This is a genomic window from Variovorax sp. dw_308, assembly GCF_019207085.1.
Taxonomy (GTDB): Bacteria; Pseudomonadota; Gammaproteobacteria; order Burkholderiales; family Burkholderiaceae_C; genus Variovorax.
This window is the reverse complement of record NZ_JAATOM010000002.1, coordinates 1-229,114: the sequence shown is the minus strand read 5'-3', so window position 1 is coordinate 229,114 and position 229,114 is coordinate 1. Positions and strand designations below refer to the sequence as shown.

Genomic DNA, 229,114 nt, shown 5'->3' with positions numbered 1-229,114 from the left:
CAGGAGGAGGTGAAGGACGAGTCGGTCGATATCGACGAACTGTTCCTGAGCCGCATCGACAAGGTCGGCTCGCATCCGCGCATCGTGATCCTGGACGCCTGCCGGGACAACCCGTTCCCGAAGAAGACGCGCAACATCTCATCGGCCGGCGGGCTCGCGGAAATGGGCGCGCGCGGAACGCTGATCGCGTTCGCGTCCGCACCCGGCGCACCGGCGGAGGACGGCCCGGACGGCAGCAACAGCATCTACACCCGCAGCCTGGCGCAGGAGATCATGGTGCCGGGCATCGAGGTCGAGCAGATGTTCAAGAACGTGCGGGTGAAGGTGCTGCGCGACACCGCGGGGCGGCAATTGCCGTGGGTCAACACCTCGCTGACATCGGACTTCAGCTTCAATCCTTCGACGGGTCGGGCGGCGGCTGCGCAGGGGACGGCGCGGCCGGCTGGCGGCCAGCGGCAGGAAGCGTCGCCTGCGCCGGTTGCGGCGCCGGCGGCTGCGCCCCGGGAGGGGGCGCCGAAAGACAAGGACATCGACAGCTTCCTGGCGCGTGCGCAGCGCGAAGCGGCCCCTGCGTCGCCAAGTCAAGCCGCATCGCAAGGCGCATCGCCAACTGCATTGCAAGCCCCATCGACAGGCGCGCCGCCGCCGGCGCCGACCGAAGCAGCAGCACCTGCCGCGCCGCCGCCGGCCGTGCGCCCGGCAGCGCCTCCTGGAGCGGCCGCACCCCCGGCAGCGCTTCCCGCGACAGCGCCGCTGCCACCAGCGACCACCGTGGCTGCCGCCCAGCCCAGCGCGCAGCCTGCCCGGGCCAGTGCCCCAGCGCCGCTCGCGCAAGCACGCAAGTTCCTCGATCAGGACGAGGTTCAGAAGTTGCTCGCCGACAGGAAGCTCACGCTGCAGGAGACCGGCGCAAGGACCTTCTTCAACCTGGATCTGCGCAGCGGGGGCCGCGTGTACTTCTACAGCATGGGTACGAACCAGAGCAGCATCAGCGTCGTGGGCCGTTGGGAACTCAAGGGCGACGGCAGTCTGTGCGCAAAGTTCAATGCGACGCTGACAGGCGCGCCCACCGATGCCACGAAAGCGGAAGACGGATGCTGGCTGTTCTTTCGCGAAGGCGAGAAGCTCATGCGGGTCAGTACCGCCTCGCCGGACGCACGAGCCCAGGCTGAGGTCGTCGGCATCAAGTAGCCGGTCGACGAGGGGGCCGCGGCCACACGGCACGATGTGGCTCTCTGTGCGTCGTGGGGAAGGCTCGGCGCCTCGGCGGTTCAGTAAGGTGGCGCCTTTCGCTCGCGTTGCGCCCGCGCCGCTTCGGTCCACCATGCCAGGTCGTCGGCGAAGCGGCCGAAGGATCGCTCCAGCGCCTCTCCACCGCTGCCGACAGGATTGCCGCCCGCATCCAGGGTCTGGGAGATCGGGCCGACCGCGAGGGTGCTCGAGATGACCACCATGCCCATCTCGGAGAGGATCGAATGCCAGATCGTGCCCGAGCGCACCCCGGAGAATCGGCCGGCGGAATAGCTCGCGACGGCGGCCGGGCGCCAGAACCATTCCTCAAGGAAATGATCCGTCAGGTTCTTCAGGCCGGGTTGGGGTCCCCAGTTGTATTCGCCGGTCACGAACACGAAGGCATCGGCGCCGCGGATGCGCTCGGCCAGCGTCTCCATCCTGGCCGGCGCGGTGCCCTTGGGATACTCCTTGTACATGCGGTCGAGCATGGGCAGGTCGATGGCCTTGGCGTCCATGAGCGCCGCATCGGTACCGCGCGCCCGCAGCTTCGCGACGAGGTAATCCGCCAGGCGCACACCCATCCGGTCGGACCGGTACGAGCCGTAGAACACCAGAACCTTGTCAGTCATGTCCGTACCTTGCCTTTCAAGTCAGGAAAGATGGCAATGCGGCCGAGGCTACAGTAACGCCGTCCATTCCACCAACGAAAGCATCGACCGACATGGCTGCCGAACTTGCCGCCGCGTGGCTCGCCTTCAGTGCACCCGTGGCTGCCGCCAGGGCCGCGCGCCGCCCGATGGTGGCGCTGGAGTCCACCATCATTGCGCACGGCATGCCTTACCCGGAGAACGTCCGCACGGCGCGCGAAGTCGAGGCGGTGATCCGCGAACTCGGCGCGGAGCCCGCGACCATCGCGGCGATCGGCAGCAGGATTCGCATTGGCCTTTCGGACGACGAGCTGGAACTGCTCGGCCGTTCCGGCAAGGCCGCCAAGGTGAGTCGACGCGACCTGCCCGCGGTGCTCTCCAGCGGCGGCCTGGGCGCCACCACCGTGGCCGGCACGATGATCTGCGCGGCGCTGGCCGGCATCGAGGTCTTCGTCACTGGCGGCCTGGGCGGCGTGCATCGCGGCGCGCCGGAGAGCTTCGACATCTCGGCTGACCTGCAGGAACTCGCGCGCACCTCGGTGGCCGTGGTGTGCGCGGGCGCCAAGTCCATCCTCGACATCGGGCTCACGCTCGAATACCTGGAAACGCACGGCGTGCCGGTGCTCAGTTGCGAGCAGGACAACTTTGCCGCGTTCTACACGCGCGACAGCGGCTTTCGTGCGGACTACCGGTTGGACGATGCGGCGGCGCAGGCGCGCTTCATCCGCACCAAGTGGGACCTGGGCCTGGCGGGTGGCGTGGTGCTGAGCACACCGGTGCCGGAAGTGGCGGCCATGCCGCGCGAGGAGATCGATGCCATGACCGCGCAGGCGCTCGCCGAGTGCCAGGCGCAGGGCATCACAGGTAAGGCGGTCACGCCGTTTCTGCTTGCGCGCATCAAGGCGCTGACTGGCGGCCGCAGCCTGGCCACCAACATTGCACTGGTGAAGCACAACGCCGAAGTCGGCGCGCGGCTGGCAGTGGCGCTCGGCGGCGATTGCGGCGCGAGTTAGCGCTGCGCCCTTGCTTCAGAAGCCGTACAACTGCGCCGGGTTGTCGACGAGGATCCTGCGGCGCGTCGCCTCGCTGCCAGCCCAAGCGGCCAGCAGGTCGTACAGCGGTACGACCGGCGGCACGGGGTCGCGGCCCGGATGCGGCCAGTTGCTGGCCCAGAGGCAACGCTCCGGGAATTGCACGGCGAGGCTGCGCGCGAGCAGGCTGACATCGTCATAGCCCGGCGCGCCAGTCTTCGAGGTCTCGTAAGGCGCCGAGAGCTTGATCCAGGCGTTGCCGGTGTCGAGCACGCGCAGCAGCGACTGGAACGCAGGATGCTCCGGCGCGACCGGTTCGAGGAACTTGCCGATATGGTCGATCACCAGCTTGCAGGGAAGGCGTTTCAACGCTGCCTCGTGGCCGGGCATCGTGCGGCCGTCGAGTTGAAGGTTGACCATCCAGCCGACATCCTTCAGGCGTGCCGCCATCGGCTCCAGCGAGTCCCAGGCCATCACTGACGGAGGAAGCATCATGAAGCGGACGCCGCGCACACCGGCCGCGTGCAGTCGCGCAATCTCGGCATCGGGGGCGTCCGGCGCGACAACGGCGATGCCGCGCGCCGAATCGCCCAGTTGCGCCAGCGCCGCGAGGGTACAGCGGTTGTCGAAGCCATAGCCGGTCGGCTGCACGACGATGGCGCGTTGCAGCCCGACTTGCGCCTGCACCTCGCTGCGGTAGGCCGACACCGGCGAGTGCCGCGGCAGCCAGGCCGCGTTGGGCACGACCGGATAGCCATCCTCGTAGATGTGGACGTGGCAGTCGCAGGCGCCGGGAAAAGTGGTGTACATGCCGGCCTCAGGAAAGCGTGGATGCGGCAGCACAAGCCTGCCGCCAGCGGAAAGCCTCGTTCGCATTGACCGCACCCTGCGGCACCCGGCCCTGCATCAACGCGGCGACCTGCGCGACGGTCTCCATCGCCTGGTGCTCGATGGCCGGTGGGGTCAGGCCGCCGATGTGCGGCGTGGCGATGACGCGCGGGTGCGCCGCGACCGATGGCGTGGGCATCTGGTCGGGCGCCCGACCCACGTCCATCGCGCAACCGGCGATGGTCCCGGCATCCAGGGCTGCGAGCAGGGCGTCTTCATCGACCAACTCCCCACGCGATGCATTGATGAAGAACGCGTGCGGCTGCATCGAGGAGAAGGCGCGCGCGTTCATCATGTTCTCCGTCGCTGCGGTCGCGGCTGCGAGGCACACGACGTGGTCGGACACGCGCAGCAACTCCTCCAAGCCGAGTTGCGGAAAGTCCGCGCTATCGGTCTTCGCAAACGGGTCGTGCACGACCACGCGCATGCCGAGCGCCAGCGCCACCTTGCACAGGTGCCGGCCGATTTGCCCGTAGCCGATCACACCGAGGGTCGAGCCGCGCAGCTCACGCCCCATCGCGGGCGGCACGGGCTGGCCCGCGTGGTACAGCGCCGCGGACGCGCTGATCCCACGGCTCAGGTCCAGCATCGCCGCAACGATCCACTCCGTCACCGAAGGGATGAACCCGGCGCTGGCCTGCGTCACCAGCACGCCATGCCGGCTCGCGGCCGCGACGTCGATGTTGCGGATGTCGATGGCGCAGCGCACGAAGGCCTTGAGGCGGGGCAGGGCGGCGAACAGCGCTTCGTCGCCCACGGTCTGCCGATACGACACGATCACGTCGCAGTCCTGCGCGAGCGCGGCAAGCCCGGCCGACGAGAGCGCTGCATCGCCCGGGTTGAAGCGCACATCCGCGATCGCCTGCAACGCGGCCGTGGCGCGGTCGCCGTAGTACTGGGCCAGCTGGCCCGGGGAGTGACTCACGAAGACTGTGGTCATCGACTACCTTGCGCGCGCTGCGCGGGGCGGCGGTGCCACCGAGTCGCGCATCACCAGCGTGGGCTGGAACATGAATTCGCCGGCGGGAATGTCGGCGTCGGCCAGCCGACCCATGACGCGCTCCACCATCACCTGCGCCATCTCCGGGACGGGCACGCGCACGCTGGTCATCGCCGGGTACATCAGGTTGGACAGGAAGACATTGTCGATGCCGACCACCGACACATCCTGCGGCACCGACAGCCCGGCATCCCTGAAGCCCGCCATCAACCCGAAGGCAAGGATGTCGTTGACGCCGACCACGCCGGTGGGCCGGTTCTTCGACTTCGCGAGCAGGCCGGCCTGCATCCGGCCGAGCTCGCTCATCATCGAGTCGCCGTACTCGTCGACCGGCAATCCCTCGACCACCTGCGCCGTCGCCTCCACGCCGCCGGCCCGGGCCGCATGCAGGAAGCCATTGATCTTCTCGTTGCGGCTCATCGTGCGACCCGATGGCGTGACATAGGCGATGTGCCTGTGGCCCTGCTCGATCAGGTGCGCCGTGGCAAGGCGCGCCGACTCGAAGCTGTCGACCGAGACGTGGTCGATCACCGAGGCCACGCCCGGCGTGGCGCGGCGGTCATAGCTCACCATGATCAGGCCGCGTTCGCCGGCACGCTCGAAATGCTGCTCGTCGATCAGCGATGAAATGATGATCACGCCGCGCACGCCATGCGCCATGAGGTCGTCAAAGAACCGGGCTTCCTTGTCCTGGTCGCGGTAGGTGTTGCCGATCATGATGCGGAAGCCATGGCGTTCCTGCGCCAGCGTCTCGATCTCGCGCGCGATGAAGCCGTACATCGGATTCGCCATCGATGGCACCAGCACGCCAAGCAGTGGCGTGTGCCCGGTCTTCAGTTGCCGCGCCGAGGTGTTGGGCCGGTATTTCAGCTCGCGGATGGCCGCCTCGACGCGCGCGAGCGTCTCGGACTTCATGCGGTCGTTGCGGCCGTTCAATACGTTCGACACCGTGCTGGTCGAGACGCCCGCGCGGTTGGCCACATCGTGGATGCTGCTCACTCAATGCTCTCCATGTCTTCGATTGAATATCACAGGCCCATCCGTGTCGGCAGCCACAGCGAGAACGCCGGCACCAGCGCCAGCACCACCAGCGTCACGAACAGCACGACCAGGTATTTCATCATCGGCCGGGCCACGTCTTTCACATTGGTGCCGGTGATGGCGCAGGTCGCGAACAGGCCCAGGCCCACCGGCGGGGCGAACAGCCCGAGGCCCATCGCGATGACCATCACCGTGCCGAAGTGCAGCGGGTTCACGCCGAGCTGTGCCGCGATGGGCGTCAGCAGCGGGCCGAAGATGATCAACGCCGGCGCACCTTCGAGCACGGCGCCGAACACGATCATGATCAACATCGACAGCAGCACGAACATGGTGCTGCCGTACGAATGCGCGAAGCCGATCATGAAGGACGAGAGGTACTGCGGGATCTGCTGGATCGTCAAGGCGAATGACAGGCTCGACGCCGCCGCGACGATGAACAGGATGCCGCCCGCCATCGAGGCCGAGCGCACGAAGAGCTGCATGACCGAGCGCACCGTGAGCTCGCGAAACGCCAGCCAGCCGATCACCAGCGCATACATCACCGCGAAGGCCGACACTTCGGTCGAGGTCGCCACGCCGGACGTGACGCCCTTGCCGATCATCGCCACCATGATCAGTGCGACCAGCGCGCCGCCGAGCAGGCGGAACATCGGCGTGCGCACGTCGAAGGCTTCGTCGGGGTTGATCTTGTGGCCGACATACACGGTCACCGCTGCCAGCGAGAACGCGAGCACCGCGGCCGGCACCAGCCCCGCCATGAACAGCCCGGCAATCGAGATGTTGGCAACGAAGCCCATGATGATCATGTTGATGCATGGCGGAATGGTCTCGGCCATGACGGCGGTGCAGGCGAGCAGGCCGGCGGTCTCGTTGGGGTCCTGCCGCGTCTTGCGCACGGCCGGCATGATGATGCCGCCCACCGCCGCGATGTCGGCCAGCTTGGAGCCCGACACGCCCGAGAAGAAGGCCGTCGCCGTGATCGTGATCAGCCCCAGGCCGCCCCGCAGCCGGCCGAACATCCGAAGCAGCAACTCGATGAGCCGCGACGACATGCCGTTGGCTTCCATCAGCAACCCGGCCAGCACGAAGAACGGAATGGCCAGCAGCACGTAGTGGTCGGTGCCCGCCATCACCTGCTGCGAATACACCAGCATCGGCAGCGACGGGTCGGCCATGAAATACACCAGCGACGACAGCGCCAGCACGAACGCAATCGGCACGCCGAGCAGCAAGCCACCGAGAAAGCCGGCCGTGAGCAGCGCCCAGGGCGGAATCGCATGCGTCGGCATCAGCCAGTTCCACGCGCACACCAGGGCCACCATCGCCAGCCCCGCGGCCAGCGTGCCCCACACCACGCGCGGCGGCCCGTTCACCGCATTGGCCAGGCCGAACAGCGTCATGAACAGGCTGCCGATGGTGACGGGGTAGACATACATCCATTGCGGAAAGCCGATCGGCGTGCTCATGCTGTACGAATCGACCAGCAGCTCGCAGGACGATGCGAACAGGCCCGCCGACACGCCCACGATGATCCAGCCGCTGAACTGCAGCAGCGCCGGTTGCCAGCGCGCCGGCAGCATGCCGCGGAACAGGTCGATGCCGACATGCCGGCTGCGCGCCAGCACGGTCGCCGCGCCGAAGAACACCTGGATGACCATCAACGCGCGGGCCACCTCCTCGGCCCAGTCGAAGGGCGAATGCAGGAAGTAGCGGAAGATGACCGAGACGAATACCACCAGCACGTCGACGGCCAGCACCGCTCCCGCGACGTACTCGGTGACGTGCATGACCCAGGCGAGCCATCGTCCGGAAGCATGGCTGACGTCGAAGCCGAGCGCGGGGGTGGCAGGCGCCACGTTCGCTTCGGGGATGGCTGGCAGCACGCTCGACATGTCAGTTGCTCACCCGGCATCGATTCATCCGCGCGCCGAAGAAATGGCGGCGAACAGCGGCGCGGTCTCGGGGTACTGCTTGGCAAACCCCGACCACAGCTTCTCGTCCATCTCCTTGCGCACCTGATCGCGCTCGTTCTTCGCCATCGGCGAGAAGGTGATGCCCAGCTTCTTGAGTTCCTCGATGGCCTGCATGCCCTTGGTCGCCCCGATGGTGCGCTGCTGCGTTGTCGCGTCGGCGGCGGCCTTCAGGAAGGCGGGCTGGAGGTTGGCCGGGATCTTGTCCATCGCGCGCTTGCCGGCCACGCACACCATCGGGCTGAACAGGTGCTCGGTGGTCCAGCAGTACTTCACCACTTCGTTGAGCTTGTTGGCGACCACGGTGGCGGCGTCGTGCTCGAAGCCGTCGACCACGCCGGTCTGGGCTGCCATGTAGAGCTCGCCGAAAGAGATCGGCGTCGGTATCGCGCCCATGATCTTGAAGGTCTCGATGAAGGCTGGCGTGGGCAGCACGCGCAGCTTCACGTTCTTGATGTCTGCCAGCGACTTGACCGGTTGCTTCGTGTAGACGCTGCGCGCGCCGAAGTGCTGGGCCCAGGTGAGGACCTGGCAGCCGGTGCCTTTCTGCAGCATGTCGTTGAGCTTGGCGCCGACGCCGCCATCGAGCGATTTCGCCACGTGGTCGTAGCTGTCGAAGAGGTAACCCAGGTCGAGCATGCCGAACTGCGGCGTCACGGTGGCCCAGATCGACGAGCCCGTGGTCATCATGTCGATGGAGCCCACCTTCACCTGCTGCACCACGTCGGCTTCCTTGCCGAGTTGGTTGTTGGGGAAGTAGTCGATTCTGATCTGGTCGCCCACCGCCTTCTTCAGGTTGGCCTGCATCAACTCCGTCCATACGGCGTGGGCCGAGTTCTGGTCGGCCGCGAGGGAAGAGGACAGCCGCAACGCGATCGGCGCCTGTGCGCCGGCCGTCCGAGCCAGGCCGATGGTCGCCGCCGCGAGGGAAACAGCCGTGGAAGTCTGGACGAACCTGCGCCTTGAAATCATGGTCATCTTGTGTCTCCTGTCTGGGGTAAACGGCTCCATCGCATGCGGTGGAACGATTTACTGTATCGATACACAAAATGATGGTCAACGCGGCGGCGTAGGTGTATTCCTTGGTGTCGGAGCGAACCGGAAAAGCAAAAGGCGCTGCCCTCCGGAGAGGTGCCGCGCCTTGATGAATCCCGCGGGCGCGCGATTTCAGGCGGGCTGTGGGTGCCTCGCTCTCAGTGCACGGCGACCTTCGGTCCGGGCACGAAGCCGGCCTTGCGCTTTCCAACGGCCATCACCAGAAGGGCGCCGGAGGCAAAGTAGCACACCATGACGGCGTAGATGCCGGCAGTGGGACTGCCTGTGGCTTTGGTGATGGCAGCGTTGATGGATGGAAAGACTGATGGGCCGATTGCACCGAGGCTGCTGACGAAGGCAATGCCACCAGCAGCCGACGCCTTGGGCAGGTACTCGGTGGCGGCGGTCCAGAAGAGCGGCGTCGCGGCCGTCATGCCAATCGTTGCAAAGCACAGTGCCACCAGGGATCCCGTGAGGTTGCCGATAGTGAGCGTGGTGATGCCCATGCCGATGGCGGTCAGCGCAACGCATATGAAATAGTGAAAGCGCCGCTCGCCCGTCCGGTCAGAATTGCGGCCGATCAGGATCATCCCGATGACGCCGAAGACGTTGGGAATGGCGGCCAGCAGGCCGACGTGCAGCACGTCCTTGACGCCCCAGCTCTGGATCAGGGTAGGGGTATAGAAAATGATGGTGTAGGCGCAACCCAGCAAGATGAAGTACGCCGCTGCAAACACGTAGACCCTCGGGTCGCGCAGCACTTCTCCGAACGAATGACCACTGTGAGCGTTGCTGCCGCTGACGTCAGTTTCAAGGTTGTAGCGCACGAGGTTCTTTTCGGACTCGGACAACCACTTGGCCTGGTCCGGCTTGTCGTCCAGGCAGAAAAACACCAGGGCACCGAGCATGAGAGCCGGTATGCCTTGGGTCAGGAACAGCCATTGCCACCCATGCCAGCCGTTCACGCCGTCGAGATACTTGAGTGTGCCGCCGGAGATGGGGCCTGCCAGCACGCTGATGATGGCAGTCGCCGACATGAAGATCGCGATCACCTGCCCGCGCCGCACCGACGGATACCAGTAGGTGAAGTAGAGGATGACGCCAGGGAAAAAACCCGCCTCGCATGCGCCGAGCACGAAGCGGACGACGTAGAACTGCATGGGGGTTTCGACGAACATCATCCCGGCGGCGCAGGCTCCCCACAGGAGCATGATGCGAAGCATGGTTTTCCGGGCGCCGATCTTTGCCAGCAGGAGATTGCTCGGTACTTCGAAAATCAGGTAGCCGACGAAGAACATGCCGGCGCCAAGCGCGTAGACCTCGTTGTCCCAAGGCAGTGTCTTCTTCATGCCCAACTGCGCATAACCGACGTTGACCCGGTCGAGGAACGCGATCATGTAGGAAAGCAGCAGGATGGGCAGAAGCCGCCAGCCTATCTTCTTGTAAAGCGCTTCAACCCGGCCCTTGTCGGCGGCGTGCGCGGCGAGAGTGCCTGGAACGGCACTTGCGTTTGAACTCATGATTTGCCTCCCACGCGTCAATGCGCGTATTTTTGTGGAGGCGATGCTATAGGTGCGTTATTTTCGCGATCTGTCGCATGCGGGACATCTAGGGTTTGCGTTGATGTCCTGCGTCGAATCGACGCCTTGGCTGACATCAAAAGCAACTAAATCGAAAGTAAACAGTTGAAATTTGCAATTAATTGATGTCCATTTGACTCTGATGGCCGCATGTCCAACGATTCGCTGAAGCTCTACCGCGCGAAGCGCAACTTCGCCGTCACGCCCGAACCCGCGGAAGGTGGGACGACGCGTGGCGGATCGCTCGCGTTCGTGATCCAGAAGCACTGGGCCAGCCGGCTGCACTACGACTTTCGGCTCGAACTCGATGGCACGATGAAGAGTTGGGCCGTGCCCAAGGGGCCGAGCTACGACCCGCACGACAAGCGCATGGCGGTGCAGGTGGAGGACCATCCGGTCGCCTACAACCAGTTCGAGGGCGTCATCCCCGAGGGCCAGTACGGCGCCGGCAAGGTGGTGATCTGGGATGAAGGCACCTGGACGCCACTGGAAGATGCGCACGAGGGCTACCGTGACGGCATGCTCAAGTTCGAACTGCACGGGCACAAGATGCACGGGCGCTGGGCGTTGATCCGCATCAAGGGCCGTGGCGAGAAGCAGGTCCCCTGGTTGCTGATCAAGGAAAAGGACGCCTTCGTCAGGCCTGCGGCGGAGTTCAGCCTGGTCGATGAAATGCCCGACAGCGTGGTGCCGTTGCGGTCGCGTGCGGCGTCGACTGCGCGGGCCCCCGCGCGCAAGTCGCGAGGGAAGCCATCGGCCGACATTCCTGGCGACATTCCCGGCGAGAAGGCGGCGTTGCCCCTGAAATTGCAGCCGCAATTGGCGGCGTTGGTCGACAACGTTCCAGCCAACGCGGCAGAGTGGTCGTACGAACTGAAGTTCGACGGTTATCGCCTGCTGGCACGGGTCGAGGGCAAGGCCGTCCAGCTGTTCACCCGCAACGGCCATGACTGGACGCACAAGCTGGCGCACCTCGTTGGCGCGATCCAGGCATTGAAGCTCGACTCAGGCTGGCTCGACGGCGAAATCGTCGTTCTCGACGACAAGGGCGTGCCGGATTTCCAGGCGTTGCAGAACGCGTTCGACAGCAGCCGCACTGCGGGCATCGTCTACTACCTTTTCGACGCGCCGTTCCTCAATGGCCGCGACCTGCGCAAGGAGCCGCTGGAAACCCGGCGCACGATCCTGCACGAACTGCTGGCCCGTCCGCCCGCGGCCCTTCGCTTCAGCGAAAGCTTCGATGCCCGGCCGCAGGACCTGTTGGCATCCGCATGCCGCATGGGCCTCGAGGGCTTGATCGGCAAGCGGCGCGACGCGCCTTACGTCATGCGCCGCGCGGACACCTGGATCAAGCTCAAATGCGCGCGGCGGCAGGAATTCGTCATCGCCGGCTACACCGATCCCCAGGGCACGCGCAGCGGCTTCGGCTCGCTGCTGCTGGCTGTGCATGATGAGCATGGCAAGTTGAACTACGCCGGCAACGTCGGCACGGGTTTCGACGAGAAGACGCTGCTCGGCCTGAAGAAGCGCCTCGATGCGCTGGCCGCGCGCAAGTCGCCGCTCAGCGGCCCGACCGAACTGGATCGCACGGCGCACTGGGTCGAGCCCAGCCTGCTGGCGGAGGTGAGTTTTGGCGAATGGACCCGGACCGGCCGCATTCGCCATGCCGTGTTCCACGGGCTGCGTGCCGACAAACCGGCGAAGGCGATCGTTCGCGAACGACCCAAGGAGGCGCCATCCATGGCTGCACGACCACTCGGCCCTTCCATGCCCAAGGTCACCCATCCGGAGCGTGTCATCGACGCGTCGACCGGCCTGACCAAGCTGGACCTGGTGCGCTTCTACGGACTGGTGGCGCCGCTCCTGCTGGTGCACCTGAAGGCTCGCCCGGTGTCCCTGGTGCGGGCGCCGGCGGGTGTGCAGGGAGAGCTGTTCTTCCAGAAGCACCTTGAAGGCCGCATGCCGGGCGTGAAGCCGCTGGACCAGGCGCTCGATCCGGCGCATCCCGCCTATCTGGAAGTGCCCAACGCGCAAGCCGTGTTGTCTGCGGCGCAGATGAACGTGGTGGAGTTCCACACCTGGAATGCGGTCAAGTCGGCGATCGACAAGCCCGATCGCATGACCTTCGACCTCGACCCCGGCGAGGGCGTCACATGGAAGTCGATGCAGAAGGCCGCGCACCTGGTGCGCGTGCTGTTGAAAGAGCTGGGGCTGGTGTCATTCGTGAAGACCAGCGGCGGCAAGGGCCTGCATGTGGTGGTGCCGCTGAAGAAGCAACACGACTGGGAGACGGTCAAGTCTTTCTCGCAGGCGATCGTGCAGCACCTTGCGCGAACCATCCCGCAGTTGTTTGTCGCCAGGAGCGGGCCGAAGAACCGGGTCGGGAAGATCTTTCCGGACTATCTGCGCAACGGCTTTGGCGCCACCACGGCGGCGGCTTGGTCGGCCCGGGCCAGGCCGGGGCTGGGGGTGTCGATTCCGTTGACTTGGGACGAAGTCGATGAGGTCCGCGGCGGCGCCCAATGGAGCATCGCCAACGTTCACGAACGGCTCGACCGGGGCAACGATCCGTGGAAGGGCTATGCGCCGCAGGGGTTGGGAAAGGCGATGAAACTGCTCGACTTCACGGGCTGAGCCGCGACTGCCAGGCCCGCGCTGGCAGCTTGGCTAGGCGCTCACTGCGTTGAACGCGACCTGCGCGGGGCCGGGTTCCAGATCGCCAAAACTGGTTTCGTTGGCCGCCGACAGCGCGAGCACCGTGTCGGCCAGTGGGTAATACCAGCCCGCGTCATCGATCGCCTCTTCGATGCCGGTCGCGTCGATCGAAGGCAGGGCTTGCAAGCCGGGTGCTTCGACTTCATCCACGCCCTCGCTGGAGAGTGTCTGCGGCGGCCCCTCGCTGGACCAGAGCAGGGTGCAGAACGACAGGACCGTGATCCCGAACAGCGCCTGCCATCCCACGAGTGCCACCACCGCACCCGTCAGGAGCAAACTGGAGAGAAGGAGAAATGGCTTTGTCATGCATCCAATGCTGCCTTTTTTTTGGGGAGCAGGCCAGTGACTGAATAGGATTATTTCACGGTGTTTTCGAATTCAATTGCCAGCTGGTACACCAAACTACTAGCTTTCGTGGTGGTTGGTGATTTTTTTAAGGTTAAAAAAATATCACCCATTTGGGGGGTGTTATTTTTGTAGGAGAGTGCCTACATAATTCCACTGGCCGCAGGAATTTTGTTGATTCAATAGTGTAGGATTTGCCCTACACGCAATTTTGGCGTCGTCCTACGCAAGGGCGGAATTGATTGGTGTAGCCCGCCTGCAGATTCGTGCCGTGAGTCAAGCGCATGATGGTCCCCAAGGGGGAACTGGCGGTCTGCCGGTCCGCGCGCCATCCCCCTGTTCCGGTGAGTTCCCGCAAAATTCCGGCGCGTGGGAGTTTCGGATCGGCCGACTCAGATACTATTTATTATCTGAATGAATTGCGTTCCGGTGGTCGCGTACTTTTCGGTATCGAGCTTCTTCGCGATTCAGGATTTCGTGTTCCAAGTCCTAACTCAAGCAGCATTTAAATATTTCATTGAATGAAATGGCAAAAAGCCGCCTGACGAAAGGCGTCCTCGCCGCAGGGGCTTCATGACCGCGACAAGCCACGCGGCCATGCGCTTGAATTCAATTAATTGCATCTGAATGAAGAGTGTGTCCTGTTGCGCAGCAACAGCGGCCGACTTGTCAAATCGCCAGAAAGTGGCAAGCTGCCAATCGTTGCTTCGTTCCTGGAGAAGTCGATGGCTGCACGCTCCCTTGCATCCCTGTCGCTTGGCTTTGGCCTGGTGTCGATTCCGGTGCGCCTTTACTCGGCGACCGAAAGCGCCGGCACGGTGCGCTTCAACCTGCTGACCAAGGACGGTGCGCGCGTGAAGCAGCAGTACGTTTCCGAGAAGGATCCGTCAGTCGTCGTACCGAGGTCCGAGATGGTCAAGGGCTACGAGTTCGAGAAAGACCGCTACGTGCTGTTCGAACCCGCCGAGCTGAAGTCGCTGGAGGAGGGCGGCAGTCACCTGATCGACATCGTCTCCTTCATTCCCGAGAAGGCGGTCGATCCCATCTACTTCGACAAGGCCTATTTCCTCGCGCCCGACAAGCGCGGCGGCAAGCCCTACAACCTGCTGAAGGCGGCCATGCTCGAAAGCGGCCGTTGCGCGCTGGCGCGCTGGGTGTGGAAATCGAAGCAATACGTGGTGCAGGTGCGTGCGCAGGACGAGGGGCTGGTGCTGCAGCAACTGCTGTACGCAGACGAGGTCCGTTCGCTGAAGGATCTGGATATCGAGCAGGTGACGCCCTCGGCGCCCGAGCTCAAGCTCGCGCTCCAGTTGATCGACCAGATCTCCGCCGACACCTACGAGCCGACGATGTTCGAGGACGAGGAGAAAAAGCGCATCCTCGCCGCGATCGACGCCAAGATCGAAGGCAAGCAGGTGGTGGCTGTCGACCATCCGGAAGACACGCACGGCGGCGCCGAGGTGATCGATCTCACCGAGATGCTGCGCGCCAGCCTCTCGCGTGGCGGCAGGCAGCCCGCGAAGCGCCCGGCAAAGCCGTCGGCCGCCGAGGTGGAAGAAGTGGTCACGCCGATGGCGCAGCCCAAGGGCGCCAAGCGCGCACCCAAGCCGGCAAAGGCGGCGGAAGAAGCCGTGGCGCCGGTGCGTGCACGCGCGCGGAAGTAAGTGAGCGCCGCCGCGCCGCCCGCACCCACGGCCGATTCGCTGCGCGGCATCCGACAGGCGTCGGGCCTGAGCCGGCATGCGGTGGCGAAGCTGATCGAACTCGGCTTCGTGGACCCGTCGCGCGACCCGGGCGGCGGCTGGCGCTTCACCTTCCAGGACCTGGTGCTGCTGCGCTCGGCACATGAGCTGCGCGCCGCGGGGATTCCGACGCGGCAGATCCTGCGTTCCCTGCGCCGCCTGAAGGGCTCGCTGCCGTCGGAGGCGCCGGTCAGCGGACTGAGAATCACGGCCGTGGGCGACCGCATCGCGGTGCGGGCGGGCGGCTCGCAATGGGAACCAGACACGGGCCAGTTGGTGATGGACTTCAGCGTGGCGCCGGGCACCGGCGCTTCCGGTTCGATCAGCCACCTGTCGAAACCAGTGGCGGGCAAGGGCGGCGCTGCGCCGCCGATCGATGTGGACACGATCTTCACGCAGGCGGAGGACCTCGAGGAGACCGACGCCGCCGCGGCCGAGGCCGCGTACCGGCAGGTGCTGGCACTGCAACCGGACCACGCGCATGCCTACCTCAACCTCGGCTTCATGATGTGCGAGGCCGCGCGCTGCGAGGAAGCCGTGCGGCTGCTGGACGAGGCCGTCTTGCACTGCCCCGACGATCCATTGGTGCACTACAACCGCGCCGTGGCCCTCGAAGGCCTGGACCGTGTCGCGGAAGCACTCGAAAGCTATGAGCAATGCCTTCGCCTGCAGCCGGATATTGCGGACGCGCACCAGAACGCGGCGCTGCTTTACGCGCGCGAGGGCCGCAAGCAGCTGGCGATCCGGCATTTCAGCGCATATCGGCGCTTGATAGCCAAGTCCTGATAGCCAAGTCCTGAACACGAGGGTGCACGAAATCCCGCGTGCACTGACGCCCGCGTCCGACTTCCGGGCTCGTCCGCGATAGGCACTCTCGGGTCCTTATCGACATCAGGGCATTGCAATGGACAGCGTTCTTCAGTTCAACTCCCCGGGTCTCGAGACGCCTGGTTTCGAGCCGCCTTCGCGCTGGCTCATGCTGGCCGAGGCCCGCGCCGTCTATGAGGCTGGCGCGGCGCTGGCGCTGTGGCCGTTGCTGCAGATGACGCCGCGCGGCGACGGTCATGCGGTGCTGGTGTTGCCCGGCCTGGGCGCTGGCGATCGTTCCACCGAATTGATGCGGCGCTTCTTGCGCAGCCGCGGATACGACGCGCAGGGCTGGGGCCTGGGGCAGAACCTGGGCCCGCGCGCCGGAGTGGAGGCGCGCATGCTGCGCAAGCTCAAGTCGCTGCATGCGGCGCGCGGCAAGGTGAGCCTGGTCGGCTGGAGCCTGGGCGGCGTGTATGCCCGCATGATGGCTTCGCTGCAGCCGGACATGGTGCGCGGCGTCGTGACCCTGGGCACGCCCTTCACCGGGAGCCCGCGCGCGACCCGGGCGTGGCACATCTACGAGAAGGTCAGCGGACAGCCCGCGGAAGACTCGGCGCGCCGCCAGCTCGTGACGCCGACGCCGCCGGTGCCGACCACTTCGATCTTCAGCCGCACCGATGGCGTGGTCTCGTGGCGCTGCAGCGTCGAGCAGCCGGGCGCGGCTGCGGAAAACATCGAAGTGCTGGCGAGTCACCTCGGCCTGGGTGCGCATCCGGCCGTGTTCTATGCGCTGGCCGATCGGCTGGCCCAGCCGCAGGACGCGTGGAGGCCCTTCGACCGTTCGCGAATCGGCGCCTGGGTGTTCCCGGACCCGGCGCGGGCGCAATGAAGCGAGAGGCTTCTGGCCACATCCCATGCCACAACCGCTGTCCGACCGAGAGGCTGTCGCTGCCGTCCTCGTGATGATGGTCCGCGCGCGGTTGGTCGCCACCCATGCCGGCAAGACGCTTCGCACCGGGCTCCAGTCGAGCGTGCCAGTGAGCGAGCGGCCCGCCGTCCGGCGCGGCCTCGATGCGTTGCTGGACCACGGCATCCTGGCGATGAACGGGGAATTCATCGGCTTTTCGCCGAAGGGGCGGATGTACCTGGCCCACGTACAGCTGGCGCTTGGCCAGGCGCCATCGGCCTATGAGCACGATGACGAGAGCCCGGCCGTGCTGGCGGCCTTGATCGAGGCCATCGAGGCGGATGAGCGCTTCGAGCCCTACGCCAGCATGGAAGAGGTGCAGTCGCTGCCGGCGCGCCTGGAAAGCCATGGGCCCAAGCCCAAGCCCAAGCGCAAGCGAAAGACACGCGGAAGTTGGCTGCTGCCGCTGGCGCTGGCCGCCGGAGCCGCTGCCTTCTACGCGCTGAGGATGTAGCGCTCGAGCTGCCACCACGAGGGCAGCAGGCGACGGACCTCCGGCCGCTCGAAGCGGTCGTCCAGCAGGTAGACGACGCCCGAATCGCTCTCCGTGCGAATCACGCGTCCCGCCGCCTGCACCACCTTGCGCAGGCCCGGATAGAGGTAGGTGTAGTTGTAGCCCTGGCCGCTGAAAAGCGTTTCCATCCGCTCGCGCATGACCTCGTTCATGGGGTTGTGCTGCGGCAGGCCCAGGCTCGCGATGAACGCGCCGATCAGCCGGTCGCCCGGCAGGTCCACACCCTCGCCGAACGCGCCTCCCAGCACCGCGAAGCCCACGCCCTGGCCACCCGCCTGGAAGCGTGCGACAAAGGCCTCGCGATCGGCCTCCGCCATGCGCCGCGACTGCGACCAGGTCGGGATGCCGGGCCAGCGTTGCGCGAAAGTCGCGTGCGCTGCCTCCAGGTAGTCGAAGCTGCTGAAGAAAGCGAGATAGTTGCCCGGCCGCCGCATGAACTGCGCGCCGACCAGGTCGATCAGTGCGTCGAGCGAGCCGGCGCGGTGATGGAAGCGGGTCGAGATGCGCGGCGTGACCTGCACGCTCAGCTGATGCGGCTGGAACGGTGACGCCACGTCCAGCTCCAGCGTGTCGTCGGGCAGGCCAAGCATGTCGCGGTAGAAGGGGAAGGGCGCGATGGTGCCGGAGAAGCAGACGGTCGACATCGACGCCGCGAAGCGCGGCTTGAGGAACGGCGCGGGCACCAGGTTGCGGATGGTCAGCGCGTCGCCGCCGGCATCGTCGCCCGAGGTGACTTCGAACACCGAATGCGAGCCGAACGCATCCGACAAACGCAGGAAGTACACCATGTCGAAGAAGAAGCGCTGCAGCGGCCCGTGCGCGTCCCTGGGCGTGGCGGCAAAGTGTTCGGCGATGGCCGAGACCGCCTCCTGCAGCGGTTGCAGCAGGCGCTCCGGAATGGCATCGAGGGCCGCGTAGCCGGCGGCTTGTCCTGCCTGCAACGCACGCCACTCCCGGCGCAGGGCCACGAGCCGCGGCTTGATGCCTGTGGGCGCCGCGCGTTGCGCCTCCTCGAAGGGCTGCGCAGCCAGCGGCGCCGTGTACATCCCGCGGGCGCGCTCCAGCAGGTTGTGCGCTTCATCGACCAGCACCGCGACGCGCCATTCCTCCTCCTTGGCCAGCGCGAAGAGGAAGGCGCTGCTGTCGAAGTAGTAGTTGTAGTCCGCGACGATGACATCGCTCCAGCGCGCCATTTCCTGCGCGAGGAAGTAGGGGCAGACGGCATGGGCCTGCGCAATGCTGCGCAGTTGCGCGCGGCCGAGTTCGCGCGTGCCGATGGCTTCGCGGCGGGCATCGGGCAGGCGGTCGTAGAAGCCGCGCGCCAGCGGACAGGCCTCGCCGTCGCAGGACTTGCCGGGGTGCTCGCAAGCCTTCTCGCGCGCCGTGAGCTCCAGCACGCGCAGTGATTCGCTGTCGCGGCCCGCAAGGCCCAGCGCTTCGAGCGCGACCGCGCGACCCGGGGTCTTCGCGGTGAGGAAGAAGATCTTGTGCGTCTTCTGCGTGGCCCAGCCCCGGAGCAAGGGCCAGGTGGTCGCCACCGTCTTGCCGATGCCGGTGGGCGCCTGCGCGATGAGGCAGCGCCCCGCGGCAGCGGCGCGGTACACGCCTCGGGCCAGTTCGCGCTGGCCGGGCCTGAAGGCCGCATGCGGGAAGGACAGCGATCCGAGTTCGCGTTGCAGCGCGCGTTGGCGGTCGCCTTGCCGTTCGGCCCAGGCCATGAAGGTCACGCAGAGGTGCTCGAAATGGGCGCGCAAGGCATCGCGTGGCCAACGCTCCTCGAGCACGGTCTCCTCGCCGCTGGCCAGGTCGAGATACACGAGCGCCACGGCGATCTCGTCCAGCGACTCGCGCTCGCACAGCATCCAGCCGTAGCACCTGGCCTGCGCCCAGTGCAGCGCCCGGTGGTTCGCGCGGATCGCGTCGAAGCTGCCCCGGAAAGTCTTGATCTCCTCGACGCGTCGGCGCCTGGCGTCGTAGCCGTCCGCGCGCCCGCGCACCAGCAGCCCCGCACCGATGGCGGACAGCGTCACCTCGCGCTCATAGTCCGCGCCACGCCGAGATTGCACCAGGCTGTGGCCAGCCATGCCTTCCTGCGCGCTGGGCACCGGCACGAAGCGGAAGTCCAGGTCGCCCACCTTGGCGCCGAATGCGCACAAGGCCTTGACCGAGACCGCGGCACGCGCAGCAGCCAGTGGCGGCGGCGCCTCGGCACAGTCAGCCGATGGCGGCTGCGCCTGGGCGGAAGCGGTGGTGTCGGAGGACATGGGGGTTGGATTGTGGGGCAGGCGATCCTGGCAGGCAGCTTCCGGGCAACCCGTGAAATATCTCCACAAGTCCCTTCGCTCAGGTTGGTTGTATACACGGCTGAAAACAGACTTTAGGGTAAACCCTTAAACTACAGCCCATACCACAGATCAACCCAGTAACTGAAAGGACCACACCATGTCGCTCCTCCATCGTGCCATCTCCGCCCTGCAACGCAGCTTCCAGTCCCAACAGGAAATCGAAGACGCCTACCTGGCCGGTTCCGTCGACATCTATGACCTCGAGCGTCGCATGCGCGCACTCGACGAGCGCGACACCCAGGAGCCCTTCCACCTGCGCCACTCGATCTAAAGAGTTCGCAGCATCCTTTCGGCAGCGGAGCGCCGGCAGGCAGGTCCTGCACATGCTCCGTATCAGGTCGCGGCCAGACGCCGGACCCACGCAGCGACGCTGTCGAGCGCCTGCGCCAGCACCTCGTCGTCATTGCGGCCGGTGCGCTTGAGCACGTGGAAGGCGTGATCCGCGTGCTCGATCTCGACGATGGTCGCCCGTTCTCCCAGATCGGCAACGACCGAGCGAATCTTTCCCAGCTCCGCCAGCTTGTCGATCGTGCCCTGGATGAACAGCATCGGCACCCGCACGTCGGACAGATGCTTTGCGCGGGTGATGGAAGGTTCTCCCGCCGGATGCAGCGGAAATCCCAGGAACACCAGGCCCGCCACGGAGGGCAGCAAGCCCAGCGCCTGCGCCTGCGAGGTCATGCGGCCGCCGAAGGACTTGCCGCCGGCCACCAGCGGCAGCGATCCGAAGCGCCGTGATGCCTCGGCAACGGCCGCCCGGACCGTCGCATGCGCCTTGGCGGGCGTGTCCGGCCGCTTGCCGCCGGCCTCCATGTAGGGGAACTGATAGCGCAAGGTCGCGATGCCTCGCTGGGCCAGGCCCTCGGCGGCGGCGGCCATGAAGTGATGTGTCATGCCTGCGCCGGCGCCGTGGGCGAGCATGTAGCAGGCCACCGGGTCTGGTGGCGCCAGCGCGAGGCCGGAGACGGTGGAACCGTCGTCGAGCGGGATGGTGACCGGTTCTGCTGTGGAAGTCGATGTCATGGCGGTGCCGCGGCAGGGGGGGGCGATGGGGCCCATCACTCTACTGCGGCAGCGCGGCAAGGGCAGGCTCAGGCGCGTACTTCCGTGCGGGTGCAGACGAGCTGCTGCGCGATCTTCATCCAGGTAGCGTGGAGCGCATCGATCTGCTGGGTCTTCTGCATCATCGCCCTGACGTCGAGCAGGCCGCCGCTCATCACGGACGCCATCATGTCCTGATGCTCGTCGGTGGCGCGCTTCCATGCGTCGTAGGTCTCGGTCAACGTGTCGTGCGTGGTCATGGCGTTTCGGCTCTCTTGTTCAAAGGCGGCTGCGAATCGCGCAGGATCAGGCCGATGGAGGCCGCGGCGTGTGAGCCGATACGGACTCCCATGTAGGCCGGGAGCCCGTCGCTGCGCTTGGGAGCCGATCAGGAATCGAGCACCTGGCGCACCTTCAGCGCCAGTTCGTCGACGCTGAACGGCTTGGTCAGCATTCGCGTACCGGGCCCGAGCACGCCGTTGCGCGGGATCGCGCGGCGGGTATAGCCGGTGGTGAAGAGAACCTTCAGGCCCGGCACCCGTTGGCGCGCGCGTTCGGCCAGTTCGCGGCCCGACATCTCGGGCATGACCACGTCGGTGAACAGCATCGAGATGGCGCGTCCCTCGTCGAGCATGCGCAGCGCGTCGTGCGCGCTGGCCGCCTCGATGACGGTGTAGCCCAGTTCGCAGAGTGCCTCGACCGACACGGTGCGCAGCCGCTGCTCGTCCTCCACCACCATGACGATTTCGGCCTGCGTGCCACGCCGAACCTGCGTGCGCAGTGCGGCAGGCGCCCCGGCAGGCATCGCCTCGCCGACGTGACGGGGCAGGTAGATCTTCACGACCGTGCCCCGGCCCGGCTCGGACTCGACCTTCACATGGCCGCCCGATTGCCGCACGAATCCGTAGACCTGGCTGAGCCCGAGACCGGTGCCCTTGCCCACGCCCTTGGTCGTGAAGAAGGGCTCGAAGGCACGGGCCATGACATCGGGCGTCATGCCCAGGCCGGAGTCGGTGGCGGCAATGCGAACGTACGCGCCGGCGCTGATCGCGTACTCCCTCGCATCCACGTCGTCGATCGTGACGTTCGACGTCTCCAGCGTGAGCTTGCCGCCATCGGGCATGGCGTCGCGGGCATTCACGCACAGGTTGAGGACCGCGTTCTCCAATTGCGTGCGGTCGGCCATGACATGCCCGACCTCCGCGCCGAGCACCGTCTCGACGCGGATCGGTTCGCCGAGCGTGCGCGTGAGCATGTCGCTCATGCCGGCGACCAGGCCGTTGACGTCGACCGCCTCGGGCGCGAGCGATTGCTGCCGCGAGAAGGCCAGCAAGCGGTTGGTGAGCGCGGCGGCGCGGCGCGTGCCGTCGATGGCCGCGTCGACGAAGCGTTCGACGTCGGTGTCGTTCTTGGCCAGCTTGCGTTGCAGCAGGTTCAGGCTGCCCATGATCACGGCAAGCATGTTGTTGAAGTCGTGCGCGATGCCGCCGGTGAGTTGGCCGACGGCCTCCATCTTCTGGACCTGGCGCAGCTGCTCCTCGGCCTTGGCGCGCTCGTCGACCTCGTCGAGCACGCGCTGCTCCAGCGTGGCGTTGAGCGATTGCAGCGCGGCTTCGGCGCGGCGGCGTTCGGCCACCTCGCGTTCGGCGGCCTGGAACAGCCGGGCGTTGTCGATGGCGATGGCGGCCTGCGCACCGATGCCCACCAGCAGGCGCTCGTGGCGGGCGGTGAAAACGCCGGGCTCCGGATGGCCGAAGAAGAGTCCGCCCAGGACTTCGCCCGAGCGCGAGACGACGGGCGCGGCCAGGTAGCTGCGCACCGGCAGGTGGCCCTGGGGCATGCCGAAATGCGGCTGGTTCCTGCCGTAGCGCGGGTCGAGCAGGATGTCGTCGGAACGCACGATGCCTTCGCCTTTGAAGGTCGGCGCGAACACCGCCGTGTTGCGTGGCATCGGGAACTTCGAGAAGGCCTCGCGCGGCACGCCCGATAGCGCGTACAGCATGTAGCTCTCGCCCTTCTCGTCCAGCAGGTTGTAGAAGAAGGCGCCGAAGCCCGCGCCCGTGAGCGCGGTAGCCGCATCGGTGACGACCTGCACCGCGCGGTCGAGGTTCAGTTCCGCGGCCACCGCCGTGCCCACCTTGTTGAGCAGTTCGAGGCTGCGCGCTTCTTCCTGCATCAGCCTGGAGCCTTGCAGCCTCGTGACCGACAGTTCGATGTTGGCCGCGACGCGGGCCAGCAGTTCGCGCGCGCTGAAGGGCTTGACCAGGTAGTCGTCGGCGCCGCGGCGCAGGCCCTCGACCTTGGCCTCCTCGCCTGCGCGTGCCGACAGGACGACCACCGGCACGGTGTGCAGCCCGGCGTCGGCGCGCAGCTTGCGCAGCAGCTCGAAGCCGTCGACGCGCGGCATCATGACATCGGTCAGGATCAGGTCGGGCCGCTGGCGGCGGGCGGCCCCGAAGGCGTCCTCGCCATTGGCCGTGCAGGTGAGTTCGTAGTGCGGCGAGAGCAGGCGGCGCAGGTAGTCGCGCATGTCGGCGTTGTCATCGGCGAGCAGGACGTGCGGGCGCTTGCCGGTGGCATCCTGGTGTTGCGCGGGTGGCGCGGCGACGTCGCTCATCGCGTCGATGTCCTCCGGAAGCCAGCGCAAGGCCTCGCTGACGAAGACTTCGGCGCGCGTGGCTGTCGAAGCCTGGGTGCGCGCGCCTTCGACGCGGTCCTGCGGCAGGTGCGTGGAGCCGAAGGGGATGCGGACTTCGAAGGTGGTCCCGCGGCCGGGCTCGCTGTCGACCGACACCGAGCCCTTGTGCAGCTCGACCAGTTCCTTGACCAGGGCCAGTCCGATGCCGGTGCCTTCGTGCGTGCGGCCGCGCGCGCCCTCGACGCGATGGAAGCGGTCGAACACGCGCGGCACTTCGGCTTGGGGAATGCCGGTGCCGGTGTCGCTCACGCGCAGCACGGCATGCCCGTCGTCTTCGGCGATGTCGACCGTGATGCCACCCTCCAGCGTGAACTTGAAGGCATTGGAGACGAGGTTGAGAACGATCTTCTCCCACATCTCCGGATCGACATGGACCGGCTGTGACAAGGTGGGCGCGCGAATGCCCAGGACCAGGTCGGCCTTCTCGCAGGCCGATCGGAAACTGCTGGCCAGGTCACGCGTGAGTGCGGCAAGGTCGACCGGCTGGTAGGCCGCCTGGATGCGGCCGGCCTCCACGCGCGAGAAATCCAGCAGCGTGTTGACCAGCTTCTGCAGGCGCCGGCCGTTGCGCGCGGCCATCGCGACGCGCTCGCGCTGTCGGTCGGTCAGGGGTTCGTCGTGGTCGAGCATCGCGTCTTCGAGCGGCCCGAGCATCAGGGTCAGCGGCGTGCGGAACTCGTGGCTGATGTTGGCGAAGAACTGCGTCTTCAGTTCGTCGAGCCGCGCCAGTTCCGCGCGCTGCCGCGCGATCTCGCGCTCCTGCGCCTTCTTCTCGGTGATGTCGCGCCCCTCGGCCGTGATGAACACGACCTTGCCGCTGTCGTCCATGACGGGGGAGAGCGAGGCGTCGATGATGATGGTCTCGGCGCCGCTCGCGCGGCCGTAGATCTCGGCATCCCAGCGGACGAACTCGCCCCGTGCGGCGCGCTCGATGGACGCGCGCAGCGTGGCGCCTTCGTCGCGCACCTGCCACCAGAAAGTGGTCCAGAAAGGCCTGCCCTCGACGTCCGAGAGCTTGATGCCGACGCCGTCGAGCGCGACCTGGTTGATTTCGAGCACCGTGCCCTGCGCATCCAGCAAGCCGACGAACTGGACCATGGAGTCCAGCGTGATGCGGGCGATCTTCTGCCGGTACAGCTCGCGCGTGTCGCCGGCCTGGAGCTGCGTGCCGCGGACGTTGACGAGATTGGCCGCCATCGAGGGATTGATCGTCATCTGGAACAGGTGGAGGACGCAGGTGCCAGCACCTTGCGCCCGGCTTCTCCCTGTGGATCCGAGCACTCTTCGACCTGAGAGATTACACGGGAACGAAGGTTCCGGATGTCGGCGCCTTGGCGCTTTACGCACGCATCGGCTCACCGACTCCTTAAATGTCCCATTGACAGAACAATCGAAGCAATGAACCATCCGCGCATGCCACGCATGCCGCTGCCCAAGTACCACCAGATCTACCTGGTGCTGCGCGAGCAACTCGACGAGGGGCGCTTTGCCGAGGGGCTGCCGGGCGAACTGGCGCTGGTGGCGCAGTTCGGCGTGGCGCGCGTGACGGTGCGGCGGGCGCTGGAGCAACTGGCGGCCGAAGGACTGATCGCGCGCAACCCGGGCCGTCGCACGCGGGCGTTGCCGCCGACGGCTGCAGCGGGCGTCGGCGGACACGACGGCGAAGCAACGGGCCGGGCCAACTTGCGCGGCCTGCTCGAGAACCTGGTGACCATGGGGCTGCGCACCTCGGTCAAGGTCATCGACGTGGCAACGATCACGGCATCGAGCCAGGTCGCCGATGCGTTGAAGCTCAACCCCGGCGACCCGGTGCAGAAGGCGGTGCGCGTGCGCTCGACGCGCGAAGGGCCGCTGTCGCACATCACCACCTATGTGCCGGGCGACATCGCGCGGCGCTTCGGCCGGCGCGAGCTGGCGAAGAAGCCGATCCTGATGCTGCTGGAGGAGTCCGGCGTGAAGGTCGGCCGCGCGCACCAGACCATCACGGCGCGGCTGGCAGACAACGTGCTTGCACAACACCTCGAAGTCGCGGTCGGCTCCGCGCTGCTGGCCGTTCGGCGCCTGGTCTACGACGATGCCGAGCGGCCGGTGCAATGGCTGCACGGCTTCTATCGACCCGACCGCTACACCTACGAGATGCAACTGTCCCGCGTCGGCGGCATCGATGCCAAGGTGTGGGTCAGCCAGGATGTGTCAGCCCAGTTCAACTGAAGGAAAGAGAAGGTAAGTCATGCAGAACCGTCGTCGCTTCGTATCGCAATCCGCCGCGCTGGCGGGCGCCGTTGCGTTTCCCCTGGTGGCCGGCGCGCAGCCGAAGACCGTCAAGGTCGGGGTGCTGCATCCGATGACGGGGGCGCTGGCCTATTCGGGGCAGCAATGCCGGCTCGGTGCGCAGATGGCGATCGAGGACATCAACAAGTCGGGCGGCATCAAGTCGCTGGGCGGAGCGCAGATCGAGCCGTTGCTGGGCGATGCGCAATCGACGCCGCAGGCCGGCACGGCCGAGGTCGAGAAGATGAACGAGGCGGGCGTGAGCGCCATCGTCGGAGCCTTCGCTTCGGCCATCTGCCTGGCCACGACCCAGGCCGCTGCCAAGTACAACCTGCCGCATGTGGTGGACGTGGGTGTGGCCGACCAGATCGTCGAGCGCGGGTTGAAGAACACCTTCCGCTTCGGCCCTGGCTACAAGAAGTGCGCGCAGGTGGCCATGGCCAACCTGCTGGTGCTGAACAAGGCGGCCGGTAACCCGGCGAAGACGGTGATGATCATCCACGAGGAGTCGCTGTTCGGCACCGGAACGGCGAACCTGCTGTCTGCCGAGTTGCCGGGCTACGGCTTCGAGGTGAAGGAGGTGGTGAAGCACGCGAATCCGACGCGCGACTTCAACAACATCGTGCTGCGCATGAAGGCGATCAATCCCGACATCGTCATCCCGGCCAACTACTACAACGAGTACGCGTTGCTGGTGCGCACCATGCAGCAGCAGAAGGTCACGCCCAAGGCCATCTTCTCGGTGCTGGGCGGGGCGGCGTCGAGCTACAAGTTCGTGAAGGAGTTTCCGGACGCGGCCAACGGCATCATCGACTGCAACCACTGGTTCAACCCGAAGGACAAGCGCTCGGCCGAGCTGCGCAAGCGCGTGGAGGCCAAGGGCCAGTTCTTCAGCTACGAGGTCTTCATGACCTACACCGCGATGGGCCTGCTGGCCGATGCGATCGAGCGCGCGAAGTCGTCGGACCGTGCGGCCATCATCGATGCGCTGGCGTCGAGCACCTGGTCCAACAATGTCATGCCCTATGGCCCGACGAAGTTCGTCAACGGCCAGAACGAGGGCGCGCAGCCGCTGATGACGCAGGTGCTGAAGAACGACATCAAGGTGATCATTCCGCGGGACTACCGCGAAGTGGAACCCTTGTTCCCGCTGCGGGCCTGATCGCGTCGCTGGGTCCGGGATGTTCGACTTCAGCATTCTTTTTCCGTCGGTGCTGAACGGCATCACGACCGGCGCGGTGTATGCGCTGATCGCGCTGGGGCTCACGCTGATCTACGGCGTGCTGCACATCATCAACTTCGCGCACGGGGCCAGCCTGATGCTGGCCTTGTATGCGGTGTATTTCCTGAAAGAGAAAGCCGGCATCGATCCGTACCTCGCGCTGCCGCTGGTGGTGCCGGGGATGTTCGCGCTGGGCTATGCGCTGCAGCGCGGCGTGATCAACCGCGCGGGGCACGGCAAGGACGAGAACATCCTGCTGGCCACGCTGGGCATCTCGATCGTGATGGAGAACCTGGCGCTGCTGTTCTTCAAGTCGGACACGCGGAACATCGACACGGCGTATTCGCTGAGCACGGTGGCCATCGGACCGGCGATGATCGCGGTACCCAAGCTGGTGGCGTTTGCGGGCGCGCTGGTGGTGTCGGGCGTGCTGTTCTGGATCATGGGGCGAACGGACCTGGGGCGGGCGATCCGCGCCGTCGCCAAGGAGAAGGAGGGGGCCAAGCTCATGGGCATCGACGTGGACCATGTCTATGCGATGAGCTTCGGCATCGGGCTGGCTTGCCTTGGCGCGGCGGCGTGCTTCCTGCTGCCGGCTTACTACGTGAATCCACAGGTGGGCAGCGGCTTCGTGCTTGTGGCTTTCACGATCGTGGTGCTGGGCGGGATGGGGAGCTTCGTGGGGGCGCTGGTCGGCGGGTTCCTTGTTGGCATCGTGGAGTCGCTGGGCGGGTTGTACCTGGGCGAGTCGCTGGGACAGATCGGGATTTTTGCGATCTTCATCGGGGTGGTGTTGTTCAGGCCCGAAGGCATGTTCGGGGTGAAGGCATGAGCGGCACGAACTGCCGGGCGCGGGGGCATCGGTGAGCGCGCGGACACAGCTTGCGGGGATCGCATTGTTCGCGGTGCTGGTGGCTTGCGTGCCGCTGATGACGACATCCGGCGTGGTGCTGAACTTCGTGACGATGGCGCTCTATGCGACCCTGATCGCGCAGGCCTGGAACATCCTCGGCGGGTTTGGCGGGCAGTTCTCATTCGGGCATGCGCTGTTCTTCGGGACGGGTGCCTACATCCAGGCGATTGCACAGATGCAGGGCGGCCTCAATGCGTGGATTGCACTGGCAGTGGCGGTAGCGGGCGCTGGCGTGCTGGGGCTGTGCGTCGGTGCGCTGACCTTTCGCTATGGGCTCAAGGGCTCGTACTTCGCGCTTGTCACGCTGGCGTTCGCGGAGGTATTCCGCATCCTGGCGACGTCGGTCTCGTTCACCGGCGGGGGCGTGGGGCTGATGGTTCCGTTGCGCGAGTCCCCTGCCAACTTCCAGTTCGCGTCGCGCAGCGGCTACCTGTGGGTGGTGTTGGCCTTCGTCACGGCCGCGCTGCTTGTTACATGCTGGCTGCGCAACGGGCGCTTCGGCGCGTACCTGCAGGCGGTGCGTGACAACGAGGACGCGGCGCGGGCGGTGGGCGTGAACCCGTTTCGCATCAAGGTCGCGGCCATCGGCATCTCGGGTGCATTCATGGGCGCGGCGGGGGCCTTCTATGTGCAGGTGTTCCAGTATGTGGACCCGGGCATTGCCTACGGCTCGGCCACGTCCGTCGAGGCGCTGGTCGGGGCCATCGTGGGCGGCATGGGCACGCTGTGGGGTCCTGTGCTGGGCGCGGTGGTGCTGCATGTGCTGGCGGACTTCACGCGCAACTTGTTCGGGGAATTGCCGGGCATCAACATGGTCATCTACGGCACGGTGCTGGTGCTGATCGTGATGTTCCTTCCGCGCGGGATTGCGGGCATCGGCTTGTCTGCGCGGCAGTTGTGGGCGGGCAAGGGGAGGGCGCATGACTGAGGCGCTGCTGTCGATTGCCGGCGTGTCGCGTTCCTTCGGGGGATTGAAGGCGGTGCAGGAGGTGAGCCTGTCAGTGCGCGAGGGCAGCCTCTGCGCGCTGATCGGGCCGAACGGGGCAGGCAAGACGACGCTGTTCGCGTTGATGTCGGGCTTCCTCGCGCCGGATTCGGGCACGGTGCGCTTTGCAGGTGTGGATGTCACCGGCCGCGAGCCGCATCGCAATGCCGCGATGGGCATGACACGGACCTTCCAGATCGTGAAGCCCTTCGCGGCGCAGACGGTGCGAGAGAACATTGCCGTGGGGGTGCACCTGCATGTGCGTGGCCGTGCGGCGGCGCTGCAGCGGGCCGAGGAAGTGGCGACGCAGGTGGGGTTGGGCGTGCAACTTGACAAGGCTGCGTCCGACCTGACCGTGGCCGGACGCAAGCGCCTCGAACTTGCCCGGGCGCTGGCGACACGGCCACGCCTGTTGCTGCTCGACGAGGTGCTGGCCGGCCTCAATCCGCAGGAGATCGCCGAGATGATGCCGGTGGTGCGCGGCATTGCCGACGGCGGCGTGACGGTGCTGATGATCGAGCATGTGATGCAGGCAGTCATGAATCTCGCGGAGCATGTGTGGGTGCTGGCGCAGGGCCGGTTGATTGCCGAAGGCAGCCCGGCGGAAGTGACGTCGAATGACAAGGTGGTCGAGGCTTATCTCGGGCACGGCACGGCGGCGCGGCTGCGCAAGGCGGCCCGGCCATGACAGCGTTGCTCGACATCAGGAACCTGCGCGGTGGATACGGCCGCGTCGAGGTGCTGCGTGGCGTCGACCTTCATGTGAACGCAGGCGAGATGGTCGCGCTGCTCGGCAGCAACGGCGCGGGCAAGTCGACGCTGAACAAGACCATCTGCGGCCTTTGCCCGGCATGGTCGGGCACGGTGCACTTCAATGGTGGCGACCTGAGCGGCGCACACTACCGCGACGTGGTGAAGGCCGGCCTGATCCAGGTGCCGGAAGGCCGCAAGGTGTTTCCCAACCTCGACGTGCTGGAGAACCTGGAACTCGGTTCCTTCACCCGCGCCCGCGAGCGGCGTGCGGCCAACCTGGAGAAGGTGTTCGGCATCTTCCCGCGACTGAAGGAGCGCATGCGCCAGAACGCGGGCACGATGAGCGGTGGCGAGCAGCAGATGCTGGCGATAGGCCGGGGTCTCATGGCCGAGCCGGTGCTGCTGATCCTCGACGAGCCGTCGCTGGGACTGTCGCCGCTGCTGGTGGAAGAAATGTTCACACTGATCCGTCGATTGCGCGACGAGGGCCTCGCGGTGCTGCTGGTGGAGCAGAACGTGGGCCAGTCGCTGGAGATCGCCGATCGCGCTTACGTGCTGGAGAACGGCAGCGTACGCTTCTCCGGCTTGCCGCAAGAGCTGCTCGGCAGCGATGAACTGCGCCGGGCCTACCTGGGGCTTTGAGAGCGAGAAATGAAACGTCGGGACATCCTCATTTCGTCTGGCGCCGCAGTGTTGGCGCGCGGCGCATTCGCGCAAGTCGGCAACACGCCGGTGCGCATCCTCGTGGGCGCACCGGCCGGCGGCTCGACCGACACGCTGGCGCGCTCCCTGGCGGCCAGCATGGGCCCGGCGCTCGGCGGTCGCACCGTGATCGTCGAGAACAGGCCCGGCGCCGGCGGAAACATCGCGGCCGATGCGGTGGCCAAGGCCCCGCCCGATGGCAACACGCTGCTGATGAGCTTCACCAGCCACGCGATCAACGCGACGCTGTATCCGACGCTGCCTTTCGACCCGGTCAAGGACTTCACGGCACTGACCTGTGTCGCGACCTCGCCATCGGTCCTGGTCGCGAACCCGGCGGTCCCGGTGAAGGACGTGCGCGAGCTGATCACGCTGGCCAAGTCCAAACCGGGCCAGTTGAACTTCGCGATCGGCGGCATCGGCTCGTCGCTGCACATGGCGGGCGAGGCGTTCAAGATGCAGGCGGGGGTCTACATCGTGAACATCCCCTACCGAGGCACCGCGCCGGCCGTGCAGGACGTGCTCGGCGGCCAGGTGCAACTGATGTTCGCCGCGGTCGGCAACGTGCAACAGCACATCAAGGCCGGCAAGCTCAAGGCGCTCGGCGTGACATCGGCGAAGCGGCTGCCGGCCTTCCCGGATGTGCCCGCGATCGCAGAGACCTTGCCGGGCTACGAGTCGAGTGCCTGGTTCGGCCTGTTCGGGCCCGCGAACATGCCGCCCGAGGTGTCGAAGCGATTGAGCGACGCGGCGCGGCAGGCCATCAAGGACCCGGAGATGCGCAAGCGCCTCGACAGCGAGGGTGCGATTCCGGTCGGCGATGCGCCGGAGCCGTTCTCGGCTTTCGTGCAGGGCGAGATCAAGCGCTGGGCGAAGGTCGTCAAGTTTTCGGGGGCGAAGCCGGAATGAACGCCGCATTGCCTCAAACGCTGGCGCAGAAGCTTGTCGCCAAGGCCTGCGGGCGCGACACGGTCGGCGTCGGCGAGATCGTCACCTGCAAGGTCGACCTGGCGATGTTCCACGACTCCTCCGGCCCGCGACGCCTCAAGCCGATGCTCGAAGACCTCGGGGCCCGGATCTGGGATCGCTCGCGCGTGGTGCTCGTGATGGACCACTACGTGCCGGAGCGCGACGACGATTCGCGGCGCATCGTGCGCATCGCGCGCGAATGGGCGCGCGAGCAGGACTTGCCGCATGTCTACGACAGCCAGGGCATCTGCCACGTCGTGGTGCCGCAGCACGGCCACATCCGGCCCGGCATGTTCTGCGTCGGCGGGGATTCGCATTCACCGACGGGTGGCGCGTTCGGCGCGTACATGTTCGGCGTCGGCAGCACCGAGATGCTCGGCGTGATGGTCACCGGCGAGATCTGGCTGCGCGTGCCCGAGACGATCCGCATGGGGTGGGACGGCGCGCTGTCCGCGGGCGTGACGGCGAAGGACATGATGCTGCACATGATCGGCCGCTTCGGCATGAACGGCGGGCGCTACCAGGCGATCGAGTTCTGCGGGCCGGCCGTGATGGCGCTGTCGATGCAGGAGCGCATGACGCTGTCGAACATGAGCGCGGAGCTGGGCTCGCAGGTCGGCCTGATCGCACCGGATGCCACGACGGCCGCGTTCCTGGTGCAGGCAGGCGTCCCGCGCGTGGACACGGCGCGATGGTTCACCGACGAGGACGCCCGGTTCACCGAACACCGGTTCGATGCGTCGACGCTGGAGCCCTACGTCGCCGCGCCGCACAGCCCCGCCAACGCGCATGGCGTGAGCAAGTACACGGGCACGGCCATCGACGTGGCCTACATCGGCGCCTGCACCGGCGCCAAGCTGGAGGACCTTCGCGCCGCGGCGGAAGTGTTGCGCGGGCACAAGGTGGCCCAAGGCGTGCGCTTCATCGTCGCGCCCGCGAGCCTGCAGGACCAGGAGCAGGCGCGGCAGGAGGGTGTGCTGCAAGCCCTGCTGGATGCTGGCGCCGAACTCTTCCCGACCACTTGCGGGGCCTGCGCCGGCTACGGCGATGCCATGGGCGACGACGTCACGGTGATCTCCAGCACGGCGCGCAACTTCAAGGGTCGCATGGGTTCGCCGAGTGCGCAGGTCTATCTGGGTTCGCCGTACACGGTGGCGGCTTCGGCATTGCGTGGTTGCGTGAGCGATCCACGGGAGGTGTTGGCATGAGCAAGCGCATCGGGCCCGGCTCGACCCATCGCGTCTGGCGCCTGGGCGCCGACATCGACACCGACGTGCTCGCACCCGGGCATGCGATGAAGCATGGCATCGACAAGATCGCGGCCTATTGCCTCGAATCCGTGCGACCCGAGTTCGCGAGCGCGGTGCGCGGTGGCGACGTGATCGTGGCGGGGCCGAACTTCGGCATCGGCTCATCGCGCGAGCAGGCTGCGGCGGTGCTGGTCAAGCTGGGCGTCTCGGCGGTGATTGCCCCGTCCTACAGCGGTCTCTACTTTCGCAATGCGATCAACCTCGGGCTGCTATTGCTGACCTGCGCGCAGGTGGACGTGATTCAGGAGGGCGACCGCATCCGCATCGACACCGGTGAACCCGCGGTGATCGCGCCCAACGGCATGCGCCTGGCCTGCGAGCCGGTGCCCGCCTTTCTCATGGACATGGTGCGCGCAGGCGGCCTCATGAACCAACTGCGCCAGCGCGCCGGCAAGGAACCCCTCGATGTCTGACCAGCCTCCCGTGATGGACCCCGTCACGCTCGCCGTCCTGCGCGGCCGCCTCGAACAGGTGGCCGACGAAATGGATGCGACGCTCTACCGCAGTGCCTTCAATCCCATCATTGCCGAGGCGCACGATGCCTGCCACGGCCTCTACGACGCGGCCACGGGCGACACGCTGATCCAGGGCAAGTCCGGCCTGCCGGTGTTCGTCGGCGCGATGGCCTTCGCGGTGCGTGCCACCGTGGCCGCGGCGAATCCGCGCGGCGGCATGAAGGAAGGCGAGACCTGGATCACCAACGACGCCTATGACGGCGGCACGCATGCCAACGACTTCAAGCTGGTGCGGCCCTTCTACCGCGGCGGCAAGCTCTGGTGCTACATGGCCTCGGCCGCGCACTGGCACGACGTGGGCGGCGCGGTGCCGGGCAACTACAACCCGGCCGCCACCGAATGCTGGCAGGAGGCGGTGCAGATCCCGCCGGTGCGCATCGTGCGCGATGAGCGCATCGATGAAGACGTGCTCGCCATCCTGCGCGCCAACACGCGCCTGCCGGCCAGCCTCTGGGGCGACCTCAACGGCCAGCTGGCCGCGCTGGAACTCGGTGCGCGGCGCCTGAACGGCCTGCTCGACGAATACGGCGACGACCTCGTGCTGCAAGCCATGACGGAGTTGCGCAGCCGCGCACTGAAGCTGATGCGCTCGCACATCGCCTCGCTGCCGGACGGCCGCTACAGCTTCGAGGACGTGCTCGACAACGACGGCATCACCAACGTGCCGCTGACCATCGCGCTCGACATGACGGTGGCCGGCGACCGCCTGCTGCTCGACTTCTCGCGCACCTCGCCGCAGTGCGCCGGGCCGGTCAACATCTCTCGCGCCACGGCGATCGCGGCCTGCTACGTCGCACTCAAGCACCTGTTCCCCGACGTGCCGGCCAATGCCGGCGTGCTGGATGCCGTCGACTTCGTGCTACCGGACCGCCTTGTCATCAGCGCCGAGCGCCCGCGCCCGGTCGGCGGCTACACCGAGACCATCCTGCGCATGATCGACGTGATCTTCAGCGCGGCCGCGCAGGCCGACCCGACGCGCGCCGTGGCGCAGGCTTACGGCACCATCAATGCGCTGTCGATCGCGGGGCATCGTTCCGACAAGGGACGCGAAGGGCAGCAGTGGGTGATGTTCAGCTTCTTCGGCGGCGGGCATGGCGCGCATTCGGGTGGCGACGGCTTGTCGCACGGCAATGCGCCGATCTCGACGGCGACGATCCCGCCGTTGGAAATCCTCGAGGCCGCGTACCCGGTGCGCTTCACCGAATGGTCGCTGCGCGGCGGCTCCGGCGGCGACGGCCAGTACCGAGGCGGACTCGGCGCCGTCTACGAGATCGAACTGCTCGAGAAGGATGCCGAGGTCTTCGTCTTCGGTGAACGCGGCAGTTCGCCGCCCAAAGGCATCGCGGGCGGCGGTCCGGGCGCGATGAACGTGTTCCGCTACGAGAACGATGGCGCATGGAACGTGCCGCCGATGCTCTCGAAGATGCGCGGCATCCGCCTCGCGCGTGGCGAGCGGGTGCGGCTGGAGACGCCCGGCGGCGGCGGCTGGGGCCCCGCATCCCTGCGCGACGAGGCGCAGCGGCAGCGGGACCGCGCGATGGGCTATGCCGCCAATGACGGCACCGATGACGAAAGCGCCTGAATGAACGCAACAGTTGAAAGCAGGGACCGCTCATTGATCGTGGGCGTCGATGTCGGCGGAACCTTCACCGACCTCTTCGTGCTCGATGAAGCCGAGGGCACGGCACGCATCGTCAAGGTGCCGTCGACGCGCGGCGAGGAAGCGCGCGGCTTCATGAACGGCGTGGCGCGCGTGGCCGATTCGGCCGCGGCCATCTCGACCATCGTGCATGGCACCACGGTCGGCACCAACGCCCTGCTGGAACGCAAGGTGGCCCGCACCGGCATCATCACGACGCGCGGATTCAGGGACGTGCTGGAGATGCGCCGGCGCGACCGGCCGCAGACCTGGGGCCTGCGCGGCAGCTTCGTGCCGATCGTGCCGCGCGAACTGCGCCGCGAGGTCGATGAGCGCGTGCTGGCCGACGGCACGCTGCACACGGCGGTCGACCTCGAACAGGTGCGCGCCGAGACCCGCGCCTTGCTCGACGCCGGTTGCGAGGCGGTCTGCGTGTTCTTCATCAACACCTATGCCAACCCGGAAAACGAACGCCTCGCCGTCGCGGCCGTGCGCGCGCTGTGGCCCAACCCGCACGTGACCTCGGCCTGCGAAGTGCTGCCCGAGATCCGCGAGTTCGAGCGCTGCTCGACGGCCACGCTCAACGCCGCGTTGCAGCCCGTGGTCGGCAAGTACCTTGAACGTCTCGAATCCGACCTGCGCGCGCACGGCTTCGCCGGCGAGCTGCTGGTGGTGCAGAGCAACGGCGGGGTCATGTCGCGCCAGACCGCGAGCGACCTGCCGGTGCGCACCGCGCTGTCAGGCCCGGCCGCGGGCGTGATCGCCTGCGCCGCCATTGCGCGCGCAGCCGGCTTTCCGAACGTGATCACCGGGGACATGGGAGGCACCTCCTTCGACGTGTCGCTGGTGGCCAGTGGCGAGGCCGCGCTCGCGGCGCAGACGGCCATCGAGTTCGGCATGGTGATCCGCTCGCCGATGATCCAGATCGAGACCATCGGCGCGGGTGGCGGCTCGATCGCGTCGGTGGATGCGAGCGCCATGCTGCAGGTCGGGCCCGAATCGGCCGGCAGCGTGCCGGGGCCGGCGTGCTATGGCCGCGGCAACATGCGCCCGACCGTGACCGATGCCAACGTGCTGCTGGGCCGCATCGCGGCGGACAGGCCGCTCGGTGGCGGCCTGCTCGCGGCGCTGGATGCGCAGAAGTCGCGGCAGGCCATCGAGGACCATGTGGCCGGGCCGCTGGGACTGGACGTGTACGCGGCGGCCGAGGCGATCCTCACCGTGGCCAACGCGCGCATGGCCGGTGCGATCCGGTTGGTGTCGATCGAGAAGGGCCACGATCCGCGCCGCTTCGCCTACATGCCCTTCGGCGGCGGCGGCGCGCTGCATGTCTGCGCCATGATGCGCGAGGTCGGCGTGACCACGGGCATCGTGCCGCGCTACCCCGGCGTGACGTCGGCGCTGGGCTGCGTGATCGCCGACATGCGGCACGACGCGGTGCAGACGCTCAACAAGCCGCTGGACGAACTCGATGTCGGCGAAGTCGGGCGGCGGATCGCCGAGCTGTCGGCATCGTGCCAGCAGCGACTGGAATCGTCGGGCGTGCGTTTCGACGAGGTGCGCGAGATGGTGGCCTTCGACATGCTCTATGCCGGGCAGACGCACACGCTGCCGGTGCCCATGGCGCAAGACAGCACGGCAACGCTCACGCGCGATGGCATCCAGCACGCATTCGAGCAGGCCTATGCATCGGCCTTTGGCCGCGTGCTCGACGGCATCGCCATCCGCGTGATGAACCTGCGCTATGCGCGTATCGGCGTGCGGCCCAAGTTCGACCTGGCCGTGCTCGCGCCCCATGGCGTCGGCTGCACCGAGCCGCTGGGCACGCAACGCGTGTTCCATCATGGCGAATGGCATGAAGCGCTGCGCTTTGCGCGGCTCGACTTGCCGGTGGGCGCGCGGGTCGATGGCCCGGCGATCCTGGAACAGGCCGACACCACCGTGTGGCTGGAGCCCGGCTTCCAGGCCGAGGTCGATGCCTTCGGCAATCTGCTGGTGAGCCTGAAATGAGCGCGCACCCCATGCCCGTCGTCGCGCGGAACACGGCGCTGGTCATCATCGACCTGCAGAACGACTTCCTGCATCCCGAAGGCGCCTATGCGCGCGGTGGCGACTCGAATCCGCCGGCCTTGTTGCTGCCCGCGCGCGTTGCCGAGGTGGCGCGTGCGCTCAAGGCCGCGGGCGGCATGGTGGCTGCGAGCCAGTTCACGCTGTGGCCCGATCCGACCGGTGAGCCGATGGTGTCGCCGCATCTGAGAGCATTGCGCCCTTATTTGAAGAAGGGCGACTTCGCGCCCGGCAGTTGGGGCCAGGAGAACGTGGACGAACTGGAGGAACTGGTCGACCTGGTGGTCTGCAAGGTGGCCTATTCGGCCTTCTTCCACACGCAACTCGACTGGGTGTTGCGCCGGGGCGGCATCGACACGGTGGCCGTATGCGGCATCGTCACCAACGGCGGCGTGGCCAGCACCGTGCGCGATGCGCACATGCGCGACTACCGGACGCTGGTGCTGGACGACGGCTGCGCGGCCTTCGGCGTGGAACGGCACGAGGTCTCGCTCGCCGACATGCGCAACGTGGCGGAGGTGACCGACTGCGCCGGCTTCGTCCAGCTGCTGGAATGACGACGCCGCATCGCAGCATTCGCCGGGCGTCCCGCATTGATGCGCAGGTGCATGCCAGCGTGGCCATCGTGGGTGGCGGCGCCTGCGGGCTCACGGCGGCGTTGATGCTGCATGACGCGGGCATCGACTGCGTGGTGCTGGAGCGTGACGCGGCGCCGGGCGGCTCGACCGCGCTGTCCTCCGGCTTCATACCTGCGCCGGGCACGCGTGCGCAGCGAGCGCGGGGTGTCGAGGACAGCGCCGGGCTGTTCGCTCGGGACATCCAGGCCAAGGCGCATGGCCGCGCCATGCCTGCGCTGGTGGATGCGTACGCGCGTTCCATCGGCCCTGCGCTCGATGCGTTGCAGGAGCGGCATGGCCTCGAATGGATGCTGCTCGACGGCTTTCTCTATCCGGGACACAGCGTGCATCGCATGCATTCGATGGGGCAGAAAACGGGCACCGCACTGATGGCGGCCCTGCAGTCTGCCGTCGATGCGGCCGGCATTCCGGTGCTGACGCAAGCCGTGGTGGAAAGCCTCTGGTTCGACGCCGACGACCGCGCCATCGGCGTCGGCTACCTGCGCCCCGACGGTCAGGAAGAGCGGCTGGGTTGCGATGCGCTCGTGCTGGCCTGCAACGGCTTCGGAGGCAATCCGGAGATGGTGCGCAGCCTGCTCCCCGAAATGGCCGACGCGACATTCGGCGGACACGTGGGCAACGACGGCAGCGCCATCCTCTGGGGTGAAGCGCTGGGCGCGCGCCTGCGCGACCTTGGCGGCTACCAGGGGCACGGCTCGTGGGTCACGCCGCAGGGCGCGCTGATGACATGGGCCGTGATGATGGAAGGCGGCATCCAGGTCAACAGGGAAGGGCGGCGCTTTCATGACGAGACGCAGGGTTACTCGGAAGCGGCCGTGCATGTGCTCTCGCAGCCGGGCGGCATCGCGTGGAACGTGTTCGATCCGCCCTTGCTGGCGCTGGCGCGCGGCTTCCCGGATTTCTGCGAAGCAGAAGCTGCGGGTGCGTTGCGACGCTTCGATTCGGTGGCCGGATTGGCGGCATGCATGGGTTGCGATGCGTCCGTGTTGCAAGGCACGCTGGATGCCATGCGAGGCGCCGCGCCGCAGGCGGATGGACGCGTCTTCAAGCGCGGGCTCGATGCGCCTTTCTACGCGGTGAAGGTCACGGGCGCTCTGTTCCACACGCAGGGCGGGCTCGACATCGATAGCGACACCCGCGTGCTCCGGCAGGATGGCTCGCCACTGCCCAACCTGTTCGCGGCCGGCGGCGCGGCAGGGGGCGTATCGGGCGACGTGGTCTGGGGCTACCTCTCGGGCAACGGCCTGCTGAGCGCCGTCGCCGGCGGCTACATCGCGGCGCGCTCGGCGGCCGCGCTGATCATCAAAGCAAGGAAGCAAATGCCATGGCCAACATCACCCTGAAGGCGCGCCTCGCGTCGAGCGATATCGTGCTGGCGCCCGGCGTGTACGACGCCCTGAGCGCGCTGGTCGCGCAGCAGGCCGGCTTCGAGGCGCTGTACCTGTCTGGCGCGTCGATCGCGTACACGCTGCTGGGCCGCTCCGACGTGGGCCTCACCACTTTCACCGAGGTCGCCGATGCGCTGGCCCGCATCACCGAGCGCGTGAGCCTGCCCGTGATCATCGATGCCGATACGGGCTTCGGCAATGCGCTCAACACGCAGCGCACGGTGCGCGGCTTCGAACGCGCGGGCGCGGCGATGATCCAGATCGAGGACCAGACTTTCCCCAAGCGCTGCGGCCACCTCGATGGCAAGACCGTGGTGAGCCAGCAGGAGATGGTCGGCAAGCTGAAGGCGGCGCTCGATGCCCGCAGCTCGGCCGACACGCTGATCCTTGCGCGCACCGACGCGGTGGCCGTCGAAGGCCTGGCGGCCGCGCTGGACCGGGCCGAGGCATACCTGGAGACCGGCGTCGACGCACTCTTCATCGAGGCATTGCGATCGCCTGGGCAGATGGATACGGCCTGCCGCCGCTTCGCCCATCGCATCCCCATGCTCGCCAACATGGTCGAAGGCGGCAAGACCCCGATCCAGGATGCCGATGCGCTGCAGGCGCACGGCTTTCGCATCGCGATCTTTCCGGGCGGCACCGCGCGTGCCGTGGTCCATACCTTGCAGGGCTACTACGCGAGCCTGAAGCAGCACCGCACCACCGAGCCGTGGCGCGAGCGCATGCTCGACTTCGACGGGCTCAACGAGGTGATCGAGACGCCGGCGTTGATGGCGCTCGGCAAGCGGTACGAGTAGCGCTCGGGGACAATGCGCCGATGGCCCAAGGCAAACGAATCTCTGTCGACATCCACGACGACGCGCTGCGCGCCATCAAGGACATGGGCGCTGCGGCAAGGCAGGGCCGCATTGCTGCCGGCGAGGGCCAGGCCGCGGCGGCCGCGCGGCTTGGCGTGCACGTCCAGACGATCGCGCGCATCGAATCGGGCGAGCCGGGCGTCGCGATAGGCCATGTGCTCGGCATGCTGGCACTCTACGAGATTCCGGTGTCGCTGCATCGGCCTGGCATCGATCCCCTTCGATAAAAAAGTGTGAAGGCAAGCCAAGCCGAATTCACGCCACGCAACGGCATTGGACTCGACACTGGCCGCACATCACGATTCGAGACATGCCATGAAATCACTCCTCGCCCGCTGCGCCCTCGCGCTTGCTGCGCTCCTCCCACTCGGCACCGTTGCCGTCGCAGCCGACGCGTACCCCAGCAAGCCCATCAGGATCCTGGTCGGCTACAGCGCGGGCGGCGCGGTCGATGCCATTGCGCGCTCGGTCGGGCAGCGCATGGCCGTGACCCTGGGCCAGCCGGTGGTGGTGGAGAACAGGCCGGGCGCCGGCACCAATATCGCGGTGAAGGCGCTCACCACCAGCGCGCCGGATGGCTACACCTTGCTGCTGGCGGCCAATGCGCTGGCGGTGAACCCTTCGCTGTTCCAGCCCGCGCCGTATGACCTCGACCGCGAGTTCACGCCGATCGCGCTGGTCGGCCGCGTGCCGGTGGTGTTCGCGGTGGGCGAGGGCTCGCCGATCAAGACGCTCGCGCAACTGGTCGCGACGGCCAAGGCCAGGCCGGACAGCATCCGCGTCGCCACGCCGGGCAATGGCTCCACGCCGCACCTGGCGATGGAACTGTTCCAGCACACCGCCGGCCTGCAGTTGACCCATGTGCCTTACAAGGGTGGCGCGCAGGCGCTCACAGATGTGCTCGGCGGCCATGTCGACGTGGTGGCCGTCAATGCGCTGGAGGTGCTGCCGCTGGCCAAGTCCGGCAAGCTGCGCGTGCTCGCCGTGATGAGCGCTGACCGGTCGGCCGTGCTGCCGGGCGTGCCGACGGTGGCCGAGTCTGGCTATCCGGGTTTCGAAGCCAGCGTCTGGTACGGCTTTGTCGCGCCGGCCGGCTTGCCTGCACCCGTCCTGGCCAAGTTGCACGACGCGGTGCAGAAGGCGATCCAGTCGGCGGAGGTGAAGGAGCAACTGGCCGCGGCCGGCGGCGTGCCGCTGCCCGGGCCGACGGCGCAGTTCGAGAAGCTGCTCAAGAGCGACGCTGCGCGCTACGGCAAGCTGATCCGCGACGCCAGCATCAAGCCCGATTGAAAAGGCTCAAGCGCCGGGCGCCGGGGATCAAGGCGGCGCACGCCACCCAGGAGACGGTATGAGGAATGCGATCAGGTTCATCTGCTCGATGGCCACGAAGGGGTTGCTGGAGGAACTCGCGGCGGCTCATGCGCAACGCAGCGGCGTGGCTGTCTCGGTCGAGGCGGTCGGAGGCGTCGAAGCGGCGCGGCGGGTGGCGGCGGGCGAGGTGTTCGACGTGGTGGCGCTGGCTTCGGATGCCATCGACAAGCTCGTCGACGCAGGCCGGCTCGATGGGGCCGGCAAGGTCGACCTGGTTCGCTCCGGCGTGGGCGTGGCGGTGCGCGCGGGCGCGGCGCGGCCGGATATTTCCACCGGGGACGCACTGCGGAGGGCGGTGCGCGAGGCTTCCATCGTCGCCTATTCGACGGGGCCCAGCGGCGTGGCGCTGATGGCGATGTTCCAGCGCTGGGGCATCGAGGCCGAGTTGCAGGGACGGCTGGTGCAGGCGCCTCCCGGCGTGCCGGTCGGCTTGCTGATTGCACGGGGTGAGGCGGCGCTGGGCTTCCAGCAGATGAGCGAACTCATCGGCCTCGCGGGCATCGACCTCATCGGCCCCTTGCCAGCCGAGAGCCAGATCACGACGATCTTCTCCGCCGCCCCAGGCATTGGAGGCGCGCAATCGGAGGCGGTGCGCGCCTTGCTCGACTTCATGGACTCGGAAGACTGTGCCGATGCCAAGCGAAGGCACGGCATGCAGCCGGCCTGATCGAACCACGGAGACACTCCACATGGGACGGCTGATCGGCAAGGCGAGCGGCGACTGTTGACCGGAAATCCCGCCGGACTCAGCCTATGCGGAATGAGAAGGCGTGGCGTGGAGTTCCACCCCCAAGGCTCGCAGAAGTCTGAGAACTGTGTCATAGCGCGGTTTGGCGCCAGGTGCCAGCGCCTTGTAGAGGCTCTCGCGCCCAAGACCGGCGTCCTTGGCCAGTCGGGACATTCCGCGCGCCTTCGCAACATCGGCAATGGCCTGGAGAAAGACGGCGGGATTCTCGTCCTCCAAGGCGGCATTGATGTATTCCGCGATGACTTCGTCCGTATCCAGGTAATCGGCGGCATCAAATGCAGCAACGTTTTTCATATCAGATCCCCATGCTCGCCAAGAGCGCCTTGGCCCGCTTGATGTCCCGCGACTGGGTCGATTTGCTGCCACCGCACAACAGCAGGTACACGACGTCGCCCTTGCGAGCGAAGTAAACCCTGTAGCCTGCCCCGACGTGTATTCGCATCTCCGAGATGCCAGTGCCCACGGGTTCACAGTCACCAAAACTTCCTAGCTCGGCCGACCGAATTCGGGCAATGACTCGGGCACGGCCCGCTGGGTCACGCAATGCGCTCAGCCAAGCGTCGAATTCTGAAGTCCGCAGGAAAGTGACTACGGGATGAATCGTATCCATATGGATACAAAAGTCAAGCGCAAGCAGAAATTCTCCAATCCAGGACCCCGCGATAAGTAATTCCCCTCAGGTTCCCGTCAGAGTTCGGTCAGGCTCCACGCAGGAACATCGAGTTATCCCAGCTGGTGAATGGCCGATCGTTCCGGCCTGACTGGCGAGGGTGTCAATTACCGGAGACAACTCGTTGTGCATATGAACAGAAACATAGTCAGGGGAATCTTCCTCATGGCGATTGCGCTGGCCTTCGGCCTGCAATCATTGCGTTATCCGATCGGCGACTTCAGCCGCGCGGGGCCGGGCTTGTTCCCCGCCATGATCAGCTCGCTGTTGTTCGTCATCGGCCTGGTCTCGCTGATCCGGGCCTTCTTCGTCGACTCGGTCAAGCTGAACCTCAACTTCAGGAACATCGCGATCATCATGGCGAGCCTCTGCGGCCTCGCGTTGATCTCCACCTACGTGAACATGATCGCCGGGATCATCTTCCTGGTGTTCTGCTCCACCATGGCCGGCACCTCCTACTCCTGGATGCGCAACGTCAAGATCACCGCCGGCCTGCTCCTGATGGCGCTGGCGCTCCAAAAAGGGCTTGGCCTCAACCTGCCGCTGTACTGACATGGAAGCCCTCCACAACCTCGCGTTCGGCTTCGAGCACGCACTGACCTACTCGAACCTCCTCTACTGTGCCATCGGCTGTGTCGTCGGCACGCTCGTCGGCCTGCTGCCCGGCCTCGGCCCGCTGGCCACGATCAGTCTGCTGCTGCCGCTGACCTATTCGATCCCGACCACCGGCGCGCTCATCATGCTGGCCGGCATCTACTACGGCGCGCAATACGGCGACAGCGTGAGCGCCATCACGATGAAGATCCCGCATGCCAGCAGCATCGTGGCCTGCATCGACGGCTACCAGATGACGCTGAAGGGCAAGACCGGCCTCGCGCTGTTCACGGCGGGCGTCTCCAGCTTCATCGGCGGCACCGTCGCCATCCTGGTGCTGACCTTCCTGGCGCCGACGCTGGGCGAAGTGGCCTTCCTGTTCGGCCCGGCCGACTACTGCGCAATGATGCTCGTGGGCTTCGTGTGCGTGAGCTTCGTGACCACCGGCAGCCTGCTCAACGGGCTGGCCATGGCGATGGTCGGCGTGTTGCTCGGACAGATCGGCACCGACGTGAACAGCGGCACAGCGCGCTTCACGATGGATCTTCCGTTCCTGTTCGACGGCGTGGGCGTGGTGAGCATCGCGCTCGGCTGCTTCGGCATCGCCGAGGTCACCAAGAACCTCGACTCGCGCGAGGAGCGCTCGCCCTTCAACGGCAAGATCAACCTGATCCCCACCTGGGCGGAGTTCAAGCGGATCATCCCGAGCGCATTGCGCGGCAGCGTGGTCGGTTCCTTCCTCGGCATCCTGCCCGGCGGCGGCCCGACCATCGCGCAGTTCGCGGCCTACGCGATCGACAAGAAGGTCAGCAAGTACCGGGACGAGATCGGCACCGGCTGCATCGAAGGCGTGGCGGGTCAGGCCGCGGCCGACGAAGCCGCCGCGCGCACCAGCTTCATCCCGCTGATGAGCATCGGCATCCCCGAGAACGCGGTGATGGCGCTGATGCTGGCCGCCTTCATCATCAAGGGCATCCAGCCGGGCCCGAACATGATCGCGGCGCACCCCGAGCTGTTCTGGGGCCTGGTGGCCAGCATGTGGGTGGGCAATGTGTTCCTGCTGGTGCTGAACGTGCCGCTGGTGCGCTACTGGCTGTCGGTGTTCAAGATCCCGTACGCCGTGCTGTTCCCGTCGATCCTGTTCTTCTGCTGCATCGGCACCTACAGCGTGAACAACAGCATGGAAGACATCTACATCACGGCTGCGTTCGGTCTCATGGGCTACATGTTCATGCGACTGGAGCTGGACCCTTCGCCGCTCATGCTGGGCTTCATCCTCGGGCCGATGCTGGAGGAGAACTTCCGCCGCGCCATGCTCCTGAGCCGGGGCAGCTTCGGCACCTTCGTCCAGCGTCCGATCTCCGGCACGCTGATGGCGTTGATTGCCATCTTCGTGATCTGGCAACTGGTGGCATTCGTGCGGCAGGTGCGCAAGAAGAAGATGCTGCCGGGAGACCAGGCGCCTGTCGATCCGATCGAGCAGCCTGCGGGCTGATCGCCGACCGGCGCTCGAAGGCACCGGGGACGCCGCGCGGCAAGCGTCCTAGCGATTCTCCCCGTGCGCCGGGCCTCCCGCGCGACGGGGCGGAATCGAGCAAGCCAGCACCCCAGCCGCCACCAGCGCGATCAGCCCGGTGGCGGCAATGCCCAGTGCCAGCGACATGCTGGCCGCCAGCAAGGACAGCAGGGCGGGGCCGGAGGATGATCCGATGTCCGACATCAGACGCCACACGCCGAGGAAGTGCGCCCGCCCGTGGCGAGGCGAGTGGTCCGCGCCCAGCGTCATGATCAACCCCGAGCCGATGCCGTTGCCAAAGCCGATCGCCAGCGCGGCCACCAGCAGCGTGGCGAAGCCGGTGGTCAGCGGCATCAGCAGCATCGCGATACCCATGACCAGCATCGACGGCACCGCGACCCAGCGCCGGCCCTTGTGGTCCATCACCTTGCCCGCCGGATAGAAGACCAGCATGTCGATGCCGCCGGCCAGGCCATAGACCAGCGAGGCCACCGCGGGCGCCAGCGCCAGGTGCTCGGCCCACAGGGGAATGACGGCCTGGCGAGAGGCCCGCACGGCACTCACCAGCACCACGCCCACGCCCACGGTCAGGAAGGCGCGGTGGTGGTCGCGCAGCGTCGAGACGAGGGTGGGAGCTGCCGGTGCGTCCTGCCCGGCCGGGTGCGGTGGCGCCTCCAGGTCCGGAATGCGCGCGCCGATGGCCGCTGCGCCCAGCACGCCCGCAATGCCGATGGCGTAGGCCGCCGACAGTCCGAAGGCATGCACCGCCGCGGCCGCCAGGAAGGGACCGATGAACATGCCGATGCGCATCACGCCGCCGAGCGTGGACAGGGCCCGCGCCCGGTACATGACCGGCACCGCCTCCGTCATGTAGCTCTGCCGCGCGAGGTTGTAGACGGCCTGCGACATGCCCACCATCAGGCAGCCCGCGGCGAACAGGCCCAGGTGCGAGGTGAAGATGCACAAGGCCATGCCCAGGCCGCTCCAGATGCCTGCCACGACGATGGCCCAGCGCTCGCCCCAGCGCATGGTGATCAGCGATGCGGGGATGTTGTTGAGCAGCGAGCCGATGCTGATCAGCGCGACCACCAGCGCGGCCATCGAGACCGAGGCACCGAGGTCACGTGCCGTGAGCGGGACGATGGGGAGGATGGCGCCTTCGCCGATGCCGAAGAGCAGGGAGGGGCCGAAGGCCGGGATGGCGATCTTGCGGAGGGAGAACTCGGGCTGGGCGGAGGAGGCGGGCAGGGAAGGGGGAGCCATGCCGGATTGTCATGGCGCGCCGGCGTGGGCGCAGGAGCCCGCGGGATTGTCCGACGCGCCTGCTCAGCGTGGGCTCAAAGCTGCTCCGACGGATCGAAGTCCAACTCCACCTTGGCCCCGTTCGGGTCGAGGCAGAACAGCTGCCAGGTGCCGGCACCCGCTTGTTGCCGCAGGTCGTACTTGATGCCGCTCGCGTCAAAGCGCGCCTTCACCTCGCGCAGGCCTTGCGCGGTGAAGGCCATGTGGTCGATCACGCCGGTGCGTTGCGCCGGCACCGGGCGGCCGAAGTACATGTGCAGCACCGCCTGCGGGCCAGTGCCGTAGAGCCAGGCGCCGGGAAAGCCGAGGTCGGGCCGGTGGCCGACCTTGAGGCCGAGCAGGCCGGTGTAGAAGTCCAGCGTCTTCTGCTCGTCTTCCGCGGTGATGGTGAAGTGGTTCATGCCGACGATCATGGGCGCTCTCCATTGAGTGTGTGGTTCATCATGGCACCAGCACGAGCGCACCCGTGGTGGCGCGCGATTCGAGCCGCGCGTGCGCCTGCGCAGCGGCGTCGAGCGAGAAGCGTTCGATGGGCGGCGGCCGGATCGCGCCCTCGGCCAGCGCATTCCACACGCGCTGCGCGCGCTCGGCCAGTTGCGCCTGCGTCGACACATAGTCGAACACCACGGGCCGCGAGAAGCTCAGCGACTTTGCCACCAGCGCATCAGGGGCAAGCGGCGTCAGCGGGCCGCTGGCCTGCCCCAGGCTGATCCAGTGGCCGCGGCGGGCGAGGGCGGCCAGGTTCTCGTCGCGGGCGGCATCGCCCAGCCCGTCGATCACCACGTCGGCGCCGCCGCAGAGGCGCTGCACCGTGTCGGCAAAGCGGTAGTCGCGTGTGACGATGACGTGCTCGCAGCCGTGATCGCGCGCGACGCGGGCCTTGGCATCGCTCGACACGGTCCCGATCACGACCGCGCCCAGCCTGCGCGCCCAATGGCACACCAGCAGCCCCACGCCACCCGCTGCCGCATGAACCAGCAGGCGCGTGCCGCGCTGCACGCGCCCCAGGTCATGCAGCAGGTAGTCGGCCGTGATGCCCTTGAGCAGCAGCGCGGCGGCCATCTCGTCTTCCACTGCCGCCGGCAGCCGCACCACCCATTCGGCCGGCACGCTGCGCACGCCACAGTAGGCGCCCGGCACGGAGCCGAGGTAGGCCACCCGGTCGCCGGCCAGGAAGCCGGAGACGTTCGGCCCGACATCGATCACGCCACCGGCCGCCTCCATGCCCAGCACGCCCGGCGAACTTGCAGACACCGGCAGCATCTGCGGCACCCAGCCGCGCCGGAGGTACACGTCGATGAAGTTGATGCCGATGGCGCGCTGCCGGATGCGGACTTCGCCCGCGCGGGGCGGCGCGGCATCGGTGTTTTCCGCTTGCAGTTCTTCCGGCCCGCCGTAGCGCTTCAACACCACGCGGCGCGTCGACGCGGGCAGCGCGGTTGGCATGGCGCCACCACGGCCCGTGCCCAGGTCGCTGCCCTGCAGCAGATGCTGTCGCAGGTTGTCGAAGCCGGTCTCGTACACGCCCTTGGCCACCGTCTCGCGCAACTCGCGTTCCATGCCCGGCGGCGTCGCGAAGGTCGACTCCCAATGCCAGAAGGTGCGGTTGCCGTCGGTTACGGGCTTGAGCGTCACCGTGGCCACGTAGCGCTGCAGCGGCAACGTGGCTTCGACGATGCAGTAGGTGCTCTTGTGCTGCGTGTCGTCCAGTGTCAACAGTTGCTCGCGGATGCGGTTGCCGTCCTTCAGCGTGAAACTGCGCACGCACCCGACCTGGTCGCTGCGTTCGTTGCCTTCGATGCGGCTCTCCGCGATGGCGCTGTGCCACTGGTCGTGGCTGTTGAAGTCGCGCAGCACCGCCCACACGCGTTCGATAGGCGCGTCGATGATGGTGGAGCGGACGACTTTCTGCAGCATGTGCCCGGGCTACTTCTTGAACTTGAGCTTCGATCCGTCGAAGGTGCTGACCATGGCGGCCATCAGCCCGTTCTTCGTGATGTAGGCGTCGGAACCCGTGTAGGGCTCTTCGAGGAAGGCGGCTTCGGCTTTCCAGTTCATGGCGATCGTGTCGCCCACCTGGATGGCGCTGACCTTGCTGAAGCGGATGCCCTTCAATCCGTCCGGCGGCGCCTTGACGAAACCGGCGAACAACTCGCCGACGGCCGCGCGGCCCTTGACGACCTGGCCGTTGGGCAGGTGGATCTGCGCATCGTTCGGGTATTGCGCCATCAGGCGGTTCCAGTCGGACTTGTTGAGCGCGTCGATGTGCTCGGCGATCACTTTCTCGACGGTGGGCTGCTTCTTCAACGGCGGCAGCTTCATCGGTTCGGACCATGCGCCGGAGGCGCAGAGGCCCATCGCGCAGACCACTGCCAATTCCTTGAGTCGCTTCATCGTGGATGACCTTCCAGGCGCGGTCTCTGGTGGGAAAGCTTCAACGCGCGGACCGCTTCAATGCGTCGAAGCCTGCTTGAAAGACACCGTTGCCGATCGAGTCGGTCAGCTCGCGCTCGCGGCCGGCATCGCAATCGAATTCGGCACTCCATTCGGCGAAGCTGCGTGCGCCATCGGTCACCGGCGTGAGCTTGAGCGTGGCGACGTAGTTGGTCACGCCCATCGGGCTTTCGAGGATCTCGTAGGTGCAGCTGTATTCGTAGTCCGACAGGGCCAGCAGCCGTTCGCGGATCATGCCGCCGTCCTTCAGGTGGAAGTGGCGGATGCAGCCGATGCGGTCGGCCGGCTGGCCGTTCTCGATGCGGCTGTCGGCGATGAGCGGATGCCACTTCGGCAGGCCGTTGAAGTCGCGGATGCGCGACCACACGTTGTCGGCGCTGGCATCGATGACGCTCGACACATAGACATTCACCATGCGCTATTCCTTGGGCGCCGCCGAGGGCAGGGCGGCCTGCGAGCCGCTGGCATTGCCGACCAGCCGCTGGATGTCGCCGCCCTCGATGCCGATCTCGCGCAGCAACTGGTCGACCAGCGGCGCCTGCGCACGAAAGCGCAGCGCGGAGTTGACCATGCCATCGGCGAAGCCGCCGCCCTCGCCATTGACCGAGCCGCCGCCCTGCGAGCCGCCGAGGCCATCGACGTGCATGATCTTGATGCTCTCGATGCGCTCCATCGGCCGCACCGATTCGCGGATGATGGCCTCGGCCTTCTCCACGAGCTTCATGCGCAGCGCGGACATGCGCGCTTCCGGCGTGAGCATGTTGTGCGACTCGTTCATCATGCGGGCCGCATCGGCTTCGATCTCCGCCCGCACGCGCATTGCCATCGAGCGGATCTTGTCGGCGTCCGCATCGGCCTCGGCCTGGGCGCGGATGGCGGCGCCGCGGGCCGTGCTGGCCTGGCTTTCCGCCTGTGCGGAGGAGGTCAGCCGCAGCGCATCGCGTTCCGCAACCTGCGCTGCGCCGATCAGGTCGATGGCCTTCTTGCGCTCGGCCATCTCGACCTCGCGGGCGGTGAAGACCTTTTCCTCCGCCGACACCGCGAGTGCGCGTGCCGTCTCCGCCTCGGCCACCGCCTCGCTCTGCGCCTTGCTTTCGCGCGCCACCGAGATCGCGCGCTGCTGCTCGGCCAGTTCGAGCGAGGTGCGTCGCTCGATCTCCGCACTCTGGATCGCGCGTTCCTTGCCGATGCGGCCTTCCTCGATCGTCTGCTCGGAGCGGATGCGCGCCGTGTCGATGCTTTGCTTGGCCATGATCTGCGCGTTCTCGGACTCCTGCTCGCGCTGGGCGCGCTCGGTCGACACCTCGGCACGCTGGCGGGCGCGGGCCATCTCCAGTTCGCGCTGCTGCGCGAGCCGCGCGTGCTCGCTCTCGCGGTCGATGTCGAGCGAGAGCTTCTCGGCTTCGAGGTTCTTGTTGCGGATGGCGATCAGCGTGTCCTGCTCGACGTCGTTGCGCTGCTTCTTGCGATGCTCGATCTGCTCGGTCAGGCGCGTCAGGCCCTCGGCGTCGAAGGCGTTGCTGGGGTTGAAGAATTCCATGCCGGTCTGGTCGAGCTGCGTGAGCGAGGCGGCTTCGAGTTCCAGGCCGTTCTTCGTCAGGTCTTCGGCCACGGCATCTCGCACGCGCTTGACATAAGCGCCGCGCTTCTCGTGCAGCTCTTCCATCGTCATCTCGGCGGCGGCGGTGCGCAATGCGTCGACGAACTTGCCTTCGACCAGTTCCTTCAACTGCTCCGGTTCCATGGTGCGCAGGCCGAGCGTCTGCGCTGCGGCGGCGACGGCCTCTTCACTGGTGGCCACGCGCACATAGAACTCGGCGATCACGTCGACACGCATGCGGTCGCGCGTGATGAGCGCCTTGTCTCGGCCGCGGCTCACTTCGAGGCGCAGCGTGTTCATGTTGACCGGGATCACGTCGTGCACGATCGGCAGCACGAACGCGCCGCCGCCGAGCACCACCTTCTGCCCGCCGAGGCCGGTGCGCACGAATGCGCGTTCCTTCGAGCTGCGCAGGTAGAGCCAGTGCAGGAGCCAGACCGCGATGGCCACGACGATCGCGACCACGATCAGCCCGAGGATGAAACTTCCGAATTGAGCGCCTGACATGGGTGTCGTCTCCATTGATCCAGTGATGTGTCTCTCTATCGCGCGATCTCGACGAAGCGTCGCGTGGTCTCGGTCAGCGCCACCTCGGTGGGCAGGCGCTCCATCGAGCTTGCGCCGTAGAAGCCGGCGCAGCTCGGGCAGTTGGCAAGGATGTAGGCCGCATCGTCCGGCGTGGCGATGGGGCCGCCGTGGCACAGCACGATGGCCTGTGGGTTCACTGCGTGCGCGGCCGCTGCCCAGGCGTTGACCAGGGGCACGCAGTCGCTCAGCTTGAGGGCGGTGTCGGCACCGATCACGCCGCCGGTGGTCAGGCCCATGTGGCACACGATGATGTCGGCGCCCACGCCGGCCATGGTGCTCGCCTCGGCCGCGTTGAAGACGTAGGGCGTGGTCAGCAGGTCGAGTGCATGGGCCTTCGCGATCAGCTCGACCTCCAGCGCGTAGCCCATGCCGGTCTCCTCGAGGTTGGCGCGGAAGGTGCCGTCGATGAGGCCGACCGTCGGAAAGTTCTGGATGCCCGAGAAGCCGAGCCCGATGAGCCGCTGCAGGAATTCGTCCGGGATCATGAAGGGATCGGTGCCGTTCACCCCGGCCAGCACCGGCGTGTGCCGGACCACCGGCAGCACCTCGTGCGCCATCTCGCAGACGATCTCGTTGGCATTGCCGTAGGCCATCAGCCCCGCGAGCGAGCCGCGCCCGGCCATGCGGTAGCGGCCCGAGTTGTAGATGACGATGAGGTCGATGCCGCCGGCCTCCTCGCACTTGGCCGACAGCCCGGTGCCGGCGCCGCCGCCGATGATCGGTTTGCCGGCCGCGATCTTGGCGCGGAAGCGTTCGAGCAGCGTGGTGCGTGCGATGCGGGGCATGGTGCGTTGTTCTCCTCGCTGTGGTCTTGTTCTTCAGGCGCGCCGCATGCCTGCGGTGGACCGCGACACATCGTTCCATGCGGCGACCAGCGCTTCGGCAAAGGCTTCGTCGTTGATGTGCTGCGGCAGGCGCTGCAGCTTGCGGTCGGGGTCGGTGCGGAAGCCGGCTTCGATGGCGGCGAACAGCGCGCGATCCGCCTCGGCGTCATGGAAAGGCTGGCCGGGCTTGTCGATGGCCGAGACGCCGCCCTCAGGGATCAGGAAGCGCACCGGACCGCGCATCGCGTTGAGCTTGGTTGCGATGAACTCGCCGATCAGGCGGCACTCGTCGGGCGTGGTGCGCATCAGCGTCACGTTCGGGTTGTGACGGTAGAGCTTGCGGCCCTTGAAGCGCTCGGGCACCGTATCCCACGCACCGAAGTTGACCATGTCGAGCGCGCCGCAGGAGCCGACATAGGGCAGGGCGTGGCGCGCGAACACATCGAGCCGCGTCGGCCCGGCCGAGAGCGTGCCGCCTGCGATCTCGTCGGCAATCTCGGTCGTGGAGACGTCGATGGCGCCGACGATGAGTCCCGAATCGGCGAGCTTCTCCATCGACTGTCCGCCGACGCCGGTGGCGTGGAACACCAGGCAGTCGTAGCTGTCCTCGAGCCGCTTCGTCACGGCCTGCACGCAGGGCGTGGTCACGCCGAACATGGTCAGGCCGATGGCCGACTTGCTCACGTTCGACGTGACGGGCGGGTGCGCGATCATCCCGGCCAGCGCGTTGGCCGCATTCGCCAGCACCAGCTCGCTGATGCGGTGGATACCCTGCACGTCGGTCACCGAATACATCATGCAGATGTCGCTCGGCCCGACGTAGGGGCGGGTGTCGCCGCTGGCCATCGTCGACACCATCATCTTGGGCACGCCGATGGGCAGCGCGCGCATGCCCTGCGTGGCCATCGTGGTGCCGCCGGAGCCGCCTGCGGAAATGATGCCGCCCAAGTCGCGGCGCGTGAGCAGGAAGTGCTCGAAGGCGAGCGCCATCGCGGTCATCGCGATGCCGCGGTCGTTGCCGAACACGGCCGATTCGCCCTGCGGATGGTGGCGCGCCACCTCGCGCGGGTGGACGCTGGCGGGCGAGGGCTTGCCGGATGTCGAGAGGTCGACGGTGACGACGCGCATGCCGAGCTTCTCCAGGCACTGGCGCAGGAAGGCGAGTTCGCGGCCCTTGGTGTCGAAGGTGCCGGCGACGTAGGCGGAGCGGGCGCTGCTGGCGGCGGCGGGGAATTCGAAGACGCGGGGCGAGGAGGCCGGAGGCGGAGCCGATGCGGAGGTCGAAGCGGTCGAGGGCGCCATCGACGCAGGTGCAGGCGACATCGAGGAATGCGCTTGCCTCGGGATGTCAGCGACAGGCGCGGCGGTGCCGCCCGCATTCCAGCGCGTGAAGCCGCGCACCGTACCTGGCGCAACGTCATCGAGTGAGGGCGCGCCATCGCCATGTGCGCGGCGCACGGTGAAGACCTGCGTCGTCGGTGCGTCCTCCATGCCGCGAGGCGCGACCACCGGATCGTCCTCATCCTCGGGGCCACCAGACCGGACGCCCAGCAGCCGTTCCTGCAGCTCGCGATCAGCCGCGAGTTGCGAGGTCGGCATGACCTGCGCGATGCGCCCGTTCACCATCAATCCGATACGGTCGGCCACCGAGATCGCGACGCCCAGGTTTTGCTCGATCAGCAGCACGGCGATCTTGCCTTCGGCGGCCAGGTCGCGCAGCGCCTGGGCCACCTGTTCGACGATGACCGGCGCCAGGCCTTCGGTGGGCTCGTCCATCACCAGCAGCCTGGGGTTCAGCAGCAGTGCGCGTCCGATCGCCAGCATCTGCTGCTCGCCGCCGGAAAGCTGAGCGCCGCCATTGCCGCGCCGTTCCGCCAGGCGCGGGAACATGGCGTAGACACGGTCCACGTCGCGTCGCTTGCTGGCGACCAGCCGCAGCGTTTCGTCGACCGACAGCGAAGGCCACACGCGCCGACCTTGCGGCACATAGGCGATGCCGCGCCGGGTAATCTCGTTGGGCGCCATGCCCATGATCTCTTCGCCCGAGAGACGCACGCTGCCGCGCGCCGGCACCAACCCAGTGATGGCGTTGCACAGCGTCGTCTTGCCCATGCCGTTGCGCCCGACGATGCCGAGCACGCCGCGTTCCAGCACCAGGCTCACGCCCTGCAGCGCATGGGCGCGGCCATAGAACACGTCGAGCCCGTCGACAGCCAGCACGGGGCCGCTGCCGATGGCGTCGCGCTTGTCCTTGTCACTGCTGCTGCCGAACCAGGCCATCAGTGCTTGCTCCCCATGTAGATCGCCTGCACCTGTGCGTCGTTCTCGATCTCGGCGGGCGTGCCGGTGCGCAGCTCGCGGCCGTTGTGCATGACCGTCACGCGGTCCACCACGCGCAGCGCGATGTCGAGGTCGTGCTCGATCAGCACGAAGCTCATGTGCGCCGGCAACGAGCCGAGCAATGCGACCAGTTCGCGGCGCTCGTGCGGCGACAGGCCCGCGGCCGGCTCGTCGAACAGGATCAGCCGCGGCGCGCCGGCCAGCGCCATGCCGATCTCCAGTTGCCGCTGCTGGCCGTGCGCCAGGTTGGCCACGCGCTCGTCGGCGATGTGGGTGAGGCGGGCGCGCTCCAGCAGGTCGTGGGTAGCACGCGTCGAGGCATTGTTGGCGCGTGCGCGCAGGAAGCTGAAGCGGCCGCTGGCCACGCCGCGCACCGCGAGGAAGAGGTTGTCCCGCACCGTGAGGTCGCGGAACAGCAGCGAAGACTGGTACGTGCGCCGCATCCCCTTGCGGATGCGGTCGTGCGGCGGCAGGTCGGTGATGTCTTCGCCGAAGAAATGGATGCGACCGGAAGTCGGCGGGAAGTCGCCGGTGATCGCATTGAACAGCGTGGTCTTGCCCGCGCCGTTGGAGCCGAGGATGGCGTACTTCTGGCCCGCCGTGACGGTGAGCGAGATGTTGTCGACTGCCTTCAGTGCGCCGAAGGCGCGCGTCACCCCGTCCAGCCGCAGTGCGTCGCCCGAGAGCAACTGCGCGCCACTGCCCGACACGGCGTGCGGGGCGGTGCCGGCGCGGTGCGTCATGCGGGGGCGGAGCGGGGTGATCGATGCCATCAGGTTCTGCAGTCGGGCACGTCGCGGGTGCCCAGGCCCATCTTCTTGAAGTCCGCTTCCGGCAGGCCCAACGTCTGCGTGATGTTGGGCACTTGCTTCACGACCTTGTTGTAGAAGGACCCATCCGGCGCCTTGGTCACTTCGGTGATGTAGGTGGTGCCGACCCCGTTGCGGTTGGCGTCGATCTTCACGTCGCCGGCCGGGCCCTTGAAGTTGGTCTTCTGCAAGGCTTCGCGATACGCCTTCTGATTGTTCGACAGGTCACCCTTCACCACGTCCAGCGCATCCAGCGTCGCTTTGGTGTTGATGTAGTAGAGGTAGGCGAACAGCGACGGGCTCGGGAAGCCGTCCTTGAAGTTGGCCTTGTAGTCGGCCACGAACTTCTTCCACTCCGGCGTGTCGATCGAGTCGGCCATCGGCCCGGCCGACGCGGTGCCGAGCAGCGATTCGCGACGCTTGCCCTTGAAGTTCAGTACCGTCTGGTCGACCGTGATGGAGCCGCCGACCATCGGCTTGTCGCCGCCGGCCTGCTCGTACTGCGTGAGGAAGTTGACCGCATCCGAGCCGCCCAGCACCACGACGAGCGCGTCGACATCCTTCGGTATCTTGGCGATCACCGAGGCATAGTCCTTGGTGCCCAGCGGCACCCAGGCCTTGTCGACCACCTTGCCGCCCTTGGCGCAATAGCTGGCCATGAAGCCCTGCACCTGCGAGTAGGGGAAGCCGTAGTCCTCGGCGATCAGGTAGGTCTTCTTGTAGCCCTTGGCCAGCACGTGCTCGCCAAGGCCGACCATCCACTGCGCGCCCTCCGTGTTGAAGCGATAGAAGTTGGGCGCAGGGTCGCCCAGCGTCGCTGCCTGCGCGCCCGAGGAGCCGTTGATGAAGGTCACGTTCGGCTGCGTCTTCGCGTAGTTCTTGACCGCGATGCCTTCGTCACCTGACAGCGGTCCGATCATGATCGGCACCTTGTCTTGTTCGACTGCCTTGCGCGTGGAGTTCACGGCCTTGTCGGGTGTGGCGTCCGACGAGACCTTGATGAACTCGATCTTCTTGCCGCCGGCCATGCCGTTCTTTTCCTTCAGCGCGAGGTCGGCGCCGCGCATGCCGTCCTGCCCGGGCGCCGCGAACGGCCCCTCCAGGGAAGCAAGCAGGCCGATCTTCAAGACCTCCTGCGCCTGGGCCAGGCCGCCCATGCTGATCAACGCCGCGGCCGCCACGATGCTGCGCGCGAACAAACGATTACCTCTGCTCATGTCTCGCTCCTTCTTGTCATCGATGAATGCGGCCACTGCCGCGGTTGGGGAAAAACGAGTTGCCCATGCGGTTGCGCAGCGCCTGCCAGAGGCCCAGCAATCCATCGGGAGAGAACAGCACGATCGCGAGGAAGACCCCGCCGATCACGAGATTGAAGCGTTCGCGGTCGACCAGGTCGATGGCGAAGTTCTGCAGCAGCACGAAGACGATGGCGCCGATGAAGGCGCCGATCGGATGCTTCATGCCGCCGAGCACGGCGATGATGAGGATGTTGATCATCGCGCCGGTGCCCACGGTGCCGGGCGAGATGCGGTTGTTGTACCAGACCATCAGGATGCCGCCGATGGCCGCGAGGAAGCCGGCGACCGCATAGGCGGCGACGCGATGCGCCGTCACGTTGTAGCCCAGCGCCTGCATGCGGCGCGGGTTGTCGCGGATGCCTTGCAAGGCGATGCCAAAGGGCGCGCGGATCAGGTGCTTGACGAAGAAGTAGCCGCCCAGCGAGCAGGCCAGCACCACGAAGTAGAAAGGCATCGGGTCGCGGAAGTCCACGCCGAACAGCACCGGCGGCGAGATCTTGCTGAAGCCCTGGAAGCCGTTGAAGACGGTGTAGTTCTGCTGCGCCAGGTAGAAGAAGGCCACGCCCACGGCCAGCGTGATCATGATGGTGTAGATGCCCTCGGTGCGCACCGAGAGCCAACCGATGCCGGCCGCGACGAGCGTGGCCAGCGAGACCGCGACGACGAGCGCCAGCCACCAGGGCCAACCCAGGCTGATCGCCAGATTGCTGCTGGTGCCGAAGATCGCCAGCATGTAGGCCGCGAAGCCGGCGACCGTCATCTGCGCCAGCGACACCATGCCGCCGTAGCCGCCGAGGAAGGTGAGCGACAGCGCGATGAGGCCGAGCGCGAGCGACTGTGCGCCGATCTGGAAGGTAAAGAAGTTCGAGGCGAAGAAGGGGTAGGCGAGGACGAAGGCCAGGACGATGACGTGGCGCCAGCGGATGGCGCGGATCGAGGCGCGGGTGCGGGACCAGGATTCCGCCGATGCTTGAATCGATGGGATTGCGGGAGGCGTACCCATTGGATGAACGACGGCGGGGGGCCGCGCGGCACGCGACAGGTCCGCCGCCGTCGCGGACGAGTTCATCGCACGGCGCCATTTGGCGGCGCTCATGTGCGGGCTCCCCGGAATGCGGGAACGGGATCGGGCTTGGCCGTACGCGAAGGACGCGAAGGTTCCGCGAAGGACGCGAAAGAAAACCAAAAGAATTCCTTTTGAATTTCCTTCTGTATTTTTCGCGTCCTTCGCGTCCTTCGCGTCCTTCGCGTACCTTCGCGCCCTTCGCGTACGGTCAAGCCCGCATTCATGCAGCGGTCGATCACCCGCAGGCCCCCATCGTGCACACAGCGGGTCATGTGTTCTTCCCCATCAACCCGCGCGGCTTGAAGGCCAGCGCCAGGACCATGATCACGAAGGTGAAGACCACGCTGTAGGTCGGCGCATAGGCCAGGCCGAACTGTTCCGCCAGGCCGATCAGCAGCGCGCCGATCGCAGCGCCCACCACGCTGCCCATGCCGCCGACGATCACCACCACCAGCGAGGCCAGCAGGTAGCGGGTGTCTTCTCCCGGCGAGATCGACAGCGCAGTGCCACCGACCACGCCCGCAAGCCCCGCCATGCCGGCACCGATCGCGAAGGTCAGCGCGAACACCCGTTGCACGTTCACGCCGGACGCAGCGAGCATCCCGCGGTCGTCCACCCCCGCGCGGATCATCATGCCGATGCGGGTGCGCGTGAGCATCAGCCACAGGCCGACGCCGATCACCACCGAGGCGACGAACACGAAGATGCGGTAAGTCGGAAACTTGTTGACCAGCGGCAGCGTGGTCGAGCCATAGATCCACGAGGGCGGATCGAAGGTGTAGATCTCCGCGCCCCAGATCCACAGTGCGATGTCGGCCATCACGATCGACAGGCCGATCGTCACCAGTGTCTGCCGCAAATCCTGGCCCTGCATGTGGCGGAAGATCAGCAACTGCATCAGCAGGCCCAGGATGGCGGCCGCCAGGAAGCCGGCCATGACCGCCAGCACCCAAGACCCGGTGTGCTCGCCAACGTACCAGCCGACGTAGGCGCCGATCAGGTAGAGCGAGCCATGCGCCAGGTTGACGTTGCGCATCAGCCCGAACACCAGCGTGAAGCCGCTCGCGACCAGGAAGTACAGCGACGCAAGCGTGAGGCCGTTGAGGAAGGTCTTGAGGAACAAGGTGTAGTTGTCCCACAGCGCCCAGACCACGAACACGGTGATCGGCACGCCGAACAGCAACCAGAGGCCCCAGCTCTTCTTGCTCAACGGGCACTCCCGCGGCTTGCCGCTTCATGGGCTTCGCGTGGCGCTTTCGGGATCGCGTGATCGCCTACGGTAGGCCGGGCGGCGATCATGCGGCGCGCTCCCACTGCCGCTGCGACGCGATCTCCGGCGATTTCGCGAACTCGCCGTCCTTCATCACCGCCAGGATGCGCTTCGGATCGCGCAGGATCGACAGATTGGCGAGCGGGTCGCCGTCGACCAGCAGCATGTCGGCCAGATAGCCATCCTTGATGACGCCAAGTTCATCCGGCTTCATCATGATCTGCCCGCCGTAAAGCGTGGTGCAGCGGATCGCCTCCATCGGCGTGAAGCCGAGGTACTTGACGAAGAATTCCAGGTCGCGCGCATTCTGGCAATGGGGCGTGAAAGCAAAGCCGTAGTCGCCGCCCGGCAGCACGCGGATGCCCCTCTTGTGCATCTTCGAGAGGGAAACGCAGGCAGCGTCCCATTCGGTCTGGTAGCCCATGTCGCAGGCCATCGCGTGCGTGACGCCCCAGGGCTCGGCCTCGTACAGCATCGCGTAGAGGATGGCGATGCCGGGTGCGACGAAGACATGGTCCTTCGCGGCTTCGAGCATGTCGAGCGCCTCGTCGTCGACGAAGCTCGCGTGGTAGATCAGGTCGATGCCATGGCGCAGCGCCTGCTTCACGCTCTCGGACGAGCGCGCATGCGCCACGCCGCGCTTGCCGCGGATCTTGACTTCGCGCATGGCGGCGGCGACTTCCTCGTCGAGCATCCAGGCGGTTTCCGAGGGCGACTGCGGCGTGAAGTTGTCGCCCGAGAGATTCAGCTTGATCGAATCGACGCCGTACTTGAGGAACAGGCGCACGGCCTTGCGCATCTCGTCCGCGCCGCTGACGTTGACGCCGAAGCTGAACTCGGGGAAGGGCAGGTGGGGCAAGGTCTCGTCGCCCAGCGCGCCGAGCACGGTGATCTCCTGGCTGGCCGCGAGATAGCGCGGTCCCGGGATCTGGCCGGCATTGATCGCATTGCGGATCACCACGTCGAGCCGCGCCTTGGCGCAGGCCGCGCCGACGCAGGACGTAAACCCGGCCTCCAGATAGCGTTTCGCGACCTTGGCGCACCACAGTACGTGCTCTTCCAGCGGCATGGTCTGGATGGCGGCGAGCGTGGCTGCGTCATTCCAGGAGAAGTGCGTGTGGGCCTCGCACATGCCGGGCATGAGCGTGGCGCCGGCGCCGTCGATGATCTGGGCGCCGCCCGGCGAGATCGGCGCCGTGCTGCGGCCGACCTGGCGGATGCGGTTGCCGCGGACGAGGACGCTGCCGCTGTACGGGTTCTGGCCCGTGCCATCGAGGATGCGGACGTTGGTGAAGACGACATCAGCCATGTGCTTCTCCTGTGTTCAAGCCGCCCACCGCTGCATCTGCGACCGCCGCACCGGCGGCGCCCGATGGAACTCGCCATCCTTCATCACCGCCAGGATGCGCGCCTTGTCCTGCAGCACCGTGATGTCGGCCAGCGGATCCCCATCCACCAGCAGGATGTCCGCCAGGTACCCCTCGCGGATGTAGCCCAGCACCTTCCCCATCCGCATCATCGGCCCGCCCCATGCGGTGGCCGACAGCAGCGCCTCCATCGTGCTCATGCCCACGTACTTGACGAAGTACTCCAGGTCCTTTGCATTGGTGCCGTGCGGCGTCCAGGCGAAGCCGTAGTCGCCGCCGGGCAGGATGCGGATGCCGCGCTTGCGCATGGCGCGCATGCTCTCGACCGCCGCGTCCAGTTCGCGGTGGTAGCCCATCTTGCGCGTCACCTCCGGCGTCAGGCCCCACTGGCTCGCGTGATAGGAGGTGTTGATGAGCCAGGCCAGGCCGGGGGCAATGAAGTGCTCGGTCTTGTGCGCCTCGAGCATGTCGAGCGCTTCCGTGTCGGTGAAGCTGGCGTGGTAGATCACCTCGATGCCTTGCTTCACGCATTGCTTGATCGACCAGGTGGAGCGCGCATGCGCCGCGACGCGCTTGCCCCAGTTCTTGGCCTCCTCGACGCAGACGCGCACTTCCTCTTCGGTGAACTGGCTCGATTCACTCGGCATGCCGGTGATCGACTCGCCCGAGAGATTGATCTTCAGCGAATCCACGCCGTACTTGCAGAACATGCGCACGCAGCGCCGCATTTCTTCGGCGCCGCTGACGATCGCGCCAAAGGCGAATTCCGGTTGCGGCAGGTGCGGCTGCGTGGTGTCGCCGAGGCCGCCGGGCACGGTGATCTCCTGGCTGGCCGCGAGATAGCGCGGGCCGATGATGGTGCCGTCGTTGATCGCATTACGGATCACCACGTCCAGCCGCGGCTTGGCGGTGGCCGCGCCCACGCAACTGGTCCAGCCCATGTCGAGGTAGCGCTTGGCCACCTCGGCGCACCAGAGGATGTGCTCCTCCGGCGGCATGCGCTGGATGGCGTCGAGGCTGGGCTGGTCGTTCCACGAGAAATGCGTGTGCGCCTCGACCATGCCCGGCATCAGGAAGGCGCCCGCGCCGTCGATGACCTGTGCGCCGCTCACGGGTGTCGAGCGTGCGCCGTAGGCCGTCTTCACGACGCGCGAGATGCGGTTGCCCTGCACCAGCACGTCGCCCATGAACGGCGCTTCACCGCCGCCATCGAAGATCTTCACGTTGGTGAACATCACATCGGCCATGTTCAGCTCCTTGCGTTTGCAGCGAGGAAGTCGCGCAGCTCTCGCTGGCATTCTTCCGGCCGTTCGATGGGCGTCCAGTGGCCGCAGCGCGGCAGCACCACGACGCGCTTGCTGGCGGCGCGGTGCAGCTTGTCGGCCATGGCGCGCACGGCTTGCGGGGGCGCCACGCCGTCCTCGTCGCCGGTCACGAGCAGCACGGGCGCCTCGATGTTCTCGATCGCCGCGGGTTGCGCCGCTGCCAGCGCCTCGCAACTGCGTGCGTAGTTCTCGCCATCCTGCCGCATCAGGCTCTCGCGCACGTAGGCCACGGCGATCGGCAGGCGCTCGCGCGTGTCGGCGGAAATCGAGGCTTGCAGCAGCGCCAGCGTGATGTCCTGCATGCCGCTGGCACCTTCGCGCGCCTTGGCCGCCCGCGCCTGGATGGCGGTGCGCGCGGCATCGGGCGGCGTGATCAGTGGCCCGAACATCGTGAGGCTCGCGACCCGCTTCGGATGCGCCGCCGCGATGTGCTGCAGCACGATGTTGCCCATGGAGTGCCCCACCCAATGCGCCCGCAGGACGTTCAGCCGGTCGCACACGTCGAGGATGGTGGCGACGTAGCGCTCGATCGTCAGGCCGCCTTCGGCCCGCTGGGATCGCCCGCTGCCCGGCAGGTCCAGCCGGATCACGCGATGCCGCGCCATGGCCGGCATCAGGGGCGTGAAGGTGTTGGAGCTGCCGCCCAGCCCGTGCACGCATACGATGGCCGGGCCTTCGCCTTCTTCTTCCACCGCGATGCGGTCGATCATCTGGAAGCGCATGGTTATTCGAACCTGTTCTCGATGACGCCGACGCCGTCGATCTCGACGCGCACCACGTCGCCGGACTTGAGCCATTGCGGCGGGTTCTGCCCCATGCCGACACCCGAGGGCGTCCCCGTCGCGATCACGTCGCCGGGGTGCAGCGTGATGCCGCGCGAGCAGGTCTCGATGAGCGTGGGGATGTCGAAGATCATGTCGCGCGTCTGCCCGTCCTGCCGCAGCGCGCCGTTGACCCAGCCGCGCACGCGCGTGGCGCGGCCGTCGAGTTCGTCGGCCGTCACGATCCAGGGGCCCATCGGGCAGAAGGTGTCGAAGCTCTTGCCCAGGTCCCATTGCTGGTGGCGCATCTGCACGTCGCGCGCGGTCACGTCGTTGACCACCGTGTAGCCGAAGATGTGGTCCATCGCGTGCGAGGCCGGGATGTCGCGCCCGCCGCGGCCGATGACCACCGCCAGTTCCGATTCGTAGTCGATCTGCGCCGAAACGGAAGGCGAGGGCAGCCGCACCACGTCGTGCGGCCCGATCACGCATTCGCCGAGCTTGCCGAACACGATCGGCCAGGGGTCGCTCTCGGGCATGGTCGCGCGGAACACCGTGCCGGCCAGCTCGGCCGCATGCGCGTGGTAGTTGCGCCCGACGCAGAACAGGCTGCGCAACGGGCGCGGCAGTGGTGAGCGCAGGGTGATGAGTTCGACCGGAATCCGCGTGCCCGATGGCGAGGGAAGCGACTCCCCATTGGCCAGTCCCTGGATCAGCGGCAAAACGCCGCGTGACGCATCGCGCACGCCCAGCGGCGTGGCCTCCCGCCCGTCCGGCGAGATCGTGCCCACGCAGTCGCGACCACCCCAATTCCAGCTGGCCAAACGCATTGACTTTGTCTCCATGGCGCCCCGTGGTCGTGCTGGCGGGTGCCGGCTGCCTCGAAGTCTCGGAAGTCTTTCGGAAGTCTCGTTTGAGACTTGCGTCTCAAACTGGGATGGCTGCATCATACGGTTCGAGATCGAAAAACCACAAGAGACCGAGGGGCCTCCCGCGCTCCGGACAAACCCGATGGCGAGACTGAAACACAAGCTGAGCGAGCCCCCCGTGCCTCCCGAGCGCGGCGTGCGCGCGGCCACGTTCAAGCTGCTGCTCGACACGGCGATGACCATCATCAAGGAGAGCGGCCACATCCCCTCGGTGGCCGAATGCGCGGCACGCTCTAAGGTGTCGCGGGCCACGGCCTACCGCTACTTTCCGAGCCGCAGCGCGCTGGTCACGGCGGTGATCGACAGCTCGCTCGGCCCGGTGCGCAAGCTGGCGTCGGACAACCCGAACGGCCGCGAGCGGGTGCACGAACTCTTCGTGCAGACCTTCCCGCGCTTCAAGGAATTCGAGGCGCAATTGCGCGCCGCCGCGCAGCTTTCGCTGGAGCAGTGGGGGCTGGAGCGCGCCGGCCTGCTGGAGGAGGAGCCTTACCGGCGCGGCCATCGCGTGCGCATCCTGGAGCATGCGATCGAGCCGCTCGCGCCGCTCCTGCGGCCCGCCGTTCGCGACCGGCTGCACCATGCGCTGTCGGTCGTCTACGGCATCGAGCCCTATGTGATCCTCAAGGACATCTGGGGCCTGCGCGACCGCGAGGTCGAGAAGACCGCGCTGTGGATGGCCGATGCGCTGATCGACGCCGCGCTGCGTGATTCCGAGGCCAAGCCACTCAAGACGAAAAGCAGGACGACCTGACATGCCCCTTCAATCGCCCGCCTGGTACGACTCGCAATACAACAACCGCGCCCGCATCCCGGAGCATCCTGCCATCCTCCAGCATTGGGCCGATGCATCGGCGCGCGCATTGCAGCGGCCGGAATGGCTGTTCGACCTGGCCTATGGCGACGACCCCAGCGAGCAACTCGACATCCTGCCCGCGCCGCGCCCGAATGCGCCCCTGTTCGTCTACATCCACGGCGGCTACTGGCGCGCGCTCGACAAGCGCGACCATGCCTTCGTCGCGCCGCCGCTGTCCGATGCCGGCGCCGAGGTCGTGCTGCTGAACTACGCGCTGTGCCCGGCGGTGGGCATCGAGCACATCGTGCTGCAACTGGTGCGCGCGCTGACCTGGGTCTGGCGCAATGCGAGGGACCTCTGCTGCGACCGTAATCGCATCGTCGTGGCGGGCCATTCCGCGGGCGGGCACCTGGCGACGATGCTGCTGGCCTGTGACTGGCAAGCGGTGGCGCCGGACCTGCCGGCGGACCTGGTGAAGTCGGCGCTGTCGATCTCGGGCCTTTACGAGCTGGAGCCGCTGCGTCATGCGCCCTTCCTGGCGCCCGACATCGGCCTGACTGCGGAATCGGCCCTGCGCCTGAGCCCCGCCGCGATGCCTGCGCCTTCGCGCGGTTCGCTGGTGACGGTGGTGGGCGGCGACGAGAGCGAGGAGTTCCATCGGCAGGCTGCCTTGATATCGCATGCCTGGGGCCCAGGCATCGTCACCGCCGCGGAGACCGAGGCCGGCCGCAATCACATGAACGTGCTCAACGAGCTGGCGAATCCGAAGTCCGCAACGTACAGGCGCGCAGTGGTGTTGCTGGGCCTTGGCCATGGCAGTCCATGAGTTCCGGGACCGGCGCGCCGCAGGGCGAGCGCTGGCGCAAGCGCTGGCCGCGTACGCCGACCAGGCGGACGTGCGCGTGCTGGCGCTGCCACGCGGCGGTGTTCCGGTGGCCTTCGAGGTGGCTCGGGCACTGCATGCGCCGCTCGATGTGTTCGTCGTCCGCAAGCTCGGCGTGCCCGGTCAGGAGGAGTACGCGATGGGCGCGATCGCGACCGGGCAAGTGCAGGTCCTCGACGACGACGTGGTGCGCCAGCTCGGCATCGGCGAGGCAGCCATCGCCCGCGTGGCCGAAGCGGAGCGCGCCGAGCTGCAACGGCGCGAGCAGTGCTACCGCAGCGGCCGACCCGCGCTGGACGTGGACGGCTGCAAGGTGCTGCTGGTCGACGACGGCCTGGCGACCGGCTCGACGATGCGCGCCGCCGTGCGGGCACTGCGGCTGCTGCAGCCGGCACGCGTGGTCGTGTGCAGCCCGGTCGCCTCGGTCCAGGCCGAGGCGCTGTTGCGTGGCGAGGCGGACGAAGTGACCTGCCTCCTCACGCCGCCGCACTTCCATGCCGTCGGCGCGTGGTACACGGATTTCTCCCAGACCACCGACGAGGAAGTCATGCAACTGCTGGATCGCGCGCATGGACCGGCTTGAGAACATCGAGACTTTCGTGCGCGTCGCGCAGACGCAGAGCTTTGCCGAGGCCGGCCGTCAGTTGCGCGTGGCCAAGTCGGTCATCACCAGCCGCATCAAGCAACTCGAGGACCATGTCGGCGCGCCGCTGTTTCACCGCAGTACGCGGGTGGTGCGGCTCAGCGATGTGGGTCAGGCCTTCCTGCGCGACTGCATCGAACTCGTCGGTCGTGCCAACAACGTGTTCGACCAGATGCGCGACGCCCGCGCCGGCCCCACGGGCACGCTGCGCATCCATGCGCTGACCGGCTTCGTGCTGGGCCATTTCGCCGCGCTGCTGCGCGAGTTCCAGGCCAACTATCCGGACATCCACCTGGAACTGATCGTCAGCGACGCGGTGGTCGATCCGGTGAAGGCGGGCGTCGATTGCGCCCTGCAGATCTTCCCGGCCGCCTCGACCGAACTGATCTCGCGGCCGCTGTTTCCCGTGCGCCGCGTGTTCTGCGCCACGCCGGATTACCTCAAGGCGCATGGCCGGCCGGAGACCCCGCGCGAGTTGCACAAGCACTCGCTGGGGCTCTACTCCGGTTATCCGACCCGCGACCGCTGGACCTTCCACCACCAGGGCGAACAGGTCACGATCTACATGAGCGCCGCGCTCCTGACCAACAGCGTGCACCTGCTGCGCGAGTACGCGCTGGACCATGCGGGCATCGTCTGCCTGCCGACCATGGTGGCGGGCGACGCCATCCTGCGCGGTGACCTGGAGGTGGTCCTCGCGGACCATGCGCTGTCGTCGTTCTCGCTGAGTGCGGTGTACGCGGGCACCTCGCGCAACGCGTTCAAGCTGAAGCTGTTCATCGAGCGCATCGGGGCCGCTTTCGCGAAGGTGCCGCCGTGGGATGCGGCGATGATCGAGAAGGGCCTGATCCCCGCCGAGCTGATCTCGGGCTGAAGGCCCCGGGATTCCTGGTCCTCTTGAGATCAGCCGACGATCCGCACCGGCATCTGCGTAAAGCCATGCACGAAGGACGAGCGCACCCGCTTCGGCTCGCTCATGAGTTCGATCTGCATGCCGCGCCGCAGCAGCTCCTCCCACAGCACCCGCAACTGCAGATCGGCGATCCGGTTGCCCACGCAGCGGTGGATGCCGAAGCCGAAGGACAGGTGCAGGCGCGGCATCGGCCGGTCGATGATGAATTCATCGGGCTGCTTGATCATCGCGTCGTCGCGGTTGGCCGAGAGGTACCACAGCGCCAGCTTGTCGCCTTGGCGGATCTTCTTGCCGCCGAGTTCGGTGTCCTGCGTGGCGGTGCGGCGCATGTAGGCCAGTGGCGTCTGCCAGCGGATGACCTCGGTGATCATGCTGCCGATCAGCGACGGGTCGGCGCGCAACTTCTTCATCTCGCCGGGGTTGTTCAGCATTGCGAGCAGGCCACCGGTCATCGTGCTGCGCGTGGTGTCGTTGCCGCCGACGATCAGCAGCACCAGGTTGCCCATGTACTCCAGCGGCGACATGTTGCGGGTGGTCGGGCTGTGCGCCAACATCGACACCAGGTCGGGGCGCGGCGGTGCGTTGACGCGCTCGTTCCACAGCTTGGTGAAAAAACCGAGCATCTCGCGCAGCGCGGCCATGCGGACCTCGGGCTCCGGCGCATCGGGATTGGTGAGCTTGTTGCTCGTGGCGATGTCCGACCAGAAGGTCAGTCGGCGCCGCTCTTCCTGCGGAAAGTCGAACAGCGTGGCCAGCATCATGGCAGTCAGTTCGATCGACACCCGGTCGACCCAGTCGAAGGTCTCGCCGCGCGGCAGGCCGTCGAGCACCTTGCAGGTGCGTTCGCGGATCAGGCTTTCCCATCCGTCGAGGTTGGCCTGCGCCGCGATCGGGCTCACCACCTTGCGCTGCTCGTCGTGCTTGGGCGGGTCCATCGCGATGAACATCTGCAACTGCTGCTCACCGGGCGGGAAGTCCATCAGCGTGATGCCGCCCCGGCTCCAGTCGGAGGAGAAGATGTCGGGGTGCATCTCCACATGCATGATGTCCCGGTAGCGCAATACCGACCAGTAGTCGCCGATGCCCGGGACCGGGCTGTGCGAGCGGTGGACCGGATCCTCCCGGCGCAGGCGCCCCAGCAAGTCGCCGATGGTGTCGTCGACAAACCATTGCGGGTCGGCGGGGTTGACGCCTTCGAGCGACAGCGATTCGATCTGCGTGCGTGAGGGCGGGGCGGCTGCTTCGGTCAAAAGGGTCGATTGCATGGCGGGGAAATCCTCGTGGGGGCTTTGAGTCTGGCGCTGGATGGGCTGGCCCGCAAGATGGCTGCTCCGGATGTCGGGCGCCGCACCGTGCATCGGTTTCGTGCCCGAGGGCTGCCGGAATCTGCTCCGTGATGGTGCAGGTCGATCAACAGCCGCTCGCAAGTCACTGCCGGCGCTGGTGCGAACCTTGCTGTCACCTGACCCAGTGCGCATCCTCCTCGCCTCCGACCTCCACTACACCTTGCCCCAGCTCGATTGGGTCGTCCGGTCGGCGCCGTCCTTCGACCTCGTGGTGCTCGCCGGCGATCACCTCGACGTGAGTTCGCCGGTGTCGCTGGATGCGCAGTCGATCGTCCTGCTGCGTTACTTCTCGCTGATGAAGCCGGGCCACTCGCTGGTGCTCGCTTCTGGTAACCACGACCTCACGGGCCCGGATCATCACGGAGAGAAGGCGGCCCTGTGGTTGCCCGGCAGCCGCCGTGCCGGCGTCTATACGGACGGCGACTCGCTGACGATCGACGACACGCTCATCACGATCTGCCCGTGGTGGGACGGCCCGGAGGGCCGGGCCGCGCTGGAGCTCCGACTGGCCGCGGATGCGCAACGACGCCCCGCGCGCTGGATCTGGGTCTATCACTGGCCGCCGGTCGGTTCGCCCACCTGCTGGACGGGCAAGCGCGAGTACGGCGACGCGGATCTTGCGGCCTGGATCGCCAGATTCAGCCCCGACCTGGTGCTGACCGGACATGTCCACGAGCCGCCGTTCAAGCCGGCAGGCGCCTGGGCGGATCGCATGGGCACGACCTGGGTGTTCAACGCCGGAAGGCAGATCGGCCCGGTGCCCGCCCACATCGTGATCGACCTGGCGGAGGGCACCGCCTCGTGGCGCTCGATGATGGGCGAGGAGGCGTTGTCGCTGGGAGCAGAGCGCGCGCCCGCACGGTCCGTGTTCTGAGCCGCCAAGGCGCCCGCGGCGCCGCGCTCAGTAGTCGGGGTTGGGCTCCCGGGCCGAACCGGAGCGCGCCGGTGGGCCTTGGCGGTGAGCCAGGTGATTCAGCACCTCGGACACCATCGCGAGGCCCGGCGCATCGCCGTACTGGTTCTTCAGGTCGGCGAGATAGGTCGTGACGAAGGCCAGGCGTTCGGCCAGGCCGACGGCAATCAGGTGCGTGATGGCGGGGTTGCCCATCAGCAGGGCGCGGCCGTCGGCTGCGTAGCGAAGTACGCTCGGCTCGCTCGCCACGACCGTGGCGCTGAAGGGCGAATTCAGCAGGAGCGAGATCTCGCCGATCGCCGCGCCCGGATGGCTGACGGAACTGATCGCGGTCCCTGCCTTGCTGACCTGCAACGTGCCTGAAATGAGGATCCAGAGGCCGTCGCCCGAGTCGCCTTCGCGCACCAATGTGTCGCCTGGCGCCAGCGTGATTTCAGGCAGGCCGGCGGTGCGTTGCAGGAGTTCATGCATGCGCCCATGGTAGGCGAATCGGCAGTTTCTTTCAGGTGGCAATCTGCGAGGCCGTCACTCGAACGCGACATCCGACGCCTTCAACACGCCATTCACGACCTCCGCGCCCTGGACGTTGACCTTTACGCCGTTGCCGAGGTTCGCCGCGGTGCCGTTGTGAAACGCAACGCCCGGTCCGCTGGCATCCACTGGCTGGCCGCGGACCTTGAAGTCCGCAGGCGACTTGAAGGCGCCCACGGTACCAATCAGGTTGAAGGAGGCGGGCCCGCCCGTGCCAGGCACATGCCGGATCTTGAGCTTCGCGACGCGCAGGATGCCGCCGCGGAACACGCCGCCGACCTCCAGCTTCACGCCGTTGCCGATGGAGCCAGCCGGCCCGCCGGTAACCTGGGTCGAAGACGCGTCGACAGGTATGCCGATGAGACTGAACGACCCCATGCCCGAGTAGCCCGTCACGACGCCGGCGATCTGTGCCGTCGTACCGTCTGACATCGGCACCGGATACCACCACTGCACCGATGTGGCGACGAGGCCACCGGCGCTCGCTGCATTGGCGCGGACGCGCACCAGCATCCCATCGACGAGTGGCCGGCCGTCGAGGCTGCCGCTCAGACTCGCGTTGCGGTAGTCGACAGCCAGGGCTCCGAGCTTGAATGTCGATGACGCAGCGTCGAGGTTCTGCACCGTGCCCGTGAGGATCAGCGTGGTGGCGTCACGCTGTTCGATGCGCGTCGCGCGCATCACGCCAGGTGCGCCCGGCAATCCCCATACCTGCAGGGTCCGCCCCGTCGTGAGCGCTGCAAGCCCGGACGCGTCGGCCCAGACCGTGGCTTCGTCCGTGGTCACGGTGGTGCCCAGCACCACGAAGCTGCCTTGCTTCAGGTCGACCGAGGCCAGCGGGCCGCGCAGGTCCGCGGCGGAGTCGACACGACGGGCGATGCCGCTCGTGAAGCCGGCGTCGACCGGGCCTGTGACTTTCACGCTCATGCCGAGTTGAAGCCCCGAGGCATCCTCGATGTTCGCGACAGTCGAATCGGTCGAATAGCGCAAGCCGTTCACGATGATGCTGCCGGCGCCATCGACGGCGCCCACGCCTGTCGCGTCGGCGGTGCTGATGCCGGTGCCGCCGGAGCCCACGCCCGAACCATCGTCGCCGCTCACCGCGGTTGTCGTCGTGCTGCTGTCCGGGGTCGCGGCAATGCCTCCGAGGCCCTGGTTTCCAACGCCGGTTGCGGTCGCGGTCGCAGTGGTAGGCGCATCCGTGGCTGCAAGGAGGCTGCTGCCACCCGTGCTCGCAGGGGGAGTGGGGCTGGCGTTGCCGGTCGTAGCACCGGCAAATCCGGGTGGCGCGATCCCGCCACTGCCACCACCTCCGCCTCCTCCGCAAGAGAGCACGATGGCGATGGACATGGACAGCAGGCCAAGGCGGAGCAGGTTCATGTTGTCTTTCGTCCAGGTGGATTCGAGGGCGCGGCTTCGGCCGCTGCGTCGCGTTCGACGGCGGCGTCCTCGTAGTACGTGTAGATGCCGACACGAATGCGACCCGAGGCCTTTTCGTCGGCCGCTTCGTAGGCTTGCCGCATTTCCTGCGTCAACGCATGGTGCAGGCCGTCCCAGCGCTCGCGGGCGAACCGGTGAATGCGTTCGCAGTCGTCGAGCGACAGGCCGGAGGCGAACACCGAGCGTTCGAGCAAGGGCGGTGCGGCGCCCAAGGTGTTCGACACGCTCGCGAGCAAGTGATCGCGAGCGTTGTCGCCAAGGAACGCCAGCATTCCCCTGAGATCGCCCGAAGGCACGAAGCCGGCCGCTGCAAGTTCGGTGCGCCCTTCAAGCTCGGTTGCCATCTTCAGCCGCACTAACTCGTCCAGGATGACGCGGTGGTGGACGTTGCCGCGACTCGCTCGCCGCGCCAGGGCTTCGAAGGACGGCTTGCGTCCCTGCGCAAGGATCGGCAGCGAGCGGTTCTTCGGATTGTCGGCAACCATCTGAAGCCACAACGTCAAGGCCTTGGCTTCTGCCGACGACTCGGTCCGCGGCAGGCTGGCCGAGTCCCGCACCTTTGTCGTGACGACCTTGCGATTCAACCCGGTCGTGACGGAGATCTGGCTAATGTTGGGTTCGGTGCCCTTCTCGAGCCATGCGCGGCGCGCTTCGTCGACGAGGATGTCGCGCAGCAGTTCGTCCAGGTGCGTGTGCTTCACGCCGAATGCGAGTGCCAGCCGGACCAGTGGGCGCAGCACGCGTTCGCAGGCACCCAGGACCCAGGCCAGCTGACCTTCGCGGGTCTGGACCAGCGACTCGCGAAGGGCGCGATGCAGGCTCCGTCCACGCTCGACATTCTGCGATCCAGCCGTTCTGGAGGCCATTCAAGGTCCGGCGGTTACAGCGGGACAAGGATTTCAGCCGCTGTCTGACAAAAAAACCCAACCAACTATACGAGAACTGGCGTTGAATGTGAATTTTTCACATTCGACCCTGAGGGCAATGTGATGACTGACAGAACCCCGCGCCGGCCATCGGGCATCGGGCGCACTGCGAAGTGGTCCGCCATCCGTTCGATGCGATCGACAAGTGGCGAAATCCGCACGCGCGAAGCCGAAGCGCGCTTGGCCTGGACCATCGCGGTACGCGAGAGGGAGACGCTCCAGGCGCGCATCGTGTATGCCTTCCGCGATCACGTGGAAGCCGGCGGCCCGGGCCCCGCGGAGGCCGATCTCGCACTGTTCGCACAGGTTGCCGTTGCGGAACAGCGCATGGCACTCGCGCTCGCCAGGGCACGGTCGACGGTCGCAACTCGCAGGCGTTGACCGCACATCGAGGAGTCTCTCCATGACAGCCGCTGAATACTTCTTCGAAGGCACCATCGATTCCGTCTCCTTCGGAAGCTTCCTGGACCTTGCAAGACTTCGAATGGGCGGAGCCTCGGCAGAGACCTGCGATGCCTGCAACACCCTCAACCTGCAGCACGCGTGCGTCTGCAAGTGCTGCGCGCACAGGCTCCCCGCGTTCTATGGCTTGCGGGGACGAAGCCGTGAACGCAACGACTGTTCGAAGGTGCCGCGTCGGAAGCTCCGCGTTTTGGCCGGGCCGCGATGGGCGGCGCTCGCCACGACCTTGTGCTTCCTGATCGATGCGCTCAAAGTGGTGGGGGCCCAGTCCATTCTCGTGATGGGGCCGGCTGCCAAGGGCCCTTCAAAGTGACCAAGTACTGCGAGAGCTGCCACACGCCCAACAGGGACAAGGCGCGCTTCTGCCGTGGGTGTGCAGGCCGGTTTTCGGGCGCTCGCTTCGCTGCGAATGCCTTTGTGCCCACGGTGCCTGCCGAGGCTGCATCGGCTGCATTGCCCCAAGGGCCCGACATGCGCATCTGGGACCCGAGTTCGATCGTCACGCAAGCGGTGGCGACCGCGGCTCGTTCCCGTCGCGATGCGCCACCAACGCCAACGCTCCGGGCCTGGCTGCCCCCGTTCGGGCGCGCCGACGCACCCGTGGCGTTGGTGCTGTCGTGGGTGCTCGTGGCGTCGGGGGCGTTCGTCACTTGGTACTGGGTTCACACCGCCACGGAATCGGCCCCGGTACCGTTGCAGACGTCTGCTGCAGCCGAGGCATCGGCCACGAGCGAACTCCTATCCGCGAATGCGCGTGTCGAGGCGCCGCCGCCGGCGGTCGGCCCGGGCGAAGAACATGGTCCGCCCGTCGAGGTGCAAGGAGAGCCAGGCCCGGATCCCGCGGCGCTGGAGGATGCGAGCGTGCCGCCGACAGGCCCAGTGCCCGCAAACGCGGACGGGCAGCGCGCGCTGCCTCGCCGCGAAGCAGATGCCCGGCCCCGGGTCGCAAGCCGGTTCCCGAGCAGGGCGGAGGTGAGGTTGCAGGTACAAGGCCAGAGCGCCAGCGCAGTGCCTGGCTTTCCAACCCGGCGCCCGGTCGATGCGATCCACCAGGAGGCGCGCAATCTCCAGGAGGGCAATGCGAGGCCTCCGCTGCGCCAGGCGACGCAGGCCCCAGCTTCAGCGGCGAACTTCAATCGCTGCAATCCTCAGAATCCTTTCGGCGATGCGGTCTGCGTGTCCGCGGCTTCGTCCACAAGCCCCATGCCGGGCGCAACGGCGGGGGCGGCGAATGCAGGCACCACGCCGGGATTTGCGACTGTCGGAGCGCTGAACTCGAAGGCGTCCGTGGGCGTCGCTGCGGTCGCCAACACAGGTCACGATGCGGGCGGTGGCGGCTCTGTTGGTGCTGCTTCGGCTGTGGGCTCGCCGGGCGCTTCGGGCGCTGTTGGCGTTGCAAGCGGTGGCACCGCGGCGTCAGCTGCGAGTGGCGGGAGTTCCGGTGCGGGTGCGGGTTCCGGCGCAGGTAGCGGTGCAGCAGGCACAGGTGCGGGCGCGGGTGCGGGTGCGGGTGCGGGTGCGGGTGCGGGTGCGGGTGCAGGTGCAGGTGCAGGTGCAGGTGCAGGTGCAGGTGCAGGTGCGGGTGGCAGTGGCAGTGGCGGCGCAGGCGCAGGCGGTGGAGGATCCGGCGGCGCTGGCCCGGGGGGCGGATCCGGTGCAGGTGGCGGCGGATCTGGAGGCGGGGGTTCCGGCGGAGCCGGCGCTGGTGGAGCGGGCGGCGGTGGGCCTGGCGGCGGACCGGGTGGTGCTGGCGGAGCGGGCGGTGGACCCGGCGGAGGTGGTGGACCGGGCGGCGGTGGCCCCGGCGGTGGCCCCGGCGGTGGTGGCCCCGGAGGTGGACCCGGAGGTGGACCCGGAGGTGGACCCGGAGGTGGTGGCCCCGGCGGAGGAGGCGGCGGAGGCGCCGGCCGCTAGCCCCGCAGTCGGTAGCTCGGGATAACCCTGCCGATTGGACGATTTTCCCGAACAATGCGGTCCGCATTTAGCGCCTACCGCCCGGCGCATGTCCTCCCTACAGTTCGGCCATCCGCAGCGCCGCTGCACCTTCGAACCCCAGGAGACAACTGCATGCCAGCCACCGCCTACCAAACCCGCTTTGGGTCCCTGAAGAACTTCGAGAAGGGCCGCGTCGAGCCGATCGCCGACGACGTGCGCCACTACGCCTTCTCCAACTGCTTCGACATCGCTAGCCGCAGCAAGCCCTACGAGAAGGTCGTGTTCGGACAGAACCAGATCTACGTGCTGGAGACGCTGCGTGCCGAAGGCGCATCGCCCTGGTACACCTGCGCGCATGACGAGTTCGCGCTCGTGATGGACGGCGACATCGAGGTGCACCTGGTGCAGCTCGATGCAACGCAGGTCGTGGCCGACGTCGAGAAGAACGGCGCCGTGCTCGTCCAGGGCGAGCCCAAGGGCAGGAAGATGGGCTGGATGAAGCTGTCGCGCGGCCACCAGGGCCTGCTGCCGAAGAACACCGCCTACCAGTTCCGCACGCAGGGCGACCCCGGCGTGATCGTGCTGCAAAGCTGCAAGGGCGACCTCTCCGTCGAGAAGTGGTCCGAGATCTGCCAGGTGCAATGACCTTCACGACATCCACATCTTCAGGAGCACACACACCATGAACGCACCCGCAGAACTCGCCAAGGTGATCGCGTCGCAGCCCGACGCCTCGCTCGGCTACAAGGATTTCTCGCTCGGCAGCTTCGGCTTCCGCCGCGACGAGTATTTCGCACACATCACCTGGAAGACGCGCGACGGCCGCCCGATGAGCCACACGCTGGACATCGGCAACTACCTGCGCGCCCTGATGCGCGACGTGGCCTGGGGCTTCTTCTACGGCTGGGTCAACTTCGACGACGTGATCGGCACGGTCAACCACTACCAGTCGGTCGACATGTATGCCGGCAGCTACAACGGCACGATGAAGGAAGCGGGCATCGACCTGCTGGAGAACTTCCCGACCGCACAGATCCGCGCCACCTTCGAGGCCATGCTCGACGACTGGACCAACGAGACCTTCGACCCGTTCTCGGCACCGCAGGAAACCGGCACGCCCTATGGCCGCAAGAACGGCAACAACACCGCGAAGATCACACGGGCCCGCGAGCTGGCCACGCGCTGCGTCGGCCTCAAGGACGACCTCAAGCTGCGCAGCGACGCCACCGGCGCCAAGATCAATCGCGCCTTCGCCGACGTACCGCAGGCGCAGCCCGAACTGCACCCAGAGCCCGGCTTCGAGAACGAGGTGCATGCCTTCAACCTGTTCGGCTTCCTGAGCCGCTCGCAGGTGACCTGGAACCCGAGCTTCACCTCGGTCGTCAAGCACAGCTACATGTGCCCGACCACCGAGGAGCACATTCTGCCGATCATCCATGGCAACGACCGCGTCGAGTGGTTCTTTCAGATGACCGACGAAATCCATTGGGATTGCGGCGACAAGAACACCGGCAAGCCGATGGCCCGCGTGATCATGAAGGCCGGCGACATGGCCGCCATGCCTGCCTACTGCCGTCACCAGGGCTTCAGCCCCAAGCGCTCGATGCTGCTGGTGTGGGAGAACGGCTCGCCCACGCTGGTCTACGAAATCCAGAAGGGCGAAAGCCCCGAGATCCCGGTTCAGTTCTAAGTTCCTTCCAGCATTCAGGAGCGAGGCGGCTGACGCCGCTCGCTCCACCTCAGGAGACAGACATGGCAGACCTCATCCGGTCCGGTGCCGGCGCAGCCTCGCGCCGACGTTTCATCCAGCAGGCGGGTGCGACCTCCGCGGTCGCGGCGGCGGCGACCTTCGGGTTGTCGGTGGAAGCTGCCGAGTCGAGCAACCAGAAGTTCGACGAGACCTTCGACATGGTGGTCTGCGGCAGCGGCTGCGGCGGGCTGGCCTCGGCGCTGTTCTCCAAGTGGCAGGGCAACAGCGCCGTGATCCTCGAGAAAGCCGGCAGCATCGGCGGCACCACGGCAAAGGCGGCCTTCTGGTACTGGGTGCCGAACAACGAGGCCATGAAGAAGGCCGGTATCGCCGACCCGAAGCCCGACTTCCTCAAGTACGTCGCCCGCCTGTCGAATCCGCAGGGCTACGACGCGGCGCATCCGCGCTTCGGCCTCACGCAGTGGGAGTACGAGATGTGCGAGGCCATCTATGACAGTGCCTCGCCGGCCGCCGAACTGCTGGCCGCCAAGGGCGCGCTGCCTTACCGCCATTGCCCTGACGTGCCGGACTACTTCTCCGAGTTGCCCGAGGACAAGGCCCCCAAGGGTCGCGTGCTGGTGCCTGCGGGCGCGATCCCCAGCATGTCCGACGGCGGCCTGGTGGCGGTGCGCACCATGTCGACCAAGGCACGCCAGGAAGGCATACCGATCCGCACCGGCATGCGGGTCGTGAAGATCATCCAGAACGCGGCCGGCCGCGCGATCGGCGTCGAAGCGCAGGACGAGCTGGGCGCGACGGTGCGACTGCGTGCACGCAAGGCGGTGATCTTCGCGACCGGCGGCTTCACACACAACGTTGAGCTGCGCAAGAACTTCCTGAACGGCCCCATCTACGGCGGTTGTGCCGCGCCCAGCAACGAAGGCGACTTCGTGAAGATGGCCAGCCCGCTTGGCGCGCAACTGCGCAACATGAACTACGCATGGAGCTGCCCGATCCCGCTCGAGAAGGCGGTGGCGCGCGACGGCTCCATGTCGGGCATGTTCTCGGTGGCCGGGGATTCGATGCTGTTCGTCAACAAGTACGGCAAGCGCACGGTCAACGAGAAGCTGCAATACAACGAGCTGGCGCAGACCTTCTTTGAGTGGGACGGCGCGAAGGCCGAATACCCGAACCTGGTCCGCGTCGCGGTGTGGGACCAACGCTCGCAGCAGAACTCGGCCAGCGCCGAATATGGCCGGCTGATCGTGCCGCCGGGCACGGACGACCGCCACGTCATCAAGGGCAACACGCTGGCCGAACTGGCCCGTGCCATCGACGAGCGCTTCGCCAAGTACGCCGGCGTGATCGGCGGGGCGCGGCCGTCGGCGGACTTCCTGCAGAACCTGCAGGCGTCGATCACGCGCTTCAACGGCTTCGCCAAAAGCGGCAAGGACCTCGACTTCAAGCGCGGCGAGCGCAACGTGGAACTGCTGTTCAACGGCGATGTGAAGGACGAGCCGGGGCGCGCCAACCCGACGATGTGGCCGCTGTCGGACACCGGGCCGTACTACGCCGCGCTGGTGGTCTCCGGCACGCTGGACACCAAGGGCGGGCCGAAGACCGACACGCACGGCCGCGTGCTCGATGGCAGCGACAAGCCGATCGCCGGGCTCTATGGCGTCGGCAACTGCGTCGCTTCGGCGTCGGGCCGCGCGTACTGGGCCGGCGGCGCGACGCTGGGGCCGATCATCGCCTTCTCGTATCGCACCGCCAACGCGGCGAGTGCGGATGCCGGGGGCGCGGCATGACCGACCTGCTTGCATCGAGGTGCATGCTGGGCATCGCACTGGCCGCCGTCGTGTGCAGCGCGCAGGCCCAGTCGCCGGGCGAGCGCCTGGCCCAGAACAGCTGCGCGCAATGCCACAGCTTCGGCAAGGGCGAGCCGAACGGGGTCGGTCCCAACCTGTACGGCTTGCTCGGCAAGCAGGCCGCCAGCAGCCCGGGCTTCACGTATTCGAAGCAATACGTCGAGGCCATGAAGGGCAAGACCTGGGACGCCGCGCTGATGCAGCGCTGGCTGACCGACACGCAGGCCGTCGCGCCCGGCAGCACGATGGTCTATTTCCAGGACGACCCGAAGAAGCGCGCGGCGCTGGTCGAGTACCTGCAATCGCTGAAGTAACACGAGGAGACACACCATGGCACTCACACGACTCACCATGACCGACGAGCAGCGCAAGTCGGTCGCGCTCGAATACCTCAAGGCCTACGACCACGGCGGCGTCACGTCCACGGGCGGTTCGATCCTCGACCTGTTCGCGGACGACGCCCAGGTCTACTTTCCGAAGTGGGGCCTGGCCAACGGCAAGGAAGAGATCGGCCGCATGTTCGGCGACCTCGGCGGGCGCGGCAAGTCGATCACGCATGACTATTCGGGCTTCAACTGGATCATGAGCGGCAGCGACCTGTTCGCCTGCGAAGGCACCAGCCACGGCGAGCACGTCGATGGCCCGTGGCGCGCGGGCGTCCCCGAATGGGCGGCCGGGCGGTGGTGCGATGTGTTCGAGGTGCGCGACTGGCTGATCCAGCGCTGCTTCATCTACCTCGACCCCGACTACGCCGGCAAGGACAAGGCCCGCTACGCATGGCTGGACAACAAATGAACCTCGTCGACATCCAGCAGGCCGCGGGCCTCAGCAAGCCGATCCGGCACCAGCTCTTCATCGACGGCAAGTTCGTCGACGCCGAATCCGGCGAGACGCTGGCAACGCTCAATCCGCATGACAACTCGACGATCGCCGAGGTGGCTCTGGCGGGCAAGGCCGACGTCGACAAGGCGGTGGCCGCCGCACAGCGCGCCTTCCCGAAGTGGAGCCGCCTGGCCGCCGCCGACCGCGGGCGCATCCTGCTGCGGCTGGCCGACCTGATCGAGGCGAACGGCGAGGAACTCGCGCGGCTCGAATCACTCGACACCGGCCATCCGATCCGCGACTCGCGCAACCTCGACGTGCCGCGCACGGCGGCATGCTTCCGCTATTTCGGTGGCATGGCAGACAAGTTCCAGGGCGAGACGATTCCTGTCGAAGCGGGCTTCCTCAACTACACGCTGCGCGAGCCCGTCGGCGTGGTCGGGCAGGTGGTGCCGTGGAACTTTCCGCTGATGTTCACGAGCTGGAAGATGGCGCCCGCGCTCGCGGCCGGCAACACCATCGTGATGAAGCCTGCCGAGATCACGCCGCTGAGTTCGCTGCGCATCGCGGAGCTGATGGCCGAGGCCGGCCTGCCCGATGGCGTGGTCAACATGGTGCCGGGCCTGGGCAGCGTGGCGGGCCAGTACATCGCGGAGCACATGGACATCGCGAAGGTCGCGTTCACCGGCAGCACCGCCACCGGGCGGCGCGTGATCCAGGCCAGCGCCGGCAACCTGAAGAAGGTGCAGCTCGAACTGGGCGGCAAGGGCGCCAACATCGTGTTCGAGGACGCGAACCTGGTGGCCGCGGTGAATGGCAGCGCCTGGGCGATCTTCCACAATCAGGGGCAGGCCTGCATCGCCGGCTCACGCCTGATCCTGCACGAGAAGATCGCGGACGCCTTCCTGGAGAAGTTCATCCCGCTCGCGAAGTCGGTGCGGCTGGGCAATCCGCTCGATGCATCCACGGAGATGGGGCCGCTCACGAGCGCGCTGCACCGCGAGCGCGTGCTGAGCTATGTGGACGTGGCGCGTGCGCAGGGCGGCGAGGTGCTGGCCGGGGGCAAGTCGCCGGGCGGTGACTTGGCGAACGGTTGCTATGTGGAGCCGACCATCGTGCGGGCAGCCTCGTACCTGGACCGTGTTGCGCAGGAAGAGGTGTTCGGCCCGTTCGTGACCGTGCTCACCTTCAAGACCGACGAGGAAGCGCTGCAGATCGCAAACGGCACCGACTACGGGCTGGGCAGCGGCTTGTGGACGGCGAACCTGCAACGCGCCCACAAGTTTGCCCGCGAGTTGCATGCCGGCATGGTCTGGATCAACAGCTACAAGCGCGTCAACCCCGGCTCGCCGTTCGGCGGCGTGGGCCAGAGCGGATATGGCCGCGAGATGGGCTTCGACGCGATGCGCGAGTACACGCAGGTGAAGAGTGTGTGGGTCAATGTCGATGCGCAGATTCCGCCGCACTTCGCGAGGTAAGCGCGAATGATCCGCGACTTCACCTACACCGGCCTGCCGCAACGCGTGGTGTTCGGGACGGGCTCGTTGCAGCACCTCGGCCGTGAGATCGATGGGCTGGGCGTGAAACGGGCGCTCGTGCTCTGCACGCCGGGCCAGCGTGGCATGGCCGAGCAGGTCACCTCGATGCTGGGCGCGCAGGCGGCCGGCATCTTCGACGGTGCAGTGATGCATGTACCGATCGAGACGGCGCGTGAGGCGCGCAGGATGGCGCGCGAGCTGGGCGCGGACTGCGCCGTGGCCATCGGCGGTGGTTCGACCATCGGGCTCGGCAAGGCGATCGCGCTGGACTCGGGCCTGCCGATCCTGGCGATCCCGACGACCTACGCGGGCAGCGAGATGACGTCGATCTACGGGCTGACCGATGCCGGCCTGAAGACCACTGGCAAGGATTCGCGCGTGCTGCCGCGCACCGTGATCTACGACCCCGAGTTGTCGCGCGGCCTGCCGGTCGGGCTCAGCGTGACCAGCGGCATCAACGCGATCGCGCATGCAGCCGAAGGCCTGTATGCGCAGGACGGCAATCCGGTGATGGACCTGATGGCGGAGCAGGGGATCGCGGCACTGGCGCGCGCGATTCCGGCGATCCACCGCGATCCCGGCGACATGACCGCGCGCACCGATGCGCTCTACGGCACCTGGCTCTGCGGCACGGTGCTGGGATCGGTCGGCATCGCCTTGCACCACAAGCTGTGTCACACCTTGGGCGGCAGCTTCAACCTGCCGCATTCCGAAGTGCACACCGTCGTGCTGCCGCATGCCATTGCGTTCAATGCCGGCGTGGCGCCCAGGGCGATGGAGGCGATCGCGCGTGCGCTTGGCACGCCGTCGGCGCCGCTCGGCCTGTACGCGCTGGCCAAGGACAACGGCGCGGCCGTCGCGCTGCGGGACATCGGCATGCGCGAGCAGGACCTCGACCGCGCGGCGGACATCGCGGTGAGCAACCCCTACTGGAATCCGCGCCCCATCGGGCCCGCCGAGCGCGGCCAGATTCGCGAATTGCTGCAACGCGCCTGGGAAGGCGCACCCCCGGTTTAGACCACCACGAGAGGAGACATCGACATGGCATTCAATCGCAGGCAGTTCACCCAGGCCGCGGCCGCATTCGCAGCCGCCGGCGCCACGCCGCTGGTGTTCGCGGCGGACACGATCAAGATCGGCTACGTCTCCCCGCAGACCGGCCCGCTGGCACCCTTCGGCGAGGCCGACAAGTGGGTCATCGACCAGATGAAGACCGCGTTCAAGGACGGCATCTCCGTCGGCGGCAAGAAGTACGACGTGCAGATCGTGCTGAAGGACAGCCAGTCCAACCCCAATCGCGCGGGCGAGGTGGCCAACGACCTGATCCTCAAGGACAAGGTCGCGCTGGTGCTGACGGCCGGCACGCCCGAGACGGCCAACCCCGTGAGCGATGCCTGCGAACTCAACGAGGTGCCCTGCATCTCGAGCGTGCTGCCATGGCAGCCGTGGTTTTTCGGTCGCAAGGGTGATCCGGCCAAGGGCTTCAACTGGACGTATCACATGTTCTGGGGCCTGGAAGACGTCATCGCCAACTACACCGACGGCTGGAAGACGGTGCAGACCAACAAGAGGGTCGGCGGCCTGTTCCCGAACGATGGCGACGGCAATGCCTGGGGCGACAAGGAACTGGGCTTTCCGAAGCCGCTGTCGCAGATGGGCTTCTCGCTGACCGATCCCGGCCGCTTCCAGAACGGCACGCAGGACTTCAGCGCGCAGATCGCGGCGTTCAAGAAGGACGGTGTCGAGATCGTCACGGGCGTGGTCATTCCGCCCGATGCCAAGACCTTCCTGACGCAGGCGAAGCAGCAGGGCTTCAAGCCGAAGGTCATCACGCTGGGCAAGGCCTTGCTCTTCCCCGGCGCGATCGAGGCGCTCGGCGACCTGGGCGATGGCCTGTCGACCGAAGTGTGGTGGAGTCCGTCGCATCCGTTCACGTCGAGCCTGACGAAGCAGAGCGCCAAGGCGCTGGCGGAGGCCTACGAAAGCGGCGCGAAGAAGCAGTGGACGCAGCCGATCGGCTTTGCGCATGCGCTCTTCGAAGTGGCCGCCGACGCCTTGTCGCGTGCGAAGTCGCAGAAGGCGTCGGATGTGCGCGACGCGGTGGCGGCGACGGCTATCAACTCGGTGGTCGGCCCGGTGAAGTGGGGCGGCGCGGGGCCCTTCAAGAACGTCAGCAAGACGCCACTCGTGCTGGGCCAATGGGGCAAGGGCAAGAAGTACAAGTACGAGCTGACCATCGTCAGCGACGAGGCGGCGAAGAACATTCCGGTCGGCGGCGCGCTCCGGCCAATGCCAGGTTGACCGGACATGGCACTCCTCGTATTGCATGCGGTGAGCAAGGCGTACGGCGCCCTCAAGGTGACCGACGACATCTCGCTCGCGGTGAATGAGGGCGAGACGCTCGGCATCCTCGGTCCGAACGGCGCGGGCAAGACCACGCTCTTCAACCTGATCTCGGGTGACGTGCGCGTCGACGTGGGTCGCGTGGAGTACGAAGGCCGCGACGTGACGGCGCTGAAGCCGCACCAGCGCTGCCACGCGGGCATCGGCCGCAGCTACCAGGTGCCGCAGCCCTTCGGGAACATGAGCGTGTTCGAGAACCTGGTCACCGCCGCCTGCTTCGGGGCGCGGCAGACGGAGCACGAGGCGTGGGAGACGGCGCATGAGGTGCTGGCGCAGACCGGGCTCATGCCGCATGCGAACAAGCCCGCCGGTGGGTTGACCTTGCTGAACCGCAAGCGCCTGGAGCTCGCGCGGGCGTTGGCGACGCGGCCCAAGCTGCTGCTGCTGGACGAGATCGCGGGCGGCCTGACCGAGCATGAAGCGAAGCAGCTCGTCGAGGAACTGAAACGCATCAAGGCGAAAGGCGTGACGATGATCTGGATCGAGCACGTGGTGCATGCCTTGCTGTCGCTGGCGGACCGGCTGTTCGTCATCAATTTCGGGCAGAAGCTGGCGGAGGGCGAGCCGCTGGCGGTGATGAACGACGCGGAAGTCCGGCGCGTCTACATGGGGATGGAAGCATGACCGCATTGATCTCGACCCAGGGCCTGCAGGCCTTCTACGGTGATGCCCAAGCTCTCTTCGGCATCGACTTCACGCTGGCGCAAGGGGAGCTTGTCGCCGTCATCGGCGCCAACGGCGCGGGCAAGTCGACGCTGCTCAAGTGCCTGACCGGCCTGGTGCGCGCCCCGCGGGAGGCCATCCATTTCAAGGGCGAGGCCATCGGCGGCCTGCCGCCCGGCGAGATCGTGAAGCGCGGCCTGGCGATGGTGCCGGAAGGCCGCCGCCTCTTTCCCAGCCTGAGCGTCGAGGAGAACCTGCTCATCGGCGGCCTCTCGCAACGCAAGGGCCCGTGGAACCTTCAGCGCCTCTACAAGCTGTTCCCCATCCTGGCCGAGAAGCGCAACAACCCCGGCACCTCGCTCTCCGGCGGCCAGCAGCAGATGGTGGCGCTCGGCCGTTCGCTCATGAGCAACCCGGAGGTGCTGCTGTGCGATGAACTCTCGCTCGGCCTCGCACCCATCGTGATCCGCGAGATCTACGCGGCCATGCCGGACATCACGCGCGAAGGCATGACGGTCGTGATCGTGGAGCAGGACGTGACGATGGCGCAGCGCGTGTCGCGCCGCATCTACTGCCTGCAGGAAGGGCGCGTGTCGCTGGAGGGACGCTCCGACCAACTCACGCGGGACCAGATCTCGCAGGCCTATTTCGGCCTCTGACACGGGAGACATCGCGTGATCGAAACCGTTCTCCAGGGCATCCTGCTCGGCGGCCTCTACACCTTGTTCGCGCTGGGCCAGTCGCTGATGTTCGGCGTCATGCGGCTCACCAACACGGCGCAGGGCGACTTCATCATCCTGGGCGCTTTCGCCGTGATCGCGAGTGTCACGCTGTTCGGTGGTGCGCCGCTGCTGGCCGCGCTCGCGGTGCTGCCGGTCGCGTTCGGCTTCGGCTACGCGCTGCAGCGCTACGTGCTGAACGGGACGCTGGGCAAGGACCCGTTGCCGTCGCTGGTCGTGACCTTCGGGCTGTCGATCGTCATCCAGAACCTGTTGCTCGAGCTGTTCTCGGCCGATCCGCGCTCCATCGAGACCGGCGGGCTCAACACGCAGGGCTTGCAGATCGGCGAGTCGCTGTCGCTGGGTGTGTTGCCGCTGATCGTGCTGGCGATTGCGCTCGTGGCCACGGCTGCACTGCAATGGCTCTTTGCGCGCACGGCGCTGGGGCGGTCCTTTCGCGCCGTGTCCGACGACCGCGAGATCGCCGAACTCATGGGCCTGGACGCGAAGAAGGTCTACGCCTTCGCGACCGCCATCGCCTTCGTGCTGATCGCCATCGCCGGCGCGCTGCAGGGGATGCGCACGACAGTGTCGCCCTCTGACGGCCCGCTGTTGCTGCTGTTCGCCTTCGAGGCCGTGATCATCGGCGGCATGGGCTCGTTCTGGGGCACGCTGGCCGGCGCGATGATCCTCGGCATCACGCAGCAGGTCGGCTTTCGTCTCGACCCGGGCTGGGGCATCTGGTTCGGCCACATCGTTTTCCTGCTCGTGCTGGTGTTCCGGCCGCAAGGGCTCTTTCCGAAGACACGCTCATGAACCCCTCCACCTTCGACGTCGTGCGCGGCAGTTCCGCGAGCCGGAGCGCGCTGGTCGCCGCCATGCTGCTCGTCGCACTGGCCGCCAGTCTTCCCTTCTGGGGCGAATCGAGCTGGATGCGCGAGTTCGTCGAGATCGCCTGCTACCTCATCTTCGCGATGATGTGGAACCTGCTGGCCGGCTACGGCGGCATGGTGAGCATCGGGCAGCAGGCCTTCTTCGGCTTCGGCGGCTACGTGATGCTGATGCTGGGCAACTTCCTCGGGCTCAACCCGTTCCTGGCGATCCCGCTGGGTGCGGCCGCGGCCGCATTGATCGCGGTGCCGGTGTCGTTCGTGGCGTTCCGGCTCTCGGGCGGCTACTTCGCGATCGGCACCTGGGTGATCGCGGAAGTCTTCAGGCTCAGCTTTGCCAACGTGTCGGCGGTGGGCGGCGGCTCCGGCACCACGCTGACCGCGCTGCGCGGCATCGACAAGGCCACGCGAGAAAACACGACCTACTGGATGGCCCTGGCCTGCGTGGTCGCCGCGATCGCGCTGGTCTACCTTTTCCTGCGCAGCAAGCGCGGCCTCGCATTGCTGGCCATTCGCGACAACGAAGTCGCCGCCGAGTCGCAAGGCATCCCGGTCGCCCGCATGAAGCTCGCGGTTTACGTGGTGGCTGCCTTCGGCGCGGGCATGGCCGGCGCGCTGTATTTCGTCGGCAACCTGCGCATCAGCCCCGACGCGGCCTTCAGCGTCAACTGGACAGCGTTCGCGATCTTCATGGTGGTCATCGGCGGCATCGGCCGCATCGAGGGGCCGCTGGTCGGCGCGCTCATCTTCTGGGCGATGAACAAGTTCCTCAGCGACTTCGGCACTTGGTACCTGCTCGGGTTGGGCCTGCTGGCCATCGTCGTCACGATCTTCTTCAAGCAGGGGCTGTGGGGATTTGCGCAGCAGCGCTGGGGATGGTCGCTGTTCCCGACGCAGCGGCGGCTGGTCTTGTCCGCGCCGTCCAACGAAAAACGCTCGGCGCCCGTATCCTCAGCGCCCCACCTGGAGATTCCTGCCCATGCGAAACATCAATGAAGACACCATCACGGGCGCGGTGCTCGACCGGCTCGCTGAGACGCCCAGTCCGCGCCTGAAGGAGATCATGTCGGCGCTCGTGCAGCACCTGCACGACTTCGCGCGCGAGGTGAAGCTGACCGAGGAGGAGTGGATGCAGGGCATCGAATTCCTCACCGCGACGGGGCAGAAGTGCAACGACAAGCGGCAGGAGTTCATCCTGCTGTCGGACACGCTGGGCCTCTCGATGCTCACGGTCGCGCTCAACCATTCGAAGAGCGCGCAGGCGACCGAGGCGACGGTGTTCGGCCCCTTTCATGTGCCGGGCGCGCCGGTGCTGGCGCTGGGCAGCGACATCGCGAACGGGGCGAAGGGCGAGCCACTGTTCGTGAACGCCACGGTGCGCGGGACGGATGGCAAGGCTGTTGCCGATGCGGTCGTCGACGTGTGGGAGGCCGATGCGGAAGGCTTCTACGACCTGCAGCGCCCCGACATGGACCACCCCGAAGGCCGCGCCGTCTTTCACACCGACGGGGAAGGGCGCGTCTACTTCAAGGCCGTGCTGCCTGTGGCCTACCCGATCCCCACCGACGGGCCGGTCGGCGCGATGCTGGAGGCCACGAAGCGCCATCCGTGGCGCCCCGCGCACGTCCACTTCATCATCCAGGCGCCGGGCTACGAGACGTTGATCACGCACGTCTTCAAGGACGGCGATGCCTACCTCGACAGCGACGCGGTGTTCGGCGTGCGCAGCTCCCTGATCGGGGATTTCCAGTCGCATCCGGCCGGCACTGCGCCGGACGGGTCGACGCAGTCCGCGCCGTTCCATACCCTGGCCTTCGACTTCGTGCTGGAGCCCGCCGCCTGATGCTCGAACGAGGCTCAATCGGCGCGTGACGAAAGGCTGGGGACGCGCCGGCGAATACGCCACCTCGAATGCCCGGCCTGCGGGTTCGCTGCGAACCACAATGCGCCAGCCATCAATGCAACGCCGGCCAACTGCACGGGGCCCAGCGCATGGCCGTACCCAAGCCAGTCGATGCCGATGGCCACCGCCGGGTAGATGAACTGAAGCACGGCGATGCGGTCCGTGGCCAGGTGCGCCATGCCGCCATAGAGCAGCGCATAGGCCAGGCCGGTGTGGATGAGGCCCAGGCCGATCAACCATCCCCATGCCGGCCCAAAGGCTGGCCAGCCGTGGATCATCGGCCAGGCCGCGAGAGCGACGGTGCCAATCGCGCATTGCCACCATGCAAGGGTGATCGGACTGAGGTCGCGCAGTCGGCGCGCAATGACGGTGACGCAAGCCGTGAGGAAGGCGCCGATCAGGCACAGGCCCACGCCCACCCAATAGTCCGTCGAGACAATCTGGCCGCCGACATGACCCGACCCGAAAACAGGGTCCAGCAGGCCGGTCGCCATCGTCAATCCTGCCATCGCGACCAGCACCGCCGCCAACCGCCCAGGTGCAACCGCCTCACCCAGCCACCACGCACCCAGCACCAGCACCCACAGCGGCTGGATGTGGAACAGCACCGTGGCCACGCCGATCGACGTCCGCTCGATCGCTGCGAAGAACAGGACCCAGCCCGCCACCATCAGCCCCGCGGCGGCCAGCACAGGCACCCACGCCTTCCGGGGTGGCAGGAGCGTGCCGAGTTGCCCGCGTGCAGCCGACCAGAGCGTCAGCCCGAGCAGGCCGAAGGCGCAGCGGAACCATGTGGTGGTCAGCGGATGCGCGTGTGCTTCCTGCACGAAGACGCCCAGGGTGCCGAGCAGGACGCCGCCCGACACGAAGGCGAGCAATCCGCGATTCGATGCGGCAGGAGAGGTGCGTTGCGTGTGATCCATGCCCTGAGTCTGGCTGCTCGCTGGCTGATCGAAAAGCGGATACTTCGGGTAGATGCCATCCGCTAATCGAATACCAGGAGCCAAGCCATGAACACCAGCGACCTGCAGTTGGACTGGCTCACCTGCTTTGTCGCAGCGGTCGATGCGGGCTCGATCTCGGGTGCGGCGCCGGAGGTCCATCGCTCGCAATCGGCGGTCAGCATCCAGATCAAGAAGCTGGAAGGTGCCGTGGGCCGAAGCCTCTTCGTCCGGGGCCCGCGCCGCCTGCAACTCACGGCGGACGGCCAGGTGCTGCTGGGATACGCGCGACGCATCCTCGACCTGCATGCCGAGGCGCAAGCGGCGCTCCAGGGCGACGTTCTCACGGGCCGCGTGCGCCTGGGTGTCCCCGACGACTACGCGGCGAAATACCTGACACCCGTGCTCAAGCGATTCGCACCCCGTCACGGAGGCGTGCAGATCGAGTTGGATTGCGAGCAATCGACCTCGCTCATTCCACGCATCGCGCGTGGCGACCTCGACCTGGCGCTGATCTCGCGCGACCATCCGCAGCGTGGCACCTTGTTGTTCCACGAGCCGGTGGTCTGGGTCGGTTCGACCCAGTTCGAACTCTGGCGCAGCGATCCGCTGCCTGTTGCGGTGTACGAAGACACCAGCCTGGCCCGGACCGGCGCGCTCACCGCGTTGGCCCAGCAGGGGCGTCGCTACCGCGTGGTCTACAACAGTTCCAGCCTCGCCGGCCAGATCGCCGCGGTCGAAAGCGGATTGGCGGTCGCCGTGCTCACCAAGTGCAGCGCCCCTGGCCACCTGCAGGTGCTTGGAAGCGAGCACGGGCTGGGGCCGCTGCAACCGATGGAAGTGGCCGTCTACCGCAGCCGTGCTTCGCGGACGTCCAAGGCAGTGGACAGCCTGCAGCGCCTGTTGGTGCAGACCTTGAGGCAGTAGGCGCGCGGCGGACAGCTTGGCTGCGTGACGACTTCGCGCTGCGCGCCGTTCACGTTCAAGCTTCTGGCTCACCGGCCTACGTTCCGGCGCGCGACCGGCACGCATGCTCTCTTGCGTTTGAACCAAAGAGGCAACCCGTGGCTCCAGACCGGCAACCTGTATTTGCAACTGCGGCACAACCGGCAGCGACAGTGCATGCAGACGACGATTCCTGGTTGAAGAAGCTCGGCCCCGGCCTCGTCACCGGCGCAGCCGACGACGACCCCAGCGGCATCGCCACCTATTCACAGGCCGGCGCCAAGTTCGGCCTGGGGCTCCTGTGGACCATCGTCTTCACCTACCCGCTGATGGTGTCTATCCAGTTGATCGCGGCGAGGATCGGCCAGGTCACTGGGCACGGCCTTGCCACCAACATCCGCCGACACTATCCGGCCTGGCTGCTCTACAGCCTGGTCCTGCTCCTGGTGATTGCCAACGCGATCAACATTGCGGCGGACATTGCGGCGATGGCCGATGCGGCGCGGCTGCTCGTGGGGGGCATGCGGCATGCGTACGTGGTGTTCTTCGGCGTGCTGTCGATCGTGCTGCAGGTCTTCATCCCGTACTCGCGCTACGTCAAGATTCTCAAGTGGCTCACGCTGGCCTTGCTGGCCTATGTCGCCACCGTCTTCGTCATCAAGATTCCCTGGGGCCAGGTGCTGGTCCACGCCTTCGTTCCCAGCCTGAACCTGAACGCCGACGCCATCACCATGATCGTTGCCATCTTCGGTACGACGATCAGTCCCTACCTGTTCTTCTGGCAGGCATCGCAGGAGGTCGAAGACCAGAAGGCCGACGCCAGCGCACGCAAGCTCAAGGGCGCGCCCATGGCCTATGCGCGCAAGGTGTTGAACCGCATCAAGTCCGATACCTTCATCGGCATGGGCTTCTCCAACCTGGTTGCGTTCTTCATCATCCTGACGACAGCCATCACCCTCAATGCGAATGGCGTGACGCAGATCGAGACCTCGGCGCAGGCGGCCGACGCGCTGCGGCCCATTGCCGGTGAATTCGCCTTCCTGCTGTTCAGCCTGGGCATCATCGGAACCGGGCTGCTGGCGGTACCGGTGCTCGCGGGTTCGGCAGCCTATGCAATGGCCGGCACCTTCCGCTGGAAGAACAGCCTCGAAATGCGGCCGATGGCCGCCAAGCGCTTCTACGGAATCATCGCGATCTCTACGCTGGTCGGGGTCGCCATCAACTTCATGCCGATCGACCCGATCAAGGCGCTGTTCTGGAGCGCGGTGATCAACGGCGTGATCTCGGTGCCGATCATGGTCGTCATGATGTTGCTGGCCTCGCGGCGCGATGTCATGGGCAGGCTGACGCCGCCGATGCGGCTCAAGGCCATCGGATGGGTTGCCACGGGTGCGATGGCGATCGCGGTGGTGGCGATGTTCTGGACCATGGTGGCCGCGCCGGGGTGATCTTCACCCTTCCGGCTCCGAGATTGCGGCGGGGCAGGGCAGCCTGTATGGTGCGGGTCCGATCCCGCCTGAAACCCCGACTTGAACTCAGCCCCTGACGCCGACGTCCACGCCACACCGGACGCGAACGCGTCGCCTGCCGTACCGATCGCCATCAGCTTCGGCGAGGCATTGCGCTTCTGGCTCAAGCTCGGCTTCATCAGCTTCGGCGGCCCGGCCGGGCAGATCGCGATCATGCACACCGAGCTGGTCGAGCGACGCCGCTGGATCAGCGAAAAGCGTTTTCTGCACGCGCTGAACTACTGCATGCTGCTGCCGGGCCCTGAAGCCCAGCAACTGGCCACCTACATAGGCTGGCTGATGCATCGCACCCGGGGCGGCATCGTCGCGGGCGCATTGTTCGTCTTGCCGTCGCTGTTCATCCTGGTCGCGCTTTCGTGGATCTACATGCGTTTCGGCAACGTGCCCGTGGTTGCAGGGATCTTCTACGGCATCAAGCCTGCTGTGACGGCGCTGGTGCTGCATGCGGCGCACCGGATCGGCACCCGCGCGCTGAAGAACGGGTGGATGTGGGGCATTGCGGCGCTGGCCTTCGTGGCCATCTTTGTCTTCGGGGCGCCGTTCCCGGCGATCGTCGGCGCCGCCGCGCTGATCGGCTGGCTCGGCGCGCGCTGGGCGCCCGGGGTATTCGCGCCCGGCGGTGCACATGGTGGCGCGCCATCGACCTATGGCGCGGCTCTGATCGACGACGACACGCCGACGCCGGCGCACGCGCGCTTTTCGCGCAAGCGCCTCGCGCGATTGCTGGTTGTCGGGATCGGCGCCTGGGCGCTGGCGATGGGCGCGCTGGTTTCGACCCATGGCCTGGACGGCGCGCTGACGCAGATGGGCTGGTTTTTCAGCAAGGCCGCGCTGCTGACCTTCGGCGGCGCCTATGCGGTGCTGCCGTATGTGTTCCAGGGCGCGGTCGAGCAGCATCACTGGCTCACCGCGCCGCAGATGATCGACGGCCTCGCGCTCGGCGAGACCACGCCCGGGCCGCTGATCATGGTGGTGGCCTTCGTGGGCTTCGTCGGTGGTTGGGCGGAGCAGGTGCTGGGGCCGTCGTCGCTGTTCCTCGGTGGAGCGCTCGCGGCCACAGTCGTCACCTTCGTCACATTCCTGCCTTCCTTCATCTTCATCCTCGCGGGCGGTCCGCTGGTCGAGGCGACGCATGGCAAGCTGGGATTCACCGCGCCGCTGTCGGCGGTGACCGCGGCGGTGGTTGGCGTGATCCTCAACCTGGCCTTGTTCTTCGCGTACCACGTGCTGTGGCCGGAGGGCTTCGGCGGTCGCTTCGACGGGTTGTCTGCCGTCATTGCCGTGGCGGCGATCGTTGCGTTGTTTCGCTTCAAGCTCGGCGTGATGCCGCTGCTCGGCGCATGTGCGGCGGTGGGTCTGGCTGCGACGTACTTGCGCTGATCGCAAGTCGCCTTCACTGAATCCGCGCGGCAGGCGGCTCGATCCGCTGTGCGCCTGAAAAGGCGACGAAGTACAGGCCCGTGAAATTCGGGAACGACCGGTCAGCGTGGCCGGGCAGGTTCATCGATCGATCGGCCACGGTCCATTCGTCCATCAGCGTGTAGCCCATCGCTTCGATGTCCTGGATGAAGTTGTCGCGGTTGTAGACCTGCACCGGCGCGAAGGCGCCGCCGCCGATGTTCTGCGCGGTGACGAAGTCCTCGCCGTTGTAGAGCGGCACCTTGTTGAGCAGCAGGTGCGTCGGCCGCGTAGTGCCCGACTTCAGCAGCCGATCCGGCCGTCCTTCGTCGAGGTACTGGATCACGCCGGCGGCCAGCCACACGTCGTCGCGGCTGGCGACAAGCGCCGCTTGGAGTTGCGTCGTGAACGCGAGGGGCCTTGCGCCCTTGCGGGCGGCCATGCTCTCGCCGATGGCGGCGATGGACGGCACTTCCACCACGTGCCAGGCCAGGTCGTCGGGCATCGCGATGTGGCGGCGATAGGCGTAGTAGTGCACCCCCACCGAGCCACCGATATCGAGGATGCGCGTCGAGCCGTTGCGCATCGCGCGCTCGAGCCACCACATCACCGGGTAGTCGTAGGCATAGACCTTCTTCATGCGGACCCGTACGTATTCGACGGCGAGCTCGTCCAGGTCGAACTCCGGGCTCGGTGGCAGCCACTCGCGTGCGGCGCCGAAGGATTCGAACACGCCGAAATGACTGCCCATGCCTTCCGGCGAAAGGAAGCGCTCGCGGCTCTGGCGCATGAGCGTGGGCCGGAAGAGCGAGTCTCCCAGTGCATTGCGGACGATCTGGAGGGGGCTGAGGGTGGTGAGTGTCACAGTGGCTACCTTGGCGGCCAGTGTTAGCCATGCCACCTTCGCCAACAAGCGTCATTCGTCCTAAGACTTCCGCACCGGAATGTCTACCTCAAAACTGACTATGCCGTTGAGTTTCTGGTGCGAATCGCGAAGAATCTCCCGGCGCCATTCCATTGTTCATATTGGAGAACTCGCGGCATGCACCTTGCCCAACTGGTTAGCGACTATGGCTACACGGCGGTCTTCATCGGCAGCCTCCTCGAGGGCGAGACAGTGTTGCTGCTGGCCGGCATGGCTGCGCATGAGGGCTACCTCTCGTGGCCGGTGGTGGTGGCCCTTGCCTTCTGCGGCGGCACGCTGGGCGACCAGGTGCTGTTTCATGTCGGCCGGCGACACGGCGGCGCGGTACTGCGCCAATTCCCGGCGATGTCGGCGCGTGCCGAGCCGGTGGCACGCCTGATCCGGCGACATCAGAACTGGCTGATCGTCGGTGTGCGCTTCATGTACGGCCTGCGCCTGGTCGGACCGTTCGCGATCGGCATGAGCGAGGTGTCCGCCAAGCGTTTCGCGCTGCTCAACGCGCTTGGCGCCGCGATCTGGGCGCCCCTGGTCACTGGCGTCGGGTACATGTTCGGGCAGGCGCTGAACTGGCTGATCACCGATCTGGGGCGCTATGAGGCGCTGGCCTTGCTGTTGGTCGCGGCGGTCGTGGCGGCGGTCCTTGTCGTGCGCTGGCTGCGGTCGCGACGCGGTTAGCGGCGGCCTGTCATTGCGACATCCGCTGCCCCCTGCCATACACCAGCAGCATCGCGATGATCACCACGCCGTAGGTCACCTGCCGGCCCATCTCCGGTATCTGCATCACCGACAGGATCGATTGCAGCAGCGTGATGAGCATCACCCCGACGACCGTGCCGAGGTACGACCCGCGCCCACCCAGGATGTTGGTGCCGCCCAGCACCACCGCCGCGATGGCGGGCAGCAGGTAGGCGTCGCCCATCGCCTGGTAGGCCTTGGTCGAATAGCCGGTGAGCAGCACGCCCGCCGCCGCCGAGCAGGCGCCGGCAATCGTGAAGCACAGCAGCGTGACCAGGCGCGTGTTGATGCCCGACAGGTACGCGGCCCGCTCGCGATTGCCCACCGCGTAGATCGCGCGGCCCAGCGTGGTGCGGTGGAGCATGAACATGGTCGCGGCGCCGACCACCAGCCACACCAGCAGCGCGTTGGGAATGCCGAGCAGCGAGCGTCCGGTGGCGATCAGGTGCATGGCCGGCGTGGACCGGTCCTGCGGCGCGAAGCCGCCGGTCTGCACCACGATCAGCCCCTGCGCCACCGCATTGATGCCGAGCGTGAAGATCATCGAGGGCACGCGCAGGTAGGCCACGCCGATGCCGTTGATCGCGCCCAGCACGCAGCCGCAGGCGATGCCGAACGGGATGGCGATGAGTTCGCCCGTCTGTCCCCACCAGCCCGCCGCGGCCGCCGACATCACGCCGCCCACCGTCACGATCCACGGCACCGACAGATCGATGCCGCCGAGCAGGATCACGACCATCGCGCCCGTCGCGACGATGCCGAGGAAGGACGCGATCTGCAACTGCAGCAGCAGGTATTCGGCCGACAGGAAGTTCTTCGAATAGAGGCTGCCGATCAGCAGCAGCCCCACCGTGCAGGCCGCAGCCGCAAGCACCGGCAACTGGCCGGAGCGCTTCAGGCGGATCGCAAGCTCGCTCACTTGAACAGGTCCAGCCGGTTGCTCACCTTGAGCAACTGCAGCGCGCCCAGGCTCACGGCTGTGAGCAGGATCACGCCCTGGAACAGCGGCTGCCACAAAGGCTCCAGGTCGAACACGAAGAGCAGGTCGCCGATCGTGCGCAGCACCAGCGCACCGAACACCGACCCTATCGCCGTGCCCGCGCCGCCCGCCAGCGAGGTGCCGCCGATCACCACCGCCGCGATCGAGTTCAGCGTGTACACGCCGCCGATGGCCGACGAAGCCTCGCCCGAGTAGGTCACGAAGGTCAGCAGCAGCCCGCCGATGGCCGCGAGCAAGCCGGCCAGCGTGTACGTCACGAGCTTGGTGCGCCCGATGTTCACGCCCGACATGTAGGCCGCGCCTTCCGCCGAGCCGATGGCCAGTGCCGCGCGCCCGACCGCCGAGCGCCGGAACGGCACCCAGACCAGCAGCACCACGGCCAGCAGCACCACGAGCATGGCCGGCACGCCGCCGGGCAGGGCGCCCGTCAAGGGGTCCGCCAGGCCGGCATAAACGTCGCCGCCCGGCACGGGCCGCAGGCCCAGCGCGATGCCGAAGTAGATCGTGCCGGTCGCCAGCGTCGTGATGATCGGCTGCAGCCGCCCGTAGACGATGATCGCGCCGTTGATCCAGCCGCACAGCGCACCCACGCCGAGCACCACCACCACGCCCATCGCAGCCTGCAAGGGCGTTCCCACCACCAGGTGCGAGGCCACGCAGTTGGCCAGCACGAACACCATGCCCACCGACAGGTCGATGCCCGAGGTCAGCACCGGCAGCGTCTGCGCCATCGCGACGACCGCCAGCAGCACGCCCTTGTTGGCCGCGGTCGTGAGCACCGGCACGGTCCAGCCGGTCTGGTGCTTGGTGATGTAAAGCGCGAAGATCACGATGAACATCGCCAGCGCGGCATAGGCGCCGAAGTGCTCGCGCAGGTGGAAGCGCCAGTCCGATTGCCGCGTCGTCGATGCCGCCATCAGTGCAAGGCCTCCGTCGTGAGGTTGAGCGCGCTGGACACCAGCGCGTGCTCCGTCAACTCGGCGCCAGCCAGCCAGCGCACGATGCGGCCGTCGAAGAACACAGCCACGCGGTCGCAGCAGCCGATCAGTTCCGCATAGTCGGTGGAGTAGAGCAGTACCGCCGCGCCTTCGTCCGCGAGGCGCCGCAGCAGCACGTACATCTCCTGCTTGGTGCCCACGTCGATGCCGCGCGTCGGGTCGCTCAGCAGGATGATGCGCGGCGTGGTCATCAGCCACTTCGCGATCACCACCTTCTGCTGGTTGCCGCCCGACAGCGTGCCGACCGCATCACCCAGCTCCGGCGCCTTGATCGAGAGCTTGCGCACCATCTCGCTGGTCGCGCGCTCTTCCTCCGATGCGATGACAACGCCCGCGCGGCTCAGGCGCTCCAGCGCCGCGAAGCTCAGGTTGTCGCGCACCGACATCGGCAGCATCAGCCCATCGGTCTTGCGGTCCTCCGGCACCAGCGCGATGCCGACGTCCTTGCGCTTGGCCATGCGCGGGCTTTTCACGTCGACCAGTTCGCCGTCGAGGCGCACCTCGCCATCCACGCCGCGCAGCACGCCGAACAGGGCGAGGAAGAACTCGCGCTGGCCCTGCCCATCCAGGCCGCCGAGGCCGACGATCTCGCCGGGCCGCGCGCTCAGCGCAATGTCATGCAGCCGCCCGTTCCATGACAGGCCGCGCACGTCGAGCGAGGGTGCGGCCGTCTCCACGGCCGGCCGCGGCGGGGGCTTGGGCGGAAATGCATGCTCGATGTCGCGGCCGATCATCATCTCCACCGTCTGCGCATCGGTCTGGGTGCCGGCCGCGAAAGTCGCCACATGCTTCCCGTTGCGGAACACCGAGCAGTCATCGGCCAGGTCCGCGATCTCCTTCATGCGATGCGAGATGTAGACGATCGCCAGGCCTTCGTTGCGCAGCCGCTTGAGCAACGTGTAGACGCGCTCAACGTCGGCGGCGGTCAATGCCGATGTGGCCTCGTCGAGGATCAATATGCGCGGCTCGCGGGCGAGGGCTTTCGCAATCTCCACCATCTGCCGCCGCGACAACGACAAGCTCCCCACCGGCGCCAGCGGATGAATGCCTTCCGCGCCCGCGCGCGCCAGTGCCGCCTCGGCGATGCGCCGCTGCGCCTTGCGGTCGATCAGCCCGAACTTGCGCGGCGGATTGGTGATACAGATGTTGTCCGCAACGCTCAGGTCCGGCATCAGCGACAACTCCTGGAAGATGCACGCGATGCCCGCCGACACGGCCTCCTGCGGATGTGCGAAGCGGCGCTCCGTCCCCTGCAGCACGATGCGCCCCTCGTCGGGCTGCACCACGCCGGCCATCATCTTGATGAGCGTCGACTTGCCCGCGCCGTTCTCGCCCAGCAGTGCATGGATGCGCCCGGGCGCGCAGGCGAACTGCGCGCGTTCAAGTGCGCGCACGCCGCCATAGCGCTTCGAGACGTCGACCAGTTGGAGGATCGGATCCAATCTGTTTTGCCGTCAATTATTCTTCTCGTCCTTCGACATGATGTCGGTGGCCTTCAGGTTCACGCCGCACGGCGGGAAGTCGTTGGTGGTGAAGAAGTTGTCCGTCAGGTCGGGGAAGTAGTTCTCGCCGGCCTTGAAGTTCGGGTGCGTTGCCGTCGGGATCGGCACGGAGATCAACTGCGGCATCACCTTGCCCTGCAGCGCGGCCACGGCCGCCTTCATCGAGATCGCCACCAGCCCCGGCGACTGCCCGAGCGAGGTGCACACCAGCCCGTCCTTGGCCCGTTCGGCACACAGCTTGCGGAAGCCGTTCTCCGCTTCGCCGGCCACCGGGATCATCTTGTGCTTGGCGTCGATCAGCGCGCGCACCGAGCCCGTCGAGCCGCCCTGCGTGAACATGCCGTCGAAGTTCTTGTGCACGGCGACCGCATCGGCCACCGCCTTCTGCGCCGTGCCGTCGTCCCAGTTGCCGACCACCTCGACGACTTCGAACTTGTTGCCCGGTGCCTCGACCACCTTGCGGAAGCCCAGGTGCCGGTCGCGGTCCACCGAGTTGCCGGGCACGCCGCGCACCTCGAGCAGCTTGCCGCTCTTGCTGGGGATGTTCTTCACCAGCCATTCGCCGGATTGCGTGCCCATCGCGGTCTGGTCTTCGTTGACCATCATCACCTCGGTGCTGTCGAGCACGTTGTCGAAGGGCACCACCACCACGCCGGCCGCGTTGGCACGCTTGATGACCGGCGCGAACGCCGTCGGATTCACCGCGATGGTGACGATCGCGTCATAGCCAGAGTTGATGAAGTTGTCGATGGCCGCGATCTGCGCCGCCACGTCGGTGCCGGTCGAGACGATCTTGAACTCCTTGAGGTTCTCCTTCATTTCCGGCGTGGCCGCATAGGCCTTGGCCATCTTGATCATCTGGATGCGCCAGGTGTTGCCCACGAACCCGTTGGCCAGCGCGACGCGATACGGCCCCTTCTTGGCCGGCCACTGGAAGTACTTGGTGCTGGCATCCCAGGGCTTGAAGCAGCCGGGGTTCTCGCCCGGCCCGTTGACCACGGCCGGCCCCGCGGCATTCACTGCGGCAGACGCCACGAGCGCTGCGACGGCAGCGGCAACACGAACGCGATGGCTCATTTCCTTGTCTCCTCGGTGGGATGCGGCGCGACGCAAGGGCTGCGCACGCCGAGGGGCCTGACCACGCTGCCGGGACTCTGCCCCTCGCTCGGGCCCCGTCAGTCAGTTAACAAAGTTGCAGGATCATCATACAAATCGGGTTTGGTGTGGGTTGCGGGTATACCCTGCGTGCCTTCGCTTGCGCGTGGGCCGCGAGAGCCCCACATCGACTCAAGAGGCCTCGCCCGATGCGCGCCGCGGCGCGCAGGTGTACCCTGTTCCAGGGAGCGCAATACCTCACGTGGAGCGCGAAATGCCGAGCCGTTTCTGCCTGTTCGCCAACCCTGTTTTCAGCCCGCACCGGAGTCCGCCATGACGATGCGCCGCCACTGGCTGTGCGTACTGGCGCTGCTGCTGGCCGTTGCCTTGCAGCCAACTGCCGGCGGCGCTGTGCAGGCCGCCGTGCCGCCCGTGTTCCTCGTTCGCATCCAGGGTGGCATCGGCCCGGCGACGGCGGCCGAGGTCAAGCGTTCGCTGCAGCGCGCCGCGCAAGAGCATGCGCAGCTTGTCGTGCTGGAGATGGACACGCCCGGCGGCCTCGACAACGCCATGCGCGACATCGTGCAGGACATCCTCGCCTCGCCGGTTCCCGTGGCCGGCTATGTGGCGCCCTCGGGTGCGCGGGCGGCCAGCGCCGGCACCTATCTGCTCTATGCCTGCCATGTCGCCGCAATGGCGCCGGCCACCAACCTGGGTGCGGCGACGCCGGTGGAGATCGGCATGCCCGGCACGGGCGGGGGCAGGGCGCCGGCAGCCCCGCCGACGGGCGCCGCCTCCGCACCTGCCGAGCACGACGACACCATGGCCGCGAAGCGCGTCAACGACGCGAGCGCCTATCTGCGCAGCCTGGCGCAATTGCGCGGTCGCAACGCCGCCTGGGCCGAGCAGGCGGTGCGCGAGTCTGTGAGCCTGGCGGCCAACGAAGCGCTCGCGCGGAAGGTCATCGATCTGGTCGCCACGGACACCGCCGACCTGCTGCGCCAACTGGACGGCCGAGAGTTGACGCCCGGCAGCCCCGGCGCAGTGGCGGTGAAGCTGGCCACGGCGGGCGCCACCGTCGTCAGGATCGAAGCCGAGTGGCGCGCGCGGCTGCTCGGGGTGATCAGCGATCCGGGCCTGGCGCTGATCCTCATGATGATCGGCATCTACGGTCTGCTGTTCGAGTTCATGAACCCGGGCTTCATCGCGCCCGGCGTGATCGGCGGCGTCGCGTTGCTGCTGGCGTTGTGGGCGCTGCAGATGATGCCCATCAACTACGCGGGTGTCGGCCTGATCCTGCTGGGACTGGCCTTCTTCGCCGCGGAGGCTTTCGTGCCGAGCTACGGCGCGCTCGGGCTTGGCGGCGTGACGGCATTCGCATTCGGCGCGCTGCTGCTGATCGACAGCGACGTGCCCGGCTTCGGCATTCCGCTCTCGCTGATCGCGGTGTTGACGCTGATCTCGGCCGCCTTCGTGATCGGCGTGGCGCGCATGGCCGTCAAGGCGCGTGCGCGACCGGCGCGCGCCGGCCTGCAGCGCATGGTCGGCGCCACGGCCGAGGTGCTCGAATTCGGCGGCGGCGAGGGCTGGGCGCTGGTGGACGGCGAACGCTGGCGCATCACCGCGACGCAGCCCTTGCGACCGGGCCAGCAGGTGCGTGTCTCGCGCGCCGAGGGCCTCACGCTGCAGGTCGGGCCTGTTCCTCCTGGCAGTTCATCGACGGAAGCGAGCCCCGCATGATTTCACTCTTCGTATTGCCGGCCGTGCTGGTCTTGCTGGCCCTGGTCGCGGCCAGTTCGCTGCGCATCCTGCGCGAATACCAGCGCGGGGTGGTGTTCCAGCTGGGGCGCTTCTGGCGCGTCAAGGGACCGGGGCTGGTGCTCCTCATTCCCGGCGTGCAGCAGATGGTGCGCATCGACCTGCGCATCGTCGTGCTCGACGTGCCGTCGCAGGACGTGATCTCGCGCGACAACGTCACGCTCAAGGTCAACGCGGTGCTGTACTTCCGCGTGGTCGACCCGGAAAAGGCGGTGATCCAGGTCGAGAACTTCCTGGCCGCCACCAGTCAACTGGCGCAGACCACGCTGCGCGCCGTGCTCGGCAAGCACACGCTCGACGAGATGCTGTCGGAGCGCGAGCGCCTGAACCTCGACCTGCAGAAGATCCTCGACAGCCAGACCGACGCCTGGGGCATCAAGGTGACCAACGTCGAGATCAAGCACGTCGACCTCAACGACACGATGATCCGTGCCATCGCCCGCCAGGCGGAGGCGGAACGCGAGCGGCGCGCCAAGGTGATCCATGCGGAGGGCGAGTTGCAGGCCTCCGAAAAGCTCGCGCAGGCCGCGGAAATCCTGGCGAAGCAGCCGCAAGCCATCCAGCTTCGGTACCTCGAGACGCTGACCGTGATCGCCGCCGACAAGAACTCGACCATCGTGTTCCCGCTGCCGATGGACATCGTCGCCCCGCTGATCGAGGCCCTGAAGCGGAAGTAGCCGCCTTCAGCCCGAACGTCAGCCGTATCGGGTCAGGAACCAGCCGCGCCGGTTGGTGATGCGCTCCGCCGGTGGGGCCTTGACGTGCTCGATCAATTCCCGCGCTGCCTGGCCGAGCAAGGCCAGGTAGGCAACGTCGGCGTTGTGCGAATACGTGAGCGCCGTGGCGAGCTGTTCGAACTCGGCCTCCGACGGTCCGTCGCCATAGCCGCTCAACTCCGCCGCGAAGGCGCGCGCCAGGCGCTCCTGGGCATAGGCATAGGTCACATACCGCGCCGCGCGTTCCGCGAAGGCGACATCGAGCTGGAGTTTCAGGAGCGGATTCATATCGGGCCTTTCGACGGGGCCACGCTGAACCCCATGGCATCAGCCTCCGATTTTTTAAGCCCCCGGTATGTACGCCGAGGCTCCAAGGCTTCTACGGCGAAGCCCGTTTCGCGCTGTAGGCACCCGCGAAGTGTGACTTTAGTTGTATCTCTCCTACAACGAAAGTGTATCTCCGAGAAACAATAATGTTACTTAGTGGTTACGATTGTGACCCATGCTTACTTTATCACTCCTCCGTGCATCCGCCCCAGCCGGCACCGCCGACGCTGGATGTTCATCCAACACCCCTTCGCGCATGAGCCGCGTCCGTCGCGCCATTGCGCCGTGGGCAGCCAGTGCGCTGGTCCTGTCGCTCGCCGCTTGCGGCGGTGGTGGCGGAGGAAGCGGTGGCTTCCCGTTGAGCTTCGGCACCCCGTCGAGCACGTCGAAGCCGACCGACACGACCGCCCCCCCGACCGACACGACGACGCCCCCGACCGACACGACCACCATCACGACGCACAAGGTCACCGGTTCCGTCACCGGCCTGGCCGGCAGCGGCCTGGTGCTCCAGAACGGTTCCGACGAACTCGCCGTGTCTGAAAACGGCAGCATCACCGTCGCCCTGGCCCTGCCTGAAGGCCTCAGCTACAACGTGACCGTCAAGTCGCAGCCCGCCAACCCGGCGCAACTCTGCACGGTCAATGGCGGCAGCGGCACCATCGGCAAGGACGACGTCGTCGACGTCGCCGTCGTCTGCTCCACCTCCAGCTTCAATGTGAGCGGCTCCGTGACCGGCCTCGAAGGCAGCGGCCTGGTGCTGCAGAACAATGCGGGCGACGACATCCCCGTCGCAGCAAGCGGCCTGGTCGACTTCGGCGAGATCGCCAGCGGCGCAAACTACGCGGTCACCGTCAAGACGCAGCCGTCCAACCCGCTCCAGACCTGTTCGGTCAACAACGGCACCGGCACGGTCAGCGACGTGGCGATCAGCGACGTCGCCGTGATCTGCTCGACCAACAGCTACAGCGTCAGCGGCACCGTGGCGGGCCTGCAAGGCACCGGCCTGGTACTGAAGAACAACGGCGGCGATGCCATCACCGTCAATGCCAACGGCGCGTTCACGTTCCCCGCAAAGGTCGCAAGCAACGCGACCTACACCGTATCTGCGGTGGCGCCGGCGACGGGCACGAGCCAGGCCTGCACGGTCACCAACGCCACCGGCACCATCGTCGACAGCGCTGTCAGCAATGTCGTCGTGAACTGCGCGGCCAACAGCTTCAAGGTCAAGGGCACCGTGTCCGGCCTGGACGGCGTGGGCCTCAAGCTGCTCAACAACGGTGTTGACGAACTGACGATCGCGGCCAACGGCACGTTCAGCTTCGCCACCTCGGTGGCCAGCGGCACGGGTTACGCAGTGACGGTCAAGACGCAGCCGACGCTGGTCACGCAGAACTGCGTCGTCACGAATGGTGCGGCCAACATCGGCAGCGCCGATGTGACGGACGTCAACGTGGCCTGCACGAGCCAGAAGGCGCGCTATGCGTACCTGACGACTGGCGCGAACAAGGTCGTGCCCTACGCCATCGGCGTCACGGGGCAACTCACTGCTGTCGTCAACGGCGCGGCCAACACCGACAACGGTCCGCTCTCGATCGCCGTGGACGCGACCGGCACGCACGGCTATGTCTCCACGTTCAGCGGCATCGACCAGTACAACATCGCCAACACCGGCGCCGTCTCGGCGATGGCACCGACGTTCAAGGTGAACTCCGGCAACGTGGCGACCGTGCTGGCGCTCGATTCCAAGAGCCGCTACGTCTTTGCGCTGAATACGTTCGAAGGCTTCCCATCGAACGGCACGCTGAACGTGTTCCCGGTCGGCAGCAGCACAGGCGCGCTCGGTACGGCTGTCAAGGTGTCTACGGGCCTGGCCCCGCTGGCACTGGCAGCAGAGCCGTCGGGCCGTTTCGTGTACGTGGGCAACTTCGGCTCGCTGTCGGGTGCCACCGGCTCGCGCATCACGACCTACAAGGCCGACACGCTGACCTCGATCGCTTCGGTGGCTGGGGGTGACTTCGTGACGGCGCTGACCGCCGACCCGACCGGAACCTTCGTCTTCGCACTCATCGGCGATATCGACTTCAACTCGGTCACTGGCGTCGGCAGCCTGGGCAACATCGCATCCAGCTCGATCCAGGCCTTCAAGATCCAGGCCAATGGTTCGTTGGCGTCCGTGTCCACGGTGGGCATCGGCGGCAAGATGGCGACCTCGCTGGTGGCGCATCCGGCAGGCAAGTTCGCCTACGTTGCGATGACCAACGGCGCTGTGCGTCGCTACTCGGTCAACACCAGCACCGGCGCCTTGGCCGCGTTGGGCGACACGACGGCGCTGAGCGGCCCGGTGTTGCGCGTCAGCATCGATCCGTCGGGCAAGTTCCTGTTTGCCGCCACGGCAACGGGTGTCACGACCTACTCGGTCGGTGCAAACGGCGCGCTGACCTCCGTGTCCACGTTGGCCACGCCGGCAGTCACCTCGATGGCCCTGGGCCTCTGACGCAAAAACGGCTGCCTTGCGGGGCAGCCGGTGGATTGCACTTGACGGTGCGGGCGAGCCTTCGGGCTTTCCCGCACCGTTTGCGTTGGGGCCGACGCAGGGCAGGGCAGGGATGCCGGGGGGCGCTTCGACAGCCTCGTCCGTACGTCGGACGAAGCCGGAATTCAGATCAATTGGGCAGCGCGGTGTTCTTCGCGCGTTTGCCGTTCAGCGCATAGAGCGCCGGCTGCTCGATGACGACATCGCCGAGCGAGCCCGGCGGGGCGGCGACCATCTGGGTCTGCTGGATCTCGCGTTCGAGCCGCTTGGCCCGTTCGGCATACATCTTGGCCAGGGCGCTGTGATGCTCCGCCGCGGCCTGGTGTTCCAGGCGCGCCATGTGTGCTTCCTCCAGCAGCACGACGGCTCGTCGTATGTGCTGCTTGGGCCCGGAAAACAGGTTGAACATTGCGATCTCCTTGCAAGGTAGACGAACAACTTCGCACGATCACATTCTTCGAGTGCACGGGCCTGCGGGTCAAGCCCCGTTACGTGGGATTCGTGTGACTTGCGTCAATCCGAACGGCGTAGGTGAGGTCGCGCGGAGGGTGGACGGCTCGTTCTCACCACAACGGTGCGCGGCTTGCGAAAAGCCGCCACCGGCGTAGCATTCCGGCCGGTGAACAAGCGCCGGTTCCTCCTGATCACCCTGGGCGGTGGCCTGCTGGCCGCCATGCGTGCGGTGTCGGCCCTGCCAGGCGGGGTGCTGACGCGCGCTCACAGGGTGATCGAATGAGGACGGCGTTGGCCCACGTGACCGCCCCGCATTGGCGGCTGTTCCCCAAGTACGCGACGCTGATCATTGCCGTGGTGGCCGGTGTGCTGGCGGTGAGCGGCGCCATCAGCATCTATTTCTCGTACCGCGAGACGCGCACGCAACTGGTCGCGTTGCAGTTCGAGAAGGCCCAGGGCGCGGCCACCCGCATCGAGCAGTACATGCTCGATATCGAGCACCAGTTGAGCTGGACGGCGCTGCCGCGCGTCGAATCCGGCGGCGACCCGCTGGAGCAGCGCCGCATCGAATACCTCAAGCTGCTGCGCCAGACGCCCGCCATCACCGAAGTGGTCTGGATGGACCCCGCCGGCCTGGAGCAACTGCGCGTGTCGCGCCTGGGCATGGACTCGATCACCACCGGCGCCGACATGTCGCGCGACCCGCGCTTCACCGAGGTCGCGGCCGGCAAGACCTACTACGGCCCGGTGTACTTCCTGAAGGGCACGGAGCCCTACATGACGATCGCGCGCGCCGCCGGCAGCGGTGGCGGCGTGACCGCGGCGGAGGTGAACCTGAAGTTCGTCTGGGACGTGGTCTCGCGCATCAAGATCGGCCGTGCCGGGCTGGCCTACGTGGTCGATGCGGGCGGCACGCTGATTGCGCATCCGGACATCAGCCTGGTGCTGAAGAAGAGCGATCTCAGCCCCTTGCCGCAAGTGGCCGCGCGCGATGCGCCGGAGGGCCAGGCGCAGCCCGTGGCGCGCGACCTGTCGGGTGCCGAGGTGTTCGCGGCGCATGCGCGCATTCCTGCATTGGGCTGGACCGTGTTCGTCGAGTCGCCGCGCGCCGAGGCCTATGCGCCGCTGTACGCGACCATCCTGCGCACCGGGCTGTTGCTGCTGGCCGGCCTGCTGGTGGCGACAGCCTTGAGCTTCTTTCTCGCCCGCGCGCTCGTGCGCCCGATCCAGGCGCTGCAGGAAGGCGCCGCACGGCTCGGCGCCGGCGAGCTGGAGCACCGCATCGACGTCCACACCGGCGACGAACTCGAGACCCTTGCCGCGCAGTTCAACCAGATGGGCGCCGACCTGCGCGCCTCCTACGCCGGCCTGGAGCGCAAGGTCGACGAGCGCACCAGCGAACTCACCGTGTCGCTCGCCTACCAGACCGCGACCAGCGAGATCCTGCGCGTGATCAGCGAATCACCCACTGATGCGCAGCCGGTCTTCGATGCGGTGCTGCGCAGTTGCGAGCGGCTGTTCGGTGCGGTGCACATGGGCATCTCGATGGCCGGCGAGGACGGGCTGGTGCACCTCGCGGCGCAGCACGGCTCGGCCAACCGCGAGGCCTTCGCAAGCACCTTCCCGGTGCCGCTCACGGCCGAGTCCGGCTCGGGCCAGGCGATCCTGCAGCGCCGCGTCGTGCAATACCCCGATGTAGCCGGGCCGGATGTACCGCTGTTCGTGCGGCGCAGCAGCGAGGCAGTGGGCACGCGCGCCGTGGTGCTCGCGCCCTTGCTCTGGGAGGGACGCGCCATCGGCGTGATCTTCATCGGCCGGCCGGAGCCGGGGCCGTTCTCCGAGAAGGACGTGGCGCTGCTGAAGACCTTCGCCGACCAGTCCGTCATCGCGATCCAGAATGCGCGCCTGTTCAACGACACCCGCGAGGCGCTGGAGCAGCAGCGCGCATCGGCGGAGGTGCTCAGCGTCATAGGCCGTTCGGTGGCCGATGCGCAGCCCGTGTTCGACAGCATCCTGCTGAGCTGCGAGCGGCTGTTCGACAACTCGCATGTCGTGATCGACCAACTCGGCAGCGACAATGCCTGGCACCTGGCCGCCTATGCCGGCCCGCATCCCGAAGAGCTGGCGGCGATGTATCCGGCGCCAGCCGAAGCGGCGACGCGCAGGCAGTCCGAGTTGATGGTGCGCAAGGTTACGCACTTCCCGGACGTGGCCACCGCGACCAACATGTCCGAGACGCTGCGGCGCGGCTGCGAACTGGTCGGCTGCAAGTCGCTCGCGATCGTGCCGATGCTGTCGGAGGAAGGGCGCCTGGGCACCATCCTGGTCGGGCGCCACACGCGCGAGCCGTTCAGCGCCAAGGAGACGGCGATGCTGCTGACCTTTGCCGACCAGGCGGTGATCGCCATCCGCAATGCGCGGCTGATCCAGGAGATCCGCAGCACCAGCCGCGAGCTGGCGCAGGCCAACCAGCACAAGTCGGAGTTCCTGGCCAACATGTCGCACGAGTTGCGCACGCCGCTCAACGCGATCATCGGCTTCTCCGAGGTGCTGTCGGAAAAGATGTTCGGCGATGTCAACGACAAGCAACTGGAATACCTCAACGACATCAACACCTCTGGACACCACCTGCTGTCCCTCATCAACGACATCCTGGACCTGTCGAAGATCGAGGCCGGGCGCATGGAACTCGACCTGTCGTCCTTCGACTTGGGCATGCTGCTCGACAACAGCACGACGCTGGTGCGCGAGCGCGCCCTGCGGCAGGGCCTGACGCTGACGCTGGACGTCGACGAAGGCCTCGGCGAATGGGTGGCCGACCAGCGCAAGCTCAAGCAGGTGCTGGTCAACCTGCTGTCGAACGCGGTCAAGTTCACGCCGGCCGGTGGCAGCGTGACGTTGCGCGCGCGCAAGCTCGACCATGCGGTGGAAATCGCCGTGGTCGATACCGGGGTGGGCATCGCGGCGGATCAGCAGGCGCTGGTGTTCGAGGAGTTCCGCCAGGCCACCGGCGAATACTTGCGCAAGGCCGAAGGCACCGGCCTTGGCCTCGCGCTGGCCAAGCGCTTCGTCGAGCTGCACGGCGGCACGATGCGCCTCGAAAGCGCGCCGGGCCAGGGATCGACCTTTGCGTTCGACCTGCCTGAGCGCGAACTGGAGGCTGCCTGATGCCCGCAGTGCACAACATGGAGGTCTTGAAATGCCCACCATATTGATCGTCGAGGACAACGACAAGAACATGAAGCTGGTGCGCGACATCCTTCAGTTCGAGGGCCATGCCACGCTGGAGGCGACCACCGCCGCCGAGGGCGTGGCGCTGGCGACCGGAAGCCTGCCCGACCTGATCCTCATGGACATCCAGCTGCCGGACTTCGACGGCGCCGAGGCCCTGCGGCGCATCCGCACCAACGCCGCGCTCGACGCCATCCCGATCCTCGCGGTATCCGCATCCGTCATGCCGGATGAACAGCAGAAAGTCATCAACTCGGGCTTCGATGCCTTCATCACCAAGCCGATCGACCTGAAGCAGTTCCGCGCGACCGTAAAGCGCTTCCTGGCCCAGGGGAGGCAAGGGTCATGAGCGTCTCCAAGGTGCTCGTCGTCGATGACGTTCCGGTCAACGTCAAGCTGCTCGCCGACATCCTGGCGGTCAAGGGCTACGCGGTGGTCACCGCGTCGTCGGGTCCGCAGGCGCTGGCGCTGCTTGCCGCCGAGAAGCCCGATCTCGTGCTGCTCGACGTGATGATGCCCGGCATGAGCGGCTACGAGGTTTGCGCCGCGATCCGCGCGGACCCGGCGCACGCCATGCTGCCCGTGGTGCTGGTGACTGCGCTGGACCCCGGCCAGGAACGCATCAAGGGCCTCGATGCGGGTGCCGACGACTTCCTGACCAAGCCCGTGAGCCAGGCCGAACTGCTGGCGCGCGTGCGCTCGCTGCTGCGCATCAAGCACCTGTACGACCAGGTGCAGCGGCAGAGCGCCGAGCTGGCCGAGTGGAATCGCCAGTTGGAAGAGCGCGTTGCCAAGGGCGTGCGCGAACTGGAAAACCTGGGGCGGCTGAAACGCTTCTTCTCCCCGCAACTGGCCGAACTGATCGTGGCCGGGGGCGCCGACGACCCACTGAAAAGCCATCGACGCGAGATCACCGTCGTGTTCCTCGACCTGCGCGGCTTCACCGCTTTCACCGAGACCGCCGAGCCGGAGGAGGTGATGGGCGTGCTGGCCGAATACCACGCCGCTATGGGCCGGCTGATCCTGCAGTACGAAGGCACGCTGGAGCGCTTTTCGGGGGACGGGATCATGGTCTTCTTCAATGACCCGGTGCCGATCGCGGACCCCAGCCTGCGCGCCGTCGAAATGGCGCTGGCCATGCAGCAGGAGGTTGCCGTCCTCAGCGCCGCATGGAAGAAGCACGGCTACGACCTGACGATGGGCGTTGGCGTGGCGCAGGGCTTTGCCACCATCGGTGGCATCGGCTTCCCGGGCCGCATCGACTACGGCGCCATCGGCACCGTGACCAATCTCGCGGCGCGCTTGTGCGGCGAGGCGGCGGGCGGGGAGATCCTGATGTCGCGGCGCGTGGTGGGCGCGCTCGACGGTCGTCTGAACGCCGAGGCGGCGGGTGAGCTGATGCTGAAGGGATTCCAGCGGCCCGTGCCGACATTTCGGTTGGTATTTGGCTGACAAGGGACGGGCGGGTGGTGTTGATACTCGATGTAACCAGTTACCCCCTAAGTTGTATTGTGCTCACGTTGGTGTTACATACAATTTCTTACATCCGATCCACGACTGGCCTGATTTTCAGACATCCAATGAACCTGTCGCCCTCCCTGCTCAAAGGTGCCTTGCTCGATGCCCAACAGTGCAACGGCATGGCGCCCACCACCAGCCAGATGCTGATCAGCGAAGGCTGGGCCGAATGGGTCGACTATGAATTCGGCACGCCAATCGACGAGAATGACCCGCGTTCCTTGATGCGCCTGACCGCGGCGGGACATATCGAGTTGGAGGCACTCGAAGGTACGCTGGTCGATCAGCCTATCGCCACGCTGCCGGTCACCGTGCAGCAGCCGAGCGCAAGAAAGCCGCAGCCGAGCGGGGTGTCCTTCCGCTTTTCGATCGGGCTCCGAGCGCGGGCGGCGATTTAGTACGTCGCCAGGACATCGCGTCATATCTCTTTCAGGAATGCAGTCGACTGAAAATTAATCGCTTTTAGAAGATCTTCGGGGCTCGCAGAATCGCGTTCACCACCACCCCGAAGGCTTCCAGAATGCAATCCCGTCTCTCCCTGGCGCTCGGCCTGGCCGCAGCCCTCCTGTGCTCGCCCGTACTCGCGCAAACCGATACGCTCGCCAAGATCAAGGCCAGCGGCAGCATCCAGATCGGCGGACGCGACAGCCAGGTCCCGTTCTCGTACAAGCCCGCCGGCGGCGGCGATCCGGTCGGCTTCACCAACGACATCTGCCTGAAGATCGTCGAGGCGGTGAAGGCCAGGCTGGGCATGCCCAACCTGGAAGTGCACTACACGGTCCTGACCTCGACCAACCGCATTCCGTTGCTGACCAACGGCACCGTCGACCTCGACTGCGCCACCACCACGAACACCGTGCAGCGCCAGCAGCAGGTCGCATTCGCGCCGAGCCATTTCGTCACCAACATCACCGCCGCGGTGAAGAAGAACTCCGGCATCAACACCCTGGCCGATTTGAACGGCAAGACCGTGTCGACCGTGTCCGGCAGCACGGGCATCCAGCTCCTGCGCCAGTACCGCAAGGCAGGCAACGTCGAGGTGCAGGAACTGGCGGCCAAGGACACGGCGGACGGCTTCCTGCTGCTGGCGTCGGACCGCAGCGTGGCCTACATCCTCGACGACGTGCAACTGGCCGGCCTCATCGCAACGTCGACGAAGCCGGGCGACTTCAAGATCCTGACGGGCGAGTCGCTGCGCCAGGAGCCCTACGGGATCATGTACCGCAAGGACGATCCGGCGTTCAAGGAAATGGTCGACAAGACGGTGACGGACCTCATGAAGTCCGGCGCCATCGAGCAGCTCTACGCCAGATGGTTCACCAAGCCGATCCCGCCGACCAATGCCAACCTCAACTTCCCGATGACGGATGCCGTCAAGGAGATCTACAGGAACCCGAACAACAAGGGTGTGTGAGTTGTCAACGCGCCGCCTGGAACATCTGCGTGAAATCGCAGCATTCCTGCGCCAGCATCACGATCGAAGCCACCAGCGAACTCCGATGCTCGCCCTTGTACATCGCCACGTAGGTCACCGGCGGCAGCGCGGGCGTGACGTCGATGGGTGCGAGCAGTCCCTGGTCGACCATCTGCTGCAGTGCATGGCGAGGCAGGTAGCTCACGCCCAGGCCGGAGACGGTCAGGCCGATCAGCGCGACGAGGTTGTGGATGACGATCGTGTTGGCGGGCTGGATGCCGAGCTCCTTCATCCAGCTGTCGTAGAGCAGGCCGGTGCCCGACTTCGAGCCCTGGATCAGCATGCGCTGGCGCGCCAGTTCATGGAGGCGCACCGGCTCACCTTGCGGGATGAGCCCGGGCTTGCACATCCACGCGCTTTCGACGGCGCCGACGGCCTTGCTGGGGATGCGCGTGTCGGCGAAGGCGTCGGGCACCACGATGAGGTCGAGCTCGTCGGCCAGCACCTTCTCGCGCAGGTTGACGCTGCTGTCGACGTCCGGCTCCAGGGTGACCTTCGGGTAGTGCGACTGGATCCGCTCGACCCAGCGCGGGAACCAGGTCATCGCGGTGAGTTCGGTCACGCCGATGCGAACACGGCGCTCGAGCACGTCCTGCCGGCCGAACTGCTCGACGGCCGCATCGCGCTGCGCGAGCAGGCTCTTGGCCAGCATGAACATCTCCTCGCCCTTGTCGGTGAGGCGGGCGGATCGCTGCGTGCGGTCGAACAGCTCGGTGTCGAACACCATCTCCAGCTCGTGCACGCGCTTGGACACGGCCGACTGCGAGGTGTGCAGCTTGTTGGCCGCGAGTGCGAAGCTGCCGAGCTGGCCGATCCAGTAGAGCGCTTCGAGTTGCTTGAAAGTCATCATGGCCGAGGCGCGTTCATTTCTTCAGCTGGAGAGTCTCCCTGATCACGTCGCCGCGGTCAGGGTCTCCCCAATCCTATTCATCAATATTTTTTCTGGAAATCCAGCATGAACACCGATCAAGGCGCGCTCTTCGCCGATGCGCTGATGCACGAGATCAAGAGCCGGTTTCACTATGTCGACCACGACATGAACGGGCGGCAACGACTCTTCTTCGACAACGCCGGCGGCTCGTTCCGGTTGAAGGCCGCGGTCGAGCAGATGGGGCGCATCGACGCGTTGCCCGACTGCCCCGAGCGCATCCATGAGCTCGCGATCTTCCTGCAGCGCGTGCAGGCCCAGGGCACCGACGACGTTCGCACAATCCTCAACGCGAACGGCGGCAGCGTCTACGCCTCGCTCACCGCGTCCGGCGGCATGTTCGACATGGTGCGCGCGGTGGCCGAGAACGTGCCCGGCACGAACATGGTGACCACCGTGCTCGAACATCCCTCGTCCTTCGACGCGATGTCGCTGTATGCCGAGCGCCTCGGCAAGACGCTGCGGGTCGCGCAGTCCAACCCGGTGACAGGCGGCGTCGATGTCGACGAGATCGTGGGCCTGGTCGACGAGAACACGTCGCTGCTGAGCGTGATCTACGCGTCCAACATTTCGGGCGCCAAGCTGGACATCGAGCAGATCGTGAAGCGCACACGCGCCATCAAGCCCGACCTCTACATCATCGTGGACGCGGTGCAGCACGCGCCGCATGGGTTGATCGACCTGCAGAAGACGCTGGTGGACGGCATCAACATCGCGCCGTACAAGTTCTTCGGGTGCAGAGGGTCGGGCATGTCGTGGGTGTCGGATCGTGCGTCGGTGCTGCCGCATCACAAGCTGGCCGGCAAGAAGAAGGACTTCTGGGACCTGGGCAGCGCGGCGCCCTGGCAGTTCGCGGTGGTCACCGAGATCGTCAACTACGTCTGCTGGCTCGGCGGACAGTTCAGCCAGAGCCAGGACCGGCGCGAACTGTTTGCCGCAGGCATCCATGGCATCGAGCTGCATGAGCGTGCATTGCTCGCCCGCTTGCTCGATGGCGACGACAACAACCCTGGCTTGCGCCGCATGGACAACGTGCAGGTCTTCCTCGACTACGAAGACCTCACGAAGCGCGACCTGATCCTCGCGATCGGCATCGACAACCTGGAGCACGCGCAGGCGGTGCGGGAGTACGAGAAGCGCGGCGTGATCGTCTATGAACGTGTGGCGACGAGCTTGTATTCGAAGCGCATGCTGCAGTCCTTCGGGCTTGAAGGCGCGATTCGCGTGTCTCCGCTGCACTGCAATTCCGTGGCCGACATCGATCGCTTCCTGCAAGTAACGAGGGAGATCAGCCAGGTGTTTGCCACCGCTTGATCAAGGGCGGGCAAGCGCATGGGCACGCGCGGGTCAAACGCCCAGCAAGGTCGACAGCGTCTCCGGTGCAGCCACCAATGCTGCCGATTCCGAGGCCAGCACGATCCGGCCTTTCTCCATCACCACCGCGCGATCCGTGTGCCCCAGCACCTTGCGCCAGTCGCGGTCCACGATCAGCGTGGCGATGCCGGTACTGCGGATGTCCGCGATCACACGCCAGATCTCGGCCACGATCAGCGGTGCCAGGCCTTCAGTGGCTTCGTCGAGGATCAGCAGGCGCGGATTGGTCATGAGCGCGCGGCCGATCGACAGCATCTGCTGCTCGCCGCCGGAAAGCTGCTGGCCGCCGTGACCCAGTCGCTCGGTGAGCCGCGGGAAGGTCGCCATCACGCGGTCGAAGGTCCACGCGCGCTGGCCGTCGATGCCGGCGCGGGCGCTCATCAGCAGGTTCTCCTTGACGGAGAGGTTCGGAAAGATGCCGCGGCCTTCGGGCACGTAGCCGATCCCCCGGCGCGCCATCTTCTCCGGCACCCAGCCGGTCACGTCCTGGCCATCGAGCTTCACTTGGCCAAAGGCAGGACGCACATAGCCCATCAGCGTGCGGATCAGCGTGGTCTTGCCCATGCCGTTGCGTCCGAGCAGGCCGACCGATGTCGATGCCGGCAACTCGACGTCCACGCCGCGCAGGATGTGGCTGTCGCCGTAGTAGGTGTTGATGCCTGTGACTTGCAACATCTCAATGGTCCTCACCCAGGTACGCGGTGCGAACCTCCGCGTTGTTGCGGATCGCATCCGGGTCGCCCGTCGCGATGACGGCGCCGTTGACCATCACCGTGATGCGGTCGGCAATGCGGAACACCGCATCCATGTCGTGCTCCACCAGCAGGATCGCATGCGAGGACTTCAGCTGGGTCAGCAGCGCGAGCATGCGTTCGGTTTCCTCGGCGCCCATGCCGGCCAGCGGTTCGTCGAGCAGCAACACGCGCGGCCGCGTGGCCAGGCACATCGCGACTTCGAGCTGCCGCTTGGCGCCGTGGCTCAGCGTGCCGGCGATGCGTTGCGCGTCGGCCGCCAGCCCGGCTGCGGCCAGGGCTTCGTCGGCGGCGGCATTGCTGGCGGCGCAGCGCGCAGAGGCTTCCCAGATGGCCCATGGACGCGGCGCCGACGCCTGCGCCGACAGCCTGCAGTTCTCGTGCACGGAGAACTCCGGAAAGATCGTCGTGCGCTGATAGCTGCGGCCGACGCCTTCTCGTGCGCGGCGCGACTGGGCGCGCGTCGTGATGTCCTCGCCTTCGAGCGTGACGCGGCCTTCGGATGCGGCAATCTCGCCGGAGAGCATGTTGATCAGCGTCGACTTGCCCGCGCCGTTGGTGCCGATCACTGCATGCACCTCGCCGCGATGCAGGTCGATGTTCACCGCGTTCACGGCCACCAGGCCGCCAAAGCGGCGCGTGAGTTTGTCGACGGCCAGCAATGCGCTCATGTGGATGCCTTCGGGGAAAGCCGCGAAGCGATGCCGACGATGCCCTTCGGCAGCAAGGCCACGAACGCGATGATCGCGAGGCCCAGCGTCAGCTGCCAATGGTCCGCCAGCGGCCCGACGAAGGCTTGCGTGGACAGCAGTTCCTTCAGCAGCGTGAATGCCACGGCGCCGATCACCGCACCGCGCAGGTGGCCAAGGCCGCCCAGGATGATCATCAGCAGCACTTCGCCCGAGTTGTGCCAGGCGAGCAGCTCGGGGTTGACCACGCCATCGCGCGAGGCCAAGAGGAAACCCGCCAGCCCGGCCAGCGCGCCGGCCAGCACGAAGGCCGCCAGCTTGTAGCCATACACCGGGAACCCGGCCGCCCGCATGCGCTGCTCGTTCACGCGGATGCCGGCGAGCGCGGCGCCGAAGCGCGAGCGGCGGATCAGCGCCAGCAGGCCGTAGCTGAACACCAGCGAGCCCAGCACCGCATAGAACTGCACATAACGGTTGTCCATGTCGATCGAGCCCAGCGCAGGCCGGATGTACATGTAGATGCCGTCGCTGCCGCCGCCGAACTTGGTGTCGTGGAAGACGAAGAAAGCCATCTGCGCGAACGCCAGCGTCACCATGATGAAGTACACGCCGCGCGTGCGCAGGCTGAGCGCGCCCACGACCAGCGCATAGGCCGCGGCGCTTCCCATGGCCAGCGGCAGCAGCATCGCGATCGAGCCGCCGTCCTTTCCGGAGCCGAGCACCGTGGCATAGGCGCCGATGCCGTAGAACGCCGCGTGGCCGAGGCTCACCAGCCCGGTCATGCCGACCAGCAGTTCCAGGCTCAACGCGAAGATCGAGAGGATCATCACCTTGACGATGAAGTCCGACGCATACGGGCTCAACATCGGCCCGATCACGGCCAGCAGCAACGCACAGGCCAGCGGCAGGATGTGATTGAGGCGACTCATCATGTCTTCCGCCCCATCAAGCCTTCGGGCCGCCAGATCAGCACGATCGCCATGAGCACGTACACGCCCATCCCGCTCAGCTCGGCAAAGAACACCTTGCCGAAGGTGTCCACGAAGCCCACCAGCAGCGATGCCACCAGCGCCCCGGTGATCGACCCGATGCCGCCGATCACCACCACCACGAAGCAGATGATCAGCACGCTCGCGCCCATGCCCGGGTACACCGAGGACATCGGCGCCGCGATCATGCCGGCCAGCGCCGCGAGCGCCACGCCGGCCGCGAACACGATGCGGTAGAGCCTGCGGATGTCGATGCCCAGTCCGCGCACCATATCGCGGTTGCTGGCGCCGGCCCGCACCATCATGCCGAGCCTCGTGCGATTCACCACCCAGTAGAGCCCGATGGCCAGCACGATGCAGGCCGCCGAAGCAAAGAGCCGGTACCACGGGTAGCTCATGAGGCTGCCGAGCGCAAAGCTGCCGTCCAGCCAGGGCGGCACCTTCACGCCGTGCACGTCGTTGCCGACCAGGATGGAGCGCAGTTCCTCGAACACGAGGATCAGCCCATAGGTCATCAGCACCTGCTGCAGATGCTCACGCTGGTAGAGAAAACTGAAGAACGCCCATTCGAGCAGGTAGCCGAACACCGCCGCCAGCACCACGCCGGCCACGAGCATCACGATGAACTGGTCGCCGAACAGCGGCGACAGCGCGAACGCCATGTACGCGCCAATCATGTAGAAGCTGCCATGCGCCAGGTTGATGACGCCCATGATCCCGAAGATCAGCGTCAGCCCCGAGGCGACCAGGAACAGCAACAAGCCGTATTGCGCGGCGTTCAGGCACTGAACGAGGAAGGTTCCAATGTCCACTCAGAGGCTCTCGTCATGTCTGTTCGTGAAACCCCGCGGAACCGGCTTTGCCGGGCCGCAGGGGTTGCCCCCGGTGGGGGGGGGCGGCCTACACGAAGTGAGGCCAACCTGGGGCGGAGCGACACTTCACATCTTGCAGCCGCGACCCGGATCGGCCAGGCCCTTCACGGCCACGTTCACCAGCTTGTTCTCCTTGCCCTCGACCTTGCGCAGGTAGAAGTCCTGAACTGGGTTGTGCGACTTGCTGATCGTGAACGGGCCGCGCGGGCTGTCGATCTTCGCCTTCTCGATGGCGCCGGAAAATTCCGCCTTCTTCGTGAGGTCGCCCTTCACCGCGTTGAGGCCGATGGCCAGCATCTGCGCCGCGTCATAGCCCTGCACGGCATACACGTCGGGCTGCAGCTTGAACTTGGTGGCATAGGCCGTGCGGAAGCTGTTGTCGCGCGCCGTGTTCAGGCCGTCGGCATAGTGCAGCGTGGTCAGCATGCCTTGCGCGGCATCGCCTTGCGCTTCCAGCGTGCCGTCGGTGAGGAAGCCGGGGCCATACAGCGGAATGGTCTTGTTGAGCCCGGCCGCCGCATAGTCCTTGACGAACTTCACCGCGCCGCCGCCGGCATAGAAGGAATACACCGCATCGGGCTTGGCCGCGGCGATCTCCGTCAGCAGCGCCTGGAACTCGACATTGGGGAAGGGCACGGTCAGTTCCTTGGTCACCTTGCCGCCGCCCTTTTCGAAGCCTTCCTTGAAGCCGGCCACCGACTCGTCGCCGGCCGCGTACTTCCACGTGATGGTCATCGCGGTCTTCTTGCCTTGCTTGGCCGCGACTTCGCCCATCGCGTAGGCAGGCTGCCAGTTGGAGAAGGAACTGCGGAAGATGTTGGGTGCGCACATCGGGCCGGTCACCGCGTCGGCGCCGCCGTTGGGCACGATCAGCACGGTGCCGCTTTCCTTCGCGGCCTTGGCCATGGCCATGGTCACGCCCGAGTGCACGGTGCCGATGATGACGTCGACGTTGTCGCGCTTGATGAGCTTGTTGACGTTGTCGGTGGCCTTGGCCGGGTCGGATTCGTCATCGACCTTGACGTATTCGATCTCGCGTCCGCCGATCTTGCCGCCGAGCTCGTCCACGCGCAGCTTGAAGCCGTTCTCGATGGCCACGCCCAGCGCGGTGTAGGTGCCGCTGTAGGGCAGCATCAGGCCGACCTTCAGCTTGCCTTGCTGGGCATGCCCCAGGGTGGCGATGCAAGCCAGGGCGAGGGCGGTCAAGGTGGTGCGTGCGATGCGTTGGCTCATGGGGTGGAACTCCGGTGCAGGTCAATGAATGTAACCGCCGAGACTATTGCCTTTTCCGGCTGGTCGCGGTGTGGGGAATGCCCGCAGTCGGGCAATTCGACGAGCTGCGTTGCAGGCACTTGTCGCGCGATTCCCTGAATTTGCTCCAGCGTGCCGTACTCGTCGTCGACGCCCTGCATGGCGAGCACGGGACAGCGGATCGCGCCGAGCTCGGCCTCGATGTTCCATCGGCGAAAGGGCGGGTGCAGCCAGATGCGGTTCCAGCCCCAGAAGGCGGAATCGGCGCTGTCGTGGTACTTGCCGAGGCGCTGCGGCAGGTCGGTGGACAGGTAGGCCTGGCGCGCTTCCTCGATGTTCGCGACGGTCACGTCTTCCACGAAGATGTGTGGCGCGACGACGACGATGCCCGCCACGGCGTGGGGGAATTGCGCCGCGTAGAGGAGGGCGATGGAACCGCCATCGCTGTGGCCGAAGAGCCAGGGTTTTTCTTGGAGATGGATTGCATTGAAGAAGGCGGGTAGCACTTCGCATGCCTGGCGGTGCATGAAGTCGACATCCCAGTGTTCGTCTTCATCGCGCGGTGTCGAGCGGCCGTAGGCGGGGCGTGAGAAGACGAGGCCCCTGTAGCCGCCGGCATCGCACAGCTGCTGGGGGAAGTCCTTCCACATCGCGACCGAGCCGAGGCCTTCGTGGAGGAAGACGACGAGCGGCGCATTGGTGCGCTCGGGCGCGATGCGCACGTATTCGATGCGCACTTCACGCTCGCGCCAGCGGATGCTTGCGAATTCGGTGGGGTTCACTCCCTCTCCCCTCGGGGAGAGGGAAGAAGAACCTCCGCTCACGCCTGCTTCTCCTTGTCACGCAGGCGGAAGCGCTGGATTTTTCCGGTGGCCGTCTTCGGCAACTCCTCGATGAACTCGATGAAGCGCGGGTACTTGTACGGCGCGAGCTTTTCCTTCACGAAGGCCTTGAGTTCGTCGTCGGTCGCCGACTGGCCGGCCTTCAGCACGACATACGCCTTGGTCTTGGTCAGTCCGTCAGCGTCTTCCTTGCCGATCACCGCGGCCTCGAGCACGGCGGGATGCAGCATCAGCGTCGACTCCACCTCGAAGGGCGAGACGTAGATGCCGCTGACCTTCAGCATGTCGTCGCTGCGCCCGGCGTAGGTGTAGTAGCCGTCGGCGTCGCGGGAGTACTTGTCGCCGCTCTTGGTCCAGCCTTCGTGGAAGGTGTCGCGACTCTTCTCGGGGTTGCCCCAGTACATCAGCGCGGCGCTCGGGCCCTTGATGTACAGGTCGCCGACCTCGCCGATAGGCACCGGCTTGCCGTCCTCGCCGCGCAGTTCGATATCGTAGCCTTCGACCGGCTTGCCGGTGGTGCCGTAGCGGATGTCGCCGGGCCGGTTCGAGATGAAGACGTGCAGCATCTCCGTCGAGCCGATGCCGTCGATGATCTCGCAGCCGTAATGCGCCTTGAACCGTTGCGCGATTTCGCCCGGCAGTGCCTCTCCCGCCGAAGAGCACATGCGCAATGCGACCCGGTCGCGCGCCGGCAGCGATGGCGAGGCGAGCATGCCGGCGAAGCCGGTGGGCGCGCCGAAGAACACCGTCGGCTGGATGCCGCTGGCGGTCCAGCGCCTGAAGGTGGCATCGGGCGTCGGGCGCTCCGCCATGAGCATCACGGTCGCACCGACCGACAGCGGAAAGGTGAGGGCGTTGCCCAGTCCATAGGCAAAGTACAGCTTCGCCGCGGAAAAGCAGACATCGCCCTCGGTCAGCCCCAGCACCGGCTTGCCGAACAGCTCCGCCGTCCACCATGGGTTGGCATGGGTGTGCACCGTGCCCTTGGGCCGGCCAGTCGAGCCGGAGGAATAGAGCCAGAACGCGTGATCCTGTGAGGCGGTGTCTGCGGGCGCGGCGAGTGGCGTGGCCGCGACGACGGCGTCAGCGATGCTCACCGCGCCGGCCGGGAGATCGCCCACCGGATGCGACACGAACAACTGGCGGACCTGATGCGGGGCCTTCGCCATCGCCTGCTGCAGCACGCCCAGCAGGGCGCCCGACACCAGTGCGGCCTTCGCGCTGCTGTGGTCGAGCATGTAGGCGTAGTCGTCGGCCGTGAGCAGCGTGTTGACCGCCACGGGCACCACGCCTGCGTACAGGCTGCCGAGGAAGCTCACCGGCCAGTCGCTGCTGTCGAGTTGGAGCAGCAGCACGCGGTCCTCGCGCTGGAGGCCCACTGCAAGCAGGGCCGACGCAAGTTGCCGGGCGCGCGCTTCAAGCTCGCCGTATGTCATCGTGCCCTTGTCGTCGATGTAGGCGACCTTTTGCGCGCGGCCGCGGTTCAGCGCGAACAGGTGCTCGGCGAAATTGAAAGTCGGGGGCAGGCTCATCGGGTGTGTCTCCTCGCGTGACGGTTCAAGCCGTCTTTGTGAATTGGATCTGGCCTTCGGGCAGCAGGTACAGGACGAGTGCACGTCCTGCCGCGACGGTCGGAAAGTGCGCGCTGCCCGGCGGATACACACACCAGCCTGCAGGCCGCGCGTCGAAGGTTGCGTCGCCTTCGAGCGGCATGATCAGGTCGATCTCCCCCTTGGGATGGCTGTGGTGCGGCCCGGCGATATCCCGCATGTCGACCACGTCGACCGAGAAACTATGCAGCGCGTCTTCCGCCTTGAACACGCGGCCATATCGGATGCCGCCGCCTTCGCGCTCGCACAGCCAGCCCTCCGCGACACCTTCGATACAGGCCTGTTTCAAGCTCTCGAAGCTCGCCGTGCCGGCGCCGTGGCGGGTGTTGAGCCACGCGTCCAATTCATGGTCGAGCGGCCGTCCGGCGATTTCGGCCGTGAGGCCGGCAACAAGCTGGTGAAAGGATTCCTTGGACATCGTGGCCTGGTCTTTTTTTGGGTGAGGAGACTGTCAGCGCGCTTGCGGTAATCCGCCATGTGCAGTATCTTGCCTGTTGCGAACAATACGCAGGCACTCAAATGCTGTCAAGCAATATAGTGCATCCATGGTGTTAACCCCGAGATGCCCTCAAGGCCAAGGATGGATATGAATGAGCGAGCCCACGAGACCGTGAGCGTGGCGGACGACGAGTCGAAGAATCCGCTGCTGGTGGCGCTCGGCGATCGGGTGCGCAACCTGCGCGCACGGCGGGGACTGACCCGCAAGGCGGTGGCGCTGACGGCGGACGTTTCCGAGCGGCATCTGGCCAACCTGGAATACGGCACCGGCAACGCCTCGATCCTGGTCCTGCAGCAGGTGGCCAACGCGCTGCAATGCTCGCTGGCCGAACTCGTCGGTGACGTGACCACCAGTTCGCCGGAGTGGCTGCTGATCCGCGAACTGCTGGAGCGGCGAGGCGAGGCGGATCTGCGCCGTGCGCGCATCGCGTTGAGCGAACTGCTGGATTCGTCGTCCAGCGATCCGGCGCGCAACCGGCGCATCGCCTTGATCGGCTTGCGTGGCGCCGGCAAGTCCACGCTGGGGCAGATGCTCGCCGACGACCTCGAGGTGCCGTTCATCGAACTGAGCCGCGAGATCGAGAAGATCGCCGGCTGCAGCGTGCGCGAGATCCACGACCTCTATGGCACCAATGCCTACCGCCGCTACGAACGCAGGGCGTTGGAGGAGGCCGTGCAGATCTACAGCGAGGTCGTGATCGCCACGCCCGGCGGCATCGTCTCCGACCCGGCCACCTTCAACGAATTGCTCGCTCACTGCGCCACCGTCTGGCTGCAGGCCGCGCCGGAAGAGCACATGGGCCGCGTCGCCGCGCAGGGCGACACCCGCCCGATGGCCGCCAGCAAGGAGGCGATGGACGACCTTCGCCGCATCCTGACCGGACGCGCCGCCTTCTATTCGAAGGCTGACATGGTGGTCGATACCTCGAGACGGGACCTCGCGCAGAGCTTCCAGTCCTTGCGCGCCGCGGTTCGGGAAAGCCTCGCGGAGCCCGCCTGAAACTTTGCGCCCCATGACCTGTAATAAATCGATGCAGATATTGACGCAGCCCTGAACATGCATAATGATGCATGTCATGGCGGAAGAATTAATCCGTCACATGCATGATACTTCTTCTATCCACCGCATCAGGAGACCTCGAAATGACTGAAACCGCCACCGCGCCGGCATCCGTGGACTACCGCACCGACCCCACCCAATACCGCCACTGGAAGCTCAGCGTCGACGGCGCCGTGGCCCGCCTGTCGCTCGATATCGCCGAAGACGGCGGTATCCGTCCCGGCTACAAGCTCAAGCTCAACAGCTACGACCTGGGCGTGGACATTGAACTGGCCGACGCGCTGAATCGTGTGCGTTTCGAGCATCCGGAAGTGCGCTCGGTCGTCGTCACCAGCGCCAAGGACCGCATCTTCTGTTCCGGCGCCAACATCTTCATGCTGGGTGTGTCGAGCCACAGCTGGAAGGTCAACTTCTGCAAGTTCACCAACGAGACGCGCAACGGCATCGAGGACACCTCTAAGCACTCGGGCATCAAGTTCCTGGCCGCCGTGAATGGCGCCTGCGCCGGCGGTGGCTACGAGCTGGCATTGGCCTGCGACGAGATCTACCTCGTGGACGACCGCTCGTCGTCGGTGTCGCTGCCCGAAGTGCCGCTGCTCGGCGTACTGCCCGGAACCGGCGGCCTCACGCGCGTCACCGACAAGCGCCACGTGCGCCACGACCTGGCCGACATCTTCTGCACCAGCGTCGAAGGCGTGCGCGGGCAGCGTGCCGTCGACTGGCGCCTCGTCGACAAGGTCGTGAAGCCAGCGCAGTTCGCGGCCAGCGTGCAGCAGCGTGCGGTCGAGCTGGGCGAAAAGAGCGATCGTCCCGCTGGCGCCAAGGGTGTCCCGCTCGCCCGCATCGAGCGCGAGGACAGCGAGAACAGCCTGCGCTACAAGCACGTGCAGGTCGAGATCGACCGGTCAGGGCGCTCGGCGACATTCACGATCCATGCGCCGGTCGGTGCACAACCCACCGACATCGCGAGCATCGAGGCCGCGGGCGGTTCGTGGTGGCCGTTCGCGATGGCGCGCGAACTGGACGACGCGATCCTCTGCATGCGCACCAACGAGCTGAACATCGGCACCTGGGTGCTCAAGACCAAGGGCGACCCGGCCGCGGTGCTGGCCAGCGACGCGACGATGCTGGCGAACGAAGGCCACTGGTTCGTGCGCGAAACCATCGGCCTGCTGCGCCGGACGCTGGCCCGCCTCGACGTGTCGTCGCGCAGCCTGTTCGCGCTGATCGACTCGGATTCGTGCTTCGCCGGCACCTTGGCCGAACTGGCCTTCTCGGCCGACCGCGCCTACATGCTGGCGCTGCCGGACGACCCGGAACATGCACCGAAGCTGTCGCTCAACGAACTCAACTTCGGCAAGCTGCCGATGGTCAACGACCAGAGCCGCCTGCAACGCCGTTTCTACGAGGAAGAGGCGCCGCTCGCCGCCGCGCGCGCCGCCATCGGCAGCGAACTGGACGCCGACGAGGCATTGAAGCTGGGCCTCGTCACCATGGCCCCGGACGACATCGACTGGGCCGACGAGATCCGCATCGCCATGGAAGAACGCGCCGCGATGTCGCCGGATTCGCTGACCGGCCTCGAAGCCAACCTGCGCTTCTCGCAGCGCGAGAACATGAACACCCGCATCTTCGGCCGCCTCACCGCCTGGCAGAACTGGATCTTCAACCGGCCGAACGCCGTGGGAGAGAAGGGTGCGCTCAAGGTCTACGGCACCGGCGAGAAAGCCGGCTTCGACCTCAACCGCGTCTAAACCAAGAACAAACCCAAGGAACCCCGATGAGCACGATCAACTACAGCGAGAAGATCCCCAACAACGTCAACCTCGGCGAAGACCGCACGCTGCAGCGCGCGCTCGAAGGCTGGCAGCCGAACTTCATCAACTGGTGGGACGACGTGGGCCCGGACGGTTCCACGAATTACGACGTCTACCTGCGCACGGCAGTCAGCGTCGACCCGCAGGGCTGGGCGCAGTTCGGCCACGTCAAGATGCGCGACTACCGCTGGGGCATCTTCCTGAACCCGGGCGACCAGAACCGCGAGATCCACTTCGGCGACAACAAGGGCGAGAAGGCTTGGCAGGACGTGCCCGGCGAGCACCGCGCCAACCTGCGCCGCATCATCGTGACGCAGGGCGACACCGAGCCGGCGTCGGTCGAGCAGCAGCGCCACCTGGGCCTCACCGCGCCGTCGATGTACGACATGCGCAACCTGTTCCAGATCAACGTGGAAGAAGGCCGCCACCTGTGGGCGATGGTCTACCTGCTCCACAAGCACTTCGGCCGCGATGGTCGCGAAGAAGCCGAGGCACTGTTGCAGCGCACCTCCGGCGACGTGGACAACCCGCGCATCCTCGGCGCCTTCAACGAGAAGACGCCCGACTGGCTGGCCTTCTTCATGTTCACCTACTTCACTGACCGCGACGGCAAGTTCCAGCTGTCGGCATTGGCGGAGAGTGCATTCGATCCGCTGGCCCGCACGACCAAGTTCATGCTGACCGAGGAAGCGCACCACATGTTCGTCGGCGAGAGCGGCGTCTCCCGCGTGCTGTCGCGCACCGCGGCCGTGATGAATGAGCTCAAGACCGACGACCCGCAGAAGGTGCGCGCGGCCGGCGCCATCGACCTCGGCACGATCCAGCGCTACCTGAACTTCCACTACAGCGTGACCATCGACCTGTTCGGCGCCGACCAGTCGAGCAACGCCGCCATCTTCTACAGCTCGGGTCTCAAAGGCCGTTATGAAGAAGGCAAGCGCACCGACGACCACATACTCAAGGGCCAGACCTACAAGGTGCTCGAGGTGAAGGACGGCCAGCTCCTCGAGAAGGAAGTGCCGATGCTCAACGCCCTGAACGAAGTGCTGCGCGACGACTTCATCAAGGACTCCGTGGCCGGTGTCGGCCGCTGGAACAAGGTGCTGGAGAAGGCCGGCATCCCGACACGCCTGGTCGTGCCGCACAAGGCCTTCAACCGCCAGATCGGTGCACTCGCGGGCATCAAGATGTCGCCTGAAGGCCGCGTGGTCAACGAGCAGGAGTGGGCCGCGAAGAAGAGCGAATGGCTGCCGACCCCGGATGACTTCGCCTTCGTGGCATCGTTGATGGGCCGCGTCATCGAGCCCGGCAAGTTCGCCGGCTGGATCGCGCCGCCGGTGATGGGCATCAACCGCCAGCCGGTCGATTTCGAATACATCCGCTTCGGCTGATGTATTGCTCCCTCTCCCACCGGGGAGAGGGCCGGGGTGAGGGCAGGCGGCGTCCCCACGAAGCACAGCCCCCTCACCCTGAACCTCTCCCCGAGGGGAGAGGAAAAAGAGAGGAGACACACGATGAACAGCATGGTCGAAGTCAACATCATCAAGCAGCACCTGATCGACCCCGAGATCTGCATCCGCTGCAACACCTGCGAGGCCACCTGCCCGGTCGGCGCCATCACGCACGACGATCGCAACTACGTCGTGCGCGCCGACGTCTGCAACAGCTGCATGGCCTGCATTTCGCCATGCCCGACGGGTTCCATCGACAACTGGCGCACCATGCCCATGGTCCGCGCCTACTCGATCGAAGAGCAACTGACGTGGGATGAGTTGCCGGCAGAGCTGACGCCCGAACAGCTCGAAGCCGAAGGCGTGTCGAGCGATGCCGAACCGCAGATGCCCCCGTCCAGCGCGGTGCCGCAGCCGGCGTCCGAACCCGGCGAGCCGGTATTCAACTCGGCCCAGTACGGCGCCACGACGCCGCCCTGGTCCGCCGCGCACGCGTACACCAACCTGCATCCGCCGAAGAAGCCCACGACCGCCACGGTGGTCGGCAACTTCAACTGCACCGAAGCCGGCTTCGAGAACCAGACCCACCACATCGTGCTCGACTTCGGCGCGATGCCGTTCCCGGTGCTCGAAGGCCAGTCGCTCGGCATCATCCCGCCCGGCACCGACGCCAACGGCAAGCCGCATTTCGCGCGCCAGTACTCCGTCGCCAGCCCGCGCAACGGCGAGCGGCCGGGCTACAACAACGTCTCGCTCACGGTGAAGCGCGTCACCGAGGACTACCAGGGCAAGCCCGTGCGAGGCGTCGCGAGCAACTACGTCTGCGACCTGAAAGTGGGCGACAAGGTCCAGGTCGTCGGGCCGTTCGGCGCGTCCTTCCTGATGCCGAACCATCCCAAGTCGCACATCGTCATGATCTGCACGGGAACAGGCAGCGCGCCGATGCGCGCCATGACCGAATGGCGCAGGCGACTGCGCAAGAGCGGCAAGTTCGAGGGCGGCAAGCTGATGCTGTTCTTCGGCGCGCGCACGCAACAGGAACTGCCGTACTTCGGCCCGCTGCAGACCTTGCCGAAGGACTTCATCGACATCAACTTCGCGTTTTCGCGCGCGCCGGGTCAGCCCAAGCGCTATGTGCAGGACCTGATGCGTTCGCGCGCCGCGGACCTTGCGGAGCTCTTGAAGGACGGCCAATCGCACTTCTACGTGTGCGGCCTCAAGAGCATGGAAGAGGGCGTGGTCCTGGCACTGCGAGACGTGGCCGCGGAAGCCGGGCTGGACTGGGACACGATCGGTGCCGGCCTGAAGTCCGAAGGCCGGCTCCACCTCGAAACTTACTGAGCCCTGCGCGCCGGGGCACATGAAGTTCGCAGATTTCCACGTTGGCCAGTCGATCGAGGCCGGGCCATTCCAGGTCACGGAAGAAGAGGTCCTGTCGTTCGCGCGTGCCTGGGATCCGCAGTGGTTTCACACCGATCCGGCCGCTGCCGACGCGGGGCCGTTCCAGGGCCTGATCGCGAGCGGCTGGCACACCTGCGCAATTGCCATGCGCCTGATCGCCGACGCGGCGCTGGCAGGCTCGGAGTCCTTTGCGTCGCCGGGGCTCCAGTACGTGAAATGGCCCAAGCCTGTGCGGCCCGGCGATTCGCTGCGCCTCGTGGCGGAGGTGCTCGCTGTTCGTGTATCGCGCAGCGGCAAGGCGCTTGGAATCCTCGACTGGCGCTGGAAGCTGTTCAATCAGCGAGGGGAGATGGTGCTGGACCTGGAGGCGACCAGCTTGTTCAAGCTGTCTCCGCAAGCCAAAGGCCAGGACTGAGCGTCCGGCTTCAGGGCTTGCGCTGAACGAACGCGGCCACACGCGCGGCGGTGTCCGGATCCGAGAAGCACGCCATCGCCGCCTGCTCCTCCAGTTCGAGCGCGCCCTGGAGTGCTGGCCGCATCTGCGACGTCATCACCCTCTTGAGTTGCAGGGTCGCAGTCTGCGATCGCTCAGCGATCTGCCCTGCCAACGCCAGCGCAGTCGGCAGCATCGCGTCCCGCGGCACCACTCGGTTGACCAGTCCGAGCCGATGCAGGGCGTTCGCATCAACCCGCTCCCCCAGCACGATCAGTTCCATCGCACGCTGATAACCGACGAGTTGCGGCAGCAGGTGCGTCACGCCGCCCGTCACGAACTGGCCCAGCGCCATCTCCGGGAAGAACGCCACCAGGTCGTCGGCCGCCACCACCATGTCGCAGTTGAGCACCCACTCGAAACCCGCGCCCACGGCAAAGCCGTGCACGGCGCCGATCACGAACTTGGGCCCGAACATGATGTCGCGCGTGATCTGCTGGACGCGTTCGCCCATCGCGGCCACGGATTCGGGGGTGGCGGACTGCTCGTCGAATTCCTTGAGGTCGTCGCCTGCGCAAAAGGCGCGGCCTGCGCCAGTCAACACGATCACGCGCGTTTGCGGGTCGGCGTGGGCTTCGGCCAACGCACGGTGCAGGTCTTCCAGCAAGTGCGCGCCGATGGCGTTGAGGCGAGCCGGGCGGTTGAGGGTCACGAGGCTCACGGCCTCCTGCGTGGAGAGGAGGACAGTGGGCGGTGTCGTCGACATGGCTTGCTTTCAGCGTACGGCTCGGCCAGCGAGTGTCGCTCACCCGTCCACAAGGCGCGCCGCCGGCACGCGCGGATGCATTATTTCGTGCGGCGCCGGTCGAAGAAAGCCTGCCGCCAGGGCATGACCTGGACCGACGCGAAAAGCTGCCCCTCGCCGAACGGGTCTTCGCCCGCAAACGCTTGTGCGGATTGAGCGTCCGGGGCGTCCAGAATGATCAGGCTGCCGATCGCCTGGCCATCGGCGTCCAGCAGCGCACCGCCGGCCAGCATCTTGTCCTGGCGGGCGGTGAGGTAGTCGAGATGCGCGGGCCTGAGTGCCTGTCGCAATGCCTGCGAATCCGGCTTGTCGAGCGAGAGGATGACGAATGGCATTTGGTACTCCGTGGCTTGCTTCAGCTTGGCGTGATGCCGGCCTTCGAGATGATTCCGGCCCAGGTCTGCATTTCGCGCGAGATGAATGCCTGGAATTCCGCGGGTGTGCTGCCCACGGGTTCGGCGCCATTGTTGGTCAGTGCCTCGCGGGTGATCGTCGTCTGCAGCGCCTTGCGGATCTCTGCGCTCAGGCGCTCGACGATCGCCGGGTCGGTGCCCGCGGGCGCGAGGATGCCGGTCCACGCACTGACGTCGAAGGGCTTGCCGCTGATCTCGCTCACGGTGCGCACCTCGGGCAGCGACGCGGAGCGATGCGCCGTCGACGTTGCGAGCGCGCGCACCTTGCCCGACTTCACCAACGGCGCCGCCGCCACCACGTTCGCGAACATGAGGTCCACATGCCCGCCCATCACGTCCGCCAGCGCCGGTCCGGTGCCCTTGTACGGCACGTGCGTCATGCTGACGCCCGATTGCAGCGTCAGCAGTTCCATCGACAGGTGGTCGGCCGTACCGCTTCCGGTCGACGCAAAGGAGAGCTTGCGGGTCCTGGCCAGGGCCAGCGCCTCGTCCATGGACCCGATCGACGAGGCGAGCGAGGCCACCATGATGAAGGGCGACTGCACGGCAAGGCAGATCGGCGCGAAGGCCTTGGCGGTGTCGAAGGGCAGGCTCTTCATCATTGCCGGATTGGTGGCGTGCGGAACGCTGGCCACCAGCAGGGTGTAGCCGTCCGGCGCGGCCTTGGCCACGAACTCGGAGCCGATGACCGTGCTGGCGCCTGGCTTGTTCTCGACGTAGAAGGTCTGGCCAAGCGATTGGGACAGGCTGGCGGCGATCGCGCGTGCCACCACGTCCTGACCGCCACCGGCGGTGAAGGGCACCACGACCTTGACCTGCCGGTCGGGGTAGGGGCTGGCGGCGCGCACAGGCAGCGTGACGGCGACGCCGGCCGCAGCCAGCGCAGTGATGAGTTCACGACGATTCATGGAAGTCTCCTGGTGCCGTCGCCGCGCCCGGCGATGCTATGCATTGAAATGGAGCCGCAGTCCCGCATCGGGCCATGGCAGCGACACCAGCCGACCGGTCTCGGACAGCGTGACGAAGGCGGTCTTCAGGTCCGGGCCGCCGAAGCAGAGATTCGTGACGTAGATGTCCGGGAATCTGTGCTGGCGCAGCAGCTCGCCGCTGGGTGCGATGACCGAGATCGCCCCGGTGACCAGCGTCGCCACGCAGATCCGCCCTTCGGCGTCCAGCGCCAGGCTGTCGAAGCGCTGGAAGCCGCCCAGGCCGCAGACCAGGCGCCCGCCATGCGGCGATGGAAACGGCAGCTTCCTGACCACGCCGGGCTCGACGATGTCGAAGGCCCACAGCCGCGCCGTTTCGGTCTCAGCCACGTAGAGGACGCGGCCATCCGGCGACAGGCCGATGCCGTTCGGCGACAGCAGCGAGTAGGCGACCTCGACGATATGGGAGCCGTCGGGCAGGGCGTAGTAGACGCCGCCGGCGTCGCGTGAGCGCGCGTGCTTCTTGCCGAAATCCGTGAAGTAGAAACCGCCTTGCGCATCGAAGACGATGTCGTTGGGTGACGAGAGGCGATGCCCCTCGCAATGGGTATGGAGCCGTGTGCAGGCGCCGTCGTCGAGGCCCACGCGCAGGATGCTGCCGCCACGGTAGTCGGCTGCCGGCCCGATGGAAGTGAAGCGTCCCGGCACGTAGGCACTGCCGCCGTTGTCGCAGACGTAAAGCGCGCCATCCGGCCCGATCGCGGCGCCATTGGGGCCACCGCCGCAGTCGGCCACGGTGTCGATGCGACCGTCGGGCGAGACCCGGACGATCCTGCCCGCACGCATCTCGACCAGCAGCACGGAGCCGTCGCCCAATGCCACCGGACCTTCAGGGAATTGCAGGCCATCGGCCAGGATCTTCATGCCTTCTCTGACTTTTCGCGGAACGGATTGCGCCGAAAAAAGCCTTGTCTCCTAATGACTTAGGCCATGAAGATAGTGGATCGCCCCCGGCGACTCAATCACAATTAACTCATGCGAGAAATGAATAAAAGTCATTTCAGGAAATCCCAGGCCGACGGGGGAAAGGCGCGCACGAAGGGCAAAGAACCCCGGTCTCGGCGCTGAATTTCAGGACTCGCTGGCGGCGGCTTCCGCCGCGATCCAGCTTTCGAAATCGCGCACCCGCTGCGCCACCGGACGGTCCGCGCGCCATGCCATGAAATAGCCGCCTTCCGTGGGCACGCGCAGATCGAAAGGCGCCACCAGCCGCCCGCTGGCCAAGTCGTCGCGAACGAACGCGTGCACGGCCACCATCACCCCCAAACCCTCGGCCGCCGCCTGATACGCCATGGCCGCGTTCTCGAATTTCAGGCCGCGCCGGGTGTCGACGCCGTGCACGCCGGCCGCTTCGAGCCAGGTTTGCCAGTCGTGCGGCCGATTGAGCGAACTCAGCAGCGCCTGGTGGGCCAGATCTGCCGGCTGGGCCAGCGCCGGATCGCATTTCAGGAGGCCAGGCGCGCACACCGGCAACAGCGTTTCGTGGAACAGCAGGCGATAGCCCTCGCCGACGGGCGGGCTGGGTTCGGAATGGATGCTCACATCGATGTCGTCGCGGTCGAAGTCCGTCGGCTTGTGCGATGTCGTGATCTGCACGTCGATGCGCGGATGCATCGCATGGAAGCGCGCCAGCCGCGGAATCAGCCACCGGATGGCGAAGGTGGGCGGCAGCTTGACGCGCAGCAGCCATTCGTCAGGGCTTTGCTGCAACAGGCGCGTGCCGTGTTCGATCTGGTCGAGCGCGACCCGCATGCTGGCGAAATAGCTCTCGCCACCGGGCGTCAGCCGGATGCCGTGGCGCCCGCGCTCGAACAACTGCACGGAGAGCCAGCCCTCCAGCGTCGCGATGTGCCGGCTGACGGCGCCTTGCGTGACGCACAGCTCCTGCGCGGCGCGCGTGAAGTTGCCGCAGCGTGCTGCCGCCTCGAAGGCGCGCAAGGCATTGAGGGGAGGGAGTCGACGTGTCATGGGGGATGCAGTTTACTCATGCCAGCATGCCTTAATTGTGATTGCTTCGCCCCAGTACCGGGAAATAACATGGCAGCCATTACAAAGACCGGAGACAAGCCATGATGATGAAGAAATTGCATGCCTGCCTGATGGCAGCCGTGTTGCTCGGATCGCACGCGGCAGCGTCGGCCGACGACGCGGCAACGCGCTACCCGAACCAGCCCATCAAGCTGATGGTTCCCTGGCCTCCAGGCGGTGGCGTCGACACCATGGCGCGCATCGTTGCCGAGGGGCTCGGCCGTCGCCTGGGCCGCCCGTTGGTGGTGGACAACCGCGCCGGCGCCGGCGGCAACATCGGCACCGAGTTCGCGGCGCGCCAGAAGCCCGATGGCTACAACCTCCTGATGTCCTCGATCAGTCCCAACGCCGTGAACATCAGCCTGTACAGCAGGCTGGGGTTCGATCCGGTCAAGGATTTCGAGCCGATCGTCTACGTCTCGGCCGTGCCCAATATCCTGGTGGTGCCCGCGGATTCCCCGTTCAAGACCGTCAAGGACGTGATCGACGCGGCCCGCGCCAACCCGGGCAAGCTCAACTACGGCTCGGCTGGCATCGGTTCGTCACAGCACCTGGCGGCAGTGCAGTTCACGATGGCAGCGAAGGTCGACATCATGCATGTGCCGTACAAGGGCACGGCGCCGGCCGAGTCCGACCTGGTGGCGGGCCAGATCTCGCTGATGCTCGACACCACCACCTGCCTGCCTTTCATCGCGGGCGGCCGCATGCGCGCGCTGGCCGTCGCATCCAAGGCCCGCAACCCCGCGTTGCCTGACGTGCCCACCTTCGACGAGGTCGGCCTGAAGGGTGTCTATGCGGCATCGTGGTACGGGCTGTCGGCACCGGCCGGAACGCCGCGCGCCATCATCGACAAGCTCAATGCCGAGGCCAACGTGGTCCTGAAATCGCCGGAACTGAACAAGCGGATGCAGGCGCTCGGCGCCGAGATCGGCGGCGGCACGCCGGAAGACTACGGCCGCTTCATGGCGAGCGAGACCAGCCGGTACGCGGAGATCGTGCGTGTCTCCGGCGTCAAGCTCGACTGACCTTTTTCCTGCCTGGATCCCAATGCCATCCTCATCTTCCGCCGCCGCGCCAATGCCTGTGTCGCGCACGCTCTTCGACAAGATCTGGCAGCCGCATGTCGTCATGCAGCGCGACGACGGCCAGAGCCTGTTGTACGTCGATCGCCACCTGGTGCAGGATGGCTCCGCACCGGCCTTCGAGATGCTGCGTCAGCGGGGTCTTGCCGTGCGCCGGCCGGACCGTGCCTTTGCGACGCCCGACCACTATGTGCCCACCGGTTCGCGCATCCTGTCTGACATCGCCGACCCCGAGAAGCGCGCGATGGCGCAGGCCCTTCGCGACGACAGCGCGGCTTCGGGCATCCGCTTCTTCGGCCTCGACGACCTGCGCCAGGGCATCGTCCATGTGGTCGGCCCGGAGCAGGGACTGAGCCTGCCGGGCAGCGTGATCGTCTGCGGCGACAGCCACACCGCAACGCACGGCGCGATGGGCGCGCTGGCCTTCGGCATCGGCGCATCCGAGGTGGCGCACGTGCTGGCCACGCAGACGATCTGGCAGCGCAAGCCGCGCACGCTGCGCGTCGTCATCGACGGTCGGCTGTCCGGCGGCGTCTCGGCCAAGGACATCATCCTGGCGATCATCGCGCGCATCGGCGCGGCGGGCGGCACGGGCCATGTGATCGAGTACGCCGGCGAGGCGATACGAGCGCTCTCGATGGCGGGCCGCATGACGGTGTGCAACATGTCGATCGAGGCCGGTGCGCGCGCCGGCATGGTCGCGCCCGACGACACCACGTTCGAGTGGCTGGCCGGTCGCCCGGATGCGCCGACGGGCGACGAATGGGATGCGTCGCTGGCGCGCTGGCGGCGCCTGCCCGGCGACGATGGCGCTGTCTTCGACAGGGAAGTGCAACTGCGCGCCGACGACATCGCACCGATGGTCACCTGGGGCAACAGCCCCGAGGACGTCCTGCCGATCACCGGCCACGTGCCCGACCCGTCCGATGCCACGAGCGCGGAACGCCGCGAAACGATGCAGCGCACGCTGGCCTACATGGGGTTGCAGCCCGGCCAGGCGCTCACGGACGTGGCGGTGGACCGCGTCTTCATCGGCTCCTGCACCAACGGCCGCATCGAGGACATGCGCAGCGCCGCGGAAGTGGTGCGCGGGCGGCGCGTGGCCGAGGGTGTCGAGGCCTGGGTCGTGCCCGGCTCGGGCTTGGTGAAGCAGCAGGCCGAGGCGGAGGGGCTCGATGCCGTGTTCCGCGCAGCCGGCCTGCAGTGGCGGCATGCCGGCTGCTCGATGTGCCTGGGCACCAACGGCGACCAGGTGGCGCCGGGCCAGCGCTGTGCCTCGACCTCCAATCGCAACTTCGTCGGCCGCCAGGGGCCGGGTTCGCGCACGCACCTGCTGAGCCCCGCGATGGCTGCCGCAGCGGCCGTCACTGGCCGCCTGACCGACGTGCGCAAGCTTCTCGCGCCCCACTGACAACACGGAATCGCAACCATGGAAGCCTTTACACAGATCGACGCGGTGGCGGTGCCACTGGCCCGCTCGAACGTCGACACCGACCAGATCGTGCCTGCGCTCTATCTGCAGAAGCCGCGCTCCGACAACTTCGGCGACTATCTCTTCCACGACGTGCGGCGGGACGCCCGCGGGACGCGCCGCCCCGACTTCATCCTGAACGACCCGGTGTACGACCAGGCGCGCATCCTGGTGGCGGGACACAACTTCGGCTGCGGCTCGTCGCGCGAGCATGCGGTCTGGGCGCTGCATGACGGCGGCTTCCGCGCAGTCATCGCGCCCAGCTTCGGCGACATCTTCCATGGCAACGCGCTGAAGAACGGGCTGCTGCCGGTGCGCCTGCCCGAGGCCGTGGTGCTGGAGATGCTGGCCGACCTGCTCGCCGCCCCGGGAGCGCACCTGCAGGTGGACCTGCGGGCGCAAACCGTCACAGGGCCACGCGGGCGGCCCGAACCATTCGCCATCGATCCCTTCCCGCGCCATTGCCTCCTGGAGGGGCTGGACGAGATCGACTACACGCTGGCGCAGGGCGCCGCCATCGAAACGTTCGAGCAAGGCTACGAAGTCGGCCACGCTCCTTGCAGGTAAATCCAGAAAGGTATTGACAATGAAGATCGCAGTAATGCCCGGAGACGGCATTGGCCCCGAGGTCACGGCGCAGGCCGTGAAAGTGCTCAAGGCTGTCGTGGGCAACGACCGGCCCATCGAACTGGTGGAGGCGGCGATAGGCCAGGCCGGCATCGATGCCGCCGGCGACCCGCTCCCCGCCGCCACCAGCGAGATCGCGCGCAAGGCCGACGCCATCCTGTTCGGCTCGGCCGGCATGCCGGGCGACGAGGCCATCCCGTTCATGATGCGACCGGGCGCCAGCCTGCTGCGGCTGCGCAAGGAGCTGGGACTGTTCGCCAACTTCCGCCCGGCCTTCCTGTTCCCCGAACTGATCGGCGCCTCGACCCTCAAGCCGGAAGTGGTGGACGGGCTGGACCTGATGATCCTGCGCGAACTCACGGGCGACGTCTACTTCGGCGAGCCGCGCGGAAGCGGCCTGAACGCCAACGGCGAGCGCGAGGCCTTCAACACCATGCGCTACTCGGAACCCGAGATCGAGCGCATCGCGCACGTGGCCTTCCGCACCGCGCGCCAGCGTGGCAAGAAGCTGTGTTCGGTCGACAAGGCCAACGTGCTCGAGGTCATGCAGTTGTGGCGCGAGGTGGTCACGCGCGTGGGCCTGGACTATCCCGACGTCGCGCTCACGCACCTCTTCGTCGATGCGGCCGCCATGCAGCTGATGCGTGCCCCAAAGCAGTTCGACGTGATCGTCACCGGCAACATTTTCGGCGACATCCTCTCCGACGCCGCCGCGATGCTCACCGGCTCCATCGGCATGCTGCCTTCGGCGTCGATGGCGGCCGGCAGCTTCGGGTTGTACGAACCGGTGCACGGCACCGCGCCCGACATCGCCGGGAAGAACCTGGCGAATCCGCTGGCGTCCATTCTTTCGATGGCCATGATGCTGCGCTTTTCCTTCGGCCAGGCCGGCAACGCCGATCGGGTCGAGCGCGCCGTGCGGCGCGTGCTGGCCGACGGACTGCGCACCGGCGACATCTTCCAGCCGGGGTGCACCCGCGTCGGGACCGCCGAGATGGGGGACGCCGTGGTGGCGGCGCTCGACAGCGCACCAGCGGCGGCTCGCGAACTCAGGTCAGGCAGCGCGCACGGGCATGGCGGGATTCCCGCTCCAGCGTGACGACGGCGGAATGCTCTCGCCCTTCATCACCAGCGTCAGCGGGCCCAGCTGTGCACCGTCGTGCACCACCGCCCCGTACAGCACGACGCTGCGCGCCCCGATGTTGACGCGCGAGCCGATGTTCACGTGGTGGACCTTCATCACGCGGTCTTCGAACAGGTGGGTCTGCGGGCAGCACTGTGCGTTCAGTTCGCTGTATTCGCCGATGCGCACGCAGTCGAACTCGGTGAGGTCGGTGGTGTCCAGGTACACGCCCCGGCCGATGCGCGCGCCCAGCAGGTTGAAGGCGATCGGCAGCCAGGGCGTGCCGCGCAGGTAGTTCATGAAGTTGGGCACCGCGATGCCTTCGTAGATGTTGGTCGCCGCCTCCGACAGCCAGACGAAGGGCGTCCACATCGGCTTGGCCAGCGGTTGGTAGCGGCGCAGGAAGATCCACTTGAACAAGGCGACGAACACGAAAGTCGAGAGGCCGAAGATCAACCCGTCGAGCGTGAGGTAGCCGACCACCGCGCTCCAGTGCTCGCGCGCGGCCGAAGGCATGACCGCCTGCACCATGCTGTAGCCCGCGGCAATCACGATCGCATGCGGCACGACGATGCGGAAGGCCTCGACCAGTCCGCGCCCGATCCGCCGCAGCAGCGAGGGGTTGAAGGTCAGCGATTCCGGATGCCCGGTCACGACTTCACGCGCCGGCAGGCGCAGCGCGGGCGAGCCCAGCCAGGTCTCGCCGCTGCGCATCTCTGCCGCATCGGGCGCACGGCCGAGCACGCCGATCAGCACGTTCTCCGGCACGGTGGTGCCGTCGGGGATGTAGGCGCCGTTGCCGATGAAGCTGCGGCGTCCGACCACGGTCGGCTGCATCGTCAGCCAGCCGCCGTCGATCTCCTCGTCGCCGAGCAGCACCGCATCGGCGATGAAGGTGCCTTCGCCCAGCGTGAGCATGTCCGGCACCACGCCGAGGGCGGTCGAGATCTCGGCATTGCGGCCGACCTTGGCGCCCAGCAGGCGATACCACATGGGTGCGAACAGCGTGGCGTAGACGCCATGCAGCACCTGCAGGCTCGATTCCTGGATCTGGTTGACCAGCCACTTGCCACAGTAGACGTTGCTGTGCACCGGCCAGCTTCCGCTCTTCAGGCGCGGCAGCACGCTCCAGCGGATGCCGGCGGAGATCAGCGCCGTCAGCACGATCATCACCGGGCTCGCGAGCAGCGCCAGCCCGAAGTACTTGAAGATCAGCAGGGCCGAGTTGGACGCGACCCAGGTCGCGCCGTCGCTGTCGTCCAGCAGGTCGATCAGCATGAAGGTCGGGAACACTGGCAGGAAGAACAGCGCGGCAACCAGCATGGCGCCGACGAAGAAGAACACGCCTTCGCCGAGCAGCCGACGCGACGAGACGGGCGGGCGCGGGCGCAACGACGCAGGGTCGAAGGCACCCACGTCGCGTGCCGGGGCGCCGCTCCAGACGCGCCGGGCCGGCATGGCGCGGCCATCGGCCAGCGCGGACTGGCCGTCGAGATGGCCCCAGTCCCCGATGGACGTGTTGCCTTCCAGCACGGCATACGAGCCGACGTGCGCCTGCGCGCCGATGACGATGGGGCCGATCAGGAGCTCGCCACAGAACACCCGCGCGTTCTCCAGGTTGACCGCATTGCCGATGCTGGCGCCATCGCCCACGGACAGCATGTCCGGCGCACGCACCTTGACCGAGCCGATGAGCACATCCTTGCCGATGCGCGCGCCCAGGGCACGCAGCCACCAGGACTGCAGCGACGAGCCGCTGATGAAATAGGTCGGTGCCGCATCGCAGAGCCGGTCGGCCAGCCACCAGCGGAAATAGGTCAGGCCCCAGAGCGGGTAGCGGCCCGGCTTGAGGCGACCGGCGATCAGCCATTTGCCCGCAATGGCAACGGCGAACTCGAGGACCGTTGTCGCCAGGAAGGCGACGATCGACATCGTGACCGCGAAGGGAATCGAATCCTCCGGGGCGCCCGTGTAGAAGTGGTAGGTGAAGAAGGGCGCGAGCCACTGCATCATGCGCAGCGCGACCAGCCCCGGAATGGCGGCGGCCTGCGCCAGGCCGCAACGCCAGCGGCGCCATGCTGACGGCGGCGTCCAGTCGGGCACGCGCTCGGCAGGCTGGATGCTGCTGGCTTCCAGAACCGCGGCGATGGCACCGACCGTGCGGTGCGTGTAGATGTCGCGCACCGTGATGCTGGTGAAGCGCGGATCGGCGCGCAAGGTGGTCGCCAGCCGTGCCGCCAATAGGGAATGGCCGCCGAGCTCGTCGAAGAAGTCCGAGCTGCGGCGGATCGCGAACCCAGGGAAGAGGGAGGACATGGCCGCGAACACGGCGGCCTCGGTGGGCGTCTCGGCCGTGTCCGATCCTTCCGCCGATACTGCTGCCTCAGCCAGCGGCTGCGCCTTGAGCACCTTTCGATCGATCTTGCCGGAAGGCAGTCGCGGCATCTGCGGCAGCACTTCGAAGCGGCTCGGCACCATGTACGGCGGCAGGCGCTCGGCCAGCGCCGTGCGCAGTGCCGACGCCGACACGGTGCCGGCGCTCTCGGCCACCAGGAAGGCGATGAGCTGGTCGACGCCCCGCACCTCGCGCAGCACCACAGCCACCGTGCCGACACCCGGTTGCTGCGCCAGCACCGCCTCGATCTCGCCAAGCTCCACCCGGAAGCCGCGGATCTTGATCTGGTCGTCCGTGCGGCCCAGGCATTGCACGTTGCCTTCCTCGTCGATCCGGGCCAGGTCGCCGGTGCGGTAGAGGCGTGCCTCGGTCGCGTCGGCCGCCCAGGGATTGCGCAGGAACTTCTCGGCCGTCAGTTCCGGGCGGCCCAGGTAGCCGGCGGCTACACCGGGGCCGGTGATGCACAGTTCGCCGACCTCGCCGCGCGTCAGCAGCACGGGGCCGCTTGCCGTCATCTCGGGCGCGACGACCAGCATCGCGTAGTTGGGCAGCGGCCGGCCGATGGTCACGGGCTCGCCAGCGGCCAGTTCCGCCATGCTGGCCGACACCGTGGCCTCCGTCGGGCCGTAGCTGTTGAACACCTGGCGGCCTGCAACGGCCCAGCGCTCGACCAGCGATGCCGGGCACATCTCGCCGCCGAGGTTGATGATGCGCAGGCCGGGCACGTCGCGATCGAACAGCGCCAGCAGCGTCGGCACGGCATGCAGCACGCTCACCTGGTTCTCGATGAGCGCGCGGGGCAGGGCCTCGGGGTCTGAGGCGATGACCTTCGGCGCGATCCAGAGCGTGGCGCCGACCAGGTAGCTGATCCAGATCTCCTCGAAGGACATGTCGAAGGCGACCGAGAAGCCCTGGTAGACGCGGTCGTCCTGCCGCACACCCAGCAGCGCGTTTTCGCTGCTCAGGAAGTGGCAGATGCTGCCCTGCGTGATCGCGATGCCCTTGGGCTTGCCGGTGGAGCCCGAGGTGTAGATGACGTAGGCCGGATGCACCGGCAGCGCGCCCTCGCGACGCAGGGCGGACGCCGCGTCGAAGGGCAGGGCCAGCAACGCCTCGGCGGTCCAGGTCGGCCGACCGATGGCGCCCAGCTTTGGGGCGAACTCATTGCAGCTCACGATGCCAACCGCGTCTGCGTCGTCCAGGCACACGCCGACGCGTTCGACCGGGGTGTCCGCGTCGAGCGGGAGCCAGGCGGCGCCGGTCTTGGCGATCGCCAGTTGCATCGCCAGCAGGTCCAGGCCGCGCGGCAGCCACAGGCCCACGATGCGGCCGGGGTGCACGCCGGCTTCGATGAGCCGCGACGCGGCCCGGTCGGCCATCTGGTCCAGTTCCCCATAGCTCAGCAATTGCTCGCCGAAGATCAATGCCGTGTGGGCAGGGATTCTTGCGGCGGTGGCTTCGAACAGGTCAGCGAGGATTTCCGTCCGGATCAGGTCGGGCCGTTGCGGGCCGCGGACGATATGGGGAGAGTCGGCGTCGGAGGGGAAGGTGGAGTCGGGCGGGGTCGAGTCTGTGCGATACATCAGGGGTCCAGGGGGCGGGGCACGGCGGGAAACGGCCGGCTGCCGATCCCCCGATTTTCCCATTCCAACGTGCGGCACCCTTTGGGCGTGCACAACAGAAAGCGGAGTAGGCGCAAACATTTGCGCATAAATGTGTCTTGCAGGGTGCGCGACGCTTTTGAGTCTGACTGCTGCCTGACCAAAGCCTGGCGAGAGCGCCGCGGAGTGCGGTCGAAGCGGTGGCTTCGTGCGCCGCGACAAGACGCTTGAAGACGCTCAGGTCGCCGGTGCGCCGAGCCGCCGCGAGACCTGACTCGCGCAGGCCTTGAGCGCCCGCGCCACTTCGCCATCCCAACTGCTGTCGAACACGCCCGCCGCGCCGATCGCGGTGACCGCCAGCACGATCGTGCCCTTGTGGTCGAACACCGGCGCTGCCATGGCATTGACGCCAGGCACGATCTCGCCGGTCGAGCGGCTGAGGCCGTGGCGCTTCACTTCTTCGAGGTGCGTTTCGAATTCACGCCAGTTCGGCACCGGCGCGGCGGCCGGCATGCCGGGCTGCGGGGTCGGGTCGCCGCGGTCGCGCTGCTTGCGGCGCGACCGTTCCTCCTCCAGGAAGCGCTTCACCACCGCGGGCTCCATGTACGCGCCGAAGAGCCGACCCGAGGCGGTATCGGTCAACGAGAACACGGTGCCGTGTCGCATCACCACGTGCACCGCGGCCGGCGATTCGGCCAGGCGCACGATGGTCGCACCCCGGTCGCCCCAGACGGCGATGGCAACGGTCTGGCCGATGCTCGCCGCCAGCGCCTCGATCAGCGGCGAGGCGATCTGCACCGGGTTGTTCTGCTGCAGTCCGATCAACCCCAATTGCATTGCCAGCGGTCCGAGCAGATATTGGCCGCTGACGGGGTCCTGCTCGATCAAGCCCAGCCGGCCGAAGCTCACCATGTAGGGATGCGCCTTGGCCGGCGCCATGTCCGCTTCGCGGGCGAGATCGCTCAGGGCCATCGGCCGGCCGTGGTGCACCAGCGCGCGCAGCAGTTGCCCGCCCACTTCTACGCTTTGTATGCCGCGCTGCTGCCGCGTTTCGACTTCTTCGTTCATGTCCGTACCTCTGTTCAAGCCCGTGGAATTAAACAACGACAAACGCGTTAAGCCATGATTCAAGGGAAAACCCTACTTAGTCATTCACAAATTGATTCGTCCTGAGCGAACCAATGATTGGATAATCGCAAACAAGTTAGGTTTAGACAAACGCCAACAGGAGCTGCCCCGATGACCGCCACGAAGAAATTTGCCTCCCAAGCCGACCTCGAAGAAAAGAAGGTCACTTTCAGCCAGATCTCCGAGCACGCCTGGGCCTACACGGCCGAGGGCGACCCCAACACCGGCATCATCATTGGCGATGACTGCGTGCTGGTGGCCGACACGCAAGCCACGCCGGCCATGGCCGCCGACGTGATCCGCCGCATCCGCGAAGTCACCGACAAGCCGATCAAGTACGTCGTGCTCACCCACTATCACGCCGTGCGCGTGCTCGGCGCGAGCGCCTACCAGCCGCAGCAGATCATCGCCAGCCAGGACACGTACGACCTCATCGTCGAGCGCGGCGAGCAGGACAAGGCCAGCGAGATCGGACGCTTCCCGCGCCTGTTCCAGAACGTCGAGACGGTGCCGGCCGGCATGACCTGGCCGACCATGACCTTCACCGGCAAGATGACCCTGTGGCTGGGCAAGCTCGAGGTGCAACTGTTGCAACTCGGCCGCGGCCACACCAAGGGCGACACGGTGGTCTGGCTGCCGGGCGAGGGCGCATTGCTGTCGGGTGACCTGGTCGAATTCGGCGCCACGCCGTACGCCGGTGACGCCTATTTCAAGGACTGGCCAAAGACGCTCGACAACATTGCCGCGCTCAAGCCCAAGGCGCTGGTGCCGGGCCGCGGCGCTGCGCTGACCACGCCCGCGGAAGTGGCCAAGGGCCTCGGCGAGACGCGCGACTTCATCGCCGACGTGTATGCCAACGTGCAGAAGGGCGTCGCCGCCGGCAAGGACCTGAACGCCGTCTACAAGGACACCTACGGCGTGCTCAAGCAGAAGTACGGCCACTGGGTGATCTTCGACCACTGCATGCCCTTCGACGTGACGCGCTGCTACGACGAAGCCACGCAGTACGCGGACCCGCGGATCTGGACTGCCGAGCGCGATGTCGAGATGTGGAAGACGCTGGAAGGCTGAGCGGCCGGTTCGCCTCGCAGGAGTGACCACACCATGCAATTGAACGAGCTTGCATCACGCAAGGGCGAAGCCGTCGACTACCAGAAGCTGGAATTCGACTATGTGCGCCATGCGGACCAGGACGCCGCGATGCCCGTGCGGCGGCCCGTGGTCGTCGTCGGCGCCGGCCCGGTGGGCCTGGCGCTGGCCATCGACCTGGCGCAGCGCGACGTGCCGGTCGTGCTGCTCGACAACGACAACACGCTTTCCACCGGCTCGCGCGCCATCTGCTTCGCCAAGCGCACGCTGGAGATCTTCGACCGGCTCGGCTGCGGCGAGCGCATGGTCGACAAGGGCGTTTCGTGGAACGTCGGGCGCGTGTTCTTCAAGAAGGAAGAGATCTACAGCTTCGACCTGCTGCCCGAGGCCGGCCATTCGCGGCCGGCCTTCGTCAACCTGCAGCAGTACTACGTCGAAGGCTTCCTCGCCGAGCGCGCGGCCGAACTGCCGCTGATCGACCTGCGCTGGAAGAACAAGGTGGCGGGCGCGGTGCAGCATGCCGACCATGTCACGCTGACGGTCGAGACGCCGGATGGCCCCTATCTGCTGGAGGCCGAGTACGTTGCCGCCTGCGATGGTGGACGCTCCAGCGTGCGACAACTGCTCGGGCTGGAAAGCAAGGGCCGCCAGTTCAAGGACCGTTTCCTCATCGCCGACGTCAAGATGAAACTCGATCGGCCTGCAGAACGCTGGTTCTGGTTCGACCCGGAGTTCCATCCCAACCAGAGCGTGCTGCTGCACATGCAGCCCGACAACGTCTGGCGCATCGACTTCCAGCTCGGCTGGGACGCCGATCCCGAGGAAGAAAAGAAGCCCGAGAAGATCATTCCGCGCGTGAAGGCGCTGCTCGGCGAGGACGCTCAGTTCGACCTCGAATGGGCCAGCGTCTACACCTTCTCCTGCCTGCGCATGGACAAGTTCCGCCACGGCCGCGTGCTGTTCGCGGGCGATTCGGCGCATGGTGTCTCGCCCTTCGGTGCGCGAGGCGCCAACTCCGGTGTGCAGGATGCGGAAAACCTCGCATGGAAGCTGGCGGCAGTGCTGCAACGCCAGGCGTCGGATGCGCTGCTCGACAGCTACGGCCAGGAGCGCGAATACGCCGCTGACGAGAACATCCTGAACTCGACGCGCGCCACCGACTTCATCACGCCCAAGAGCGAAGTCAGCAAGTTGTTCCGCGATGCGGTGCTGGAGTTGGCGAAGGTCAATGCCTTCGCGCGCAAGCTGGTCAACAGCGGCCGGCTCTCGGTGCCTGCCACTTTGCACGACTCCGCGCTGAGCACGCCCGATGCGCAAGCATTCAACGGCCGCATGGTGCCGGGCGCGGTGGCTGCCGATGCGCCGCTGGTCCGCAAGGATGGCAGCATGGGATGGCTGCTGGCGCATGCCGGCGGCGAGGCTTTCACGGCGCTGGTGTTCGGCATCGATGTCCTCTCCGACCGGGCCGCGCGGGCCGTGGCCGAAGCATCGGCAGTCGCGCACGTGCCGGTGAGGACCGTGGTCGTGCCGCTCGACGATGCGCACGCATTGGCGGCCCGGCGCTACGACGCGGAAGTCGGCACCGTCTACCTGCTGCGCCCCGACCAGCATGTCTGCGCGCGCTGGCGACAACCCGACGCCGCCGTGATCCGCGACGCGCTGGATCGCGCGCTCGGCTGGGTCTGAAGGAATCCTCATGCTGCAAGCCACCCAACCCCGACTCATCACCGAATCGAATCTCGACGCGCCGGACGACTTCTACGAGGCGCTGATCGAATCCCACCAAGGCCTCTCGGCGGAAGAGAGCCACGCCTTCAACGCGCGCCTGGTGCTGCTGCTGGCCAACCACATCGGCTCGCTGCCGGTGCTGCGCGAAGCCTTTGCCGCGGCCAAGCGCGCCTGAACCCATTTCGTCTCGAAGAAAGTCCATGACCACACCGCTCGCCTACCAGACCGGCTTTGGCAACGAATACGCCACCGAAGCCGTGCCCGGCGCACTGCCGCAGGGCCGCAACAGCCCGCAGCGCGCGCCGCTCGACCTCTATCCGGAGCTGATCTCCGGCACTGCCTTCACCGCGCCGCGCCACGAGAACCGGCGCACCTGGATGTACCGCCGCCAGCCCTCCGTGGTGTCGGGCCGCTACCAGCCCTATGCCCAGTCGAGCTGGCAGACCGGCGGCGACCGCAGCGTGCCCTTGCCGCCCGAACCGATGCGCTGGCATCCGATGCCGATGGATGGCGCGGAGCAGGTCGACTTCATCGACGGCATGCAGACGCTTGCCGCGAACGGCGATGCGGAGGCGCAATGCGGCATCGGCGCGCTCATCTACATCGCGGGCCGCTCGATGGAGCGGCGCGCCTTCGTCAATGCCGATGGAGAGATGCTGCTCGTGCCGCAACAAGGCCGCCTCGTGCTCACCACCGAGATGGGCGTGCTCGAGGTGAAGCCTGGCGAGATCGCGCTGGTGCCGCGCGGCGTGGTCTTCAAGGTCGGCCTGCCCGACGGTGTGTCGCGCGGCTATGTCTGCGAGAACTACGGCGCGCAGTTCCGCTTGCCGGAGCTGGGCCCGATCGGCTCCAACGGCCTGGCCAATGCGCGCGACTTCCAGGCGCCCGTCGCCGCCTTCGAGACGGAAGACGGCGGCTATGAACTCGTCAAGAAGGCGGGCGGCCGCTTCTGGCGCGCGCCGACCAGCCATTCGCCCTTCAACGTGGTCGCATGGCACGGCAACCTGTCGCCGGTGAAGTACGACACCGCGCGCTTCATGACCATCGGCTCGATCAGCTTCGACCACCCCGACCCTTCCATCTTCACCGTGCTCACGTCGCCGAGCGACACGCCCGGCACGGCCAACTGTGACTTCGTGATCTTCCCGCCGCGCTGGCTGGTGATGGAGGACACCTTCCGTCCGCCCTGGTACCACCGCAACCTCATGAGCGAGTTCATGGGCCTGGTGTACGGCGAATACGACGCCAAGCCCGGCGGCTTCAAACCCGGCGGCGCCAGCCTGCACAACTGCATGGTGCCGCACGGCCCCGACGAGGAAGCCTTCACCAAGGCCAGCAACGCCGACCTCAAGCCGCAGAAGCTCGACAACACGCTGGCCTTCATGTTCGAAAGCCGCTACCGCTTCCTGCCGACCCAATGGGCGCTGTCCAGCAATTCACTCGACCAGGACTACGCCGACTGCTGGGCCGGCCTGAAAGACCAGTTCAAGAAATCATGACCGACATCAACGAAACCCACGACCCGAAACTGCGAAGCTGGGTCGAAACCGCGAACGCACCCAGCTGCGATTTCCCGATCCAGAATTTGCCGTTCGGGCGCTTTCGGCCAAGGGGCAGCAAGGAGGCCTTCCGCATCGGCGTGGCCATCGGCGACCGCGTGCTCGACCTCGAAGCCGCGCACCTCATCGACCATGCCGACATGAACCTGCTCATGGCGGCCACGCCCGAGGAGCGCGCCGCACTGCGCACAAGCCTCTCGGAAAGCCTGCGCGAAGGCAGCCCCAAGCAGAAGGACTGGCAACTCGCGCTCTACGCGCAGGCCGATGTCGAGATGACCGTGCCCTGCCGCATCGGCGACTACACCGACTTCTACACCAGCGTCCACCACGCGACCACGGTGGGCAAGCAGTTCCGTCCCGACAACCCGCTGCTGCCCAACTACAAGTGGGTGCCCATCGGCTACCACGGGCGGGCCTCGTCGATCGGCGTGAGCGGCCAGCAATTCAAGCGTCCCAAGGGGCAGACCAAGCCGGCCGGTTCCGACCCCGCCGCGCCGCCGGTGTTCGGGCCTAGTCTTCGCCTGGACTACGAGCTGGAACTCGGCTGGTTCATCGGGCGGGGCAATGGCTTGGGCGAGCCGGTCGGGATGGCGGACGCGGAATCGCATTTGTTCGGCGTGACGCTGTTCAACGACTGGTCGGCGCGCGACCTGCAGGGCTGGGAGTACCAGCCGCTCGGGCCTTTCCTGTCGAAGAACTTTGCGAGCACGGTGTCCCCGTGGCTGGTGACGCTGGAGGCGCTGGCGCCTTTCCGCGCATCCTTCGAGCGGCCGGAAGGCGATCCGCAGCCGCTGCCGTATCTCGATTCGCCGAACAACCGCGAACACGGCAGCTTCCACATCACGCTGGAAGCATGGCTGCAGACGAAGAAGATGCGCGAGGCCGGCGCGGCGGCGGTGCGCCTGTCGCAGACGGACATGCGTGAAGCGGCGTACTGGACGCCGGCACAACTCCTGGCGCACCACACGGTCAATGGGTGCAATTTGCAGCCGGGCGACCTGCTGGGCTCGGGCACCTTGTCCGGCCCGGCGGCGGATCAGGCTGGGTCGCTGCTTGAACTGACAGTGGGTGGCAAGCAGCCGATTTCGCTGCCGAACGGCGAGACTCGGGCCTTCCTTGAGGATGGGGACACGCTCACGCTGCGCGGCTACTGCGAGCGTGCCGGCGCGGCGCGGATCGGGTTGGGTGAGGTGAGCGGGACGGTGGTCGGAAGCTGAAGAAGGTGCGAATCTATCTACTGCGGGCGCCGATCTCGGGCCTCCGGTGCTCACCGTACGGGTGTACGGTTCCGCTCCTCAACCCGACCTCGGCGCCCTCGCTACGAAATCTTCACACCTTCTGAGTCGGCGTGATCAGCAATTTGCGCTGATGCTACGGATCAGCGTCTTGTCCCCGACCGTCTCGGTCTGGACGACGGCAGTGGCCTCACAGGTGGTCGTCGTCGCGCGATATCGGTAGCGGGCCTCGACCCGCCCACCACCCAACGGCCGCACCGAGCGCAGCGCGAGCGGGTCGCGCAGCGAGCCGTAGAAGCTCGTCATCCCGGCCTCGCTGAAGGGACCGACGCCGCGCTTGGTCGGCGTGACGAGCGAGGCGGCGGTCGATCCATCGCCGAAGGACAGGGCGATGTAGAACTTCTCGACCGTGCGCGCTGCTTCCCTGTTGGGGGCGGCTGCGGGCAAGACAGAAGGTGCGGCGCGTTGCAGCGTTGGCGCAGAGGCATCTGTCGGAACCGGCGTCGGTGCCGCCGCAACAGGTGGGGTTGGCGGCGATGCCAGCGTGGCGGCTGGTCGATCGTCGAACTGCGGCGTGTCGTTCGACCTGGCAAGCGATGGCGAGGAAGTTGGTGCCGCTGTTGCAACGCTGGCAGGCGGCAGCCGGCGCACCGAACTGTCGCTCGCGGGCGATGCGACCAGGAAGAACCAGGCCAAGAAGGCAGCGATCAGCATCGATGCGCCCGCACCGAGCCAGAGCCACGGCTTGCGCGGATCGTCTTCGAGCACCCTGCCAGCCGAATGCCCTTCGATCGGCGTCCCGGTGGCCGGCCGCGTCAACCCCCCGCGACGCGTCGTCTCCAGCATGGATGGCCCGGTTGCAACGAAGCTGGGCAAGCGGCGCGCACAGCCGATGCAGAACATGGCGGTGTTCCGATTGCTCGACTTGCAGGCATCACAGACGATGGACATGGAGCAATGGTTCGATGCAAGTGGTGCTTCAAGACTATATGCACGCGAGAGGCTGTATGTCGGACGAAGTCGCTCCGGACAATGCAGCCGCCAACGCCGAACGGGGCTCGCCGGCGGGTGAGTGGACAATTGCGCCCGCAAAGTCCCTACGCACCCGAGATTCCCGCCATGCCCAAACTAGACGACCCCCTCCACGACGCCGAAGTCGGCTCGCGCGACAGCACCATCGACACCACCCGCATCGACGACGTACGCATCGGCGCGGTGCGCCCGCTGATCACGCCGGCCTTGCTGCAGGAGCGCGTGCCGGTGCGCGACAACACGTTGGCGCTCGTCGAAAGCAGCCGCGCCAGGATCGCCGACGTGCTTCATGGCCGCGACGACAGGCTCGTCGTCGTGGTCGGGCCATGCTCCATCCACGACCATGACCAGGCCCTCGACTACGCGCACCGCCTGAAGGCCGTCGCTGATGAACTGGAAGACGACCTGCTCATCGTCATGCGCGCCTACTTCGAGAAGCCGCGCACGACCGTCGGCTGGAAGGGCTACATCAACGATCCGCACCTGGACGGCAGCTTCGCCATCAACGAGGGCCTGGAGCGCGCCCGTCGCCTGCTGCTGGAGCTGACCACGCTGGGCCTGCCGACCGGCACCGAGTTCCTCGACCTGCTGAGCCCGCAGTTCGTCGCCGACCTGATCGCCTGGGGCGCCATCGGCGCGCGCACCACCGAGAGCCAGAGCCATCGCCAGCTGGCCTCCGGCCTGAGCTGCCCGATCGGCTTCAAGAACGGCACCGACGGCAGCATCAAGGTCGCGGCCGACGCCATCCTCGCGGCGCGCGCGCCGCATGCCTTCATGGGCATGACGAAGATGGGCATGGCCGCGATCTTCGAGACGCGCGGCAACGACGATTGCCACGTCATCCTGCGCGGCGGCAAGGCGCCCAACTATTCGGCGGCCGATGTCGCGGCGAGCTGCGAGGCATTGCGTGCCAACGGATTGCGCGAGCAGGTCATGGTCGACCTGTCGCACGGCAACAGCAGCAAGCAGCACCAGCGGCAGATCGTCGTGGCGCAGGACGTGGCGGGCCAGATCGCTTCAGGCGACCGGCGCATCACCGGCGTGATGATCGAAAGCCACCTGGAAGAAGGCCGGCAGGACCTGGTCGCCGGCACCCCGCTGAAGCATGGCGTGTCGATCACCGATGCCTGCATCAGCTTCGTGCAGACGGTGCCGGTGCTGCACGAACTGGCTGCCGCTGTGAAGACGCGTCGCACGACGGCCCCGGCCGCTCGCTAACGAAAGAACTCGCTCGGCGTCTGCCCGAACTGCCGCTTGAACATCGTGGCAAAGGCGCTGGGGCTGTCGTAGCCCGCGGCCAACGCAACGTCGACGACCTTCTCGCCGCTCGCGAGCCGTTCCAGGCCATGCAGCAGCCGCGCTTGCTGGCGCCATTGGCCGAAGGTCATGCCGGTTTCGCGTGCGAACAGGCGCTGGATGGTCTTGGCATCGACGCCAAGACGCTGGCCCCAGTCGTCGAGCGTGGTCGGGTCGTCGGGTGCTTCGAGCAGGCGCGTGCAGATGCGCTGCAGACGGGGCTCTTCGGGTTGCGGCAGATGCAGGGGCAGCACGGGCAGGGCGTGCAGTTCATCGAGCAGCAGTCGCATCACGCGGCCATCGCGGGAGTGGGTCGCGTAACCGGGAGTGATCGCAATCGCGGCGAGGATCAGTTCGCGCAACAACGGCGAAATGCCGACCACGGCGCATTCCCGCGGCAGGTGTGGCGTGGCGCCGGGCCGCACATAGACGCTGCGCATGTGGACCTCGCCGATGCAACGGATGCTGTGGCGTACGCCGGCCGGCATCCAGATCCCGCGCGTCGGGGGCACGATCCACTGGCCGCCCTGCGCGCTCACCATGATCACGCCGTGCGCCGCGTAGACGAGTTGCTCCTTGGCATGTGCATGCCAGCCGATGACGTGGCCGGGCGGATAGTCGTTGGGGTGACAGTTGACCAGCGCTTCGCTGCGGTCGACGTCCGCGAGAAAGTCGGGGTCCGGCATCGCCGGCGGAAATCTGCGGGAGCTTGCCATGTCCTTTTTGCGAAGAGCGCAGCCCGATTGGCGAGAGACAGGCATCGATCGTACCTCTACGATCCACCCCTCATCCAACTTTCCGACTGCGCGCGTCCGGTGCGCGCAATCCAGGCTCTCCATGTCCAGCGTTCTTCCTCCCAGCGCCGCCATTCCCGCCGCACCGGCCAATGCGCCCGCCGCGCAACGCACCGCCTTCCGCGTGCTTGGCGCCATCAGCGCGTCGCACCTCATCAACGACATGATGCAGTCGCTGATCCTCGCGATCTATCCGGTGCTCAAGGGCGAGTTCAGCCTGAGCTTCGGGCAGATCGGCCTGATCACGCTGACCTATCAGCTGACGGCTTCGCTGTTCCAGCCGCTCGTGGGCCTGTACACCGATCGCAAGCCGACGCCGTATTCGCTGCCCATCGGCATGACGTTCACGCTCGCGGGTCTGCTGCTGCTGGCCTTCGCACCCAGTTTCGGGGTGGTGCTGGTGGCGGCGGCGCTGGTCGGTACGGGTTCTTCGATCTTCCATCCGGAGTCGTCGCGCGTGGCGCGCATGGCCTCGGGCGGGCGGCATGGCATGGCGCAGTCGCTGTTCCAGGTGGGTGGCAATACCGGCAGCGCGCTCGGGCCGCTGGTGGCGGCGGTGGTCATCGTGCCGTACGGCCAGTCGAGCGTGGCCTGGTTCTGCCTGGCCGCGCTGCTCGGCATCGCGCTGCTGATCCAGGTGAGCCGCTGGTATGCCTTGCACCACGCTGCGGCCAAAGCGCGTGCGGCGCTGCGTCCAGCGGTGGCACCGCTGCCGCGCGGCAAGGTCATCGGCGCGATCGGCGTGCTGTTGCTGCTGATCTTCTCGAAGTACTTCTACATCGCCGGCATCAGCAGCTTCTACACCTTCTACCTGATCGAGAAGTTCGGCCTGTCGGTGCAGGGCTCGCAGTACCACCTGTTCATCTTCCTGTTCGCTTCGGCGCTCGGCACGCTGATCGGTGGGCCGGTGGGCGACCGCATCGGCCGCAAGCCGGTGATCTGGGCCTCGATCCTCGGCGTGGCGCCGTTCGCGTTGCTGTTGCCGCATGCGGACCTGTTCTGGACCACCACGCTGACCATCCTGATCGGGCTGATCCTGTCGTCGGCCTTCTCGGCGATCCTGGTCTATGCGCAGGAATTGATTCCCGGCAAGGTCGGGATGGTGTCGGGGCTGTTCTTCGGCTTCGCTTTTGGCATGGGCGGACTGGGAGCCGCGATGCTCGGCCTGCTGGCGGACCACACGAGCATCGACTACGTGTACCAGGTGATTGCGTACCTGCCGCTGCTGGGAATTGTGGCGATGCTGCTGCCGAATATCGAGCGGAAAAAGGCCGCGCACTGAAGAAGGTGTGAATCTTTCTACTGCGGACGCCGATCTCGGGCCTGCGGTCCTCACCGCACGAGAGTGCGGTTCCGGTCCTCGACCCGACCTCGGCGCCCTCGCTACGAAATCTTCACACCTTCTGAGGCGCCGCGCGTCCCGCCTTCCGCTTCAGCTCAGCAATCGCCCGCTCGCGCTGATCACCGCCACGTCCACGAACTGGTTGCCTTCGCGGTTGCCGCGGCTGAAGTTGATCTTCACGCCGCCGAGGTCCAATCCCTCGATCCGTTCCATCGATGCCAGCAGGCTCGCGCGTGTGGGCGACGGGCCGGCGCGGCGCAGGCCTTCGCCGAGCACGCAGGCATCCACATAGCCCTCCAGGCTCGGCAGCGAGAACTCCTTGTTGCCGCTGGCCAGCATGTCGACCTGGTAGCGCCGCACGATTTCGAACTTCGTCGCGAAGGGGGAGGGCATCACCATCGAGAAGCCGAGCCCGTGCGACAACTCGCCCATCGCGCTCAGCGATCCGGCGGTGATCGACAGGCCATAGCCGTTGCTCTTGCCGCCCGCCTGGCGCAGGGCCTTCACGAAAGCTGGCGCGGTGCCGGCCAGGCCGATGATGACCACCTGCGGCGTGGCCGCGGCGATCTGCGCGGCCGCGGGGCCGACTTCCATGCTGGTCGTCCCCGGCGTGCTCGCGATGACCGCCGGCTCCAGCTTGACTTTCGCCAGCGCCGCCTTGAAACCTGCCAGCAAGGATTGGCCGAGCGGATCGTTCGAATACACGATGCCGATGCGCGTCTGCCCGGCCGTCACCGCCGTGGCCACGAGCTTGTCGATTTCCTGGTCGTAGTTGGCGCGCACCCAGAAGGCGTTGGGCGCGGCCTTCTTGCGAAGCGACACCGTGCCCGTGTTCGGCCCCACCACGGCCATGCCGGGCACCGCGTCGATCACCTCGGCCGCCTGGCGCGTGCCCAGCGGATGCAGCATCGCCACCACGGTGCTGTCGGCGGCGAAGGCAAGGGCGTTGGCCTTGGCCACGTCGGGCTTGAACTGGTCGTCGGCGGAGACCAGGTCGATCCTCGCGCCGTGGATGCCGCCGGCCTTGTTGACTGCGTTGAAGTACGCCGACGAGCCCAGGAACATGCCCGTGCCGTTGGCCTTTTCAACACTGCTGTTGTCGAAGGTCGTGCCGATCCGAACCACCCGGGCCTGCGCAAATGCGGGCGCCGCCAGCCCGGACGCGGCCGCCAAGACGCCCGTCACGCGGCCGATGGCCTGGCGCCGATTGGGCGTGTGGGACAGGGAAGAAGAGGCGGCCTCGAATCTGTTCATGCTGGCTATCCAATTCGGCGTTCAGGTGGTTCAACGAAGCCATTGACATTAGCAACAAAATGTAAATTCGTCACCTGCGCGAGGTCTCTTCCAGGACCTGGCGTGGCATTCGCGACGAATCAGGCAAACGCGGTGGCAAGGAACGAATTCAAAAGTTCACAAGCCGTGCGCCGGGCGTCGCGTGGATACTTGGATTTCAACCGAGACAAAGGAAAAAAATGACTGGAGACATGAGCCGCCAGACCCTTGGCGACCTGCTGCGCCGCACCTGCCGCCGCTCCCCCGACAAGCTCGCGATCCAGTGCGGATCGACTGCCTGGACATACCGCGAATTCGACGCCGTCTGCACGCGGCTGGCCAATGGCCTGGTGGAGCAGGGCATCGGGGTGGGGGACAGGGTTGCGGTGCTGTCGCGCAACTCGCATGCGTTCGCGGCCCTGCGCTTCGCCGTGGCGCGCATCGGCGCGGTGCTGGTGCCGGTGAACTTCATGCTGAACGCCGACGAGTCGCGCTACATCCTCCAGCATGCCGGTGCGCGCATGCTTTGCGTGGACTCCGAAGGGGCGGCATTGGCAAGGGCCGCGATCAGCGACACGGCGGTGCAGCAACTGGTGTGGCTGCCCGGCGAACAGGCCTCGCCACCAGAGTCCGACATGCTGGCCTTCGACAGCCTGCTGCTCGACGGCCCGGCACCCGAGCGCGCATTGAACGGCGCGATGCTCGCCCAGATCGTCTACACCAGCGGCACCGAGTCGCGGCCCAAGGGTGCGATGCTCACCCACGATGCAGTCATCTCCGAATACGTGACATGCCTGGTCGACATCGAGCTCACCGCCTCGGACCGCCTGCTGCACGCGCTGCCGCTCTACCACTGCGCTCAGCTCGACGTGTTCCTGGGCCCGTCGGTGTACGTGGGCGCGACCAACATCATCACGAGCAAGCCGACAGCGCAGAACCTGCTGGCCATGATGGTTGCGAACGGCATCAATTCCTTCTTCGCGCCGCCCACGGTCTGGATCGCGCTGCTGCGTGCGCCTGAGTTCGCGCAGACCGACCTGTCGCTGCTGAAGAAGGGCTACTACGGCGCGTCGATCATGCCGGTCGAGGTGCTGAAGGAGATGCAGCAGCGCATGCCGCACCTGCGCCTGTGGAACCTCTATGGCCAGACCGAGATCGCGCCGGTGGCCACCGTGCTCAAGCCCGAGGACCAGCTTCGCAAGGCGGGCTCGGCCGGCAAGGCCGCGCTCAATGTCGAGACGCGCCTGGTCGACGACGACATGCAGGATGTGAAGACCGGCGAGGTCGGGGAGATCGTGCACCGCTCGCCCCAGTTGCTGGCCGGCTATTACAACGACGAGGAGCGCACCGCCGCGGCGTTCCATGGCGGCTGGTTCCACAGCGGCGACCTCGGCACCATGGATGACGAGGGCTACATCACCGTGGTCGACCGCAAGAAGGACATGATCAAGACCGGTGGCGAAAACGTCTCCAGCCGCGAGGTGGAAGAGGCCATCTACGGCGTGGAGGGCGTTTCGGAGGTGGCCGTGATCGGCGTGCCGGATCCGAAATGGATCGAGGCGGTGACCGCCGTGGTCGTGCTCAAGCAGGGCGTGGACATGACCGAGGCGGAGTTGCTCGCCGCCTGCGCCGGCCGCCTCGGCGGGTTCAAGCTGCCCAAGCGCGTGATCCTGACCGACGCGCTGCCGAAGAATCCGACGGGCAAGCTGCTCAAGCGCGAACTGCGGCTCATGTACGCGGGCGGCAACGGCGTCGCCCAGTAGCCGATCGGGTGGACCGGGGTTGGGCGGGGGCGACCGGGTAAACTGCCCGGTTTTTCCCTCTGGCGATATGGTGCAAGTGTCACGGCGCCCAGGTGTCACCGGATCGGCGCTCATTCTCTTGCTGGCTCGACTGACCGATCACGGCGCCCCCGAACCCAAACAAGCCTTCGCGGAGCGATTGAGCCAATGGCTCCGATGGACCGACGCCATCTCTTTGTCCTCCGCGTTGAACAGCCCTCCGGCAACCGCGCCCTCCCGCGCACTTGCCTCCGCAAGCGCCGAGGAACGTGAATGCGCGCGTGTGCGCACCGCGCTGACCAAGGCCATCACCGAAGGCACGGCCTTCTCGGTCGACGACTTCGCCCCTTACCGCCAGCGCTACATCGCGCGGCAGCAGGCGATGGAGGCGGGCATCGGGCCGTTGCGTGGTCGCTTGAGGGCGGTGCTGGCGGGCAGATCGCCGGCCATGGCGCGGCTGGCATCGGTGGACGCAGTGATGGAGCAGGCCCTGGACCCGCAGGAGCAGCGCTTGCTGGCGACGGTGCCTGCGGTGCTGGAGAAGTATTTCAAGCGTCTGAAGCAGGCGCACTCGGGGGCGCAGGGCCAAATGCCGGACGGGCCGGACGCGCCGGACGCGCCGGACAACGCCGGCAAGCCAGTAAGTTCGCCGGGTCAGGTCCAGCCCGCAGCCTGGCTGGAAGCGTTCGGCAAGGACATGCAAGGCGTGTTGCTGGCCGAACTGGATATTCGATTTCAACCGGTCGAAGGGCTGCTCGAAGCCCTTCGCATGAAGTGAAGTGACCCTAAGCCACATGAACAGATCTCTCCATTACGCCGCCTTCCTGGTTGGCCTGGCCGCCGTGTGCTGGGTGGGCGCCGGATACATCGGCACCAATCCGCTGGCGCTGGTGATCACGCTGCTGGTCGGCGCGTTCTACCTGATGGGCGCGCTTGAACTGCTGCACTTCCACCAAGCGACCGCGACTCTTGCGCGTGCCGTTTCGCAGAAGGGCGACCCGCCGGCGAGCCTGGGCCCGTGGCTGCAGCAACTGCATCCGTCGCTGCAGAACCCGGTTCGCCTGCGCGTCGAGGGCGTGCGCGTCGGCTTGCCCGGCCCGGCCATGACGCCCTACCTGGCGGGGCTGCTGGTGCTGCTGGGCATGCTGGGCACCTTCCTTGGCATGGTGGTCACGCTGAACGGCACCGGCATCGCGCTGGAGAGCGCGTCGGACGTGAATGCGATCCGCTCCTCGCTGGCCGCGCCGGTGCGGGGCTTGGGCCTGGCCTTCGGCACCTCCGTCGCGGGCGTGGCTGCATCGGCGATGCTGGGGCTGGTCTCCGCGCTGTGCCGGCGCGACCGGCTGCAGGCAGCGCAAGCCTTGGACACGCGAATCGCGACGAGCCTTCGCGTGTTTTCCGCGGCGCACCAGCGCGAGGAGTCTTTCAGGCTGCTGCAGCGGCAGGGCGAGGCGATGCCGGAATTGGTCGGCCGGCTGCAGGAGATGCTGGCGGCGATGGAGCGACAGAGCGCGGCCTTGAACGAGCGCATCGCGTCCAGCCAGGACAGCTTCCACCTGAAGGCGGAGGCGGTCTATTCGGGGCTTGCCACCTCCGTCGGCCAGTCCCTGAAGGAAAGCCTGACTGAAAGCGCCCGCGTCGCCGGCGCGACGATCCAGCCGGTCGTGGAAGCGGCGATGGCTGGCATCGCGCGGGAAGCTGTCGCGTTGCACGGCACCGTGGAGCACAGCGTGCAGAAGCAACTCGACGGCCTGTCGACCCGGCTGGAGGCGACCACGGGCGCTGTGGCGGACATCTGGAGAACCGCGCTCGCGGAACACCAGGGCGCCATCGTCGCGCAGTCGGGCCACCTGCGGAGCTCGCTCGACCACTTTGCGCAGACCTTCGAGCAACGGTCGGCTTCGCTGGTAGAAGGCGTCGCGGCTCGGCTGGAAAGCACGGCGAGTAGCGTGTCGGACACCTGGGGGCAGGCGCTCGCGCAGCATCAGTTGGTCAGCGAGAAGCTGGCAGGCGATACACATCAAGCCCTGGTGTCGGCTGCGGCAGGATTTGAGCAGCATGCCGCATCGCTGGTGGACGGCGTCGCGGCTCGGCTGGAGAGCACCGCAAGCAGCGTGTCGGACACCTGGGGGCAGGCGCTGGCGCAGCATCAGCGCGTCAGCGAGGCGCTGTCGGGCGAGGCGCAGCAGGCCCTCGTGTCGGCTGCGGCAGGCTTCGAGCAACACGCGGCCTCGTTGCAGCGCACGGTGGATCAAGCGCATGCCAGCCTGCAAGCGGAGATGGCGTCGCGCGACGAACAGCGGCTGGCAGCCTGGACGCACGCGCTGGAGGCGATGGCCTCGCGCGACGAACAGCGCCTTGGCGCGTGGACGCAGTCCCTGGAAGCCATGGCCGAATCGCTGCAGCAGGAATGGCAGCAAGCCGGCCAGCGCGCCGAGCATCAACAACGCGAAATCTGCGAGACGCTGGCCCGGACCGGCCGCGACATCTCTGCACATTCGGAGGACCACGCCAGCCGCACCATCGCCGAGATCGCGCAGCTCATGCAGGCCGCGTCGGAAGCGCCCCGCGCGGCCGCCGAAGTCATCGGCGAGCTGCGCCAGAAACTGTCCGACAGCATGGTGCGCGACAACGCGATGCTGGAGGAGCGCAGCCGCATCCTCGAGACGCTGGAGACCCTGCTCGGCGCCGTGAACCACGCCTCCACCGAACAGCGCGCGGCCATCGACGCGCTGGTGGCGGCGTCGGCGGACGTGATGGAACGCGTCGGCACGCGCTTCACCGACAAGGTCGAGGCCGAAACCGCGCGCATGGCCGACGTCGCCGCGCAGGTCACCGGCAGCGCGGTCGAGGTGGCGAGCCTGGGCGAGGCCTTCGGCCTGGCCGTGCAGTTGTTCAGCCAGTCGAACGAGAAGCTCGTGGCGCACCTGCAGCGCATCGAAGGCGCACTGGGCAAGTCCCTCGCGCGCAGCGACGAGCAACTGGACTACTACGTGGCGCAGGCGAGGGAAGTCATCGACCTGAGCATCATGTCGCAGAAGCAGATCGTCGAAGATCTGCAGCAACTGGCCAGCCAGCGGACCCTTGCGGGCAGCGAAGCGTGATGACCGACGACGCGATCGACGGCGGCGTCGAGCCGACGGTACCGGTCTGGGCAGTCTTCGGCGACCTCATGTCGGGCCTGCTGGGTGCTTTCGTGCTGATCCTCGTGTGTGTACTCGGCATGCAACTGGACCTCGCGACCAAGCTGGAAGCCGAGGTCAAGCAGCGGCAGGCGGAAGAGCAGCGCCGCGAGGCACTCGAGAAGGCGCTGGAAGGCCCGCTCGCGGCCGGGCGCGTGACGCTGAACAATGGCCGCATCGGCATCAGCGGCAGCGTTCTCTTCGCCTTCAACTCCGCCGAGTTGCAGCCCGAGGGTCGGCAGTTGCTCAAGAGCCTCACGGGGCCGCTGGCTGCGTACCTGAAGACGCGCGACGAGATCCTGATGGTCAGCGGCTTCACAGACGACCGGCAAGTGCGCGGCGGCAATCGCCAGTTCGCGGACAACTGGGAACTCTCGGCGCAACGGGCCTTGACGGTCACGCGCTCGCTGATCGAGGACGGGCTGCCGTCGGGGTCGGTGTTTGCGGCGGCCTTCGGATCCGAGCAGGCGGTGGCGTCGAATGCGGATGCGGACGGGCGGTCGAAGAACCGACGCGTGGAAATGGCGCCGACGCCGCGGCCGTCGAATGCGATCGTTGTCGACAAGCCCCGTGGGTAGCGACGCTTCAAATGCGCATGTTGCGGCGGCGGACCTGGACGCTGGCGCGACCCTGGAGGCTTGGCGCAAGCAGGGCGCGCATCGACTGGACCCCGTGCGCTTCCGGTTCATCGAGGCGATGGCGAGGAGGGCGGCGGTGCACAGCGGCGAGACGCGGCGCTTGCTGGACGACAAGGTCGACAGGCTCTTGCGGACCTACGGTGATGACCTTGAAAAGGCCGGCCCACCGGCATCGCGTTCCGCTTCCCTGAGAGGGAGCCCGCCAAGCCAGGCCTCGCGCGGGCCGCTGGCCGAACTGGTCGAGCACATCGGGCGGCTTGCGCCATCCTCAGCTCGCGGGCCGGCCGCAATCACCGATGGTGTGCCGACACCCGAGGGCACCCGCGAACTGAAGACGCTGAGCTACTTCCGCAGCACCTGGTCCAGGCTGAGCGCCGATCGGCGGCTGACGCAGTCGCTGGCGAAGGTGCCGGAGAACGCGGGGCCGCTCAATTCGCAGCATCTGGTGCATCAGGCGCTGACGTTGATGCGGGACCTCTCGCCGGAGTACCTGAATCGGTTCATGGCGTATGTGGATACCTTGCTTTGGCTGGAGCAGGCGAATGCGGGGAGCGCTTCAACGGGTGGCGCGGAAAGCCAGCGCGACGGATCGAAGAAGCCCGGCCGCGTTAAATCCGAATAACTGTCGCCATTTGCTTATCGGTGCTCGATCAGCCTGACAATGAATTACTCCGCGAAAACTTCTTGAAGTGTGGTCAACGTGACCGCCAAGGTTTTCGCCGATACCGCGCCGAGCTTTTTGGCCAAGCGCACTTTGTCGACCGTTCGAATCTGGTCCAGCAAGATCAGTCCCTTGGTGCCCCCGTGTGTTAGCGGAATTCGGAAAGGGGCAGAGAAGGCCTTCGACGTCATTGGCGCCACGATCACGGTACGCAGGTGATCGTTCAACTCCAACGGCGAAACCACGAGACAAGGTCGTGATTTCCTGATTTCACTTCCGACGGTGGGGTCGAGATTGACGAGCCAGATCTCCCCGCGCTTCACCAGGTCAACTCCGCATCGTCGGCGTTGCCAAATTCGCCCATGACCAATTCGTCGTCGCCCTTTGCGGCGAGTGCCTGAGCAGCCTCCGCCCATCCAGCCCGGGCCGGTCGCGCTGTCTTCCTCAAGACGATTGCGCCATCCTCGACGGTCATGTCCGCCGCATCCTCGTCGCCGAGGCCTGCCTGGGCAAGCAGTGGCTTTGGAAGGACGACGCCTTTGCTGTTTCCGAATGGTCTGATAGTGACTTGCATGGAACCTCCTGTTGCAACAATGTTATTCCTTCAGGGGTCCGAGGTCAATGTCCCACGACCGCGGGTATTCTTGGCGCAAGGTCTCCAATGGGACGTCGGCCAGGAATTCGCGCTGATTCCCAAGGGCGCGGGTGTGCTGGTCGTGCCGGTCCCTACACTGGACGAACTGCATGGCATCGCCAGGGGTGCCAGCAAGGGCCGTTCCTCGCGAACGAAAGGACCGCTACTGACGATGGCCGCAGCCTTGCGTGTCCCCCTCAGCCCTTGACCATCCCCACGACCTTCTCCCGCAACCGCCGCATGCCGCGAAGCCAGCGGTCGTAGTCGGCGGTCTTGCGCTGCAGGAAGGTCAGCACTTCCGGATGCGGCAGCACCAGGAAGCGCTCTTCCCGCATCGCGTCGATCACCGCGCCGGCCACGGAATCCGGCGACACCGCGCCGTCGCCGAGGAAGCTCTGGCTGCGTTGCGATCCGTCGGCACCCATCAGCATCGGCGTCAGCACGCCTTGCGGACACAGGCAACTCACGCGGATGCCCTGGTCGCCATGCGCGATCGACAGCCATTCGGCAAAGCCGACGGCCGCATGCTTGGTGACGGAGTAGGGCGCGGCATTCACCTGGCTCAGCAGGCCGGCGGCGGAGGCGGTCTGCACCAGGTAGCCCTCGCCGCGCGCCAGCATCTGCGGCAGCACGGCGCGCGCCGCGTAGACGTGGGCCATGAGGTTCACGTCCCAGTGGCGCTGCCAGTCGGCATTGGGCGTGTCCTCGTCGCCGCGCACGACGATGCCGGCGTTCGAGCAGAACACGTCGACCTGGCCGAAGCGTTCGGTCGCGGCCTGCACCAGTGCCTGCATCTCCGCCTCGACCGCGACGTTGACACCTGCGCCCATGCCCCCGATCGATTCGGCGACGCGCTTCGCACCTGCCGCGTCGAGGTCCGCCACGACCACGCCACGCGCGCCTTCCTGGGCGAAGCGCTCGCACAGTGCCTTGCCGATACCCGACGCGCCGCCGGTGACGATGACGACCTTGCCCTGGATGTCCATGTGGAATGCCCCCTCAGCAGGTCACGCCGCCGTCGATGACGAGGCTTTGTCCGGTCATGAAGGAACCGGCCCGCGATGCGAGGAACACCGCCGCGCCGGCGATCTCGTCCGGCTCGCCGATGCGGCGAAGCGGTGTCGTGGCGGTGCGGTGCTTCAGGCCCTCCGGGTCTTCCCACAAGGCGCGCGCGAAGTCGGTCTTGATCAAGCCAGGCGCGATGCAGTTGACGCGCACGTTGTGCGGCCCGTATTCGACCGCGAGGTTGCGTGCAAGCTGCATGTCCGCCGCCTTCGACACGCAATACGCACCGATGATCGGCGAGCCGCGCAGCCCGCCGATCGAGGACACGATGATGATCGCGCCGTCCTTGCGCTCGATCATCTGCGGCACCGCGAAGCTGATCAGCCAGTGGTTGGCGATTACGTTGTTCTCCAGGATCTTGCGGAACTGGTCGTCCTCGATGCCGGCGAAGGGGCCGTAGTACGGGTTGGACGCCGCGTTGCAGACCACGATGTCGACCTTGCCGAACTGGCGGTTGGTTTCGTCGACGAGATTCTTCAGTTCCTGCTTCGACGAGATGTTGGCCGGCACCGAGATGGCCGTGCCGTCGCCATGCTGGCGGTTGATGGCGTCGCGCACTTCCTCGCAAGGCCCGGGCTTGCGCGAGGAGATCACTACCTTGGCGCCGTGCTCGGCCAGCCGCTCGGCAATGGCGCGGCCGATGCCGCGGGATGAGCCGGTGACGATTGCCACCTTGCCCGTCAATGAAAACAGGGACATCAGGAAACTCCTCGAAGAAATCTGGGTGCCAGGTCAGGCGGCGGGGACGATAGCAGAGGCTTTGAGCGCGGTCTGCATCGCGGGCTGGCGAGGCAGTCCCAGAGGTGACCGGGCAAGGCCGGCCTTGCTTCCGGCCGAAGCTGATGCGCGAACCTCGCCTGCCGTGGCAAGCCGCGCTCGCCTCGGAAGGAGTGAAGATTTCGTAGCGGGATCGGCGTCCGCAGTGGAAAGATTCGCACCTTCTTCAGACGAAGTGCTTTCTCAACGTGTGCAGCTTGCCGGTCGTCGCGGTGCCGAGGGCGCCCTTGCGCAGATCGGCCATCGTCCAGTCCGGATTCGGATCGGCCGCCGCCGTCACCTTGGTCTGGCGCTTGAAGTCGACCTTCGGGCGCACGCCTGCGCCCTGGTGGGTGAAGATCAAGGTCACATCCGGCACGCCCTTGCGCGAGATGTCGTAGGTGTCGCAATGGGCCGGCGGCACCTCCAGGTCCGACATGATCTTCGGCGGGTTGTGGCCCTGATTGAATCCGACGATCAACAGCCGATCGATCGGCCGCACACCGATCTTGTCCTTCAGCCCATCGAGAAGCCTGCGGGTGAACTTCTGGGGGTCGACGCCTGTCCAGACATCCTGCGTGAAATGCGCGCCCACGAGCGTGTTGGCCAGGCAGGCCACGACGGCCGAGCACGATGACACGCTGGGAAAGAGCAGGGGCGACCCTTCGCCGACCTGGTCCTCCGTGATGATCATGACGTTGTTGAACTGGGGCAAAGGAACCTCCTGTTGGCCAAGAAAACGCTCATCTCTTCGCCTTGATCGCTGCCGGGATTTCGGCGCGGAGCGCCTGTGTGTGCCGGCGGCTTGGGGCGATGGCTTCGGTCGGTTGCGAGGGCCTCACAGGGACGCAATGCGCCGAATGTGCGACAGCTTCTCTTCCGAAAGACCAGCCAACTGCGCCTCCTGTATGCGCCCTTCGCGCAGCAACCTGCCGAACACCAGGCCGAGCTGCGAGTACCGGTTGTCGTACTTCTCGTCGATCTCTCGCCGCGTGCGAGTGAGGGACTCCTGGATGGACCATAGGTCGTCAGGTTCGGCTGCCGCGGCGGCCCTCGTCTTGAACTCGGCGATGACCTCGGCCAGCTCCGTTGCAAGCGCAGCCTCGAACACGCGGCGCGCGAGCTTCTTTTCAGAATCAGACCACTTGAAGTCGTACAAGATCGCTCCTACGGACTCTCGGGGACAGGGTCAGCCGACGCCTTGCGCCCGAGGGCAACTTCCCTGCGACAGGATCCTCGCGAGGATCATGACACTGGACGCCGCTTGCGGGAAGCTCATCGGACACTTGCCGCAGGCAACGACGGCAAGAGCCGCCAGTCGACTTTGCCCCAAAGGGCAATGTGCGTGTCTACCCCGGCGCGTTAGCCTGCAAGACCGATGACTTTGCGGCCTATGCCAGTCGAAGACAGCCATGAGCACTCCGGAAACGCTTGCAATTGATCCTCGGGCCCGAAGCATGGTGGCCCTTGGCGGGCCGGCGATCGTCGTCGGTGCGGCCGCCGCCGTCATCCTGGTGGTGGTGGTGCTGGTCGCGAATCTGCTTCAGAAATTCCTGTGGCAGACCCTGCCCCCGATGTTCGGCGCCTCGAACACGACGTGGTGGTGGGTGCTGGGCATCTTGACGCTGACGGGATTCGCGGTCGGCCTTGTCGTGCGCTTCTTCCCCGGCCATGCAGGACCCGATCCCGCGACCCTCGAACTCTTCGGCGCACCCACGCCGCTGAGCGTGTTGCCCGGCTTGGCCCTGGCCTTGATCCTTGCGCTGGCGGGCGGTGTGAGCCTGGGGCCCGAGAACCCGATCATCGCGATCATCGTGGGCATCACGGTTGCCGTCGGCGGCAGGCTGGTTCCATACGTCCCGACCAAGGGCTGGGTCTTGCTGGCGGCGGCCGGCACCATCGGCGCGATGTTCGGCACGCCAGTCGCGGCCGCGCTTCTGTTTTCGGAAATGCTCACCGGCCAAAAGGACAAGCCGTTGTGGGACCAGCTCTTCGCGCCGCTGGTTGCGGCCGGCACGGGCGCGATCACGATGTCGCAGTTCGAGGAGATGAATTTCTCGCTGCCGATCCAGCCCTACGTTCATCCCAACATCATCGACATCGGCCTCGGCATGTTGGTGGCGCTTGCCGCCATTGCGGTCGGCATGTGCGCCGTGTGGCTTTTCCCGATCTTCCACAAGGCCTACACGGCCCTGCGCAGCCCGGTCCTGGCGCTCACCATGGGCGGGTTCGTGCTGGGCCTTCTGGGGATCGTCGGCGGACCGATCACCATGTTCAAGGGCCTGGCCGAGATGAAGACGCTCGTGAGCAACGCCGGCAGCTACGGCGCCGCGGCACTGGCGCTGATCGTGGTCATCAAGCTGCTCGCCATCCTGGTGTCGGCAACCTGCGGGTTCAGGGGTGGACGAATCTTTCCCCTGGTGTTCGTCGGCGTCGCATTCGGACTGCTCGTGCACCAGGTCTTCCCGATGATTCCCGGCGCGATCTCTGTCTCCTGTTCCGTGCTCGGTTTCACGCTGGTGGCGACGCGGGACGGCTGGCTCAGCCTGTTCATGGGCGCCATCATGCTCCCCGGCATCGATCTGCTGCCGATGCTGTGCGTCGTCATCCTGCCGGCGTGGCTCGTGCTGGCGGGCCGCGCCGTCATGTTGATCGAGGACGAACCCCAGGAGCCGCCGCCCAACACCCACTGAGCGCGCTATGCCGGCGCAGCAGCCAGATTCGCGTCCTTGACGGCATACACATCCACCGGCGCCGACTTCCCATGGAACAGCGCCGGCCCCAGCGCCTCGACCGCAATGCGCCCGTCGAGCGCATGGCAGGTGGCGGGGTCGATGAGGATCGCGCGCTGCGCCAGCTTGGTATGCGCCTCCAGCCGCGCAGCGAGGTTCACCGTGTCCCCGATGCAGGTATAGGTCGCGCGCTCCTGCGTGCCGGTGTAGCCGGCCACCATCTCGCCGGTGGCGATGCCCACGCCGATGCGGATCTCGGTCTTGTGCGTTGCGGTGCGTTCCAGGTTCAGCAGCCCGACCATCTCGACCATGTCCAGCGCCGCGCGTACCGCGCAGCCGCCGTGGTCGGCCAGCGGGAGCGGGGCGCCGAAGATGGCCATGAGGCCGTCGCCGATCATCTGGTTGACCACGCCGCCGTGGCTGGTGATGGCCTCGAACATCAGCGTGTAGTAGGTGTTGAGCAGGTCGATCGTTTCCTCGGGCGACTGCGATTCGACGATCGCGGTGAAGCCGCGGATGTCGGAGAACATGACGGTGCCCTGCACACGCCGGCCGCCCAAGGCAAAGCCGGATTGCTGCATGTCCTGCGCGACCTCGGAGGTGGCGAAGCGGCGCACCATTTCCTTGAGCTGGTCGCGCAGGCGCTTCTTCTCCAGGCTGGCGCCGATGCGCGCCTTCAGCAGCACCGCGTTCACCGGCTTGTGCAGGTAGTCCTCGGCGCCGAGTTCGATGCAGCGCACGATGTCGGCCACGCCTTCGAGCGAGGAGGTGACGATCACCGGCAGGTCGCGCAGCTTGGTGTCGGCGCTCAGGTGCTCCAGCACCTCGAAGCCGGTCATCTCCGGCATTTCCATGTCGAGCAGCATCAGGTCGAAGGGGCTGCTGCGCAGCATCTCCAGGGCGATGCGGCCGTTCTCCGCGGTCTTGACGCTGTGGCCCTGCAATTCGAGACTGCGGGTCAGCAGCAGGCGGTTGACCTTGTTGTCGTCCGCGACCAGCAGGCGGGCCGCCGGGGCGTGCTGGTCAGACATGGCACAGCGCTTTCAACGCGGCGTCGACGCGCAGGAATTCGAGCATCAGCGCATCGAGGGCTTCCGGCTTCTGCGCGGCTGCCAGGCCACCGAGCTCCAGGTCGCGCGACAGCGCGCCCAGCTTGACCGCGCCGAAGGTGAGGCTGTTGGACTTGAGCGAATGCGCGGCGCGGCGGAAGGTGTCGGCGTCGCCCGCGGCCTGCGACTCGCGCAGCTCCTTCAGCATCTCGGGCGCTTCTTCCAGGAAGGTCTGGACCAGTTCGGTCACGAACTCGGCGCCCGCGGCTTCCTGCAGTTCGGCGAAGGTGGCCTGGTCGATGGTCTCGTTGCTCATTCAGCCCTCATCCTTGTCGTTGGGTGGTGCGGTCCGGCGTTGCGCATCATCGGTCCGTCCGCGCAGGAACATTGTTCAGCGCCTCGACCAGCCTGTCGACGCGGATGGGCTTGGTCAGGTAGTCGTCCATGCCGGCGGCCAGGCACATCTCCTGGTCGCCCTGCATGGCATTGGCTGTCATGGCGACGATGCGCGGGCGCTCGCCGGGCTGCAGCCGCGCGCAGATCTGGCGGGTGGCGTCGAGGCCGTCGAGCTCGGGCATCTGCACGTCCATCAGCACCACGTCGTAGGCCTGGCGCTCCACGGATTCCACCGCCTCGATGCCGTTGGAAGCCAGGTCGGCGCGGTAGCCCATCTGCTGCAGCAGGCGCATCGCCAGCTTCTGGTTGACCGCGTTGTCCTCGGCCAGCAGGATGCGCAGCGGATGCCGCGCGGCCATGGTCGGATCGATCTGCGGCTTGGCGGAGACGGTGGGCGCGGCCTTGGCGGTCACCGGTTCGTGTGCGAGGAGGCCGACCAGCGTGTCGAACAGTTGCGACTGGTGGATCGGCTTCGACAAGTAGGCATTGAACAGCGACTCGGCATCGGCTCCCACTTCGCGCCGGCCGAGTGAACTGAACAGCACCAGCGGCAGCTTCGGGTGGCTGGGGCGGATGCGGCGGGCGAGGTCGGTGCCGTCCATCTCGGGCATGTGCATGTCGAGGATGGCAAGGTCGAAGCGCTCGCCTTGTTCGAGCCAGCGCAGCGCCTCCAGCGGCGATGCGGTCTCGCGCGCCTCCATGCCCCACTTGGCGGACTGCAGCGAGAGCACACGCCGGTTGGTCGCGTTGTCGTCGACGACGAGCACGCGCTTGCCCTGCAACTCGGCCTGCACGCCGGTGAAGATGCGCCGCTTGCTCGGCGGCATTTCCGCCACGGGCATCTCGGCGGTGAAGAAGAAGGTCGAGCCGGTGCCGGGGCCGTCGCTCTCGACCCACATGGTGCCGCCCATCAGCTCCGCCAGCCGCTTGCTGATGGCCAGGCCCAGGCCGGTGCCGCCGTACTTGCGCGTGGTGCTCGAATCGGCTTGCGAGAACGACTGGAACAGCCGGCTCATGCCTTGCGGCGACAGGCCGATGCCGGTGTCGCGCACGGCAAAGGTGAGGCCGACCTTGCCCGCGGGCAGGGCGTTGGCCGAGACGGTCAGCACCACTTCGCCGTGCTCGGTGAACTTCACCGAATTGCTCAGCAGGTTCAGCAGGATCTGCCGCAGCCGCGTCAGGTCGCCGCTCACGCCCACCGGCACGTCGCCCTCGAACACATAGGCCAGGTCGAGGTGCTTCTCGGTCGCGCGGGTGCTGACCAGGTCCAGCGCCGACTCCACGCAGTCGCGCAGGTCGAACGGGTGCGACTCGATGTCCATGCGGCCGGCCTCGATCTTCGAGTAGTCGAGGATGTCGTTGATGATGGTCAAGAGCGCGTCGCCGGAGTCGCGGATGGTCGACACGTAGTCGTGCTGCTCGACATCCAGCGGCGTGTCCAGCAGGAGGCCGCTCATGCCGATGACCGCGTTCATCGGCGTGCGGATCTCGTGGCTCATGGTGGCCAGGAAGGCGCTCTTGGCTTCGTTGGCGGCTTCGGCGGCGGCGCGGGCCTCCTGCGTTTCGTTGAACAAGCGCGCGTTCTGGATCGCGATCACTGCCTGGTCGGCGAAGGTCTTCAGCAGCTTGATTTCCTTGTCGCTGAAGGGCTCCGACGGGTCGCGCGTGACGTGGATCGAACCGATGTTGCGGGCCTCCCATATCAGCGGCGCGACCATGATCGCGAAGTTGCCGACCTGCTCCGCCACCTCCCTCATGAACCAGGGCAGGTGGGGCTCGGCGAGCGCATCGGGGATGTGCAGCACCTCGGTGCCGCCCATGGCCACGCCGATGGGCGAGAGGTCGAACGGTCGCGGGTAGTACTTCTCCAGCACCTCGCGCGCATTGCCGCGGTGCGCGCCCAGGTACACCTGCCCGTCGCCGCCATTGAGCGAGATGCCGAGTTGCGAACCGGAGAACAGGCGCTCGCAGCTTTCCAGGATCTTGTCGAACACGGGCTGCGCGTTCTCCATCGAGTTGCTGATGACCTGCAGAACATCGGCGGTGGCTGTCTGCTGTTCCAGCGCCTCGGTGGTTTCGTTGAAGAGGCGCGCGTTCTGGATCGCGATCACGGCCTGGTCCGCGAAGGTCCTGAGCAAGGCCATCTCGACGGTGGTGTAGGGCTTGGGCGAGGTGCGGCCGACCAGCACCGAGCCCAGGCCATGGTCCTCCCACAGCATCGGCGCGAGCAGCAGGGAACGGATGCCGGCCTGCACGGTCAGCTCGCGCAGGGCCTCTGGCACGCTGGGGTCGGTCTGGACATCGGGGTAGTGCAGCACGCAGCGATCGTCGATGGCCAGTTGCGTGCCGCTGCCATCGTAGGCGCGCGACTCGTCAGGGTGGCGGCTCTCGCCATAGGGACCGATGGCGGCGGCGAGATGGAGCTGGCCGTCGTCGCCGATCAGCATGGTCGCGAGTTCGTCGCTGGCGAGCAGGCCCTGGCAGCTCTCCAGGATCTTGCGGAAGACCGGCTTGGCATCGGCCATGGATCCGCTGATGACCTGCAGCACCTCGGCCGTGGCGGTCTGGCGCTCCAGCGCCTCTTGCGTCTCGTTGAACAGGCGCGCATTCTGGATCGCGATCACGGCCTGGTCGGCGAAGGAACCCAGCAGGCCGAGTTCCTTCTCGGTGAAGGGGCGGGGCGGCACGCGCACCACCGACAACGACCCGATGCCACGGTCGTTCCAGATCATCGGCGCGAAGGCGATCGAACCATTGCCGACGGCGCGCCCAGCGGCCTTCACCGGCTCCGGCACTTCGTCCGACGCGAGCAGGTCCGGGAAATGGAGGATCTGCCGCCTGGCGATGGCGCGGCCGGTGAGCGAGTTGCCGAGCGGCTGCGGCAAGGCCTGGAACGCGCGCTCGTAGAGCGGGCCCATGCGCGCGCCGGGCAGCAGCATGTCGTCGTCGCTGACCAGGTAGATGGCGGCGTCCTCGATCGACAGCAGCCGGGCGCAGCTCTCCAGGATGCGCTTGAACACCGGCATGGAGTCGTTGACCGAACGGCTGATGACCTGCAGCACCTCGGACGTCGCGGTCTGGCGCTCCAGCGCCTCCCGCGTCTCGTTGAAGAGCCGCGTGTTCTCGATGGCGATCACGGCCTGGTCGGCGAAGGTGCTGGCGAGCTTGGTTTCCTGCTCGCTGAACTTGCCCGTGGTCGCACGCAGGATGCCGATGCTGCCGATCGCGCGGCCCTCCTTCATCAGCGGCACGAACAGGCCCGACTGGTAGCCCAGCGCGAGCGACAGGTCCTTCATCCGGGCGAACTCCCTGGCGCCTTCCCGCGTGTCCGCCACGTTGATGAGGCGCGCGTCGATGATGCAGGCGCCAGCCGCGCTGTCGCGGTCCAGCGGCCACGGCTTGAGGAAGCCGCCTTCGCGCTCGCCGCGCGTGCCGTCGTCGGCGAAGGCCACCGTTTCAACCATGCCATCGCGCGGAATGCAGAACGCCACCGCGCGGCCCTCGAACAGGCGCTGGCAGGCTTGCACGATGGCATCGAATACCGGCTGCGTCCGTGTGGGCGAACTGCTGATGACGCGGAGGATGTCGGCGATGGCCGTCTGCTGCTCCAGCGCCTCGTGCGTCTCGCGGAACAGGCGCGCGTTCTGGATCGCGATCACCGCCTGGTCGGCAAAGGTCTCGAGCAGCGCGATTTCCTTGCCGGTGAAGCCGGTGGCGGGCTTGCGGATCACGTTGAGGTAGCCGATCGGCTGGCCCTTCCAGGCCATCGGCGCGACGAGTTGCGAATAGGCGCCGATGTCCAGTGCCTGGGCGATCTTGCGCACCGCCCAGTGCGCCGACGGGTCCAGTGCATTGACGAAATGCAGCGTCTTGCCCGCACGGATGCCGCGTTCGAAATCGGCCGAGGGAATCTTCGTCGCGAAGATCTTCTGCAGCGTCGGCAGGGCGGGGCCGTGGTGCGCCGCCAGTTCGACGAAGCCGTCCGCGCCCAGCAGCAGGATGCCTTGCTCGTTGCTGCTCAGCAGCTTCTCGCAGCTCTGCAGGATCTTGTCGAACACGGGCCCCGTGTCGGCCACCGAGCCGCTGATGACTTCCAGCACCTCGGCGGTGGCGGTCTGCTGCTCCAGCGCGTCCTGCGTCTCGCGGAACAGGCGCACGTTCTCGATGGCGATCACGGCCGGGCCGACGAAGGATTCGAGCAGGCCGATGTCCTTGTCGTCGAAGCCGTCCGGTTCCTTCTGCAGCACGGCCAGTCCGCCAATGGCGCGGCCCTCGTGCAGCAGCGGCGCATAGAGGCCGGAGCGGAAGCCGCTGGCCACGCCGAGTTGCTGCAGCATCGGGTGCCGCTCCACCGCGGCCACGAGGTCCGGCAGGTGGATCACACGCTTGCCCGTGACGCAGGCGCCGACCGGGCTGCTGTCGTCCACCGGCAGCACCAGGCTGGGCATCCCGCCGTTGCTGGCCCGGGCGTGCAGGCCGTCCGCTTCCACCAGCCATAGCACCACGCGGCTGTCGTGCAGCAGCTTGCCGCAGTTGGTGACGATGGCGTCGAACACCGGCTGCGTGTCGGTCATCGAGCCGCCCAGCACGCGCAGCACGCGCGCGGTCGCGGTCTGTCGCTCCAGCGCCTCCTGCGTCTCGTTGAACATCTGGACGTTCTGGATCGCGATCACGGCCTGGTCGGCAAAGGTCTTGAGCAATTCGACCTGGTGGCTGGAGAACGGTCCTGGCGCGACACGGGTCACGCTGATCATGCCGATCGGCACGTCTTCATGCACCAGCGGCACGTTGGCCTGGCCGCGCCAGCCGCGGCGCTGCGCCAATGCGCGCAACTCGTCGGAGACCTCGGTGTTCGACTCGATGTCCTGCATCAGCAGCGGTTGGCCGGTGAGCAGCGGCCGGTAGATGGAGTCCGAGTCGACCGGCACCGGGAAGTACTTCTTCAGCGCCTGGTCGCCTTCCTCGGTGGTAGGCGTGAAGGCCGAGAGATGGACCGAATCGCCGACGCGCCGCAGCAAGGTCGCCGACAGCCCGCCGACCAGTTGCCGCGCGCTGAGCACGATGGCGTCGAACACCGGCCGCACGTCGGCCGGGGAACCGGCGATGACCTTGAGGATCTCGGCGGTGGCGGTCTGCCGCTCCAGCGACTCCTGCGTCTCGTTGAACAGCCGTGCGTTCTGGATCGCGATGACCGCCTGGTCGGCAAAGGTGCGCAGCAGGTCGAACTCCTTCGAGCTGAAGGGCACCGGCGGAAAACGCGTGACGTGAATGGTGCCGATGCCCTGGCCCTCCCACAGCATGGGCGCGATCAGCATCGAGAAATTGCCGACCTCGCGTCCCTTGCGGCGCATCGCCTCGGGCACGTTCGGCCCGTTGACGATGTCGGGATAGTGCACGACCCGGCGCTTTCGGATCGGGTAGGCCTGGTAGGACTGTTCGAGCGGTCGCGGATAGCCGCCCTTGTCCAGCCCCTGCCGCAATGCCTCGGCCGTGAGGCCGTCCTCGCCCGGCGCGACGGCAATCGCCTCGTGGCGCACCATGCCGTCGTCGCCGACCAGCGAAATGATGGCGTGGCCGCCGGTGAACAGCCGCTGGCAGGCCTTCACGATGGCCTCGAACACCGGCGCACTGTCGGACACCGAGTTGCTGATCACGCTGAGCACATCCGCCGAGGCCTTCTGCTGTTCCAGCGCCTCCTGGGTCTCGTTGAACATCCGCGCGTTCTGGATCGCGATCACCGCCTGGTCGGCGAAGGTCTTCAGCAGCACGGCTTCCTGCTCTGTGAAAGGCACGGGCGGCCGGCGGATCACGTAGAGCGTGCCGATGCCGCGGCCTTCCCACTGCATCGGCGCGAACACCTGCGAGTAGTTGCCGATCTCCAGCATCGCGCCGACGTTGCGCACGCCCTTGGGCGTGTCGGCGCCGTGCATCACGTCGTCGAAGCGCAGCACCCGGTTCTCGCGGATCGCCTGGTGCACCGGCTCGTCGCGCAGCGGCAGCGGGAAGATGCGCGCCACCGCCGGCGCCGACACGCCGCGATAGGCAGCCGAGCACAGCAGTTGCCGCTCCTCGTCGATGGTGAGGATGCCGAGCTCCGAGCTGCGGAACAGGCGCTCGCAGCGTTCCAGGATCTTGTCGAACACCGGCGCGGCGTCGGCCACCGAACTGCTGATGACCTGCAGCACGTCGGAGGTGGCGGTCTGGCGCTCCAGGGCGTCGCGCGTCTCGTTAAACAGCCGCACGTTCTCGATGGCGATCACCGCCTGGTCGGCGAAGGTCTGCACCAGGCCGATCTCGGCCGGCGAGAACGGATGCACCTGGTTGCGCAGCAGGGAGATCACGCCGACGGCCTGGCCGTCGCGCAGCATCGGCACGGCCAGCACCGTGCGGAAGCCGTTGCGCGCCTGCAGTTCCCGCACATCGGGATATTCGGAGTCGATCAGGGGCACGACGTCCTCGACATGCACGGTCCGGGCATGCATGAACGCGCGGCCCGCGACCGAACCGCCGCGAATCGGCAACTCCATGCCCGCGCCGTCGGCGTACTCGGGCCCATAGCTGGTCATGGCGCGCAGCTTGCCCTCCATCACCAGCCACACCCGGCTGCCCTCGGCGCGGCACAGCAGGCCGGCGCGCTCGGCGACCGAGTCGAGCACCGGCTGCACATCGGTCGGCGAGGCGCTGATGACCTTGAGCACTTCGGCCGTGGCGGTCTGGCGGTCGAGCGCCTCGCGCGTCTCGTTGATGAGGCGCACGTTCTCGATGGCGATCACGGCCTGGTCGGCGAACAGCTTGAGCAGGTCGATCTGCCGCTGCGGTGTCTTGCCGGGCTCCGGCCAGGCGGTGACGATCACGCCGACGACCTCGCCCTCCTTCATCATCGGCGCGGCGATCATGCGGCGCCGGCTGCCGGTGCTGGCGAGCGTGCGGTCGTAGTCCGGGTCGGCCCAGGCGTCCTCGTTGCTCAGGGCGCGGCGTTCGAGGATGACCCGGCCGTTCATCTGGTGCGGGTCGGGCGGCGCGGGCCACATCGTGCGCGCCGCTTCCAGCGCCTCCGGGGACCAGTTGCGCGTCGCGGCCAGGCGGACCAGGCGGCCGTCGTAGGTGAAGATCGAGGAGGAGGGCCCTTCGAAGAGCCACATCGTGCAGTCGAGGATGGCCTCGAACACCGGCATCACGTCGGTGCGCGATTCGCTGATGACGCGCAGCACGTCGCTCACCGCGGTCTGCGATTCGAGCGACTCGGTCAGCTCCGCGGTGCGCTCCTCCACCTTGTGCAGGGCCTGCGTGGTCTCGTTGAACAGGCGCACGTTCTCGATGGCGATCACAGCCTGGTCGGCGAAGGTCTGCAGCAGGGCCACCTGCTGGTCGTCCCAGGCGTCGGGTTCGGCCCAGCCCACGGTGATGGCGCCGATGGGCTCGCCGCCTCGCAGCATCGGCACCGTGACCTGGCTGCGGGTGCCCAGCGACGCGATCATCTGCAGCGACAGCGTCGGCACGTCGTTGGGTTGCTGGATGTCCTTGACGAAGTAGGGCTTGCGGGACCGGATGACGACGCCGGCGATGGTGTCGTCCGCCGCCTCCCGCGGGAAGATGCGGTTGAGCTTGCGCAGCTTGACCGGGTGCACGCCGCCCACGGCCACCATGTGGATGGTGGTGCCGTCGTAGCGGTAGACGCGGCCCATGCGCGCATTGCACAACTGCACCGCGCGCTCCACGATCACGTCGAACACCGGCTGCACGTCGGTCGGTGAACTCGCGATGACGCGCAGGATCTCCGCCGTGCCGGTCTGGCGCTGCAGGGCCTCCTGCGTCTCGTTGAACAGCCGCGCGTTCTGGATCGCGATGACGGCCTGGTCGGCAAAGGTCTTGAGCAGCGCGCGCTCGCCGGGCGTGAATGGCCCGACCTCGCTGCGCTGCATGCTCAGGACGCCGATGCCGCGGCCTTCCAGCATCAACGGGGCGGCCAGGTTGGCGAAGCTGCGGCCGAGTCGTTGCGCATTGAGGCGCAGCATCGGCGGCGCATCCGGAGCGGCCAGCACATCCGGGAACTCCACCACGTCGCCGGTGCGGAAGGCGAGGGGGGCGGAGGTGTCGGCTATCGGCATCGGGTAGCTGGCCTGCATCGCCAGGCCGAGCTGCGCGGCGCGTTCGTCACCGACCACGGCCCGGCCGGCCGCTGTCATGCGCCAGCGCGTGAGCGCGATCTGGCCCTGCGTGTCGACCATCGTCAGGGAGAACGAACTGACGTCGAACAGGCGGTCGCTGCACTCCATGATCTTGTCGAACACCGGCCCGGTGTCGTGCACGGACTTGCCGATGACCTGCAGCACCTCGGCCGCGGCGGTCTGGTGGGCCAGCGCCTCCTGCGTTTCATGGAACAGCCGCGCGTTCTGGATCGCGATGACGGCCTGGTCGGCAAAGGTCTTGAGCAGCGCCCGCTCGCTGGGCTTGAACGGTCCGACCTCGCCGCGCTGCATGCTGAGCAGGCCGACGCCCTTGCCCTCCCACATCAGCGGCGCGGCCAGGTTGGCGAAGCTCTTGCCGACGAACTCGGCATAGAGGCGCAGCGCCTGCGGCGCATTCGGGTCGCCCAGCACATCGGCGTATTCGACCAGTTCGCCGGTGCGGAAAGAGGCCTCTGCGGCCGTGCCGACCAACGACATCGGGTAGCTGGCCTTCATCAACGGCCCGATCGCATCGATGCGCTCCTGCGCGATCTCGGCATGGCCGGCGGCCGTGACGACCCAGCGCGTCAGTTCGAGCTGGCCGTTGGCGTCGAGCATCATCAGGCCGAAGCCGCTGGCGTCGAACAGGCGCTCGCAGCGCTCCAGGATCTTGTCGAAGACCGGCCCGGTGTCGGCGACCGACTTGCCGATGACCTGCAGCACCTCGGCGGCTGCCGTCTGGTGCGCCAGGGCCTCCTGCGTCTCGTCGAACAGCCACGCATTGTGGATCGCGATCACGGCCTGCTCGGCGAAGGTCTTGAGCAGCGCGCGATCGCTCGGATCGAAGGGGCCCACGTCGGTGCGCTGCATGCTGAGGATGCCGAGGCCCCGGCCTTCCCACATCAGCGGCGCGGCCAGGTTCGAGTAGTTGAGGCCCGCGATCTGCGCGTTGCGGCGCAGGGACGGCGGCGCGTCCGGGTCGTTGAGCACGTCGGCGATCTCGACCAGGTCGCGGCGCTGGAAGGCGAGTTCGGCGGAGGTATCGGCCAGCGGCCGCGGGTAGACCGACCGCAACTGAACGGCGAGTTCATCCGCACGCTCATCGCCGATCGCTGCGCGGCCGGTCCTCGACATGCGCCAGCGCGTGACGTTGAGCAGCCCTTGCGCGTCGACCATGTACAGGCCGAACGAAGAGGCATTGAACAGGCGGTCGCAGCATTCGAGGATCTTGTCGAACACCGGCCCGGTGTCCGCGACCGACTGGCCGATGACCTGCAGCACCTCGGAAGCGGCGGTCTGGTGCGCCAGCGCGCGTTGCGTCTCGGCGAACAGCCGTGCGTTGTCCAGCGCCGCGCTCATGCTGCCGGCCAGCGTTTCCAGCAGCCGGATGTCGGAAGCGCTGAACGCATGCTCGTGCTGCAGGTCGGCCAGCGAGATCATCCCGACCGCCTTGTCGGCCACCACCAGCGGCACCAGCACCTGCGACTTGGGGTAGCTGGGGTGATACGACAGCCGGACCGAGCCGGCCTTCACGGCTTCGGCCTCCAGGTTCTCGTCGACCAGCAGCATGCGCTTCGTGCGCAGCACCTGGGCGCCGAAGCCGGTCGGCGCCATCGACTCCATGCGGAAGCGCTCGCCCTGGCGCCCGATGAAGGGGTAGTGCAACAGGTTGGTGGCGGCGTCGTAGATGCGGATGCCGACGTCGGCCCGCGGGAACACCTGGCTCAGCTTGTCGCCGACCGCGTCGTACACGCCTTGCAGGTTGAGTTCGCCGGCCAGCGTGTCCTGCACCGCGGCAATGATGGCCAGTTCGGCATTGCGTGCCTCGGTCTCCTTCAGGAGCCGCTGGGTTTCGTCGAACAGGCGGGCGTTCTCCAGGGCGCCGCCCATGCTCGCCGCCACGGTCTGCAGCAGCCGGATCTCGTGCGGGCCGAAGGCGTATTCGCGCTCGTGGTTCTGCAGGCCGATGGCGCCGAGCACGCGCTCGGTTCCGATGATGGGCACGCCGACGATCGAGTGCGCCCAATCGGTGCCCGGCGAGGGCCCCATGCCGGCCTGCGTCTGCTCCGCGCGCGTGTTCGCCAAGCCCACCTCGCCCGCCACAAAAATGCGCGTCACCGGATCCCCCGGCTTCAGCGCGCGTGCCGGCAGCAGGGGCAGCGGCTGGTTGTGCTCGTAGCGATACAGCGCCTGGACCAGCCCGGTCTTCTCGTCGCGCCACATGATGGAGATGTCGCCGGACCGGAGCACTTCGCGCAGCTTGTCGCCCGCCAGGTTGATGATGTCCTGGAAGGACATGCGGGCTGCCACGCCCTGCTGGATGCTGTGGATGAGCGCAAGCTCGCTGGCGCGCTGCGCGAGTGCGTCGGCGCCTTCGGCAAGCGTGCGTTCCAGGGCCTCCTGGCGGCGGATGCCGGCCAGGGTTGCGGCGGCTTGGCGCGCCAGCAGGGCGAGCGCGTCGCGGTGCGTGTTGTCGAAACGTCCGTGCGTGCCTTCGATGTCGGCGTAGAGATAGCCGAGCAGGTTCCTCTTGTCGACGAGGGGCGCGATCAGGCAGGAGCGCTGCTCGGAAGGACCGGCGCCCTCGGGGCCGTGTCGCAGGCTGGGCTTGCGCGAGCGTCGGGCCGTGGCAAGCCAGGGCTCGATGGCGCCCAGCAGGGTTGCTGCCTCTTCACCCTCCGGCAGCTTCGCCCCCGCGATGTGCAAGGTGTTCTCGCAATCGAGCACCAGCAGCGCGCGCTGTGCGCCAATGAGCGCCATGGCCTCATCGAACAGCGCGTTGCGCCATTCGTCCTCGCGGCTCAAGCCGGCCAGCCGCAGGCCGCTCTCGAGCAGGCGCGCATCCAACGAGGCTGGCCCCGACAGGGTCTTGTGCATTTCAGGGTTCGCGCCCGGTGGTCAGCGGGTAGCCGCTTTCGCGCCAGGCCTTCATGCCGCCGTCCAGCGCGACCGCATGCGCGAAGCCCATCTCGCGCAGCGTGGCCGCGGCCAGCGTGGAGATGTAGCCCAGCTCGCAGCAGGCCAGGATGCGCCGTGTCGGATCGGGCAGCTCGGTATTGACGCGCAGTTCGAGTTGGCCGCGCGGCAGCAGGCGTGCGCCGGGCACGTGACCCGCCTCATAGGCGTCCCGCTCGCGAACGTCGAGGACGATGAGGTCGTCTTCCTTCGCCTCCACGCGCGACTTGAGTTCGCCGAGCGACATGAAGGGCACGGTGGCGGTGGCCGCGGCCAGCAGGTGCGCCACCGTCTTGCCGCCGCTCATGTTGGTGCGCAGCGCCTCGGTGATGTGCGTGGGCATCGTGAGGTTGAGCGTGCGCATCATCTCGACGAACTCGGCGCGGTCGCGCTTCTGCAGGCGCGGGTTGTTCGCGAGTTCGTCGGCGATGGTGGAATGGCTGCGGCCCTTGTAGTCGTGCGCGGGATAGACCTTGAGCGCGGCGTCGAGCTTCAGCAGTCTGTTGAACAGGCTGTCATGCAGTTGCTCGGGGTCGCCGCTGGGCAGGTCGGTGCGGCCGGTGCCGCCGATGAGCAGCGTGTCGCCGGTGAAGACGCGGTCGCCCACCTGCAGGCACATCGAGTCGGCCGTGTGGCCCGGCGTGTGCAGCGCACGCAGCCGCAGCTTGCCGAGCACGACCATCTCGCCGTCGGCCAGCCGCATGTCGACGAAGGGGGCCGGGCTCTTGCGGTGCATGATGACCGGCACGTTCAATTGCCGTGCCAGTTCCTTGGTCGCGGAGAAGTGATCGGCATGCGTGTGCGTGTCGATCAGGTAGCGGATGCGCACGCCGTCGCGCGAGGCGAGGGCGATGTAGTGGTCGATCTGGCTCAGCTCCGGATCGATCAGCGCGGCAGCGCAGGTGTCGTCGCAGCCGATGAGGTACGACTGGCAGCCGCCGGTCGCAATCTGCTCGAAGACCACCCCGGCTCAGCCTGGCTGTTTCACCACGCGCAGGTACGGCTTGGGCGCCTTCCAGCCGTCGGGGAACAGCTTCTTCGCGTCGTCGTCGGACACCGAGCCGGCAATGATCACGTCCTCGCCCTTCTTCCAGTTGACCGGCGTCGCGACCTTGTGCGCGGCGGTGAGCTGCATCGAGTCGAGCACCCGCAGGATCTCGTCGAAGTTGCGGCCCGTGGTCATGGGGTAGGTCAGCATCAGCTTGATCTTCTTGTCGGGGCCGACGATGAAGACCGAGCGCACGGTGGCGTTGGTGGCGGCGGTGCGACCCTCCGACGTACCGGCCTCCTCGGCCGGCAGCATGTTGTAGAGCTTGGCCACGGCCAGGTCGGTGTCGCCGATCATCGGATACTTCGGCAGGAAGCCCTGCGTCTCCTCGATGTCCTTGGCCCAGCGGTCATGCGCGTCGACCGGGTCGATGCTCAGTCCGATGAGCTTGGCATTGCGCTTGGTGAACTCCGGCTCGATCCTGGCCATGTAGCCCAGCTCGGTGGTGCAGACGGGCGTGAAATCCTTGGGATGCGAGAACAGGATGGCCCACTTGTCGCCGATCCAGTCATGGAACTTGATCGGGCCCTGCGTGGTGTTGGCGGTGAAGTCGGGAGCGATATCGTTGATGCGCAATGACATTCAAGTTCCTTGGGCAGAGGTCGAGGAGACACGTTTTGCCGGCTGTGCGGATCCGGGCATTCAGCAATTCGCCATCGCCTGGTCCGCAAAGAAGTACACCAAAGTACACCACTTTCCGCAGGCGGAAACAAGCGGGGTCATCCGCCCCGCGGGCGGGCATTCGGGCACCCGGCAGGCGCGGAACAAGCCGCGGCGAGGGCGCGAACCGCAGCGGGATGGATGTTCAGCGAGAGGCCGACGAGAAGCTGGCCAAGTCGCCCGGCTTGCGCAGCATCTTGTCGACGTCCGCGGCATGCAGTTCCTCGACCTGCACCATCTGCCGCGCGAACTCTTCCAGCGCAACGGAGCGGCCTTCCACCACGCCGAGCAAGTCGCGGTAGAGCTGCAGAGTGCGGCTCTCGGCCTCCAGCGATTCGCGCAGCATGGCGCCGATGTCGGTCTGGTGCGAGTCGAGCAGGGAGCCGATCGCGAGCGAGGGATAGGCGCCCAGCGTGGTGATCCATTCGCCGACCTGCTGGGCATGCAGCAAGGATTCGTCGGCCTGGCTGCGCAACCAGGACACGATGGGTATGCGCCCGAAGCCGAACACCAGGAAGGAATAGTGCGTGTAGCGCACCACGCCGGCCAGTTCGTCTTCCAGGATGCGGTTGAGCACCGCGACTACCTTCGCCTGATCGAGCTGTTCCATGGCAGCACCCGTTCGTCTCATGTGGGGGCGCGATTATGCGCGGCTGTCGCCGCAACGACCACCTGATGTGCAATGATCCGCGCCGCTGCCGCGATTTCCGCGCCGCGCACCCCACACAGGAGAGACAGTTATGGCCGACCCAGTGAACCCCTTTGGCGATTTGACCAAGATGTTCGAGCAGTTCAAACTGCCGGGCGTGGACATGTCTTCCCTCGTCGAGGGACGGCGCAAGGATGTCGAGGCGTTGGTCGCGGCCAACAAGTCGGCCTTCGAGTCCATGCAGGCGATGGTGCAGAAGCAGACCGAGATGCTTCAGCAGGCCGTGCAGGGCGTGCAGGAACATGCCAAGAGCGCCGTCGCCGCCGGGCTGGACCCGGCCAAGCAGGGCGAACTGGTGCGCCAGGCCATCGAGAAGACGCTGGCCGACATGAAGGAACTCGCCGAGATGGCGCGCGACTCGCAATCGGCCGCGATGGCCCACATCACCGAGCGGGCCAACGAGCACATGGCCGAAATCAAGAAGCTGATCGGCTGAGTTCCTTCGCGGGCTCCTTCGCAGCTTCCTTCGCATAAGCGGCCTGCTCGAAGGCCGCGTAGGTCTGCATGAAGCGCGGGTCGGCGAAGGGCAGTGCCTGCGTCATGATCAAGCCCGCCAGGTCGGCGCTCCGGTCGAACCAGAAATGCGTGTTCAGCACGCCGGCCCAGGTCTGGGAGCCGGCGGAGCGGGCGCCCGGCACATCTTCGTCGACACGCATGAAGGCCATGCTGTGCGACTTCTTCAGGCCGGGGAACAACTCCACGTCCGCCGTGACTGCGGGGTTGGCCGACTTCAGGATCGGGATTTGCACCGAGCCGATCTGGTTCTGCAGCAGGTTGTCGATGGTTTCGCGGCGCAGGATGCGCCTGCCGTCCAGTTCCCCGCCGTTGAGGTACATGCGCAGGAAGCGCAGGTAGTCCGGCGCCGTCGAATACAGCGCATGGCCCATGCCGTAGAACTCGGGCTTGGGCGGCGGCGCGATGTCGAAGTCGGCGAACTCGCCATCGGCCCCACGGATCTTCACGCCCGCGAGCCGGCTGCCCCAGGCCGGGTCCGGCTCGAAGCGCGTGTCGCGCATGCCCAGCGGCTCCAGGATCTCCTCGCGAACGAACTGGTCGACCGGCCGGCCATCCACCTTCTCGACCACCTGGCCCAACCAGTCGATGCCGATGCCGTAGTCCCATTGCGTGCCGGGGTCGAACTGCAGCGGATATTTCAGCGACTGCCTGAGGCCCGACAGGATCGACGGAAACTGCGTCGCCTCCATGTACTTCGCGACATTGGCATTCCAGAACTCGTAGGCCAGCCCCGACGTGTGCGTGGCCAGGTGGCGCACCGTGGCCTGGGTCCTGGGTGCACGAAACACCGGGCCGTCCGGGCCCACCGATTCGAGCACCTTCATCTCGGCGAACTCCGGCAGGATGCTCTCGACCGTGGCGTCCGGGCTGAGCTTGCCGCGGTCCATCAGGATCATGGCGGCGGTGCTGCCCACAGCCTTGGTCATCGAGAAGATCCGGAACACCGTGTCGATGGTCGCGGGATGGCCCGGGCTGGCGTCGCCGGCGGCGCCGCTCCACAACACGCCGTCGCTGTTGCCCAGCGTCGCGACCACGAAGGGCAGGTCCTTGCGCGACACGGCATCCTGGAGGACGCGATCAAACTCATTCATGCTTTGTCTCCTGTTGTTGGGATGCGAACTTTGCGCCTCTTTTCCACGCCTTGACAAGCGTTGTCGGATGCGCCGATGGATAGGAACTGCCTTGCCGACGGGATCTTGATCGGACGCATGAACGTGCCGGCGAAGCCCGTGGACAATACGCGCACCCAATTCCCGATCCACGCCTGTTCAACGTACCCTGAGGCCCACAATGACCGCCGGAAAATCCCGCATCATCTACACGCTCACCGACGAGGCGCCGCTGCTGGCGACCGCATCCTTTCTTCCCGTGATCCAGACCTTCGCGGCGCCCGCGGGCATCGATGTCGTCACCAGCGACGTCTCCGTCGCGGCCCGCGTGCTGGCCGAGTTTCCCGAGCGCCTGACCGAGGCCCAGCGCGTGCCCGACAACCTCGGCGAACTCGGGCGCCTGACCCAGTTCCCCGACACCAACATCATCAAGCTGCCCAACATCAGCGCGTCGGTGCCGCAACTCGTGGCCACCATCCGGGAACTGCAGGCCAAGGGCTACGACCTGCCGGACTTCCCGGAAGACCCGAAGACCGACGAAGACAAGGCCGTCGCCGCGAAATACGCCAAGGCCCTGGGCAGCGCCGTGAACCCAGTCCTGCGCGAAGGCAATTCCGACCGCCGCGCGCCGGCCGCCGTCAAGAACAACGTCCGCAAGAAGCCGCATGCCATGAGCAAGTGGAGCCCGGCATCGCGCACGCACGTATCGCACATGCACGACGGCGACTTCTACCACGGCGAGAAGTCGATGACGCTCGACAAGGCGCGCGACGTGAAGATGGACCTGGTCACTTCAGGCGGCAAGACCGTCCTGCTGAAGAAAAAGGTCGCGCTGCTGGATGCCGAAGTCATCGACAGCATGTTCATGAGCAAGAAGGCGCTCGTGAAGTTCTACGAGGACGAGATGGAGGACGCGCGTGAAACCGGCGTCATGTTCTCGCTCCACGTCAAGGCGACCATGATGAAGGTGTCGCACCCGATCGTGTTCGGCCACGCGGTCAAGGTGTTCTACAAGGACGCCTTCGCGAAACACGGCAAGCTGTTCGAGGAACTCGGCGTCAACGTCAACAACGGCGTGAGCAGCGTCTACGAGAAGATCGAGAAGCTGCCCACCTCGCAGCGTGAGCAGATCATCAAGGACATGCACGCCTGCCACGAGCACCGGCCGGAGCTGGCGATGGTCGACTCGGCCAAGGGCATCACCAACCTGCACGCGCCCAACGACGTGATCGTCGATGCGTCGATGCCCGCCATGATCCGCCAGGGCGGCAAGATGTGGGGCCCGGACGGCCGTCCGAAGGACACCAAGGCCGTGATGCCCGAGAGCACCTTCGCCCGCATCTACCAGGAGATGATCAACTTCTGCAAGACCAACGGCGCCTTCGATCCGGTGACCATGGGCACCGTGCCCAACGTCGGCCTGATGGCGCAGAAGGCCGAGGAATACGGCTCGCACGACAAGACCTTCGAGATTCCCGAGCCCGGCGTGGCCCGCATCGTGGACATCGACACCGGCGAAGTGCTGCTGGAGCAGAAGGTCGAGGAAGGCGACATCTGGCGCATGTGCCAGACCAAGGATGCGCCGATCCGCGACTGGGTCAAGCTGGCCGTGAACCGCGCGCGCCTGTCGGGCATGCCGGCCGTGTTCTGGCTCGACGAATACCGCCCGCACGAGATGGAACTCATCAAGAAGGTCAAGACCTACCTGAAGGACTACGACACCAAGGGCCTGGACATCCAGATCATGTCGCAGGTGCGCGCGATGCGCTACACGCTGGAGCGCGTGATCCGCGGCAAGGACACCATCTCGGTCACCGGCAACATCCTGCGCGACTACCTGACCGACTTGTTCCCGATCATGGAACTGGGCACCAGCGCGAAGATGCTCTCGATCGTGCCGCTCATGGCTGGCGGCGCGATGTTCGAGACCGGGGCAGGCGGTTCGGCGCCGAAGCACGTGCAGCAACTGGTCGAGGAAAACCACCTGCGCTGGGATTCGCTGGGCGAGTTCCTCGCGCTGGCGGTCTCGCTGGAAGACCTGGGCCAGAAGACCGGCAATGCCAAGTCGCTGATCCTGGCCAAGACGCTGGATGCCGCCACCGGCATGCTGCTGGACAACGGCAAGGGCCCGTCGACGCGCGTCGGCGAACTCGACAACCGCGGCAGTCACTTCTACCTGGCGATGTACTGGGCGCAAGCGCTGGCCGCGCAGACCGAGGACAAGGAACTGCAGGCCCACTTCGCGCCGCTGGCCAGGGCATTGGCGGAAAACGAGAACAAGATCGTCGGCGAACTGAAGGACGTGCAGGGCAAGCCCGCGGATATCGGCGGCTACTTCAAGCCGGACATGGCGAAGCTGGCGGCGGTGATGCGGCCGAGCCCGACGTTCAATGCGGCGTTGGAGACGGTGGGGGCGTAGCGCCTGTGCGCGGCCCGCGCTTCAGCGTTTGGCCGCGCTCCCCGACTTCACAACGCCAACTTGATGATGGTGAAGTCGTCCTCCAACGCCCCTGGCCCATGCGCCTCCCGCGCAAAGTCCAGCAGCCCGTCCAGTTCCGACTTCCCGTTGCTGACCGGACGCGTGAGGATCTCGGTGAATTCGGAGAACGCCAGCATCGACCCATCCGGCCGCGTGATCTCGTAGGCGCCGTCGCTGAAGACGAACAGGCGGGCAGGGGACTGCAATACGCATTGCTGTTCCGTGAAGCGCGCAGCCGGTGAGATGCCGATGCAGGCACCTGAAGCCTGCAAAGGCCGGGCTTCCCCTGTCGCATCGCCAGACCCGCTCACTGCGATGGCCGGCGGATGGCCTGCGGATCCGTAGCGGAGCGCACCCGTTGCGCGGTGATAGACGCCGTACCAGACGGTGCTGAACAACTCGCCGTGCCGCTCCATCTGATAGGCCTGGTTGAGCGCGGTGAGCACGGCAGCCGGGCTGCGGAAGTCGGTCTTCTGCAGCGCCTCGGAGCGCAGCGTGTCGGCGACTGCTACCGACAGCAGGGCAGAGCCCACGCCATGGCCGCAGACGTCGATGAGGTAGATCGCCAGGTGCTCGCTGTCGACCCAGTGGTAGCCGAAGGAGTCGCCGCCCAGTTCGGTCGAAGGCACGAAGCGCCAGTCGACCGTGAAGGGTTCCGACAGCGGGTCAGGCAGCACGGCGCGGACATAGCGCTCTGCGTCGCGCAGTTCCAGTTGCAGGCGGTCGTGGGTGAGCTGCAAGGCTTCGCGGGACGCGGCCAGGTCGCTGTGGGCGCGCGTCAGCTCCTGGTTGGCCGCTTCGAGCTGCGAGATGAGCCTCGCCTCGCGCTGGCTCAGCAAGGTCATGTCGTAGGCCTTCTGCTGCACCAGCCGCGTTTCCTCCCACTCGGCCGTCACGTCGAGCAGCAGAACCCACACAGTGCCGTCGCCGTCGTCCGCGAAGAAGTGGATGTCCGCCACGCGCCCGCTGGGCATGGCCATGGAGCGGATCAGGAAGGGTGTTTCCACCAGCGGCAGCATGCCTTCGAGCAAAGGGATCTGGTCGCCCGCGGGTACGCCGAATTCGAGGTCCGACAGCCCGTAGTGCTCCAGGTGGCCGCCGGCCTGCACGAGGTTCTGCGTGTCGTCGACGACCAGGTGCGCGAGCATGCGCTGCGCATCGATCAGCAGCAACAACGAGTCGGAGATCCGCGCGGGGAGGTCCAGCATGGGGGCTACTTCGCCAGGCGTGTCGCCAATTCCTCGAACGCCGCCTCGACGCTGTCGCCGGTCTTGGCGCTGGTGCGCCTGAAGGTCCAGCCTGCCGCCTCCAGTTGCTCGACCCGCTCCGGCGCGAGGGCCCAGTCCTCCACCAGGTCGGCCTTGTTGAGCAGGGCGAGGAAGGGCACAGCGCCGATCTCGGCAGTGATGCGCGACTGGATCGACGCGGCGGTGTCCAGCGTCTCAGGCCGCGTGCCGTCGATCACCAGCAGGTAGCCGGCGGCGCCGCGCAGGTAGCTCACCCGCACGGCCGCGACCGCGTCCTCGCCGGCGATGTCCCAGAGGATCAAGGCCATCTGCTCGGAGCCAACCGTCATCACTTTCTTGTCGATCTTCACGCCGACGGTGGTGAGGTAGGCATCCGAGAAGATGGTGTCGACGTAGCGGCGCACGAGGCTGGTCTTGCCCACGCCGAAAGCGCCCAGGAGGCAGATTTTTTTCTGAAGCATCGGGACTCGTTTATTCCTATTCGCCAGTGCTGACGACGAAAGACACACGCCGGTTCATCGACAACTCGTCCACGCTGGCGCCGGGCTTCAATGGCTCCAGCGGACCGGCGCCACGGACGGCGAGCATGAGCGGATCGACACCGCGGGCCCGCAGCATGGAGCGCACGACTTCGGCGCGGCCCAGGCTGAGGGCGAGATTGGAGTTTTCCTTGCCGGTGGCGTCGGCGTGGCCGACGATGTTCACCTTCACCGGGAAGCCGTGGGTGCGCGACACCTGGATCAGCTCGCGCATTTCCGCCGCGGCGCCGTCGAGCGTCTCCTCCTGGCTGGCCGAGGGGCGCGCCACGTTGTTCTCGAAGTGGATGAGCCGCGCCTCGATGGCGTCGTGCAGGCGCAGGTAGTCCGGGTCCTGGACGTCCTGGAGCGCGCTCAGGTCGATCTTTGGCGCGCCAGCGGGCAGTGTGAGCAGGAAGGCGCGCGCCTTGTCCATCCAGTATTGGGGCGCCGTGCCGCTGGCGCGCACGCCGCTGGCATCCTGCGTCAGCGTGACCGTGGCCGGCGGGTTCAGGGTCGCCTGCATGCGCTTGAGGATGATGGCCGGATGCAGCGCCTGGTAGGGCTCCCAGCGGCCGATGACGCGGGTCGGGTCCAGCTTGGTCTTTGCGAGCAGGTCTTCAGGCTGTGCCGCCAGCGGGTCGCGCAGGCCGGACACCAGCCACTTGCCGCCGCGGCGGTCGGCATTCGTCACGACGATGCCGGGTTGTGCCTGCAACGACTCGACATAGCTGTCCACGCGCCGGCTTTCGATGACGCGCAGCGTGAGCCAATAGCCAAGCGCGATCAGCAGCGCCAATGGAATGATCCAGAGCAGCGGCGAGAACTTCCTGTGATGCTCGGCGTCCTGCGAGATGAGGCAGGGCCGCAGCCGTTCCCCCGCCGCTTCGAGGCCTTCGGTGTCGCCTTCGAATTCCTCCAGAGGCGCACGCCATTCCTCGTGCACCGCGGCCAGCGACTCGCGCAGCCGAATCCGCAACGAAGGCGGTGGATTGCCGTGCACCACCGCGGCCAGGAAGGCCGATGGTCCTTCCTCGATCCACAGCAGCAAGTCGCCCAGGCGCAGGGTGTCGATGCCGCCGCTGTTGGTGCCGCCACTCGCGGATTCGTCGAACGAATCGCGCACGAAATCCTGGATGGCGGAGAGCATCGCCGACACCAGTTGCGGGTCTTGCGTCGTCGCATCGTCGCGGGACACATGCGATATCAGCAGGCCCGTCTTGCGATGGATCATGAAGATGTGGTCGACCCGGTACACCGCCGTGTGCTTGAGCACCACGTCGCCGAAGGTCGTGCCGCTGCGCATGGCCTCGATGCGCCACGTGAGCCCGCGCCACGACAGGCTGTACTTGAGCGCCTGGTTGAGCGATTGCAGCGAGCCGTCGAGGGTCTCGGCGATGGCCTTGCGAATGGCCGGCCCCATCACCGGGTACAGGATGTCGACCATGGTGCGCGGGTTCTTGCGGATCGACGCCTGGGTTGCGCGCTCAACCGTGGGTGCAATGACCTGGCCGAGGTGGTCGCTGCGCGAGGCCGCCAGCGTGAACGCGGCCGGAAGCACCGAGCCGACCGCATCGGCAAACTCGCGTGGATCGTCGAACTTCTGTTGCAGCCGAGCCAGCGCCGCCTTCTCGCGCTCCATCAGGACGTCGCGCAGCGCATCCATGCGCGGATCGTCCTCCAGCCGCGCTGGCGGGAGTTCGATCGCGATGTCCGGATTGACGCAGCGCGCCAATTCCAGCAACAGCCCGGCGAGGCGGCGGCTCTGGTCCTGCTCGGCCTCGCTGCGGTACGCGCTCGTCGCGGCAAGCGACAGGCGTGCGTTCACGGCGTGGCCGCCCCTGCGTCCGACCGCATGGGCCACATCGACTCAAGCGGCGGACGCGCGGTGTCGATCAACCGCCGCCGTTGGCGCCCTTCGGCGACACGTCCTGGTTCAGGCATTTGGCAATCTCGACGAACAGCCCGGCGAGCAGGTTGCGATCGGTCTTGACGTTGCTGAGCTCGGAGAACATGCGCTCCATGGTGGCGCGGGAGTCGTCCTGGCGCTTGCGCATCTCGTCGCGCAGGCCCTGCACCTCATGGCCCAGGCGGTCGGTGAAGTCGCGCTCGTGGCGCGCGAGCTGGTCGGACAACTGGGCGAGGCGCTTTTCCAATGCCTGGGTGTGGTCGCGCAGGCTGCGTTCCAGCTCCTTGTCGGCATCGGCACGCAAGTCCTTTTCCTCGCGGAACTGGCCAGCGACCGATTCGAGCTGCTTCTTGATCGTGGATTCCAGATTGCTCAGGCTGCGCGACGACTCCGCTTCCATGTCGCGAAGCCGCAGTTGAAAGCGCTCTTCCATGATGGAGAAGCGCTTGTCGTAGTCCTGCATCTGGTTGCCGAACAGCAGCTCGCGCATCTTGTCGACGCCGGATGTCTCGCTGCCGTTGCCATTGGTCTGGCCGCCCATCGCTGCCTGCGCCGCCATGGCGGTCTGCACGTCGATGGTCGGTATTGGTTTGCCTGCTTGTGCCATTGGGAAACTCCTGGGGTGGTTGACTGGTTACGCCGGAGACGCCGGCGCCGCGATGCAAAGGCAAATGGCGTGGTCGGGGGCTTGTCAGGGCGGCGCCGTCGGCCGGAACAGGAGCGTCAGGCAATTGCGGCCGTCTTCGTAGCGGTACTGCACACCGTCGGAAAAACGTCGAACGATGGGGATGCCCCAGCCGCCGATCCGTGCGTCCTGCAGGCTGGTGGCGTGCGTCGGGGCAACGACCTGCCGCGGATCGAACTTGTGGCCTTCATCCTCGACTTCCAGCGCGATTTCGTCGCCCTGCCAGCCCAGGCGCAGGAGGATGCGTTGCGCGCCATCGCCGCAGGCATGGGTCATGATGTTCGTGACGACCTCGGTCGAGCAGAGATCGAGGTTGTGCGCAATCTTTTCCGGCAGGTGCTGGCGCTCGGCCCAGTCGTGCACCCAGGCGTTCACCCGCGGGAGTTCGCGCAGCTCGCTGTCGACGATCAGGGAAGCCTCCGGCTCCCCGCCGTTCGATGACATCAACGGCTTTCGGAGGAGGCCATCAGCGCACTGAAGGCGGAATCGACATCGGGATAGACCGGGATGATCGTGTCGATGCCTGCCATCTTGAGCACCTCCGCCACAAGGGGTTGCGGGCTGGCGAGGACCATGCCGCCGCCGCGCGAGGACTGGGCCCGCGCATTGATCACCAGCGTGCGGATACCGATGGACGCCAGGAAAGACACCTCGGACATGTCCACCACGGCAAGAAGCTTGCGGGACCCGACCATCGCCTTGAAGCGGTTGTCGATGTCGTGCCCGCCGATACTGTCCATGCGCCCAACCAGGCTGATCTTCTCGATGCCATCAGCCAGTTGTTCCCGTCTCAGGTCCATACGATCTCCGCAGAGGATGTCGATGTCGAACGTTGAGCCAGCAGGAGCCTCCGACACAAGAATCGCCTGATCCGTCGGTCTTCTTGTACAGAATAAAAACCGGGATTTGTGCGTCTTGCGATCAACAAGCAGGATCGTCGTCAAGCATACGCGCAAAGTATTACTACGTCGATAACTTGGTATCGTTAAAACTCGCGATGGGGGCAACTGAATCGGTGCCGGATGCTCAGCTTGTCTGGTGGGCGGACGCGATGCGGGCCTGCCACGGAATCAGCAGGGGAACCAGCAACTCGATGACCGCGACCAGCACCACTGCCGTCGCGGGTCTGCCAGTCACGTGCCACGCGGCGAGCCGGCCGAGGCCGCCCAGGAAGACGGCCATGCTCACGATCCTGAACAGGGCGGTCTGACGCTCGATTTGCGGGACGATCCACCAGATGATGATGGCCAGGCCCACATCCCAGCCGGACATGAAGCGGAACTGGCTGTCGAGATTCGGCGATGCGGCTGCGGCGGGAATGTAGAACTCGACACCGAAGAGCAAGCCGAGCGTGCCGACCGCGAGCGGCAACAGGCTCAGCAGCAGGACGATCGACTGAAGGGCGCGCTTCATGGGACACCTCCTCGGACAAGTCGGCGCATGCCGCGCCAGGCAGCTATTGCTACAGGCTGTACGTCACCAGCCGGAACTCCGGATCTTCGGCGAACATCTTCACGGTGAAGCCAATGTGCCGCATGAGCTTCAGCATGTCGTGGTTGTTGGTCAGCACCAGCCCGTCCATTTCGGACAGGCCCTTGTCCCGGGCCACGTCCATGATCCCCTCCATGAGCCGCGAGCCCAGGCCCTTGCGCTTGTAGGCGTCGGCGATCACCAGCGAGAACTCGCAGCTGATCTTGTCCGGATTGATGGCGTAGCGCGACACGCCGACGATGTACTCCATCTCCTTGACGGTACCGTCGTCGGAAAGGACACGCTCCTGGACGACCGCGACTAGCGCCATGTCCCGGTCATAGTCGATCAGCGTGAAGCGCGACAGCATCGTGGCCGGCAGCTCGTGGAACTGCGAGACGAAGCGGAACCAGCGGCTCTCCGGCGAGAGTTCCCGCACGAAGTTCTGCAGCATGTCCGCATCGTCCGGGTGCACTGGTCGGATCGTGCAGGTGCCGCCGCCGCCCATGACGAACTCGCGCTGGTAGCGCGCGGGGTAGGGCAGGATCGCCAGGTGCTGGTAGCCGCGGGCATAGCCGCTGAGCGCCTGCGGCGTGCTGCCAACGACGATGCGCGCATCGACCGCGATGGCGCCGGCCTCGTCCACGATGATGGGGTTGATGTCCATCTCCCGCAGCTCGGGCAGTTCGCAGACCATCTCCGACACGCGCAGCAGCACATGCTCCAGCGCCTCCATGTCGACCGGCGGGGCGCCGCGCCATTCGCGCAGGGTCTCCGCCACGCGGGAGCGTTCGATCAGGCGGCGTGCGAGGAACTGGTTGAGCGGCGGCAGTTCCATGGCGCGGTCGTTCAGCAACTCGATCATGGTGCCGCCGGCGCCGAACACGATCACCGGGCCGAACGGGTCGTCGGTGACCAGCCCCACATAGATCTCCCGGCCGCGCCGCGCCGACGCCATCTTCTGGACGGTCACGCCATGGATGCGCGCCGCCGGCGCCAGGCGCTTCACGCGTTCCATCAGTTCATTGAACATGTCGCGCGCACCGGCGCCGTTCAGGATGTTGAGCGCCACGCCCTCGACGTCGGTCTTGTGGCTGATGTCGGGCGAGTCGATCTTGAGCGCCACCGGAAAGCCGATCTGCGTCGCCAGCATCATGGCCTCGTTGGCGGTGCGCGCCAGCACGGTGCGGGTGATCGGGATGTGAAAGGACGAGAGCAGCGTCTTCGACTCCATCTCGGTCAGCACGGTGCGGCGCTCGGACAGCACGCTGTCGATCAGCAGGCGGGCGCCCTCGATGTCGGGCTTGGCCAGCGGCGACAGCGGCGGCGGCGTCTGCTGCAGCAGCAACTGGTTCTGATAGAAGGATGCGATGTTGCCGAAGGCGCCGACGGCCGCTTCCGGCGTGCGGAAAGTCGGGATGAGCGCATCGGACAGCACCTTGCGCGCATTGCCGACGGTGGCGTCGCCCATCCAGCATGCCAGCAAAGGCTTGCGCATCGGGCGCGGGAATTCGGTCAGCGTGTGCGCGACGGCTGCTGCGTCGGCGCCGGCCTTGGGCGAATAGATGGCCAGCACGCCATCGACCTGCTTGTCGGCCGCGGCGGCGGTGATGGCGGCGTGGTAGTGCGTGGCGTCGGCTTCTTCGGACAGGTCGATCAGGTCGGTCAGCGTGGCATGGGGTGGCAGCTGCGGCCTCAACTTGTCGATCGACTCGGCAGAGAGCTTGCCCAGCTCCAGGCCGATCTCGTTGACCCAGTCCGCCGCAAGCACGCCCGGACCGCCGCCGTTGGTGACGATGGCCAGCCGCTGACCCACCGGCCGATAGCGCGACGCCAGGCACTTGGCCGCCGAGAACAACTCGACGAACGAGCGCACCCGGACCGCCCCGGCCCGCCGCAATGCCGCGTCGAACACGTCGTCGCTGCCGACGGTTGCTGCGCTGTGCGTGTGCGCGGCCTCGTTGCCCGCGGGCTTGCGTCCGGCCTTGAGCACCACGACCGGCTTGGCATGCGAGGCCGAGCGGAGTGCACTGATGAAGGGACGGGCCTCCGAGATGCCTTCGAGGTACACGACGATGCTGTGCGTCGCGCTGTCGTCGGCCAGGAAGTCCAGCACGTCCGCGATGTCGAGCGCGGTATGGGGGCCGAGCGAGACCACGCTGGAGAAGCCCACCGCGTTCTGGCGCGCCCAGTCCAGCATGGCGGCTGTCAACGCGCCGGATTGCGAGACCAGCGCCAACGGGCCGGTCGCTGCGAGCGGGCCGACCGTGCTGGCGTTGAGGCGCAACGCAGGCCGCTGGTGGCCCAGCGAATTTGGCCCCAGCAGGTGGATGCCCTCGCGGCTTGCGACCCTTCGCAAATCGGCTGCTTCGTCAGGGCCGATGCCGGACGAGATGACCAGTGCGGAACGGCAACTCAGGCGGCCGGCAATGCCCAGTGCCGCCGGAATGTCCCGGCTCGGCAGGGCGATGATCGCCAGGTCCGCGCGCGCCTGTACCAGGTCGCCCAGCGTTCCGCTGGTGTGCACGTCCAGGTATTCCAGGGTTCCTTCGAAGCCGCCGGCTTCCAGCGCACGGCGAATCGCGGTCGAATGCCAGTGGTCGTCTTCCGCCTGCCGGATCGCCCCGGCGAACACCACGACCGATTCGGGAGCGAACAATGGTGTGAGGTAGTGCTTTTGCATGAGTGCGGGGCGCCAGTTCTTCGTCCGGGGGAAAGCGAGCATATACCGAGCCCCGGGGGCCGTTTTCGACTCGCTGCATCAAGCGGCCGGTACGCGCAGAATCCTGCTGCGGCCCCAGGTGCGCTTGCGGCACTGCAGGGTCCGATCGAAGTCACCCCCATAAAAAGGAACCCACGATGAGACAAGACCGACGAACCTTCCTCATGGTGCTCGCGGCTTCGGGCGCGAGCCTGAGCGCCACCACGGCCTCAGCGCAGGCGCCTGTCGACGAGAAGGATCCCACCGCCGTGGCCCTCGGCTATGTGTCCGACACCACCAAGGCCGACGGCAAGAAGTACCCCAAGCATGACAACGCGCAGCATTGCGACGGGTGCACGCTGTGGATGGCCAAACCGGGCGAGACGGTTGGCGATTGCGCGTTGTTCGCCGGCAAGAAGGTGCAGGCCAAGGGCTGGTGCAGCGCCTGGTCGAAGAAGGCTTGAATCTTTCCGCTGCGGACGCCGATCTCGGGCCTGCGGCGTTGGCTCCGGCATGACAAGCGCTTCGCGCAGTTGTCAGCCTCGCCGCAACTTCGTTGTCGCCGTACTGGAGTACGGCTGCGTTCCGCGAACCGGCCTCCTGGCTGGCGCCCTCGCTACGAAATCTTCACGCCTTTTTCAGGCCGTGCTGTAGCGCGAGGCGGGTGCGAGTTGCGCCGCGACCGAGGCGGGTACGCTGATGCTCATGTCGAGCAGCATCTGCGCCATGCCCTTGCCCAGTGGGTCCAGGCGCATCGACGACGGGCCGCCGCCGTCGAGCGCGTCATGCAGCAGCAGGTTCATCGATGCCGTCCCGGGCAGGTGGAAGCGCTCGACCTTGCCGTGCACCATGTGGGCGAAGTAGCTGCCGACCGCGGACTCGCTGACGCGATCCCACAGCAGCGGCAGCCACTCGGGCTTGCGCGCGACGATGCCGATATTCGAGAGGTTGCCCTTGTCGCCGCTGCGCGCCCAGGCCAGGTCGATCAGCCGCACCTCGCGCATCGGCTCGCCGGCCTCGTCCTTCCATTCGGCCGGTGTCGTGGCGTCGGTTGCGGCGCCATCGCCCGTGCCGCTGGCCATCGCCACCGGATGACGCACCTCGTCCATGACGAAGGACACCGGCACCGTCTGCTTGTCGAGCGTGAAAGAGAAGGGCTTGATCAGTGGCGACACCGCGGGCCTGCCGCCGCCGGGGCCGGTGGTGCCGGGCGACCACGAAGTGCCCGCCGGCGAAATCTCGCGCGCGAACATTGCCAGCGCGGCCTTCTGCGGATGGTTCACGATCACGCGCATCATGACTTCGCGCGCCTGGCGCGTGCGCGCATGCGGGCCGTAGAGCGTCTCGGCGCCGAGGACCTCGATGTGCGTCGAGGTGAAAGGCGGCATGCCGAGCTGGCGCAGGATGTTGCTGGTGCGCTCGATGATCGCCTCGGCGGTCCGGCGCGCTTTCTTCTCCGCGTCGATGCCGATGATGACCATGCTGCCGGCGCAACGGAATCCGTCCAGCTGCGTGGCCGACACCTTGTAGGAGGGTGTGGGTGCGCGACCCTTGGCCGGTCCCACGCGCACGCGGTTGTCGCCTTGCTGCTCGATGACCACGTCGCGGAAGTCGCAGCTCACGTCGGGCAGCAGGTAGGCGCCGGGGTCGCCGATCTCGTAGAGCATCTGCTCGACGATGTTGGCGCGGATCACCTTGCCGCCGCTGGGCTCGGGCTTGGTCACGATGAAGCTGCCGTCGGCATGGCACTCGATGACGGGATAGCCCATGTTGGCCCAGTCGGGGATGTCTTCCCAATCGGTGTGCAGGCCGCCGGTGGCCTGGCAGCCGCATTCGATGATGTGGCCGGCGAGGCTGCCGGAGGCGAGCTGGTCGTACTGGTCCGGACCCCAGCCGAACTCGTGCATCAAGGCGCCGAGCGTGACGGCGCTGTCGACGCAGCGGCCGGTGATGACGACCTCTGCGCCGGCCGCGAGCGCCGCCGCAATGGGCGTGGCGCCGAGGTAGGCGTTGGCGCTCAGCACCTTCTCGGGCAGTGACTCCCCGGTGAACATGTCCCTGGCGCCGTTGGCGCGCAATTCAGGCATGCGGGCGGATACGTCGTCGCCTTCGACCACCGCGATCCTGAGCGAAATGCCTTCCGCCGCCGCCAGCGCCCGCAGCGCCTCCGCGCAGGCGTGGGGGTTGATGCCGCCGGCATTGCTGATGACCTTGATGCCCTGGCGCTTGACCTCGGCCAGCACGGACTTCATCGCGATGTCGACGAAATCGGTGGCGTAGCCCATCTCCGGCTTCTTGGCGCGTGCGGCGGCAAGGATGGCCATGGTGGTCTCGGCCAGGTAGTCGAACACCAGGTAGTCGAGCCGGCCCAGCTTCACGAGTTGCGGGGCGGCGACCATGCTGTCGCCCCAGAAGCCGGAGGCGCCGCCGATGCGCACGACCTTGGATGGGGACGGGTCTTGAGTGGAAGAGTGGGTGGCCATGGGATTGTCTCGTCGATGGGTGGTACTGCGCCGCAGCTTAGCCAGCCCCGCAGGCCACGGCTTGCGCCAACTCGCTGGCCGGCGGGCTGGCAGTAGCCACTGGGCACAAGACGCCCCCGGACGGTGGGACTAGCCTCGCTCGAACCCAGGAGATGATGACCATGGAGTTTCTTGACACGCCGCCGCTGCCGTTCTATTTCACGCCCGAGCACGAGCAGTTTCGTTCCAGCCTGCGCGATTTCGTCTCACGCGAGATCCGTCCCTTCGTCAACGAATGGGACGAGGCCGAGACCTTCCCGCGCTCGCTTTACGCCCGTGCGGCCGATGTCGGAGTGCTCGGCCTGGGTTATCCGGAGGAATACGGCGGGACGCCGGCCGACACCTTCTATTCGCTGATCCTCGCCGAGGAATTTGCGCGCGCCGGCTGCGGCGGCATGCAGGCCTCGCTGCTGTCGCACAGCATCGGGCTGCCGCCCATCCTCAAGGCCGGCAGCGAGGCCATCAAGCAGCGCGTCATTCCGCCTGTGCTGCGCGGGGAGAAGATCGCGGCGCTCGCCGTGACCGAGCCCTCCGGCGGCTCGGATGTCGCCAACCTGCGGACCACCGCGGTGCGCGATGGCGACCACTACGTGCTGAATGGCGAGAAGACTTTCATCACCTCGGGCATCCGCGCCGACTACCTGACGGTCGCGGTGCGTACCAACCCGGCGGCCAAGGGCGCCAGCGGCATCTCGGCGTTGCTGGTCGAAGGAGACACGCCCGGCCTCACGCGCACGCCGCTCAAGAAGATGGGCTGGTGGAGTTCCGACACTGCGCACCTGCGCTTCGACAACTGCCGCGTGCCCGTTGCCAACCTGATCGGCGAGGAGAACAAGGGCTTCAAGACATTCATGCAGAACTTCAACAACGAGCGACTGATGATGTCGGCGCTGGCGTACGGCTATGCCGAGGTCTGCCTGGAAGAGGCGGTCGACTGGGCGCGGCAACGCACGATCGCCGGCAGTCCCTTGTCGGAGCGACAGGTGGTGCGGCACAAGCTGATGGACATGACGCTGCGCATCGACGCGGCCCGCGCGCTGGTCTACGACCTGTCCTACCGCATCGAGCACAAGCTTGCCGACCCGGCGCAGTTGGTGGCCCGCGTGTGCCTGGCCAAGGTACTGGCCACGCAGGCCATGCAGTTCTGCGCCGACCACGCCGTGCAGTTGCTCGGCGGCATGGGCTTCATGCGGGGGACGCGGACAGAACGCATCTACCGGGAGGTGAAGGTGATGATGATCGGCGGCGGGTCCGAGGAGGTGATGAAGGATCTGGCCGCGCGGCAGTTTGGCGTTTGAGTCAAAGTAAATCGCTTAAACGAAATCATTGGCCCGCAGGTAACTTGATGCAAGCAACTCGCATGTATCAAGTTCCAGCGAGGATGAAGCCATTGAGTCCATCGCACATTTGAATGACTTTGGTATTCGGCGGGCGACTTGAGAAAGCGAGACGATTGCCAGCGCGCCAGCGGGTGAATGCGGGCAAGCCATCGGTTGCCTGCTGCTCGGCAGGTCGTCTCTTTTTTTCAGTTGAACGTACTTAAGACCTTGGCAACCGTTGCGCCCTTGCTCAATGGCAGTGAGGCGGCCTTGTTCTTATGACTTCAATTTTCGGAGCAACGGCAGAAATCGAAAACTGGCGCGATTCAGCAGTTACAGGGTCTGTGAACCTCGCGCACAGCAGGCAACAAAACTCGCACAATTGCACCCGATTAACGAGCGTTTGCATGAGGCTGTCATATCTTGAAAATCCGCGACCGGTATTCGGCAAGGCCGGCGACAAGCAATTTCTCGTAGCCATTTCCGGAAGTCGCGCGCAAGTGATACAGGGGAGGGCAGGCCACTTTGCACGTCCTTTGGAAAGCGTCGATCGATTGCCGAATCACGCCACACGACTCGTGCAGCAGGATCAGGATGCGCTTGCTGAAAGTTCGTCTTCGATTTTCTGACGATGGATAGTTGAATATCTGGGTAACTCAGTAACTCAGTAACTCAGTAACTCAGTAACTCAGAACTCAGTAACTCAGAACTCAGTAACTCAGTAACTCAGTAACTCAGTAATTCAACGATTCGAACACTCGCGTCCGATTTTCGGAGTATCTAATTATTCGCTCAATTCCACGATCTCGGCCACGCATTGGGTTCCGGTGCCACCGGGTTGGCTATAGTCGACCCGGCTGACTTTTTTGTTGGCGATTTTTGCCGCGAGGAATTCCGCGTACATCACCTTGCGATCGGGTGCGATGTAAAGGTAGCCCCATTTGCAATTGGCGGTCAACGCCTCCACGAAGCCAATATAGGCTTGGTTGCCCTGGACGCCCAATTTGGCGATTGTCCTCGTGCCTTCGGTGAAGTAGGTCGTCTGTGCCATGCTGGCATTGGCGCCGCAGAGACCGATCGCAGCGAGCACGCCCGTTGCGAAGCGGCGCAGTGGAAGGGCGCTGCCGCTGTTCTTGCGTGGCGCGCCAGTGGGTTGTTCAGGAAATTTCATGACAATCGCGTTTTCTTGATTTGAGTTGGAATGGCTTGATTTGATTGGTTCTTGAGCGACTCAGTCGTCCAGCAGCGTGATGAGGACCGGAACGATATTGACGGGCACGCCATAGTATTTCTGGACCATTGCAATATCGGTTGTGCTTAGTTTGCCTTCGCCCATCCATTCGGGATTGCAATAGTTCATTACGGAACTCAGGTCCCATGCTCCGATCATCGCGTCCCCGGTCGGATCGTTTCTGGGGGCTCGGCAATCATCCCAGACATCCTGCGAGATTGCGGCGCCGGGGGGTGGCGTTGACGGTGTATCAGGCCGGAGTTGTTCATGAACAAAGCCCAGCGCATGGCCGAATTCGTGCACGGCAACCAGCCGGGTGCACTCATTGATTCCCAGATAACAAGGCCAGCTCTGGAATTTGAAATTGAGCCACATCGTGGGTGAAGAGGGATAGCCCTGGGTGCCGATGTATGCACGTGGGCCGGCAAAATAGTTATCCTCGACGGCGATCTTTATATCGCCGTCCGCATAGGAACCCGTGCATCGTGCCCAACTGGTAAAGCGAACCTGGGAGACGCTCGACCATGTTTGCGCGACTGCTCGCTGAACCACGAGTCTTTGTTCCTCGCTGCTCGCAAAATCCGCGACTTCCATGACCCAGCAGACCTTGATCGTCTTGGTTGGCCAAATGGAGGTTGCCTTGGCATAACCCTCCAATCGGGCATTGCGGTTTGGCGTTGAATTTCCTGCTTCGGCCTGTGTGACCGCGGGCGATGCAGCATTGCTCGAAGCTGCCGTGGCGGATGTGGACGCCAAACCGCTGTCTTCGGAGCCCCCGCAACCACTTGCCAACAATATTGCAACAATTGCAAAAAAGCGTGTAAAAAACATTGACATGTTCATTTTAATTGTGCGTCTCCCCTTGTTACAGAATTTACCGCACGACTGTGGCTGTTGCAAGCCAGTGCGCGAACTTTTTATTGCGCAGTGATATTTCTCCTGCTGTGACTGGCAACGTTCCGAGCGACCGCCGGAAAGCACTTTTGGGGAATTGCCAAGATTGCGCGGTGCGTGTATGCGCGCTTTTAATTGAATAAATCAAATGGGAGGGACTGAGATGGACGTCCTGAATATCCGCAAAACGTGGGATGCGCTCGTCGGCTTCGCCAGGCGAGCGCCGCGCTGTGCGACAACCTGATCGTCAAACCGCGTGTCGACGGCCGCGCGATGCCGGGCCGAAGGCGCGGCAGCCTGCGCTGCGCGTCTTCAAGAATCTCGCGGAGTAAGGGAGTCGATCTGGAACGATCGGGAGTCGGGTCGTTCTTCCAGACGAAGTGACCTCGGCCGTTGTTGCGCGCGGGCGTCTGTTCGGCGTGTCCCGCATACAGGCCGCGCCCATGGCGTGAACGATCCTTGGAAAGCTCGGAAAAGTGGCTCGCGCTACCCCGGAAAAAAGCCCCGACGGCCGTCGGCGCGCGTCAGCGCGCATCAGGCACGCGCCGCGTCTTCATGAATTCCTCGAAGCTCTCGCCGCGGAAGATGGCGTAGACCTCGAGATTGGTGGTCTTCGAGACGCGCGCGAATTTCTCGAGCACGAAGAAGTTGGCGCCGTACTGGATCAGGCCCAGCCAGTCGCGCTTGCGCACGAGTTCCTTCTCGCGCTCGTTCAGGCCGGCTTCGGTCATCAGTTGCTCCGGGTCGGCCTCGAAGCGGTCGCGCCAGGGCTTGCCGATCATCTGCCAGAAGAAGCGATTGAGCTTCAGCGTGCGGTTGCTGGTGCGGATGTCGAAGATGTAGGTGCCGGGGATGTCCTCGACGCCGGCGAGTTGCGGGTTCATGCGGCCACCTTGTCGGCTTTGCTTGCGCCGGCTTTGGCCGTGGCCGTGCCATCCTCGAACAGCACGACCGTCATCGCGGTGGTGGTCGCGAGATAGTAGTTCTGGTGCAGCTTGCGCACCGTCTTGCCCATGGCGCCGCGCATCGCGAGCCACATGATCTGCTCGACGCTTTCCGCGCCGCCCAGGCGTACGAAGTCGGCATGCTTCATCCGCGTGAGTTGCTCCGGGTCGTGCTCCAGCAGCTCGAGGAACTTCATGTCCCATTCCTCGTTGTTGAAGCCGGTTCGCTCGCCATGCACCTGGTGCGAGAGGCCGCCGGTCCCGACGACGACCACGCGCAGGTCCTCCGGATACGACTCGATCGCGCGACGCACCGCCTGGCCGAGCCGCCAGCAACGGCGCGGCGTCGGCAGCGGGAACTGCAGCACGTTGATGGCGATCGGCACCACCGTGCCGGGCCAGTCGGGCTTGTGCGGCCAGAGCAGGGGCAGGGGAGAGGCGCAGCCGTGGTCGATCGGCTTGTCCTGGAAGACGGTCATGTCGAACTCGTCGTTGACCAGCGATTCGGCGATGTGGGCCTGCAGGTCGACGTTGCCCTTGATCGTGGGCAGGTCGCGCAGGCCCGCGCCTTCGTCGGCCACCTGGAACTCCTTGCCCACGCCGATCGCAAAGGTCGGGTACAGGTCGAAGAAGAGACTGGTGCAGTGGTCGTTGTAGAACATGACCAGCACGTCGGCCTTCTGTTCCTCGAGCCATTTGGCGACGGGCAGGTAGCCGTCGAACAACGGCTTCCAGGCCGGGTCCTGCTGCTTGCCCTTGTCGTAGGCGACGCCGATGGTGGGCACGTGCGAGGTGCCGATGCAGCCGATGATCTTTGCCATGTCCATGTCTCTCCTTGGATGTCGTAGCGCGCTTGCGCCGCGGCCCGGTCGTGCAGCGCGCGCAGCGTCAGTGCTAGTCGATATAGCGCAGGCCGGCCTGCTCCAGCGGGCCGCGCATGTTGTACATGTCGAGCCCGAGCACGCCGGACGCGAGCTTGGCGCGCTTGGCGGCCTCGTTGTCTTCGCGCGCCTGTGCGGCATCGGCCACCTGGCGCGCGAGGGCGGCCGGGATCACCACGACGCCATCGTCGTCGGCCAGGACCACATCGCCGGGGTTCACCGAAGCGCCGGCGCACACGACAGGGATGTTGACCGAGCCCAGCGTGGACTTGACGCAGCCCTTGGCGCTGACCGCGCGGCTCCACACCGGGAAGTCCATGGCCGTCAGTTCCTTCACGTCGCGGCAGCCGCCGTCGATTACCAGGCCACGTGCGCCGCGCGACTTGAACGAGGTGGCGAGCAGGTCGCCGAAGAAGCCGTCGGTGCTGTCGGCGGTGCAGGCTGCGATGACGATGTCGCCGGGCCTCACCTGCTCGGCGGCCACGTGCAGCATCCAGTTGTCGCCGGGCTGCAGCAGCACCGTGAGGGCCGTGCCGCACGCGTGTGCGCCGACGAAGATCGGCCGCATGTACGGCTTCAGCAGGCCAACGCGGCCCATGGCTTCATGCACGGTCGCGGAGCCGAAGCGCGACAGGTGTTCGACGGCTTCCGCATCGGCGCGCACGATGTTGCGCTTGACGATGCCCAGGTTGTTCATGCTCATGCTTGCTCCGTGGCGGGTTCGTTCGCACGCGCCTTGAGCAGCGCGTCCAGGCGAGGAAACACGCGGCGCGCATTGCCTTCATAGATCTTCTGGCGCGAGGCCGCATCCAGCGCCGACGCCGCGATGTAGCGCTTCGTGTCATCGAAGTAATGACCCGTCTCGGGATCGATGCCCCGCACCGCGCCGATCATCTCGCTCGCGAACAGGATGTTGTCGACCGGTATGACCTTCGTCAGCAGGTCGATGCCGGGCTGGTGGTACACGCAGGTGTCGAAGAAGATGTTCTTCAGCAGGTGCTCCTGCAGCGGCGGCTTCTTCATCTCCTGCGCAAGTCCGCGGAAGCGCCCCCAGTGGTAGGGCACCGCGCCGCCACCGTGCGGAATGAGAAAGCGCAGGGTCGGGAAGTCCTTGAACAGGTTCGAGGTCAGGCACTGCATGAAGGCCGTGGTGTCGGCGTTCAGGTAGTGCGCGCCGGTGGTGTGGAAGCAGGCATTGCAGCTGGTCGACACATGGATCATCGCGGGGATGTCGTGCTCGACCATCTTCTCGTAGATGGGATACCAGTGCCTGTCCGACAGCGGCGGCGAGGTCCAGTGGCCGCCCGACGGATCGGGGTTCAGGTTGATGCCGACGTTGCCGTATTCGCGCACGCACCTTTCCAGTTCGGGAATGCAGGTGGCGGCGTCGACGCCGGGCGACTGCGGCAGCATCGCGACCGGCACGAAATGCGCCGGAAAGAGTTGCGACACGCGATAGCAGAGCTCGTTGCAGATGGCGGCCCAGTTGGCCGACACATTGAAGTCGCCGATGTGATGCGCCATGAAACTGGCGCGCGGCGAAAACAGCGTGAGATCGAGCCCGCGCTCGTTCATGAGGCGCAGTTGGTTGCCTTCAATCGATTCGCGCAACTCGTCGTCGCTGATGCGCAGCGCGCTGGCCCTGGGCATCAGGGGCGGGTCGGCGATGCCCTGAATCTGGCGGTTGCGCCAGTCTTCCAGCGCCTTGGGAGCCGTGGTGTAGTGGCCGTGGCAGTCGATGATCATTTGCGTGTCTCCAGTCATGATGCAAGTGTCCGCAAAGCCGGGGCGAAACGGCTTCAGTTCTGCTTATTCTGCGTTCTGACTAATTGATTGAACAGGCTTTTCCCCAGATCGCCGACGGCGCTCGATGCTTCGACGCTGGCGTAAAACAGGGTCCCATGGCAGCAAGGAAAGCTATCGACATCCCACCCACCGTGGACGCCACGGCAGCGCGCATCAACCTGCGCCATCTGCAGGCCTTCTCCGCGGTTGCGGCGCATGGCAGCGTGACGCGCGCGGCGGAGAGCCTGTTCCGGGTGGCATCCGCCATCACGCGCGCGGTGGCCGAGCTGGAAGAGAGCCTCGGCACGCCGCTCTTCGAGCGCAAGGCCCGCGGCATGCTGCTCAACGCCTTTGGCGAGGCCGTTCGCGCGAGGGCACAACGCGTGGAGGACGAATTCGCCGCCGCGTGCCAGGAACTCGCGCCCGCGGAGCCGGTGCAGCGCGGCGCCAATGCGGCCCGGCTCGACGCCAGGACGCTCATGGCCGCGATGTTCAGCGGGCGTCGCCTGGCGGTGTTCGCGGGCTTGTCGGAGATGCAGAACATGCCCGCCACGGCCCGCGCTTTCGGCATCACCCAGCCGGCCGTCAGCACCCTGGTCGGCGAACTCGAGGCCCGCTGCGGCCGCGAACTCTTCGTGCGTTCCGCGCGCGGCGTGACGCCGACGCGCGCCGGGCTCGCGCTGGCGTTCCGCTTCAAGCGGGCGCTGGCGGAGTTGCGCAGCATCGATTCGGACATCGCGGCCATCGGCGGGGTGGTGCAGGGCAGGGTGGTCGTCGGTGCGTTGCCGCTGGGCCGGACGCTGATACTGCCCTCGGCCATCGCGGCGCTGGTCGGGCAGCATCCACGCCTGCACGTGAGCACGGTCGAGAGTCCCTACGAGGCGCTGGCGGCGCAACTGCGTAGCGGCGATGTCGACTTCATCCTGGGTGCATTGCGCCCTTCGGGACGCGAGGCGGACCTGACGCAGGAAGCGCTGTTCGACGATTGCATTTCATTGATCGCGCGCGCGGGTCATCCGCTCGCAGGGCGTGCTGCCATCGGCTTCGATGACCTGCGGCAGGCGCAATGGGTCCTGTCGCGGCTGGGCTCGCCGACGCGCGAGCTGCTGGAGCAATCGTTCCGCGAATCGGCGCAGCCTGCGCCCGTGCCGACGGTGGAAACGGGCGACCTGGCCATCCTGCGCGGCCTGCTGTTCCAGAGCGACATGGTGACCGCCATTTCCGCGCATCAACTGCACTACGAGATCGAGGCCGGCACATTGGCCGTGTTGAACCTTCCCCTTCGGAAGTCGGACCGGAAGATCGGCCTCACGCAGCGCTGCGGCGCGCTCGCCTCGCCGGGTGCGCTCGCGCTCATGGCGGAACTCAGGAAGGTGGTCGACCAGAGCCTGCCGAGCCATTGACCCGGCGCCTTTCGTTGACCAGGCGCGGCAGGCTCGGCGATTGCGCGTGCCACGAGGGCGGTGTTAGCCTCGCCGCCCCATGAGCAAAACCATCATCCATCGCGTCAGCGTGACCTTCGGCGATTGCGATCCTGCGGGGATCGTCTTCTTTCCAAACTTCTCGCGCTGGATGGATGCGGCCTCGCACAACTACTTCGTCCAGTGCGGACTGCCGCCCTGGCATTCGATGACCGAATTGCCCGGCTGCATCGGCTGCCCGTTGCTGGAGATCCACACCCGCTTCGTGACCTCGGCCACCTACGGGGAGCAACTCGACATCGAGACCCAGGTCGAGGAATGGCGCGGCAAGGTCTTCGTCCAGCGGCACCGCGTGATGCGTGGCGACACCTTGATCTGCGAGGGCCGTGAGACGCGCGCGCTCTGCGTCAAGCTGGAAGGCGGGCGACTGAAGGCCATTCCCGTTCCCCAGTTCATTCTTGACGCCTGCGCTTGAATCCCGGGAACTGATTCGCTGCGGGAATCCACCAAGGTTTTACGACGCGCTCCGCGGCGCATACTGATGTCCGACCCGCGACGACCCCACGAACAGGCCGCGGGCGGGAGACCAGGAGAAACTCTTGCAGCGAACAAACCTCGCCGATCCCACCTATTTCCACAAGGTGGTCGATTGCCAGTATGCGTGTCCGGCGCACACGCCCGTCCCGGAATACATCCGACTGATCGCGCAGCGCCGCTACGGCGATGCCTACATGATCAACTGGGTTTCCAACGTCTTTCCCGGCATCCTCGGCCGCACGTGCGACCGGCCGTGCGAGCCCGCCTGCCGGCGCGGACGCGTCGAGCAGAGCAACGCGCAGGACCCCGAGCCGGTGGCCATCTGCCGGCTCAAGCGCGTCGCCGCCGACATGAAGGAGGACGTGCGCGGGCGCATGCCCAAGATCGCGCCGAAGAATGGCAAGCGCATTGCCTGCATCGGCGCGGGCCCGTCGTCGCTGACCGTCGCGCGCGACCTCGCGCCGCTCGGCTATGAGGTGACGGTGTTCGACGGCGACGCCAAGGCGGGCGGCTTCATCCGCACGCAGATCCCGCGCTTCCGGCTGCCCGAATCGGTGATCGACGAAGAGACGGGCTACATCCTCGACCTGGGCGTGAACTTCCGCAGCGGCGAGCGCATCGACTCGATGAAGGCGCTGATGGCGCAAGGCTGGGATGCGGTCTTCGTCGGCTGCGGCGCACCGCGCGGGCGTGACCTGGAACTGCCCGGCCGGCGAGAGGCCGCGGCCGCTATCCACATCGGCATCGACTGGCTCAGTTCCGTCTCCTTCGGCCACATCACGAAGATCGGCCAGCGCGTGATCGTGCTGGGCGGCGGCAACACGGCGATGGATTGCTGCCGCTCGGCCCGCCGCCTCGGCGGCACCGACGTGAAGGTGATCGTGCGCAGCGGCTTCGAGGAGATGAAGGCCTCGCCCTGGGAAAAGGAAGACGCGCAGCACGAGGGGATTCCGATCATCAACTTCCATGTGCCCAAGGCCTTCGTGCACGAGGGCGGCAAGCTGGTCGGCATGCGCTTCGAGATCGTGCATGCCGAGTACGACGACAAGGGCAACCGCAAGCTGGTGCCCACCGGCGAGCCCGACGCCTTCTTCGAATGCGACGAGGTGCTGGTCGCCGTCGGCCAGGAGAACTCGTTCCCGTGGATCGAGCGCGACTGCGGCATCGACTTCGACAAATGGGGACTGCCAAAGCTCGACAAGAACACTTTCCAGTCGAGCGTGACCAACGTCTTTTTCGGTGGCGATGCAGCCTTCGGTCCCAAGAACATCATCACGGCGGTCGCCCACGGCCATGAGGCTGCTGTGTCCATCGACAAGCTGCTGCATGCGGAGGCGATCTACGTGCGCCCTGCGCCGATGACCAACCTGGTGTCGCAGAAGATGGGCATCCACGAGTGGAGCTACGACAACGACACCTCGAACGACCTGCGCTACAAGGTGCCGTGGGCCAAGGCAGAGAAGGCGTTGGCCAGCATCCGCGTGGAAGTGGAACTTGGCTTCGACGCCGCCACCGCCTTCAAGGAGGCCGAACGCTGCCTCAACTGTGATGTGCAGACCGTTTTCGTCGAAAGCGCCTGCATCGAATGCGACGCCTGCGTGGACATCTGCCCGATGGACTGCATCACCTTCACCACCAACGGCGACGAAGCGGAGGTGCGGCCGCGCCTGAAGGCGCCGGCCCTGAACCTGGCGCAAGACCTGTATGTCTCCGGTGGGCTCAAGACGGGCAGGGTGATGGTCAAGGACGAGGACGTCTGCCTGCACTGCGGCCTCTGCGCCGAGCGCTGTCCGACCGGCGCCTGGGACATGCAGAAGTTCCTGCTGAAGATGACGCCGGCTGGCCCGGCATGCCGTGACGCCAAGCACGTGCCGCAAGGAGTGCCGGCATGAACGCCGCACGTTTGCGCCGCAGCGCGCAGCGCGGAGGTTTTTCAATGAACGCCGCACGGCCGCCCGAAGGCGTTCGCGCCGTCGCGCGGAGCGCGGAGGTTTTCCAATGAGCGCCACCTTGCCGCCCAAGGGCGCCCCGGAACCGATGGAGCGCGCCGCCGCACGGCCGGTCATCGCCCGGATCGAAGCGGTCAACGACTTCGTCATCAAGTTCGCCAACGTCAACGGCTCCGGCTCCGCCTCGGCCAACGAACTGTTCGCCAAGGCCATCCTGCGAATGGGCGTGCCGGTGAGCCCGCGCAACATCTTCCCCAGCAACATCCAGGGCCTGCCGACCTGGTACGAGGTGCGCGTGACCGAGCAGGGCCACCTGGGCCGGCGCGGCGGCACCGACATGATGGTCGCGATGAACCCGCAGACCTGGGATGCCGACGTGGCCGAACTGGCGCCCGGCGGCTACCTCTTCTACGACAGCACGCGCCCGCTGCCGCCCTCGAAGTTCCGCGACGACATCCACGTCATCGGCATGCCGCTGACCGAGATCTGCAATGCGGTCTACAACGATCCGCGCCAGCGCCAGCTGTTCAAGAACATCGTCTACGTCGGCGCGTTGGCCATCCTGCTGGGCATCGATCCCGCCGTGGTCGAGAAGCTGTTCGGCGAGCAATACAAGGGCAAGGAAAGGCTTCTTGCCTCCAACGTTCAGGCGCTGCACCTCGGTTGCGACTTCGCGCGCGAGAACTTGCGCGACCAGCCCGTCGGCCTGCAGGTGCGGCGGGCCGACCGCGTCGGCAACCAGATCTTCGTGGACGGCAACAGCGCCGCCGCCCTGGGTTGCGTGTACGGCGGCGCCACCGTGGCGGCCTGGTATCCGATCACGCCGTCGTCCTCGGTGGCCGAGGCCTTCCAGAAGTACTGCGGCAAGTTCCGGGTTGACGCCAGCACCGGCCAGCACCGCTTCGCCATCGTGCAGGCGGAAGACGAGATCGCCTCCATCGGCATGGTGGTCGGCGCGGGGTGGAACGGCGCCCGGGCCTTTACCGCCACCTCGGGGCCGGGGGTGTCGCTGATGACCGAGTTCATCGGGCTCGCCTACTTCGCGGAGATTCCGGTCACGCTCATCAACGTGCAGCGTGGCGGCCCCTCCACCGGCATGCCCACGCGCACGCAGCAGGCCGACATCCTCTGCTGCGCCTATGCCTCGCATGGCGACACCAAGCACGTGCTGCTGTTCCCGGAGGACCCGCACGAATGCTTCGAGCATGCGGCGGCGGCGCTGGACCTGGCCGACCGGCTGCAGACGCCCGTGTTCCTGATGACCGACCTGGACATCGGCATGAACCAGCGCCTGTGCAAGCCTTTCGAATGGGACGACAGCAAGGCCTACGACCGCGGCAAGGTCATGAGCGCCGAGGAGCTGGAGGCCGGCAAGGATTTCGGCCGCTACAAGGACGTCGACGGTGACGGCATTCCCTGGCGCACGCTGCCGGGCACGCACCCGACCAAGGGCAGCTATTTCACCCGCGGCACCACGCGCGACCCGTATGCCCGCTATTCGGAGCGCGGCCCCGACTACATCTACAACGTGGAGCGGCTGCTGAAGAAGTTCGCGACCGCCGCGGCGATGGTGCCGCAGCCCGTGCTGCTTCCGTCCAGGAAAGAGACGGACATCGGCGTGATCTATTTCGGCTCCACCAGCCCGTCGATGAACGAGGCGCTGGAGGAACTCGAAGCCGGTGGCATCCATCTCGACGCGATGCGCCTGCGCGCCTTCCCGTTCCCTGACAGCGTGCCGGAATTCCTGGCCCGGCATTCGCGTGTCTACGTGGTCGAGCAGAACCGCGATGCGCAGATGCGCAGCCTGCTCGTCAACGAGCTGGAGATCGACCCGGCCAAGCTCATCAAGGTGCTGCATTTCGACGGCACGCCCATCACGGCGCGCTTCATCGTCCAGTCCATCGGCACGCATGTCCGCGCCCACGCCACCGACCCAAGGGGTTCTGCATGACCTACATCACCAAGCCCCGGCTGCGCCATCCGACGCTGGCCACCAACAAGGTCGGCTACACGCGGCGCGACTACGAGGGCAAGATCTCCACGCTGTGCGCCGGTTGCGGCCACGACTCGATCTCGGCGGCCATCATCGAGGCCTGCTGGGAGCTGGACATCGAGCCGCATCGCGTGGCCAAGCTCAGCGGCATCGGCTGCAGTTCGAAGACACCCGACTATTTCCTCGGCGCATCGCACGGCTTCAACACGGTGCATGGCCGCATGCCCAGCGTGCTGACCGGCGCCAACCTGGCCAATCGCGACCTGCTCTACCTCGGCGTCTCCGGCGACGGCGACTCCGCCTCCATCGGCCTCGGCCAATTCGCCCATGCGATGCGCCGCGGCGTGAACATGGCCTACATCGTGGAGAACAACGGCGTCTATGGCCTCACCAAGGGCCAGTTCTCCGCCACGGCGGACCAGGGCTCGAAAAGCAAGAAGGGCGTCATCAATTCCGACAGCCCGGTGGACCTGGTGGCGATGGCCCTGCAACTGGGCGCCACCTACGTCGGGCGCGGCTTCTCCGGCAACAAGGCGCAGCTCGTGCCCTTGATCAAGGGCGCCATCAGCCACGGCGGCGCCGCCTTCATCGACGTCATCAGCCCCTGCGTCGCCTTCAACAACCACCCCGGCAGCACCAAGAGCTACGACTACGTGCGCGAGCACAACGAGGCGGTCAGCCGCATCGACTTCATCAGCAGCCGCGACGAGATCACCGTGAGCATGGCGCCGGGCGAAGTGATGGACGTGCGCCAGCATGACGGCACGCTGCTGCGCCTGCGCAGCCTGCACCCTGGCTACAACCCCGGCGACCGCTACGCCGCCATGGCCCACATGCAGAAGCACCAGCAGATGGGCGAGGTGGTGACGGGCCTGCTCTATGTCGATCCGCTGGCCACCGACCTGCACACCGCGCTCAACACCAGCGACCGGCCGCTCAACGCGCTGGGTCCGACGGAGCTTTGCCCGGGCGCGCGGGCGCTCGAGCGGCTCAATGCCTCCTTGCGTTGAAAAGGAACCGGCCGCAACATAGAGCCGATCGAGGAGGCGTCCCATGGCTGAACGTACCGTTTTCCAGTCCATTCCGCGCAAGCACGTGGTCAGCATCGGCCCGCAGGCCAGCGTGCGCGATGCAGCCTGCATGATGACGCGCGCCAACTGCGGCAGCGTGCTCATCATGGAGCCGCCGGACCTGCTGCTGGGCATCCTCACCGAGCGCGACCTGATGACGCGCGTGCTGGCCAAAGGTCTCGATCCCGAACGCACCACGGCACGCGAGGTCATGACGCCCAATCCCATTTGCGTGCCGCCGGAGACGCTCGTATCCGACGCCGTGGTGCTGATGCTGGAACGGGGGTTCCGGCATATTCCGCTCGTCTCGGGCCAGAAGATCCTGGGCGTGTTCTCGGTGCGCGACGCGCTGCCGCGGGAAATCGGAACGGCGCTGAGCCAGACCGAGTTTCATGAGCAGGTCAACGACGCCCTTGGATGAGAAGGTCTGAATCCATCGGATTTCGTCGATGACCCCCGCCGCCATTGCCCTCAACCGATTCGGGCTCGGCGCCCGGCCCGATGAAGCGCTGCCGTCCGCGCCTCGGCGCTGGCTGCTCGACCAGTTCGATCGCTACCAGGCACAGCCCGCCGCGTGGCAGGGCCGGCGCGGCGCGGAACTGCTGCTGGCGGACTACCAGGCCGAGCAACGCAAGGTGCGCGACGCCTCCGAGGCCGACAAGCAGGCCGCACGCCAGACGCTGCGCCGCGACGCGCGCGAGGACTACGTCGCGGCGGTCAACGCCCGGCTGGCCAGCGCGCTCGACACGCCCGCGGCTTTCGTCGAACGGCTGGTGCATTTCTGGGCCAATCATTTCGCCATCTCTGTCGAGAAACCCCTGGTGCTCGACCTGGCCGGGGCGTATGAAACAGAGGCGATCCGCCCCCATGTGCTGGGCCGCTTCGACGACCTGCTGCTGGCCGCGGTGCGCCATCCGGCCATGCTGGTCTACCTCGACCAGGCGCAATCGGTCGGGCCGAACAGCGTGGCCGCGCGTCGCGTGGCTGAACGCAACCCGCAGCTCCAGCGTGGCCTGAACGAAAACCTGGCGCGCGAGATCCTCGAACTGCACACCCTGGGCGTACGCAGCGGCTACACGCAGGCCGAGGTGACCGAGTTCGCGCGGGCGCTCACCGGCTGGAGCCTGGCGGGGCCGGCGGGCGCGGGGCAGGGTGGGCAGGGTGCAACCCAGCCCATGGGCACGGCCGGCGATGCACCCACCGGCGGCTTCCAGTTCCGCCCGGCACTGCATGAACCCGGCCCGCGCACCCTGCTGGGCCGCCGCTATCCCGAGGGCGGCGAGGCACAGGGGGTGGCGATCCTTCGAGACCTTGCCGTCTCGCCCGCGACCGCCCGCCATGTCGCGACCAAGCTCGCCCGCCATTTCGTCGCCGACGAACCTCCGCCCGCGCTGGTCGACCGGCTTGCCGCGACCTTCCAGCGCAGCGGTGGCGACCTGCCGAGCGTCTATCGCACGCTGATCGAATCGCCCGAAAGCTGGCTCGCCGGCCAGGGCAAGTTCAAGACGCCATGGGACTGGACGGTGTCGTCCCTGCGTGCACTGGGACGCCACGAACTGAAGAACGCCGAAGGCGCGCAATTGCTCAACCAGTTGGGCCAGCCGGTCTGGCGCCCCGGCTCTCCGGCGGGCTACGACGACATTGCGGCCAGTTGGGCCGCGCCTGACGCACTGGTGCGCCGCGTCGAACTGGCGCAGCGCCTCGCCTTGTTGGCCGGCAACAGCATCGACCCGCGCGCGCTCGCGCCGCGCCTGCTGCCGGGGGACGCGCTGAGCGACGCCAGCGCCCAGGCCATCGCCCGGGCCGAAAGCGCAAGCACCGGGCTGGCGCTGCTGCTCGTGTGCCCCGAATTCCTGCGGAGATGAGCGTCATGACCGATCGCCGATACCCTCGCCGCGACTTCTTGCGCATGGCGGCCAGCGGCGCCGCGCTGACCTTCGTCGCACCCCACCTCGCGTTGGCCAAGGCTGCGGCCGAACGCCGCTTCGTCTTCGTCATCCAGCGTGGCGCGGCCGACGGACTCGACACCTTGTTGCCCTATGCCGACCCAGGCTACGCACGCCTTCGCGGCGCCATGGCGCTGGACCCCGGCACGGCCATCCACCTCGACGGCAGCTTCGCGCTGCACCCTGCGCTGGTCGAAATCGCCAGGTTGCATGCCGCCAGGGAGGCCCTGTTTGTGCACGCCGTCGCGTCGCCCTACCGCGACCGTTCGCATTTCGACGGCCAGAACGTGCTGGAAACCGGGGGCGTGACGCCCTACCAACTCAAGGACGGCTGGCTCAATCGCCTGGTCGGCCTGCTGCCGCGTGCCGACAAGGAGGCCATCGCGTTCTCCGCGACCGTGCCGGTGGCCTTGCGCGGCCCGGCGGAAGTGGCCTCGTACGCACCCTCCGCATTGCCGCAAGCCACCGACGACCTGATGCTGCGCGTGACGCAGCTCTACCAGAACGATGCGCAGTTGCACGCGCTCTGGACCTCGGCCATGGACACGCGCGACATCGCGATGGGCGGGGAGGGTGGCGCTGTGCGACCGCGCCAGGATGGCGCCAGCATCGGCAAGCTCGCGGCCGGCTTCCTGGCGCGCCCGGACGGCCCGCGCATCGCCATGATCGAGACCGGCGGCTGGGACACCCACAGCGCGCAGAACGCCCGATTGGCGGCCCAGTTGCGCAACCTCGACGCCATGATCGCCGCATTGCGCGATGGCATGGGCGGCGGGTGGTCCGACACCGTGGTGCTGGTCGCCACCGAGTTCGGCCGCACCGCGGCGGCCAATGGCACCAATGGCACCGATCACGGCACGGGCGCCGTGGCCATGCTGCTCGGCGGTGCGGTGCAAGGCGGCTGCGTGCTGGCCGACTGGCCAGGGCTCGCAAGCGGCCAACTGCTTGAAAACCGCGACCTCCGGCCGACGACGGCCCTCGATGCCCTCATTGCGCAAGCGTCCGGCGAGTGCTTCGGGATCGATCCGCAACGGCTCGGGCGCAGCCTGTTCCCGAAGGGCGGCGCGGGGCCTGGCGCCGCCGGGTACGCGCTGCCTCGCCTGATCCGCTGAGCACACTCGCTGCGCTGCAACGCCTTCCTCGATGCGCTTCCAGCCGGCGCGCTATTGGCCAGCGGAACTGCACCCGGGGGCATCGCCGGACAGGGGTCGTCGGTCCTCGCCTACGCCACCATGCCGCGCGTGGCACAAAGCTTGCGGCCACCCGGCCCATCACCGTTTTGTACTTTGTACTGGGAGAGACATGGCCAGCTTGATCCTCACCATCGAAGGTCAACCCTTCCGAACCGTGCGGCTGCTGGAAGGCGAGACCTTGGTCGGACGCGATCCCGAATGCAACCTCGTGCTGGAGCGCGCGGCTGTGAGCAAGCATCACGCCGTGATCGTGTGCCGGGGCGACGGCGCCGCGCTTTTGCGCGACCTCGAAAGCAGGAACGGCACGCTGGTGAACGGAAAGGCGACGTCGGTCACGCCGCTCACGAGTGGCGACATCATCAAGATCGCCGATGTCGAGATGGAGTACGTTCCCAGGGTCCTGCCCGATGCGGAAGAGCTGCCTCAACCCCCGCGCGAGGAGGACACGGCGGCCGGCGCGACAACGGGGCCCGGTGAGTTGCACCCGCTCGTGCGAACGCAGCCTCGCATCGGCGGCCCCGGTGGCGCCACGTGGGCGGGCGATGCGGTTGCCTTCACCATCGCCGCCAGGGGGCGTGATATCCAGGCGTTCATATCGGCGGACGCGCTCCTGGTGCACTTCGACGTGCTGGTGTACGGCCCGGATGGTCCGACGCGCGCCGTCGAAGCCTACGAAGAGAACTATGTCGCGATCAATGTCGTGGCCTGGAAGATCTTCGACGAGACCGGCCGCGAGCCGATCCGGATCCGGAACTCTGATTTCGAGGCCTGATCGGCTTCTTATTTCTTCGTCTCGGGGTGATGCTTCGACTGGCTGTGCATGGACTTCGGCGCCGGGGTCGCGGAGGTCATGGCGGGCTTGCCGGATTGGTAATCCATTTGGGCAGCATTCATGCGGTCCTCGCGTGAAGTTTCAGTGGTCGGCTGGGCCGCCAATGCAGCGCCGGAAATGGCGATCAGGCCGCTGAAGAAAAGGCCGCGTAGTGCAAGCATTTTTCACTCCTTCGGAGCCGGTCAGGCCGGCGTCAATGGCACGGTGAAAGAAACAGACGATCGCGGCCGCTTCTTCGACCACAGGGCTTCGGAAACTCGCAAACGCGCGCCTGCCGAGACTTCAGACGAACGCCGGGGCGCCCAAGTTCCCGCGGAGGAGAGAATCGCCCCATGCAACCCGCCCCTTTCCCGCTGCCGCGCGTCACCCGGCGCCTGATGGCTGCGCTGGCGGCCGCAGTCCTGTCGAGTTGCGCTTCAGCACCGTCGTCATCCCCTGCGACGCCGGACATGCGCCCTGCGCCAACCCTGAAGTCACCTGCTCTTGCCGGTGCCGACGAAGCGGCGCGACGACAGGCTTTCGCACGCTGGCTCGCGGACTTCCGGGGCACGGCCCGCGCCAGCGGCATCAGCGAAGCCACCTTGCGCTCCGCGCTGGACAACGCGCAATACCTGCCCGACATCCTCCCGCTCGACCGCGCGCAGCCCGAGTTCACACGCACGGTCTGGGACTACCTCGACAACGCCGTGTCGCCGCAGCGCATTGCCACGGGGCAGGAAAAGCTCCAGGAAGTCCGCCGGGAGGCCGATGCCGCGGCCGCGCGCTACGGCGTTCCGGCCAACGTCATCGTCGCGATCTGGGGCATGGAGAGCAACTACGGCAGCAACTATGGCAACACGCCGACCGTCGGTGCGCTGGCCACGCTGGGCTTCGACGGCCGCCGCGAGGAATGGGCCCGTGGCGAGTTGCTCGCGGCGCTGAAGATCATCGACAAGGGCGACATCGACAGCGCCCACATGATCGGTTCCTGGGCTGGCGCCATGGGCCAGACCCAGTTCATGCCGTCGAACTTCCTGGCCTACGCAGTGGACGCCGATGGCGACGGCCGGCGCGACATCTGGGGCAGCATGGCCGACGTGACCGCCTCGACCGCCAACTTCCTCGCGCGCTCGGGCTGGCAGGCGGGCAAGCCCTGGGGTACCGAGGTGCAGTTGCCCGCCGGATTCGACTTCGGGCGTGCAGATCCCAGCGCGCGGCAACCGGCGGCGCAGTGGGCTGCCGAAGGCGTGCGGTCCACTGACGGGCAGCCGCTGCCGGAGCTGCAGGACAGCTCGATCCTGCTGCCGGCCGGCGCGCGCGGGCCGGCCTTCCTCATTGGCGCCAACTTCCGCGCCATCCTGCGCTACAACAACTCGACGAGCTACGCGCTGGCGGTCGGGTTGCTGTCCCAGCGCCTGGCCGGCGGCCCCGGGGTGCAATCGCCCTGGCCGCGCGACCTGAGGGCCCTCACGCGCAGCGAAATGACCGAACTGCAGACGGCCCTCAACCAGCGCGGCTTCGCCAGCGGCACGCCCGACGGCGTGATGGGACCGGCGACGCGCGCCGGGCTGCGCGACTACCAGCGCAGTGTCGGGTTGCCGGCGGACGGGTATCCGACCGCGGCGGTGCTGCAGCGGCTGCGAGAGCCACGGTAAACCGGCCGGCCAGACTCCTCGCTACAACCTGCGCACCTCCACGCGCTGTCGCGACCAGTAGGGCCCGTCGAGCCGGTCCATTCGCACGTCGCCGCCGCTGGATGGCGCGTGCACGAATCGCCCGCCGCCCACGTAAATCCCCGCATGCGTCGGCCTGCTGCCACCGAACAGCACCAGGTCACCCGCGCGAAGCTCTCCGATCGTCGCGGGTTGCCCGAAGCCCGCGAGCTGTGCCACCGTGCGCGGCGGCGCGGCGCCCATCCGCGCCCGGTACACGTAGCCGATGAGTCCGCTGCAATCGAAGCCGCCTTCCGGCGTGTTGCCGCCATAGCGGTACGGCACACCGACGAGGCCGAGCGCATGGATCGCGATGTCCTCAGCCTGCTCCGGCGAAAGCGTCGAGTAGCCGGCCGGCGCCGAGGGCGGCGCCGCCGGGGGGCGATTGGCGCAGCCGGCCGCGAGGAGCAGGGCGCACGGCAGGAGGAGACGAAGGAACCGCTTCATGGGGCATGCGATCGAAGGCTGACGGTGCCCGCAACCTTAGCCGGATTCCCCCCGCGCCCCAACCCCTGCGGACCATGGGATGAGCCGAGGAGATTCTGGTGCACCCGCTGACGCTACCGGCCGTGCAAGCAGCTGTCCAATACCCGATCGAGCGGTCCATGAACAGCGTGTTCCTGCGCTGACAGAGGCAGTTCACGTTCAAGCACAATTGCGCCATGACGCGCCACGCCGGCGGAACCCAATGTGGACCCGAACCAATGCAATCAGTACGCGATGCAGCGACCTTTTCCGGACTTCTCTCGCAAGAGGGCGGCCTTGCTGCCGCGCTCGCCTACCTGAATGAAGGCGTCGCGCATCGCTTCACGGCCATTTATCGCTTCGAGGGGGAGCTGCTTCGCAACGTCGCCCTGCATGACAAGCTCGACCAGGTGCGGCCGGATTTCCTGCTGGTCGTGCCGTTCAAGCACAGCTTCTGCCAGTTCGTGCTGCGCGACCAGGCATTCCGTACCGAGGACTCGCGGCTGGACAAGCGACTGGATGGCCATCCGTACCAGGGCGTGGTGATTTCCTACCACAGCGTTCCCTTGACCAACGAAGAGGGCGCGTTGTGGGGCACCATGAGCCATTTCGACATGGTCGGCCACGCACTGCCCGACGAGGAATTCGAACTGCTCCAGCAGGCGGCGCAGATCCTGCGAGGCCATCTGCAGAAGCTGGACCCCTGAAACCGCGGCCCCGAACGGATGGGGTTTTGTCACTTGGCCCTCGTGCAGGTCAGGTCGGCCGCGGCCCTGACTTGGGCGCTTCCTGAGCTTCAGTGCTCTCGCGACCGTCCGATGACGGCGGGTGGCTCCGCCTCGACAGCTTCCCGGTCGATCAGTTCCCGCAGCGACTCGTCGAGCACCGGAACCCTCCCGCTTTTCAGTCGGACTTCCACCGAATCCACGACGGACAGGAGGAGCGAGTCAGGCAATCGGCGTCCGTTGAGGTAGCTTCCGACGAGTGCCTGCGCTGCAAACAGAGAGAGGGCCATATGGCTTGCATCGTAGTTCGATGTTTGTTGCGCCGCAGCATACTGTGCGCTTTCCGTCGGCGCTTTAGAGGAATACACCCATTTCCACCTCGCGAAGCGCTCCGGCAACTCCTACACCCGCGAATGCTGCGCTGCACCATGCGCGCATGGCATCATTCGAATTTCCGGCTCCGTCCTGCTGGCTAGGACTGCGCTCGCCCAACCTGATTTCTTGTTTTCGGTCAACCGATTGGCCGACTTGGAACAATCAATGAACAATCCGCAAACCCCATCGTCCGATGGCGCCAAGCCCTCGCTGTTGCGCCGCATCCCCCTCGCGTTCGGCGCCTTGTTCGGCTTGCTGGCCGACGCCGACCTGGCGGCACGGTATGTCGCTCTGCGCGATGGCACTCCACCGGCTCCCGCGCCAGTCCAACCCCCGCCGGCCCCCGTCATGCCGCCCCCGCCGCCGCCCGTGTTGAAGGAGGCCGGCCCCGAAGCGGCACTGCAACTGCTGGCCCTCTTGCAGCGGGAAGCTCGGCTGATCGACTTCGTCGGCGAGGACATCGGCGCCTATGGGGACGCCGACGTCGGCGCCGCAGCCCGCGTGGTGCATGAAGGTTGCGCCAAGGTGCTGCGCGAGCACTTCAGCATCGTGCCCGTGCGCGACGAGGCCGAAGGCGCCCGCGTCACCTTGCCGGCCGGTTTCGACGCCGCGTCGGTGCGCCTCACCGGCAACGTGGTCGGCCAGCCGCCCTTTGCCGGCAACCTGACCCACCGCGGCTGGCGCGTCACCGATGTGCGCCTGCCCAAGACCGCCGAGCAGCACGATGCGCGCGTGGTCGCGCCGGCGGAGGTGGAGTTGTGAGCGCTCCGCGATTTGCCATCGGCATCGACCTGGGCACCACGCACAGCGCATTGGCCTGGGTCGACATCGCCGGCAGCGACGGCGAGGCCACGGTGCATGGCACGCTGCCCATCCCGCAGCTCACCGCGCCCGGCTCCGTCGAGTCGATGCCGATGCTGCCCTCGTTCCTGTACCTGCCGCATGCCGACGAAATGCCGGCCGGCGCCTTGGCGCTTCCGTGGGCAGCCGACGGCCAGCAAGCCGTCGGGGAAATGGCGCGCAGCCGTGGCGCGACGACGCCGATCCGGCTGGTGTCCAGCGCCAAGAGCTGGCTCTGCCATCCGGGCGTCGACCGTCGCGCCGCGATCCTGCCGCACGACGCACCGGCCGAGGTGGCGCGGGTGTCTCCGTTGGAGGCCTCGACGCACTACCTTGAACACGTGCGCAACGCATGGAACCACGCGCACCCCGAGGCGCCCTTCGACGAGCAGGACGTGACGGTGACCATCCCCGCCTCGTTCGACCCCGCCGCACGCGAGCTGACGGTCGAAGCCGCGAAGACGGCCGGGTGCAAGGCGCTCACGCTGCTCGAGGAGCCGCAATCCGCGCTGTACAGCTGGATCGAGGCCAGCGGCGGCCATTGGCGCAAGCAGGTGCAACCGGGCGACGTCATCCTGGTCATCGACGTGGGCGGCGGCACCAGCGACTTCTCGCTGATCGCCGTGCTGGAACGCGAGGGCAACCTCGAGTTGCGGCGGGTCGCGGTCGGTGAACACATCCTGCTGGGCGGCGACAACATGGACCTGACGCTGGCGCACGTCGTGGCGCGCAAGCTCGCTGCCGCGGGCACCACGCTGGATGCGTGGCAGATGCGCGCGCTGACCTACGCCTGCCGCGGCGCCAAGGAAAAGCTGCTCGGCGCGGCCGGCGACGCGGCCCAGCCCATCGTCGTGCCCAGCCGCGGCAGCAAGCTCATCGGCGGTTCGATCCGCACCGAGCTGACGGCCGAAGAAGTGGCCTCGACGATCGTCGAGGGCTTCTTCCCGCGGGTCGACGCTTCGGCGCGGCCGGTGACCCGCGTGCGCGCCGGCCTGGCGCAACTGGGCCTGCCGTATGCGCAGGACGCCGCCGTCACGCGGCACCTGGCGGCATTCCTCGGGCGGCAACTGGGCGCGCTGGCCGAATTGGAAGGCTTCGGCGACCCGCAGGGCGCGGGTGGCGCGAGCTTCCTCCATCCGACGGCGGTGTTGTTCAACGGGGGCGTGTTCAAGTCGCCGCTGCTGGCCGATCGCATGCTGGCCACCGTCAACGGCTGGCTCGCGGCCGAGGGCGCGGCGCCTGCCCGGCTGCTGGAGGGCGCCGACCTCGACCTTGCCGTGGCACGTGGCGCCGCGTACTACGGCTATGTGCGGCACGGGCGCGGCGTGCGCATCCGCGGCGGCACGGCTTTCGCGTACTACCTGGGCGTCGAATCGTCGATGCCCGCCGTGCCGGGAATGGAGCCGCCGGTGGAGGCGCTGTGCGTGGCGCCGTTCGGCATGGAGGAGGGCACCGAGGCCGAACTGCCCGCGCTGGAGTTGGGCCTGGTCGTCGGCGAGCCGGTGCACTTCCGTTTCTTCGCATCGTCGGTGCGGCGGCAGGATGCGGTCGGCACATTGCTCGACAGCTGGGCGACCGGGGAATTGCAGGAACTCGACCAGCTCTCCGCCTCGCTGCCACCCGAGGGCCGGCAACCGGGCGAGGTGGTGCCGGTCCGGCTGCAGGCCCGCGTGACGGAAGCCGGCACGCTGGAACTGGATGCGGTGCCGCGCAGCGGTGGCGAACGCTGGAAGATCGAGTTCGACGTGCGTGGCGAGCGACAGGAGGCGTAGGGCTGTGTCTCCTGCGGCGCTTGAACTCGTACAGCGTTGCCGGGCCGACCTCGATGGGCGCTTGGCCGAGGACGCATGACCGCTGCCTGGACCGTCGGCATCGACCTCGGCACGACGCACTCCGTCGTCGCCTATGCCCCGACGCAGGGCGGTGTAGCGGATGACGACATCCGCCTCTTCGACATCGAGCAATTGGTTGCGCCGGGGGAGGTGGCGGCGCGGCCGCTGCTGCCGTCGATGCGCTACCACCCGGCGCCCGGCGAATTGGCGCCGGGCGAACTGACGCTGCCTTGGTCGGCGCCCAGCAACGATGCAGGCGTGGTGATCGGCGCCCTGGCGCGCCGGCTCGGGGCGCAGGTGCCGGGGCGGATCGTGACCAGCGCCAAGAGCTGGCTGTCGCATGCGGCGGTCGACCGGATGGCGCCGATCCTGCCTTGGGGCGCGGCGGCGGAAGTACCGAAGGTCTCGCCGGTGGAGGCCAGCGCGAGCTACCTGGCGCACTTGCGCGCGGCCTGGAACCATTGCTTTCCGCAAGCCCTGCTCGAACACCAGGAACTGGTGCTGACGGTCCCCGCCTCCTTCGACGATGCGGCACGCGCATTCACCCTGGCCGCGGCAACTGACGCGGGCCTGCCCCGGTTGCGCCTGCTCGAGGAACCGCAGGCAGCGTTGTACGACTGGCTCTTTCGCCACCGCCTTTCGCTGGCCGATGAACTGGCGGATGCGCGGCTGGTGCTGGTGTGCGATGTCGGCGGCGGCACCACCGACCTGAGCCTGGTGCGCGTCGAACGCGAGGCCAGCGGCGAGCCACGCTTCGAACGCATCGCGGTCGGGAGCCACCTGATGCTCGGCGGCGACAACATGGACCTGGCGCTCGCGCACCTGGCCGAATCCCGGCTGCAGGCAGCGGCAGGGGAGCGCCCCGCACGCCTGTCGGCCGGACAGTTCGCGCAACTGGTCGAACGCTGCCGCGCCGCCAAGGAGCGGCTGCTGGCTGCCGACGCGCCGGACAGCGCGCAGGTCACGCTGCTCGGCTCCGGCGCGCGCCTGATCGGCGGCGCGCGTACGGTGACGCTGGGCCGCGAGGAGGTCGAGCGGCTGGTGCTCGATGGTTTCTTCCCGCAGGTGCCGACCGGCGAACTGCCGCGGCGCGAGCGAGCGAGCGGGCTGGTCGCATTCGGCCTGCCGTATGCCAGCGATCCGGCCGTGACGCGCCACATCGCCGGCTTCCTGCAGCAACACGCGGCGGCTGGCTGGCCCGATGCGCTGCTGCTCAATGGCGGGGTGTTCCGTGCCGACGCCATCGCCGCGCGCCTGCAAGCCACGCTGGGCGACTGGCGCGGTGCGGCATTGCGCAGCCTGCACAACGCCGATCCGGATGTCGCGGTGGCGCGCGGTGCGGTCGCTTTCGCGCTGGCGCGGCGGGGCCTGGCGCCGAAGATCGGCGGCGGCTCGGCGCGCAGCTATTTCCTGCCGCTCGACGATGGCCAGGGTCGCGCCGTCTGCGTGTTGCCGCAGGGCAGCGAGGAGGGCCGGGAGATCCGGCTGGAAGGGCGGAGCTTCGAATTGCGTGTCGGTGAGCCGGTGCAGTTCCGGCTCGTATCGACGACGGGCGGATCCGGCGGGCGGCCCGCGCCGCTGGCCGGCGAACTGGTCGACCTCGACGGGCAGGACGTGCAATCGCTGCCGCCCGTCGCCACCATCGTGCGCGGAGGCAACGCCGGCGCTCGACGCGGCATCCCGGTGCAGTTGGCCGCGACCTTGACGGAGCTTGGCACGCTGCAGATGCACTGCATCGCCGCCGACGATCCGGCCCAGCGCTGGAAGCTGGAATTCCGCTTGCGCGAGGACGATCCGGCGCAGCCCCCGGGCGCGGCGGCCGGACTGCCCCCGCGCTTCGAGGAAGCGGTGGAGTGCATCGAGCGCGTCTTCGGCGCGCGCGACCGCGCGGTGGGCCCCAAGGCCGTCAAGCAGTTGCGCACGCAGCTCGAGGGCCTGCTCGGCAGCCGCGAGCGCTGGCCGACCAGCCTGCTGCGCCCGCTGTTCGACGTGCTGATGCAGCGCGCCCGAGGCCGCCATCGCACTGCCGACCATGAACGCCTGTGGCTCAGCCTGGCGGGCTGGTGCCTGCGGCCAGGGTTCGGCGCGCCGCTGGATGACTGGCGCATCGGGCAGTTGTGGCCGCTCTTTGAACTCGGGGTGCAGCACGGTCGCGATCGACAGGTCAACACGGAATGGTGGACCCTGTGGCGGCGCGTGGCTGGCGGGCTGGACGAATCGGCCCAGCAGCGACTGCTTCAGGATTTCGCGATCAACCTGCGGGGTGCGGAAGCGGGCATCGAGGAACGGCCCCCGCGTCTGGTGCAGGGCGGCTGGGACGACATGGTGCGCATGGGGGCGTCGCTGGAACACATCCCGGTGGAGCACAAGGTGGAGATCGGCGACTGGCTGGTCGAGCGACTGCAGCAGTCGGCGGCCACGGCTGGCGGTGCGCAAATCGATGTAGCTTTGCCATCCCGGCTTGATCCTCCTCGGGGGCCGGGTCGGGTACAGCCAGGCCCTGGGGGCTCATCCTCCCGCGACGCCTGGACGCTGTGGGCCATCGGCCGCATCGGCGCGCGCGCGCCGCTGTACGGCAGTGCGCATGGCGTGGTGCCGGTGGCCACGGCCGTCGCCTGGCTCGACGCATTGCTCGCGCTGGACTGGAAGCGTGTCGACGGCGCCGCTGCCGCGGCAGCGAATCTGGCCCGCGCGAGCGGCGACCGCGCGCGCGACCTGCCGTTCGATGTGCGCGAGAAAGTCATGGCCCGGCTGAAGATCCATCGTGCGCCGCAGGCCTGGATCGACCGCGTGCGCGAGGTGGTGGCCCTGGACGAAGCCGGCGAGCGCGGCGTGTTCGGCGAGGCGCTGCCGCCCGGGTTGAAGCTGATCAGCTGAGCGGCCCCAAGGCCGGAGCCACGCCCGGCGTGCTCCCCGCGGGCGATCGAGTCGATATGGCGAGGCCACATCGACTCAAGAGAGTCAGTTGGACTCGTCGACCGCCGGCGACGTCTTCACACCATGGACAACGAGGGCGATGGCTGCGCCGAGGACGAGCAGGAGGATCAACATGCAAGGACTTCAGAAGGGGAGATGAGCTCATTCTCGGGAAAACCCTGATTCGGCGTCGGGGCGGGGCGAGATGACCTTACGGATGGCTGGTTCGCGCCTGCTGTGGCGAAGCACGCAAGCACTGTGACGCGATGCCACGCCCGCCACGTGTGAGGTGTTCAACCTTGTAGCAATGCAACGGGAAAACCCGCGCGGCCACCGCGTCAAATCGCTCCGCAAGGCCGCAATCGGCGGTGTCGGCGCATGGCATGGCCCTTGCCCCCTGGAACGCGGAGGGCACGCTTCTTCGAGCGTGTCCGAGACCCACGTTCCACCCCGAGGAGACACCATGCAACTGAAGCTCTTGACCGCGCTCATATCCATCGGCCTGGCCGCCGCCGGCGCCCACGCGCAGGTCACCGACAAGATGATCCAGTCCGAGGCCACGGCCACCGGCAACATCCTGACCTGGGGTATCAACACCCAGGGCCAGCGCTATTCGCCGCTGAAGCAGGTCACCTCGGCCAATGCGGGCAAGCTGTTGCCGGTGTGGGCCTTCTCCTTCGGTGGCGAGAAGCAGCGCGGCCAGGAGTCGCAGCCGGTGATCATGAACGGCAAGATGTTCGTCACCGCGTCGTACTCGCGCATCTTTGCGCTCGACGCGACCACCGGCAAGAAGCTCTGGAAGTACGAGCACCGCCTGCCGGAAGGCATCATGCCCTGCTGCGACGTGGTCAACCGCGGCGCCGCGCTCTACGACAACCTCGTGATCTTCGCGACGCTCGATGCGCAACTGGTGGCGCTCGACCAGGCCACGGGCGACGTGGTGTGGAAGGAAAAGATCGACGATTACGCAGCCGGCTACTCGGCCACCGCCGCGCCGATCATTGCCAATGGCGTGATGCTCACCGGCGTGTCGGGCGGCGAGTTCGGCGTGGTCGGCCGCGTCGAGGCGCGCGACCCCAAGACCGGCAAGCTGCTGTGGATGCGCCCGACCGTCGAAGGCCACATGGGCTACACCTACGACAAGGATGGGAACAAGAAGGAGAACGGCATCTCCGGCACGGTGAACAAGAGCTGGCCCGGCGACCTCTGGAAGACCGGCGGCGCCGCCACCTGGCTCGGCGGCACCTACGACGCGAAGACCGGCCTGGCCTATTTCGGCACCGGCAACCCGGCGCCGTGGAACAGCCATCTGCGCCAGGGCGACAACCTCTATTCGTGCTCGACCGTGGCCATCGACGTGAAGACCGGCCAGATCAAGTGGAGCTACCAGGGCACGCCCAACGACAGTTGGGACTTCGACGGCGTCAACGAGTTCGTCACCTTCGACATGGACGGCAAGCGCGTCGGCGGCAAGGCCGACCGCAACGGCTTCTTCTACGTCAACGACGCCAGCACCGGCCAGCTCCTCAACGCCTTCCCGTTCGTCAAGAAGATCACCTGGGCCAGCGGCATCGACCTGAAGACCGGTCGCCCCAACTTCATTCCCGAGAACCGGCCCGGTGATCCGACAGCGGGCGCCGATGGCAAGAAGGGAAGTTCCGTGTTCGCCGCGCCGGGCTTCCTCGGCGGCAAGAACCAGATGCCGATGGCCTACAGCCCCGACACGAAGATGTTCTACGTGCCCTCCAACGAGTGGGGCATGGACATCTGGAACGAGCCGGTCGCCTACAAGAAAGGTGCGGCCTACCTGGGGGCGGGCTTCACGATCAGGCCGCTCAACGAGGACTACATCGGCTCGCTGCGCGCCATCGACCCGAAGACCGGCAAGATGGCTTGGGAAGTGAAGAACAGCGCGCCGCTCTGGGGCGGCGTGCTGACCACCGGCGGCAACCTCGTGTTCTGGGGCACGCCGGAGGGCTACCTGAAGGCGGCGGACGCCAAGACCGGCAAGGTGGTCTGGGAGTTCCAGACCGGCTCCGGCGTCGTCGCGCCGCCCATCACCTGGATGCAGGGCGGCGAGCAGTACGTGAGCGTGGTGTCGGGCTGGGGCGGCGCGGTGCCGCTGTGGGGCGGCGAGGTGGCCAAGAAGGTCAACCTGCTGGAGCAGGGCGGCATGGTGTGGGTCTTCAAGATCCCGGGTGCGGGGAGTGGCACGTCGCGCACGGCGCAGGCCGGCGGCGCTGCCAAGGTCGCATCCAACTGAGGCCGGCACGATGAAGCAGATCAACGACGAAGGCGTGGCCGCCGGGGTCACGCGGAGGGCTTTCGCCAGTCGCATGGCGGGAGGCGTTGGCATCGTGGCCTTGGTGCCGGTGACCGCATGGGCTGCACCGCATGCCGAGGAAGCGGACGAGACCTCGATCGCGCTGGGCTACAAGCACGACACGAAGAACGTCGACCAGAAAAAGTACCCGAAGCATGCCGCGACGCAACGCTGCGTGAACTGCGCGATGTGGCAGGGTGCCGCGGCCGACCCATGGGCCGGCTGCGCCATGTTCGGCCGCAAGCAGATCGCGGCGGAAGGCTGGTGCATGGCATGGGCACCCAAGCCAGGCTCGGCCTGACGCTGAGACGCCGGGCTGGCGCACCACCCGAGCCCTTGTGGCTCGAGTGGCTGGCGCTGGCCGGCGTGCTGGGTTTCGCGACCTGGCTGCTCGGCGCGCGCGGCGTCTGGGCACTGCTGCTCAACTCGGACCCGACCGGCATCACGCTGGTCATCGTGATCGTGTTCGCGGCCTCGACGCTGTGGTGCGGGGCGCGGGCTCGCGTCTTGCAGGTGCAGCGCGATGCGTTCGGCGCCGCTCGGACCGAGCCGGGATGGGCTGCCGACTACTGGGCCGCGCTGTCGCAGGACAAGGCCAACGCCGACACCGCGCTCGACCTGCTGATGGAGCACACGCACGGGCCCCATGGCACCGCCTGGTGGGTCAACGCCGTGCAGCTCAAGCTGGGACTGCTCGGCAAGGTGATCGGCTTCTCGATCCTTGCGCTCGACATCGGCCACATGCAGGGCTTCGATGCGGGGCAGTCACAGGACCTGTTGCGCAGCCTGACGACCGGGTTGGGCGTGGCGTTGCTGACGACGATGGTCGGGCTGGTGGGGAACATCCTGCTGGGGCTGCAGTTGACGCGGCTGGACCGGTATGCGGACCAGTTGGTGGCCGATATCCAGCGTGTCGGGTTGGCGCGCTGGCAGGGGCAATTGGGGGAGCCGCCGTGAACCAGCTTTGGCGCTGGCCATATTCACCCCCGACAGCCGATCGTGTGGACTGTGCGCGGGCTCACGCCGACGGCGTACTCCCCTCCGCGAATGTCCCCCGCCGTCAGTCTTCGACTGCCGACTCCTCCTTTATTTCGCTGCGGGGAGCACACCATCGACGTGATCCAGACACACCGTGGTCGCGCACCAGCCTGCACGACCCAGCGTGTCCAGGGCTGAGGGTGCCGGGTGTTCCCCGCAGCGAAATAAAGGAGGAGCCCGAAGGGCGGGGGACATTCGCGGAGGGGAATACCCGGTGGCCTCGGCCCTCGCCCTGGACCGAGTCCGAGTCCGAGTCCGAGTCCGTGTTCGAGCCTCAGGCGCCCCGCAGCGCAACGGAACGCTGAACATGCGCCGCCGCCACGTCCGCCGCGAGCCCGAGGTCGACCCTTTCTACGACATGTTGTTCAACATGCTGATCGCCTTCGTCTTCTGCTTCATCGTCGCGCTGCTGGCCATGAACCCGAAGGCGCTCAAGGCCGGTGACGTGCGCTCGAAGGCTGAATACCTCATCACCGTCGACTGGCCGGACCGCAATCCGAACGACATCGACACCTGGGTGCAGGACCCGTCCGGCAACCTCGTCTGGTTCCGCCAGCGCGAGGCCGGCCTGATGTACCTCGACCGCGACGACCGCGGCGATGCCAACGCCTCGACCCTCGTCGACGGCCATCGCATCGTCAGCCCCTTCCGCGAGGAGGTGGTGACCATCCGCGGCATCGTGCCGGGCGAGTTCACCGTCAACGTCCAGTACTACCAGTCGCGCGACGGGCGGCCGGTCGAAGTCACGGTGGCCGTCACCAGGGTCAACCCCCGCGCCGAGATCGTGTTCAACGGCAAGGTCACGCTGGCACGCCCGGGCGACGAGGCAACGGCCGCGCGCTTCACCATCCTGGCCGACGGCAGCGTCGCCAACATCAACACATTGCCGAAGAAGCTGGTGCAGCGACTATGACCTTGAGCCTTGTGCTGAGCTTCACGGCGTTGGTGCTGCTGGCGATGATGTCGCTGCTGTGGTCGCGCTGGCCCGCGTGGCTCAAGGGCCTGCTGGTGGTCAGCGTGACCTGCTTCTACTTCTATGCCGACGACGTGGTGCACCGCATGTGGGGCTGGCCGAGTCCGGACGCGATGCCCGAGCGCTTCATGCTGCTCGCTGCCGTGATCGACGAGCCGACGAGCAAGCGCGCGGGCGGTCTCTACGTGTGGGTCAATGCGATCGAGGATGGGAAGCCGGCCGCGCAGCCGCGCGCCTATCGGCTGCCCTACAGCAAGGACCTGCACTCGCTGTTGAACGACGGCATGAAGAAAGTGCGAGAAGGCGTGACGCAGCTTGGCACGACCGAGCCCAAGGTGCGCAAGGAAGGGCTCGCCTGGCTGCGGCCCGGCAATGATGAGACTGCGATCAAACTGCGCGACATGCCGGTGCCGCAGTTGCCGGAGAAGTGATGCGCGCTGGCCTCGTCGTGATACTTGCCTTCATCGCCGGCTGCCACTCCGGCGGCCCGTCGAACTCATACTTTCCGCTGGAAGGCGGCCATCGCTGGACCTACCGCGTCACCACGCAGGGCGAGGACGGCATCACCGAGCGCGAGACCCTCGTCTTGCGCACGCTCGGTTCTTCGTCGGACGAAGGGCTCGAAGGCGGCCCGGCCTGGCGCCGCCGCAGCGACAGCGGCGTCGACTACTGGCTGCGCGCCGACGACACCGGCATCTACCGCGTGGCCAGCAAGAGCGATCTCGACGATTCACCGATGCCCGACAAGCCCCGGCGCTTCGTGCTGCGCGCGCCATTCACCACGGGCACGCAGTGGCAGGCCAGCACCACGGCCTACCTGCTGATGCGGCGCAATGATTTCCCGCGCGAGATTCGCCATGAGCATCCCAGCATCCCGATGAGCTACCAGATCGAGGCGGAGGACGAAGCGGTCGAGGTGCCCGCCGGGCACTACGAGCATTGCCTGCGCGTCAAGGGCACCGCCATGCTGCGCCTCTATGCCGACGCGGTGCGCGGGTGGCGCGACATGCCGCTCACCAGCACCGAGTGGTACTGCCGCGGCGTGGGCCTCGTGCGCGTGCAGCGCGAGGAGCCGGCCGAGCGCCTGGCCTATGTCACCGGCGGCACGCGCACGCTGGAGCTGGAGTCATGGCAATGACCTCGGCAAAGGTCGCGATCACGTCCCCGCCTTGGCCTGCTTGCTCCGGTACTTCGCGATCTCGCCCTTCAGGTCGGTGTACTGCTCGCAGGGCAGGAAGCAGAGCGAATCGAGCGTCTTCAGTTCCTGTTCGGCGCGCGCCAGGTCACCCATCTGCAGGTAGGCCTCGCCGAGGTACTCATGAGCGTCCCGGTGCTTCGGATTGATCTTCAGCGCCTTGGCGTATTCATTCAGCGATGCATCCATGTTGCCGAGCAGCCGGTGCGCATGGCCGAGTTCGTTCCAGGCGTCGGCGTTGTTGGGGTCGCGGGCGGTGTAGGCGGTCATGGAGATCACGACCTGCTGCCAGTCGTTCTTGTGGACCGCGGCCATGCCGGCGCGGAAGTCGGGGTCGGGGTTGGTCGTCTCGGCGCCGCCGCCGCCAGCGCCGCCGCCACTGCCGCCACCACTGCCACCCCCCGCGGCCATGGCGCTCAGGCTGAGGACCAGCGACATGCCTGAAATGAACACGACAACTGCTGTGCGTCTCATGATGAATTTCTCCTTTGCATCGAGGACTTGACGTCAATGCGGCCGTAAATTGAGGTTTCCGCCGCCGCCATAGCCACCACCGCCACCGCAGGCAAGCAGCGCCAGTGCACTGGCACAAGCGAACCCACACAAGGTCGGGCGATAGGCCGTCACTGCGATTCCTTTCGGTCGGGCCTCGGTGAATTCCGCGCCCGGGACTAAAGGTTCACTGCGAGTTCAAAACGCGAGGGACGCGCTCAGTACGAGTGCGCTGCTTGCCGCGCGGCGATAGCCGATGGGATGGATCGGGGCACGCCCGCCGGCGACCCATTCAAGCCGTACTTCCCACGCATCGCGTCCCACCGCCAGGCCCAGGCTTCCATCCAGCGTCGTCCGCTCGCCGGCAGCCGGAACGCCTCCGACTTGCACCAGCGCGCCGGCGTGAGCCGTCGCGCGTGTCATCTGCGAGAGGGGCAGCCCGACATTGAACTCGGTGTAGACGGTGCGCGCACCGCTGCCGAAATAGTCCGGCGCGTAGTGCACCCGCAGGTTCCATCGTTCGCCGGTCAGGCCCGCAAAAGCCTCGCCGTAGTCGTAGCGCGTGTCGGCCGTGTAGTGGACGGCGATCACACCCGCTTCCCAGCCGAGGCGGTCCGTCAGCCGGCCCACGAAGCCGCCGTAGCCAAGCATTTGCAACTGCCGCTCATCCTGGCCCAGCGACACGCTCGTCAGCGACGCGCCGCCGAACCATCCGCTCGGCGCATCGAAGCCGACGCTCAGGCGCACCGCGGGTTGTCCGTCGCTCAGGGACACGCCGCGGTAGCGATCGTCGGAAAGGAAGGCGATGTTCCAGCCGACCTGCGCGAACGCGGCGCCACAGGCGAGGACGAGCGGGGGAACGAGCGCGACACGCAGACCCGTGGCCGGCATGTCACGGGCGATCGTTGGGAGGATTCGAGGAACGCGTCACGGTGCGGACGCAGGCAGCATTGCCGGCGACGCGAGCCAGTGTGGCACAGGCGTCGACGGCTCCGCCAGGGAAAAGGGCGATGCTGGCGATGGAAGCCGGTGCAGCCTGCGCCGGCAAGCGCTCCCGCATCAAGGCGACCAGCCCGGTGACGTGGGCTGCCGCATAGGACGCGCCCGAGACCAGGTTCCAGCGGCCATCGGGCAAGGTCGTGAGCACGTCGCGACCCGGTGCCAGCAAGGCGCCTTCCAGCGCCGGCTGGCCGTCGTCGTCGGCCACCGCGACGACACCGGCATGCGAGGCGGGAAACCCGCCATTCGCCCGATGCCTGTCGACGGCGCCGACCACGCTGATGCGGCGCGACAGCGCCACGTTCAGCAGCTCGTCGAGCAGGCGATCGGGCGGCCCGCTGAGGCTCAGGTTGATGACGTCCGCGTTGTGTGCAATCGCGAAATGCAGGGCCATGGCAAGGCTCAGGCTGGTGCAGGCCGTGGACTGCGGGTTCTCCTGCCAACATGCGCGCAGTGCCAGCAGGCGCGCATTCGGCGCCACGCCCACGATGCCGACGCCATTGCCCGCGCGCGCTGCGATGATGCCGGCCACCGCCGTCCCGTGGTCCTCCGGGAGATCCCCGCGGCCATCGACGAAGTTCTCCTCCAATGCCACCTGGCCTTCCAGGTCCGGATGGTGCTTGTCGACGCGGCTGTCGACCACGGCCACCCGGACGTTGCGGCCCGTGGCCGTTTCATGCAGATCCAGCAGGTGCCAGGCTTGTGCCGAGGGCTGCAGCGTATACAACGGATCGCCACCGCCGTTGGCTCGGTAGACATTCATGGGCTGGGCCCACGCCACGCGGGCATCGCGTGACAGCGCTTGCGCCACGCGTTCGGGCAGTTCGCCGTCCGGCACGGTCATCACGAAACAATCCACGCCCAGAAGTGGCATGACCCAGTCGGTGACCAGAGTCAGTCCATGTTCGCGAGCCAGCGCCATGGCCACGCGCCGCCTTGCGCCGGTGGCGGGGCCGTCGCCATAGCCGCCTGAATAGGCGGTCTCGGGCCGAAAATGCTCCGGTGGCAAGCGCAGCAACAGCAGGACCTGCTGGCCGGCCACAGCCGATGCCGCAACCGGATCGCCGGCCGGGTCGCCCTCCGCCGCGAGGGCATGCGGCTGCACCAACGCGAGCAACAGCAGCCAGGCCAGCCACAGCCGCTTCACGGCACCGCCCGACCGTCGAGCGACTCGACGAGCAGCACCGAGCGTTCTTCTCGCAGTTGCTTCACCGCAGCCGATTCGAGGTCCGCGGGCACGCTCAGCAACCAGGCGTCGGTGGCCGTCGGCCCGTAGACCAGGCGGGCCTTGCTGTCGCGCAGCACGCGCCGCATATCCTGCTCGGTCGCGTCCGGGCGGAATCGCACGATCAGGCGACCGGCGCCGTCTTGCGCCGATGGCAAGGCAGCGTCGCCGAGTGCCCGGAATTGCGGCGCAGGAGGCAGCGACAGGAGCAGCGCGCCGCCCAGTACCGCAATCAACACGAATTGCCCGGCCAATGCCCGGCGTGTCCAGGCCGGATTGGCGCGCCAGTGATCCTTCAGGCGCGCGACAAAGTCGCGGCGTTGGCGGTGCGGGTCGGCAACGCGGGCCATGCGCTCGCGCAGTTGCGCAAGGTCGTGCTCGACATTGCCCTGCACTTCCTCGATACCGGCGCACTCCGCCTGGAGCTGCCGCTCCCAGGCCAGTTCGGCCTGGCAGCGCGGGCATTCGGCAATGTGCGTCTCGACGCGGGCGCGCTCCTCCTGATCGAGGCTTTGCCCGACATACCAGGGCAGCAGGGCCTGCACCTGCTGGTGCACGTCGCCGCCGAGATGGACCACGCGCCCACTCACAGCCAGTCCTCCATCGTGCCGGGCAGCATGGCCTTCAGGCGGCGCCTTGCGTGGAACATGCGCGTCTTCACGGTGTCGACGGGGCAGCCGACGATCTCGCCGATCTCGCGGTAGTCGATGCCGTGGAAGTAGGTGAGCTGGACCACCGCACGTTGTTCCACCGACAGATGGTCCAGTGCCTTTGCCAGGTGTGCGCGCAGTTGCGATTGAGAGGCGCGGTACTCGGGCCCGGCTTCCTGCGGTGCGGGATGCGCGTCATCGGGCGCGTCGGGCACGGGTTCGTCCAACCGGCTCAGTGCCTTGATGGCGTTGCGATAGGCGATCGCGAAGATCCAGGTCGATACCTTGCACTGGCCGTTGTAGGTACCGGCCCGGTTCCAGACGACCATCATCGTGTCGTTGAGCAGTTCGCCGACGAGCGATGGCCGCCGAGTCATGCGGTCCAGGAACCGGGTGAGTCGCGGATGGTAGGCCCGGTACAGCGCTTCGAACGCCGGCAACTCGCCGCCCGCTGTCCGGCTGACCAACCCGGCCTCGACGCGCTCGGCCGACACCGCTCCCGCATCCGGTGTCCGGAAGGCGTGGCGCGGCGGGCTCGGCATGGGCGGCTCGTCAAGTGAGGTGGTCAGAAACTCTACTCCTGTGTATCGCTGCAGGGTTCATTCCGGGAAACCGGCGATCGGTTCAATCGTCGCGAGAAAAATCTGCGGGGTGCGACGCGAATCGCCCAACACTGCGCAGCCCCCCCGGGCCGGCCCGCGCTACCAGAAGCTGTCGTCCTCGCGTTCCCGCACGACGCGGACACGGTGCATCGCGATCGTGCGGATCAGTTCCTCCGGCAAGGCCTGCTTGTACGGAACCTGGAGCATGTTCTTCGTGGTCTTGTGCTTCCCGAGTTCCACGCGGAACGGCGCCAGGCCGGCTTCCGTCGGGGTGAAGTCCAGATGCGCCTTGTGTGCGGAGAAAGCGAACAGGAAGCGCGGCTCGACGAAGAAGGGCGTGCCCCACTTGATCGCTTCCGTCGCGTGCGGGGCGGCCTCCTTGAGGATCGCGTAGAGGCGGTGCAGATGCGGCTGGCCCTCGGGTGGCGCACGCTCGATGTATTCGGCGATGGTGGTCGGGCGCGGGTGGCTTGCCATGCCTTCAACTGTACGGCCGCGACCATCGGCATGAACACGCGCGTAGGGCACCGGCTCCTGCTTGATGTCGAACGTGAAGCGACTTGCGGTCGATTCGTCGTGCAGAAGGGGCGTTTCGTCGCTCCGCTCGCTCATTCATCGCTTCGCGCTGTCGCGACGGGCATCTTGCAACTACCGTCGTTTCAATCGGCATCGACGGCAAAAGAGACCGACGAATCTCGAGATTGCGGTGGGATCGCGCTACTCATTCCGGGTGATGCGCCATGTACGGATGCGGGGCCATAGTCCGCGCGAAAGGGAGTCGAAAGCGAACGGACGCAAGTGCGCGCGGCGTTGCCGCGATGGAGTCGAGCAAATGATCAGCTTCGGAATCATCTGCGCAGGAGCGAGTGGGATCCGCCTACATGGTGGAACTCGCGGGCCATTGACCCAAGGGCACGTCGCAGGGAGGTCCCATGGAGTGTCTGTCAAGACTTGAGCGGCAAGCGCCGCCGTGCTGGGCATCGAGGGCCCGGTGGATCGCACTGGCCGCGGCACTGCTCGGCATGCCCTGGGCCACGGCGCAAACCCCGCGTCCCGCTGCCACGCGCGATGCCGAGGCCATCGCCGCCCAGCAGGAAAAAGCCCGCCTCGCCGACACCGACACCATCCTT

Annotated in this window: 206 protein-coding genes and 3 pseudogenes (1 of these 209 cut by a window edge); 110 read left to right on the top strand and 99 right to left on the bottom strand. The window is 66.8% G+C overall.

What is annotated here, in order from left to right; translation table 11 throughout:
- A protein-coding gene (locus tag HCU76_RS04320) for a caspase family protein (protein ID WP_218508584.1) crosses the window boundary here: on the top strand, positions 1–1,191 show its 3' portion. 363 nt of this gene lie to the left of the window's left edge; the window shows 1,191 of its 1,554 coding nt (coding positions 364–1,554); its start codon lies off the left edge, out of view; its stop codon occupies positions 1,189–1,191.
- 80 nt (positions 1,192–1,271) lie between these two features.
- Here HCU76_RS04320 and HCU76_RS04315 read toward each other — a convergent pair whose 3' ends face one another.
- Positions 1,272–1,862 (bottom strand): NADPH-dependent FMN reductase, encoded by a 591-nt coding sequence (locus tag HCU76_RS04315; protein ID WP_213956441.1) that lies wholly within the window; start codon positions 1,860–1,862, stop codon positions 1,272–1,274.
- A 92-nt stretch (positions 1,863–1,954) separates the two neighbouring features.
- On the opposite strand from HCU76_RS04315, the gene HCU76_RS04310 reads away from it, so the two are divergent.
- Positions 1,955–2,893, top strand: coding sequence for a pseudouridine-5'-phosphate glycosidase (locus HCU76_RS04310; protein WP_213956442.1), 939 nt, complete (start codon positions 1,955–1,957; stop codon positions 2,891–2,893).
- Positions 2,894–2,908: 15 nt separating this feature from the next.
- On the opposite strand, the gene HCU76_RS04305 is transcribed toward HCU76_RS04310, so the two are convergent.
- The 6 genes from HCU76_RS04305 to HCU76_RS04280 all read right to left on the bottom strand — a co-directional run bounded on the left by HCU76_RS04305 (position 2,909) and on the right by HCU76_RS04280 (position 10,365).
- Positions 2,909–3,721: an amidohydrolase gene (locus HCU76_RS04305; RefSeq protein ID WP_218508583.1), complete on the bottom strand. Its 813-nt coding sequence runs from the start codon at positions 3,719–3,721 to the stop codon at positions 2,909–2,911.
- 7 nt (positions 3,722–3,728) lie between these two features.
- Entirely contained in the window at positions 3,729–4,739 is a 1,011-nt protein-coding gene (locus HCU76_RS04300; RefSeq protein ID WP_218508582.1) for an NAD(P)-dependent oxidoreductase, read from the bottom strand.
- Between the two features lie 3 nt (positions 4,740–4,742).
- Positions 4,743–5,798, bottom strand: coding sequence for a LacI family DNA-binding transcriptional regulator (locus HCU76_RS04295; RefSeq protein ID WP_218508581.1), 1,056 nt, complete (start codon positions 5,796–5,798; stop codon positions 4,743–4,745).
- A gap of 29 nt (positions 5,799–5,827) precedes the next feature.
- Entirely contained in the window at positions 5,828–7,732 is a 1,905-nt protein-coding gene (locus tag HCU76_RS04290) for a TRAP transporter large permease subunit (RefSeq protein ID WP_218508580.1), read from the bottom strand.
- A 24-nt stretch (positions 7,733–7,756) separates the two neighbouring features.
- Positions 7,757–8,788, bottom strand: coding sequence for a TRAP transporter substrate-binding protein (locus HCU76_RS04285; protein ID WP_218508579.1), 1,032 nt, complete (start codon positions 8,786–8,788; stop codon positions 7,757–7,759).
- A 215-nt stretch (positions 8,789–9,003) separates the two neighbouring features.
- Positions 9,004–10,365: an MFS transporter gene (locus tag HCU76_RS04280; RefSeq protein WP_213956448.1), complete on the bottom strand. Its 1,362-nt coding sequence runs from the start codon at positions 10,363–10,365 to the stop codon at positions 9,004–9,006.
- 210 nt (positions 10,366–10,575) lie between these two features.
- Here HCU76_RS04280 and ligD point away from each other — a divergent pair, with 210 nt between their 5' ends.
- The gene (gene ligD / locus HCU76_RS04275; RefSeq protein WP_218508578.1) at positions 10,576–13,059 is read left to right on the top strand and encodes a DNA ligase D; all 2,484 of its coding nucleotides are present in this window, start codon (positions 10,576–10,578) and stop codon (positions 13,057–13,059) included.
- A 33-nt stretch (positions 13,060–13,092) separates the two neighbouring features.
- Here ligD and HCU76_RS04270 read toward each other — a convergent pair whose 3' ends face one another.
- The gene (locus HCU76_RS04270; RefSeq protein WP_218508577.1) at positions 13,093–13,446 is read right to left on the bottom strand and encodes a hypothetical protein; all 354 of its coding nucleotides are present in this window, start codon (positions 13,444–13,446) and stop codon (positions 13,093–13,095) included.
- 764 nt (positions 13,447–14,210) lie between these two features.
- Here HCU76_RS04270 and HCU76_RS04265 point away from each other — a divergent pair.
- The 4 genes from HCU76_RS04265 (at position 14,211) to HCU76_RS04250 (ending at position 17,458) form a co-directional block, all read left to right on the top strand.
- Positions 14,211–15,149: a Ku protein gene (locus HCU76_RS04265; RefSeq protein ID WP_218508576.1), complete on the top strand. Its 939-nt coding sequence runs from the start codon at positions 14,211–14,213 to the stop codon at positions 15,147–15,149.
- Positions 15,150–16,013 (top strand): tetratricopeptide repeat protein, encoded by an 864-nt coding sequence (locus tag HCU76_RS04260; protein ID WP_218508575.1) that lies wholly within the window; start codon positions 15,150–15,152, stop codon positions 16,011–16,013. It begins immediately after the preceding gene.
- Between the two features lie 118 nt (positions 16,014–16,131).
- A complete protein-coding gene (locus tag HCU76_RS04255; protein ID WP_218508574.1) occupies positions 16,132–16,926 on the top strand; it encodes a triacylglycerol lipase in 795 nt (264 codons plus the stop codon).
- A gap of 25 nt (positions 16,927–16,951) precedes the next feature.
- Positions 16,952–17,458 carry a hypothetical protein gene (locus HCU76_RS04250; protein WP_218508573.1) on the top strand — a complete coding sequence of 169 codons (507 nt, stop codon included), beginning with the start codon at positions 16,952–16,954 and terminating at the stop codon, positions 17,456–17,458.
- On the opposite strand, the gene HCU76_RS04245 is transcribed toward HCU76_RS04250, so the two are convergent.
- A complete protein-coding gene (locus HCU76_RS04245) occupies positions 17,440–19,782 on the bottom strand; it encodes an ATP-dependent DNA helicase (RefSeq protein WP_218508572.1) in 2,343 nt (780 codons plus the stop codon). The two genes, HCU76_RS04250 and HCU76_RS04245, sit on opposite strands and share 19 nt — an antisense overlap.
- Before the next feature lie 178 nt (positions 19,783–19,960).
- On the opposite strand from HCU76_RS04245, the gene HCU76_RS04240 reads away from it, so the two are divergent.
- On the top strand, positions 19,961–20,134 hold the full coding sequence (locus HCU76_RS04240; RefSeq protein WP_213956456.1) for a DUF3563 family protein: 174 nt from the start codon (positions 19,961–19,963) through the stop codon (positions 20,132–20,134).
- Positions 20,135–20,196: 62 nt separating this feature from the next.
- Here the strand turns inward: HCU76_RS04240 and HCU76_RS04235 are convergent, their stop codons facing one another.
- The 3 genes from HCU76_RS04235 to HCU76_RS04225 all read right to left on the bottom strand — a co-directional run bounded on the left by HCU76_RS04235 (position 20,197) and on the right by HCU76_RS04225 (position 24,817).
- Complete coding sequence (locus HCU76_RS04235; RefSeq protein ID WP_213956457.1) at positions 20,197–20,886, bottom strand: alpha/beta family hydrolase; 690 nt, start codon at positions 20,884–20,886, stop codon at positions 20,197–20,199.
- Positions 20,887–20,954: 68 nt separating this feature from the next.
- Complete coding sequence (locus HCU76_RS04230) at positions 20,955–21,164, bottom strand: hypothetical protein (RefSeq protein WP_218508571.1); 210 nt, start codon at positions 21,162–21,164, stop codon at positions 20,955–20,957.
- A 128-nt stretch (positions 21,165–21,292) separates the two neighbouring features.
- The gene (locus HCU76_RS04225) at positions 21,293–24,817 is read right to left on the bottom strand and encodes an ATP-binding protein (protein ID WP_218508570.1); all 3,525 of its coding nucleotides are present in this window, start codon (positions 24,815–24,817) and stop codon (positions 21,293–21,295) included.
- Positions 24,818–25,024: 207 nt separating this feature from the next.
- Between HCU76_RS04225 and HCU76_RS04220 the strand changes: the two genes are divergently transcribed.
- The 17 genes from HCU76_RS04220 (at position 25,025) to HCU76_RS04140 (ending at position 41,872) form a co-directional block, all read left to right on the top strand.
- A complete protein-coding gene (locus HCU76_RS04220) occupies positions 25,025–25,813 on the top strand; it encodes a GntR family transcriptional regulator (protein WP_218508775.1) in 789 nt (262 codons plus the stop codon).
- Between the two features lie 19 nt (positions 25,814–25,832).
- Positions 25,833–27,035, top strand: a complete 1,203-nt coding sequence (locus tag HCU76_RS04215) for an ABC transporter substrate-binding protein (RefSeq protein ID WP_218508569.1) — start codon at positions 25,833–25,835, stop codon at positions 27,033–27,035.
- A gap of 19 nt (positions 27,036–27,054) precedes the next feature.
- Positions 27,055–27,927 carry a branched-chain amino acid ABC transporter permease gene (locus HCU76_RS04210; protein ID WP_218508568.1) on the top strand — a complete coding sequence of 291 codons (873 nt, stop codon included), beginning with the start codon at positions 27,055–27,057 and terminating at the stop codon, positions 27,925–27,927.
- A gap of 97 nt (positions 27,928–28,024) precedes the next feature.
- Positions 28,025–28,936 carry a branched-chain amino acid ABC transporter permease gene (locus HCU76_RS04205; protein WP_218508774.1) on the top strand — a complete coding sequence of 304 codons (912 nt, stop codon included), beginning with the start codon at positions 28,025–28,027 and terminating at the stop codon, positions 28,934–28,936.
- Positions 28,929–29,681 (top strand): ABC transporter ATP-binding protein, encoded by a 753-nt coding sequence (locus HCU76_RS04200; protein ID WP_218508567.1) that lies wholly within the window; start codon positions 28,929–28,931, stop codon positions 29,679–29,681. Before HCU76_RS04205 ends, HCU76_RS04200 begins: the two co-directional genes overlap by 8 nt.
- Positions 29,678–30,388, top strand: coding sequence for an ABC transporter ATP-binding protein (locus tag HCU76_RS04195; protein ID WP_218508566.1), 711 nt, complete (start codon positions 29,678–29,680; stop codon positions 30,386–30,388). The genes HCU76_RS04200 and HCU76_RS04195 overlap by 4 nt, the downstream gene beginning before the upstream one ends.
- A 9-nt stretch (positions 30,389–30,397) precedes the next feature.
- Positions 30,398–31,357: a tripartite tricarboxylate transporter substrate binding protein gene (locus tag HCU76_RS04190; RefSeq protein ID WP_218508565.1), complete on the top strand. Its 960-nt coding sequence runs from the start codon at positions 30,398–30,400 to the stop codon at positions 31,355–31,357.
- Positions 31,354–32,625, top strand: a complete 1,272-nt coding sequence (locus HCU76_RS04185) for a 3-isopropylmalate dehydratase large subunit (protein WP_218508564.1) — start codon at positions 31,354–31,356, stop codon at positions 32,623–32,625. Before HCU76_RS04190 ends, HCU76_RS04185 begins: the two co-directional genes overlap by 4 nt.
- Entirely contained in the window at positions 32,622–33,140 is a 519-nt protein-coding gene (locus tag HCU76_RS04180; protein ID WP_218508563.1) for a 3-isopropylmalate dehydratase, read from the top strand. Before HCU76_RS04185 ends, HCU76_RS04180 begins: the two co-directional genes overlap by 4 nt.
- Positions 33,133–34,824 carry a hydantoinase B/oxoprolinase family protein gene (locus HCU76_RS04175; protein WP_218508562.1) on the top strand — a complete coding sequence of 564 codons (1,692 nt, stop codon included), beginning with the start codon at positions 33,133–33,135 and terminating at the stop codon, positions 34,822–34,824. Before HCU76_RS04180 ends, HCU76_RS04175 begins: the two co-directional genes overlap by 8 nt.
- On the top strand, positions 34,825–36,891 hold the full coding sequence (locus HCU76_RS04170; RefSeq protein WP_218508561.1) for a hydantoinase/oxoprolinase family protein: 2,067 nt from the start codon (positions 34,825–34,827) through the stop codon (positions 36,889–36,891).
- On the top strand, positions 36,888–37,505 hold the full coding sequence (locus tag HCU76_RS04165) for a cysteine hydrolase family protein (RefSeq protein ID WP_218508560.1): 618 nt from the start codon (positions 36,888–36,890) through the stop codon (positions 37,503–37,505). The genes HCU76_RS04170 and HCU76_RS04165 overlap by 4 nt, the downstream gene beginning before the upstream one ends.
- The gene (locus HCU76_RS04160) at positions 37,502–38,929 is read left to right on the top strand and encodes an FAD-dependent oxidoreductase (protein ID WP_218508559.1); all 1,428 of its coding nucleotides are present in this window, start codon (positions 37,502–37,504) and stop codon (positions 38,927–38,929) included. The genes HCU76_RS04165 and HCU76_RS04160 overlap by 4 nt, the downstream gene beginning before the upstream one ends.
- Complete coding sequence (locus HCU76_RS04155) at positions 38,911–39,774, top strand: oxaloacetate decarboxylase (RefSeq protein WP_218508558.1); 864 nt, start codon at positions 38,911–38,913, stop codon at positions 39,772–39,774. The genes HCU76_RS04160 and HCU76_RS04155 overlap by 19 nt, the downstream gene beginning before the upstream one ends.
- Before the next feature lie 20 nt (positions 39,775–39,794).
- Positions 39,795–40,061, top strand: a complete 267-nt coding sequence (locus HCU76_RS04150; protein ID WP_218508557.1) for a helix-turn-helix domain-containing protein — start codon at positions 39,795–39,797, stop codon at positions 40,059–40,061.
- A gap of 88 nt (positions 40,062–40,149) precedes the next feature.
- The gene (locus tag HCU76_RS04145; protein ID WP_218508556.1) at positions 40,150–41,124 is read left to right on the top strand and encodes a tripartite tricarboxylate transporter substrate binding protein; all 975 of its coding nucleotides are present in this window, start codon (positions 40,150–40,152) and stop codon (positions 41,122–41,124) included.
- Between the two features lie 58 nt (positions 41,125–41,182).
- Complete coding sequence (locus tag HCU76_RS04140; protein ID WP_256353985.1) at positions 41,183–41,872, top strand: substrate-binding domain-containing protein; 690 nt, start codon at positions 41,183–41,185, stop codon at positions 41,870–41,872.
- An 84-nt stretch (positions 41,873–41,956) separates the two neighbouring features.
- On the opposite strand, the gene HCU76_RS04135 is transcribed toward HCU76_RS04140, so the two are convergent.
- Positions 41,957–42,247, bottom strand: coding sequence for an addiction module antidote protein (locus HCU76_RS04135; protein ID WP_213956475.1), 291 nt, complete (start codon positions 42,245–42,247; stop codon positions 41,957–41,959).
- A 1-nt stretch (position 42,248) separates the two neighbouring features.
- On the bottom strand, positions 42,249–42,563 hold the full coding sequence (locus tag HCU76_RS04130; protein ID WP_218508555.1) for a type II toxin-antitoxin system RelE/ParE family toxin: 315 nt from the start codon (positions 42,561–42,563) through the stop codon (positions 42,249–42,251).
- Positions 42,564–42,755: 192 nt separating this feature from the next.
- On the opposite strand from HCU76_RS04130, the gene HCU76_RS04125 reads away from it, so the two are divergent.
- Positions 42,756–43,175, top strand: coding sequence for a tripartite tricarboxylate transporter TctB family protein (locus HCU76_RS04125; protein ID WP_371319760.1), 420 nt, complete (start codon positions 42,756–42,758; stop codon positions 43,173–43,175).
- 1 nt (position 43,176) lies between these two features.
- Complete coding sequence (locus HCU76_RS04120; protein ID WP_213956477.1) at positions 43,177–44,712, top strand: tripartite tricarboxylate transporter permease; 1,536 nt, start codon at positions 43,177–43,179, stop codon at positions 44,710–44,712.
- A 48-nt stretch (positions 44,713–44,760) separates the two neighbouring features.
- Here HCU76_RS04120 and HCU76_RS04115 read toward each other — a convergent pair whose 3' ends face one another.
- The 17 genes and pseudogenes from HCU76_RS04115 to HCU76_RS04040 form a co-directional block, all read right to left on the bottom strand.
- Positions 44,761–45,996 (bottom strand): MFS transporter, encoded by a 1,236-nt coding sequence (locus HCU76_RS04115; RefSeq protein WP_213956478.1) that lies wholly within the window; start codon positions 45,994–45,996, stop codon positions 44,761–44,763.
- A 74-nt stretch (positions 45,997–46,070) separates the two neighbouring features.
- A complete protein-coding gene (locus HCU76_RS04110) occupies positions 46,071–46,448 on the bottom strand; it encodes a VOC family protein (protein ID WP_218508554.1) in 378 nt (125 codons plus the stop codon).
- A gap of 28 nt (positions 46,449–46,476) precedes the next feature.
- Positions 46,477–47,952: an SRPBCC family protein gene (locus HCU76_RS04105; protein WP_218508553.1), complete on the bottom strand. Its 1,476-nt coding sequence runs from the start codon at positions 47,950–47,952 to the stop codon at positions 46,477–46,479.
- A 9-nt stretch (positions 47,953–47,961) separates the two neighbouring features.
- On the bottom strand, positions 47,962–48,429 hold the full coding sequence (locus tag HCU76_RS04100; protein WP_218508552.1) for a nuclear transport factor 2 family protein: 468 nt from the start codon (positions 48,427–48,429) through the stop codon (positions 47,962–47,964).
- 40 nt (positions 48,430–48,469) lie between these two features.
- A complete protein-coding gene (locus tag HCU76_RS04095) occupies positions 48,470–48,904 on the bottom strand; it encodes an SRPBCC family protein (protein WP_218508551.1) in 435 nt (144 codons plus the stop codon).
- 3 nt (positions 48,905–48,907) lie between these two features.
- Positions 48,908–50,596, bottom strand: a complete 1,689-nt coding sequence (locus HCU76_RS04090; protein WP_213956483.1) for a flotillin family protein — start codon at positions 50,594–50,596, stop codon at positions 48,908–48,910.
- A 35-nt stretch (positions 50,597–50,631) separates the two neighbouring features.
- The gene (locus HCU76_RS04085; protein ID WP_218508550.1) at positions 50,632–51,462 is read right to left on the bottom strand and encodes a phosphoenolpyruvate hydrolase family protein; all 831 of its coding nucleotides are present in this window, start codon (positions 51,460–51,462) and stop codon (positions 50,632–50,634) included.
- A 33-nt stretch (positions 51,463–51,495) separates the two neighbouring features.
- Positions 51,496–52,701 (bottom strand): annotated as a pseudogene (locus HCU76_RS37150) (Tm-1-like ATP-binding domain-containing protein); the annotation flags it as partial.
- Between the two features lie 573 nt (positions 52,702–53,274).
- A pseudogene (locus tag HCU76_RS37145) lies at positions 53,275–53,781 on the bottom strand (ABC transporter ATP-binding protein); the annotation flags it as partial.
- Complete coding sequence (locus HCU76_RS04075) at positions 53,781–54,614, bottom strand: ABC transporter ATP-binding protein (protein WP_218508548.1); 834 nt, start codon at positions 54,612–54,614, stop codon at positions 53,781–53,783. The gene HCU76_RS04075 and the pseudogene HCU76_RS37145, both read right to left, overlap by 1 nt.
- Positions 54,614–55,867: an ABC transporter substrate-binding protein gene (locus HCU76_RS04070; protein WP_218508547.1), complete on the bottom strand. Its 1,254-nt coding sequence runs from the start codon at positions 55,865–55,867 to the stop codon at positions 54,614–54,616. The genes HCU76_RS04075 and HCU76_RS04070 overlap by 1 nt, the downstream gene beginning before the upstream one ends.
- 16 nt (positions 55,868–55,883) lie before the next feature.
- Positions 55,884–57,044 carry a branched-chain amino acid ABC transporter permease gene (locus HCU76_RS04065; protein ID WP_213956488.1) on the bottom strand — a complete coding sequence of 387 codons (1,161 nt, stop codon included), beginning with the start codon at positions 57,042–57,044 and terminating at the stop codon, positions 55,884–55,886.
- Positions 57,045–57,282: 238 nt separating this feature from the next.
- Positions 57,283–58,224, bottom strand: a complete 942-nt coding sequence (locus HCU76_RS04060) for a branched-chain amino acid ABC transporter permease (RefSeq protein WP_213956489.1) — start codon at positions 58,222–58,224, stop codon at positions 57,283–57,285.
- 85 nt (positions 58,225–58,309) lie between these two features.
- Positions 58,310–59,593: an amidohydrolase family protein gene (locus tag HCU76_RS04055; protein WP_213956490.1), complete on the bottom strand. Its 1,284-nt coding sequence runs from the start codon at positions 59,591–59,593 to the stop codon at positions 58,310–58,312.
- Between the two features lie 15 nt (positions 59,594–59,608).
- Positions 59,609–60,898 carry an amidohydrolase family protein gene (locus HCU76_RS04050; protein ID WP_213956491.1) on the bottom strand — a complete coding sequence of 430 codons (1,290 nt, stop codon included), beginning with the start codon at positions 60,896–60,898 and terminating at the stop codon, positions 59,609–59,611.
- 2 nt (positions 60,899–60,900) lie between these two features.
- Positions 60,901–61,698 carry an alpha/beta fold hydrolase gene (locus HCU76_RS04045; RefSeq protein WP_218508546.1) on the bottom strand — a complete coding sequence of 266 codons (798 nt, stop codon included), beginning with the start codon at positions 61,696–61,698 and terminating at the stop codon, positions 60,901–60,903.
- Between the two features lie 2 nt (positions 61,699–61,700).
- A complete protein-coding gene (locus HCU76_RS04040) occupies positions 61,701–62,567 on the bottom strand; it encodes a fumarylacetoacetate hydrolase family protein (protein WP_213956493.1) in 867 nt (288 codons plus the stop codon).
- Positions 62,568–62,748: 181 nt separating this feature from the next.
- Here HCU76_RS04040 and HCU76_RS04035 point away from each other — a divergent pair, with 181 nt between their 5' ends.
- From HCU76_RS04035 to HCU76_RS04020, 4 genes are read left to right on the top strand one after another with little or no spacing between them, the layout of a single operon-like run.
- Entirely contained in the window at positions 62,749–63,417 is a 669-nt protein-coding gene (locus tag HCU76_RS04035; RefSeq protein ID WP_213956494.1) for a TetR/AcrR family transcriptional regulator, read from the top strand.
- Between the two features lies 1 nt (position 63,418).
- Positions 63,419–64,285, top strand: coding sequence for an alpha/beta hydrolase (locus tag HCU76_RS04030; RefSeq protein ID WP_213956495.1), 867 nt, complete (start codon positions 63,419–63,421; stop codon positions 64,283–64,285).
- Positions 64,272–64,925, top strand: a complete 654-nt coding sequence (locus HCU76_RS04025) for a phosphoribosyltransferase (protein ID WP_213956496.1) — start codon at positions 64,272–64,274, stop codon at positions 64,923–64,925. Before HCU76_RS04030 ends, HCU76_RS04025 begins: the two co-directional genes overlap by 14 nt.
- The gene (locus tag HCU76_RS04020; RefSeq protein WP_213956497.1) at positions 64,912–65,859 is read left to right on the top strand and encodes a LysR family transcriptional regulator; all 948 of its coding nucleotides are present in this window, start codon (positions 64,912–64,914) and stop codon (positions 65,857–65,859) included. The genes HCU76_RS04025 and HCU76_RS04020 overlap by 14 nt, the downstream gene beginning before the upstream one ends.
- A gap of 29 nt (positions 65,860–65,888) precedes the next feature.
- On the opposite strand, the gene HCU76_RS04015 is transcribed toward HCU76_RS04020, so the two are convergent.
- Positions 65,889–67,163: a cytochrome P450 gene (locus HCU76_RS04015; RefSeq protein WP_213956498.1), complete on the bottom strand. Its 1,275-nt coding sequence runs from the start codon at positions 67,161–67,163 to the stop codon at positions 65,889–65,891.
- A 187-nt stretch (positions 67,164–67,350) separates the two neighbouring features.
- Here HCU76_RS04015 and HCU76_RS04010 point away from each other — a divergent pair, with 187 nt between their 5' ends.
- Complete coding sequence (locus HCU76_RS04010) at positions 67,351–68,118, top strand: metallophosphoesterase (protein ID WP_213956499.1); 768 nt, start codon at positions 67,351–67,353, stop codon at positions 68,116–68,118.
- A 27-nt stretch (positions 68,119–68,145) separates the two neighbouring features.
- Here the strand turns inward: HCU76_RS04010 and HCU76_RS04005 are convergent, their stop codons facing one another.
- From HCU76_RS04005 to HCU76_RS03995, 3 genes are read right to left on the bottom strand one after another with little or no spacing between them, the layout of a single operon-like run.
- A complete protein-coding gene (locus HCU76_RS04005; protein WP_213956500.1) occupies positions 68,146–68,628 on the bottom strand; it encodes a cyclic nucleotide-binding domain-containing protein in 483 nt (160 codons plus the stop codon).
- A 54-nt stretch (positions 68,629–68,682) separates the two neighbouring features.
- The gene (locus tag HCU76_RS04000) at positions 68,683–70,068 is read right to left on the bottom strand and encodes a DUF5666 domain-containing protein (RefSeq protein ID WP_218508545.1); all 1,386 of its coding nucleotides are present in this window, start codon (positions 70,066–70,068) and stop codon (positions 68,683–68,685) included.
- Entirely contained in the window at positions 70,065–70,994 is a 930-nt protein-coding gene (locus HCU76_RS03995) for a DUF6502 family protein (protein WP_256353984.1), read from the bottom strand. Before HCU76_RS03995 ends, HCU76_RS04000 begins: the two co-directional genes overlap by 4 nt.
- A 123-nt stretch (positions 70,995–71,117) precedes the next feature.
- Here HCU76_RS03995 and HCU76_RS03990 point away from each other — a divergent pair, with 123 nt between their 5' ends.
- The 16 genes from HCU76_RS03990 to HCU76_RS03915 all read left to right on the top strand — a co-directional run bounded on the left by HCU76_RS03990 (position 71,118) and on the right by HCU76_RS03915 (position 85,887).
- The gene (locus HCU76_RS03990) at positions 71,118–71,435 is read left to right on the top strand and encodes a hypothetical protein (RefSeq protein WP_218508544.1); all 318 of its coding nucleotides are present in this window, start codon (positions 71,118–71,120) and stop codon (positions 71,433–71,435) included.
- Between the two features lie 22 nt (positions 71,436–71,457).
- Positions 71,458–71,829 (top strand): hypothetical protein, encoded by a 372-nt coding sequence (locus HCU76_RS03985; RefSeq protein WP_213956503.1) that lies wholly within the window; start codon positions 71,458–71,460, stop codon positions 71,827–71,829.
- A 1,017-nt stretch (positions 71,830–72,846) separates the two neighbouring features.
- The gene (locus tag HCU76_RS03980; RefSeq protein ID WP_218508543.1) at positions 72,847–73,455 is read left to right on the top strand and encodes a hypothetical protein; all 609 of its coding nucleotides are present in this window, start codon (positions 72,847–72,849) and stop codon (positions 73,453–73,455) included.
- 128 nt (positions 73,456–73,583) lie between these two features.
- A complete protein-coding gene (locus tag HCU76_RS03975; RefSeq protein WP_213956505.1) occupies positions 73,584–74,096 on the top strand; it encodes a hydroxyquinol 1,2-dioxygenase in 513 nt (170 codons plus the stop codon).
- Positions 74,097–74,133: 37 nt separating this feature from the next.
- Positions 74,134–75,141 carry a hydroxyquinol 1,2-dioxygenase gene (locus HCU76_RS03970; RefSeq protein WP_218508542.1) on the top strand — a complete coding sequence of 336 codons (1,008 nt, stop codon included), beginning with the start codon at positions 74,134–74,136 and terminating at the stop codon, positions 75,139–75,141.
- A gap of 62 nt (positions 75,142–75,203) precedes the next feature.
- The gene (locus HCU76_RS03965; protein ID WP_218508541.1) at positions 75,204–76,949 is read left to right on the top strand and encodes an FAD-dependent oxidoreductase; all 1,746 of its coding nucleotides are present in this window, start codon (positions 75,204–75,206) and stop codon (positions 76,947–76,949) included.
- Entirely contained in the window at positions 76,946–77,323 is a 378-nt protein-coding gene (locus HCU76_RS03960; protein WP_218508540.1) for a cytochrome c family protein, read from the top strand. The genes HCU76_RS03965 and HCU76_RS03960 overlap by 4 nt, the downstream gene beginning before the upstream one ends.
- A gap of 16 nt (positions 77,324–77,339) precedes the next feature.
- Positions 77,340–77,804, top strand: coding sequence for a nuclear transport factor 2 family protein (locus tag HCU76_RS03955; RefSeq protein WP_256353983.1), 465 nt, complete (start codon positions 77,340–77,342; stop codon positions 77,802–77,804).
- Between the two features lie 41 nt (positions 77,805–77,845).
- A complete protein-coding gene (locus HCU76_RS03950) occupies positions 77,846–79,309 on the top strand; it encodes an aldehyde dehydrogenase family protein (RefSeq protein WP_218508771.1) in 1,464 nt (487 codons plus the stop codon).
- 6 nt (positions 79,310–79,315) lie between these two features.
- Positions 79,316–80,386: a maleylacetate reductase gene (locus tag HCU76_RS03945; protein WP_218508539.1), complete on the top strand. Its 1,071-nt coding sequence runs from the start codon at positions 79,316–79,318 to the stop codon at positions 80,384–80,386.
- 24 nt (positions 80,387–80,410) lie between these two features.
- On the top strand, positions 80,411–81,670 hold the full coding sequence (locus tag HCU76_RS03940; protein ID WP_218508538.1) for an ABC transporter substrate-binding protein: 1,260 nt from the start codon (positions 80,411–80,413) through the stop codon (positions 81,668–81,670).
- Positions 81,671–81,676: 6 nt separating this feature from the next.
- On the top strand, positions 81,677–82,396 hold the full coding sequence (locus tag HCU76_RS03935; RefSeq protein WP_218508537.1) for an ABC transporter ATP-binding protein: 720 nt from the start codon (positions 81,677–81,679) through the stop codon (positions 82,394–82,396).
- Positions 82,393–83,094: an ABC transporter ATP-binding protein gene (locus HCU76_RS03930; protein ID WP_218508536.1), complete on the top strand. Its 702-nt coding sequence runs from the start codon at positions 82,393–82,395 to the stop codon at positions 83,092–83,094. The genes HCU76_RS03935 and HCU76_RS03930 overlap by 4 nt, the downstream gene beginning before the upstream one ends.
- A gap of 15 nt (positions 83,095–83,109) precedes the next feature.
- Positions 83,110–83,970, top strand: coding sequence for a branched-chain amino acid ABC transporter permease (locus HCU76_RS03925; protein ID WP_213956512.1), 861 nt, complete (start codon positions 83,110–83,112; stop codon positions 83,968–83,970).
- A complete protein-coding gene (locus tag HCU76_RS03920) occupies positions 83,967–85,040 on the top strand; it encodes a branched-chain amino acid ABC transporter permease (protein ID WP_256353981.1) in 1,074 nt (357 codons plus the stop codon). Before HCU76_RS03925 ends, HCU76_RS03920 begins: the two co-directional genes overlap by 4 nt.
- Positions 85,024–85,887: an intradiol ring-cleavage dioxygenase gene (locus HCU76_RS03915; RefSeq protein WP_218508535.1), complete on the top strand. Its 864-nt coding sequence runs from the start codon at positions 85,024–85,026 to the stop codon at positions 85,885–85,887. The genes HCU76_RS03920 and HCU76_RS03915 overlap by 17 nt, the downstream gene beginning before the upstream one ends.
- Before the next feature lie 14 nt (positions 85,888–85,901).
- Here the strand turns inward: HCU76_RS03915 and HCU76_RS03910 are convergent, their stop codons facing one another.
- Positions 85,902–86,870, bottom strand: a complete 969-nt coding sequence (locus tag HCU76_RS03910; protein ID WP_218508534.1) for a DMT family transporter — start codon at positions 86,868–86,870, stop codon at positions 85,902–85,904.
- An 87-nt stretch (positions 86,871–86,957) separates the two neighbouring features.
- Here HCU76_RS03910 and HCU76_RS03905 point away from each other — a divergent pair, with 87 nt between their 5' ends.
- From HCU76_RS03905 to chrA, 3 genes are all read left to right on the top strand, one after another.
- On the top strand, positions 86,958–87,815 hold the full coding sequence (locus tag HCU76_RS03905) for a LysR family transcriptional regulator (RefSeq protein WP_218508533.1): 858 nt from the start codon (positions 86,958–86,960) through the stop codon (positions 87,813–87,815).
- A 215-nt stretch (positions 87,816–88,030) separates the two neighbouring features.
- On the top strand, positions 88,031–89,281 hold the full coding sequence (locus HCU76_RS03900; RefSeq protein ID WP_256353980.1) for an NRAMP family divalent metal transporter: 1,251 nt from the start codon (positions 88,031–88,033) through the stop codon (positions 89,279–89,281).
- Positions 89,282–89,362: 81 nt separating this feature from the next.
- Positions 89,363–90,742: a chromate efflux transporter gene (gene chrA, locus HCU76_RS03895; RefSeq protein WP_218508531.1), complete on the top strand. Its 1,380-nt coding sequence runs from the start codon at positions 89,363–89,365 to the stop codon at positions 90,740–90,742.
- 13 nt (positions 90,743–90,755) lie between these two features.
- On the opposite strand, the gene HCU76_RS03890 is transcribed toward chrA, so the two are convergent.
- Positions 90,756–91,625, bottom strand: coding sequence for a methyltransferase, TIGR04325 family (locus HCU76_RS03890; protein WP_218508530.1), 870 nt, complete (start codon positions 91,623–91,625; stop codon positions 90,756–90,758).
- A 177-nt stretch (positions 91,626–91,802) separates the two neighbouring features.
- Here HCU76_RS03890 and HCU76_RS03885 point away from each other — a divergent pair, with 177 nt between their 5' ends.
- Entirely contained in the window at positions 91,803–92,360 is a 558-nt protein-coding gene (locus tag HCU76_RS03885; RefSeq protein ID WP_218508529.1) for a DedA family protein, read from the top strand.
- Between the two features lie 10 nt (positions 92,361–92,370).
- Here HCU76_RS03885 and HCU76_RS03880 read toward each other — a convergent pair whose 3' ends face one another.
- The 4 genes from HCU76_RS03880 to HCU76_RS03865 are packed head-to-tail and all read right to left on the bottom strand — an operon-like array spanning position 92,371 to position 96,997.
- Positions 92,371–93,339, bottom strand: a complete 969-nt coding sequence (locus tag HCU76_RS03880) for an ABC transporter permease (protein WP_213956519.1) — start codon at positions 93,337–93,339, stop codon at positions 92,371–92,373.
- On the bottom strand, positions 93,336–94,337 hold the full coding sequence (locus HCU76_RS03875; protein ID WP_213956520.1) for an ABC transporter permease: 1,002 nt from the start codon (positions 94,335–94,337) through the stop codon (positions 93,336–93,338). Before HCU76_RS03875 ends, HCU76_RS03880 begins: the two co-directional genes overlap by 4 nt.
- Positions 94,337–95,860, bottom strand: a complete 1,524-nt coding sequence (locus HCU76_RS03870; RefSeq protein ID WP_213956521.1) for a sugar ABC transporter ATP-binding protein — start codon at positions 95,858–95,860, stop codon at positions 94,337–94,339. Before HCU76_RS03870 ends, HCU76_RS03875 begins: the two co-directional genes overlap by 1 nt.
- 12 nt (positions 95,861–95,872) lie before the next feature.
- Complete coding sequence (locus HCU76_RS03865; protein WP_213956522.1) at positions 95,873–96,997, bottom strand: sugar ABC transporter substrate-binding protein; 1,125 nt, start codon at positions 96,995–96,997, stop codon at positions 95,873–95,875.
- Positions 96,998–97,348: 351 nt separating this feature from the next.
- On the opposite strand from HCU76_RS03865, the gene HCU76_RS03860 reads away from it, so the two are divergent.
- Positions 97,349–98,755, top strand: coding sequence for a nodulation protein NfeD (locus HCU76_RS03860; protein WP_218508528.1), 1,407 nt, complete (start codon positions 97,349–97,351; stop codon positions 98,753–98,755).
- On the top strand, positions 98,752–99,510 hold the full coding sequence (locus HCU76_RS03855) for a slipin family protein (protein WP_213956524.1): 759 nt from the start codon (positions 98,752–98,754) through the stop codon (positions 99,508–99,510). The genes HCU76_RS03860 and HCU76_RS03855 overlap by 4 nt, the downstream gene beginning before the upstream one ends.
- Positions 99,511–99,528: 18 nt before the next feature.
- On the opposite strand, the gene HCU76_RS03850 is transcribed toward HCU76_RS03855, so the two are convergent.
- On the bottom strand, positions 99,529–99,837 hold the full coding sequence (locus tag HCU76_RS03850; RefSeq protein WP_213956525.1) for a hypothetical protein: 309 nt from the start codon (positions 99,835–99,837) through the stop codon (positions 99,529–99,531).
- Between the two features lie 295 nt (positions 99,838–100,132).
- On the opposite strand from HCU76_RS03850, the gene HCU76_RS03845 reads away from it, so the two are divergent.
- Positions 100,133–102,373 (top strand): beta-propeller fold lactonase family protein, encoded by a 2,241-nt coding sequence (locus tag HCU76_RS03845; RefSeq protein ID WP_218508527.1) that lies wholly within the window; start codon positions 100,133–100,135, stop codon positions 102,371–102,373.
- 169 nt (positions 102,374–102,542) lie between these two features.
- On the opposite strand, the gene HCU76_RS03840 is transcribed toward HCU76_RS03845, so the two are convergent.
- A complete protein-coding gene (locus HCU76_RS03840) occupies positions 102,543–102,821 on the bottom strand; it encodes a hypothetical protein (RefSeq protein WP_213956527.1) in 279 nt (92 codons plus the stop codon).
- Between the two features lie 174 nt (positions 102,822–102,995).
- On the opposite strand from HCU76_RS03840, the gene HCU76_RS03835 reads away from it, so the two are divergent.
- The 6 genes from HCU76_RS03835 (at position 102,996) to HCU76_RS03810 (ending at position 109,028) form a co-directional block, all read left to right on the top strand.
- Positions 102,996–103,148 (top strand): hypothetical protein, encoded by a 153-nt coding sequence (locus HCU76_RS03835; RefSeq protein WP_213956528.1) that lies wholly within the window; start codon positions 102,996–102,998, stop codon positions 103,146–103,148.
- Between the two features lie 17 nt (positions 103,149–103,165).
- Positions 103,166–106,033, top strand: coding sequence for an ATP-binding protein (locus HCU76_RS03830; RefSeq protein ID WP_371319768.1), 2,868 nt, complete (start codon positions 103,166–103,168; stop codon positions 106,031–106,033).
- A 31-nt stretch (positions 106,034–106,064) separates the two neighbouring features.
- Positions 106,065–106,445, top strand: coding sequence for a response regulator (locus HCU76_RS03825; protein ID WP_218508525.1), 381 nt, complete (start codon positions 106,065–106,067; stop codon positions 106,443–106,445).
- Entirely contained in the window at positions 106,442–107,548 is a 1,107-nt protein-coding gene (locus HCU76_RS03820; protein ID WP_218508524.1) for an adenylate/guanylate cyclase domain-containing response regulator, read from the top strand. Before HCU76_RS03825 ends, HCU76_RS03820 begins: the two co-directional genes overlap by 4 nt.
- A gap of 128 nt (positions 107,549–107,676) precedes the next feature.
- Entirely contained in the window at positions 107,677–108,012 is a 336-nt protein-coding gene (locus HCU76_RS03815; protein ID WP_213956532.1) for a hypothetical protein, read from the top strand.
- A 122-nt stretch (positions 108,013–108,134) separates the two neighbouring features.
- Complete coding sequence (locus HCU76_RS03810; RefSeq protein ID WP_218508523.1) at positions 108,135–109,028, top strand: transporter substrate-binding domain-containing protein; 894 nt, start codon at positions 108,135–108,137, stop codon at positions 109,026–109,028.
- 4 nt (positions 109,029–109,032) lie between these two features.
- Here the strand turns inward: HCU76_RS03810 and HCU76_RS03805 are convergent, their stop codons facing one another.
- Positions 109,033–109,935: a LysR family transcriptional regulator gene (locus HCU76_RS03805; protein ID WP_213956634.1), complete on the bottom strand. Its 903-nt coding sequence runs from the start codon at positions 109,933–109,935 to the stop codon at positions 109,033–109,035.
- Positions 109,936–110,043: 108 nt separating this feature from the next.
- Between HCU76_RS03805 and HCU76_RS03800 the strand changes: the two genes are divergently transcribed.
- Complete coding sequence (locus tag HCU76_RS03800; RefSeq protein ID WP_218508522.1) at positions 110,044–111,330, top strand: aminotransferase class V-fold PLP-dependent enzyme; 1,287 nt, start codon at positions 110,044–110,046, stop codon at positions 111,328–111,330.
- Positions 111,331–111,363: 33 nt separating this feature from the next.
- Here the strand turns inward: HCU76_RS03800 and HCU76_RS03795 are convergent, their stop codons facing one another.
- From HCU76_RS03795 to HCU76_RS03760, 8 genes are all read right to left on the bottom strand, one after another.
- Positions 111,364–112,065: an ABC transporter ATP-binding protein gene (locus HCU76_RS03795; protein ID WP_218508521.1), complete on the bottom strand. Its 702-nt coding sequence runs from the start codon at positions 112,063–112,065 to the stop codon at positions 111,364–111,366.
- Position 112,066: 1 nt separating this feature from the next.
- Positions 112,067–112,813 (bottom strand): ABC transporter ATP-binding protein, encoded by a 747-nt coding sequence (locus tag HCU76_RS03790; protein ID WP_218508520.1) that lies wholly within the window; start codon positions 112,811–112,813, stop codon positions 112,067–112,069.
- On the bottom strand, positions 112,810–113,763 hold the full coding sequence (locus HCU76_RS03785) for a branched-chain amino acid ABC transporter permease (RefSeq protein WP_371319759.1): 954 nt from the start codon (positions 113,761–113,763) through the stop codon (positions 112,810–112,812). The genes HCU76_RS03790 and HCU76_RS03785 overlap by 4 nt, the downstream gene beginning before the upstream one ends.
- Positions 113,760–114,632 carry a branched-chain amino acid ABC transporter permease gene (locus HCU76_RS03780; protein WP_218508519.1) on the bottom strand — a complete coding sequence of 291 codons (873 nt, stop codon included), beginning with the start codon at positions 114,630–114,632 and terminating at the stop codon, positions 113,760–113,762. Before HCU76_RS03780 ends, HCU76_RS03785 begins: the two co-directional genes overlap by 4 nt.
- A gap of 126 nt (positions 114,633–114,758) precedes the next feature.
- Positions 114,759–115,925, bottom strand: a complete 1,167-nt coding sequence (locus HCU76_RS03775) for an ABC transporter substrate-binding protein (RefSeq protein WP_213956538.1) — start codon at positions 115,923–115,925, stop codon at positions 114,759–114,761.
- On the bottom strand, positions 115,922–116,680 hold the full coding sequence (locus tag HCU76_RS03770; protein ID WP_371319758.1) for an alpha/beta fold hydrolase: 759 nt from the start codon (positions 116,678–116,680) through the stop codon (positions 115,922–115,924). Before HCU76_RS03770 ends, HCU76_RS03775 begins: the two co-directional genes overlap by 4 nt.
- An 83-nt stretch (positions 116,681–116,763) precedes the next feature.
- Positions 116,764–118,317, bottom strand: a complete 1,554-nt coding sequence (locus tag HCU76_RS03765) for a benzoate-CoA ligase family protein (protein ID WP_218508517.1) — start codon at positions 118,315–118,317, stop codon at positions 116,764–116,766.
- 25 nt (positions 118,318–118,342) lie between these two features.
- Positions 118,343–118,813, bottom strand: coding sequence for a DUF4863 family protein (locus tag HCU76_RS03760; protein ID WP_213956541.1), 471 nt, complete (start codon positions 118,811–118,813; stop codon positions 118,343–118,345).
- A gap of 168 nt (positions 118,814–118,981) precedes the next feature.
- Here HCU76_RS03760 and HCU76_RS03755 point away from each other — a divergent pair, with 168 nt between their 5' ends.
- The 5 genes from HCU76_RS03755 to HCU76_RS03735 all read left to right on the top strand — a co-directional run bounded on the left by HCU76_RS03755 (position 118,982) and on the right by HCU76_RS03735 (position 125,037).
- On the top strand, positions 118,982–119,893 hold the full coding sequence (locus HCU76_RS03755; protein ID WP_371319757.1) for a helix-turn-helix transcriptional regulator: 912 nt from the start codon (positions 118,982–118,984) through the stop codon (positions 119,891–119,893).
- 143 nt (positions 119,894–120,036) lie between these two features.
- Entirely contained in the window at positions 120,037–121,707 is a 1,671-nt protein-coding gene (gene boxC, locus HCU76_RS03750; protein WP_218508516.1) for a 2,3-epoxybenzoyl-CoA dihydrolase, read from the top strand.
- 26 nt (positions 121,708–121,733) lie between these two features.
- Positions 121,734–123,161: a benzoyl-CoA 2,3-epoxidase subunit BoxB gene (boxB, locus tag HCU76_RS03745; protein WP_213956544.1), complete on the top strand. Its 1,428-nt coding sequence runs from the start codon at positions 121,734–121,736 to the stop codon at positions 123,159–123,161.
- 123 nt (positions 123,162–123,284) lie between these two features.
- Positions 123,285–124,562, top strand: coding sequence for a benzoyl-CoA 2,3-epoxidase subunit BoxA (gene boxA, locus HCU76_RS03740; protein WP_213956545.1), 1,278 nt, complete (start codon positions 123,285–123,287; stop codon positions 124,560–124,562).
- Positions 124,563–124,581: 19 nt separating this feature from the next.
- Complete coding sequence (locus HCU76_RS03735) at positions 124,582–125,037, top strand: MaoC family dehydratase (protein WP_213956546.1); 456 nt, start codon at positions 124,582–124,584, stop codon at positions 125,035–125,037.
- Positions 125,038–125,047: 10 nt separating this feature from the next.
- Here the strand turns inward: HCU76_RS03735 and HCU76_RS03730 are convergent, their stop codons facing one another.
- The 5 genes from HCU76_RS03730 to gcvA all read right to left on the bottom strand — a co-directional run bounded on the left by HCU76_RS03730 (position 125,048) and on the right by gcvA (position 129,227).
- Entirely contained in the window at positions 125,048–125,821 is a 774-nt protein-coding gene (locus HCU76_RS03730; RefSeq protein WP_213956547.1) for an enoyl-CoA hydratase/isomerase family protein, read from the bottom strand.
- 80 nt (positions 125,822–125,901) lie between these two features.
- Positions 125,902–126,195, bottom strand: coding sequence for a YciI family protein (locus tag HCU76_RS03725; protein ID WP_213956548.1), 294 nt, complete (start codon positions 126,193–126,195; stop codon positions 125,902–125,904).
- A gap of 20 nt (positions 126,196–126,215) precedes the next feature.
- Positions 126,216–127,181, bottom strand: a complete 966-nt coding sequence (locus HCU76_RS03720) for a tripartite tricarboxylate transporter substrate binding protein (RefSeq protein ID WP_213956549.1) — start codon at positions 127,179–127,181, stop codon at positions 126,216–126,218.
- A gap of 36 nt (positions 127,182–127,217) precedes the next feature.
- The gene (locus HCU76_RS03715) at positions 127,218–128,123 is read right to left on the bottom strand and encodes an SMP-30/gluconolactonase/LRE family protein (protein ID WP_213956550.1); all 906 of its coding nucleotides are present in this window, start codon (positions 128,121–128,123) and stop codon (positions 127,218–127,220) included.
- A gap of 207 nt (positions 128,124–128,330) precedes the next feature.
- Entirely contained in the window at positions 128,331–129,227 is an 897-nt protein-coding gene (gene gcvA / locus HCU76_RS03710; RefSeq protein ID WP_213956551.1) for a transcriptional regulator GcvA, read from the bottom strand.
- Positions 129,228–129,328: 101 nt separating this feature from the next.
- On the opposite strand from gcvA, the gene HCU76_RS03705 reads away from it, so the two are divergent.
- From HCU76_RS03705 to leuB, 4 genes and pseudogenes are all read left to right on the top strand, one after another.
- Entirely contained in the window at positions 129,329–130,312 is a 984-nt protein-coding gene (locus tag HCU76_RS03705) for a tripartite tricarboxylate transporter substrate binding protein (protein ID WP_213956552.1), read from the top strand.
- Positions 130,313–130,334: 22 nt separating this feature from the next.
- The gene (gene leuC, locus HCU76_RS03700; RefSeq protein WP_213956553.1) at positions 130,335–131,780 is read left to right on the top strand and encodes a 3-isopropylmalate dehydratase large subunit; all 1,446 of its coding nucleotides are present in this window, start codon (positions 130,335–130,337) and stop codon (positions 131,778–131,780) included.
- 18 nt (positions 131,781–131,798) lie between these two features.
- Positions 131,799–132,407 (top strand): 3-isopropylmalate dehydratase small subunit, encoded by a 609-nt coding sequence (gene leuD, locus HCU76_RS03695; RefSeq protein WP_218508515.1) that lies wholly within the window; start codon positions 131,799–131,801, stop codon positions 132,405–132,407.
- A 19-nt stretch (positions 132,408–132,426) separates the two neighbouring features.
- A pseudogene (leuB, locus tag HCU76_RS03690) lies at positions 132,427–133,488 on the top strand (3-isopropylmalate dehydrogenase); the annotation flags it as partial.
- Between the two features lie 33 nt (positions 133,489–133,521).
- Here the strand turns inward: leuB and HCU76_RS03685 are convergent.
- Both HCU76_RS03685 and HCU76_RS03680 read right to left on the bottom strand, forming a co-directional pair.
- Positions 133,522–137,568 carry a Pls/PosA family non-ribosomal peptide synthetase gene (locus tag HCU76_RS03685; RefSeq protein ID WP_218508514.1) on the bottom strand — a complete coding sequence of 1,349 codons (4,047 nt, stop codon included), beginning with the start codon at positions 137,566–137,568 and terminating at the stop codon, positions 133,522–133,524.
- A 255-nt stretch (positions 137,569–137,823) separates the two neighbouring features.
- Positions 137,824–138,654: an IclR family transcriptional regulator gene (locus HCU76_RS03680; protein ID WP_213956556.1), complete on the bottom strand. Its 831-nt coding sequence runs from the start codon at positions 138,652–138,654 to the stop codon at positions 137,824–137,826.
- A 171-nt stretch (positions 138,655–138,825) separates the two neighbouring features.
- Between HCU76_RS03680 and HCU76_RS03675 the strand changes: the two genes are divergently transcribed.
- The 5 genes from HCU76_RS03675 to fahA are packed head-to-tail and all read left to right on the top strand — an operon-like array spanning position 138,826 to position 144,307.
- Positions 138,826–139,785 (top strand): MBL fold metallo-hydrolase, encoded by a 960-nt coding sequence (locus HCU76_RS03675; RefSeq protein WP_213956557.1) that lies wholly within the window; start codon positions 138,826–138,828, stop codon positions 139,783–139,785.
- 33 nt (positions 139,786–139,818) lie between these two features.
- A complete protein-coding gene (locus tag HCU76_RS03670; RefSeq protein ID WP_218508513.1) occupies positions 139,819–141,489 on the top strand; it encodes an FAD-dependent oxidoreductase in 1,671 nt (556 codons plus the stop codon).
- Positions 141,490–141,499: 10 nt separating this feature from the next.
- Positions 141,500–141,706, top strand: a complete 207-nt coding sequence (locus HCU76_RS03665; RefSeq protein WP_213956559.1) for a DUF2783 domain-containing protein — start codon at positions 141,500–141,502, stop codon at positions 141,704–141,706.
- A 25-nt stretch (positions 141,707–141,731) separates the two neighbouring features.
- Positions 141,732–143,030, top strand: coding sequence for a homogentisate 1,2-dioxygenase (hmgA, locus tag HCU76_RS03660; RefSeq protein WP_218508512.1), 1,299 nt, complete (start codon positions 141,732–141,734; stop codon positions 143,028–143,030).
- Entirely contained in the window at positions 143,027–144,307 is a 1,281-nt protein-coding gene (gene fahA, locus HCU76_RS03655; RefSeq protein ID WP_218508511.1) for a fumarylacetoacetase, read from the top strand. The genes hmgA and fahA overlap by 4 nt, the downstream gene beginning before the upstream one ends.
- A 135-nt stretch (positions 144,308–144,442) precedes the next feature.
- Here the strand turns inward: fahA and HCU76_RS03650 are convergent, their stop codons facing one another.
- A complete protein-coding gene (locus HCU76_RS03650) occupies positions 144,443–144,772 on the bottom strand; it encodes a hypothetical protein (RefSeq protein WP_213956562.1) in 330 nt (109 codons plus the stop codon).
- A gap of 127 nt (positions 144,773–144,899) precedes the next feature.
- Between HCU76_RS03650 and HCU76_RS03645 the strand changes: the two genes are divergently transcribed.
- A complete protein-coding gene (locus tag HCU76_RS03645; protein WP_213956563.1) occupies positions 144,900–145,397 on the top strand; it encodes a hypothetical protein in 498 nt (165 codons plus the stop codon).
- Positions 145,398–145,444: 47 nt separating this feature from the next.
- Entirely contained in the window at positions 145,445–146,575 is a 1,131-nt protein-coding gene (locus tag HCU76_RS03640) for a 3-deoxy-7-phosphoheptulonate synthase (protein WP_218628261.1), read from the top strand.
- Here HCU76_RS03640 and HCU76_RS03635 read toward each other — a convergent pair.
- Positions 146,572–147,369, bottom strand: a complete 798-nt coding sequence (locus tag HCU76_RS03635; protein ID WP_218508510.1) for a helix-turn-helix domain-containing protein — start codon at positions 147,367–147,369, stop codon at positions 146,572–146,574. The two genes, HCU76_RS03640 and HCU76_RS03635, sit on opposite strands and share 4 nt — an antisense overlap.
- A gap of 121 nt (positions 147,370–147,490) precedes the next feature.
- On the opposite strand from HCU76_RS03635, the gene HCU76_RS03630 reads away from it, so the two are divergent.
- Complete coding sequence (locus HCU76_RS03630) at positions 147,491–148,729, top strand: MFS transporter (protein WP_218508509.1); 1,239 nt, start codon at positions 147,491–147,493, stop codon at positions 148,727–148,729.
- A 150-nt stretch (positions 148,730–148,879) separates the two neighbouring features.
- On the opposite strand, the gene HCU76_RS03625 is transcribed toward HCU76_RS03630, so the two are convergent.
- Positions 148,880–150,043, bottom strand: a complete 1,164-nt coding sequence (locus tag HCU76_RS03625) for an ABC transporter substrate-binding protein (protein ID WP_213956566.1) — start codon at positions 150,041–150,043, stop codon at positions 148,880–148,882.
- A 230-nt stretch (positions 150,044–150,273) separates the two neighbouring features.
- Between HCU76_RS03625 and HCU76_RS03620 the strand changes: the two genes are divergently transcribed.
- The 5 genes from HCU76_RS03620 (at position 150,274) to HCU76_RS03600 (ending at position 156,284) form a co-directional block, all read left to right on the top strand.
- Positions 150,274–151,824 carry an acyl-CoA synthetase gene (locus tag HCU76_RS03620; RefSeq protein WP_256353978.1) on the top strand — a complete coding sequence of 517 codons (1,551 nt, stop codon included), beginning with the start codon at positions 150,274–150,276 and terminating at the stop codon, positions 151,822–151,824.
- Positions 151,825–151,891: 67 nt separating this feature from the next.
- Positions 151,892–152,620, top strand: a complete 729-nt coding sequence (locus tag HCU76_RS03615; protein WP_218508769.1) for a DUF3348 domain-containing protein — start codon at positions 151,892–151,894, stop codon at positions 152,618–152,620.
- Between the two features lie 16 nt (positions 152,621–152,636).
- Positions 152,637–154,946: a DUF802 domain-containing protein gene (locus HCU76_RS03610; protein WP_218508508.1), complete on the top strand. Its 2,310-nt coding sequence runs from the start codon at positions 152,637–152,639 to the stop codon at positions 154,944–154,946.
- Positions 154,946–155,602, top strand: coding sequence for an OmpA family protein (locus tag HCU76_RS03605; RefSeq protein WP_218508507.1), 657 nt, complete (start codon positions 154,946–154,948; stop codon positions 155,600–155,602). Before HCU76_RS03610 ends, HCU76_RS03605 begins: the two co-directional genes overlap by 1 nt.
- Entirely contained in the window at positions 155,595–156,284 is a 690-nt protein-coding gene (locus HCU76_RS03600; RefSeq protein ID WP_371319756.1) for a DUF2894 domain-containing protein, read from the top strand. The genes HCU76_RS03605 and HCU76_RS03600 overlap by 8 nt, the downstream gene beginning before the upstream one ends.
- A gap of 44 nt (positions 156,285–156,328) precedes the next feature.
- On the opposite strand, the gene HCU76_RS03595 is transcribed toward HCU76_RS03600, so the two are convergent.
- The 6 genes from HCU76_RS03595 to HCU76_RS03570 form a co-directional block, all read right to left on the bottom strand.
- Positions 156,329–156,649 carry a type II toxin-antitoxin system PemK/MazF family toxin gene (locus HCU76_RS03595; RefSeq protein ID WP_218508768.1) on the bottom strand — a complete coding sequence of 107 codons (321 nt, stop codon included), beginning with the start codon at positions 156,647–156,649 and terminating at the stop codon, positions 156,329–156,331.
- The gene (locus HCU76_RS03590) at positions 156,643–156,897 is read right to left on the bottom strand and encodes an AbrB/MazE/SpoVT family DNA-binding domain-containing protein (RefSeq protein WP_213956571.1); all 255 of its coding nucleotides are present in this window, start codon (positions 156,895–156,897) and stop codon (positions 156,643–156,645) included. Before HCU76_RS03590 ends, HCU76_RS03595 begins: the two co-directional genes overlap by 7 nt.
- A 257-nt stretch (positions 156,898–157,154) precedes the next feature.
- On the bottom strand, positions 157,155–157,943 hold the full coding sequence (locus HCU76_RS03585) for an SDR family oxidoreductase (RefSeq protein ID WP_218508505.1): 789 nt from the start codon (positions 157,941–157,943) through the stop codon (positions 157,155–157,157).
- 13 nt (positions 157,944–157,956) lie between these two features.
- Complete coding sequence (locus HCU76_RS03580; protein WP_218508504.1) at positions 157,957–158,721, bottom strand: SDR family NAD(P)-dependent oxidoreductase; 765 nt, start codon at positions 158,719–158,721, stop codon at positions 157,957–157,959.
- A gap of 244 nt (positions 158,722–158,965) precedes the next feature.
- Complete coding sequence (locus HCU76_RS03575; RefSeq protein ID WP_218508503.1) at positions 158,966–159,493, bottom strand: hypothetical protein; 528 nt, start codon at positions 159,491–159,493, stop codon at positions 158,966–158,968.
- A 123-nt stretch (positions 159,494–159,616) separates the two neighbouring features.
- Positions 159,617–159,937: a hypothetical protein gene (locus HCU76_RS03570; protein ID WP_218508502.1), complete on the bottom strand. Its 321-nt coding sequence runs from the start codon at positions 159,935–159,937 to the stop codon at positions 159,617–159,619.
- A gap of 253 nt (positions 159,938–160,190) precedes the next feature.
- Between HCU76_RS03570 and HCU76_RS03565 the strand changes: the two genes are divergently transcribed.
- Positions 160,191–161,471 carry an ion channel protein gene (locus HCU76_RS03565; RefSeq protein ID WP_218508501.1) on the top strand — a complete coding sequence of 427 codons (1,281 nt, stop codon included), beginning with the start codon at positions 160,191–160,193 and terminating at the stop codon, positions 161,469–161,471.
- Between the two features lie 5 nt (positions 161,472–161,476).
- Here the strand turns inward: HCU76_RS03565 and HCU76_RS03560 are convergent, their stop codons facing one another.
- The 6 genes from HCU76_RS03560 to HCU76_RS03535 all read right to left on the bottom strand — a co-directional run bounded on the left by HCU76_RS03560 (position 161,477) and on the right by HCU76_RS03535 (position 176,396).
- Entirely contained in the window at positions 161,477–162,541 is a 1,065-nt protein-coding gene (locus HCU76_RS03560) for an adenylate/guanylate cyclase domain-containing response regulator (protein WP_213956577.1), read from the bottom strand.
- The gene (locus HCU76_RS03555) at positions 162,534–162,875 is read right to left on the bottom strand and encodes an Hpt domain-containing protein (RefSeq protein ID WP_218508500.1); all 342 of its coding nucleotides are present in this window, start codon (positions 162,873–162,875) and stop codon (positions 162,534–162,536) included. The genes HCU76_RS03560 and HCU76_RS03555 overlap by 8 nt, the downstream gene beginning before the upstream one ends.
- Before the next feature lie 46 nt (positions 162,876–162,921).
- Positions 162,922–174,000, bottom strand: a complete 11,079-nt coding sequence (locus HCU76_RS03550; protein ID WP_218508499.1) for a GAF domain-containing protein — start codon at positions 173,998–174,000, stop codon at positions 162,922–162,924.
- A gap of 1 nt (position 174,001) precedes the next feature.
- Positions 174,002–175,042, bottom strand: a complete 1,041-nt coding sequence (locus HCU76_RS37140) for an MBL fold metallo-hydrolase (RefSeq protein WP_213956580.1) — start codon at positions 175,040–175,042, stop codon at positions 174,002–174,004.
- Positions 175,043–175,048: 6 nt separating this feature from the next.
- The gene (locus HCU76_RS03540) at positions 175,049–175,708 is read right to left on the bottom strand and encodes a peroxiredoxin (RefSeq protein ID WP_213956581.1); all 660 of its coding nucleotides are present in this window, start codon (positions 175,706–175,708) and stop codon (positions 175,049–175,051) included.
- A 223-nt stretch (positions 175,709–175,931) separates the two neighbouring features.
- Positions 175,932–176,396, bottom strand: a complete 465-nt coding sequence (locus HCU76_RS03535; protein WP_213956582.1) for a bacterioferritin — start codon at positions 176,394–176,396, stop codon at positions 175,932–175,934.
- A gap of 130 nt (positions 176,397–176,526) precedes the next feature.
- On the opposite strand from HCU76_RS03535, the gene HCU76_RS03530 reads away from it, so the two are divergent.
- Entirely contained in the window at positions 176,527–176,931 is a 405-nt protein-coding gene (locus tag HCU76_RS03530; RefSeq protein ID WP_213956583.1) for a phasin family protein, read from the top strand.
- Here the strand turns inward: HCU76_RS03530 and HCU76_RS03525 are convergent.
- Positions 176,912–178,102: a serine hydrolase gene (locus HCU76_RS03525; protein ID WP_218508498.1), complete on the bottom strand. Its 1,191-nt coding sequence runs from the start codon at positions 178,100–178,102 to the stop codon at positions 176,912–176,914. The genes HCU76_RS03530 and HCU76_RS03525 overlap by 20 nt on opposite strands.
- A 199-nt stretch (positions 178,103–178,301) precedes the next feature.
- Between HCU76_RS03525 and HCU76_RS03520 the strand changes: the two genes are divergently transcribed.
- A complete protein-coding gene (locus HCU76_RS03520; protein WP_218508497.1) occupies positions 178,302–180,539 on the top strand; it encodes an NADP-dependent isocitrate dehydrogenase in 2,238 nt (745 codons plus the stop codon).
- A 47-nt stretch (positions 180,540–180,586) separates the two neighbouring features.
- Here HCU76_RS03520 and HCU76_RS03515 read toward each other — a convergent pair whose 3' ends face one another.
- From HCU76_RS03515 to HCU76_RS03480, 8 genes are all read right to left on the bottom strand, one after another.
- Positions 180,587–181,807, bottom strand: a complete 1,221-nt coding sequence (locus tag HCU76_RS03515) for a PP2C family protein-serine/threonine phosphatase (protein ID WP_218508496.1) — start codon at positions 181,805–181,807, stop codon at positions 180,587–180,589.
- 5 nt (positions 181,808–181,812) lie between these two features.
- Positions 181,813–182,307, bottom strand: a complete 495-nt coding sequence (locus HCU76_RS03510) for a Rab family GTPase (protein ID WP_213956587.1) — start codon at positions 182,305–182,307, stop codon at positions 181,813–181,815.
- A 16-nt stretch (positions 182,308–182,323) separates the two neighbouring features.
- Complete coding sequence (locus tag HCU76_RS37135; RefSeq protein ID WP_218508495.1) at positions 182,324–184,189, bottom strand: OmpA family protein; 1,866 nt, start codon at positions 184,187–184,189, stop codon at positions 182,324–182,326.
- Positions 184,190–184,256: 67 nt separating this feature from the next.
- Complete coding sequence (locus HCU76_RS03500) at positions 184,257–184,877, bottom strand: hypothetical protein (RefSeq protein ID WP_218508494.1); 621 nt, start codon at positions 184,875–184,877, stop codon at positions 184,257–184,259.
- Positions 184,878–184,961: 84 nt separating this feature from the next.
- The gene (locus tag HCU76_RS03495) at positions 184,962–185,399 is read right to left on the bottom strand and encodes an ATP-binding protein (RefSeq protein WP_213956590.1); all 438 of its coding nucleotides are present in this window, start codon (positions 185,397–185,399) and stop codon (positions 184,962–184,964) included.
- A complete protein-coding gene (locus HCU76_RS03490) occupies positions 185,399–185,899 on the bottom strand; it encodes an STAS domain-containing protein (RefSeq protein ID WP_213956591.1) in 501 nt (166 codons plus the stop codon). The genes HCU76_RS03495 and HCU76_RS03490 overlap by 1 nt, the downstream gene beginning before the upstream one ends.
- Before the next feature lie 82 nt (positions 185,900–185,981).
- Positions 185,982–186,368: a DUF4345 domain-containing protein gene (locus HCU76_RS03485; protein ID WP_213956592.1), complete on the bottom strand. Its 387-nt coding sequence runs from the start codon at positions 186,366–186,368 to the stop codon at positions 185,982–185,984.
- Between the two features lie 49 nt (positions 186,369–186,417).
- Entirely contained in the window at positions 186,418–189,108 is a 2,691-nt protein-coding gene (locus tag HCU76_RS03480) for a bifunctional acetate--CoA ligase family protein/GNAT family N-acetyltransferase (RefSeq protein WP_213956593.1), read from the bottom strand.
- A gap of 176 nt (positions 189,109–189,284) precedes the next feature.
- Here HCU76_RS03480 and HCU76_RS03475 point away from each other — a divergent pair, with 176 nt between their 5' ends.
- Positions 189,285–189,590 carry a high-potential iron-sulfur protein gene (locus HCU76_RS03475; RefSeq protein ID WP_213956594.1) on the top strand — a complete coding sequence of 102 codons (306 nt, stop codon included), beginning with the start codon at positions 189,285–189,287 and terminating at the stop codon, positions 189,588–189,590.
- A 174-nt stretch (positions 189,591–189,764) separates the two neighbouring features.
- On the opposite strand, the gene HCU76_RS03470 is transcribed toward HCU76_RS03475, so the two are convergent.
- The gene (locus tag HCU76_RS03470) at positions 189,765–191,609 is read right to left on the bottom strand and encodes an acyclic terpene utilization AtuA family protein (RefSeq protein ID WP_213956595.1); all 1,845 of its coding nucleotides are present in this window, start codon (positions 191,607–191,609) and stop codon (positions 189,765–189,767) included.
- Positions 191,610–191,770: 161 nt separating this feature from the next.
- Here HCU76_RS03470 and HCU76_RS03465 point away from each other — a divergent pair, with 161 nt between their 5' ends.
- Both HCU76_RS03465 and HCU76_RS03460 read left to right on the top strand, forming a co-directional pair.
- Complete coding sequence (locus tag HCU76_RS03465) at positions 191,771–192,946, top strand: acyl-CoA dehydrogenase family protein (RefSeq protein ID WP_256353976.1); 1,176 nt, start codon at positions 191,771–191,773, stop codon at positions 192,944–192,946.
- 428 nt (positions 192,947–193,374) lie between these two features.
- Entirely contained in the window at positions 193,375–193,596 is a 222-nt protein-coding gene (locus tag HCU76_RS03460; protein WP_213956596.1) for a hypothetical protein, read from the top strand.
- Between the two features lie 155 nt (positions 193,597–193,751).
- Here the strand turns inward: HCU76_RS03460 and HCU76_RS03455 are convergent, their stop codons facing one another.
- The 6 genes from HCU76_RS03455 to HCU76_RS03430 all read right to left on the bottom strand — a co-directional run bounded on the left by HCU76_RS03455 (position 193,752) and on the right by HCU76_RS03430 (position 198,663).
- Complete coding sequence (locus HCU76_RS03455; protein WP_213956597.1) at positions 193,752–194,138, bottom strand: hypothetical protein; 387 nt, start codon at positions 194,136–194,138, stop codon at positions 193,752–193,754.
- 60 nt (positions 194,139–194,198) lie between these two features.
- On the bottom strand, positions 194,199–195,035 hold the full coding sequence (locus tag HCU76_RS03450; protein ID WP_218508493.1) for a M12 family metallopeptidase: 837 nt from the start codon (positions 195,033–195,035) through the stop codon (positions 194,199–194,201).
- A gap of 581 nt (positions 195,036–195,616) precedes the next feature.
- Entirely contained in the window at positions 195,617–195,976 is a 360-nt protein-coding gene (locus HCU76_RS03445; protein WP_213956599.1) for a protocatechuate 3,4-dioxygenase, read from the bottom strand.
- A complete protein-coding gene (locus HCU76_RS03440; RefSeq protein ID WP_213956600.1) occupies positions 195,973–196,857 on the bottom strand; it encodes a gallate dioxygenase in 885 nt (294 codons plus the stop codon). The genes HCU76_RS03445 and HCU76_RS03440 overlap by 4 nt, the downstream gene beginning before the upstream one ends.
- 73 nt (positions 196,858–196,930) lie before the next feature.
- Positions 196,931–197,614 carry a 4-carboxy-4-hydroxy-2-oxoadipate aldolase/oxaloacetate decarboxylase gene (gene ligK, locus HCU76_RS03435; RefSeq protein WP_213956640.1) on the bottom strand — a complete coding sequence of 228 codons (684 nt, stop codon included), beginning with the start codon at positions 197,612–197,614 and terminating at the stop codon, positions 196,931–196,933.
- Between the two features lie 2 nt (positions 197,615–197,616).
- Positions 197,617–198,663: an amidohydrolase family protein gene (locus tag HCU76_RS03430; protein WP_213956601.1), complete on the bottom strand. Its 1,047-nt coding sequence runs from the start codon at positions 198,661–198,663 to the stop codon at positions 197,617–197,619.
- Positions 198,664–198,818: 155 nt separating this feature from the next.
- Here HCU76_RS03430 and HCU76_RS03425 point away from each other — a divergent pair, with 155 nt between their 5' ends.
- The 9 genes from HCU76_RS03425 (at position 198,819) to HCU76_RS03385 (ending at position 209,583) form a co-directional block, all read left to right on the top strand.
- Positions 198,819–200,105, top strand: a complete 1,287-nt coding sequence (locus tag HCU76_RS03425) for a LysR family transcriptional regulator (protein ID WP_213956602.1) — start codon at positions 198,819–198,821, stop codon at positions 200,103–200,105.
- A gap of 79 nt (positions 200,106–200,184) precedes the next feature.
- Positions 200,185–200,598, top strand: coding sequence for a thioesterase family protein (locus HCU76_RS03420; RefSeq protein WP_218508492.1), 414 nt, complete (start codon positions 200,185–200,187; stop codon positions 200,596–200,598).
- A 124-nt stretch (positions 200,599–200,722) separates the two neighbouring features.
- The gene (locus tag HCU76_RS03415) at positions 200,723–202,552 is read left to right on the top strand and encodes an FAD-dependent oxidoreductase (protein ID WP_213956604.1); all 1,830 of its coding nucleotides are present in this window, start codon (positions 200,723–200,725) and stop codon (positions 202,550–202,552) included.
- 145 nt (positions 202,553–202,697) lie between these two features.
- On the top strand, positions 202,698–204,560 hold the full coding sequence (locus HCU76_RS03410; protein ID WP_213956641.1) for a 2-oxoacid:acceptor oxidoreductase subunit alpha: 1,863 nt from the start codon (positions 202,698–202,700) through the stop codon (positions 204,558–204,560).
- Positions 204,557–205,612: a 2-oxoacid:ferredoxin oxidoreductase subunit beta gene (locus tag HCU76_RS03405; RefSeq protein WP_213956605.1), complete on the top strand. Its 1,056-nt coding sequence runs from the start codon at positions 204,557–204,559 to the stop codon at positions 205,610–205,612. Before HCU76_RS03410 ends, HCU76_RS03405 begins: the two co-directional genes overlap by 4 nt.
- Before the next feature lie 43 nt (positions 205,613–205,655).
- Positions 205,656–206,093, top strand: a complete 438-nt coding sequence (locus HCU76_RS03400) for a cyclic nucleotide-binding/CBS domain-containing protein (protein ID WP_213956606.1) — start codon at positions 205,656–205,658, stop codon at positions 206,091–206,093.
- Between the two features lie 28 nt (positions 206,094–206,121).
- Positions 206,122–207,537, top strand: coding sequence for a DUF1800 family protein (locus HCU76_RS03395; protein ID WP_213956607.1), 1,416 nt, complete (start codon positions 206,122–206,124; stop codon positions 207,535–207,537).
- Complete coding sequence (locus tag HCU76_RS03390; protein WP_213956608.1) at positions 207,534–208,730, top strand: DUF1501 domain-containing protein; 1,197 nt, start codon at positions 207,534–207,536, stop codon at positions 208,728–208,730. The genes HCU76_RS03395 and HCU76_RS03390 overlap by 4 nt, the downstream gene beginning before the upstream one ends.
- Positions 208,731–208,929: 199 nt before the next feature.
- Entirely contained in the window at positions 208,930–209,583 is a 654-nt protein-coding gene (locus HCU76_RS03385) for an FHA domain-containing protein (RefSeq protein ID WP_213956609.1), read from the top strand.
- Positions 209,584–209,591: 8 nt separating this feature from the next.
- On the opposite strand, the gene HCU76_RS03380 is transcribed toward HCU76_RS03385, so the two are convergent.
- A complete protein-coding gene (locus HCU76_RS03380; RefSeq protein ID WP_213956610.1) occupies positions 209,592–209,804 on the bottom strand; it encodes a hypothetical protein in 213 nt (70 codons plus the stop codon).
- A 171-nt stretch (positions 209,805–209,975) separates the two neighbouring features.
- Between HCU76_RS03380 and HCU76_RS03375 the strand changes: the two genes are divergently transcribed.
- Positions 209,976–211,277, top strand: coding sequence for a lytic murein transglycosylase (locus tag HCU76_RS03375; RefSeq protein ID WP_213956611.1), 1,302 nt, complete (start codon positions 209,976–209,978; stop codon positions 211,275–211,277).
- A 21-nt stretch (positions 211,278–211,298) separates the two neighbouring features.
- Here the strand turns inward: HCU76_RS03375 and HCU76_RS03370 are convergent, their stop codons facing one another.
- On the bottom strand, positions 211,299–211,781 hold the full coding sequence (locus HCU76_RS03370) for a C40 family peptidase (protein ID WP_213956612.1): 483 nt from the start codon (positions 211,779–211,781) through the stop codon (positions 211,299–211,301).
- Between the two features lie 257 nt (positions 211,782–212,038).
- On the opposite strand from HCU76_RS03370, the gene HCU76_RS03365 reads away from it, so the two are divergent.
- A complete protein-coding gene (locus tag HCU76_RS03365; RefSeq protein ID WP_213956613.1) occupies positions 212,039–212,506 on the top strand; it encodes a GAF domain-containing protein in 468 nt (155 codons plus the stop codon).
- 89 nt (positions 212,507–212,595) lie between these two features.
- Here HCU76_RS03365 and HCU76_RS03360 read toward each other — a convergent pair whose 3' ends face one another.
- On the bottom strand, positions 212,596–212,814 hold the full coding sequence (locus tag HCU76_RS03360; RefSeq protein WP_213956614.1) for a hypothetical protein: 219 nt from the start codon (positions 212,812–212,814) through the stop codon (positions 212,596–212,598).
- Positions 212,815–213,064: 250 nt separating this feature from the next.
- Between HCU76_RS03360 and HCU76_RS03355 the strand changes: the two genes are divergently transcribed.
- From HCU76_RS03355 to HCU76_RS03315, 9 genes are all read left to right on the top strand, one after another.
- On the top strand, positions 213,065–213,661 hold the full coding sequence (locus HCU76_RS03355) for a DUF2760 domain-containing protein (RefSeq protein ID WP_213956615.1): 597 nt from the start codon (positions 213,065–213,067) through the stop codon (positions 213,659–213,661).
- Positions 213,658–215,511, top strand: a complete 1,854-nt coding sequence (locus HCU76_RS03350) for an Hsp70 family protein (protein ID WP_213956616.1) — start codon at positions 213,658–213,660, stop codon at positions 215,509–215,511. The genes HCU76_RS03355 and HCU76_RS03350 overlap by 4 nt, the downstream gene beginning before the upstream one ends.
- Positions 215,512–215,586: 75 nt before the next feature.
- Positions 215,587–218,448 (top strand): Hsp70 family protein, encoded by a 2,862-nt coding sequence (locus HCU76_RS03345; protein ID WP_218508491.1) that lies wholly within the window; start codon positions 215,587–215,589, stop codon positions 218,446–218,448.
- Between the two features lie 502 nt (positions 218,449–218,950).
- Positions 218,951–220,750 (top strand): PQQ-dependent methanol/ethanol family dehydrogenase, encoded by a 1,800-nt coding sequence (locus tag HCU76_RS03340; RefSeq protein ID WP_218508490.1) that lies wholly within the window; start codon positions 218,951–218,953, stop codon positions 220,748–220,750.
- A 10-nt stretch (positions 220,751–220,760) separates the two neighbouring features.
- Entirely contained in the window at positions 220,761–221,111 is a 351-nt protein-coding gene (locus tag HCU76_RS03335) for a high-potential iron-sulfur protein (RefSeq protein WP_218508489.1), read from the top strand.
- Positions 221,084–221,767: a MotA/TolQ/ExbB proton channel family protein gene (locus HCU76_RS03330; protein ID WP_218508488.1), complete on the top strand. Its 684-nt coding sequence runs from the start codon at positions 221,084–221,086 to the stop codon at positions 221,765–221,767. The genes HCU76_RS03335 and HCU76_RS03330 overlap by 28 nt, the downstream gene beginning before the upstream one ends.
- A 388-nt stretch (positions 221,768–222,155) precedes the next feature.
- Positions 222,156–222,761, top strand: a complete 606-nt coding sequence (locus tag HCU76_RS03325) for a hypothetical protein (RefSeq protein ID WP_218508487.1) — start codon at positions 222,156–222,158, stop codon at positions 222,759–222,761.
- A complete protein-coding gene (locus HCU76_RS03320) occupies positions 222,758–223,252 on the top strand; it encodes a hypothetical protein (RefSeq protein ID WP_218508486.1) in 495 nt (164 codons plus the stop codon). Before HCU76_RS03325 ends, HCU76_RS03320 begins: the two co-directional genes overlap by 4 nt.
- Positions 223,252–223,959: a hypothetical protein gene (locus HCU76_RS03315; protein WP_256353973.1), complete on the top strand. Its 708-nt coding sequence runs from the start codon at positions 223,252–223,254 to the stop codon at positions 223,957–223,959. The genes HCU76_RS03320 and HCU76_RS03315 overlap by 1 nt, the downstream gene beginning before the upstream one ends.
- 18 nt (positions 223,960–223,977) lie before the next feature.
- Here the strand turns inward: HCU76_RS03315 and HCU76_RS03310 are convergent, their stop codons facing one another.
- The 6 genes from HCU76_RS03310 to HCU76_RS03290 all read right to left on the bottom strand — a co-directional run bounded on the left by HCU76_RS03310 (position 223,978) and on the right by HCU76_RS03290 (position 228,596).
- Positions 223,978–224,490, bottom strand: a complete 513-nt coding sequence (locus HCU76_RS03310) for a tetratricopeptide repeat protein (RefSeq protein ID WP_218508485.1) — start codon at positions 224,488–224,490, stop codon at positions 223,978–223,980.
- A gap of 216 nt (positions 224,491–224,706) precedes the next feature.
- Positions 224,707–225,399: a TorF family putative porin gene (locus HCU76_RS03305; RefSeq protein ID WP_213956624.1), complete on the bottom strand. Its 693-nt coding sequence runs from the start codon at positions 225,397–225,399 to the stop codon at positions 224,707–224,709.
- 1 nt (position 225,400) lies between these two features.
- A complete protein-coding gene (locus HCU76_RS03300; protein ID WP_345944702.1) occupies positions 225,401–226,654 on the bottom strand; it encodes a S8 family serine peptidase in 1,254 nt (417 codons plus the stop codon).
- The gene (locus HCU76_RS36480) at positions 226,651–227,310 is read right to left on the bottom strand and encodes a zf-HC2 domain-containing protein (RefSeq protein WP_371319755.1); all 660 of its coding nucleotides are present in this window, start codon (positions 227,308–227,310) and stop codon (positions 226,651–226,653) included. Before HCU76_RS36480 ends, HCU76_RS03300 begins: the two co-directional genes overlap by 4 nt.
- An 8-nt stretch (positions 227,311–227,318) precedes the next feature.
- The gene (locus HCU76_RS03295; RefSeq protein ID WP_213956626.1) at positions 227,319–227,924 is read right to left on the bottom strand and encodes an RNA polymerase sigma factor; all 606 of its coding nucleotides are present in this window, start codon (positions 227,922–227,924) and stop codon (positions 227,319–227,321) included.
- A 159-nt stretch (positions 227,925–228,083) separates the two neighbouring features.
- Complete coding sequence (locus tag HCU76_RS03290) at positions 228,084–228,596, bottom strand: iron chaperone (protein WP_213956627.1); 513 nt, start codon at positions 228,594–228,596, stop codon at positions 228,084–228,086.
- Positions 228,597–229,114 lie beyond the last annotated feature (518 nt).

Bases quoted from the DNA above. Each gene is read 5' to 3' on its own strand.
- HCU76_RS04020 (WP_213956497.1), top strand. From the start codon at position 64,912: ATGGACCGGCTTGAGAACATCGAGACTTTCGTGCGCGTCGCGCAGACG.
- HCU76_RS04310 (WP_213956442.1), top strand. From the start codon at position 1,955: ATGGCTGCCGAACTTGCCGCCGCGTGGCTCGCCTTCAGTGCACCCGTG.
- HCU76_RS03820 (WP_218508524.1), top strand. From the start codon at position 106,442: ATGAGCGTCTCCAAGGTGCTCGTCGTCGATGACGTTCCGGTCAACGTC.
- HCU76_RS03440 (WP_213956600.1), bottom strand. From the start codon at position 196,857: ATGGCAAAGATCATCGGCTGCATCGGCACCTCGCACGTGCCCACCATC.
- HCU76_RS03290 (WP_213956627.1), bottom strand. From the start codon at position 228,596: ATGAGCGAGCGGAGCGACGAAACGCCCCTTCTGCACGACGAATCGACC.
- HCU76_RS03705 (WP_213956552.1), top strand. From the start codon at position 129,329: ATGATGATGAAGAAATTGCATGCCTGCCTGATGGCAGCCGTGTTGCTC.
- HCU76_RS03785 (WP_371319759.1), bottom strand. From the start codon at position 113,763: ATGATGAGTCGCCTCAATCACATCCTGCCGCTGGCCTGTGCGTTGCTG.
- HCU76_RS03905 (WP_218508533.1), top strand. From the start codon at position 86,958: ATGAACACCAGCGACCTGCAGTTGGACTGGCTCACCTGCTTTGTCGCA.
- HCU76_RS03460 (WP_213956596.1), top strand. From the start codon at position 193,375: ATGAGGCTGTCATATCTTGAAAATCCGCGACCGGTATTCGGCAAGGCC.
- boxC (WP_218508516.1), top strand. From the start codon at position 120,037: ATGACTGAAACCGCCACCGCGCCGGCATCCGTGGACTACCGCACCGAC.
- HCU76_RS04220 (WP_218508775.1), top strand. From the start codon at position 25,025: ATGCCGCTGCCCAAGTACCACCAGATCTACCTGGTGCTGCGCGAGCAA.
- HCU76_RS03730 (WP_213956547.1), bottom strand. From the start codon at position 125,821: ATGTCGACGACACCGCCCACTGTCCTCCTCTCCACGCAGGAGGCCGTG.
- HCU76_RS04280 (WP_213956448.1), bottom strand. From the start codon at position 10,365: ATGAGTTCAAACGCAAGTGCCGTTCCAGGCACTCTCGCCGCGCACGCC.
- HCU76_RS03760 (WP_213956541.1), bottom strand. From the start codon at position 118,813: ATGTCCAAGGAATCCTTTCACCAGCTTGTTGCCGGCCTCACGGCCGAA.
- HCU76_RS03450 (WP_218508493.1), bottom strand. From the start codon at position 195,035: ATGTCAATGTTTTTTACACGCTTTTTTGCAATTGTTGCAATATTGTTG.
- HCU76_RS03675 (WP_213956557.1), top strand. From the start codon at position 138,826: ATGACCGCCACGAAGAAATTTGCCTCCCAAGCCGACCTCGAAGAAAAG.
- HCU76_RS03670 (WP_218508513.1), top strand. From the start codon at position 139,819: ATGCAATTGAACGAGCTTGCATCACGCAAGGGCGAAGCCGTCGACTAC.
- HCU76_RS03525 (WP_218508498.1), bottom strand. From the start codon at position 178,102: ATGAATGAGTTTGATCGCGTCCTCCAGGATGCCGTGTCGCGCAAGGAC.
- HCU76_RS03365 (WP_213956613.1), top strand. From the start codon at position 212,039: ATGCAATCAGTACGCGATGCAGCGACCTTTTCCGGACTTCTCTCGCAA.
- HCU76_RS04145 (WP_218508556.1), top strand. From the start codon at position 40,150: ATGAAATCACTCCTCGCCCGCTGCGCCCTCGCGCTTGCTGCGCTCCTC.
- HCU76_RS03580 (WP_218508504.1), bottom strand. From the start codon at position 158,721: ATGTCCCTGTTTTCATTGACGGGCAAGGTGGCAATCGTCACCGGCTCA.
- HCU76_RS03935 (WP_218508537.1), top strand. From the start codon at position 81,677: ATGGCACTCCTCGTATTGCATGCGGTGAGCAAGGCGTACGGCGCCCTC.
- HCU76_RS03875 (WP_213956520.1), bottom strand. From the start codon at position 94,337: ATGGCGGCATCGACGACGCGGCAATCGGACTGGCGCTTCCACCTGCGC.
- HCU76_RS03395 (WP_213956607.1), top strand. From the start codon at position 206,122: ATGACCCCCGCCGCCATTGCCCTCAACCGATTCGGGCTCGGCGCCCGG.
- HCU76_RS03920 (WP_256353981.1), top strand. From the start codon at position 83,967: ATGAACCCCTCCACCTTCGACGTCGTGCGCGGCAGTTCCGCGAGCCGG.
- HCU76_RS04305 (WP_218508583.1), bottom strand. From the start codon at position 3,721: ATGTACACCACTTTTCCCGGCGCCTGCGACTGCCACGTCCACATCTAC.
- HCU76_RS04225 (WP_218508570.1), bottom strand. From the start codon at position 24,817: ATGACGATCAATCCCTCGATGGCGGCCAATCTCGTCAACGTCCGCGGC.
- ligK (WP_213956640.1), bottom strand. From the start codon at position 197,614: ATGAACAACCTGGGCATCGTCAAGCGCAACATCGTGCGCGCCGATGCG.
- HCU76_RS04025 (WP_213956496.1), top strand. From the start codon at position 64,272: ATGGCAGTCCATGAGTTCCGGGACCGGCGCGCCGCAGGGCGAGCGCTG.
- HCU76_RS04270 (WP_218508577.1), bottom strand. From the start codon at position 13,446: ATGACAAAGCCATTTCTCCTTCTCTCCAGTTTGCTCCTGACGGGTGCG.
- HCU76_RS04085 (WP_218508550.1), bottom strand. From the start codon at position 51,462: ATGCCCCGCATCGCACGCACCACGCTGCTCGAACGCTTCCGCGCCAAG.
- HCU76_RS03355 (WP_213956615.1), top strand. From the start codon at position 213,065: ATGAACAATCCGCAAACCCCATCGTCCGATGGCGCCAAGCCCTCGCTG.
- HCU76_RS04045 (WP_218508546.1), bottom strand. From the start codon at position 61,698: ATGCGCTTCCAGATGATCGACCGCATCGCGGTGGAAGAAGAAGGCGAA.
- HCU76_RS03315 (WP_256353973.1), top strand. From the start codon at position 223,252: ATGCGCGCTGGCCTCGTCGTGATACTTGCCTTCATCGCCGGCTGCCAC.
- HCU76_RS04155 (WP_218508558.1), top strand. From the start codon at position 38,911: ATGGCCAACATCACCCTGAAGGCGCGCCTCGCGTCGAGCGATATCGTG.
- HCU76_RS04315 (WP_213956441.1), bottom strand. From the start codon at position 1,862: ATGACTGACAAGGTTCTGGTGTTCTACGGCTCGTACCGGTCCGACCGG.
- HCU76_RS03425 (WP_213956602.1), top strand. From the start codon at position 198,819: ATGGCAGCAAGGAAAGCTATCGACATCCCACCCACCGTGGACGCCACG.
- HCU76_RS03635 (WP_218508510.1), bottom strand. From the start codon at position 147,369: ATGGCAAGCTCCCGCAGATTTCCGCCGGCGATGCCGGACCCCGACTTT.
- HCU76_RS03680 (WP_213956556.1), bottom strand. From the start codon at position 138,654: ATGAACGAAGAAGTCGAAACGCGGCAGCAGCGCGGCATACAAAGCGTA.
- HCU76_RS03560 (WP_213956577.1), bottom strand. From the start codon at position 162,541: ATGTCTGACCAGCACGCCCCGGCGGCCCGCCTGCTGGTCGCGGACGAC.
- HCU76_RS04190 (WP_218508565.1), top strand. From the start codon at position 30,398: ATGAAACGTCGGGACATCCTCATTTCGTCTGGCGCCGCAGTGTTGGCG.
- HCU76_RS03590 (WP_213956571.1), bottom strand. From the start codon at position 156,897: ATGCAAGTCACTATCAGACCATTCGGAAACAGCAAAGGCGTCGTCCTT.
- HCU76_RS03520 (WP_218508497.1), top strand. From the start codon at position 178,302: ATGACCGCCGGAAAATCCCGCATCATCTACACGCTCACCGACGAGGCG.
- HCU76_RS03965 (WP_218508541.1), top strand. From the start codon at position 75,204: ATGGCAGACCTCATCCGGTCCGGTGCCGGCGCAGCCTCGCGCCGACGT.
- HCU76_RS03610 (WP_218508508.1), top strand. From the start codon at position 152,637: ATGAACAGATCTCTCCATTACGCCGCCTTCCTGGTTGGCCTGGCCGCC.
- HCU76_RS04035 (WP_213956494.1), top strand. From the start codon at position 62,749: ATGGCGAGACTGAAACACAAGCTGAGCGAGCCCCCCGTGCCTCCCGAG.
- HCU76_RS04110 (WP_218508554.1), bottom strand. From the start codon at position 46,448: ATGATCGTCGGCATGAACCACTTCACCATCACCGCGGAAGACGAGCAG.
- HCU76_RS03915 (WP_218508535.1), top strand. From the start codon at position 85,024: ATGCGAAACATCAATGAAGACACCATCACGGGCGCGGTGCTCGACCGG.
- HCU76_RS04150 (WP_218508557.1), top strand. From the start codon at position 39,795: ATGGCCCAAGGCAAACGAATCTCTGTCGACATCCACGACGACGCGCTG.
- ligD (WP_218508578.1), top strand. From the start codon at position 10,576: ATGTCCAACGATTCGCTGAAGCTCTACCGCGCGAAGCGCAACTTCGCC.
- HCU76_RS03375 (WP_213956611.1), top strand. From the start codon at position 209,976: ATGCAACCCGCCCCTTTCCCGCTGCCGCGCGTCACCCGGCGCCTGATG.
- HCU76_RS04065 (WP_213956488.1), bottom strand. From the start codon at position 57,044: ATGAGCGCCGCCAAATGGCGCCGTGCGATGAACTCGTCCGCGACGGCG.
- HCU76_RS04140 (WP_256353985.1), top strand. From the start codon at position 41,183: ATGAGGAATGCGATCAGGTTCATCTGCTCGATGGCCACGAAGGGGTTG.
- HCU76_RS03405 (WP_213956605.1), top strand. From the start codon at position 204,557: ATGACCTACATCACCAAGCCCCGGCTGCGCCATCCGACGCTGGCCACC.
- HCU76_RS04195 (WP_218508566.1), top strand. From the start codon at position 29,678: ATGACAGCGTTGCTCGACATCAGGAACCTGCGCGGTGGATACGGCCGC.
- HCU76_RS04215 (WP_218508569.1), top strand. From the start codon at position 25,833: ATGCAGAACCGTCGTCGCTTCGTATCGCAATCCGCCGCGCTGGCGGGC.
- HCU76_RS03640 (WP_218628261.1), top strand. From the start codon at position 145,445: ATGCCCAAACTAGACGACCCCCTCCACGACGCCGAAGTCGGCTCGCGC.
- HCU76_RS04015 (WP_213956498.1), bottom strand. From the start codon at position 67,163: ATGCAATCGACCCTTTTGACCGAAGCAGCCGCCCCGCCCTCACGCACG.
- HCU76_RS03865 (WP_213956522.1), bottom strand. From the start codon at position 96,997: ATGAGCCATCGCGTTCGTGTTGCCGCTGCCGTCGCAGCGCTCGTGGCG.
- HCU76_RS04130 (WP_218508555.1), bottom strand. From the start codon at position 42,563: ATGGATACGATTCATCCCGTAGTCACTTTCCTGCGGACTTCAGAATTC.
- HCU76_RS03615 (WP_218508769.1), top strand. From the start codon at position 151,892: ATGGTGCAAGTGTCACGGCGCCCAGGTGTCACCGGATCGGCGCTCATT.
- HCU76_RS04090 (WP_213956483.1), bottom strand. From the start codon at position 50,596: ATGTCAGGCGCTCAATTCGGAAGTTTCATCCTCGGGCTGATCGTGGTC.
- HCU76_RS03295 (WP_213956626.1), bottom strand. From the start codon at position 227,924: ATGCCGAGCCCGCCGCGCCACGCCTTCCGGACACCGGATGCGGGAGCG.
- HCU76_RS03715 (WP_213956550.1), bottom strand. From the start codon at position 128,123: ATGAAGATCCTGGCCGATGGCCTGCAATTCCCTGAAGGTCCGGTGGCA.
- HCU76_RS03320 (WP_218508486.1), top strand. From the start codon at position 222,758: ATGACCTTGAGCCTTGTGCTGAGCTTCACGGCGTTGGTGCTGCTGGCG.
- HCU76_RS03390 (WP_213956608.1), top strand. From the start codon at position 207,534: ATGAGCGTCATGACCGATCGCCGATACCCTCGCCGCGACTTCTTGCGC.
- HCU76_RS03360 (WP_213956614.1), bottom strand. From the start codon at position 212,814: ATGGCCCTCTCTCTGTTTGCAGCGCAGGCACTCGTCGGAAGCTACCTC.
- HCU76_RS03550 (WP_218508499.1), bottom strand. From the start codon at position 174,000: ATGCACAAGACCCTGTCGGGGCCAGCCTCGTTGGATGCGCGCCTGCTC.
- HCU76_RS04135 (WP_213956475.1), bottom strand. From the start codon at position 42,247: ATGAAAAACGTTGCTGCATTTGATGCCGCCGATTACCTGGATACGGAC.
- HCU76_RS03805 (WP_213956634.1), bottom strand. From the start codon at position 109,935: ATGACTTTCAAGCAACTCGAAGCGCTCTACTGGATCGGCCAGCTCGGC.
- leuD (WP_218508515.1), top strand. From the start codon at position 131,799: ATGGAAGCCTTTACACAGATCGACGCGGTGGCGGTGCCACTGGCCCGC.
- HCU76_RS04030 (WP_213956495.1), top strand. From the start codon at position 63,419: ATGCCCCTTCAATCGCCCGCCTGGTACGACTCGCAATACAACAACCGC.
- HCU76_RS03725 (WP_213956548.1), bottom strand. From the start codon at position 126,195: ATGCCATTCGTCATCCTCTCGCTCGACAAGCCGGATTCGCAGGCATTG.
- HCU76_RS04240 (WP_213956456.1), top strand. From the start codon at position 19,961: ATGTCGCTCCTCCATCGTGCCATCTCCGCCCTGCAACGCAGCTTCCAG.
- HCU76_RS03940 (WP_218508538.1), top strand. From the start codon at position 80,411: ATGGCATTCAATCGCAGGCAGTTCACCCAGGCCGCGGCCGCATTCGCA.
- HCU76_RS03485 (WP_213956592.1), bottom strand. From the start codon at position 186,368: ATGAAGCGCGCCCTTCAGTCGATCGTCCTGCTGCTGAGCCTGTTGCCG.
- HCU76_RS04070 (WP_218508547.1), bottom strand. From the start codon at position 55,867: ATGAGCAGAGGTAATCGTTTGTTCGCGCGCAGCATCGTGGCGGCCGCG.
- HCU76_RS03345 (WP_218508491.1), top strand. From the start codon at position 215,587: ATGACCGCTGCCTGGACCGTCGGCATCGACCTCGGCACGACGCACTCC.
- HCU76_RS03765 (WP_218508517.1), bottom strand. From the start codon at position 118,317: ATGAGCCTGCCCCCGACTTTCAATTTCGCCGAGCACCTGTTCGCGCTG.
- HCU76_RS03860 (WP_218508528.1), top strand. From the start codon at position 97,349: ATGACGATGCGCCGCCACTGGCTGTGCGTACTGGCGCTGCTGCTGGCC.
- HCU76_RS03845 (WP_218508527.1), top strand. From the start codon at position 100,133: ATGAGCCGCGTCCGTCGCGCCATTGCGCCGTGGGCAGCCAGTGCGCTG.
- HCU76_RS03995 (WP_256353984.1), bottom strand. From the start codon at position 70,994: ATGGCCTCCAGAACGGCTGGATCGCAGAATGTCGAGCGTGGACGGAGC.
- HCU76_RS04170 (WP_218508561.1), top strand. From the start codon at position 34,825: ATGAACGCAACAGTTGAAAGCAGGGACCGCTCATTGATCGTGGGCGTC.
- HCU76_RS03465 (WP_256353976.1), top strand. From the start codon at position 191,771: ATGGAGTTTCTTGACACGCCGCCGCTGCCGTTCTATTTCACGCCCGAG.
- HCU76_RS04285 (WP_218508579.1), bottom strand. From the start codon at position 8,788: ATGACCATGATTTCAAGGCGCAGGTTCGTCCAGACTTCCACGGCTGTT.
- HCU76_RS03955 (WP_256353983.1), top strand. From the start codon at position 77,340: ATGGCACTCACACGACTCACCATGACCGACGAGCAGCGCAAGTCGGTC.
- HCU76_RS03855 (WP_213956524.1), top strand. From the start codon at position 98,752: ATGATTTCACTCTTCGTATTGCCGGCCGTGCTGGTCTTGCTGGCCCTG.
- HCU76_RS03330 (WP_218508488.1), top strand. From the start codon at position 221,084: ATGGGCACCCAAGCCAGGCTCGGCCTGACGCTGAGACGCCGGGCTGGC.
- gcvA (WP_213956551.1), bottom strand. From the start codon at position 129,227: ATGACACGTCGACTCCCTCCCCTCAATGCCTTGCGCGCCTTCGAGGCG.
- HCU76_RS04125 (WP_371319760.1), top strand. From the start codon at position 42,756: ATGAACAGAAACATAGTCAGGGGAATCTTCCTCATGGCGATTGCGCTG.
- HCU76_RS03685 (WP_218508514.1), bottom strand. From the start codon at position 137,568: ATGTATCGCACAGACTCGACCCCGCCCGACTCCACCTTCCCCTCCGAC.
- HCU76_RS03370 (WP_213956612.1), bottom strand. From the start codon at position 211,781: ATGAAGCGGTTCCTTCGTCTCCTCCTGCCGTGCGCCCTGCTCCTCGCG.
- HCU76_RS03755 (WP_371319757.1), top strand. From the start codon at position 118,982: ATGAATGAGCGAGCCCACGAGACCGTGAGCGTGGCGGACGACGAGTCG.
- HCU76_RS03340 (WP_218508490.1), top strand. From the start codon at position 218,951: ATGCAACTGAAGCTCTTGACCGCGCTCATATCCATCGGCCTGGCCGCC.
- boxB (WP_213956544.1), top strand. From the start codon at position 121,734: ATGAGCACGATCAACTACAGCGAGAAGATCCCCAACAACGTCAACCTC.
- HCU76_RS04175 (WP_218508562.1), top strand. From the start codon at position 33,133: ATGTCTGACCAGCCTCCCGTGATGGACCCCGTCACGCTCGCCGTCCTG.
- boxA (WP_213956545.1), top strand. From the start codon at position 123,285: ATGAACAGCATGGTCGAAGTCAACATCATCAAGCAGCACCTGATCGAC.
- HCU76_RS03495 (WP_213956590.1), bottom strand. From the start codon at position 185,399: ATGTCATCGAACGGCGGGGAGCCGGAGGCTTCCCTGATCGTCGACAGC.
- HCU76_RS03480 (WP_213956593.1), bottom strand. From the start codon at position 189,108: ATGCAAAAGCACTACCTCACACCATTGTTCGCTCCCGAATCGGTCGTG.
- HCU76_RS03475 (WP_213956594.1), top strand. From the start codon at position 189,285: ATGAGACAAGACCGACGAACCTTCCTCATGGTGCTCGCGGCTTCGGGC.
- HCU76_RS03815 (WP_213956532.1), top strand. From the start codon at position 107,677: ATGAACCTGTCGCCCTCCCTGCTCAAAGGTGCCTTGCTCGATGCCCAA.
- HCU76_RS04205 (WP_218508774.1), top strand. From the start codon at position 28,025: ATGACGACATCCGGCGTGGTGCTGAACTTCGTGACGATGGCGCTCTAT.
- HCU76_RS03310 (WP_218508485.1), bottom strand. From the start codon at position 224,490: ATGAGACGCACAGCAGTTGTCGTGTTCATTTCAGGCATGTCGCTGGTC.
- hmgA (WP_218508512.1), top strand. From the start codon at position 141,732: ATGACCACACCGCTCGCCTACCAGACCGGCTTTGGCAACGAATACGCC.
- HCU76_RS04210 (WP_218508568.1), top strand. From the start codon at position 27,055: ATGTTCGACTTCAGCATTCTTTTTCCGTCGGTGCTGAACGGCATCACG.
- HCU76_RS04050 (WP_213956491.1), bottom strand. From the start codon at position 60,898: ATGGCCGATGTGATGTTCACCAACGTGAAGATCTTCGATGGCGGCGGT.
- HCU76_RS04250 (WP_218508573.1), top strand. From the start codon at position 16,952: ATGCCACAACCGCTGTCCGACCGAGAGGCTGTCGCTGCCGTCCTCGTG.
- HCU76_RS03540 (WP_213956581.1), bottom strand. From the start codon at position 175,708: ATGTCATTGCGCATCAACGATATCGCTCCCGACTTCACCGCCAACACC.
- HCU76_RS03990 (WP_218508544.1), top strand. From the start codon at position 71,118: ATGACTGACAGAACCCCGCGCCGGCCATCGGGCATCGGGCGCACTGCG.
- HCU76_RS03335 (WP_218508489.1), top strand. From the start codon at position 220,761: ATGAAGCAGATCAACGACGAAGGCGTGGCCGCCGGGGTCACGCGGAGG.
- HCU76_RS03840 (WP_213956527.1), bottom strand. From the start codon at position 102,821: ATGTTCAACCTGTTTTCCGGGCCCAAGCAGCACATACGACGAGCCGTC.
- HCU76_RS03810 (WP_218508523.1), top strand. From the start codon at position 108,135: ATGCAATCCCGTCTCTCCCTGGCGCTCGGCCTGGCCGCAGCCCTCCTG.
- HCU76_RS03800 (WP_218508522.1), top strand. From the start codon at position 110,044: ATGAACACCGATCAAGGCGCGCTCTTCGCCGATGCGCTGATGCACGAG.
- HCU76_RS04230 (WP_218508571.1), bottom strand. From the start codon at position 21,164: ATGACCACGCACGACACGTTGACCGAGACCTACGACGCATGGAAGCGC.
- HCU76_RS03605 (WP_218508507.1), top strand. From the start codon at position 154,946: ATGACCGACGACGCGATCGACGGCGGCGTCGAGCCGACGGTACCGGTC.
- HCU76_RS04105 (WP_218508553.1), bottom strand. From the start codon at position 47,952: ATGCTGCAGAAAGTCGTCCGCTCCACCATCATCGACGCGCCTATCGAA.
- HCU76_RS03960 (WP_218508540.1), top strand. From the start codon at position 76,946: ATGACCGACCTGCTTGCATCGAGGTGCATGCTGGGCATCGCACTGGCC.
- HCU76_RS04180 (WP_218508563.1), top strand. From the start codon at position 32,622: ATGAGCAAGCGCATCGGGCCCGGCTCGACCCATCGCGTCTGGCGCCTG.
- HCU76_RS03735 (WP_213956546.1), top strand. From the start codon at position 124,582: ATGAAGTTCGCAGATTTCCACGTTGGCCAGTCGATCGAGGCCGGGCCA.
- HCU76_RS04290 (WP_218508580.1), bottom strand. From the start codon at position 7,732: ATGTCGAGCGTGCTGCCAGCCATCCCCGAAGCGAACGTGGCGCCTGCC.
- HCU76_RS03535 (WP_213956582.1), bottom strand. From the start codon at position 176,396: ATGGAACAGCTCGATCAGGCGAAGGTAGTCGCGGTGCTCAACCGCATC.
- fahA (WP_218508511.1), top strand. From the start codon at position 143,027: ATGACCGACATCAACGAAACCCACGACCCGAAACTGCGAAGCTGGGTC.
- HCU76_RS03825 (WP_218508525.1), top strand. From the start codon at position 106,065: ATGCCCACCATATTGATCGTCGAGGACAACGACAAGAACATGAAGCTG.
- HCU76_RS03555 (WP_218508500.1), bottom strand. From the start codon at position 162,875: ATGAGCAACGAGACCATCGACCAGGCCACCTTCGCCGAACTGCAGGAA.
- HCU76_RS03430 (WP_213956601.1), bottom strand. From the start codon at position 198,663: ATGATCATCGACTGCCACGGCCACTACACCACGGCTCCCAAGGCGCTG.
- HCU76_RS03470 (WP_213956595.1), bottom strand. From the start codon at position 191,609: ATGGCCACCCACTCTTCCACTCAAGACCCGTCCCCATCCAAGGTCGTG.
- HCU76_RS03455 (WP_213956597.1), bottom strand. From the start codon at position 194,138: ATGAAATTTCCTGAACAACCCACTGGCGCGCCACGCAAGAACAGCGGC.
- HCU76_RS03720 (WP_213956549.1), bottom strand. From the start codon at position 127,181: ATGAATCGTCGTGAACTCATCACTGCGCTGGCTGCGGCCGGCGTCGCC.
- HCU76_RS03910 (WP_218508534.1), bottom strand. From the start codon at position 86,870: ATGGATCACACGCAACGCACCTCTCCTGCCGCATCGAATCGCGGATTG.
- HCU76_RS03850 (WP_213956525.1), bottom strand. From the start codon at position 99,837: ATGAATCCGCTCCTGAAACTCCAGCTCGATGTCGCCTTCGCGGAACGC.
- HCU76_RS04095 (WP_218508551.1), bottom strand. From the start codon at position 48,904: ATGGTGAATGTCTATGTGTCGAGCGTCATCGATGCCAGCGCCGACAAC.
- HCU76_RS03530 (WP_213956583.1), top strand. From the start codon at position 176,527: ATGGCCGACCCAGTGAACCCCTTTGGCGATTTGACCAAGATGTTCGAG.
- HCU76_RS03585 (WP_218508505.1), bottom strand. From the start codon at position 157,943: ATGGACATCCAGGGCAAGGTCGTCATCGTCACCGGCGGCGCGTCGGGT.
- HCU76_RS03985 (WP_213956503.1), top strand. From the start codon at position 71,458: ATGACAGCCGCTGAATACTTCTTCGAAGGCACCATCGATTCCGTCTCC.
- HCU76_RS04165 (WP_218508560.1), top strand. From the start codon at position 36,888: ATGAGCGCGCACCCCATGCCCGTCGTCGCGCGGAACACGGCGCTGGTC.
- HCU76_RS04115 (WP_213956478.1), bottom strand. From the start codon at position 45,996: ATGGCTCCCCCTTCCCTGCCCGCCTCCTCCGCCCAGCCCGAGTTCTCC.
- HCU76_RS04005 (WP_213956500.1), bottom strand. From the start codon at position 68,628: ATGCATGAACTCCTGCAACGCACCGCCGGCCTGCCTGAAATCACGCTG.
- HCU76_RS03515 (WP_218508496.1), bottom strand. From the start codon at position 181,807: ATGCTGGACCTCCCCGCGCGGATCTCCGACTCGTTGTTGCTGCTGATC.
- HCU76_RS03970 (WP_218508542.1), top strand. From the start codon at position 74,134: ATGAACGCACCCGCAGAACTCGCCAAGGTGATCGCGTCGCAGCCCGAC.
- HCU76_RS03420 (WP_218508492.1), top strand. From the start codon at position 200,185: ATGAGCAAAACCATCATCCATCGCGTCAGCGTGACCTTCGGCGATTGC.
- HCU76_RS04235 (WP_213956457.1), bottom strand. From the start codon at position 20,886: ATGACATCGACTTCCACAGCAGAACCGGTCACCATCCCGCTCGACGAC.
- HCU76_RS04040 (WP_213956493.1), bottom strand. From the start codon at position 62,567: ATGCGTTTGGCCAGCTGGAATTGGGGTGGTCGCGACTGCGTGGGCACG.
- HCU76_RS04300 (WP_218508582.1), bottom strand. From the start codon at position 4,739: ATGACCACAGTCTTCGTGAGTCACTCCCCGGGCCAGCTGGCCCAGTAC.
- HCU76_RS03775 (WP_213956538.1), bottom strand. From the start codon at position 115,925: ATGAGCCAACGCATCGCACGCACCACCTTGACCGCCCTCGCCCTGGCT.
- HCU76_RS03945 (WP_218508539.1), top strand. From the start codon at position 79,316: ATGATCCGCGACTTCACCTACACCGGCCTGCCGCAACGCGTGGTGTTC.
- HCU76_RS04265 (WP_218508576.1), top strand. From the start codon at position 14,211: ATGGCTGCACGCTCCCTTGCATCCCTGTCGCTTGGCTTTGGCCTGGTG.
- HCU76_RS03565 (WP_218508501.1), top strand. From the start codon at position 160,191: ATGAGCACTCCGGAAACGCTTGCAATTGATCCTCGGGCCCGAAGCATG.
- HCU76_RS03620 (WP_256353978.1), top strand. From the start codon at position 150,274: ATGAGCCGCCAGACCCTTGGCGACCTGCTGCGCCGCACCTGCCGCCGC.
- HCU76_RS04245 (WP_218508572.1), bottom strand. From the start codon at position 19,782: ATGTCCTCCGACACCACCGCTTCCGCCCAGGCGCAGCCGCCATCGGCT.
- HCU76_RS04100 (WP_218508552.1), bottom strand. From the start codon at position 48,429: ATGAAGCGACTCAAGGAATTGGCAGTGGTCTGCGCGATGGGCCTCTGC.
- HCU76_RS03930 (WP_218508536.1), top strand. From the start codon at position 82,393: ATGACCGCATTGATCTCGACCCAGGGCCTGCAGGCCTTCTACGGTGAT.
- HCU76_RS03665 (WP_213956559.1), top strand. From the start codon at position 141,500: ATGCTGCAAGCCACCCAACCCCGACTCATCACCGAATCGAATCTCGAC.
- HCU76_RS04075 (WP_218508548.1), bottom strand. From the start codon at position 54,614: ATGGCATCGATCACCCCGCTCCGCCCCCGCATGACGCACCGCGCCGGC.
- HCU76_RS03445 (WP_213956599.1), bottom strand. From the start codon at position 195,976: ATGAACCCGCAACTCGCCGGCGTCGAGGACATCCCCGGCACCTACATC.
- HCU76_RS03325 (WP_218508487.1), top strand. From the start codon at position 222,156: ATGCGCCGCCGCCACGTCCGCCGCGAGCCCGAGGTCGACCCTTTCTAC.
- HCU76_RS03510 (WP_213956587.1), bottom strand. From the start codon at position 182,307: ATGCTTCAGAAAAAAATCTGCCTCCTGGGCGCTTTCGGCGTGGGCAAG.
- HCU76_RS03975 (WP_213956505.1), top strand. From the start codon at position 73,584: ATGCCAGCCACCGCCTACCAAACCCGCTTTGGGTCCCTGAAGAACTTC.
- HCU76_RS04160 (WP_218508559.1), top strand. From the start codon at position 37,502: ATGACGACGCCGCATCGCAGCATTCGCCGGGCGTCCCGCATTGATGCG.
- HCU76_RS03795 (WP_218508521.1), bottom strand. From the start codon at position 112,065: ATGTTGCAAGTCACAGGCATCAACACCTACTACGGCGACAGCCACATC.
- HCU76_RS04185 (WP_218508564.1), top strand. From the start codon at position 31,354: ATGAACGCCGCATTGCCTCAAACGCTGGCGCAGAAGCTTGTCGCCAAG.
- HCU76_RS03625 (WP_213956566.1), bottom strand. From the start codon at position 150,043: ATGAACAGATTCGAGGCCGCCTCTTCTTCCCTGTCCCACACGCCCAAT.
- HCU76_RS03630 (WP_218508509.1), top strand. From the start codon at position 147,491: ATGTCCAGCGTTCTTCCTCCCAGCGCCGCCATTCCCGCCGCACCGGCC.
- HCU76_RS03790 (WP_218508520.1), bottom strand. From the start codon at position 112,813: ATGAGCGCATTGCTGGCCGTCGACAAACTCACGCGCCGCTTTGGCGGC.
- HCU76_RS03500 (WP_218508494.1), bottom strand. From the start codon at position 184,877: ATGGCACAAGCAGGCAAACCAATACCGACCATCGACGTGCAGACCGCC.
- HCU76_RS03400 (WP_213956606.1), top strand. From the start codon at position 205,656: ATGGCTGAACGTACCGTTTTCCAGTCCATTCCGCGCAAGCACGTGGTC.
- HCU76_RS03410 (WP_213956641.1), top strand. From the start codon at position 202,698: ATGGAGCGCGCCGCCGCACGGCCGGTCATCGCCCGGATCGAAGCGGTC.
- HCU76_RS04200 (WP_218508567.1), top strand. From the start codon at position 28,929: ATGACTGAGGCGCTGCTGTCGATTGCCGGCGTGTCGCGTTCCTTCGGG.
- HCU76_RS04120 (WP_213956477.1), top strand. From the start codon at position 43,177: ATGGAAGCCCTCCACAACCTCGCGTTCGGCTTCGAGCACGCACTGACC.
- HCU76_RS04255 (WP_218508574.1), top strand. From the start codon at position 16,132: ATGGACAGCGTTCTTCAGTTCAACTCCCCGGGTCTCGAGACGCCTGGT.
- HCU76_RS03305 (WP_213956624.1), bottom strand. From the start codon at position 225,399: ATGCCGGCCACGGGTCTGCGTGTCGCGCTCGTTCCCCCGCTCGTCCTC.
- HCU76_RS03885 (WP_218508529.1), top strand. From the start codon at position 91,803: ATGCACCTTGCCCAACTGGTTAGCGACTATGGCTACACGGCGGTCTTC.
- HCU76_RS04000 (WP_218508545.1), bottom strand. From the start codon at position 70,068: ATGAACCTGCTCCGCCTTGGCCTGCTGTCCATGTCCATCGCCATCGTG.
- leuC (WP_213956553.1), top strand. From the start codon at position 130,335: ATGCCATCCTCATCTTCCGCCGCCGCGCCAATGCCTGTGTCGCGCACG.
- HCU76_RS03380 (WP_213956610.1), bottom strand. From the start codon at position 209,804: ATGCTTGCACTACGCGGCCTTTTCTTCAGCGGCCTGATCGCCATTTCC.
- HCU76_RS04055 (WP_213956490.1), bottom strand. From the start codon at position 59,593: ATGGCTGATGTCGTCTTCACCAACGTCCGCATCCTCGATGGCACGGGC.